Source organism: Salmonella enterica subsp. diarizonae (genome assembly GCF_008692785.1).
Taxonomy (GTDB): domain Bacteria; phylum Pseudomonadota; class Gammaproteobacteria; order Enterobacterales; family Enterobacteriaceae; genus Salmonella; species Salmonella diarizonae.
The window spans coordinates 115344-346029 of the sequence record NZ_VXJV01000001.1 but is presented as its reverse complement, the minus strand read 5'-3'; the positions used below and the strand labels follow the sequence as shown (position 1 = coordinate 346029).

Sequence of the window (230686 nt, the reverse complement as noted above, 5' to 3'; positions counted from 1 at the left end):
ACAGCGTGTTGAAGCTGAACGCGCCGACGCCGGAGAGCGTCTGCAATTGCCGGGGTGAGATATAGCGCTCGATCGTTTCCATCACGGCGGCGGTCCGCGGGCATTTCCAACTAATGACCGGATAGAGCAGCTTGCCCTGTGCATCGACCAGCGCGCCATCGACGCCGAAAGTAGTCACCGTAATACCGCGAACAACACACTCTGCCAGGGCGCCGGAGAGTGACCTGCAGCAGTCGGCGAAACGTTGTAGAATGGCGTCCAGCGACCACTGATGCCAGGCGCTATTTTCTACGGTAATGTCGCTGGCATTAGCGATTGAGGCGCGGGCGACAATTTTTCCCTGGCGATCAACGGCGATCGCCCGAACGTTAGTCGCGCCGCAGTCGAGAACCAGGATGACGTCTTGTTTCATAGATAACTCCATAAACGCCGCCCGATGGCGCTACGCTTGTCGGGCCTACGTGGTGCTGTAGGCCGGATAAGCGCAACGCCATCCGGCATCCGGTGTCTTAACGCTTATACAGCGGGCCATAATTCTGGCAGGCGCGATAATCCTGGCCTTCAATATCCATACCGTGAGCCGCCCAGGCGGAAGGACGGTAGATCTTCGCCTCCTCTACGTTGTGCATACATACCGGGATACGCAGCATCGCGGCGAGAGTAATAAAGTCCGCCCCTACATGGCCGATGGTGAGTACGCCGTGGTTAGCGCCCCAGTTCGCCATCACCGAATAGACATCGGTAAACGGGCCTTTGCCGGTAAGACGCGGCGCAAACCAGGTGGTAGGCCAGGTAGAGTTGGTGCGGGCATCAAGCTGATCGTGCATCGCTTTCGGCAGTTCGACGCTCCAGCCCTCGGCGATTTGCAGTACTGGCCCCAGGCCTTTGATGATATTCACGCGGGTCATAGTGAACGGCACGCCACCTTCGGTCAGGAAACGGGATGAGTAGCCGCCGCCGCGGAAGTATTCGTGAATCGCCGGGCACCATTCGGTGGCCGCCAGACATGCATCCGCCTCTTGTTGGCTGATTTCCCAGTGTGGCTTCATGGTCGGCTTGCCTTCGCTATCGCGCTGTTTACAGGCACCGTCCAGAGCTGCAGAACCGGAGTTAATCAGGTGAATAATGCCGTGCTCCGCCAGTCCGCTGAGCGCCTGGCCGGTGACGCGTTCTACAGCTTCCGGCGACCAGTAGGTTCGTACGTCGGCGAAAATCTGCGCGGTACCGGTGAGTTGATGGCCAAATAGCATCGCTACGCCGTTCAGACTGTCATTTTCGGTGGCGACGACAAACGGTTCGCGTACGCCGTTCCAGTCAAAAGAGCTGTTGAGCAGCGCTTCGGCGGTATCGCCGTTCGGGTATTGATCGGTCCAGTGGCGCTGGCCCTGGAAGCCGGCGGCAATGGCGTTGTAGCCCAGCGATTCTTCAACTAACCCTTTGTCCGCCAGCGTCTTGTTGCCCTGCATCATGTCGCGAATACACAGCGCCATCAGCAGGCTTTCTTTTAGCACCGCGCGGTTCTGGGCTTCATTGCGCTTATACTGCGGGGCGTTCTGATCTTCGCCGTAGCGGAAGTTTTTATCCGCCCACGCCAGCGCCATCTCCAGTTCGGCCTCATCATAAATTTTCTGATCGATACGGCGGCGCAGTTCGGTCATATCTACCGCTTGCACCTTCATGCCCAGCCAGGATTCAAAGAAGTTATGATCGACAATGGAACCAGCGATCCCCATCGACACGCCGCCGACGGAGAGGTAGCTTTTGCCTTTCATACTGGCTACCGCTAACCCTGCCCGCGCAAAACGCAGCAGTTTTTCTTCGACGTCGGCGGGAATGGAGGTATCGTCGGCATCCTGCACGTCATGGCCATAAATGGAGAACGCCGGAATGCCTTTCTGGCTGTGCGCCGCCAGCGCCGCGGCAAGGTAAACCGCCCCGGGACGCTCTGTGCCGTTAAAGCCCCAGATGGCTTTCGGACGCATCGGGTCCATATCAATAGTTTCGCTGCCATAGCACCAGCACGGCGTAACGGTAATGGTCACGCCCACGTTCTGGCTGCTGAATTTTTCTTCACAGGCGGCGGATTCCGCCATACCGGCAATACAGGTATCTGCAATGACGCACTCCACCTGTGCCCCGCAGGCGTGGCGGATTTTCTCGGTGATGAGTGCCGCCGTCGCTTTCGCCATATTCATGGTCTGCTCTTCGAGCGACTCGCGTACGCCCATACGACGTCCATCAATCACCGGGCGGATACCGATTTTCGGTAAGCTGATTTTTTTCATGACAGATTCCTCACGTTATTCGGATAAATGTTCAGTTTGTCGCCGCTTGTGAACGGAAACGGGCAAAGATGAAGATGATGGCAAAGCACAATGCCGGAACCAGTTCAGCGGTCGGGATTTTGCCTGCGGCGTCGCTAACGAAGCCCATTACTGGCGTGACAATACCGCCGCCAATGATGGTCATGACGATAAAAGACGAGCCGTACTTAGTGTCCTGTCCCAGATTTTTGATACCCAGCGAGAAGATGGTCGGGTACTGGATTGACATAAATGCGCTACACAACGTCAGCGCCAGCAGGCCGATATGTCCGCCGCTAAAGGCGGAAATCAGACACAGGAGCATGGCAAACAGGGCGTAGGCGGCCAGCACTTTATGCGGCGCGAAGCGGCTGATAAGCCAGGTACCGGTGAAACGGCCGATAAAGAAGCACACCATCGTGCCGGTCAGGTAATTGGCGGCGAAGCCGGGCGTCATTCCTGGGATCTCCTCAATGGCGTAGCGGATCAGATAGCTCCAGCAGGCGGTTTGCGCCCCCACGTAGCAGAACTGCGCCAGCACCGCCCAGCGCCAGTGGCGGATACGGATGAGTCGGGAGAGAGAAGATAAGAAAGAGCTTTGTTTAGCATCGCTGTGATCGTCACTTTGCAGGGCCGGAAATTTGGTCAGCATAATCAGCAGCGCAACTACTAATACGATGGCGACGATAATCATGTATGGCGCTTGTACCGATAACACCAGACTGTGTTTATAGGCGCTAAGCTGATCCGGCGTCATTTTATCAAGCGCTTCCTGTGATTGATGCGGCACGTTAGACAAAATAAGACTTTGCCCAAACACAACGGCGATAATAGCGCCAAAGGAGTTAAAAGTTTGCGCCAGATTAAGCCGAAAATGGCCACCGCTTTCTGGACCCAATACTGTAACAAAAGGGTTGGCCGCAGTTTCAAGACAGCCTAAACCGGCAGCGATGATAAACAGGCCAATTAAAAATAATGTATAATTCATTATTTCGGCGGCAGGCCAGAATAATGCGGCGCCAAAAGCATACAAAAAAAGCCCGGTGATAATCCCAGCTTTATAACTGAGTTTTTTCATCAAAATCCCGGCGGGAATTGGAATGACGAAATAACCGAAATAAAAGGCTGATTGAATCAGTCCGGCCTGAAAGTTGGTTAGCGTAAAAGCCTGTTGAAATTGCGGTAGTAAAATGTCATTCAGATTATTGGCGACAGCCCATAGAAAAAATAGCGAGCAAAGTAAGGCGAATGGAATAATGTAGCGCTTGCTCTTGCTTTGCTCTGCATCCACAGCACGAAAACTCTGCGTTTGTATTGTTGTGTTTCCCATAGCATCCTCATTGGTTCAGAAGCTTTTGCGTGCGGTCGGCTCTACTCACCAGACCGTAAAATTAGGTGAGTTCGCTTTTCTTACCGGTAATAAATTGGCGTCCGGAATGAACTCATGGATTCATTTTCAAATAAAAAAGGCCTTTTAATATGATGGTGGTCACATTTATACCTGAGAGCATAGCGTTCTGTGATTATCATCACTTTAATTTCCATAAAAAAATGACCGTTTGAGATGTTTAATTTAAAAAACCACAGGCTGAATGCCCGAATTAAATTATTGCTACGAAAACGGGCAGGTGTAAATTACTCTTCATATTTGCCCGTTTTAAAAAATATTATTAATAGCGGGCATTTATTGACGATTGAAACGGTAGTCGTCTGGTTTATCGTGGCGGATTAATTGATGTGTATCACAAAATATCGTCATTTAAATTCCCTTCTCTTTATTCAGTATGATGATAGTTGCTAACTATTCGATTATTTCAACTGGACAGCAGCGTGATGCAGAAGGCGGTTTTGTTGTCTCATTTTGAATCACAGAGAGAGGTAAATAATGGAACGAAATAGACTGGCGCGGCAGATTATTGATACCTGTCTGGAAATGACGCGGTTAGGGTTAAACCAGGGGACGGCGGGTAACGTGAGCGTACGTTATCAGGGCGGAGTGCTGATTACGCCGACGGGGCTCCCCTACGAGAAGCTGACAGAGTCGCACATTGTCTTTATTGATGCTGACGGTCAGCATGAGCAGGGCAAACTGCCTTCCAGCGAGTGGCGTTTTCATATGGCGGCATACCAGACTCGCCCTGACGCCAATGCTGTGGTACATAACCACGCTGTTCATTGTACGGCAGTCTCGATCCTGAATCGCCCGATTCCGGCGATTCACTACATGATTGCCGCCGCGGGTGGGAACTCTATTCCCTGCGCGCCCTACGCCACCTTTGGCACCCGCGAACTTTCTGACCATGTTGCCGTGGCGCTTAAAAATCGTAAAGCGACGCTGCTACAGCATCACGGGCTTATCGCTTGTGAAGAAAATTTAGACAAAGCGTTGTGGCTGGCGCATGAAGTGGAAGTGCTGGCGCAGCTCTATTTAAGTACGCTGGCAATTGTCGATCCGGTACCGGTACTGGATGACGAGGCGATCGCTATCGTGCTGGAGAAATTTAAAACTTACGGGTTACGTATTGAAGAGTGATGTCAGGAGACAGGCTATGGCGAATAGAATGATTCTGAATGAAACGGCATGGTTTGGCCGGGGAGCGGTGGACGCATTAACCGATGAGGTGACGCGTCGCGGTTATCATAAGGCACTGATTGTTACGGATAAAACGCTGGTAAAATGCGGTGTGGTCGATAAGGTGACAAGCAGAATGGATGCCGCAGGGCTGGCGTGGGAGATCTATGCAGGCGTGATCCCTAATCCTACGATTTCTGTTGTCCAGGAAGGGCTTAAGTTCTTTACCCAAAGCGGCGCGGACTATCTCATCGCCATTGGCGGCGGTTCTCCGCAGGATACCTGCAAAGCGATCGGTATTATCAGTAACAATCCAGAATTTGCCGATGTGCGCAGTCTGGAAGGGCTATCACCGACCCGTAAACCCAGCGTGCCGATTATGGCGATTCCGACAACGGCGGGAACCGCGGCGGAAGTCACTATCAATTATGTGATTACCGATGAAGAGAAACGGCGCAAATTCGTTTGTGTCGATCCGCATGATATTCCGCAGGCGGCATTTATCGATGCTGATATGATGGACGGTATGCCGCCCGCGCTGAAAGCGGCAACGGGCGTGGATGCCCTGACCCATGCTATTGAAGGCTATATTACCCGGGCCGCATGGGCGCTGACGGATGCATTGCATATCAAAGCTATTGAAATGATTGCTGGCGCGCTGCGCGGCGCTGTTGCCGGAGAAAAAGAGGCCGGTGAGGCGATGGCGCTGGGGCAATACGTTGCCGGGATGGGGTTTTCCAATGTGGGGCTGGGGCTGGTGCATGGGATGGCGCATCCGCTGGGCGCGTTTTACAACACGCCGCACGGCGTCGCGAATGCTATTTTGCTTCCGCATGTGATGCGTTTCAATGCCGGCTATACCAACGAGAAATTCCGTGATATTGCCCGGGCGATGGGGGTGAAGGTAGAAGGATTGAGCCTTGAAGAGGCGCGTAATGCCGCTGTGGAAGCCGTATTTACGCTAAATCGCGATGTGGGAATTCCGCTGCATTTGCGTGATGTCGGCGTTCGAAAAGAGGATATCCCGGCGCTGGCGCAGGCGGCGTTCGATGATGTCTGTACTGGCGGCAATCCGCGTGAAGCGAGTCTGGCGGACATTGTCGAACTGTACCATATCGCCTGGTAATTTTGCCGGATGGTGGCGTGACGCCTTATCCAGCCTACAGAATGGCACGAAATGTAAGCCGGATAAGCACAGCGCCATCCGGCAACATTGTTACCGCACCAGCCGTAGCTGCTGTAAGTTTCCGTCAATATGTAAATCGGTTTGCAGACGTGCAATATCGCGGCAGAGAAATGCCATTTCTTTATGCGTCTCAAGCTTTTTGCGCCACTTTTCCGGCATCTCATCCAGGTGGGCGTAAATTCCCTCCAGATTTTGAAACTGAATCAACAACTGGGTCGCGCTTTTGGGGCCGATACCGGCAACGCCGGGGACTTTCGAACTGCTGATTCCTGCCAGACCCCAGTAATCCGGCAACTGCCGGGGAAGTACGCCAAACTCTTTTTCAATAAACGGCGCGTCCAGCCAGCGTTTCTGGAAGTAGTCGCGAATGCGCAATCCCGGAGAGAGTAACTGGCAATAGCCTTTATCGGTTGACACAATGGTTGCCTGGTGTCCGGCTTCGGTAACTTTTAGCGCCAGCGTCGCCGCCAGATCGTCCGCTTCGTTACCGTCTGATGCCCAACAGCGCACGCCGCGCTGTTCAAACGCGGCGCGTAGGGCGGGCATTTCATTATGTAAATCGTCAGGCATCGGCGGACGTCCTGCTTTGTAGTCCGGCAAACGCTTATGACGCCAGCCGCTGCTGCGCGCGTCGTCATCAAAGACCGCTACGGCATGGGTTGGCTGGCTGTGGATAATCAATTGATCGAGCGCGTGTTGGCAGGTTTCCACACAGGGCGATCCCTGAACGGCGTGAATACGGCGAATCAAATTGAGCGCGTCGACGATAAGCAGATGAGCAGCCACGGAGTTCTCCCTTACAAACCTGCGCGTAGGGTAACACTGGCGGAGAGGCGAGGCTAATGTCAGGCATCAACATTTTGCCAGATGGCGACTGTAGTGTAGGCCCGGTAAGCGTCAGCGCCACCGGGCAATGAGAAACGACTAATCGCAGGTAACGATCTTCATCGCCAGGCCGCCGCGCGAAGTTTCGCGGTACTTAGCGTTCATGTCTTTACCGGTTTCGTACATGGTCTCAATCACTTTATCGAGGCATACGCGCGGTTCGCTGGTACGGCGCAGCGCCATACGCGCGGCGTTGACCGCTTTGACTGAGGCAATCGCGTTACGCTCAATGCAGGGAACCTGTACCTGACCGGCAACCGGATCGCAAGTTAACCCCAGATTATGCTCCATAGCGATTTCTGCGGCGATACACACCTGGGCCGGACTACCGCCCAGTAGCTCGGCCAGACCCGCTGCCGCCATGGAACAGGCTACGCCGACCTCTCCCTGACAACCCACTTCGGCGCCGGAAATAGAGGCGTTCATCTTATACAGCGAGCCAATCGCGCTGGCGACCAGCATATAGCGAGCAAGCGAGTTAGCATTTACTTCGCGGATAAACTTGTCATAGTACGCCAGCACCGCCGGAACAATACCACATGCGCCGTTAGTCGGCGCGGTGACCACTCGTCCGCCTGCGGCATTCTCTTCGTTCACCGCCAGCGCGAACATATTGATCCAGTCAACGACCGCCATCGGATCGGTGGTGGTCTTATCCTGACTGACCAGCATCCGACGCAGCGCCGCCGCGCGACGCGGAACGCGCAGTTTACCCGGCAATACGCCCTCGGTGGTGATACCGCGCTCAATACCGCTGCGCATTACCTCCCAGACCCTGGCGAAGTGCTGCTCCAGCGCTTCTTTACTGTGCAGGGCCAGTTCGTTTTGCATCATCAGACCAGAGAGCGACAGGCCCGTCTCCTGACAGTGACGCTGTAAATCTGCGGCGGTTTTGTAAGGGTACGGTACGTTGACGGGTTCGCTATTCGACAAACCAAAGTGTTCTTCATCGACGATAAAGCCCCCGCCAATGGAGTAGTAGGTTTGGCTGTAGAGAACCTTATCGCCCGCCAGCGCGGTAATACGCATCCCGTTCTCATGCAGAGACAGGTTGTCGGCGTGGAAATTCATGCATTTATCGACCGGAAATTCGACTTCATGCTGCCCATTGGCCAGTAGTAAACGCCCGTGGGTGTTCACATCCTGGATAAAGGACGGAATGGCGTCGATATCGACGGTGTCCGGCAGATTCCCCGCCAGGCCCATGATAATGGCGATATCGGTGTGGTGGCCTTTACCCGTCAATGACAGAGAGCCGTAGACATCCACCACTACGCGGGTGATATCCGTAAGAATATGGCGGGCAATCAGATCGTCCGTGAACTGCTTGCCAGCTTTCATTGGTCCGACGGTGTGAGAACTGGAAGGGCCAATGCCGATTTTAAAAATATCGAATACGCTAATCATAGGGCATCCATTGCGGTTGTATCATAGAGAAGCGCCGCGGTAAGCGGCGCAAAAGGACTTAGCTGAACAGCGAGTAGAAAATAGCGGAGATGGCAATCAGGCCCATAATCACAACGAATACGTTGCTGATATGACCGCTGTACTTACGCATTGCCGGTACTTTCTGGATGGCATACATCGGCATCAGGAACAGAATCATCGCGATGATCGGGCCGCCCAGGGTTTCAATCATGCCCAGGATGCTGGGGTTCAGCGTAGCCACAATCCAGGTGGTGACCAGCATAAACAGTGCGGTAATTTTGTTCAGTTTGTTGATTTCGATGGATTTACCTTTACCACGCAGCGATTTAATCACCATCCCGTTAAAGCCTTCACGCGCGCCCAGGTAGTGGCCGAGGAAGGATTTGGTGATAGCAATCATCGCAATGATCGGCGCCATCCAGGCGATGATCGGTGCGTTAAAGTGGTTCGCCAGGTAAGACAGAATAGAAATGTTCTGCTCTTTTGCCGCCGCCAGATCTGCCGGCGTCAGGCTCAGCACGCAGCTGAAGACGAAGAACATCACGGTCAGCACCATCATGATGTGGGCGAAGGCCAGAATTTTAGAACATTTCTTCTCAGCGCCTTCACCGTACTCTTCACGCTTCGCCACCGCGAAGGAGGAGATGATCGGGGAGTGGTTGAAAGAGAAGACCATCACTGGAATCGCCAGCCACAGCGTCATCCACAGACCGTTGCCGGTAGACGCGGCAGAATCAAAGGACAGCGTTTCAAGCGCCGCGCCGCTCCACTGCGGGATCAGGTACAAGGCCAGCAGCATCAGCGCGGCAACGAACGGGAATACCAGGATACTCATCGCCTTAACGATCATCTGCTCGCCGAAGCGCACGATGGTCATCATGCCGACAATCAGGATCAGGGAAAGAATCGCACGCGGCGGCGGATTAATCGCTAACTGATGGGTCAGGAAGCTTTCCACGGTATTAGTAATAGCCACGCTGTAAACCAGCAGGATAGGGTAAATCGCGAAGAAGTAGAGCAGGGTAATCAGTTTACCTGCGCCGATACCGAAGTGTTCCTCAACGACTTCAGTGATGTCTTCGCCCGGATTTTTACCGGACAGCACGAAGCGGGTTAAACCACGGTGTGCGAAAAAGGTCATCGGGAAAGCGAGAATCGCCATGATGATGAGCGGAATCATGCCGCCGACGCCTGCGTTGATTGGCAGGAACAGAACGCCCGCGCCGATAGCCGTGCCGTAAAGGCCCAGCATCCACATGGTATCTGTTTTGCGCCATGCGCTTCGAGAGTCAATCGAAGCAATAGTGCTGGTCTGAGTGGTTTCCATCTATTTCTCCTGGAGGATGCTAAAAATCAGGTTGCTGGTCTAATCCAATGAAAAAAGACCTGATCGTAAAATGAAATCTGCTTAGGGACGCTTTTTATATAATTTTTCGCCGTAATAATTTTCGGGCGGAAAGATACATTTAAGTGATGAATGTATCAGTGATCGCGATCTCAAATGCAATAATCCGCTTTTTATGTGGATAAATTTGGACCATTAATCTATTAAAAAAACGTCATAACGAATTTCCGGGCGCGAAGGCTACCATTAACGATATAAGGCCGGAAAGATTGGGGCGCAAGATACGGAGGTTCCGCTATAAAAATCAATGTTTTTAGTGGATTCTGGTGGCGAATAATCGTTTAGACCGATAAATCACGGTAAGAGGAGTGAGGAAAACGTTTGCCTGGCAATCTATTTATGCCGAATCATAAATGGTGTTTATAAAATAATGCGGGCTATGCCTCTGATGACAATCATAAAAAATGAAGGCATACGTCGGTCGCCATACCGCAATGAAAGGAATGGGAGAAACGCCCGGCTGTTGTCAGCAACCGGGCATAAGCATTAAGCGCAGATCTCGTAACAGGGGATGTAGGCGGAACCCGGCAATTTCATACGATGCTGCGCGACGAATCCCTGAAGCAGATCGTCCATGCGACGCATCATCTCTCGATCGCCGTGGATTTTATACGGACCATTAGCTTCAATGGCGCGTATCCCCACCTCCTTCACGTTCCCCGCGACAATGCCGGAGAAGGCGCGCCGCAGATCGGCCGCCAGAATCTCAACCGGCTGATCCGGGTACAGTTTCAGGTTGGCCATATTGTCATGTGACGGCTCAAACGGCACCTGAAGATCCGGTGAAATACGAATCGACCAGTTAAAGCTATAGGCGTCGCCGGTATCGCGGCGATTTTCTTTCACCAGCGGCATCGCTTTCTTCATCAGCCGCGCCACCTCCGCCGCATCGTCAATGATGATGCGGTAATGACGGCGGGCCGCTTCGCCCAGCGTATGGGTAATAAACTCATCCAGAACGCGGAAGTAATCGGCGCTCTCTTTTGGTCCAGTCAGGATCAGCGGCAGCACCTGATTTTTATTGGCCGGATTCATCAAAATACCCAGCAAATAGAGCAGTTCTTCCGCCGTACCTACGCCGCCCGGGAAGATGATGATACCGTGTGCGATACGGACGAACGCTTCCAGGCGTTTTTCGATATCCGGCATGATAATCAGTTCGTTCACCAGCGGGTTAGGCGGTTCAGCCGCAATAATGGAAGGTTCAGTCATGCCGATAAAGCGGCTGTCTTTATAACGCTGTTGCGCGTGACCGACCGCCGCGCCCTTCATGGGGGCTTCCATCGCGCCCGGGCCGCAGCCGGTACAGATGTTCAGCTCGCGTAATCCCAACTGCGTGCCGACGCGACGGGCATACAGGTACTCGTTTTCGTTAATTGAGTGGCCGCCCCAGCATACCACCATGTTTGGCGCTTCGCCGACGTGCAGCGCCCGGGCGTTGCGCAGAATGGAGAACACCAGATTGGTGATATGTGCTGAGCTTTCAAGATCCAGATGCTGGAAACGCCCGGCATTATGGATCTGCCCATTCACAAAGAGAATGTCGCGCAGCACCGCGAACAGGTTAGCCTGTAGCGCACGAATAATCCGTCCGTCAACAAAGGCGTCTTCAGGCGGATTAATCAATTCCAGCTTCACGCCGCGCTCGCGGCGCAGTACGTTGATATCGAAACTTTCAAAGCGGGACAGCAGCTCTTTGCTGTTGTCAGTCAGGCTGCCGGAGTTAAGAACGGCAAGTGAACAGTTACGAAACAGTTGATACAGGTCGCTACTGGCCGTGCGTTTCAGCATGTCCACTTCCAGTTGCGACAGCATATCCATTGAGCCAAGCGGGCTAATATGTGTAATCAAGTAAACTCCTTATGGGACGCAACACGCCATTCCCCGTTGATTACAATAGCCCTGGCTGATGATCTTTCACAACCTTACATGCGCAATCCGGCACGCAAAATTGACAAAAAAGATTACTGACGCGCCAGCCTGCCCGTGGCGGGCACAAAATCGGTATTGCTGCGCCATGGATTAATGTCCAGCCCGCCGCGGCGGGTATAGCGCGCATAAACGCTTAGCGTTTCCGGCTGGCAGAAGTGCAGAATGTCATTGAAAATGCGCTCTACGCACTGCTCGTGAAATTCATTATGGTGACGGAATGAGACCAGATAGCGCAGCAGTTTTTCCCTGTCGATTTTGCGTCCGCGGTACTGAATTTGTATCGAGCCCCAGTCCGGTTGGTGGGTGATCAGGCAGTTGGATTTTAACAGATGACTGACCAGCGTCTCTTCCACTCTCTTCTCGCCGCTGACCGCATGTTGCAGATAGTCGGTAGTAAGCTGGTAGTTGTCGATACTGATATCCTGATCGTCAATACAGGCGCCGTGGAAATGGGCGACAGGCTGTCCTTCCAGCTCATTAAGACGATGAAGCCTCACGCTAACGTCGCCCTGCGCGCAGGCACGCAGATCGCGTTCCAGCGTCTGGCGCACCGTCTCCCAGGTGTCAAAGCGCGTCTGGTTAAAGCTGTTCAGATACAGTTTAAAGCTTTTGGATTCAATTAAATTAACGCTGGTGTAATCCAGTTCGACATGCCCGACTGCGACCTGAGGAAGACCATGGCTGTTAAGCCAGGAAAGTTCATATAACGTCCAGATATCCGCGCCGTGGAACGGCAGATTATCGGCTTTTAATCCGAGCGGGTCGCGATTTAAACTGCGCGGCACGCCCTGCAGCAGGCTGGCGTCGTAATTGTCCCGATAATCCGTTGATTTTCCGAGAGTCAGGCCATCGAGAGCCTGATGATTTTCATAAGAAGACATGTTTCACCGTCATAAACCAGATACACTATACGCCAAGTGTATCCTGGCTTTTATGAAGAGAGAAACTGGTGGACGAACTGACAGCGCAGGCGTTGAAAGCCTTTACGACGCGTTACTGCGACGCGTGGCAAGAAAAACACGATAGCTGGCCGTTGAGCGAAGAACTGTATGGCGTACCTTCCCCGTGCATTATTTCTTCAACCCGCGATGCCGTTTACTGGCAGCCGCAACCTTTTGAAGGCGAAGAAAATGTAAACGCGGTTGAACGCGCCTTTGATATTGTGGTACAACCTGCGCTCCACGCGTTTTACACCACGCAGTTTGCTGGCGACATGCCCGCGCAGTTTGCGGATGAAAAGCTCACGCTACTGCAAACCTGGAGTCAGGATGACTTTCGGCGCGTGCAGGAAAATCTGATAGGCCATCTGGTCACGCAAAAGCGGCTCAAGCTTTCTCCCACGCTTTTTATTGCGACGCAGGAAAATGAGCTTGAGGTTATCTCGGTCTGTAATCTGTCCGGCGAGGTGATTAAAGAAACGCTGGGCACCCGCAATCGTACCGTCCTTGCCGCAACGCTTGCGGAATTTCTTACGCAACTTAATCCTCTTCTGTAATCGTTTGCCCTAACAAGTGTGAGAGATCTCTTACAAGGTCTGTAGGAGATCGCCAGAATATCAGCGAATACATGGCCTCCTCTTTCTTATGTAAGTCTATATAAATCAATATATTAAAATGTTATTGAGCGCTTTCATATGAAAATTTACTTAAGGTATTGTCTGTAAGCGTCTTGTAAGACAAGGTGAAACAGGCGATTCTATCTTCGTCGACAGGGAGTCGTACACCGAAGTGAACGTCAGGATGATGACGCTTCAGCAGGACACGCCAGGATGGTGTTACAAGGAAAGGCTTCAGGATGAAGCAAAGTGGAAAGCGCAGGATGCGTTAAAGGACACCTCCAGGACGGAGAACGAGAGCCGATGAGGATGTTCGGCGGGTATGGATGACCAGGGACGCTTCAGGATGAAGCTATCACATCGGGGCGATGTGCGCAGGATGCAAACGCTCAGGATGAGCAGGCCGTAAGGTCACAGGAAAAGTTGTCACGGATGAGCAGGGAGCACGAAAAGTAGCTGGAATGCTGCGAAACGAACCGGGAGCACTGTTTACACAGTGCTCCCTTTTTTTTGTTATTCTTCGCGCCAGATTTTCATCATTGAGGTTTTTAACATGACGACTCATGACCGTGTGCGTCAGCAGTTACATGCGCTTGAAACGCTGCTGCGCGAGCATCGCCACTGGCGGCAGGATGCGCCGCAGGCGCACCTGTTTACCAGCACGCAGCCATTTTATATGGATACCATGGCACCGCTGGAATGGTTGCAATGGGTATTGATCCCGCGTATGCATACCCTACTTGATAATGCGCAGCCGCTGCCCGAGGCGTTTGCCATCGCCCCTTATTACGAAATGGCGCTGGCGGCGGATCATCCGCAGCGGGAGGCGATCCTGGCGGTTTTGCAGGATCTGGATGCGCTATTCACCCGCGATAAATCCTGATGCTGGAGATCCTCTATCAAGACTCGTGGCTGGTTGCCGTGAATAAACCTGCAGGCTGGCTTGTTCACCGGAGCTGGCTGGATCGCGACGAAAAAGTCGTGGTTATGCAAACGGTACGCGACCAAATTGGCCAGCATGTTTTTACCGCTCATCGTCTCGACAGACCCACGTCGGGCGTACTGTTGATGGGGCTGTCCAGCGAAGCGGGACGCCGCCTGGCGCAGCAGTTCGAACAGCACCACATCCGTAAACGCTACCATGCCATTGTGCGCGGCTGGCTGATGGATGACGCGGTACTGGATTATCCGCTGGTGGAAGAGCGCGATAAAATTGCCGATAAATTCGCCCGCGAGGATAAAGCGCCCCAGCCGGCTGTAACGCAGTATCGCGGACTGGCGACGGTCGAAATGGCGGTGCCGACCGGACGTTATCCCACCACGCGTTATGGTCTGGTTGAACTGGAGCCGAAAACGGGACGCAAACACCAGCTCCGTCGTCATCTGGCGCATCTGCGCCATCCTATCATCGGCGACAGTAAACACGGTGATTTGCGACAAAACCGCAGCGCGGCGGAACATTTTGCCTGTCGTCGCCTGATGCTTCATGCCAGCCGACTTGAACTGACGCATCCCTTCACCGGGCAGCCGTTGATGATTCAGGCCGGGTTGGATGAAACCTGGATGCAGGCGCTGACACAGTTTGGCTGGCGGGGACTTCTCCCTGACAATGAAAGGGTTGAGTTTACGGCGGCGTCCCGGCAGGATGAGTCTCATCAGGCATAATTCAGGGAGATACGCATAATGGCGGAAATTGGTATTTTTGTCGGGACCATGTATGGCAACTCACTGTTGGTGGCGGAAGAAGCGGAAGCGATCCTCGCCAGACAGGGCCACAGCGCGACCGTGTTTGAAGATCCTGAACTGTCCGACTGGCAGCAATATCAGGACAAGGTTGCGCTGGTGGTCACCTCGACGACCGGGCAGGGCGATCTACCGGACAGCATTGCGCCGCTCTTTCACGGCATTAAAGATACGTTAGGTTTTCAACCAAACCTGCGTTACGGGGTGATTGCGTTAGGTGATAGCAGCTACCCCAATTTCTGTAATGGCGGCAAACAGTTTGATGCCCTGCTGCAGGAGCAAAGCGCGCGACGGGTGGGGGAGATGTTATTAATTGACGCCAGCGAACATCCGGAGCCGGAGAGCCAATCCAATCCCTGGGTTGAACACTGGGGAACCTTACTTTCCTGAGGTAAATCCCTCCCCCTACGGGAGGGTACCTTTTTGTTTGCTTGCGTTGCCAGTAAGCAAAATAACGACCTGTACACAGTGTAAAGAAACTGAATCGTGTTAGCTTTGTGCATATACCCGCAAAAGCGGCAGTTTTTTACGGGCGTTTTCATGTAATCAAGCGACCTGTTTCACATTCTTCTCTTTTTATCCCTCCTGCGTCGGCGCCTGACGCCTTCTGATTTCATTTCCGTGAAGTGGCTTCCACTGTCCTGGGCTTTTGCCATAAACAGGCGTAATTCATCGCCAAAATACTGTGTTGTTGCACGGTGAGTGTGCGTGGCGCGCTTTTTATACTTCTCCTGCCAGTGAATAAAAGCATGCAGCGTGCAAAGCAAACGACCTAATAAAGGCTGCAACAAGGAAACGTTATCTCTGATTCCCTACCGGTTGTGCAATTCAGAGTGAGCGTAGCTAACGCGAAATTTCAGGAGTGCAACAATGAGTTCATTAAGCCACGCGGCGAGCGGTGCGGAGAAACGCACGAACGCCCGCTACTGGATAGTGGTGATGCTGTTTATCGTCACATCCTTCAACTACGGCGACCGCGCCACATTGTCCATTGCCGGCTCAGAAATGGCTAAAGATATCGGTCTTGACCCGGTAGGCATGGGCTACGTTTTCTCTGCGTTTTCATGGGCCTATGTTATCGGGCAGATCCCGGGCGGCTGGCTGCTGGACCGCTTTGGTTCCAAACGCGTCTATTTCTGGTCTATTTTCATCTGGTCAGTCTTCACCCTGTTGCAGGGTTTTGTCGATATCTTTAGCGGTTTCGGCATTGTTGTCGCCCTCTTTACGCTTCGTTTCATGGTCGGTCTGGCGGAATCGCCTTCTTTCCCGGGCAACAGTCGCATCGTTGCAGCCTGGTTCCCGGCGCAGGAGAGGGGAACGGCGGTGGCCATCTTTAACTCCGCGCAATACTTCGCCACGGTTATTTTCGCGCCAATTATGGGTTGGCTGACGCACGAAGTGGGCTGGTCGCATGTCTTCTTCTTTATGGGCGGGTTAGGAATCATCATTAGCTTTATCTGGATGAAAGTTATCCATGAACCGAATAACCATCCGGGCGTAAACAAGAAAGAGCTGGAGTACATCGCAGAAGGTGGCGCGCTGATCAACATGGATCAGAAAGATACGAAAGCGAAAGTACCGTTTAGCGTCAAATGGGGCCAGATCAAACAGTTGCTGGGCTCTCGTATGATGATTGGCGTCTACATCGGTCAGTACTGTATTAACGCCCTGACTTACTTCTTTATTACCTGGTTCCCGGTCTATTTGGTCCAGGCGCGCGGCATGTCGATTCTCAAAGCGGGCTTTGTCGCCTCGGTTCCTGCGGTCTGCGGCTTTGTCGGCGGCGTGCTGGGCGGCATTATTTCCGACTGGCTGATGCGTCGTACTGGCTCCCTGAATATCGCGCGCAAGACGCCGATTGTACTGGGGATGTTGCTGTCAATGGTTATGGTGTTCTGTAACTATGTGAACGTGGAATGGATGATCATCGGCTTTATGGCGCTGGCTTTCTTCGGTAAAGGTATCGGTGCGTTGGGCTGGGCCGTGATGGCGGATACCGCGCCGAAAGAGATCAGCGGTCTTTCCGGCGGCTTGTTTAATATGTTCGGCAATATTTCCGGTATTGTGACGCCAATCGCGATTGGTTACATCGTTGGCACCACCGGTTCCTTCAACGGCGCTTTGATCTATGTCGGCGTTCATGCCCTGGTAGCCATCATCAGCTATCTGGTGCTGGTCGGCGATATTAAGCGTATTGAACTGAAATCTGTCGCAGGACAATTATCATGACAACGCAATCCAGTCCCGTTATTACGGACATGAAGGTCATTCCGGTTGCCGGACATGACAGTATGCTACTCAACATCGGCGGCGCGCATAATGCATACTTCACCCGTAACATCGTCGTCCTCACCGATAACGTCGGGCATACCGGCGTCGGCGAGGCGCCGGGCGGGGAAGTGATTTACCAAACGCTGGTAGACGCCATTCCCATGGTGCTTGGGCAGGAAGTGGCCCGTCTGAATAGCGTGGTGCAGCGGGTACACAAAGGCAATCAGGCCGTTGATTTTGACACCTTTGGTAAAGGCGCATGGACGTTTGAACTGCGGGTTAACGCGGTGGCGGCTTTGGAAGCGGCGCTGCTTGATCTACTGGGGCAGGCGCTTAATGTGCCGGTCTGTGAACTGTTAGGGCCTGGTAAACAGCGCGATGCCGTCACCGTGTTGGGCTATCTCTTCTATATTGGCGATCGCACTAAAACCGATCTGCCGTATCTGGAAAGCACGCCGGGCAGTCATGAATGGTATCGCCTGCGCCATCAGGAAGCGCTGAACAGCGACGCGGTTGTGCGGCTGGCGGAAGCGTCTCAGGATCGCTACGGCTTTAAAGATTTTAAACTCAAGGGCGGCGTGCTGCCGGGCGAACAAGAGATTGATACTGTCCGCGCGCTAAAAAAACGCTTCCCGGACGCGCGTATTACCGTTGATCCGAACGGCGCCTGGCTACTGGATGAAGCCATTGCGTTGTGCAAAGGGCTGAATGATGTACTGGCCTACGCGGAAGATCCGTGCGGCGCGGAGCAGGGATTCTCTGGTCGTGAAGTAATGGCGGAGTTTCGCCGCGCTACAGGACTGCCGGTGGCGACCAATATGATAGCCACCAACTGGCGTGAAATGGGACACGCGGTGATGCTCAACGCGGTAGACATTCCTCTTGCCGACCCGCATTTCTGGACGCTTTCCGGCGCGGTTCGCGTAGCGCAGTTGTGCGATGACTGGGGGCTGACCTGGGGATGCCACTCAAACAACCATTTTGATATTTCTCTGGCGATGTTTACCCACGTTGGCGCGGCGGCGCCAGGTAAACCCACCGCTATCGATACGCACTGGATCTGGCAGGAGGGCGATTGCCGCCTGACCAAAAATCCGCTGGAAATTAAAAACGGCACTATTGCGGTTCCGGACGCGCCAGGGCTGGGCGTGGAGCTTGACTGGGAACAGGTGCGAAAAGCGCATGACGCGTATAAAAAGCTGCCAGGCGGCGCGCGTAATGACGCCGGCCCAATGCAGTACCTGATCCCTGGCTGGACTTTTGATCGCAAACGCCCTGTTTTTGGTCGTCACTAATTCTGAATAAGGACTTGATTATGAGCGCACAATTTACGACGCCTGTGGTTACTTCAATGCAGGTTATCCCGGTCGCAGGCCATGACAGTATGCTGATGAACCTGAGCGGCGCGCACGCTCCCTTCTTTACGCGAAATATTGTCATTATTAAAGATAACTCCGGGCACACCGGGGTCGGCGAGATCCCGGGCGGCGAAAAAATTCGCAAAACGCTGGAAGATGCGATCCCACTGGTGGTGGGAAAAACGCTGGGTGAATATAAAAATGTCCTGACCGCCGTTCGTAACCAGTTTGCCGATCGCGATGCGGGCGGACGCGGTTTACAAACATTCGATCTCCGTACCACTATCCATGTGGTGACTGGCATTGAAGCGGCAATGCTTGACCTTCTGGGCCAACACCTTGGCGTCAACGTCGCTTCGCTGTTAGGCGACGGTCAGCAGCGCAGCGAAGTCGAAATGCTGGGTTATCTGTTCTTTGTCGGCAATCGCAAGGCCACGCCGCTACCGTATCAGAGCCAGCCGGATGAGCAATGCGACTGGTATCGCCTGCGTCATGAAGAAGCGATGACGCCGGAAACGGTAGTGCGTCTGGCAGAAGCCGCCTATGAAAAATATGGCTTCAACGACTTTAAACTGAAAGGCGGCGTGCTGGCGGGCGAAGAAGAGGCCGAGTCAATCGTGGCGCTGGCGAAACGCTTCCCGAACGCGCGCGTGACGCTTGATCCGAATGGCGCGTGGTCTCTCAATGAAGCGATCAACATCGGTCGTTATCTGAAAGGATCGCTGGCCTATGCGGAAGATCCTTGCGGCGCGGAACAGGGCTTCTCCGGACGCGAAGTGATGGCGGAGTTCCGTCGCGCCACCGGCCTGCCGACGGCGACCAATATGATTGCTACCGACTGGCGTCAGATGGGGCATACGCTATCGCTACAATCTGTAGATATCCCGCTGGCGGACCCGCACTTCTGGACTATGCAAGGCTCTGTACGCGTGGCGCAAATGTGTCATGAGTTCGGCCTGACCTGGGGCTCCCACTCTAATAACCACTTTGATATTTCGTTGGCGATGTTTACCCACGTTGCGGCGGCGGCGCCGGGCAAGATCACCGCGATCGATACCCACTGGATCTGGCAGGAAGGTAATCAGCGTCTGACTAAAGAGCCGTTTGAAATTAAAGGCGGTATGGTGCAAGTACCGACCAAACCGGGGCTGGGCGTTGAGCTCGATATGGATCAGGTGATGAAGGCGCATGAGCTCTATCAAAAGCATGGCTTAGGCGCGCGTGACGACGCGATGGGAATGCAGTACTTAATTCCAGGCTGGACGTTTGATAATAAGCGCCCTTGTATGGTGCGTTAAGTCAGAGTCGGTTTCGTAAGGGGCCGGTACTTCTCTGGGTGTATGCTTAACAGGAGCAACATGCATAAGGGCGACTTATGAAAATAGTGATCGCACCAGACTCGTATAAAGAAAGTTTGAGTGCTCTTGAGGTAGCGACCGCCATTGAACAAGGATTTCGCGAGATCTGGCCTGACGCGGATTACCTGAAACTACCGCTGGCGGATGGCGGGGAAGGTACTGTCGAAGCGATGGTCGAAGCGACGGCGGGGCGAATCGTGCATGTTGATGTCACCGGGCCGTTGGGGCATCGCGTCAATGCGTTTTATGGGCTTTCCGGCGATGCGCGTTCCGCGTTCATTGAAATGGCGGCCGCCAGCGGGCTGGAGCAGGTACCTCCCGCGCAGCGCGATCCGCTGAAAACCACGTCATGGGGAACCGGCGAGCTGATCCGTCATGCGCTGGATGCGGGCGTTGAGCATATCATTATCGGTATCGGCGGTAGCGCCACCAACGACGGTGGCGCGGGGATGGTGCAGGCGCTGGGGGCCAGGCTACGGGATGCGCAGGGCAATGATATTGCGCAAGGCGGCATTGGGCTGGAAACACTCGCCAACATTGATATCAGCGGTCTGGATAAGCGTTTGTCGGCGTGTCGTATAGACGTCGCCTGCGATGTGACGAACCCCCTGACCGGCAAAGAGGGCGCTTCTGCGGTTTTTGGTCCGCAAAAAGGGGCGACGCCGGAGATGATTGAACGTCTGGATACGGCATTGATTCGCTATGCGCATTTGATTGCCCGCGATCTGCATGTTGATGTGTTGGATCTGGCAGGCGGCGGAGCGGCTGGCGGCATGGGAGCGGCGTTATACGCGTTTTGCGGCGCGCAGCTACGGCGTGGCATTGAGATTGTCACCGATGCACTTCATCTGGAAGAATGCCTTGCGGATGCTGATTTAGTCATCACCGGCGAGGGACGCATCGACAGCCAGACCATTCACGGTAAAGTACCCATTGGCGTGGCAAACATCGCCAAACGGCATAACAAACCGGTAATTGGTATTGCGGGTAGCCTGACGGCGGATGTTGGCGTGGTTCATGAACATGGACTTGATGCCGTTTTCAGCGTGATTTATACCATCTGCACGCTGGAGGACGCTCTGGAGAATGCCGCCGAAAATGTGCGTATGACTGCGCGAAACGTGGCCGCTACGCTGAAGATAGGGCCGCTTTTACGCTAAAGCCAAAGTGGATTCGTAGGCCGGATAAGGCGAAGCCGCCATCCGGCACATTACCGCCTGATAGCGCTACGCTTATCCCAATATCTTCTTCGCTTCACGCGCGACATTATCCATCTCATCCAGCAGCTCCAGAAACTCAGGCTCCAGCTCCTCTTCGTGGACGCCGCTGCGAAGCTGTTGCTCAATAAGCTGGCAAAGGTTCTTCATCCGCGGTACGCCGCTATAGCCGCAGCTCCCGTGTAGCTTATGGACCAGATCGACCAGACCGTTGGGATTTTCTCCCACCAGTTGTTCTTCAATTTTGTTGCGCACTTCCGGCAGGAAATCAATCAGCATTTGCAGCATATCCCGCGCCAGATCGGGCTTACCGGCAGCCTGGCGGAGCGCAAGCTGCCAGTCGAGCGTCGCATTCGGATTGAAGATAAATTCAGCCGGTTCCGGCGCCATCAGACGCGCCGCTACGTTGGCGCCGGGTTTATAGCGCAGCAACAGATTATGTAACTTCTCTTCTTCTATCGGTTTAGCCAGATAGTCGTTCATGCCCGCGCTGAGTAACTTCTCTTTTTGCCCCGCCATCGCATGTGCCGTAACGGCAATAACCGGTGTTTGCTGCTGATGAGGAAGCTGGTGAATCAACTCACAGGCGCGTATGCCGTCCATATCCGGCATCTGAATATCCATCAAAATCAGATCAAACTGCATTTGTTTCGCCCGATCTACCGCCTGATGCCCGCTATCACAAAGCTCTACGTGTTGGACTTTATCTTCCAGTAACGCGCCGATAAGCTTCAGATTGGCAGGATTATCATCAACTGCCATGACCGTCATGGCGATTTTACTGGCATCCATCAGTAGCGGTTCAGCATGGTGATTCAACTGGCAATATTCCGTCAGCGCTGGCAACAGGCGCGTTGACGTCAACGGTTTTAACAGACAGGCCGCCGCGCCTCCTTGTTTCAGCTTTTCTGCGTTAATTTGCGCATGGCAAGGCAGCGCCAGCAGCAGGAAGTCCGTCATAGACGCCGCTTTCGCCAGCCGTTCATGCTGCATGGTGAGCGGCTCGCGGAAGGTCACCGGAACGCTCAAAATCATAATATCGTAGTGCGTTAACGGCAGCGCGGAGAAGGTTGGACTGTAAACCACTTCCACTGGCGTGTCGCTCAGCAGATCCAGGGTACATTGCGCGGCGGTAGCATTCGGTTCGACATAAGCCAGTCGTTTTCCGGCCAGACACGCGGTCGACGGCCCGTCAATAATGACATTTGGGTTAAGATCAAGATTAATGTGAAACCAAAAGGTCGAACCGCGATTAGGCTGGCTGTGGAAAGAGATATCCCCGCCCATTTCGTTGACCAGCTTTTGCGTAATCACCAGCCCAAGCCCGGTGCCGCCGTGACGACGAGAAATACTGGCATCGGCCTGACGAAACGCCTGAAACAGTCGCGACTGGTCGCGTTCCGGAATGCCGATCCCCGTATCACGGATCTGCACTTCAATCTGTACTTTGGTGTTACTGAGCGCCCGCTTTTCTACCAGAATATCGATATTGCCACTCTCGGTGAACTTAATAGCATTACCCACCAGGTTAGTAATGACCTGTTGCAGGCGCAGCGGGTCGCCAATCACATTATCCGGGACGTCGTTTTTAATATTTAACGTCAACTCCAGCCCTTTATCATGCGACGAGTGGGCCAGCAGCGTAACCACTTCATCCAGCGTATTACGCAGTGGAAAAGGGATACTTTCCAGAATGAGCTTACCGGCTTCCAGCTTGGAGAAGTCGAGCACGTCATTAATGATCGCCAGCAGATTATTCGCGGAACGCTCAATGGTGTTCAGATGGTCGCGCTGGGTGGGATTCAGCTCCGTTTTTAATGTCAGGCGGGTAAAGCCAATGACGCCGTTCAGCGGCGTTCGCAGTTCGTGCGACATGTTCGCCAGGAACTCCGACTTAATACGCGCCGCCTCCTGGGCGCGCTTTTTCGCCAGATCCAGCTCAACGTTTTGGATTTCCATCTGCTCAAGGGTTTCACGCAGGTCCGAGGTGGCCTGATCGATATTATGCTGCATCTCTTCGTGATAGGCGGCAAGCGACATCGCCATGGAATTAATGCCGTTTTTCAGCATATCCAGTTCGCCCAGCATAAACCCTTCCACACGGCTATCCAGTTGTCCGCGCCGAATACGGTCAACGGTATTCACCATATTACGGATAGGCCCGGTGACATCGCGCATAAGCCGCCAGCCAAAGATCAGCGCAATACCAATACAAAAAAGCATCATCACGCTGGAGATAAAAATCTCTTTGTATTGCTGTAGCCTTACCGACTTGAGATCCAGTTCAAGCGCCACATACCCCAGCATATTTTTGGTATTTTTCGCGTCGGCAATAATGGACTCGTCCGGCGAATAGCTCTCCGAGATAATCGGTGTGCGCAGGATCATGATATCGCCGTGGCGATCGACGCTCAGACGACGTGGAAACGGCGCTCCGGCGGGAAGCTGCATCTGTGAGGGGTCCAGATGGAAATTAGATGTTACAAACAGACGGTTATGATCGTCATAAACGGAAATCGCCCGCACAATATCAGAATGTCTGCGGTGCAGAACGCTGATAAGTTGGCCGATAGACTCCCGGTTTTGTAAGTTCATACCATATTCGCTGGAGACGGCGAGCGGTTCAATAATACTGGCGCCGGCATCTTCCAGTTGACGCTGCAGGTCGTTATAGCGGTGCACCACAAAAAAGATACTGAGCAGCAAACCTATCAGGACGGTCGGGGCCAGGATCAGAATCATCATGCGTGCGCGCAGGCTGTAGTTGGTCATGGAGTTCCGTTATGGGACAATTAGGGTCACACTGTTAAATTGAGAAAAAGCTGGTCGATGGCGCAATTCTACTCTGCAAAACGGCGCGTGACGACGCGTCAGATCATAACCGTTAAAGTCAATGACCTCGATCCATTTGGTCAGGGCGTAGCCCGTCATAACGGAAAGGCGCTGTTTATCCCCGGTTTATTGCCTGAGGAAAGCGCAGAAGTCATTATCACAGAAGATAAAAAGCAATTTGCCCGCGCACGCGTTTCGCGCCGTTTGAATGATAGCCCGGAGCGAGAGGCGCCGCGCTGTCCGCATTTTGGCGTCTGCGGCGGTTGTCAGCAACAACATGTCGGCATCGCCTTGCAACAACGCAGCAAAAGCGCGGCGCTGGCGCGTTTGATGAAACACGAGGTGAATGACATCATTGCCGGCGCGCCCTGGGGCTATCGGCGTCGTGCGCGGTTAAGTCTGAATTGCCCGCCGGATAAACCGCTGCAAATGGGATTTCGCAAAGCGGGTTCCAGCGATATCGTCAATGTCGAACAGTGCCCTGTTTTGGTGCCCCAGCTTGAAGCATTGCTGCCCCGAATCAGAGCGTGTCTGGCGAGTTTACACGGCACCCGACACCTTGGGCATGTCGAGCTGGTACAGGCGGGAAGCGGTACGCTGATGATTCTGCGCCATACCGCGCCATTGAGTGCGGCGGATAAAGAAAAACTGGAACGCTTTTCGCATTCTGAGGGATTGTCTCTGTTTCTGGCGCCGTTTAGCGAGATACTGGAAACGGTCTCCGGCGAAGCGCCCTGGTATGACTCGCACGGCTTACGTTTAGCCTTCAGTCCGCGAGACTTTATTCAGGTTAATGAAGCGGTAAACCAGCAAATGGTCGCCCGCGCGCTGGAGTGGCTTGATGTGCGCGCCGAGGATCGTGTCCTGGATCTGTTCTGCGGAATGGGGAATTTTACGCTGCCGCTGGCAACGCGCGCAGCAAGCGTGGTAGGGGTTGAGGGCGTTCCGGCGCTGGTAGAAAAAGGCCGTGAAAACGCCATCCGCAATGGGTTACATAATGTGACATTCTTCCATGAGAACCTGGAGGAAGATGTCACGAAGCAGCCGTGGGCGAAAAACGGCTTTGACAAAGTCTTACTCGATCCTGCGCGTGCGGGGGCTACAGGAGTGATGCGACATATTATAAAATTAAAACCTATTCGCATTGTTTATGTATCCTGTAATCCGGCGACGCTGGCGCGCGATAGTGAAGCGCTAGTCAATGCGGGATATGAGGTTACGCGTTTAGCGATGCTCGACATGTTCCCGCACACAGGACATCTGGAATCAATGGTTCTGTTCGAGCACATGTAATGATTACCGGCTTACCGACTTCGGTAGGCCTGGTCCCTTAAGGAGAGGACGATGGTCGCGGTAAGAAGTGCACATATTAATAAAGCTGGTGAATTTGATCCGAAGAAGTGGATCGCAAGCCTGGGAATTTCCAGCCAGCAGTCGTGTGAGCGCTTAGCCGAAACCTGGGCGTATTGCCTGCAACAGACACAAGGACATCCGGATGCGGATCTGTTGCTGTGGCGTGGCGTGGAGATGGTAGAAATTCTTTCCACGCTGAGTATGGATATCGACACGCTGCGGGCGGCGCTACTGTTCCCTCTGGCCGACGCCAACGTGGTCAGCGAAGATGTGCTGCGCGAAAGCGTCGGCAAATCTATCGTTACCCTGATTCATGGCGTGCGCGATATGGCGGCGATCCGCCAGTTAAACGCTACTCATAACGACTCTGTTTCTTCGGAGCAGGTCGATAACGTCCGTCGAATGCTGTTGGCGATGGTGGATGATTTCCGCTGCGTGGTGATCAAACTGGCCGAGCGAATCGCTCATTTGCGCGAAGTGAAAGATGCGCCGGAAGATGAGCGCGTGCTGGCGGCTAAAGAATGTACCAACATCTATGCGCCGCTCGCTAATCGTTTGGGGATTGGGCAACTGAAGTGGGAGCTGGAAGACTACTGTTTCCGCTACCTGCATCCGGCAGAATACAAACGCATCGCTAAACTGTTGCATGAACGGCGGATCGATCGTGAGCATTACATTGAAGAGTTTGTCGGGCATCTGCGCGCCGAAATGAAAAACGAAGGCGTTATGGCGGAAGTCTACGGACGACCAAAACATATTTACAGTATCTGGCGCAAAATGCAGAAAAAGCATCTGGCGTTTGATGAACTCTTTGACGTCCGCGCTGTGCGTATCGTCGCCGAGCGCCTCCAGGACTGCTATGCCGCACTGGGGATAGTGCATACTCACTATCGTCACCTGCCGGATGAATTCGATGACTATGTCGCCAACCCGAAGCCGAACGGCTACCAGTCTATCCATACCGTGGTACTGGGGCCGGGCGGTAAAACCGTTGAGATCCAGATCCGTACCAAACAGATGCATGAAGACGCCGAACTGGGCGTGGCGGCGCACTGGAAGTATAAAGAAGGCGCCGCGTCCGGCGGCGTGCGTTCCGGCCATGAAGACAGAATTGCGTGGCTGCGTAAGCTGATCGCCTGGCAGGAAGAGATGGCGGATTCCGGCGAAATGCTGGATGAAGTGCGCAGCCAGGTGTTTGACGATCGAGTCTACGTCTTTACGCCAAAAGGCGATGTGGTGGATTTGCCTGCCGGATCTACGCCGCTCGATTTTGCTTACCACATCCACAGCGATGTCGGGCACCGCTGCATCGGCGCTAAAATCGGCGGCCGTATTGTTCCATTCACCTATCAGTTGCAGATGGGCGATCAGGTTGAAATTATCACTCAGAAGCAGCCGAATCCCAGCCGCGACTGGCTGAATCCAAACCTGGGCTATGTGACGACCAGCCGCGGGCGTTCGAAAATTCACGCCTGGTTCCGCAAGCAGGATCGTGACAAAAATATTCTGGCTGGACGGCAGATCCTCGACGATGAGCTGGCGCATTTGGGGATTAGCCTGAAAGAGGCCGAAAAGCATCTGCTGCCGCGCTACAACTTTAATGAGCTGGAAGAGTTGCTGGCGGCGATAGGCGGCGGCGATATCCGTCTTAATCAGATGGTGAATTTCCTGCAATCGCAGTTCAATAAGCCGAGCGCGGAAGAGCAGGATGCTGCGGCGCTGAAGCAGCTTCAGCAAAAAACGTACGCGCCGCAAAATCGTCGTAAAGACGACGGACGTGTGGTGGTGGAAGGCGTGGGTAATTTGATGCACCACATCGCCCGCTGCTGCCAGCCGATTCCGGGGGATGAAATTGTCGGATTTATCACTCAGGGGCGGGGAATTTCCGTGCACCGGGCCGATTGTGAACAACTGGCGGAGCTGCGCTCTCATGCGCCGGAGCGGATCGTAGAGGCGGTATGGGGCGAGAGCTACTCGGCAGGATATTCGCTGGTGGTGCGCGTAACGGCCAACGATCGCAGCGGCTTACTGCGCGATATCACCACCATTCTGGCCAATGAAAAAGTCAACGTGCTGGGCGTCGCCAGCCGCAGCGACATTAAACAGCAGATCGCCACCATCGATATGACGATCGAGATCTACAACCTGCAAGTGCTGGGCCGCGTGCTCGGCAAGCTCAACCAGGTGCCGGATGTCATTGACGCCCGTCGTTTGCACGGGAATTAATAACGTGTACGCCATCCGGCGTTTTTCGCCCGATGGCGCTTTGCTCATCGGGCCTATGTTTTCAGGATATTTTAATGAATCAAATTGACCGTCTGCTTAATATCATGCAGCGCCTGCGCGACCCGGAAGGCGGCTGCCCGTGGGATAAAGAGCAGACCTTTGCCAGCATTGCGCCCTATACGCTTGAAGAAACTTATGAAGTACTGGATGCGATTGCGCGTGAGGATTTTGACGATTTGCGCGGCGAACTGGGTGACCTGTTGTTTCAGGTGGTGTTTTACGCACAGATGGCGCAGGAAGAAGGCCTTTTCGATTTTAATGATATCTGCGCTGCCATCAGCGACAAACTGGAGCGCCGCCATCCCCATGTTTTTGGGGAGCTTTCCGCGAATAATAGCGAAGACGTATTAGTCCGCTGGGAGCAAATAAAAACGGAAGAACGTGCGCAAAAAGCGCAGCATTCCGCGCTGGATGATATTCCACGCAGTTTACCGGCCTTAATGCGTGCACAAAAAATACAGAAACGGTGTTCAAACGTGGGCTTTGACTGGACGACGTTGGGACCGGTCGTCGATAAGGTCTATGAAGAGATCGATGAAGTCATGTTTGAGGCGCGGCAGGCGGTTGTTGATCAGGCTAAACTGGAAGAGGAAATGGGCGATTTGATCTTTGCCACGGTCAACATGGCGCGTCATTTAGGTACGAAAGCGGAGCTCGCATTGCAAAAAGCAAACGATAAATTTGAACGTCGTTTTCGCGAAGTTGAACGCATTGTCGCAGCCAGAGGCCTGGAAATGACCGGGGTGGACCTGGAAACAATGGAAGAAGTTTGGCAGGAGGTAAAACGCCAGGAAATTGATCTCTAAAGGTTTTAGGCGGTCAAGAGCGATTTGTGTGATTTTTTAAATAACAAGCGCTTGATTTACGTCAAAAACATTTACCTCAAAGGGGCTATTTTCTCACTCCCTATGTGAATATCAGCCTGACGAAGAGGAGGAATAATGAAAGTTTGTGGCGTAGGTCATGTTCGGGTATACTGCTTTCCCGTCCTGGTTATTCCATCGTCTTTTAAACCTAACTTCTCAGGTTCCGCATGACAACGAACTATATTTTTGTGACCGGCGGGGTCGTATCCTCTCTGGGTAAAGGCATTGCCGCAGCCTCCCTCGCAGCCATTCTGGAAGCCCGTGGTCTCAACGTGACCATCATGAAACTGGATCCGTACATCAACGTCGATCCGGGTACTATGAGCCCAATCCAACACGGGGAAGTGTTCGTTACTGAAGACGGCGCTGAAACCGACCTGGACCTGGGGCACTACGAGCGTTTCATCCGCACCAAGATGTCTCGCCGCAATAACTTCACGACTGGCCGTATCTACTCCGACGTTCTGCGTAAAGAACGCCGTGGCGACTATCTGGGCGCAACCGTACAGGTGATCCCTCACATCACTAATGCGATTAAAGAGCGTGTGCTGGAAGGCGGCGAAGGCCATGATGTGGTACTGGTGGAAATCGGCGGTACCGTCGGCGATATCGAATCGCTGCCGTTCCTTGAAGCGATTCGTCAATTGGCGGTGGATATCGGTCGTGAACACGCGCTGTTTATGCACCTGACGCTGGTGCCTTACCTGGCGGCAGCGGGCGAAGTGAAAACTAAACCGACTCAGCACTCCGTGAAAGAGCTGCTGTCTATCGGTATTCAGCCCGATATTCTGATTTGTCGTTCCGATCGCGCGGTTCCTGCCAACGAGCGTGCAAAAATTGCATTGTTCTGTAATGTGCCGGAAAAAGCCGTTATTTCAATGAAAGATGTCGATTCCATTTATAAAATTCCAGGCCTGTTGAAATCTCAGGGGCTTGATGATTATATTTGTAAACGATTCAGCTTGAACTGTCCGGAAGCAAACCTGTCTGAATGGGAACAGGTCATTTACGAAGAAGCAAACCCGGCAGGCGAAGTGACTATCGGCATGGTAGGCAAGTACATTGAATTGCCGGATGCCTATAAGTCGGTGATCGAAGCGCTGAAGCACGGTGGTCTGAAAAACCGTGTTACCGTCAACATCAAATTGATCGATTCGCAAGATGTTGAAACGCGCGGCGTCGAAATTCTGAAAGATTTGGACGCTATCCTGATCCCTGGCGGTTTCGGCTATCGTGGCGTTGAAGGTAAAATCGCCACTGCGCGCTATGCGCGTGAAAATAATATTCCTTATCTGGGCATTTGCCTGGGGATGCAGGTTGCGTTGATTGAGTTCGCTCGTAACGTGGCCGGTATGGACAACGCCAACTCAACGGAATTTGTGCCAGACTGTAAGTACCCGGTTGTGGCGTTAATTACCGAGTGGCGTGATGAAGACGGCAACGTTGAAGTCCGTAGCGAGAAAAGCGATCTGGGCGGCACTATGCGCCTGGGCGTGCAGCAGTGCCAGCTTAGCGATGACAGCCTGGTACGTCAGTTGTATGGCGCGCCGACGATTGTTGAACGTCATCGCCATCGCTACGAAGTCAACAATATGTTGTTGAAACAAATTGAAGCAGCGGGTCTGCGTGTCGCAGGCCGTTCCGGTGATGATCAGTTAGTCGAGATCATTGAGGTACCGAATCATCCGTGGTTCGTGGCCTGTCAGTTCCATCCGGAATTTACTTCCACGCCGCGTGATGGACATCCGTTGTTCGCCGGCTTTGTTAAAGCCGCCAACGAGCATCAGAAACGTCAGGCGAAGTAAAAAAGTTAGAACGGCGGTGCACCCTCAGCGGTGCACCGTTTGTCTGAAGTTTTAGTTTAACTAGTGACTTGAGGAAAACCTAATGTCCAAAATCGTTAAAGTCATCGGTCGTGAAATCATCGACTCCCGTGGTAACCCGACTGTTGAAGCTGAAGTACACCTGGAAGGTGGTTTCGTAGGTATGGCGGCGGCTCCGTCAGGTGCTTCTACTGGTTCCCGCGAAGCGCTGGAACTGCGCGATGGCGACAAATCCCGTTTCCTGGGTAAAGGCGTAACCAAAGCTGTTGGCGCGGTTAACGGCCCGATCGCTCAGGCTATTCTTGGCAAAGACGCTAAAGACCAGGCTGGCATCGACAAAATCATGATCGACCTGGACGGTACTGAAAACAAATCTAACTTCGGTGCAAACGCTATTCTGGCTGTCTCTCTGGCTAACGCCAAAGCTGCTGCTGCCGCTAAAGGTATGCCGCTGTACGAGCACATTGCTGAACTGAACGGCACTCCGGGCAAATACTCCATGCCGGTTCCGATGATGAACATCATCAACGGCGGCGAGCACGCTGACAACAACGTCGACATCCAGGAATTCATGATCCAGCCGGTTGGCGCGAAAACGGTTAAAGAAGCCATCCGTATGGGTTCTGAAGTTTTCCATCATCTGGCAAAAGTGCTGAAAGGCAAAGGCATGAACACCGCTGTGGGTGACGAAGGCGGCTACGCGCCGAACCTGGGCTCCAACGCTGAAGCACTGGCTGTTATCGCTGAAGCGGTTAAAGCGGCTGGTTACGAGCTGGGTAAAGACATCACCCTGGCGATGGACTGCGCAGCATCTGAATTCTACAAAGACGGTAAATACGTGCTGGCTGGCGAAGGCAACAAAGCGTTCACCTCCGAAGAATTCACCCACTTCCTGGAAGAGCTGACCAAACAGTACCCGATCGTTTCCATCGAAGATGGTCTGGACGAGTCTGACTGGGACGGTTTTGCCTACCAGACCAAAGTACTGGGCGACAAAATCCAGCTGGTTGGTGACGACCTGTTCGTAACCAACACCAAAATCCTGAAAGAAGGCATCGAGAAAGGCATCGCTAACTCCATCCTGATCAAATTCAACCAGATCGGTTCTCTGACCGAAACTCTGGCTGCAATCAAGATGGCGAAAGACGCTGGCTACACTGCTGTCATCTCTCACCGTTCTGGTGAAACTGAAGACGCTACCATCGCTGACCTGGCTGTTGGTACCGCTGCAGGCCAGATCAAAACCGGTTCTATGAGCCGTTCTGACCGCGTTGCTAAATACAACCAGCTGATTCGTATCGAAGAAGCTCTGGGCGAAAAAGCACCGTACAACGGTCGTAAAGAGATCAAAGGTCAGGCGTAATCCTGCTTTTACCTCTTAACGTATAAACCCGCTTCGGCGGGTTTTTTTGTATCTGTTCAATAGCGCAGCCGCTGCGCATGACCGGGCAGACGAAATCTGCAATAATTAACGATTATCCCCTTAACAGAGAACGCTATGCAGTACCCGATTAACGAGATGTTCCAGACCCTACAAGGCGAGGGTTACTTTACCGGCGTCCCCGCTATTTTTATTCGTTTACAGGGATGTCCGGTTGGCTGTGCCTGGTGCGATACCAAACACACCTGGGATAAACTTAGCGATCGGGAAGTTTCCCTGTACAGTATCCTTGCAAAAACCAAAGAGAGCGACAAATGGGGTGCTGCGAGCAGTGAAGATCTGCTGGCGGTGATTAATCGTCAGGGCTATACCGCGCGTCACGTTGTCATCACCGGTGGCGAACCCTGTATTCACGATCTCATGCCGCTCACCGATCTGCTTGAAAAGAATGGTTTTAGTTGTCAGATTGAGACCAGCGGGACGCACGAAGTGCGCTGTACGCCCAATACCTGGGTAACGGTTTCACCAAAAGTGAATATGCGTGGGGGATATGACGTGCTTTCCCAGGCACTGGAGCGCGCCAATGAAATCAAGCATCCCGTTGGGCGAGTTCGTGATATTGAGGCGCTGGATGAACTGTTAGCCACGTTGAGCGATGATAAACCGCGTGTGATTGCTTTGCAGCCCATTAGCCAGAAAGAAGACGCGACGCGTCTGTGTATTGAAACTTGTATTGCGCGTAACTGGCGGCTGTCTATGCAAACGCATAAATATTTAAATATCGCCTGATGCGCTATCAATTTTACGGACGGCCTGTCGTTGCCGTCTGTGACTCATCCATTACCTTGCATTCTTTATTTTCTCTATGTGAATTTTGATGAGTGTATAGAAGCACTGATAAATTTTTCCTTAGCGATGCATGGATCACGCTATTTTAGTAAATTTAAAGAAAAAAACATTCTATGAGTTTTTTGCATCAAAATCAGTAAATTAACTTTTCTTTAATAATTTAAATTTGTTGTGATTAGGTCGATAGAATGTAGTGCTTATAAAAAGCACTTCATAAATAATGAGATACATTTACTGTGTTCCCCACGCCCGCGGGGATAAACCGGAACAGCAGGGCTTAACGCCAAAAGACCTGGAGTGTTCCCCGCGTCAGCGGGGATAGCCGTTGCATAATCATAATCTGTATACCAGTAATGGCTTATACAAACCTGTAAAGTAAAAAAAACATCTTCCCGGTTGGGTTTTATACAGGAGAGGGGCATGGCGTTAACGATCAGAGTATTGCTCGAAAATCATAAGGGAGCGGGAGCGAATCAATCGTTGAAGGCCAGACCGGGATTAAGCCTGTTGGTCCAGGATGAATCTACGTCGATATTGTTCGATACCGGCCCTGATGGCAGTTTTATGCAAAATGTGTTGGCAATGGGGATCGATCTATCCGATGTGTCTGCTGTGGTGCTTTCGCATGGTCACTACGATCATTGCGGCGGCGTGCCGTGGCTTCCTGATAACATCCGAATCATCTGCCATCCAGATATTGCGCGCGAACGCTATGCGGCAATGACCTTTCTCGGTATTACCCGAAAAATAAAAAAATTGTCGCGTGAAGTGGACTATTCACGTTACCGAATGGTGTACACGCGTGACCCTTTGCCGATTGGCGAAAACTTTATCTGGTCAGGGGAAATACCGATGGTCGTGCCTGAAGCCTACGGAATTTTTAGCGACCACGATGCGGAGCCAGACTCTATTTTGGACGAGGGCGTACTGATTTACCAGTCGACAAAAGGATTAGTCATCATTACGGGATGCGGGCATCGTGGGATCGCAAATATTGTTCGGCACTGTCAGAACATTACCGGTATAAAACGGATTTACGCGCTTGTCGGCGGATTTCATCTCCGCTGCGCATCTCCATTTACGCTGTGGCGGGTCAGGCGCTTTTTGCACGAACAAAAACCGGAAAAACTATGCGGTTGCCACTGTACCGGGGCCTGGGGACGGTTGTGGTTGCCGGAAATAACCGCACCTGCAACCGGCGATGTGCTGCGCTTTTAACACAGTGCTCAAGGCAATGTTTTCTCTGATGAAACGCCGTGTGGATGGGCTGGAATCAATCCGGCATCCAGCCCATACTTCTTAAACCTACTCGCCGCGATAGACGCAGCCGGCTGTACAGGTCTCTTTCACCATAACGGCGCTCAGTAGCGGCACGACGGGTTTAACCTGATCCCAAATCCATTTTGCCAGTACTTCGCTGGTGGGATTGGACAGCCCTGGAATATCATTCAGATAGTAGTGATCAAGACGATCGTAAGTGGGTTTAAACGCCGCTTTCAGATCCGCGAAATCTATGATCCAACCGGTATGCGGATCGACTTCACCGGTAATTTCCAGACGCACCGTAAACGAGTGTCCGTGCAGACGGCCGCACTTATGCCCTTCAGGCACGTGAGGCAGTCGGTGAGCGGCTTCAAAGGTGAAATCTTTATACAACGTGGTGGACATGATGAACTCTCAGGCAATAAAAAACCGCCGTAGGGTACCGGAAAGCGCATTTTTTATCATTAACTAAAACCATTCTCCGCTCTGTGACAGGCAATTAATTTAAGGCTTTCCAGAAAATTTAATAATTATCAATCAATTATAAAATCGGTTTTGGCGTTAATAACGATAACTAAAACAGGTTAGTTCATTTGGTTATGTGTTATTTCCAACCCTTCTTTAATTGTTATTGCTCTCACCGTTAATCTTATCCTCAGTTTGGGTTTTATCGCTTATACACTTCATTCTTCAAGCCGCATTTGTGTTGACTGCGTTTACTCACCCCAGTCACGTACTTATGTATGCTCCTGGGATTCGCGTTCTCGGCTTACAGCAGCCAGCACAAGCGCTGTTCAAAACGCTAAAGCGTTTTGTGATGCAACTTGAATGATTTTGTGTATAGATCCGCTTTGCTTACTGGAACATAACGACGCATGACGACACCGGCTCCACTGACTGGGTTGCTTCCGCTTAATCCGGAGCAACTGGCGCGCCTCCAGGCCGCGACAACCGACCTTACTCCCGAACAGCTTGCCTGGGTCTCCGGCTATTTTTGGGGCGTACTGAACCCGCGCTCAGGCGCTGTTGCCGTAACACCTGCTCCTGAGGGGAAGATGACGGGGATTACGCTTATCTCCGCTTCGCAAACCGGCAACGCGCGTCGTGTGGCGGAAGCTCTGCGTGATGATCTGCTGGCGGCCAACCTTAATGTGACTTTGGTGAACGCTGGCGACTACAAATTCAAACAGATTGCCAGTGAAAAACTGCTGGTGATGGTGACGTCCACTCAGGGAGAAGGCGAGCCGCCGGAAGAGGCCGTCGCGCTACATAAATTCCTGTTCTCCAAAAAAGCGCCAACGCTCAACGACACCGCTTTCGCTGTTTTTAGCCTGGGTGATACGTCATACGAATTTTTCTGTCAGGCCGGTAAAGATTTTGACAATAAGCTGGCGGAACTCGGTGGCGAACGCCTGCTGGATCGCGTGGACGCCGATGTGGAATATCAGTCTGCCGCCGCACAATGGCGCGCGCGGGTGGTTGATGTCTTAAAATCCCGCACGCCGACGGCGACGTTTGCACAGCCTGTTGCCAGCGGCGCGGTAAATGAAATCCACACCAGCCCCTATACCAAAGAAGCGCCTCTGTGCGCCTCGCTCTCGCTGAATCAGAAAATCACTGGCCGCAACTCGGAAAAAGACGTTCGTCATATTGAGATTGATTTAGGCGACTCCGGTCTGCGTTATCAGCCGGGTGATGCACTGGGCGTCTGGTATCAGAACGATCCCGTGCTGGTTAAAGAGATCGTGGAACTGCTGTGGTTGAAAGGCGACGAATCGGTAACCGTTGATGGCAAACTGCTGCCGTTGGCGGAGGCGCTCCAGTGGCATTTCGAACTGACGGTGAATACCGCCAATATTGTCGAGAACTACGCGACCCTGACGCGCAGTGAGTCTCTGTTGCCGTTAGTAGGCGACAAAGCGCAGTTACAGCATTACGCCGCCGTCACGCCCATTGTTGATATGGTGCGCTTCTCACCGGCGCAACTGGATGCCGACGCGTTAGTTGGCCTGCTGCGTCCGCTAACGCCGCGTCTGTACTCTATTGCATCGTCACAGGCGGAAGTCGAGAACGAAGTCCATCTCACCGTCGGCGTTGTCCGTTACGATATCGAAGGACGTGCTCGAGCAGGCGGTGCTTCCAGCTTCCTTGCCGACCGTATTGAAGAAGATGGCGAAGTACGCGTGTTCATCGAGCATAACGACAATTTCCGTCTGCCGACGAGTCCGGAAACGCCGGTCATTATGATTGGCCCCGGCACCGGTATCGCGCCGTTTCGCGCCTTTATGCAACAGCGTGCCGCGGAGGATGCGCCGGGCAAAAACTGGCTGTTCTTCGGTAATCCGCACTTTACCGAAGATTTTCTCTACCAGGTGGAGTGGCAGCGCTACGTGAAAGAGGGGCTGTTAAGCCGTATCGATCTCGCCTGGTCACGCGATCAAAAAGAAAAAATTTACGTACAAGACAAGCTGCGTGAGCAGGGCGCCGAGCTGTGGAGCTGGATCAATGATGGTGCGCATATTTATGTCTGCGGCGACGCCAATCGCATGGCGAAAGACGTTGAGCAGGCTTTGCTGGAAGTGATAGCTGAATTCGGCGGTATGGACCTCGAATCGGCAGACGAATATTTAAGTGAGCTGCGCGTAGAGCGCCGTTATCAGCGAGATGTCTACTAATGAGCGAAAAACATCCAGGCCCACTGGTGGTCGAAGGTAAACTGTCCGATGCCGAGCGCATGAAGCTGGAAAGCAACTATTTGCGCGGTACCATTGCGGAAGATTTAAATGACGGCCTCACCGGCGGTTTTAAAGGCGACAACTTTCTGCTGATCCGCTTTCACGGTATGTATCAGCAGGACGACCGCGATATCCGCGCCGAGCGTGCGGAACAGAAACTGGAACCGCGCCACGCCATGCTACTGCGCTGCCGCCTGCCGGGCGGGGTGATTACTACGGCGCAATGGCAAGCGATCGACAAATTTGCGGCGGATAACACGATTTATGGCAGTATCCGTCTGACCAACCGCCAGACCTTCCAGTTTCACGGTATTCTGAAGAAGAACGTAAAGCCGGTACATCAGATGCTGCACGCCGTCGGGCTGGACGCGCTGGCCACCGCCAATGACATGAATCGTAACGTGCTGTGCACTTCCAATCCCTACGAGTCGCAGTTGCACGCCGAAGCCTACGAATGGGCGAAGAAGATCTCTGAACATCTGCTGCCGCGTACTCGCGCCTATGCGGAGATCTGGCTCGATCAGGAAAAAGTGGCGACCACCGACGAAGAGCCGATCCTCGGTCAGACCTATCTGCCGCGTAAATTCAAGACCACGGTGGTGATCCCGCCGCAAAACGATATCGATCTGCATGCCAACGACATGAACTTTGTGGCAATTGCCGAGAATGGCAAGCTGGTCGGCTTTAACCTGCTGGTCGGCGGCGGACTATCGATTGAGCATGGCAATAAGAAAACGTATGCCCGTACCGCGAGCGAATTTGGCTATCTGCCGCTGGAGCACACCCTGGCGGTGGCGGAAGCTGTGGTGACCACGCAGCGCGACTGGGGCAACCGTACCGACAGGAAAAACGCCAAAACCAAATACACCCTTGAGCGCGTGGGACTGGAGACGTTTAAAGCGGAAGTCGAGCGGCGCGCGGGGATCACATTTGAACCCATTCGTCCGTATGAATTTACCGGGCGTGGCGACAGGATTGGTTGGGTGAAAGGCATTGATGATAAATGGCACCTGACGCTGTTTATCGAGAATGGCCGTATTCTGGATTATCCGGGTCGTCCACTGAAAACCGGCCTGCTGGAGATCGCGAAAATTCATCAGGGCGAGTTCCGTATTACCGCTAACCAGAACCTGATCGTTGCCAGCGTGCCGGAAAGCCAGAAAGCGAAGATAGAGAAGCTGGCGCGTGGCCACGGTCTGATGAACGCCGTGACGCCGCAGCGTGAAAACTCGATGGCCTGCGTCTCTTTTCCGACTTGCCCGTTGGCGATGGCCGAAGCTGAACGCTTCCTGCCGTCGTTTATCGATAAGGTGGAAGCGATGATGGCCAAACACGGCGTGGGAGATGAACATATCGTTCTGCGCGTAACCGGCTGCCCGAACGGCTGTGGCCGCGCGATGCTGGCGGAAATTGGCTTAGTAGGGAAAGCGCCCGGCCGTTATAATTTGCATCTTGGCGGTAACCGCATCGGGGGTCGTATCCCACGGATGTATAAAGAAAATATCACCGAGCCGGATATTCTGGCCTCGCTGGATGAACTGATTGGGCGTTGGGTGAAAGCGCGTGAAGTGGGTGAAGGCTTCGGCGACTTTACGGTGCGTGCGGGCATCATTCGTCCGGTACTCGATCCTGCGCGTGATTTCTGGGAGTAACGCGCATTGCCGGATGGCGGCATAAATGCCTTATCCAGCCTACCGTCATGTCGTTTTGTCGGCCTGATAAGCGCAGCGCCATCAGGCAAGGCAAACAGTGAGGAACTTATGTCCCAACTCGATCTCAACGCTTTGAATAACCTGCCAAAAGTAGATCGCATTCTGGCTCTGGCAGAAACTAACGCCGAACTGGAGACGCTGACTGCCGAAGAACGCGTGGCGTGGGCGCTGGAAAATCTGCCCGGCGAATATGTGCTTTCTTCAAGCTTTGGCATACAGGCGGCGGTGAGTCTCCATCTGATAAACCAAATCCGTCCGGAAATCCCGGTGATTCTTACCGATACCGGCTATTTGTTCCCGGAAACCTATCAGTTTATTGATGAGTTAACGGATAAACTCAAACTCAACCTGAAAGTTTACCGCGCGGGCGAAAGTCCGGCCTGGCAGGAGGCGCGCTACGGCAAGCTGTGGGAGCAGGGCGTAGAAGGTATTGAGAAATACAATGAGATCAACAAAGTCGAGCCGATGAACCGGGCGCTGCAAGAATTAAACGCGCAGACATGGTTTGCGGGCCTGCGCCGCGAGCAGTCCGGCAGCCGCGCGCATTTATCTGTTCTCGCTATTCAACGCGGCATTTTTAAAGTGCTACCGATTATCGACTGGGATAACCGCACGGTATATCAGTATCTGCAAAAACAGGGTCTGAAATACCACCCGCTGTGGGAACAAGGCTACCTGTCGGTGGGCGATACGCATACTACCCGCAAGTGGGAACCGGGCATGGCGGAAGAAGAGACGCGCTTCTTCGGACTGAAACGTGAGTGCGGGCTACATGAAGGGTAATTGTCCTTACGCGGTATGATTATACTTGCCACTATGAAAAATCCGGCAGGCTGCCGGATTTTAAATCGGTTATTTTACTCAATATCATTATGTCAGTAATATATTGCGACTGCACTCATTTTTACCAATATGCAAAGAATGTTCATGCGCTAGATATATTCTTTCAAGAATTACATCAATAAACATTTTATTTTTATGATAGCCGTTATAATCCTGATTAAGTTCATTTAAAAAACCTGCATTTGTTCCTTTAAAATCTACAAGCGGCGTATAGGTATGTAGCAAATAGGAGATGCATGGATGCATGGATGCATCATGCTAAAAGCGACTTCACCTTCTACTTCCTGATAACCTATTTTGCAAAACTGAGTTGTAGGCTCAAAGTTACCTGCATTAATACAGGTCAGCATCGACTTTTCATTTTCAGTAAGTGAGTCCTGCCATTCAACAAGCTGGTGGTCGGGCGCTTCTGCGGGACGCATCATCCCATAAACCGCCTCTTTGATTTGTGCATTGCCAGTGACTTCTTTTCGTAGGGTCGATACCGATCCCTGAAGTAACTCTGGGTGCCAGGTAATCGTCGCGCCAATCACCTCGCATATTTGTAAAAATAGCTGTCTCTCCTCTCTACTCATAGATTCTACTACTACATTATCTGAGGTATTGAGGATATCCTGAATCTTGCTTTGGCTGATCACCGTGTCGCCGACCATAAATAAAAGTTGTGTCTGAGAGGCATCCATCTCAATCTTAAACAGATCCTGGTGAGCGGGACAGGCTAAATGTTGTAACCGTTTAAACGCGTAAATTTTACTCATATCCTCTACGTTGACTTCCATTTCTCCAGGTTCCCCAGGACCCCGCCCGTGAATAATGGCGTATAATACTTCCAGCGCATGGTCCTTTTTTTCCGATCTAAAGTGGTCCCGGACTTTATCCCAGTTCCCCATATGGGTTGCTTTTTCTTTATCTGCACTTAGCAGATGAGCAAGCCGAGTTTCATTAAGCGTATAATTTTGATGGTTACCGAAATTTAGAGTGACTGGCATAATTTTTCCTTCAAATTTATATTATTCAACTTCGGGGGTAAAATATGCCGTTCAGTTCACTATTCTTTTATTAAAACAGCCAGAGTTGATCGCAGGAGATAATCTGAACAGCACTGTAAATATAGCAGATTTATTGTTGGCGCTACTTTGGAGTGAAGAGATTTCAGACAAAAGGTAGATAATTCGTTGAGGATGTTCGTTTTTTTAAAGTTTGGCTTATGCCGGAGGCATTGAAAGAGGTCTCTTCGAATGCCTTTTCCAGAAGAAATGGCGGGGAATTTTATAATAATTATTCGTGAAATAAATGCTTTGGCAAAAAATATAAAGTTGAGAGGAAATATTTAAATGTAATATTAAGAAGTGTAATTTCGTGAGGTGTATCAAAAAAAAAGATCATTAAAAAGGCGTAGAGTATTTTATTATTATCATACGGGAGTTTACGTGTCGATATATCATTACTGGGGAAAGTCCCGGCAGGGGGAGCCTGACGGCGGCGATGATTATCATTTGCTTTGCTGGCATTCTTTAGATGTTGCGGCTGTGGGTTACTGGATGGTGATAAATAATATTTATTTTATTGACCACTATCTAAAAAAATTAGGCCTTCAGGATAAGGAGCAGGCAGCGCAATTTTTTGCCTGGATTTTATGCTGGCATGATATTGGGAAATTTGCTCACTCCTTCCAGCAACTATACCGTCATGAGGCTTTAAATGCCTTTAATGAGCCTACACGGCATTATGAAAAAATCGCGCATACCACGCTGGGATACGAGTTGTGGAACTCCTGGCTAAGTGAATGCCCTGAATTGTTTCCTCCTTCCTCGCTTTCAGTTCGTAAAAGTCAGCGCGTTATGACGCTTTGGATGCCAGTCACTACAGGCCATCATGGACGCCCTCCAGAGGCAATCCAGGAACTGGATCAGTTTCGCCAGCAGGATAAAGACGCGGCGAGAGATTTCCTTCTCAGCATAAAAGCGCTCTTTCCTTTAATTACTCTGCCTGAAGCCTGGGATGAAGATGAAGGTATCGCCCAATTTCAGCAACTTTCCTGGTTTATTTCCGCTGCGGTTGTACTGGCGGACTGGACAGGTTCTGCCAGTCGTTATTTTCCGCGTACCGCGGAAAAAATGCCTGTTGATACCTACTGGCAGCAAGCGCTCGTTAAAGCACAAACTGCTATTACGCTATTTCCGCCAGTGGCGAATGTGTCTACCTTTACGGGCATAGAGACGCTTTTCCCTTTTATTCAGCATCCCACACCGTTACAACAAAAAGCGCTTGAACTGGATATCAACGTGGATGGCGCGCAACTCTTTATTCTGGAAGATGTCACCGGGGCCGGAAAAACAGAGGCGGCGCTCATACTGGCTCATCGGCTGATGGCGGCAGGTAAAGCGCAGGGACTTTATTTTGGGCTGCCAACAATGGCGACGGCTAACGCGATGTTTGAACGCATGGCGAATAGCTGGCTGGCGTTGTATCAGCCGGATTCTCGTCCCAGCCTGATTCTGGCGCATAGCGCGCGTCGCTTAATGGATCGTTTCAATCAGTCAATATGGTCGGTCACTCTTTCTGGTACCGAAGAAGCCGATGACGTACAGCCTTATAGTCAGGGATGCGCCGCCTGGTTTGCCGACAGCAATAAAAAAGCGTTGTTGGCGGAGGTTGGCGTAGGCACGTTGGATCAGGCGATGATGGCGGTAATGCCATTTAAACATAACAACCTGCGGTTACTGGGACTCAGCAATAAGATTTTACTGGCGGATGAGATCCATGCCTGCGATGCCTGGATGTCCCGAATACTCGAAGGCTTGATTGAACGGCAGGCCAGTAATGGCAATGCCACGATTCTGTTATCCGCGACGCTATCGCAGCAGCAGCGAGATAAGCTGGTGACGGCGTTTTCCCGTGGGGTGAGGCGTAATGTGCAAGCGCCGTTGCTGGGCCATGACGATTATCCCTGGCTGACTCAGGTCACACAAACAGAGCTGATTTCTCAGCGGGTTGATACACGTAAGGAGGTTGAGCGTAGCGTAAACATTGGCTGGCTACACAGCGAAGCGTTGTGTCTTGAACGTATAGGCGAAGCAGTGGAAAAAGGAAACTGTATCGCCTGGATACGTAACTCCGTTGATGATGCGATTCGTATCTATCGCCAGCTTCAACTGAGTAAGGTTGTCGCTGCGGAAAACCTCTTACTCTTCCATAGTCGCTTTGCTTTTCACGATCGTCAGCGGATTGAGACCCAGACGCTGAATCTCTTTGGCAAACAGAGCGGGGCGCAACGTGCCGGTAAGGTCATTATCGCCACGCAGGTAATCGAACAAAGTCTGGATATTGACTGCGATGAAATGATCTCTGATTTAGCGCCGGTGGATTTATTAATTCAGCGGGCCGGCCGGCTACAGCGCCATATTCGTGACCGTAACGGTCTGGTGAAAAAGAGTGGGCAGGATGAGCGCGAGGCGCCAGTGCTGCGCATTCTTGCTCCGGAGTGGGATGACGCGCCGCGGGAGAACTGGTTATCCAGTGCCATGCGCAACAGTGCCTATGTCTATCCCGATCATGGGCGCATGTGGCTGACGCAGCGCATATTACGTGAGCAGGGGGCCATTCGGATGCCGCAATCTGCCCGATTGTTAATCGAGTCAGTTTACGGCGAAGATGTCGACATGCCGGTTGGATTTGCAAAAACCGAGCAATTGCAGGAAGGCAAATTTTATTGCGACCGGGCATTTGCCAGCCAGATGCTGCTTAACTTTGCGCCGGGCTATTGTGCGGAAATTAGCGACTTTCTGCCGGAGAAACTTTCGACACGCCTGGCGGAAGAGTCGGTTACGTTGTGGCTGGCGAAAGTGGTGGATGATGCGGTGACTCCTTATGCGCCAGGCGGGCACCCGTGGGAGATGAGCGCTCTGCGAGTACGTAAGAGCTGGTGGGAAAAACATAACGGTGAGTTTGAACGGTTAGAAGGTGAATTATTTCAACAGTGGTGCGTTGAACAACACCAGAATAAGGACCTTGCCATCGTGATTGTGGTAACGGACTCAGCAGCATGCGGTTACTCGGCGACAGAAGGTCTGACCGGGAAGATGGAGGCGTAATAAGAGTCTATATGAAAAGTTTTTCACTATTAACGAATTGCTGGCTTCCCGTCCGTTTCAACGACGGCTCGACGGGTAAGCTGGCCCCCGTCGATCTGGCGGATGAAAACGTGGTGGACATCGCCGCAACGCGAGCCGATTTACAGGGAGCGGCCTGGCAGTTTCTGCTGGGGTTGCTGCAATGCAGCATCGCGCCGAAGAATAGCGCCCGCTGGGAGGATATTTGGTTGGATGGGCTAACAGAGAAAATGCTGCGTGAAGCATTAGCGCCGTTAGAGCATGCCTTTCAGTTTGGCGCGGAAACGCCGTCTTTTATGCAGGATTTTGAACCGTTAACCGGTGAAAAAGTGACCGTTGCCTCGCTGCTTCCGGAAACGCCTGGCGCGCAAACGACCAAATTTAATAAAGATCATTTTGTCAAACGTGGCGTAACGGAACGATTTTGCCCGCACTGCGCCGCGCTGGCGCTGTTCTCGTTACAGCTTAACGCCCCTTCTGGCGGCAAAGGCTACCGTACCGGGCTACGCGGCGGCGGGCCGATGACCACGCTAATAGAATTGCAGGCGTATCAGAGCGAGCGGCAAACGCCGTTGTGGAGAAAGCTGTGGCTGAACGTAATGCCGCAGGATGCTGCGGATCTGCCGTTACCTGCGACCTGTGACGCGTCGGTTTTCCCGTGGCTTGCCGCAACACGAACCAGTGAACAGGCGAGCGCGGTGACGACGCCAGAGCAGGTTAATAAGCTGCAGGCATACTGGGGAATGCCGCGCCGTATCCGTCTTGATTTTACGACCACACAGCCAGGCGCCTGCAATATCTGCGGTGCTGACAGTGATGAGCTGCTGAGCGTTATGACCGTTAAGAACTATGGCGTTAATTATGATGGCTGGCGCCATCCGCTGACGCCCTATCGTCTGCCGGTGAAAGAGGGGAGTGGATTCTTCTCGGTTAAACCTCAGCCTGGCGGGCTTATCTGGCGCGACTGGCTGGGATTAAGTCAGGAAAACCATACAGAAGCGAATAAAGAATATCCGGCGCTGGTTGTGAAAGTGTTTAACGCGCGTCGTCTCAGGGATGTCAAAGCGGGGCTATGGGGTTTTGGCGCGGATTTCGACAATATGAAAATTCGCTGCTGGTATGAGCATCACTTTCCGTTACTGATGACGGAAGGTCTGATCCCTGATTTACGCAAAGCAGCACAAACCGCCGCCCGTCTCCTTAGTCTGCTGCGCAGTGCGCTAAAAGAAGCGTGGTTCGCCAGTGCGAAGGATACGCGGGGTGATTTCAGTTTTATTGATATCGATTTCTGGAACCTGACGCAGGGACGTTTTCTCAATCTGATCCACGATCTTGAAAACGGACACAAGCCGGACGAAAGGCTGACTAAATGGCAACGCGAACTTTGGCTATTTACCCGGCGCTACTTTGACGACCATGTCTTTACCAGCCCTTATGAGAGTAGCGATCTGAAACGCATTATGACGGCACGAAAAAAATATTTTACGACATCGGCGGAAAAACAAAGCGCAAAAGCCGCCAAAGCAAAAAAGCAGGAGGCTGCTGAATGAGTATCGTGAAGGACGATCATAATGCCACGCTGCGCCAGTGGCATGAAGAGTTACAGGAACAGCGCGGCGCGCGGGCCAGTCTGCGACGCAGCGTAACGGTGAACGACGTTTGCTTGTCGGAAGGATTCCGCTCCCTGCTGATGCAGACCCATACGCTATGGAAAATCGAAGGGCAGGAGTGGCGCTTTACCGCGCTGGCGTTGACGGCGGCAGTAGCGGCCCATATCAAATCGATAGATGAGCGGCAAAAATTCGCCGCACAGCTAAATAACGTCATGTCGGAGCTACGATTTTCCCGACTTTGCGCGGTAAAAACCCCCGATGAACTGCTGCGCCAGCTCCGACGCGCGGTGAAGTTGTTAAATGGCACAGTCAACCTGATTTCGCTGGCGGAGGATATTTTCCACTGGTGCCAGGAAAATAATGAGTTGCTGAACCACCATCGCCGCCAACAGCGGCCAACCGAATTTATCCGTATCCGCTGGGCGCTGGAATACTACCAGGCCGGCGATGACGATAACGAAAAAGATTAACAGGGACTCTCAAATGACAACGTTTATTCAACTCCATTTATTAACCGCTTATCCTGCCGCCAACCTCAACCGTGACGACACCGGCGCGCCAAAAACGGTAGTGCTTGGTGGCGCAACGCGTTTGCGTATCTCTTCGCAAAGCCTGAAACGCGCATGGCGCACCTCTGAATTGTTTGAACAGGCGCTGGCCGGGAATATCGGTATTCGCAGCGGGCGCATCGCGCGTGAAGCGGCGCAAATCCTGATTGATAGCGGTATTGACGCCAAAAAAGCGGTTGAATATGTGGAAAAAATCGCCAACTGTTTTGGTAAAATAAAGGCAGACAAGAAAGCGAAAGATCCATTAACGAACGCGGACACCGAGCAACTGGTGCATATCAGCCCTGCTGAGTTTGAGGCGGTAAAAGCGCTGGCACACCGTCTGGCGGAAGAAAAACGTCCGGCGACGGAAGAAGAGGCTGCACTGTTGCGTCACGATCGTATGGCCGTCGATATTGCGATGTTTGGTCGTATGCTGGCCAATAAACCCGATTTTAACGTTGAAGCCGCCTGCCAGGTTGCGCACGCGTTTGGCGTCAGCGAAACTATCGTCGAAGATGATTTCTTTACCGCCGTTGACGATCTGCGCGCCGCCTCCGATGATGCAGGCGCAGGCCATCTCGGCGAAACCGGCTTTGGCTCCGCGCTGTTTTACACCTATATCTGCATCGACAAAGATCTGCTGGTAAAAAACCTTAACGGCAATGAAGAGCTGGCAAACAAAACGCTGCGGGCCTTTACTGAAGCGGCGCTGAAAGTCTCGCCGACCGGCAAGCAGAACAGCTTTGCCAGCCGTGCCTATGCCTCGTGGGCGCTGGCCGAAAAAGGCACCGACCAACCACGTTCACTGGCGGCCGCGTTTTATGAACCGATCAACGGTACAGACCAATTGAACGTTGCGGTTAAGCGTATTACCGCGCTGCGTGAAAATATGAATGCGGTCTATGCACAGGAGACTGCGTTCAAAGACTTTAACGTTATGAATCAGCAGGGAAGCATGAAAGACATGCTTGATTTCATCTGCGCGTAAGGGGCGGCTTATGAGCCAATATCTGGTTTTTCATCTTCACGGGCCGATGGCGTCCTGGGGCGTGGATGCGCCAGGCGAAGTGCGCCACAGCCATGATCTGCCCTCGCGCTCGGCGTTGCTGGGGCTGCTGGCGGCGGCGCTGGGTATTCGGCGTGATGAAGAGGAACGGCTAAGTGCGTTTAATCGTCACTATTCCTTTTTGCTGTGCGCCAGCCGCAACCCTCGCTGGGCGAGGGATTATCACACCGTCCAGATGCCGAAAGAGGTACGTAAGGCACGTTACTTCAGCCGCTGTGAAGAGTTGCAGGATCCTGAGTTACTGAGCGCGCTGATTTCCCGACGCGACTACTACACCGACGCCTGGTGGATGATCGCTGTCAGCGCGACGCCGGACGCACCTTACACGTTGGCGCAGCTTCAGGCGTCGTTACAACATCCTGTGTTCCCGCTGTATCTGGGGCGCAAAAGTCACCCTCTGGCGTTGCCGCTTGCGCCGCAACTGCTGGAAGGGAGTGCGGCGGATGTGTTACGCGAAGCGTATCGTCAGTATCAGGATAAATTCAATGCGCTGAAACTGACTCTCCCCAGATTACAGAACGAATGCTGGTGGGAAGGTGAACACGAGGGCTTAACGGCAAACAAAATATTACGTCGTCGCGACATGCCGTTGAGCCGCCAGCAATGGCTGTTCGGTGAACGTAGCGTGAATCAGGGGCAGTGGCTTCGCAAGGAGGACGCGTGTATCTCTCAAGAATAACTTTACATACTGCTCAGCTTGTTCCCTCGCAGCTACTTCACCTTGTGGAGCGCGGCGAGTACGTGATGCACCAGTGGCTATGGGAGCTCTTTCCCGGCGGCAAGGAACGGCAGTTTCTCTATCGTCGTGAAGAGCTACAGGGGGCGTTTCGCTTTTTTGTTCTGTCACAGGAACGGCCAGCGGAGAGCGCGATTTTCGACGTACAGTGTCGCCCATTTGCCCCTGAGCTAAGTGTTGGTCAGATACTACGTTTTACCCTGCGCGCAAATCCAACCATTTGTAAAGCGGGTAAGCGCCACGATCTGTTGATGGAGGCGAAGCGTCAGGTAAAAACGCAGCCTGATAGTCGGGATATCTGGACTTATCAGCAGCAGGCAGCGCTGGAGTGGTTATCGCGCCAGGGTGAACAAAATGGATTCTCTCTGCGCGAGGCAAGTGTCGATGCTTATCGGCAACAGCAGATACGACGCGAAAAATCCCGGCAGATGATTCAGTTTAGCAGTGTGGACTATGCAGGTGTGCTGGTGGTGAATAACCCTGTGCTGTTTCTGCAACGGCTGGTGCAGGGATACGGTAAAAGCCGGGCATTTGGCTGCGGGATGATGTTGATCAAACCCGGAGACAGTGAGTGACGTTCGTACCGCTCAATCCGATCCCGTTAAAAGATCGAACCTCAATGATCTTCCTCCAATACGGGCAGATTGACGTACTGGATGGGGCATTTGTCTTAATCGATAAAACCGGGATTCGTACGCATATCCCGGTGGGGTCGGTCGCCTGCATCATGCTTGAACCGGGAACGCGAGTTTCACATGCCGCAGTACATCTGGCGTCAACGGTCGGCACCCTGTTGGTATGGGTGGGAGAAGCTGGCGTGCGGGTTTATTCTTCCGGGCAGCCAGGCGGAGCGAGAGCAGATAAATTACTCTACCAGGCAAAACTGGCGCTGGATGACGATTTGCGTCTGAAGGTAGTGCGTAAAATGTACGAGTTGCGCTTTCGCGAACCGCCGCCAGCCCGCCGCTCTATTGAGCAGTTGCGTGGTATTGAAGGTAGCCGTGTGCGGGCGACCTACGCGTTGCTTGCAAAGCAATACGGCGTTAAGTGGAATGGCCGTAACTACGATCCTAAAGACTGGGAAAAAGGCGATGTGGTAAATCGATGCATCAGCGCAGCGACATCATGTTTGTATGGGATTTCCGAGGCGGCGGTGCTGGCGGCGGGTTATGCGCCTGCAATCGGTTTTATTCATAGCGGAAAACCGCTGTCTTTTGTTTATGACATTGCTGACATTATTAAATTTGAATCTGTCGTGCCAAAGGCATTTGAGATCGCCGCTCGTCATCCGGCGGAACCTGATAAAGAAGTGCGTCTGGCCTGCCGTGATATTTTTCGCAGTTCGAAGCTGACCGGAAAATTGATCCCACTGATCGAAGAGGTGCTCGCTGCCGGTGAAATTGAACCACCTCAGCCTGCGCCGGATATGTTGCCGCCAGCAATACCTGAGCCGGAATCTCTGGGTGACAGCGGACATCGGGGGCATGGTTAATGAGCATGGTGGTGGTGGTGACTGAAAACGTACCGCCGCGCCTGCGAGGGCGGCTTGCCATATGGTTACTGGAGATTCGTGCGGGGGTTTATGTTGGCGATACATCAAAACGCATTCGGGAGATGATCTGGCAACAGATTACACAACTGGGTGGAGTCGGAAACGTAGTAATGGCCTGGGCAACAAATACGGAGTCAGGTTTTGAGTTCCAGACCTGGGGGGAGAACCGCCGTATTCCGGTAGATTTGGATGGACTCAGATTAGTTTCTTTTCTTCCCGTTGAAAATCAATGAGTTGAACGTTCTTTAATAATAAGAAATTGTTATCTTAATGTTGGTGGATTGTTGGGTGGCAAAAAAGGCTTTCTGGAACAAATATATAGATTTAGTGTGTTCCCCGCGCCAGCGGGGATAAACCGAAACCAACAGCCGGTGATGTGGGTGCATTGCCGTGTTCCCCGCGCCAGCGGGGATAAACCGCGGTGAATTTCAGTAACGGCAATCCGGACGCTGTGTTCCCCGCGCCAGCGGGGATAAACCGATGAGAACCCCGCCGACGCGGGGTTTTTGCTAGTGTTCCCCGCGCCAGCGGGGATAAACCGGCGGCGCATATACTCTCCGGCCAGCTCCATAGGTGTTCCCCGCGCCAGCGGGGATAAACCGGATATTGCCGTGGCTTTGGGGTATTCGAAAACGTGTTCCCCGCGCCAGCGGGGATAAACCGCGCAGCGCCGTGCTGGTATCACTGACGAGCAGGTGTTCCCCGCGCCAGCGGGGATAAACCGATACTGGCGCGCCATTACCATCGCCCTGGCTGGTGTTCCCCGCGCCAGCGGGGATAAACCTGGCTTTCGGATCACCGCTAGCCCACGCATCGCGTGTTCCCCGCGCCAGCGGGGATAAACCGAGTCTGGCAGACCGCAGCACCCTTCCCAGCGAGTGTTCCCCGCGCCAGCGGGGATAAACCGCGACGGGAATCTGTGAGAGGTGTATCCTGACAGTGTTCCCCGCGCCAGCGGGGATAAACCGTTTCCCTTGCCGTTGTTGTACTCAAACCAGTGGTGTTCCCCGCGCCAGCGGGGATAAACCGCAGGAAGTGCCGGGATATGTGGACGAAATACGGTGTTCCCCGCGCCAGCGGGGATAAACCGACCCGTTTAAATACGCGTGGGCAAAACAGGAGGTGTTCCCCGCGCCAGCGGGGATAAACCGCCAGTCTTGATACTGCTGTGTGTTCTTCCCGTGTGTTCCCCGCGCCAGCGGGGATAAACCGGGTGGTACGGCCTTGATAGTCTTCACGACACCGTGTTCCCCGCGCCAGCGGGGATAAACCGGTTCGATCCTGTATCAGGTCGGTGGTCTTGATGTGTTCCCCGCGCCAGCGGGGATAAACCGTTCAGCAGGACCCCGCACAGCACCCCGGAGATGTGTTCCCCGCGCCAGCGGGGATAAACCGTCCACGATAACCTAGGCTGGGTTGAAAGGGCAGTGTTCCCCGCGCCAGCGGGGATAAACCGGATAAACTGACCCACCCCCGTTACGGGCTGGGGTGTTCCCCGCGCCAGCGGGGATAAACCGGTGGACGACCTTGAGCATTGATTTAGGTTACGGTGTTCCCCGCGCCAGCGGGGATAAACCGTGCAGCCCGGAATTGTCGATATAACCAACCAGGTGTTCCCCGCGCCAGCGGGGATAAACCGATGATTTTCTCCTCAATTACCCGCTATAATACGTGTTCCCCGCGCTAGCGGGGATAAACCGTTTGCGCTCGCTGACGTCAACAGCTTCTACGCGTGTTCCCCGCGTCAGCGGGGATAAACCGCTGCCGGTCAGGCTGCTGAAGTTACTGTGGTCGTGTTCCCCGCGTCAGCGGGGATAAGCTATTTTTACCAGCAGATCAGGATGTCTTTTCCGTCTTCGCCAGCTCTTTTACTAGCGGCAGTATTATCCGTACTACGTCGCGACTACGGCGCTCAATTCGTCCTGGCAGCGCCTTGTCAATATGCTGTTGATTATCAAGCCGTACGTCGTGCCAGCTATTGCCGTTCGGGAAGGAAGCATTTTTCGCGCGTTGCTGGTATCCGTCTTTTTTACCCAGATTCCAGTTTGTCGCCTCAACGGAAAGCACAGAAATTCCCGCTTTATCGAAAACCTCCGCATCATTACAGCAACCCGTTCCTTTGGGGTAGGACGGATTGAGCCCCGGATTGGTGCTGGCGGCGATACCATAACGGCGCGCAATCGCTAATGCTCGATCGCGGGTCAGTGTACGCACCGCTTCCGGCGTATTTTTCCCGCTATTAAAATAGAGCTTGTCGCCAACAATCAGATTATCGAAATTAATGACCAGCAGCGTATTTTTCTTCTCAGCGTCACTCATTCGTTTGAGTAAATTTTCCGCGCCTGGCTTTCCCTCTTCTTCCCCGCTGGTGGCGATAAAACGAATCCCATAATGGGTCGGTATATCTTTCAGACGCGCCGCCAGTTCCAGCATAACGCCTAATCCCGCGGCATTATCATCCATTCCCTGTAACGTTAAACCGCCCAGATTGGCATCAACATCGGCATCGCTCTGCGGAGCGTAGGTATCCAGATGCGCCATGATGATGATCTGTTGCGGCACGCGCCCTTCATGGGCGGCAATGACCGTACTGCCCGTCACGTTATGCCAGTTTTTGCGATTATCCTTCGTGGTATAAATAAATCGGCTATTAAACGTTCGAATATCGCTTTGGTATCCCATCTGGGTAAATTGTTGGCGTAAATAATCGGCAGATAACATCTCGGCGGGGGAGCCAGTCATTCTCCCGGGAAAAAAGGTGGCGATATGTCGTGCCTGAGTATTCGCTATTTCACCAGGCCCTGGTGATGCTGCTTGTGCAGGAAGGATAAAGCCTACGCCGAGCGCCAGAATGACGGTAAAACGGCGCGTTGCGGAAAACATAATGAGTCCTTAAATACAGAACAAAATTTTACCCGGTTAGTATGAAACTGCGATCGTGTTAACACAATTTCATTTGCTCCTAAATGCCGGGAATCCGGTACGTTAAGCATTTTTTGATATTGGTTTTTGGGCCGCGTTATTCCTTTGAGGAACTACTCATTCCAATTCGTCATTTCATTCACTCTCCTGCGCTCCCTATAGTCGTGTAATCGAAATGTTTAGCAAAAAACGGTATTGCAAAGGAACGGTTATGGATCAAAAACGACTCACCCACCTGCGGCAACTGGAGGCGGAAAGTATCCACATTATCCGTGAAGTGGCAGCGGAATTCGCTAATCCGGTCATGCTGTACTCCATTGGTAAAGACTCCAGCGTCATGCTGCATCTGGCGCGTAAGGCGTTTTATCCGGGTACGTTACCGTTCCCGCTATTGCACGTTGATACCGGTTGGAAATTCCGTGAGATGTACGCCTTTCGCGATCGTACCGCCAACGCATACGGCTGCGAATTGCTGGTACATAAAAATCCGGAAGGCGTGGCGATGGGCATCAATCCGTTCGTTCACGGTAGCGCTAAACACACCGACATTATGAAAACCGAAGGGTTAAAGCAGGCGTTGAATAAGTACGGTTTTGATGCCGCGTTCGGCGGCGCAAGGCGCGATGAGGAAAAATCCCGCGCGAAAGAACGTATTTACTCCTTTCGTGACCGTTTCCATCGCTGGGACCCGAAAAACCAGCGGCCGGAGTTATGGCGCAACTATAACGGTCAGATTAATAAAGGCGAAAGTATACGCGTCTTCCCGCTCTCCAACTGGACAGAGCAGGATATCTGGCAATACATCTGGCTGGAAAACATCGACATTGTGCCGCTGTATTTGGCTGCTGAACGCCCGGTTCTGGAACGTGACGGCATGTTGATGATGGTGGATGACGATCGTATCGATCTCCAGCCTGGCGAAGTCATCAAAAAAAGGATGGTGCGCTTCCGTACACTTGGCTGTTGGCCGCTCACCGGGGCGGTGGAATCCCATGCGCAAACGCTGCCGGAAATTATCGAAGAGATGCTGGTTTCCACCACCAGCGAGCGCCAGGGGAGGATGATTGACCGCGATCAGGCGGGGTCGATGGAGCTTAAAAAACGTCAGGGGTATTTCTAAGGAGCCGCCATGAACACCATACTTGCACAACAAATCGCCAATGAAGGCGGCGTCGAAGCCTGGATGATTGCCCAACAACACAAAAGCCTGCTGCGTTTTTTAACCTGTGGCAGCGTTGATGACGGTAAAAGTACGCTGATAGGTCGTTTGCTGCACGATACCCGCCAAATTTATGAGGATCAGCTCTCTTCCCTGCATAATGACAGTAAACGTCATGGTACGCAGGGAGAAAAACTCGATCTGGCGCTGCTGGTCGATGGGCTGCAGGCTGAGCGTGAGCAGGGCATTACTATTGACGTCGCGTACCGCTATTTCTCCACTGAAAAACGAAAATTTATTATCGCCGACACGCCAGGGCATGAACAATATACCCGTAATATGGCGACCGGGGCGTCCACCTGCGATCTGGCGATCCTGCTGATCGACGCGCGTAAAGGCGTGCTGGATCAGACGCGTCGCCATAGCTTTATCTCCACTCTGTTGGGGATCAAACACCTGGTAGTGGCAATCAACAAAATGGATCTCGTTGACTACCGCGAAGAGACCTTCGCCCGTATTCGCGAAGATTATCTGACCTTTGCTGAACAGTTGCCGGGCGATCTGGACATTCGCTTTGTCCCGCTTTCTGCGCTGGAAGGGGATAATGTCGCCGCGCAGAGCGCGAATATGCGCTGGTACAGCGGTCCGACGCTGCTGGAAGTCCTGGAAACGGTAGACATACAGCGTGCGGTAGACCGTCAGCCGATGCGCTTTCCGGTACAATACGTCAATCGCCCGAATCTCGATTTTCGGGGATATGCCGGCACCCTGGCGTCTGGTAGCGTCAAAGCCGGAGAGCGTATTAAAGTGCTGCCGTCCGGCGTGGAATCCAGCGTGGCGCGTATCGTCACTTTTGACGGCGACAAAGAAGTAGCATATGCGGGCGAAGCCATTACCCTGGTACTCAACGACGATATTGATATTAGCCGCGGCGATCTGCTGCTGGCGGCAAACGAGACGCTGGCACCTGCGCGGCACGCCGCGATCGATGTGGTATGGATGGCGGAACAGCCGCTGGCGCCGGGCCAAAGCTACGACGTTAAACTCGCGGGTAAGAAAACCCGTGCGCGTATCGAGACTATCCGCTATCAAATTGATATCAACAATCTGACCCAACGAGACGTCGAGAGCCTGCCGTTAAACGGCATTGGTCTGGTGGAGATGACATTCGATGAGCCGCTCGCGCTGGATATTTATCAGCAAAATCCGGTGACGGGCGGGCTGATTTTTATCGACCGACTTTCTAACGTCACCGTGGGCGCAGGCATGGTGCGGGAGCCGGTCGAACGCGGAGTGACACCACCCGTGGAATACAGCGCGTTTGAGCTGGAGCTGAATGCGCTGGTACGCCGTCATTTCCCGCACTGGGACGCCCGCGATTTGCTGGGAGATAAACATGGCGCTGCATGATGAGAACGTGGTCTGGCACTCTCATCCCGTCACCGTCGCCGCCCGCGAACAGCTCCACGGCCACCGTGGCGTGGTGCTGTGGTTTACCGGACTCTCCGGTTCGGGAAAATCAACGGTAGCCGGCGCGCTGGAAGAGGCGTTACATCACCGTGGCGTCAGTACCTACCTGTTGGATGGCGATAATGTGCGCCACGGTTTGTGTCGTGATTTAGGCTTTAGCGATGCCGATCGCCAGGAGAATATCCGGCGGGTAGGCGAAGTGGCCAGTCTGATGGCGGACGCCGGTCTGATTGTTTTGACGGCATTTATTTCTCCGCACCGCGCCGAGCGGCAACTGGTGCAAGAGTGCGTCGGCCACGATCGTTTTATTGAAATTTATGTCGATACGCCGCTGGCTATCTGTGAACAGCGTGATCCTAAAGGGTTGTATAAAAAAGCGCGCGCGGGCGAGTTACGTAACTTTACCGGCATCGACGCCATTTACGAAGCGCCTGAATCGCCACAGATTCATCTTAATGGTGAACAATTAGTAACAAATTTGGTTTCCCAATTATTAGACCTACTAAGACGGCGCGATATTATCAGATCCTAGGGCACCACCGGGCTTGTATGCCTGGTATGGTCAAGGTTACAGGATTTGATATGCGTAATAGCCATAACATTACTTTCACAAGGTCAGACGCCTTCATTGTCGACGATGACACCACCAGTTCATTACCGGGGGCGGTGGTCGGCTTTGTGTCGTGGCTGCTGGCGTTGGGGATACCTTTTCTGCTTTATGGCCCTAACACGCTGTTTTTCTTTCTCTATACCTGGCCCTTTTTCCTCGCGTTAATGCCAGTATCGGTGATTATCGGCATTGCGTTGCATCTGCTGGTAAAGGGCAAGATACTTTTTAGCATTATGTTTACTCTACTGGCGGTAGGCGCGCTGTTTGGCGTGTTATTTATATGGTTACTAGGGTAGATGGGTTATCACTGCGCCTCCGGTCATAATTCAAACCGTAACCAACAATGAGATTATGTTCTCCTTACTCGGGTATACGTAACACCCGGCAAATGTGGTACATTTGCCGGCGTTGTCGCGGCAATCCCGTCCTTAATGTGGAGTCACAGAGGTCGTTATGGGATGATGATGCCGTTTTTCAGGGGGCAGGATGGGTAAACTAACGCTGCTGTTGCTGGCTTTACTGGTCTGGCTACAGTATTCGCTGTGGTTCGGTAAGAACGGTATACATGACTATAGCCGCGTCAACGATGATGTGGTCGCGCAGCAGGCGACAAACGCCAAACTTAAAGCGCGTAACGATCAGCTTTTTGCCGAAATTGACGATCTCAATGGCGGACAGGAAGCGATTGAGGAGCGCGCGCGCAACGAACTTAGCATGACCAAACCGGGCGAAACCTTCTATCGTCTGGTGCCTGACGCCTCAAAACGCGCGGCAACGGCGGGGCAGACTAATCGATAAACCATCCAGGGATTTAACATGGCAGCCACTTTATTGGACGTTTGCGCCGTGGTGCCGGCTGCCGGATTTGGCCGCCGAATGCAAACAGAATGTCCTAAGCAGTATCTCTCAATCGGTAATAAAACCATTCTGGAGCACTCAGTTCATGCGCTGCTGGCGCATCCTCGGGTGACCCGCGTCGTTATTGCTATCAGCCCTGGTGATTATCGCTTTGCCCAACTTCCGCTGGCGAATCATCCGCAAATCACAGTCGTGGATGGCGGCAACGAACGCGCTGATTCTGTTCTGGCCGGGTTGCAGGCCGTTGCAGAGGCGCAGTGGGTGCTGGTGCATGACGCGGCAAGACCCTGTTTGCATCAGGATGACCTGGCGCGGTTGCTGGCCATCAGCGAAAACAGCCGGGTCGGCGGTATCCTCGCCAGTCCGGTACGCGATACCATGAAACGCGGCGAACCGGGGAAAACCGCTATTGCCCATACCGTAGAGCGCGCCGATTTATGGCACGCGCTCACGCCGCAGTTTTTCCCCCGCGAACTCTTGCACGATTGTCTGACGCGTGCGCTGAATGAAGGTGCGACCATCACCGACGAGGCGTCAGCGCTGGAGTACTGCGGTTTTCATCCGGCGCTGGTTGAAGGTCGCGCGGATAACATCAAGGTTACCCGCCCGGAAGATCTGGCACTGGCGGAATTTTATCTGACCCGAACTATCCACCAGGAGACAATATAATGCGAATTGGACACGGTTTTGACGTACACGCGTTTGGCGGAGAAGGCCCGATTACCATTTGCGGCGTACGTATCCCGTATGAAAAAGGGCTATTGGCGCATTCTGATGGCGATGTGGCGTTACATGCGCTGACCGATGCGCTGCTGGGTGCTGCGGCGCTCGGCGATATCGGCAAGCTCTTCCCGGATACCGATCCGGCATTTAAGGGGGCGGATAGCCGCGAACTGCTGCGTGAAGCCTGGCGCCGTATTCAGGCGAAGGGATACACTCTCGGTAACGTGGATGTCACCATTATTGCGCAGGCGCCGAAAATGCTGCCGCATATTCCGCAAATGCGCGTATTTATCGCCGAAGATCTCGGCTGCCATATGGATGATGTTAACGTGAAGGCGACGACGACAGAAAAACTCGGATTTACCGGGCGCGGCGAAGGGATTGCCTGCGAAGCGGTCGCGCTGCTGATGAAGACAGCGAAATGACAGAGTTTGACAATCTCATCTGGTTGCACGGAAAACCACAAAGTAGCGGATTGCTGAAAGCGAATCCGGAAGATTTTGTGGTGATTGAAGATTTAGGCTTTACGCCGGATGGCGAAGGCGAGCATATTCTGCTGCGTATTTTGAAAAACGGCTGCAATACCCGTTTTGTCGCTGACGCGCTGGCGAAATTCCTGAAAATTCACGCTCGCGAAGTTAGCTTTGCCGGGCAAAAAGATAAACACGCCGTTACCGAGCAGTGGCTGTGCGCGCGCGTACCGGGTAAAGAGATGCCCGATTTTAGCGCGTTTCAACTGGAAGGTTGTAAGGTGCTGGAATACGCGCGTCACAAGCGTAAGCTGCGTTTAGGCGCGCTGAAAGGCAATGCATTTACGCTGGTGTTGCGTGAAATAAGCGATCGACGCGATGTCGAAACACGATTGCAGGCGATTCGCGATAGCGGCGTGCCGAACTATTTTGGCGCACAGCGATTTGGTATTGGCGGCAGCAACTTGCAGGGCGCGCTGCGCTGGGCGCAAAGTGATGCGCCGGTGCGCGATCGCAATAAACGCAGTTTTTGGTTGTCGGCGGCGCGTAGCGCGTTGTTTAATCAAATTGTTCACCAGCGGCTGAAGAAACCAGACTTTAATCAAGTTGTTGATGGCGATGCGCTACAATTAGCGGGTCGTGGAAGCTGGTTCGTCGCGACATCTGAAGAACTGCCTGAATTGCAGCGCCGGGTAGACGAAAAAGAGCTGATGATTACAGCGTCGTTGCCGGGCAGCGGAGAGTGGGGAACACAGCGGGAGGCGCTGGCGTTTGAGCAAGACGCCATTGCCCAGGAAATGGTGTTGCAATCGCTGCTGCTGCGCGAAAAAGTAGAGGCGTCGCGCAGAGCGATGCTGCTTTACCCGCAACAATTAAGCTGGAACTGGTGGGATGACGTTACCGTCGAGTTACGTTTCTGGCTGCCCGCAGGCAGTTTTGCCACCAGCGTAGTAAGGGAACTGATCAACACAATGGGTGATTATGCGCATATTGCTGAGTAACGATGACGGGGTTCACGCGCCCGGTATACAAACGCTGGCGAAAGCGCTGCGTGAGTTTGCTGATGTACAGGTCGTAGCCCCGGATCGTAACCGCAGCGGCGCGTCTAATTCCCTGACGCTGGAATCTTCGCTTCGTACTTTTACCTTTGATAATGGCGATATCGCCGTACAGATGGGAACGCCGACCGATTGCGTCTATCTGGGCGTTAATGCCTTAATGCGTCCGCGTCCGGATATTGTCGTTTCTGGTATTAACGCGGGTCCGAATCTGGGCGATGATGTGATCTATTCCGGTACTGTCGCCGCGGCGATGGAAGGTCGTCATCTCGGCTTTCCGGCATTAGCGGTCTCCCTTAACGGCTATCAGCATTACGATACGGCGGCGGCCGTGACTTGCGCGCTTTTGCGAGGGTTAAGCCGGGAGCCGTTGCGTACCGGGCGTATTCTCAACGTGAATGTCCCGGATCTGCCGTTAGCGCAGATTAAAGGTATCCGCGTGACTCGCTGCGGTAGCCGCCATCCGGCGGATAAAGTAATCCCGCAGGAAGATCCGCGCGGCAATACGCTGTACTGGATTGGGCCGCCGGGCGATAAATGCGACGCCGGGCCGGATACCGATTTCGCGGCGGTGGATGAAGGCTACGTCTCCGTCACGCCGTTGCATGTAGATTTAACCGCGCACAGCGCGCATGATGTGGTTTCAGACTGGTTAGACAGCGTGGGAGTTGGCACGCAATGGTAAGTGGACGTGTACAGGCTCTTCTTGAACAATTGCGCGCGCAGGGCATCAGAGATGAGCAGGTGCTTAATGCACTTGCCGCAGTGCCGCGCGAGAAATTTATTGATGAAGCGTTTGAACATAAGGCCTGGGAAAATATCGCCTTGCCGATAGGCCAGGGTCAGACGATTTCGCAGCCCTATATGGTGGCGCGAATGACGGAACTGCTCGAACTGACGCCACAATCCAGGGTGCTGGAAATTGGCACCGGTTCCGGCTATCAAACGGCGATTCTGGCGCATCTGGTACATCACGTTTGCTCCGTTGAGCGGATTAAGGGGCTGCAATGGCAGGCGCGCCGCCGCCTGAAGCAGCTCGATTTACATAATGTTTCTACCCGTCATGGCGATGGCTGGCAAGGCTGGCAGGCGCGTGCGCCGTTTGACGCTATCATTGTGACGGCCGCGCCGCCGGAAATTCCTACCGCGCTCATGGCACAGTTGGATGAAGGCGGCATTCTTGTTCTGCCCGTGGGCGATGAGCAGCAGTTTTTGAAACGCGTGCGTCGCCGGGGCGGCGAATTTATTATTGATACCGTGGAGGCCGTTCGCTTCGTCCCGTTAGTCAAGGGAGAGCTGGCCTAGTTTGCCCTGCAAACACCCACTATTACGCCTGATGAAGCCGGCACGAATACCTGGAGTTTTCCTGGTTATTCCCGGTGGGTTAAGCGTATCGTGAACACATTTTCCCGTGTTCACTTAATGCGTTGCACGGTTCTTACGTCACTGGTTGTTAACCAAATTTTTCCTGGGGGATAAATGAGCGCGGGAAGCCCAAAATTCACCGTTAGTCGCATTGCGGCACTGTCACTGGTTTCACTATGGCTGGCCGGTTGTACCAGTTCGTCAAACCCTCCGGCGCCGGTCACATCTGTGGACGGTGGTTCGTCATCAAATACCAATTCCGGGATGTTGATCACACCGCCGCCAAAAATGGGCGCGACGACGCAACAAGCGCCGCAAATTCAACCCGTTCAGCGTCCTGTTACGCAGCCCTTGCAAACTCAACCTGTCGCGGAACAGCCCGTACAGATGGAAAATGGGCGAATTGTATACAATCGCCAGTATGGGAATATTCCGAAAGGTAGCTACGCCGGTGGCAGTACTTACACCGTGAAAAAGGGTGATACGCTTTTTTACATCGCCTGGATTACCGGGAACGATTTCCGCGATCTGGCCCAGCGAAACAGTATTCCTGCCCCGTATAGCCTGAATGTGGGGCAAACTTTGCAAGTTGGCAACGCATCCGGTACGCCAATTACTGGCGGAAATGCGATCACTCAGGCGGATGCAGCACAGCAAGGAGTTGTGACCAGGCCTGCACAAAATTCCACCGTTGCAGTTGCGTCTCAACCAACAATTACGTATTCTGAGGGCTCAGGTGAACAAAGTGCTAACAAAATGTTGCCAAACAACAAGCCTGCTGGGACGGTTGTAACGGCACCAACGGTAAGCACGACCGAACCAAATGCAAGCAGTACGTCAACCAGCGCGCCAATTTCCGCATGGCGCTGGCCGACGGATGGCAAAGTGATCGAAAACTTTGGCGCTTCCGAAGGGGGCAATAAAGGGATCGACATTGCAGGCAGTAAGGGACAGGCTATCGTCGCAACCGCAGATGGGCGCGTCGTATATGCCGGTAACGCACTGCGTGGTTACGGTAATCTTATTATCATCAAACATAACGATGATTACCTGAGCGCCTACGCCCATAATGATACGATGCTGGTCCGGGAACAACAGGAAGTTAAGGCGGGGCAAAAAATCGCTACTATGGGTAGCACCGGCACCAGCTCTACACGCTTGCATTTTGAAATTCGTTACAAGGGGAAATCCGTAAACCCGCTGCGTTATTTACCGCAGCGATAAAGCGGCGGAACCAGGCTTTGACTTGCTAGTTCCGTCAAGGGATCACGGGTAGGAGCCACCTTATGAGTCAGAATACGCTGAAAGTTCATGATTTAAATGAAGACGCGGAATTTGATGAGAACGGAGTAGAGGCTTTTGACGAAAAAGCCTTGAGTGAAGAGGAACCCAGTGATAACGACCTGGCTGAAGAAGAGCTGTTATCGCAAGGGGCCACACAACGTGTGTTGGACGCGACTCAGCTTTACCTTGGTGAGATTGGGTATTCACCACTGTTAACAGCCGAAGAAGAAGTCTATTTTGCGCGTCGCGCACTGCGTGGAGATGTCGCTTCTCGCCGTCGCATGATTGAGAGTAACCTGCGTCTGGTGGTAAAAATTGCCCGTCGTTATGGCAATCGTGGACTGGCGTTGCTGGACCTGATTGAAGAGGGCAATCTGGGGCTTATCCGTGCAGTCGAGAAGTTTGCCCCGGAACGCGGGTTCCGCTTCTCAACATACGCAACCTGGTGGATTCGCCAGACAATCGAACGGGCGATTATGAACCAAACCCGTACGATTCGCTTGCCGATTCACATTGTTAAAGAGCTGAACGTATACCTGCGTACCGCGCGTGAGTTGTCGCATAAACTGGACCACGAACCGAGTGCGGAAGAAATTGCAGAGCAACTGGATAAACCGGTTGATGACGTCAGCCGTATGCTTCGTCTCAATGAGCGCATTACTTCGGTAGACACCCCGCTGGGCGGTGATTCCGAAAAAGCGTTGCTGGACATTCTGGCCGATGAAAAAGAGAACGGTCCGGAAGACACCACGCAAGATGACGATATGAAACAGAGCATCGTCAAATGGCTGTTCGAACTGAACGCCAAACAGCGTGAAGTGCTGGCGCGCCGTTTCGGTCTGCTGGGATATGAAGCTGCGACACTGGAAGATGTAGGCCGTGAAATCGGTCTTACGCGTGAACGTGTTCGTCAGATTCAGGTTGAAGGCCTGCGTCGTCTGCGCGAAATTCTGCAGACGCAGGGGCTGAATATCGAAGCGTTGTTCCGCGAGTAAGTACCTTTCGTCAAAAAAAGGCCAGTCGACAGACTGGCCTTTTTCTTTACCGTTTATCTTCTGCCAGCAGCGGCGGGATACTCGGCACCATTGGCGCGTTATCAATATCTTTTTGCGTCATGCGAAACGCTTGTGGATAGTGTTCGCGGCTGGTACGGCGTAACGGTTCGGTATCGCGCCAGGTATACAGGCAATGCTGACACTGATATACCGTCCAGACTCCTTTTACCGGCGAAGTCGCCATGAGTTCAATATGTGCATCGGCACAGCGTGGACAAATCATTGGTTACTCCTTATTTACGGTTGGCCAGCATGGCGGTCAGCTTTTCAGCCCAGGCGTTAGTTTCCGGTAAATCAACAACCGGCTGGCTATAGTGACCACGGTTATCTGGCGCAACCGGCGTGGTGGCGTCAATGATCAGCTTGTCGGTAATCCCCGCCGGGCTTGAACCCGGGTCCAGTTCCAGGACGGACATATTTGGTAGCTGTACCAGATCGCCTGCCGGGTTCACTTTCGACGACAATGCCCACATCACCTGCGGCAGATTAAACGGATCGACATCTTCATCGACCATAATCACCATCTTCACATATCCTAAACCGTGTGGTGTCGTCATCGCCCGCAGACCCACCGCGCGGGCGAAGCCGCCATAGCGTTTTTTGGTCGAGATGATGGCCAGCAGGCCGTGGGTGTACATGGCGTTTACCGCCTGCACTTCCGGAAATTCGGCCTTTAACTGTTGATACAGCGGCACGCAGGTCGCCGGTCCCATCAGGTAGTCGATTTCCGTCCACGGCATACCTAAATAGAGCGATTCAAAAATGGGTTTGCTGCGGTAAGAGACCTTATCGATACGCACCACGGTCATGTTGCGACCGCCGGAATAGTGGCCGGTAAATTCGCCGAACGGTCCTTCAATTTCGCGTTTACGGCTTTCGATGACCCCTTCGAGAATGACTTCAGATCCCCACGGTACATCAAAACCGGTCAGCGGCGCGGTAGCGATAGGATAGGGGCTTTCACGTAACGCGCCCGCCATTTCATACTCTGACTGATCGTATTTCAGCGGCGTTGCGCCCATCAGGGTAATGATCGGATCGTTACCCAGCGTGATCGCAATCGGCAGATCTTCGCCACGCTCTTCCGCTTTGTGCAGGTGCAATGCGATATCATGCATCGGTACCGGTTGCAGACCCAGCTTACGCTTGCCTTTAACTTCCATACGGTAGATACCGACGTTCTGCTTGCCGAAATTCTCGGGATCGAGCGGATCGCGTGATACCACACAGGCTTTATCCAGATAGAATCCGCCGTCGCCGTCGTTCAGACGAAACAGTGGCAGGATATCAAACAGGTTGATTGCGTCGCCGTCGACGGTATTTTCCGCCCATCCCGGATTCGCCCGGCGTTCCGGCGCCACCGGAAAATTGTCCCAGCGGCGGATAAATTCATCGATCTGTTTTTTAACCGGCGTGTTAGGCGGCAAGCCCAGCGAGATGGCATGGTTCCGCCAGGAACCGATAGTATTCATTGCCACGCGGGCGTCGGTAAAACCACGAATATTGTCAAACCACAGCGCGGGCGCGCCATCGCCGATTCGTCCCGTTGCGTTGGCTGCGGCGGCTAAATCCGGCTCCGCATTCACTTCCTCGCTGATTTTCAGCAGTTGTCCCTGCTGATCCAGCGCATGTAAAAAACTGCGCAAATCATCAAATGCCATTATCCATTCTCCTGTGAAAAATTTGCTGCCTGTCGCAGTCCTTGCCAGCGGCGCGCGCGCATATGCTCCAGACCAAACTGGTCGAGAACGCGCGCCACGATGTGCTGGATAATATCGTCAACGGTTTGCGGCAGGTTGTAGAATGCGGGCATGGGCGGCACTATCGCCACCCCCATACGAGAAAGCGCAAGCATGTTTTCCAGATGAATCGTGCTGAGCGGCATTTCCCGCGGCACCAACACCAGCTTGCGACCCTCTTTCAACACGACATCGGCAGCGCGTCCCACCAGCCCTTCGGCATAGCCGGCGCGAACCCCAGCCAGTGTTTTCATACTGCAGGGGATAATAATCATGCCGTCGGTACGAAATGAGCCGGAGGAAAGGGGCGCCGCCTGATCGGCCGGGCTATGACAATAATCTGCCAGGGCGGTTACCTCAGCGGGCGTGTAGGGCGTCTCCAGTTCGATAGTGGTTTTCGCCCACTTTGACATCACCAGATGCGTTTCAACATCAGGTAGCGCCCGCAATGCCTGGAGTAGCGCGACGCCAAGCGGCGCGCCGGTCATCCCCACAATCAATCTCATTTCTTACCTCAATTATTGTTCGTATACGAACGTTTTGATCAAAATACGCCCACACGGCCCTCCCGGCAAGAGCCTCCCGACGCCTGCGCACGTTTAGCTAAAGCATTCGTCATTAAAAAACCCGGCATAAGTCGTTATGATAGAAAAAGTTAATTTATCCGGAGTGCTCATGGAGTTACGAAACACCGCGTTTCATCTGTTACGCCAACTTTTTCAGCAACATACCGCACGCTGGCAGCATGAATTACCGGAACTGACCAAACCTCAATATGCGGTGATGCGCGTTATTGCTGAGCATCCGGGTATTGAACAGGTCGATCTGACCGAAGCGGCGGTCAGCACTAAAGCGACGCTGGCGGAGATGTTAAGCCGGATGGAAAATCGTGGGCTGGTAAAGCGAGAAAACGATCCGCTGGATAAGCGTCGGCGTTTTGTCTATCTCACCGTTCAGGGCCAAACGTTGCTCGCCGCCGCGATACCACAGGGGGATCGCGTGGACGATGAGTTTTTGGGACGACTGAGCGATGAAGAACGCGAACAGTTTACGCAACTGGTACGCAAAATGATGACGTAAGCGGCTTGCACCGCTTCGCTATTTTTTTGCCATCAGCAGTGAGATATCCACTTTGGCCAGCGCCCGAATAGCGCTTTCCGGCAGGCCGTCATCGGTGACGATTTGGTTGAATTCCGCCAACGGTAACGCCAGCCATGTGGCGACCTGGCCGTATTTGGTCGCGTCGCACACCAGAATTTTTTGTCGGCTGGCGCTGGCGACGGCCCGTTTCACCGCAACTTTATCTTCCGCTGGCGTTGAAATACCGCGCACGCTCCAGGAAGAGGCGGAAATAAAGGCCTGGTCAATCATCAACCCACGCAAAAGCGTCGCCGCGGCTTCGCCGACGCACGACCGGTTTTCCCGACATACTGCCCCGCCAGTGTGAATAATTGTGCAACCGCTATTGTCCATCAGGTAATCGGCGATAACGAAATCATTAGTCACCACCGTAAGTTTATTCATCGTAACAAGCTGTCTGGCAATCGCCAGCGTGGTAGTACCGGCGTCAAGGTAGATACAGCTTTCTGGCTGTACCAGGCTGGCGGCCAGTTTGCCAATCGCCGCTTTCTGCGGCGTCGCCAGTTCGCTTTTGATCTGATGCGAGGGTTCGTGCGCTACGCGAGTCGATGACTGCACTCCGCCAGAGACCTGGATTACCGCGCCTTGCTGCTCCAGTTTTTGTAAATCACGGCGGATGGTCATATGGGATACATGCATGCGCTCGGTCAGTTCAGCGATACTGACGATGCCTTTCTCCGCCACCATATCAAGAATTATTTGTCGACGCTCAGTAGGTATCAACGTCTGCTCCTTTCTTTAGTCCTGTCGCGATTTTACGCGATTTCTCGCCACAGCGTGTGAAGTTCTATGGGGATTGTCTTCACAAAAAATAACATATTTTGTTATTTTTTGTGAATCAACTCACCGCAATTGTTTACAAAAACGCCTATATTCACATAAAAAAACATAATATCACGTAAATTAACATGGAGTGATAATGACAACAGGAACTGATTTTCATGTCGGCATTGTGGGGCTTGGCTCAATGGGAATGGGCGCTGCGCGTTCATGCCTGCGTGCCGGGCTTTCCACATGGGGGGCCGATCTTAACCCGCAAGCGTGCGCGAATCTTCTCGCTGAAGGGGCTTGTGGGACTGCCGCCAGCGCCAGGGAGTTCGCCGGAGTCGTGGATGCGTTAGTTATTCTGGTCGTTAATGCCGCCCAGGTCAGACAGGTGTTATTCGGTGAGGATGGCGTTGCCCATCTGATGAAACCCGGAAGCGCGGTGATGGTTTCGTCCACGATCTCAAGCGCCGACGCGCAAGAGATCGCCGCGGCGTTGACGGCATTGAATCTTAACATGCTGGATGCGCCGGTTTCCGGCGGCGCGGTAAAAGCGGCGCAGGGCGAAATGACGGTGATGGCCTCCGGGAGCGAGGCGGCGTTTACCCGCCTGAAGCCTGTGCTGGACGCCGTTGCCAGCAACGTTTATCGCATCAGCGATACGCCGGGCGCAGGCTCAACCGTCAAAATCATTCATCAACTGCTGGCTGGAGTGCATATTGCGGCGGCGGCCGAAGCGATGGCGCTGGCCGCGCGGGCCGGTATTCCTCTGGACGTGATGTATGACGTCGTGACCCATGCCGCCGGAAACTCCTGGATGTTCGAAAACCGTATGCAGCATGTCGTTGACGGCGACTATACCCCACGTTCGGCAGTCGACATTTTTGTCAAAGATTTGGGGTTGGTTGCCGACACGGCGAAAGCGCTACGCTTCCCCTTACCTCTCGCTTCTACGGCATTAAATATGTTCACCAGCGCCAGTAATGCCGGTTATGGCAAACAGGATGACAGCGCAGTGATCAAAATTTTCTCGGGGATTACTCTGCCTGGCGTCACGCCTGAGGAGCCGTCATGTTAAAAATTGGCGTCATTGCCGATGATTTCACCGGCGCGACCGACATCGCCAGTTTTCTGGTCGAAAACGGGATGCCGACAGTGCAGATCAATGATGTCCCAACCGGGACGCAACCGGAAGGGTGTGACGCGCTGGTTATCAGCCTGAAAATCCGCTCATGCCCGGCGCAAGAGGCGATAAAACAATCGCTGGCGGCGCTGGCATGGCTGAAAAAACAGGGCTGCCAGCAGGTCTATTTCAAATATTGCTCGACTTTCGATAGTACCGCTGAAGGCAATATCGGCCCGGTCACCGACGCGTTGATGGTGGCGCTGGATACCTCATTTACCGTGATTTCTCCCGCGCTGCCGGTTAACGGACGCACGGTCTATCAGGGTTATCTGTTTGTCATGAACCACTTGCTGGCGGAGTCCGGTATGCGCCACCACCCTATCAATCCGATGACCGACAGCTACCTGCCGCGTCTGATGGAAGCACAGGCGCAAGGGCGCTGCGGCGTTATTCCGGCCCAGACGCTTGATGAAGGCGTTGCAGCGACCCGTGCGGCGCTGTCGCGTTTACAGCAGGAAGGATACCGCTACGCGGTACTTGACGCGCTCAATGAGCGACATCTGGAAATGCAGGGCGAGGTTTTGCGTGATGCCCCTCTGGTAACTGGCGGTTCCGGGCTGGCAATGGGGCTGGCGCGTCAGTGGGCGAAGAGTGGCGCTTCTCAGGCCCGCTCCGCAGGCTATCCGCTGAGCGGCCGCGCGGTGGTGCTTTCCGGTTCCTGTTCGCAGATGACGAACCAGCAGGTGGCCTGTTATCGACAACATGCTCCCACACGCGACGTTGACGTGGCGTGCTGCCTGTCATCCGAGACGCGCGAGGCCTACGCCGAAGCGCTGGCGCAGTGGGTGCTCAGTCAGGATAGCGAACTGGCGCCAATGATTAGCGCCACCGCCTCCACGCAGGCGCTGGCTGCCATCCAGCAGCAATACGGCGCTGCCGAAGCCAGCCATGCGGTAGAGACGCTCTTTTCACTGCTGGCCGCTCGCTTAGCCGAAGGCGGTATCACCCGGTTTATCGTGGCGGGCGGCGAAACGTCGGGCGTGGTGACGCAAAGCCTCGGTATTACCGGTTTTCACATCGGACCGTGCATTTCACCCGGCGTGCCGTGGGTCAACGCGCTCCATGCGCCAGTCTCGCTGGCGCTAAAGTCAGGCAATTTTGGCGATGAATCCTTTTTCATACGCGCTCAAAGGGAGTTTCAGGTATGACGACACTGGCAAAAGAAGAGCACGCTTTGCGAGACGAGATGGTCAGGATAGCTGCCTCGTTTTTCCAGCGTGGCTATGCTACCGGCTCGGCAGGCAACCTCTCGCTGTTACTGCCGGACGGCAATATTCTGGCAACGCCCACCGGTTCGTGTCTGGGTAATCTCGACCCGCAGCGGCTATCCAAAGTGGACCCGCAGGGCGAATGGCTCAGCGGCGATAAACCGTCTAAAGAGGTGCGTTTTCATCTGGCGTTGTATCGCAATAACCCTTGCTGCAAGGCCGTGGTACATCTGCACAGCACCTGGTCAACGGCGCTTTCCTGTCTCGAAGGACTGGACCCGCAAAATGTGATTCGCCCGTTTACCCCGTATGTGGTGATGCGGATGGGGGACATTCCGCTGGTTCCTTACTATCGCCCGGGGGATGACCGAATTGCCCGCGATCTGGCCGCGCTGGCGGGCCAGCATCAGGCCTTTTTACTGGCCAATCATGGGCCGGTAGTGTGCGGGGAGAATTTGCAGGAAGCCGCTAATAATACCGAGGAGCTGGAAGAGACGGCAAAGCTGATTTTTATCCTTGGCGAACGCCCGATTCGTTATTTAACCACCGAAGAAATTGCGCAGTTAAGGAGATAACCCGATGCCGCGTTTTGCCGCCAATTTGTCGATGATGTTTACCGAAGCGCCGTTTATCGAGCGTTTTGCCGCCGCTGCCGCAGCCGGTTTTCAGGCCGTTGAGTTTCTGTTCCCCTACGACTTTGCCGCCAGCGAGATTAAAGCCCAGCTATTGCGTCATGATCTGACGCTGGCGCTGTTTAATACTTCGGCGGGCGATATCGCAGCGGGCGAGTGGGGGCGTGCCGCGCTGCCGGGGCGCGAACACGACGCGCGAGCCGATATCGATCTGGCGCTGGAATACGCTCTTGCGCTGGAATGCGAGCAGGTTCATATCATGGCGGGCGTAGTGCCGGATGGCGCTGATGGCGCACGTTATCGCGCCACGTTTATCGATAATTTGCGTTATGCCGCCGACCGGTTTGCCGCCCACGATAAACGTATTTTGATCGAAGCGCTGAGTCCCGGCGTTAAACCCGGCTACCTCTTTTCCAGCCAATATCAGGCGCTGGGCATCGCAGAAGAGGTTGACCGCCCGAATGTGTTCATCCAGCTCGACACTTTCCACGCGCAAAAAGTGGATGGCAATTTGAGTCACCTGATTCGCGAGTACGCGGGCCGCTATGCCCATGTGCAAATCGCCTCGCTACCGGACAGACATGAACCGGATGATGGCGAGATCAACTACCCGTGGCTGTTCCGGTTGTTCGATGACGTGGGTTATCGCGGCTGGATAGGCTGCGAATACCAACCACGGAATACCACTCAGGACGGGCTTGGCTGGTTTAACGCCTGGCGCTAATCCTGAACTACCCTACACAACAATAAAGAGGACATCCGGATGCAGATTATCATTACCGGCGGGGGCGGCTTTTTAGGCCAGAAACTCGCAAGCGCCTTATTAAATTCATCGCTGGCGTTTAACGAACTGCTTCTTGTTGATTTAAAAATGCCTGCACGGTTATCAGACTCCCCTCGTTTACGCTGCATGGAAGCTGACTTAACCCAGCCGGGCGTGCTGGAGAATGTGATTACCGCTAATACCTCTGTTGTTTATCATCTCGCTGCGATTGTCAGCAGTCATGCGGAAGACGATTTCGATCTGGGATGGAAAGTTAATCTGGATCTTACCCGCCAGTTACTTGAGGCGTGTCGTCGGCAACCGCAGAAAATTCGTTTTGTCTTCTCCAGCTCGCTTGCCGTTTATGGCGGTACGCTGCCGGAATGCGTCACCGATACCACCGCGCTCACGCCGCGCTCGTCTTATGGCGCGCAGAAGGCCGCCTGTGAACTGTTGGTCAACGATTATACCCGCAAAGGCTATGTGGATGGGCTGGCGCTGCGTTTGCCGACGATCTGTGTTCGCCCGGGTAAACCAAACCGCGCCGCTTCTTCTTTTGTCAGCGCGATTATTCGTGAACCGTTGCAGGGCGAGACGACCATCTGCCCGGTATCGGAAAGTTTGCGTTTGTGGATTTCCAGCCCGGCGGCGGTGATCCATAACCTGTCGCTGGCCGCAACGTTACCCTCGCCAGGTGAGGCGAGCAGTATCAACTTACCCGGGATCAGCGTAACCGTGGGCGAGATGCTGGAAACGTTGCGTCAGACGGGCGGTCAGGCGGAGCGCGATCGGGTTACGCATCAGCGCGACGAAGGCGTCGAGAAAATCGTCGCCTCCTGGCCGGGACGTATCGATAACCAGCGTGCGCTGGCGTTAGGTTTTGTCGCCGACAAGCGTTTCGATGACATTATCGAACGCTTTCGACAAGATGATATGGAGACGAGGTCATGACAAGTTTACCGACACCGATTATCGGCCTGATCGTTGCCGTTTTCGTTCTGGTATGGCTGGTGTTACGCACCCGCGTTCATGCGCTGATCGCGATGCTGGCGGCGGCCTGTATTGCCGGTTTGTTGGGGGGAATGGGCATTGATAAAACGCTCTCTGTCATCACCAGTGGATTCGGCACGACGCTGGGCAGCATTGGCCTGGTGATTGGTCTCGGCGTAATGATGGGACGCTTGCTGGAGGTCTCCGGCGCGGCGGAGCGTATCGCCTGGAGCTTTATCAAATGGCTGGGGAAACGTCGTGAAGAGTGGGCGCTGGCGATCACGGGTTATATTGTCAGTATCCCGATTTTCGTCGATTCCGCTTTTGTGATTCTTTATCCGGTAGCGAAAGCGCTGGCGAAAAGCGGTAAACGTTCGCTGCTGACGCTGGGCGTCGCGCTGGCGGGCGGGCTGGTGGTCACTCACCATACGGTGCCCCCGACGCCCGGCCCGCTGGGGGTAGCCGGGATTTTTAACGTCGACATCGGCGCAATGTTATTGACCGGGATGGCGCTGGCGGTGCCCTGTGTGATCGGCATTGTGTTCTATGCGCAGTGGCTGGATAAACGCTACCCTGATTTCGTGCCGCGCACGCTGAACGCCGATGAAGTAAATGCCGCGCTGGAGCAGTACAACAAAGAGAAAGAGCAAAAGGATCTGCCGAGCCTGACGCTCTCACTGCTGCCTATTGTGGTACCGATCGTTCTGATCTTCCTGAAGGCTATCTGTTCCACCCTCGCCACCATAGAAGGATGGTCCGGTCTGGCGACGCATCCGGTGGTACAGACAATCAACTTTGTGGGAAGTCCAGTGATCGCGTTGGCAATCAGCGTTCTGCTGGCGGTGTATACGCTGGTGCCGCGCATGGATAAACATACCACCGCAGAGCGTCTGGAAGAGGGTTTGCAAAGCGCCGGGATTATCTTACTGGTCACGGGTGCTGGCGGCGCGTTAGGCGCGATCCTGCGCGACAGCGGCGCGGGTCAACAGCTGGCGGAGCAGGTTGCCAACCTGCCGATCTCGCCGATCCTGATCCCATTTATCGTGGCGACGCTGGTACGCCTGATTCAGGGATCGGGGACGGTGGCGATGATCACTGCCGCCTCGATTTCCGCGCCGATCCTGGCGCAGATCCCCGGCATCAATATGTTGCTTGCCGCTCAGGCCGCAACGATGGGGTCGCTGTTCTTCGGCTACTTTAACGACAGCCTGTTCTGGGTGGTTAACCGCATGATGGGCGTCTCTGATGTCAAACAGCAGATGGTGGTTTGGTCTGTACCGACGACCATTGCCTGGGCGATTGGCGGCACCGGCGTGGCGCTGATTAACCTGCTGTTCGGTTCCGGCGGCAGTTGGCTCGATCCGTTATTGCCGATTGTCGTTCTGGCGGCAATTATGCTGTGGGTGCGCTGGCAGGCGCAGGGGATCAAAGACAAGCTGGTGGTTAAGGATTAAGACGATATTATCCGTCCGGGAGCGCAATGCTCCCGGACTGGCTACGATGATGGGGCGTGCTCCCCGCAATCCCATTGCGAACGTAAAAAATCAATAAATGCGCGTACTTTTGTCGATACATGGCGGGCGTCCGGATAAACGGCATAAATGCCCTGGCGGGGAAAATGATAGTCGGGTAACACGTGAATTAACGTTCCATCCTCCAGTGCGGTTTTGACTAACCATCGCGGCAATAATGCGACGCCGCTTCCCGCGAGAGCGAAGGCCATCAGCGAGCGGGCGCTGTTGACAGAAATTCTGCCGGCTTTACTTATCTCCAGGCGCGAGTGTTGGCCATGATTATTCGTTATTGTCCATCGTAGCGGCGTAGGTAATCGCTCATGAATAATCCATTCTGCCTGGGCCAATGATTCCAGCGACGAAACAGGGTAGTGGGCGAGCCACTGCGGCGCGGCGACCGGCAGAATGGTAAAGCGGGATATCAGCGCGGCGCGATAGCGGGAGTCCGCCAGCGAGCCAAGCCGAATCGCCACATCAAAGCGCTCAGCAATTAAATCGGCATGATGTGATGAGGACATATGCCGAATACGGAGATCGGGATGGCGTTGACTAAACTGCGCCAATACCGGAATGACCACCTGTTCGCCAAACTCGGGTGTGGTGGTAATACGTAACTCGCCGCCCAGCCCACTATGGCTGGCGCGCACTTCATCCTGCAAATTTTTCGCTGCGTTGAGTAAATTCACGCCTTTTTGGTAAAAGAGGACGCCGGCGTCTGTGAGCGTCAGTTGTCGGGTGGAACGTAGCAGTAACGTTACGCCAAGCTCTTTTTCAAGCTGCCGAATATTAAAGCTCACTACCGCTTTTGTTTGGCCCGATGCGGCGGCGGCGGCCGTGAAGCTGCCGCTATCTACCACGGCGACAAACAGCGACATACGCTGCAAATTGAGCATGGCGAGTTCCTTTACTGTCAAAATTATTTTGACAGTATATCGTTGAAGCGCGGACTTATCTGGTTTTCTCCGGACGGCTACATTAGTGCCTCTGGCGGAGGATGCATAATGACGTATCGCAGTAAAGTGGCGGTGGTTTACCTGCTTGGCTTCTTTCTTGATCTGATTAATCTGTTTATCGCCAGCGTGGCTTTTCCCGCGATGTCCGTGGATCTGCATACGTCCATATCGGCGCTGGCATGGGTGAGTAACGGTTATATTGCAGGATTAACGCTGATCGTTCCGTTTAGCGCGTTTCTTTCGCGTTATCTCGGCGCACGACGGCTGATCATGTTTTCGCTCATTCTGTTTAGCGTTGCCGCCGCTGCCGCAGGTTTTGCCGATTCCTTACACAGCCTTGTTTTCTGGCGTATTGTGCAGGGGGCGGGCGGTGGCTTATTGATCCCGGTTGGTCAGGCGTTAACCTGGCAACAGTTTAAACCGCATGAACGCGCTGGCGTGTCATCGGTTGTCATGATGGTGGCGCTACTGGCGCCGGCATGTTCGCCTGCGATTGGCGGGCTGCTGGTGGAAACGTGCGGCTGGCGCTGGATATTCTTTGCTACGCTGCCGGTGGCCGTTCTCACTTTATTGCTCGCTTATCGTTGGCTGAACGTCGCTTCGACGACAATGGCGTCAGCAAGATTGCTCCATCTGCCGTTGTTGACGGACAGGCTGCTGCGTTTTGCCATGATCGTCTATCTGTGTGTGCCGGGTATGTTCATTGGTATCAGCGTGGTCGGGATGTTTTATCTACAGAACGTCGCGCAGTTATCGCCTGCGGTGGCGGGGTCGCTGATGCTCCCCTGGTCGATCGCTTCATTTGTCGCCATTATGCTTACCGGACGTTACTTCAATCAGCTTGGGCCGCGTCCGCTGATTATCGTCGGCTGTCTTCTTCAGGCCGCAGGGATATTGTTTTTAACTAACGTTACGCTTGCGACATCTCACCGTGTACTGATGATGATATTCGCGTTAATGGGCGCTGGCGGCAGTTTGTGCAGCAGTACCGCGCAGAGTGGCGCTTTCCTGACTATTGCTCGCCGGGACATGCCTGACGCCAGCGCGCTATGGAATCTTAATCGTCAGCTCAGCTTTTTCATTGGCGCGACGCTGTTGACGCTGCTGTTAAACGCACTCCAGCGCGTTATGTCGCTTGAGGTTGCTTATCGCTGGACCTTTATTGCCGCAGCCGGTATCACCCTGCTGCCCCTTATTTACGCTGTCTGTCTAAACAATAGAAAAGCGCTTCTGTGCCTGAAAAAGGAAAGACCATGAATCCATATAAAGAAGAAATTATTCACGCCCATGAGGCGATTGAGAACTGGCTTAGCAAGGGTATGGGCAGCCTGGAGGCGTTGATACCGCGTTTCGCTGCTGATTTTACGCTGATAACGCCAGGCGGTGTTTGTCTGGATTATCCGGCGCTTGGCGCTTTTTTCCAGGCGCAGCGCGCGTGTCGCCCGGGGCTGGTTATCGTGGTTGAGCACATTGACCTTGTGGCGGAGTGGCCGGAAGGCGCCGCGCTTCATTATCGTGAGCGGCAGCAACTGCCGGGCCAGGCAGAGACGGTACGCTGGTCGACGGTCATTTTAAAAAGGGAAAGAGGACGGATAGTCTGGCGCCATTTACACGAAACGACAGTCACAGCCTGAAAAGCCTGTTCCGGCGCGCGGACCCGATAGCGCGGCGCTATCGGGCCTGACACGTTTACACCAGACTTTTCAGCCGATAGATCCACTCCAGCGCCTGGCGTGGCGTCAGGGAGTCCGGATCGAGATTCTCCAGTGCTTCAACGGCGGGCGATGTCTCTTCCGGAGCGGCAAGCAACGACATTTGCGTGCCGTCCACCTGCGTTGCCGCCGCAGTGGGCGAGATGCTCTCCAGCTCGCGGAGTTTTTGCCGTGCGCGTTTGATTACCTCTTTAGGGACGCCGGCAAGCGCCGCGACCGCCAGACCATAGCTCTTACTTGCCGCGCCGTCCTGCACGCTGTGCATAAACGCGATAGTATCGCCGTGTTCCAGCGCATCCAGGTGGACGTTCGCTACGCCTTCCATTTTCTCCGGTAATTGGGTCAGCTCGAAGTAGTGGGTAGCGAACAGCGTTAACGCTTTAATCTTATTCGCGAGGTTCTCCGCGCAGGCCCAGGCCAGCGACAGCCCGTCATACGTGGAGGTACCGCGTCCGATTTCATCCATCAATACCAGACTGTTTTCCGTCGCATTATGCAGAATGTTCGCGGTTTCGGTCATCTCCACCATAAAGGTCGAACGCCCGGAGGCCAGGTCGTCTGCTGCGCCGACACGGGTAAAAATACGGTCGATTGGGCCGATTTCCACGTTTTGCGCTGGCACGTAACTGCCAATATAAGCCAGCAGGGCGATCAATGCCGTTTGTCGCATATAGGTACTTTTACCGCCCATATTCGGCCCGGTGATAATCAACATCCGGCGCTGCGGCGACAGATTGAGCGGGTTAGCGATAAACGGCTCATTCAGTACCTGCTCTACCACCGGGTGGCGACCTTCGGCGATACGAATACCAGGTTTGTCGGTAAACGTCGGACAGGTGTAATTCAGCGTCCAGGTACGTTCGGCCAGGTTAACCAGTACATCCAGTTCCGCCAGCGCGTTGGCGCTCTGCTGTAAATCCGCCAGATGCGGCAACAGCAGATCAAACAATTCGTCATATAGCTGTTTTTCCAGCGCCAGCGCTTTGCCTTTCGAGGTCAGAACCTTATCTTCGTACTCTTTTAGCTCAGGAATAATGTAGCGTTCGGCATTTTTCAGCGTCTGGCGACGCACGTAATTGATGGGCGCCAGATGGCTTTGACCACGGCTAATCTGAATGTAATAACCATGCACAGCGTTATAGCCGACTTTCAACGTATCCAGCCCGGTACGCTCACGCTCGCGAATTTCCAGACGATCGAGATAATCGGTGGCGCCGTCCGCCAGCGCGCGCCATTCGTCCAGCTCTTCGTGATAGCCGGGCGCAATAACGCCGCCGTCGCGGACCAGTACTGGCGGCGCGTCAATAATGGCGCGTTCCAGAAGATCGCGCAGCTCGGCAAAATCGCCCATTTTTTTACGCAATGCCTGCACCGGCGCGCTGTCAACGGTTTCAAGCTGAGCGTGCAATTCCGGCAGTTGCTGGAAGGCATGACGCATTCGGGCGAGATCGCGCGGACGCGCGGTGCGCAGTGCCAAACGCGCAAGGATACGCTCCAGATCGCCGACCTGACGCAGCACCGGTTGCAGTTCGCTGACGGTGTCCTGCAAGGCGCCGATGGTCTGTTGGCGTTCACGCAATATGTCGGTATTTCGTACCGGCATATGCAGCCAGCGTTTAAGCATTCGGCTACCCATTGGCGTCACGGTACAGTCAAGCACCGCGGCGAGGGTATTTTCGACACCGCCGGCCAGGTTCTGGGTAATTTCCAGATTGCGGCGGGTCGCGGCATCCATAATGATGCTGTCCTGCTGGCGTTCCATCGTAATGGAGCGAATATGCGGCAGGGAGGTGCGCTGGGTATCTTTTACGTACTGTAACAGGCAGCCTGCCGCACATAATCCACGCGAGGCATTTTCGACGCCGAAACCGACCAGATCCCGCGTACCGAATTGCAGATTTAACTGCTGGCGGGCGGTATCAATCTCAAACTCCCACAACGGGCGACGGCGCAGACCCCGGCGTCCCTCTATTAACGCCATTTCAGCAAAATCTTCGGCATACAATAGTTCGGCGGGATTGGTGCGCTGCAGCTCTGCGGCCATCGTTTCACGGTCGGCGGGTTCGCTCAGACGAAAGCGCCCGGAGCTGATATCCAGCGTGGCGTAACCGTAGCCTTTACCATCCTGCCAGATAGCCGCCAGCAGGTTATCCTGACGCTCCTGTAGCAGGGCTTCATCACTGATGGTGCCAGGCGTAACGATACGCACGACCTTACGTTCAACGGGACCTTTGCTGGTGGCCGGGTCGCCAATCTGTTCGCAAATAGCGACGGATTCGCCCTGATTGACCAGTTTTGCGAGGTAGTTTTCTACGGCGTGGTGCGGGATACCCGCCATAGGGATAGGTTCGCCAGCCGATGCGCCGCGTTTGGTCAGCGAAATATCAAGCAACTGCGACGCACGCTTTGCGTCGTCATAAAACAGTTCGTAAAAGTCGCCCATACGATAAAACAGCAGAATCTCCGGGTGCTGGGCTTTCAGTTTGAGATACTGCTGCATCATTGGCGTATGGTCTGAGAGATCCTTGTCGATAGACTCTTGCATATTGATTTTACTCATTTTTTAAGTCTTGCGGTTACCCATGTTGCCCCATGTGAAACCGCTTTAAACCCATATAAATCGATAAATTTGTATACCAGAAGTATACCGGTTAGTATCGGGTATACACTCTGACTTGCTGGTATACATTTATGAAAATGACACTTACTCAGTCGATTATAATCAATAAGTTATCTATCGACGTGAAACCAGATCTCGACCAGCAAGGGCGAGTAGTCTACTTACCCAATCCTGAACGAAAGCCGTATATTATCACTGACAACCACAGGGATTCACCCGTAGGTTTCGGTGTCAAAATCAGTGCCACTAAAAAAACCTATATCATTCAACGACGGGTGGCGTCAGCAGACAAGCGACCCTCGACGGGTGGCAAGGCACCGAAACAGGTTATCAGATCTACGATTGGTAATGTTTCAGATTTTGCCAACATTGATCAGGCTCGCGATGCTGCTCGCAAATTCGTTGAAACTATGAAGTTGACCAGACGAAATCCGAATGCAGTAAAGCGAGAAGCAGAGGCTTCTGAGCTAACGATCAGTGAAGTTTTTGCGCAATACAGAAGTCATCTCATGGGCAGGTCTAAACCAGCAAAGCCCAACACGTTAAATGTGCTTAATAAAGCCGAAAACCGCCTGAAAGAGTGGGAAAATCTTAGAGTAAAAGATCTGACAGGCAACGAGATATTGCGCAAGTTTGATGAGATCGCTTCAAGAGCCAGAACTGCGGCAGAGCAGACTTTTCGCTGGGTGAATGTGGCGGTAAGGCATGCGATTGAGATCGAAGCGGGAAATGCCCAGACACAACAACGACAACCGACACTAAGCTACAACCCCTTCTCAATTCTGACGATACAGAAAAAATTCAGAACCCGTTCACAGCTCGAAGAAAGTTATCGCGCAAAAGGTGTACGAAACCCACTGTCGCCAAAAGACACTTTGGGGCGATTTTTAACGGCATTGCACAACAAGAGAAGCTTCAACCGCCTGGGATGCGATTATCTTTTGCTGACTGTTCTTACAGGAGCCAGGAAAGAAGAAACAGCTTCATTGTGCTGGCGAGAGGCCCTGACAGAAGAAGAAGCCAGAACGACCAGTTATGTTGATCTTGAAAATAGAATAATTCGATTTTATGACACTAAAAACCGCAACGACCATGAGCTTCCAATTTGTGATGCTACGAAGCGAATTCTCGAAGACCGAAGAGATTTAGTCAACGAGACTGAAAAGCGAGCTGAAAAACGCAAATGGGTTTTTCCGGCTCGGTCGTCGCGAAGCAAAGTGGGGCACTATTCAGACAGCAAAAGCCTACGCGAGTATATCTGCCAGGAAGCAGGAATATCGAAGCTGGGGATGCACGACCTGCGAAGAACCTTTGGTCGTGTTGCAGAAGGGCTCACTTCATATTCTGTGGTGAAAAGGTTGCTCAACCATCGCAATACCACTGATCCTACTGAACGGTATTCAATGCCTGATAATGATCGAATTTATGAGGCACTTCAAAGTATTGAGCTCCATATGCTTATGACTGCACCAGAGTTGTATAATACACTTCTGGCTTCGGCGAAATATCAACCATTGCCAACAAATTAGGGGAATAGGGAATGAGTGCAATCGATACTGTAAGGGAATATGCTGAAGTATGGCGGCTATTTGGTAGTATGCCAGATGATGCAACCCTGAGTGCTGAAGTTTCGGCCCTTTACCTTGGTGTAAGTGTCAAAACATTAGCTCGTTATCGCCAGACTGGTAATGGACCTGCTTATATCCAATACCAGGCAGAAGACAGCAAAGCAAGGAATCAACGAGTAAATTATCTTTTAGGTGATTTAAGAATATGGCGTGATCGTCATAAGGTAAGCAGCACAATGGAGGCTGCACAGGTCCGTGGACTGGCTTTTACTTCGTTGGTTGACTTTATCGAACCGGAGCCTTTCTGGACTATTGATAATAAAATTTATTCACATGTTCTTACTGTTTCTGACGAAATATTCAAGGAACTATTAAATACAACCCGTGCAGAAGTTATCTGGATCTCTGTAGAAAAAGTTTTGTCTGAGGACTGGCATACTGTGAGAGAACGGCAGAGATGGAATGATTTGTTTGTTGGGGTTATGACAGGATTGGTAGATGCTTGTATGGCTGAGCAGGAGAGGCATGTATTGTATGAAGATTTTTTGCAATCATAATTTAATTTCTATTTTTTGTTGTTTTGAATAAGCTTATTATTGGTTATGCTCAGTGTAATAATATTCAGTTAATTATGGATTGCAAAGAGTAAATGATTTGAAAATTCAATATCGTAGCACATATATCTTTTAATCTTTTATCATTCCGGAGTTAACTATGAGTATTGACTCACGATTTGAAAAATTCATGCTTTCATTACCTTCAATAGAAAGCATAGATTCAATAGAATTGAGTGAGGAACTCAGAAAAGAGAAAAAGGCTGATTATTTGGGAATGGGAAGGAAGATCATTTTTGAACAAAAATGTATAACACAAGAACAATCTCAAAAAATCGAACTTGAGTTAGAGCAATATGTCAATGACGAAAACTATCCTGTTTTCTATGGTGAAAGGGATTTCAATTTAGTCATAAAAGATCTTCCTAATAGTCAAGATATCAAAAACAGAGTGTTTGTTCGAATTACAAAATTACTTGAGTCATATTTGAGTCAGGCATGTAAACAAATAGAATCATCTAAAAATATTTTTAATTTAGATAATTCAGTTGGTGTGCTTGTCATTTTAAATGAGAAAATAAAAATACTATCACCAGATTTAGTTGTTTACCGATTACAACAAAGAATGAAAGAAAAAAAAGATGACGACTTTAGATTTAATACTATTGACTATATAATATTTATATCTGAAACACATGAGATAAACGGTAATCCAGTTGTGATTATTTTAGAAGGATCTAATGCGGCTAAGAATCCTGCAGAAATTAATGAATATTTGAATTATATTGCCAATGGGTGGGCTCAATTTAATGGTCGTAATACTATGAAAATTGACAATGCCAGAGATTTATTCATTAATTTAGAAGAGAAAGAAGAGCCTAAATCAAATAGTTTAACTCGCACTGATGAAAGAAAACTATGGTATCGTAAAAACCGATATATGAAAGATTGGTCAGATGATAAAGTTTTACAGGCGGCGGTTGATCATATGAACAAAATAATGCCATTTATTTTGAAAAATGGACCAAAATTACCAGTGGATAAGTTAGGTGAGCTAATGTTGGCATTTGGTGATTTTATTGAAGAGTCCAACATGCGTGGCTTAGATCTAAAAGGACTTAATAACCTTTTCACGGATAAGTGATTTTTAAAGATATATAATATATTATAATTGTTGCCATTTTTTGTAACTAATTAAAAATGGCAACCTTTTTAGTATTATTTTATCATTCTCTATATATATTTTAGTACTGTGAGATTTATTCACGATTGTTTTTTTCTAACACTATAAAAACTAAACGAGTTATCAAAGTCCTCAGTTTCTGCTTTGGATCTCTTGAATTTATCCATTTGCTCCTCATTAAATTTATGAGGAATCCCTTTTACACATAAATTAGAGTTCAAATATACATGGTCGTCTTCTGTATTGCGAATGAGTATTCTCTTTTCAAATAACTCTTTGAATGCTCTCGAAACATTAGATTTTTGTAGTCCTAAATCTTTTGCTACCCTTGATTGAGAGAAGTTAACAAGAATATTACCGTAATCAATGATTGAAAAAAGATAAATAATTATTCGAAAAGAAGTTGGTGTTAGCTTCATTTTTGCCAGAGTGCCGATATTTGTTTTAAAAATCATGGAAAAGTCATCCTTAAAGGAGGTTTTCCTTTTATTACTGGCTTTAATTCTAAGTTCTTCTAAATCGTCTAATGATACGTCTAATGCTTCTGCAATCGCGGATTTTTGTTCTCTGGTTAGAATAACATTTGTATTTATCATATTATCTCCTTTTGTTGTTTTCTGATAATATATATTGCATATTTTTTTAATTGTCAAATTTTTTCATAAAAATACAAAGTATTTTATCTATATTGATATGTGGATTATTAAATTAAATACTATGGGTGGTAGATTTAATGTTTCATGTTATAAAATAAGTAAATTTACTTCATGGAAGTGATTACCACTCATTTGATATAATGTTATGATTTACTTGGTTTTATTTTATTTGTCTTTCGTAAGATAAAAGATAAATAAAGAAATAAGAAACCATGGCATTACAATACTAATTGGAACTGTCATATTGTCTTGCTTAATTCAATATCGAATATATTCTTATGTTTTTGTGTATAAGTGTAATGAAGTCTGCGCAACTTCAGTGTTGCGCCAATGGACTTCGGTTACCATCATTTTTGGGACTAAATGTAACAATTGCGCGATATACAGTTGTCTGGAATTAAATGAATGAACAAGGTTGTCGCAGAAGAGCTTAGATATCAGAATAACTGAAAATCATTGTATTACCTGATTATAAAAACCGGCATTCGCCGAAAACCTCTGGAAAATTATTTCTACTTCAGCGAGTGAGTGCTTTGTGCACTCAGCGGTGCTGCAAGAAAGTCCGTAGCGAAGTATAAACCAATATCTTCGTATCAGTATGCAGGGCGTAAGCCTGTGCGAAGCACTTTGTTATAAATATCCGTAGAAGGTTTTTTATTAATTGGTTTTAAATTCGATTAAAGGAGCATTGTTTTTTAACTTAAATGTATTATTCTTATATTTTCCAGAAGCGAAATGAAAATAATTTCTCATTGGCAATGACATAAAAATATTTTGTTTTAGCTGTTGATTTTTTATGTTGGCATGATAGTACTTGATTATAAAACTAAAAAAGGATCAAGCTATGTGCAATAATATTACTCTTTCTCAGGAAGAAAAATTTATCAAGTTGATTGATAAATATATCACTCAGCATCGTGATAATGCTATTAATGCTGTTTTTTACCGAAAGCTGTATGTGCTTTTCGTCGGATATCACCTTAAATATTATTACTCAAGTAAGCAATACTGCAACTCGTGTTTTCATGTGGATAATATTATGCAGATGTTCACAGGTGTAGTTTCTTCACTCAAGGCTAATGTGCTAACAAAGCTCAACAATAGTCATACAATGCTTCATTGCTTGAACGGGCTTGTGGATTACATTTCCGCTAACCTCATGGAGGTTGAACAACTCTATGCAGATTTACTGGCGCAATATGAAAGGAAAAGTATTTCTCATTCGTTGAATTTTATACCACCACCTATGGGGGGCAGAAAAAGACTGTGAGAATGCGTAAATAACAGTTATGCGGAGCTTTCAGTTCAAATTAATTAGCGGATGATAAAAGCAGGAGTTGGTTATCCAGGCTCCTGCTGAATGAAGAATTTTCTGAAATTTTACTTATTGTGGGATTAATTTTATTGAATAAACAGAACCCTGTCTGCATAGATTTTTTTAATTATATATATAAGAACAATACAGCTTACGAAAAACGTAATGACCGAGACTGGAGTGCTTCCGGTCAATGAAAATGCTAACCATGCGAGACCGAACGCCACGAATTGAAACAGAAATGCCACTATTACCGGGCTTTCGCCATAGACCACTTTTGCATGGCATCCAGTGCATATTCTTACACCGTGGGGACTTTCCTTAAAGCAGAAGGGGCACCGAACTGTCTGGTTACTCATTGTGGCTCCGTGGCCTAAATTAAGTTGATGTCTTTTTGACCATTCTCGATGAATAATTCTCTTTAGTAAAATTGCTTGTACCGATCGATGATTATCATGTGATATGTATTAACTATCATAATTAAAATAATGATCTGTATAAACGATCAATAATTTATTGACTAAATTAAATTTGTGAACTACTTGTGATGTGACTTGTAGCCGTGAGTTTTGCTAACTGATTGTTCTGAAGGTAATTTTTCAAAAGACTCAGGGTTGTGTGCAAGTAAGTGAAGATGATAGATTTGTCTAAAGGGACGAGAGGTCGCATACAACAGAGAACTACCCAACTGTCTGAGCAGTTGTATGAGTCTGCTAAGAAATGGAAGCCACACCTGGAAGTGGGATTGGTGTTGTCTGGATATCTGATGGGCCGTAAAGCGTAGTTTTTGGTTCAATTGGATGGTATGGGCAAGTTCATTCTCCCTTTCATTTCTGACTTGCTCGTCGAGTTGCAGTAGTTTATCGAGAATAGTTTCTCTGCTGGGATGTTGTGCTTCTGGCTGTTTACAAGGAGCAGGAGCAAATTTAGATCCTGTATTAAGTAGTTTTACATGTCCAGGCGAGTAATCAATAAGTGTCTGAATATTTGACCAGGCATACCTTTTCCCAAGCTGTGAAGCCTTGAAGGCAATCCCCTGAAATTCAAATGAAAAACCATTCATTTTGCCCGTCGAAGCAATGTTGGGCTGGCAGGTTACACCCACTTGTTCCAGTTGCTGAATGAACGATAACAAATCTGGGCGATTGGTTAATACATTATCGATGCAAGTTTGCAAAGCGACTTTTGGGCAGGGAGTTGCCGTTCGTTCAGAGAGCATCTTTTCGTTGCGCGAAAGCTTCTTTATGCCCTGAGCTCGTCGGTTTGAAGTAGTCGCTGTTTCTGTGAGACCATGTATTCTTTCCAGCTCACTGATAATTCGAGTGCTGATAAGGTTCTCATTTTTTCCCAGATACAACTTTCCGTCAGTAATGTCAATACGACTGGCCATAATGTGAATATGCTGTCCAGCCTCATTATTATGAAGAACATAGCAACGAAGATGTGTATCAGTAAAACCCATACGAGACATATAATCGTCGGCTACGGTTGCCCATTGTGCTTCTGACAATTTTTCTCCATGCGGTAAGCGAAGAGAGTTGTGCCATACCGGTTTTTTGATATCAGGTCGTAAAATTTTTGTTTGTCCAAACTCGCGAATAAGGTCAACGATATGGTTGCCAGCCATATTGCCACCAACAACCTTGGGATCAGTTTTGTGGTGTGAAGCCGGTTCAAGTGCATAGATCACTACTCCAGTAAAATGCTTACCTCTCTTGATTTTCTGCATGCCTTTCATTTGTATTACTCCAAAAAATTGAGGGGAGTAGAAGAGTGCGAAGTGTCTGCACCTGCCGTTTGATTACATGCATTTCTGTCAGGGTTGGATCGCTGTCTGGACTTTTACTATTGAGGTAGGTCAGCAGGCGATTTAAGTCTTGCGAAAGGCGACCGAGCTCTACCCATGCACTTTTATTAATCTCTGGTAATACCAAAGGAAGCCTATTCAGCGAAGCCATCCTGAGCCATTCTCCTTTTTTATAAGAACCTCTTTTTTCTTCTAAAATAGATAACTCATTTTTATTTAATCTGACACTTACACAGTATGATCTGATTTCATCCTCTGGTAGTCGTCCAGTATGAAACTTTCCTCTTCTAGATGTTTTTGTTAAATCTGGCTGTTGTTTTTGGTGATTATAATGCATAGAAATACCTAAATTTTAATATGATATGATTTATATATAAAAGATAATAATAAAACGTCAAGTGTATAATGGTGTTAAAATAAACACCAAGTAAAGGAGTGTCTCAAATGATTTAAGATTCATGCTGTTTATACTTAAAATGTATAATTTTGGGTCTGGTATGAATCTTTCACATTTAATTCATGTTTCTAATATACGCCCACTATTAATACCATCTCCTTTAGAACATTTCTTTCCTGATCATGCTATAAGAGTAGTGAGCATAAATTGAGAATATAGTTAGATTTTTCCTATCTATAATAATATGCGAGAGAATAGGTAAGGTAGAAATCATGGTCATAAATGTAACTTTTGTAGCGACTTGAAAAATGTGGTTTGTACAATATATAAATATCTGCATTTTAATGTGTTTTAGGAACATAATTTGTGAGGGTTGAGTGGTTTTATTTTTCATTCTCCTTTGTTATTTTTTTAAATAAAATGCGCGTTAAAATATGAATTATATATCAAATGGAATCAGTTTTTTATTGCGGTGTTGTTATTAAGAGTAATATATTAATTTAATATGTTAATTGTAACATTGCGCAATACTATATCGTGCTGAGAGAGTTTGATTTATCGCATTACAATAACTATTATTGTGACTAAGAGCAAAAAGTTACTCAAAACTCTTCTTACCTTTTGATAATTATGGCAAAATGCCTATAACTAATATTTTCAAGCATAAGGTATATAACCTATGTATAGCCACGATGACGACAGTAATCTAAATCTCTATTTGAAAGCCATACAAGCATTAAAAGAGGATGATTTTTCAAAAAATGTACTTAAGCCACTTTTTGAGTCGATGTCGTTTTCACGAGTGGATTTTGTAGGTGGCCCTTATGAGTATGGGAAAGATTTAGTAGCGATACATGATATTCCTTTGAAGGGGACATGTATATATGTTATACAAACAAAGAAAATTGGTGAAAAACCAAATACATCAGAAAAAAATATACTCTCGGACCTTATACTTCAATTAAGACAGTGCTTATCAAAAAAAGTAAAATTGCATAATGGATTCGAACAACTCCCTGATTATGTTTATTTGGCTTCTCCATTTCAGATTAGTCAGAGATTACTTTCTGAAATTCATGAACAGCTTCGTTTTGGTGACAAAAATGTTGAAATTTTAGATGGCCCGCAAGTCATAGAATTAATCAAAAAATATAAACCCTTACTTTTAGAAAATCTACTTTCAATCAGTGACAAACTTCAATTACATGATGTGCAACAATTAAATAATTTAGAGTTAATAGCTGCTTTAAATCAAAAATATTCCATTGATGAACTTAATTGTTACAGTGATTTGGCATTTTTTATGGGGACGATAGACAGCAACATATTACTTGATAGCACGTTCTCCATAAAAAAAGAAAATATTATCCTGTCGAAAGGTTCATGGGATTTATTGAATAAAGAAGTATTTCGTTCATTAGAAAAAATTTTAGGGTACTATCCTTTAACCCAACCAAGTGATGTTATAGATGATGCTTATAATAAAGCAATGTTAAAGTTCAAATCTAAAACTAATCAAAAAATAAAAAAGGATATTGACCAAGTTCAGCAACTTATTTCCACTAATACTCAATCGATAAATAGAATCGTATCCTATATCGATTCATCAATTAATGGAATGCTATCTCTTGGTAGCGATAGTGTGATTTTGCCTTTAGCTATAGAATGCAATAAAATCCTTAAAAAAATCGTTTCTAATTCCTTCTCTAAACAAGAAATCGATGCGATTGAAAATTTTATTTCTAAAGAAAATATACATAAGGTATCAGAACAGCATAAACAAAGTGTTTTCCCTGAATTTCTCAATGCAATAAAAGTTATCAAAAAAATTATTTCACAAAAACAAGAGCTTACGGTTTTATCAAATGAATATATAGATGAGCCACAAATTTCTATAATTTTTCAGAATGATAAAATTGATAGATGGATTGAAAGTAAGTGCAAAGCTTATAAGCAAAACATATATGATATTAACAAAAGCAAAGAGTGTGTGGATTTAGCTCTCTTTTTAACAGATACGCAAAAAACACTTAATGCTTTGGACATACTCATTAATAAAGTTGAGGATAGTAAGAAATTTATAACAATAACCAAAAAATCTAAAGAATACAGTGACGGACTGTCTATTTCGCCTTTTGAGCTTTTTGATAGTAGCTATGATATTGCTGTTTTTGGGGGAGCTGGAGCAGGAAAAACTACAACATTACAAATGTACGTTAAAAAACTATTAAGTGACTCAAATAGTAAAGTTATCTATATCCCACTAAATAGATACATGAGTAAAATTAATGTATCTTTAGATGATAAAATAGGGCATTATGATATTTTACTTTCGCTTATATTAACCGCAAAGGATTTGGAGTCCAACCAAGATAATATTATCAGTATCAAGAATTATTTTTCTGATGAAGTAAAAATCAAATTAGTGCTTGATGGTCTCGACGAAGCATATGCCAAATATCCAGGTATAATCGATGCTATAAATGAATTTAAAACAAAGCATCCTTTAATTCAAATATTGATCTCAAGTAGAGATTGCGTGAGTTATCTTTCGAAAGTTAATTTCTTAGGTATAACTCTTTTACCTTTCAGCGAACAGCAACTTTATAAATTTATCACCTCATGGTTTAAAAATAATGATGTGATTCTTGGTGAGCGGATAATTGAAAGCATCAAAGGTAAAGAGATTGCCGAAATAGTTAAAACTCCTCTTCTTGCAACATTGTTATGTGATCTTGCTGAAAAAGGTATTGATATACCACGAAGTGAAAGTGAAATTTTCACAAAAAGACTCGAACTTTTTTGTGGTGTATATGATACATATAAAGCTATACGTAGAACGACTCTATCGCAAAGTATTTTGCAAAAAGCAGCAATAAAAATTGCTTATGCTTTGCATTCTCGAAATCTTCGTTCAGGTACAAAGAGTGATATTATAAAATTCATCGCTAATGATAGTAGCTTTAATTATGACAATGAAACCTGTTCTACTGCTGTAGGAGAGCTAATTGATCCGTGCAATATGCTTGTTCATGATGCAATATCTGGAACTTACTCTTTCGGTCATTTACGATATCAAGAGCATTTAGCATCATTAGAGCTTTTACAGAATAGATCAATTGAAATAGTTCCTTATTTAAAGAATGACTGGTGGAGGGGAACTTTGTGCCTTTATGCTCAAAATTGTGAGTTTTTCTCACTTATTGAAGAATTTACATTGAAATATCATAATATCCAGTCAGCATTAATAACTCTACGGGAAATGACTAAGTATCGTCCAAAAAAAGAACAAGCTAATCTATTATATTTGATTGGTAAATATGAAGGTACTGATGATTCATTTTATGTTGATCCCGATTGGGAGCATACAGCTCATTGGTAGAATTCTTCTTGTTCGTAATGCAATAATAAAAGGAGGGTATTACTCTCCTTCTTCTATGTATATATAAAATAGAAAAATTATTATTTTTTATCGTTACTTTGTCGGGCTTAAGTTAATTAAAGTTTTTAAGATTTGATTAGTAATATAGACCGCATAGTTGGCTACATATGACGACATACCTTAAATATGTTGAATATATAAGTCATAGTTAAGCTCTTTGAGTTCTTTTTTCTTTTCTAACCAAAGGGCGGAAAAGCAAGGTCAACCCGAAGAAGCATACGCAGTAGCTTCGCAGAGTTAGCCCTTGCTTCTCTTATAATTGGCATTATTCATTAAAGAACAATAGGAGCTTCGCTTGCACAAGCGAAGCTATAATATTAAGCTGTCGATTAATTATTATAAAAATATTTAATCAGGACCTATTGACATAAATAAAATATGAGATAAATATAAAATATGCCATAAGAAAAGTTTTTATGTCATACGTCTCCTGCACTATGTGCAGTTAATATACTACTTGCCCCATATCTGGGGATATTGGAAAGGCTACTTAAAAATAAGTGGCCTTTCGTCATGTTATATGAATGCAATGATCAAGCAGATTCCGTTCTTTTATTATAATCTATAATTGATTCTTTTATTTTATTTGAATAACGACCAAATTCATTTACTACAAATGGAAGGAAATTTTCATTGAGAATAATGTCGTTAAACTGATTAACTTGTAGGACTCCAGCTTCTGTTGCTTTCTTTACTGATTTAAGCATCAACTTTTCTTTTTTGGTTTTCCTACTTTGTTTTTTTAGTGTTTTATGAAAGTCGGGTAAATGACCGTTGTTATGAGTAATGTAATTTCTAATTACTCTTAGATAGTCTACATCGTTGACTGCTCTATCTACATTGTTATTTATAACTTTGGAAAGCATCCAGTGTGTTTTTTGTAATATTCCTTGCTCAGATATTTTTTTGCTTTCTGACTTTTTTGAGATATCAATCATGAGTTCTCTGCATCTATTCATGCGATATTCAAATAGACCAAAAATATTCATAAATGCTGATCGTCTGTACATTTGTGATATTAAGTGAGAATATTCATCTATTACCTCCTGTTCTGAATCTCCTGATGTGCTCAAATAATAATAAGTTTCATGGTAGTAGCTATGTTGTTCATCATAATCGCCTTCAACAACATGACAGCTTACCGCTCCGGTTTTTTTAACATCATTGATAGCTGCAATAATCGATGATTCTGTATGTTTTACCAGCATGTCGATGTCATAGACTGACATGACTGCATCCCATACCGGAGCAAGTTGAAAACTAATTTTTGCCACTTTGTACTCTCTTTGAGGTTAATTTGTTTTGCCTTCTATCAAAGACATAACTTGGTTAGGAATGAAGGAAAAAGCACTTCTGAGAAGAAACAGCAAGAATCTAAATTATGTATACTATATGTATATTAATAGAATATTGTTTTATTAATATTTTGTTTTTCAATATGTTAATTAATATACTCAGATACTTCTGCATCATCGGCGTGTGTAAATCCAGGTTTTTAATGTCAGTCATAGACGTATGCTTATTAATCATTTGAATTTTAAACAAATTTTATTCATTCTGGCTTTATGTCTCATATATTGCATAAAAGGAGGGGCGGGTCAGACTTGCCGACACGGCCTGGACCTTTGACGTTGGCAAAAGGATAAACCCCACAAATTAAGGCAACCATATCATCAGCTAAAATGGGATTTATCGGGCGCTTCAGGCATCGAGACGTTTCTGCCGCTATACTAGCCTAGTAGCCAATACGCTGTCACAGGTAAAAAGAACGTTATCCGCAAAAAGTGGATGGGGTATCGCAAGAATGCGAACATGCGGGGAAAGAGGGGGATGTCAGTTTACCGCGATATACCAGACAATAGATTGTCAGTATAAGTTTCGGCTATTTTCCCGGGTTTGGGAAAGCAGTTCTTTATCACAAATAAAAAAGCAGCAGCGAGGCGCTGCTGTATCAAAAAACAGTTTGATAAATGCAACGTAAGAGACAAGTGGCCAACCGTAAAAGTGACCACAACTATAATAGTTATATTGATATTAGGTGGCAATGCAAAATGTAGTCTTAATTATGTCATGATGAGTTCAGCCAAAGGTCGTATGACATTATAAGGCTTGCAGCCTTTCATGGGCAACAAGTAACGTTTGATATATGCTTAAATTCTTATTCCCGGGTTCGAGCAGAACTTTTTTAAATTCGGTCATCAGTTGCTCTTCATCTTCTTTCGAACGCATATATTGTGGATGTTCCTGGAAGAAGGTGAACGCCTGCTCTTTGGTTTGTTTATATTTTTCGCAAAAAACGCTTGAGCTGATTGTGTTATTTTTTGATGCGGAATTATCAGCGTTCTGATTTGATAATGTTTTATTCTTCGCAAGGTCTGACGGTACATACGGAAGAGACAGACACTCATCAATACTATTTGCACTGGCCTGTTGCTCCTTTTGAGCGCCAGTCTGTTGTACAGGTTTACTCCCGGAGATAGGGAGAGGTACCTGGGCACAGCCGATCAGTAAAAAGATAGGAAGACAACTATAAATTTTGTTCATATTATACTCCTGCTACAGAAGAATGATGCTTAATGTTTTAATACAACTGTCAGAACGTTATCTGACAACAGTTATAAGGGGAATATGCCTTTCAGGAATGCTAGCAAAAAAAATTCTTGATATAAACAGTTAATTCTCTATGCCGGTGACATTATCTGATTTTTTACTGCTATGAAATAATAGGCCAGAATTTATATACTCTGAGCTGATTTTCTATTTTAAATAATAAGGTGTCGTACGAGCTGGTCAATTTAATTAGCGGGTGGCATCAGATTCATAATGATTGCATCAGGATTTTGTCACTCGCTCCCGGTATTGTTTACATACTAAAATGATTTTCAACTGGTGCTGACAACTATGCTAAATACACAGGAAGTACTCAAAGAAGGAGAGAAGCGGAGAATCCGCAGCCCGGAAGCATGGTTTATGCAGACGTGTTCTGCGCAAAGGCTGCATATGTCATTTTCTGAAGGCCAACACAATGAAAGCTGCCTGGTTCAGGAAGGCGCGCTGCTTTTTATCGAGCAGGCGGTTGTCGCACCAGTATCAGGAGATCTGATTTTTCGACCGTTAAAAATTGAAGTACTCAGCAAATTACTGGCGTTTATTGATGGCGCAGGACTGATGGATACGACATACGCTGAACCCGATAAATGGGTTTTGCTGAGTCCTGAGTTTCGCGCTATTTGGCAAGATCGTAAACGCTGCGAGTACTGGTTTTTACAGCAAATTATTACGCCCTCTCCGGCTTTCAGCAAGGTATTAACGCTTTTACGAAAAAGTGAGAGTTACTGGTTGGTCGGTTATTTACTCGCCCAGTCAACAAGCGGCAGCACGATGAGAATGTTAGGAGAAGACTATGGTGTTTCTTATACCCATTTTCGTCGTTTGTGCAGCAGGGCGTTAGGCGGAAAAGCGAAGAGTGAATTACGAAACTGGCGTATGGCGCAATCACTGCTGGATAGCGTAGAAGGACACGAGAATATCACCCAATTAGCTGTCAATAATGGTTACTCATCGCCTTCACATTTTTCTAATGAAATCAAAGAGCTGATCGGCGTTTCGCCGCGGAAATTATCAAATATTATTCAATTGGCAGACAAATGAAGACGCATATTCTTTTGGCCAGAGTGCTGGCATGTGCCGCGCTTGTTCTGGTAGCACCTGGTTATTCAAGTGAAAAAATACCTGTAACGGGAAGTGGGTTTGTTGCAAAAGACGATAGCCTGCGAACATTTTTCGATGCTATGGCGCTACAGCTAAAGGAGCCTGTCATTGTTAGCAAAATGGCGGCACGAAAAAAAATTACGGGCAACTTTGAGTTTAACGATCCTAACGTATTACTGGAGAAGCTTTCCCTACAATTAGGGCTGATCTGGTATTTCGATGGGCAGGCTATCTATATTTATGACGCCAGTGAAATGCGCAATGCCGTCGTTTCTTTACGGAACGTTTCGCTCAATGAATTCAACAACTTTCTAAAACGCTCAGGTTTATATAACAAGAATTACCCGCTACGTGGCGATAACCGTAAAGGAACATTCTATGTTTCAGGGCCGCCTGTCTATGTTGATATGGTGGTTAACGCCGCCACCATGATGGACAAGCAAAACGATGGTATTGAACTGGGGCGCCAGAAAATAGGGGTGATGCGTCTGAACAATACCTTCGTGGGCGATCGTACCTACAATTTGCGCGATCAGAAAATGGTTATCCCCGGTATTGCCACGGCCATTGAAAGGTTATTGCAGGGAGAAGAGCAACCCTTAGGCAATATTGCCAGTAGCGAACCTGTCCCGGCGATGCCAGCGTTTTCAGCGAATGGAGAGAAAGGTAAAACATCAAATTATTCCGGTGGCATGAGTCTCCAGGAGGCTTTAAAGCAAAATGCCGCGGCGGGCGATATTAAAATCGTGGCCTATCCGGATACCAATAGTTTGTTAGTAAAAGGAACGGCTGAGCAGGTGCATTTTATCGAAATGCTGGTTAAAGCACTGGATGTCGCCAAGCGTCACGTAGAATTATCCCTGTGGATTGTCGATCTTAATAAAAGCGATCTGGAGCGTCTGGGTACTTCATGGAGCGGTAGTATTACTATCGGGGACAAACTTGGCGTGTCATTAAACCAGTCTTCAATTAGTACTCTGGATGGCAGTCGGTTCATCGCTGCGGTAAATGCGTTAGAAGAGAAGAAGCAGGCGACGGTAGTTTCGCGCCCGGTATTACTGACTCAGGAAAATGTTCCCGCTATTTTTGATAACAACAGAACGTTTTATACCAAGCTGATTGGGGAGCGCAATGTTGCGCTTGAGCATGTTACATACGGAACAATGATTAGGGTGCTACCCCGTTTTTCCGCAGATGGCCAGATAGAAATGTCGCTGGACATTGAAGATGGTAACGATAAGACGCCGCAAACCGATACCACCACCTCTGTAGATGCGTTACCCGAAGTCGGACGAACGTTAATTAGCACTATTGCGAGAGTTCCGCATGGAAAAAGTTTGCTGGTCGGTGGTTATACACGGGATGCGAATACCGATACTGTCCAAAGTATTCCGTTCTTAGGAAAAATACCGTTTATTGGTGGTCTGTTCCGTTATTCCAGTAAGAATAAAAGTAATGTTGTTCGAGTATTCATGATTGAACCAAAAGAAATTGTCGACCCGTTAACGCCGGACGCCAGTGAATCGGTAAACAATATTCTGAAACAAAGCGGTATCTGGAGTGGGGATGATAAGTTACAAAAATGGGTTCGTGTTTATCTGGATAGAGGCCAGGAGGCAATTAAATGATTCCTGGTTCAACCTCCGGTATTTCATTTTCCAGAATATTGTCCAGGCAGACATCTCATCAGGATGCGACCCAACATACTGATGCGCAACAGGCGGAAATACAACAGGCTGCAGAGGAATCGTCTCCAGGGGCGGAAGTACAGAAATTTGTCCAGTCGACGGATGAAATGTCAGCGGCGCTGGCGCAATTTCGTAACCGTCGCGATTATGAAAAAAAATCCAGTAATTTATCTAACAGTTTTGAACGCGTGCTGGAGGATGAGGCTTTACCGAAGGCGAAGCAAATATTAAAGCTAATTAGCGTACATGGCGGCGCGTTAGAGGATTTTTTACGTCAGGCGCGTAGCTTATTTCCTGATCCCAGTGATTTAGTCCTTGTGTTACGCGAATTGCTTCGTCGTAAAGACCTGGAAGAGATCGTGCGGAAAAAACTGGAGTCGTTACTCAAGCACGTTGAAGAGCAAACCGATCCGAAGACCCTCAAGGCAGGGATTAATTGTGCGTTGAAAGCCCGGCTTTTTGGGAAAACATTATCGCTAAAACCAGGCTTATTACGCGCCAGCTATCGGCAATTTATCCAGAGTGAATCACATGAAGTGGAGATTTACGCTGACTGGATAGCCAGTTATGGCTACCAACGTCGACTGGTGGTACTGGATTTTATTGAGGGTTCGCTATTAACCGATATTGACGCTAATGACGCCAGTTGTTCACGCCTGGAGTTTGGCCAGCTTTTACGACGCCTGACGCAACTTAAAATGTTGCGCTCCGCTGATCTACTGTTTGTGAGTACATTGTTGTCGTATTCGTTTACCAAAGCGTTTAATGCAGAGGAGTCGTCGTGGTTACTACTGATGCTTTCGCTATTGCAACAGCCACATGAAGTGGATTCGCTGTTAGCCGATATTATAGGTTTGAATGCGTTACTGCTTAGTCATAAAGAACATGCATCCTTTTTGCAGATATTTTATCAAGTATGTAAAGCCATACCTTCTTCACTCTTTTATGAAGAATATTGGCAGGAAGAATTGTTAATGGCGTTACGTAGTATGACTGATATTGCCTACAAGCATGAAATGGCAGAGCAGCGTCGTACTATTGAAAAGCCGTCTTAATTTAATATTAACAGGATACCTATAGTGCTGCTTTCTCTACTTAACAGTGCTCGTTTACGACCTGAATTACTGATTCTGGTACTAATGGTGATGATCATTTCTATGTTCGTCATTCCATTACCTACCTATCTGGTTGATTTCCTGATCGCGCTGAATATCGTACTGGCGATATTGGTGTTTATGGGGTCGTTCTACATTGACAGAATCCTCAGTTTTTCAACGTTCCCTGCGGTACTGTTAATTACCACGCTCTTTCGTCTGGCATTATCAATCAGTACCAGCCGTCTTATCTTGATTGAAGCCGATGCTGGGGAAATTATTGCCACGTTCGGGCAATTCGTTATTGGCGATAGCCTGGCAGTGGGTTTTGTTGTTTTCTCTATTGTCACCGTGGTCCAGTTTATCGTTATTACCAAAGGTTCAGAACGCGTTGCGGAAGTCGCAGCTCGTTTTTCTCTGGATGGTATGCCCGGTAAGCAGATGAGTATCGATGCCGATTTGAAGGCCGGTATTATTGATGCTGATGCCGCGCGCGAACGGCGAAGCGTACTGGAAAGGGAAAGCCAGCTTTACGGTTCCTTTGACGGTGCGATGAAGTTTATTAAAGGTGACGCCATTGCCGGCATCATTATCATCTTTGTGAACTTTATTGGCGGTATTTCGGTGGGGATGACCCGCCATGGTATGGATTTATCCTCCGCGCTGTCTACTTATACTATGCTGACCATCGGTGATGGTCTTGTCGCCCAGATCCCTGCACTGTTAATTGCGATTAGTGCCGGTTTTATCGTTACTCGCGTAAATGGCGATAGCGATAATATGGGGCGGAATATTATGACGCAGCTGTTGAACAACCCATTTGTATTGGTTGTTACGGCTATTCTGACCATTTCAATGGGGACTCTGCCGGGATTCCCGCTGCCGGTTTTTGTTATTTTGTCGGTAGTTTTAAGCGTACTCTTCTATTTTAAATTCCGTGAAGCAAAACGTAGCGCAATCAAGCCTAAAACCAGCAAAGGCGAGCAGCCGCTCAGTATTGAGGAAAAAGAAGGGACGTCGTTAGGACTGATTGGCGATCTCGATAAAGTCTCTACAGAGACCGTACCGTTGATATTACTTGTGCCGAAGAGCCGACGTGAAGATTTGGAAAAAGCTCAGCTTGCGGATCGTCTACGTAGTCAGTTCTTTATTGATTATGGCGTGCGCCTGCCGGAAGTATTGTTACGCGATGGTGAGGGCCTGGACGATAACAACATCGTATTGTTGATTAATGAGATCCGTGTTGAACAATTTACGGTCTATTTTGATTTGATGCAAGTGGTAAATTATTCCGATGAAGTCGCTTCCTTTGGCATTAATCCAACAACCCATCAGCAAGGGAGTAGTCAGTACTTCTGGGTAACGCATGAGGAAGGGGAGAAACTCCGGGAGCTTGGGTATGTGCTGCGGAACGCGCTTGACGAGCTTTACCATTGTCTGGCGGTGATGCTGGCGCGCAACGTCAATGAATATTTCGGTATTCAGGAAACAAAATATATGCTGGATCAGTTGGAGGCGAAATTTCCTGATTTACTTAAAGAAGTGCTCAGACATGCCACGGTGCAACGTATATCTGAAGTTTTGCAGCGTTTGCTAAGCGAACGTGTTTCCGTGCGTAATATGAAATTAATTATGGAAGCGCTCGCATTGTGGGCACCAAGAGAAAAAGACGTCATTAACCTTGTGGAACATATTCGTGGAGCAATGGCGCGTTATATCTGCCATAAATTCGCCAATGGCGGTGAATTACGAGCAGTAATGGTATCTGCTGAAGTTGAGGATGTTATTCGCAAAGGGATCCGTCAGACCTCTGGCAGTACCTTCCTCAGCCTTGACCCGGAAGCCTCCGCTAATTTGATGGATCTCATTACACTTAAGCTGGATGATTTATTGATTGCACATAAAGACCTTGTCCTCCTTACGTCTGTCGATGTCCGTCGATTTATTAAGAAAATGATTGAAGGTCGTTTTCCGGATCTGGAAGTTTTATCTTTCGGTGAGATAGCAGATAGCAAGTCAGTGAATGTTATAAAAACAATATAAGGGTTTAATTAAGGAAAAGATCTATGCAACATTTTGATATCGCTGAATTAGTTCGTTCTGCACTGGAAGTAAGTGGTTGCGATCCTTCGCTAATTGGAGGGATAGATAGTCATTCGACAATTGTTCTGGATTTATTTGCCTTGCCCAGTATCTGTATCAGCGTCAAGGACGAAGATGTATGGATCTGGGCGCAATTGGGTGCTGATAGCATGGTGGTATTACAACAGCGGGCCTATGAAATCTTAATGACCATAATGGAAGGATGCCAGTTTGTCCGCGGCGGACAATTGCTATTAGGGGAACAGAATGGGGAACTAACGCTTAAGGCCTTAGTGCATCCGGATTTTTTATCTGACGGTGAAAAGTTCTCTAATGCCTTGAATGGATTTTACAACCATCTGGAAGTTTTTAGTCGGTCGCTAATGAGATGAAAACACCTCGTTTACTGCAATATCTGGCCTACCCACAAAAAATAACGGGCCCAATCATTGAGGCGGAATTGCGCGATGTGGCCATTGGCGAGCTGTGTGAAATACGCCGTGGCTGGCATCAAAAACAGGTCGTCGCGCGTGCGCAGGTGGTTGGCTTACAGCGGGAACGCACCGTGCTGAGCCTTATCGGCAATGCACAGGGACTGACCCGTGATGTCGTGCTTTATCCCACTGGACGCGCGTTATCGGCGTGGGTGGGATATTCGGTATTAGGCGCGGTGTTGGACCCGACGGGGAAAATCGTTGAGCGTTTTACCTCTGAAGTGGCGCCGATTAGTGAAGAACGCGTTATTGATGTCGCACCGCCTTCTTACGCTTCGCGCGTTGGCGTCCATGAACCGCTGATTACCGGCGTGCGCGCGATTGACGGGTTATTGACCTGTGGCGTAGGTCAGCGGATGGGCATTTTTGCCTCCGCAGGATGCGGTAAGACCATGCTGATGCATATGCTGATCGAGCAAACGGAGGCGGATGTCTTTGTTATCGGTCTTATCGGTGAACGAGGCCGTGAGGTCACTGAATTCGTGGATATGTTGCGCGCCTCGCATAAGAAAGAAAAATGCGTGCTGGTTTTTGCTACCTCCGATTTTCCCTCGGTGGATCGCTGCAATGCGGCGCAACTGGCAACAACCGTAGCGGAATATTTTCGCGACCAGGGAAAACGGGTCGTGCTTTTTATCGACTCTATGACCCGTTATGCGCGCGCTTTGCGAGACGTGGCTCTGGCGTCAGGGGAGCGCCCGGCCCGTCGCGGTTATCCGGCCTCCGTATTTGATAATTTGCCCCGTTTGCTGGAGCGCCCTGGGGCGACCAGAGATGGAAGCATCACTGCCTTTTATACGGTGTTGCTGGAAAGCGAGGAAGAGGCTGACCCGATGGCGGATGAAATTCGCTCTATTCTTGACGGCCACCTGTATCTGAGTAGAAAGCTGGCCGGGCAGGGGCATTACCCGGCAATCGATGTACTGAAAAGCGTAAGCCGTGTTTTTGGACAAGTCACGACGCCGACACATGCTGAGCAGGCGTCTTCCGTGCGTAAATTAATGACGCGTCTGGAAGAGCTCCAGCTTTTCATTGACTTAGGAGAATATCGTCCTGGCGAAAATATCGATAACGATCGGGCGATGCAGATGCGGAATAGCCTGAAAGCCTGGTTATGCCAGTCGGTAGCGCAATATTCATCCTTTGATGACACGTTGAGCGGTATGAATGCATTCGCTGACTAGGATTAAAGTACTACAGCGGCGCTGTACGGTATTTCATTCGCAGTGTGAGTCGATATTACTTCGCTATCAGGATGAGGATCGCAGGCTGCAGGCGGAGGAGGAGGCGATCGTTGAACAAATCGCGGGTCTGAAATTGCTATTAGATACGCTGCGTGCAGAAAACAGACAGCTCAGTCGTGAGGAAATTTATGCGTTATTACGTAAGCAGTCTATTGTTCGCCGACAGATAAAAGATTTAGAACTTCAGATTACACAAATTCAGGAACAACGGGACGAACTGGAAAAGAAAAGGGAAGAGTTTCAGGAAAAAAGTAAATATTGGTTGCGCAAAGAAGGGAACTATCAACGCTGGATAATTCGTCAGAAAAGACTCTATATTCAGCGAGAGATACAGCAGGAAGAGGCCGAGTCAGAGGAGATAATTTAATGGGCGATGTGTCAGTTGTCAGTTCATCCGGAAATATTTTACTGCCGCAGCAAGACGAGGTCGGCGGTTTATCAGAGGCATTAAGAAAAGCGGTGGAAAAACATAAGACAGAATATTCCGATGATAAAAAAGATCGCGAGTATGGCGATACTTTCGTGATGCATAAGGAAACGGCATTACCGGTTTTACTGGCGGCAATGCGACATGGCGCGCCTGCGAAATCAGAACATCACAATAGCCGCGTATCTGGTCTGCATCATCACGTGAAAGGCGAGCTTAGGATTGCTGAAAAACTGTTGAAAGTCACTGCTGAAAAATCCGTCGGTTTGGTCTCTGCGGAGAGCAAAGTAGATAAATCGGCAGTACTGCTATCGTCTAAAAATGGGCAGTTAGAGGGCGTAAGCGGTAAAAAATTATCTGCTGATTTAAAAGGCGTGGAAGCCGTCAGTGAATTAGCGGATAACGCCACGGGAATCTCTGACGATAATAACAAGGTATTGCCTGGGGATAATAAAGTCATCGCGGGCGAAGGCGTTCGTAAAGAGGGCGCGCCGCTGCCGCGAGATGTCGTACCTTCCCGAATGGCTGCAACCAATACCAATAAGTCTGATGATAAAGAACATAAAAAGATCAAAGAAGCTTCTCAGCTTCCCCTGCAACCAACAACTATCTCCGATCTTAGCCAATTATCCGGCGGCGATGAAAAAATGCCTTTAGCGGCGCAATCAAAGCCGATGATGACTATTTTTCCGACCACCGATGGCGTGAAAGGAGAGGATAGCTCGCTGACTTACCGTTTTCAGCGCTGGGGAAATGACTATTCAGTCAATATTCAGGCGCGCCAGGTAGGGGAGTTTTCGTTAATACCGTCAAATACGCAGGTTGAACATCGTTTGCATGATCAATGGCAAAACGGTAACCCCCAGCGCTGGCACCTGACGCGAGACGATCAGCAAAATCCGCAGCAGCAACAGCACAGACAGCAAGCTGGTGAGGAGGATGACGCCTGATGTCATTGCGTGTGAGACAGATTGATCGCCGCGAATGGCTATTGGCGCAAACCGCGGCAGAATGCCAGCGCAATGGCCAGGAAGCTACGCTGGAATATCCGACGCGACAGGGAATGTGGGTTCGGCTGAGTGATTCAGAAAAACGTTGGTCAGCCTGGATTAAACCCGGGGACTGGCTTGAGCATGTCTCTCCCGCTCTGGCGGGGGCGGCAGTTTCTGCTGGCGCTGAGCACCTGATCGTTCCCTGGCTTGCGGCGACAGAGCGTCCCTTTGAATTGCCCGTGCCGCATTTGTCCTGTCGGCATTTATGTGTAGAGGACCCCGTGCCAGGAAGCGCGCTGCCGGAAGGGAAATTGTTGCACATTATGAGCGATCGGGGCGGCCTGTGGTTTGAGTATCTTCCTGAACTGCCCGCGGCCGGGGGCGGCAGGCCGAAAATGCTGCGTTGGCCGTTGCACTTTGTGATCGGTAGCAGTGACACGCAGCGGGCGTTGCTGGGCCGTATCGGGATCGGCGATGTACTCCTGATTCGAACTTCCAGTGCGGACGTTTATTGCTATGCGAAAAAGTTAGGTCATTTCAACCGTGTTGAAGGGGGAATTATTGTGGAAACATTAGATATTCAGCATATCGAAGAAGAAAAAAATGAAACAGAAACTGCAGAAATTCTGCCTGGCCTGAACCAATTACCCGTCAAACTGGAATTTGTCTTGTATCGTAAGAATGTTACCCTCGCCGAACTCGAAGCAATAGGGCAGCAACAGCTATTATCGCTGCCGACAAATGCTGAACTTAACGTTGAGATTATGGCGAATGGCGTTTTGCTTGGTAATGGCGAATTGGTACAGATGAATGACACCCTGGGCGTTGAGATTCATGAATGGCTGAGTGAGTCTGGTAATGGGGAATGATATCTCATTAATTGCCTTACTGGCATTTTCCACTCTGTTGCCATTTATTATTGCATCAGGAACCTGTTTCGTTAAATTTTCTATTGTATTTGTCATGGTGCGTAACGCCCTGGGTTTGCAGCAGATACCTTCAAATATGACGCTTAACGGCGTCGCATTGCTGCTTTCTATGTTTGTTATGTGGCCAATAATGCACGATGCCTACGTCTATTTTGAGGACGAAGATGTCACGTTTAATGACATTTCGTCATTAAGTAAACATGTTGATGAAGGTCTGGATGGCTACCGTGATTATCTGATCAAATATTCAGATCGAGAGTTAGTTCAGTTTTTTGAAAATGCGCAACTGAAGCGTCAGTATGGAGAGGAGACCGAGACGGTAAAGCGTGATAAAGATGAAATTGAAAAACCTTCAATATTTGCGTTATTACCTGCCTATGCGCTGAGTGAAATAAAAAGCGCGTTTAAAATTGGTTTTTATCTCTATTTGCCATTTGTTGTCGTCGACCTGGTGGTATCCAGCGTGCTACTGGCGCTGGGGATGATGATGATGAGTCCGGTAACAATATCTACTCCCATTAAGCTGGTTCTTTTTGTTGCGCTTGATGGTTGGACCTTATTGTCTAAGGGTTTGATATTACAGTATATGGATATTGCAACATGACATCATTACGAGACGGGATAGTTAAATGGATGATTTAGTGTTTGCAGGTAATAAAGCGCTCTATCTTGTTCTGATCCTTTCAGGATGGCCGACGATTGTCGCAACGATTATCGGCCTCCTGGTAGGGTTATTCCAGACGGTAACGCAATTACAGGAACAGACGCTACCTTTTGGTATTAAATTACTTGGCGTGTGCTTGTGCCTGTTTTTACTGTCTGGCTGGTATGGCGAAGTTTTACTCTCTTACGGGCGCCAGGTGATATTCCTGGCGTTGGCTAAGGGGTAAAAAATGTTTTATGCGTTGTACTTTGAAATTCATAACCTGGTTGCATCTGCGGCAATGGGGTTTGCTCGTGTGGCGCCGATTTTTTTCTTCCTGCCGTTTTTGAATAGCGGGGTATTAAGCGGCGCGCCGAGAAATGCCATTATCGTCCTGGTGGCATTGGGAGTATGGCCGCATGAATTGAGTGAGGCACCGCCATTTTTATCGGTGGCGATGATCCCGTTAGTTCTGCAAGAAGCGGCGGTAGGCGTCATGCTGGGCTGTCTGCTGTCATGGCCTTTTTGGGTTATGCATGCGCTGGGTTGTATTATCGATAACCAGCGAGGGGCAACGCTAAGTAGCAGTATCGATCCGGCAAATGGCATTGATACCTCGGAAATGGCTAACTTCCTGAATATGTTTGCCGCTGTCGTTTATTTACAAAACGGCGGTCTGGTCACGATGGTTGACGTGTTAAATAAAAGCTATCAGCTATGCGATCCGATGAACGAGTGCACGCCTTCATTACCGCCGCTATTAACGTTTATTAATCAGGTGGCTCAAAACGCGTTGGTTCTGGCCAGCCCTGTGGTATTAGTGCTGTTGCTGTCAGAAGTGTTCCTGGGGTTATTGTCGCGCTTTGCTCCGCAAATGAACGCCTTTGCGATTTCACTGACGGTAAAAAGCGGCATTGCCGTTTTAATTATGCTGCTTTATTTCTCGCCGGTACTACCGGACAATGTGTTGCGACTCTCTTTCCAGGCCACAGGATTAAGTAGCTGGTTTTACGAACGAGGGGCGACGCATGTCCTCGAATAAAACAGAAAAACCGACTAAAAAACGGCTGGAAGACTCCGCTAAAAAAGGCCAGTCATTTAAAAGTAAAGATCTTATTATCGCCTGCCTGACGCTGGGAGGAATTGCTTATCTGGTGTCGTATGGCTCATTTAATGAGTTTATGGGGATTATTAAGATCATTATTGCGGATAATTTTGAGCAGAGCATGACTGACTACAGTCTGGCCGTTTTGGGGTTAGGGTTAAAATATCTGATCCCATTTATGCTGCTCTGCTTAGTATGCTCCGCATTACCGGCGTTATTACAAGCTGGTTTTGTGCTGGCGACAGAGGCATTAAAACCTAATTTGTCGGCGCTAAACCCGGTAGAAGGGGCAAAAAAACTTTTCAGCATGCGAACGGTAAAAGATACGGTCAAAACCTTATTATATCTCTCATCCTTTGTGGTGGCCGCTATCATTTGCTGGAAAAAATATAAGGTTGAAATCTTTTCTCAGTTAAATGGCAATGTCGTGGGTATTGCCGTTATTTGGCGTGAGCTTCTTCTCGCGTTGGTATTAACTTGCCTTGCCTGCGCATTGATTGTCTTATTATTGGATGCTATCGCTGAATATTTCCTGACCATGAAAGATATGAAAATGGATAAGGAAGAGGTGAAGCGTGAAATGAAGGAGCAGGAAGGGAATCCAGAGGTTAAATCTAAAAGACGTGAAGTTCATATGGAGATTCTGTCTGAACAGGTGAAATCCGATATTGAAAACTCACGCCTGATTGTTGCCAACCCAACGCATATTACGATCGGTATTTATTTTAAACCTGAACTGATGCCGATTCCGATGATCTCGGTGTATGAAACTAATCAGCGCGCACTGGCTGTCCGCGCTTATGCGGAGAAGGTTGGCGTACCGGTTATCGTCGATATCAAACTGGCGCGCAGTCTTTTCAAAACCCATCGCCGTTATGATTTGGTGAGTCTGGAAGAAATTGATGAAGTTTTACGTCTTCTGGTTTGGCTGGAAGAGGTAGAAAACGCGGGCAAAGACGTTATTCAGCCACAAGAAAACGAGGAACGGCATTGATCCGCGTGAAGCAGTAGCGATTTATTCATTGGGCGTTTTTTGAATGTTCACTAACCACCGTCGGGGTTTAATAACTGCATCAGATAATCGCAGTAGTTAAGTTCTACAAAGTCGGTGACAGATAACAGGAGTAAGTAATGGATTATCAAAATAATGTCAGCGAAGAACGTGTTGCGGAAATGATTTGGGATGCCGTTAGCGAAGGCGCCACGCTAAAAGACGTTCACGGGATCCCTCAAGATATGATGGATGGTTTATATGCTCATGCTTATGAGTTCTATAACCAGGGGCGATTGGATGAAGCTGAGACATTCTTTCGTTTTTTATGCATTTATGATTTTTACAATCCCGATTACACCATGGGACTGGCGGCGGTATGCCAACTGAAAAAACAATTTCAGAAAGCATGTGACCTTTATGCAGTGGCCTTTACGTTACTTAAAAATGATTACCGCCCCGTTTTTTTTACCGGGCAGTGTCAATTATTAATGCGTAAGGCGGCAAAAGCCAGGCAGTGTTTTGAACTTGTCAATGAACGTACTGAAGATGAGTCTCTGCGGGCAAAAGCGTTGGTCTATCTGGAAGCGCTAAAAACGGCGGAGACAGAGCAGCACAGTGAACAAGAAAAGGAATAATTATGGTAAATGACGCAAGTAGCATTAGCCGTGGCGGATATACCCAAAATCCGCGCCTCGCTGAGGCGGCTTTTGAAGGCGTTCGTAAGAACACGGACTTTTTAAAAGCGGCGGATAAAGCTTTTAAAGATGTAGTGGCAACGAAAGCGGGCGACCTTAAAGCCGGAACAAAGTCCGGTGAGAGCACTATTAATACGGTGGGTCTGACGCCGCCTACGGACGCCGCCCGGGAAAAACTCTCCAGCGAAGGGCAACTGACGTTACTGCTTGGCAAATTAATGACCTTATTGGGGGATGTTTCGCTGTCTCAACTGGAATCTCGTCTGGCCGTATGGCAGGCAATGATTGAGTCACAAAAAGCGATGGGAATCCAGGTATCGAAGGAGTTTCAGGCGGCGCTGGGAGAGGCGCAGGACGCGACGGATCTCTATGAAGAAAGTATTAAAAAAACGGATACCGCCAAGGGCGTCTATGACGCGGCGGCCAAAAAACTGACGCAGGCGCAAAACAAATTGCAATCGCTGGACCCGTCCGATCCAGGCTATGCGCAGGCTGAATCCGCGGTAGAGCAGGCTGGAAAAGAAGCGACGGAGGCGAAGGATAAGTTAGATAAGGCCACGGATGTGGCGGCCAAAGCGGGCACAGACGCAAAAGCTAAAGCCGAGAAAGCGGATAACATTCTGACCAAATTCCAGGGCACGACGAATGCTGCCTCTCAGAGTCAGGTTGCCCAGGGTGAAAAGGATAACCTGTCAAATGTGGCTCGTCTCACCATGTTGATGGCCATGTTCATTGAGATTGTAGGCAAAAATACCGAAGAAAGCCTGCAAAACGATCTTGCGCTGTTCGGCGCTTTGCAGGAAGGCCGTCAGGCGGAGATGGAAAAGAAATCGGCTGAATTTCAGGAAGAGACGCGCAAAGCCGAAGAAACCAACCGCATTATGGGGTGTATCGGGAAAATCCTCGGCGCGCTGCTAACAATCGTCAGCGTTGTGGCCGCTATTTTTACCGGTGGGGCGAGTCTGGCGCTGGCTGCGGTGGGGCTTGCGGTAATGGTTGCCGATGAAATTGTGAAGGCGACGACGGGGGTGTCGTTTATTCAGCAGGCGCTGAACCCGATTATGGAACACGTTCTGAAGCCGTTAATGGAACTGATTGGCAAAGCGATTACCAAAGCGTTGGAAGGATTAGGCGTCGATAAGAAAACCGCAGAGATGGCCGGTAGTATTGTTGGCGCGATTGTCGCAGCCATTGCGATGGTGGTGGTAATTGTCGTAGTGGCGGTGGTCGGGAAAGGCGCCGCGGCGAAACTGGGTAATGCGCTGAGTAAAATGATGGGCGAAACGATTAAGAAGCTGGTGCCTAATGTGCTGAAACAGTTGGCGCAAAATGGCAGCAAACTCTTTACCCAGGGGATGCAACGTATTACTAGCGGCCTGGGTAATGTGGGTAGCAAGATGGGCCTGCAAACGAATGCCTTAAGTAAAGAGCTGGTAGGTAATACCCTAAATAAAGTTGCGTTGGGCATGGAAGTCACTAATACCGCAGCCCAATCAGCCGGCGGCGTTGCTGAAGGCGTATTTATCAAAAACGCCAGCGAAGCGCTTGCTGATTTTACTCTCGCACGTTTTGCCATGGACCAAATTCAGCAGTGGCTTAAACAGTCTGTAGAGATATTTGGTGAAAACCAGAAAGTGACTGCGGAATTACAAAAAGTCATGTCCTCTGCGGTACAGCAAAATGCGGATGCTTCACGTTTTATTCTGCGCCAGAGTCGCGCATAAAACTCGCCAAAATAAAGGGAGAGAAATATGTTAATTAATAATGCGGGGATTAATCCTGCTACTTATTTAAATCATCATTCTGTTGAGAATACTCCACAGCCTGGTTCGCAATCCGTTAGCGTTAAAGATATTCTGAGCAGCATTGGCATTACTGGTAGCAAAGTCAGTGAACTGGGGTTGAGTCCTACGCTGACAGCCCCTGCGCCTGGTGTATTAACGCAAACCACAGGAACGGTAACGTCCTTTTTGAGAACCAGCATTCAGAATAGTGATATTAATCAGGATCTGAACGCCCTGGCTAATAATTTTAGCAACAAAGCGAACGACATGGTTCAAACCCATCTGCGGGAGCAGCAGGCTGAAGTCGGAAAATTTTTTGATATTAGCGGTATGTCTTCCAATGCCGTTGCGCTGTTGGCTGCCGCGAATGTTTTAATGCTGACGTTGAACCAGGCTGACACCAAACTGTCCGGCAAATTGTCACTCGTCAGTTTTGACGCTGCAAAAACGACGGCAAGTTCCATGATGCGTGAAGGGATGAATGCGCTGTCCGGTAGTATTTCTCAGGGCGCGCTTCAGTTGGGGATCACTGCCGTGGGCGCAAAACTGGAACATAAAGGGCTGCAGAATGAAAGAGGCGCGCTTAAACATAATGCCGCGAAGATCGATAAACTGACCACTGAAAGCCACAGTATTAAAAATGTGCTGAACGGGCAGAATAGCGTCAAACTCGGTGCTGAAGGCGTCGATTCTCTGAAATCGTTAAATATGAAGAAAACCGGCGTTGATGCGACGAAAAACCTTAATGACGTGACGCTTAAATCTAATGCCGGAACAGGCGCCACGGAAAGCCTGGGCATTAAAGACAGTAATAAACAAATTTCCCCTGAACATCAGGCCATTCTGTCGAAACGTCTTGAGTCTGTCGAATCCAGTATTCGTCTTGAGCAGAATACCATGGATATGACCCGGATCGACGCGCGTAAGGTGCAGATGACCGGCGATTTGATTATGAAGAACTCGGTCACTGTCGGCGGGATCGCGGGATCGGCGGGGCAGTACGCCGCTATCCAGGAACGTTCCGAACAGCAAATTAGCCAGGTGAATAATCGGGTTGCCAGCACCGCATCAGATGAAGCGCGTGAAAGTTCACGTAAGTCGACCAGCCTGATTCAGGAAATGCTGAAAGCAATGGAGAGCATTAACCAATCGAAGGCCTCCGCATTCGCCGCTATTGCGGGAAATATTCGCGCTTAATTTGATAGGTCATCTATACGCCATCAGGAGATTTATTAAATAACGCTCCTGATGGTGAACTGGGGATATTATGCTTAATATTCAAAATTATTCCTCTTCTCCTCGTCCGGGACTTGCTGCCGAACGGCCACAGGCAACCGCGGCGAGCGATCACGTAGAGATTACCGCTGCGCCGTCCACAGCAGAACATCGCGGCGCGGATATTATCTCATTATCTCAGGCGGCCACGAAAGCCCAACAGGCACAGCAGACGTTACGATCAACGTTGCCGATCTCCGAAGAGAATAATGACGAGCGTACTCTGGCTCGCCAACAATTGACCAGTAGTCTGAATGCGCTGGCAAAATCAGGTGTTTCATTATCGGCAGAACAAGATAAAGGGCTGCGGAGCGCGTTTTCTGCACCTGCGTTGGCATTATTTAGCACTGCGCCTATGGTGCAGCCGAGAACAACCATTTCCGATGCAGAGATTTGGGATATGGTTTCCCAAAATATATCGGCGATTGGTGACAACTATCTGGGCGTTTATGAGAACGTTGTGGCAGTTTATACCGATTTTTATCAGGCATTCAGTGATATCCTTTCCAAAATGGGAGGCTGGTTATTACCTGGTAAGGATGGGAATACCGTTAAGCTGGATGTTACTTCACTCAAAAATGATTTAAACAATTTAATCAATAAATATAATCAAACCAATAAAAATACCATCTTATTTCCAGCGCAATCAGGCAGTGGTGTTAAGGGGGCAACGGAAGCTGAAGCGAGGCAGTGGCTCAGTGAGTTGAATTTACCCGATAGCTGCCTGAAATCAACGGGATCAGGTTATGTCGTTACCGTCGATCTGACGCCGTTACGAAAAATGGTTCAGGATATTAGTGGATTAGGTAAGCCGGGAGATGATTCCAAACTTGAAATGGATAACGCGAAATACCAGGCCTGGCAAGCAGGTTTTAAAGCTCAGGAAGAAAATTTAAAAACAACATTACAGACGCTGACGCAAAAATATAGCAATTCCAATTCATTGTACGACAACCTGGTAAAAGTGCTGAGTAGTACGATAAGTAGCAGCCTGGAAACCGCTAAAAGCTTCCTGCAGGGATAACAGAAGAGGATATTAATAATGGTAGCAAGTGTAAGAACTCCGCCTCCCGTCGTGATAACTGGTATGCAAACCGAGATCAAAACGCAGGCCACAAATCTTGCAGCAAATATCTCCGCAGTCAGCGGAAATGCCACATCGACGTTGTCAGGGGAAATTAACGGCCCACGACTGGAAGATTTTCCCGCGCTGACCAAACAGTCGAGTCTGGAGGCGTTGTTCAAATGTGGAAAAGATGCCGAGGCGTTAAAAGAAATTTTTACCAGCTCAAGTAATACCGGCGCCAGGAAGGCGGTAACGGAATTTGCGGGACTCTTTCATTCAGCGCAAAAAGCCACCAGCGACTCGCCTGCGGCGAAGGAGCTACTGATGAAGGTGGGGGCAGAGTATACCGCGCAAATGATGAAAGATGGTCTGAAAGAAAAATCGGCTTTTGGACCATGGACGCCAGAAACGAAGAAGGCGGAAGCGAAGCTTGAAACGCTTCATAATAAGCTGCTGGATATCATCAAAAATCATACCGGCGGTGATTTAAGAAACTTATCTACGCAGTATGTCATGCATGAAGTGATGCCCTATATTACCGATTGTATTGAACATCAATTTGGTTGTACGTTAGATCCGCTAACCCGTAGCAATATTGCACAGCTTGTTGATAAAGCGGCGGAGAAGGCGGTTGACGCACTTGATATGTGTCACCAAAAATTAACGCAAGAGCAGGGTACCAGCGTAGGAATGGAAGCACGACACCTTGAAATGAAAGCGTTGATACCTCTGTTGCTACGTAATGTTTTTGCACAAATTCCGGCAGACAAACAGCCTGAGCCTAAAATTCCGGAACCAGCGGCTGGACCGATGCCTGATGGTGGTAAAAAGCCTGAACCTGCAGGTATTAATATCAATATCAATATTGATAGCAGTAATCATAATGTGGATAACAGTAAGCATATTAACAATAGCCGAAGCCATGTCGATAATAGCCAGCGCCATATTGATAATAGCAACCATGATAATAGCCGGAAGACTATTGATAATAGCCGAACACTTATTGATAACAGCCAACGCCATTACGAGTCACACCATTCGAGTAACAGCAGTAGCGTAAGTCATAATCATTCGCGTGTAGACTCAAATACGCATCAAGCGGAGACGGTACGCGGTGCCAGCACGCAGGATATCGCGGGTAAAATTGATGTCACGGCTCATGCCACTGCAGAGGCTGTGACCAACGCTTCATCCGAAAGCACAGATGGAAAGGTGATAACGTCTGAAAAGGGAACCACGGGTGAAACAGCCTCTTTTGATGAAGTCGATAGCGTAACCAGCAAGGTCATTATCGGCAAGCCGGTGCAGGCCACGGTGCATGGCGTTGATGATAATAAAGAGCAAAGCCAGACGGCAGAGATTGTGGATGTGAAGCCGCTTGCCAGCCAACTTGCTGGCGTCGAGAATAATAAAATTGATACCTTGCAGCCAGAAACCTCGGTAATTACAGGTACTAAAGCGGGTACGACTGATAATGATAATAACCAGGCAGATAAGGCTGGCCAATTTTCTGGTCTGAAGTTTAAGCAAAATAGTTTCCTTTCAGCAATTCCGAGTGTTACGAATATGCGTTCAATGCATTTCAATACCCGTGATATGTTTTTGGGGGTGGTACGTAAAGCCCTGGAGCCGGATACCTCCACACCGTTTCCAGTACGCAGAGCGTTTGACGGGTTGCGTGCGGAAATATTGCCCAGTGACTCTATAAAGAGTGCAGCGTTGAAAGCGCAATGTAGCGATATTGAAAAGCATCCAGAATTGAAAGCGAAAATGGATATGCTTAAAGAGGTCATTACTCATCATCCACAAAAAGAAAAACTGGCTGAGGTTGCGCTGCAGTTTGCCAGAGAGGCGGGTTTGACCAGACAAAAAGGGGAAACTGACTATGTGTTAAGTAGTGTGCTGGACGGCCTTATCGGGGACGGTAGCTGGCGAGATGGCCCGGCTTACGAGTCATACCTGAATAAACCCGGCGTGGAACGGGTCATTACTACCGTTGATGGCTTGCACATGCAGCGTTAATTAACTGGAAAAGATGCGATGAATATGGATATTGAAGCAAGAGTCAAAAAAGTGATCACCTCCTGTATTGCCGTTGATATTGATTGCATCAATGGTCAGACCCATCTGGTTGAGGATCTTTACGCTGACTCATTGGATTTAATTGATATTGTATTTGGTCTTAGTGAGGAGTTTGACATTAGTTGTAATGAAAACGATCTTCCGGATATGACGACCTTTGCGGATATATGCCGTGTTGTTGAAAAAAGTCTTGAGTCGAGAGTGTAGTATTTTTCTCTCGCTCGACAACAATTGAATATGGTTAATTGTTATGAAAATCATCACACATGTAGTACCCGGTTCAGATATGGCTGAAATATATGATGATATTGCTGACAGTTCGCTTTTCTTTAGTAAGGGAAAGTTACGCCATGTTGAAAACGATCCGAAAGAGTTGCTGATATGTGTCCCGACACGTAGTGAGTGGTTATTTTACTGGATTAAAGGAGATAAACATTGCGCCCGGCGACGGGCGCATAAGAATATCAAACATGACATTTCTCTGGTAAAACCGAAAAATTAAACTTATAAAATAAATAATTAAAGAGGAAGATAATTTGCAAGCACACCAGGATATTATCTCTGATATTGGTGAAAAATTAGGTTTGCCACTCACTTTTGATGACAATAATCAGTGTTTATTACTGCTCGATACCGATATTTTTATGTCTATTGAAGCTAAAGATGATATCTGGTTATTGAACGGTATGATTATACCACTATCGCCTGTTTGTGGCGATTCTATCTGGCGACAGATTATGGTGATTAATGGTGAACTGGCAGCGAAGAATGAAGGCACGTTAGCGTATATTGATAGCGCAGAGACATTATTGTTTATAGATGTAATTACCGATCTGACAAATATATATCATATTATATCGCAGCTTGAGTCATTCGTGAATCAGCAGGAAGCGCTCAAAAACAGGCTGCAAGAATACGCTAAAGTATGAGGAGAGGAAGTTGAATAATTTAACATTGTCTTCATTTTCAAAATCTGGCGTACCGAGTGATGCCCGACTATATATTGCTAAGGAAAATACTAATAAGGCATATGTTGCGCCTGAAAAATTTTCGTCAAAAGTATTAACCTGGCTTGGAAAAATGCCGTTATTTAAAAATACTGAAGTGGTGCAAAAACACACGGAAAATACCAGAATACAGGATCAAAAAACTTTACAGGTATTTATCCAGGCATTAACGGAAAAATATGGGGAAACAGCGGTAAATGACGCACTATTAATGTCCAGAATAAATATGAACAAACCCCTTACCCAACGTTTAGCAGAGCAGATCACGGAGTGTGTAAAAGCTGCTGACGAAGGGTTTATAAATCTTATTAAGAACAAGGATAATGTTGGTATCATGAATTCCGCTTTAGTAATAAAAGGCGGCGAGACAAAAGTGACAGAGCAAAATGGCGATGTTGGTGCAGAGATGAAACAGCATTTACTCGATATTGCGCTAAACGGACTTAAGAGTGCAATACCTCAACTGGAACAAATGGACGGAAATAAGCTGCGAGAAAGCTTCCAGGAGATGGCTTCGGGTAGCGGTACGCTACGTTCATTAATGACGAATTTACGGAATTTAAATAAAATTCCAGAGGCTAAACAACTTAATGATTATGCTGTAACGTTAACAAATATTCAGGTAGGTGTAGCCCGGTTCTCACAATGGGGAACCAGTGGAGGAGAGGTCGAGAAGTGGATTGGTAAAGCCTCCAGTCAAGAATTAACGCAGGCTGCAAAAAAGATTCAGGCTATTACTAACGAACTGAAAAATGTTACAACTGAACTTGAGAACATAAAAGCTGGTGCGCCAATGCCACAGATGTTGAGCGGACCTACACTGGGTCTGGCACGGTTCGCAGCCAGCAGCATCCCGATTAATCAGCAAACTCAGGTGAAATTGAACGACGGAACGCCTGTGCCAGTGAATACGCTAACTTTTGCCGGTAAGCCAGTGGCATTAGCCAGTTCGTATCCAAAATCTACGCCAGCCGCGCTGGAAGCGCACATGAAAACGCTTCTTGAAAAAGAGTGCTCATGCCTGGTGGTGTTAACGCCGGAAGAGCAGATACAGGCAAGTCAATTACCCGCCTATTTCAGGGGGATTCATACCTTTGGCGAGGTACATACCAGCAGCCAAAAAGTGAACTCAGGGAATCAGGAAGGCACGATAGACCGATACAATATGCAACTGTCCTGGGGAGAAAAGCAGTATACGCTCCCGGTACTACATGTGAAAAATTGGTCAGATCACCAGCCGTTACCGTCCGCTGCTCAGTTAGAATATCTGGCAGATAGCGTGAAAAATATTGCCAACCAAAATGGCGCGCCGGGGCGTAGTACATCGGATAATCATTTACCGATGATTCATTGTCTGGGCGGAGTGGGAAGAACCGGAACGATGGCTGCGGCCCTTGTGCTTAAGGATAATCCTCATAGCAATCTGGAGCAGGTACGTTCAGATTTTCGGGATTCACGGAATAATAGAATGCTGGAAGATGCATCGCAGTTTGTACAGCTAAAAGCAATGCAAGCCCAATTGCTTACGAACACGGCAATCTGATTAAAAAATAGCTTACTTTTGGATGTGATCTGAAAGTAAGCTATTGTTATATGATTATTTGTTTAACGCGATAGAAAGTCTTTTGTTCTTCTCTTCTGCTGGCATCTCTTTTAATTTTTTGTAATTCTCCCAAATTTTTTTAGCATAACTTTTCCTTATATCAGCTCTTTTCGGCGACGTCCCGGCATTATAAGCACCAACGGCCTCCCAGCTATAACCGTAGATTTTCATCATATCTGATAAAATGGATGCGCCAACAATGACAGAAATGCAGGGATCATGTAATAACTGTTTTTCACTGATCCCCATTTTTTTCAATCTTTTCATATGGAAGCTATTAATTTGCATCAGGCCAATATCGGTAGAACCATCTCGGTTATAACCAATGGCGCCTGGTTTCATCGCTGATTCCTGTTGAGCGATAGCATAAAGTAGTTCTGATTCAATATTGAACATTTTTTCAGCCTGAAGCCAGCAATCAGCCCGTGCCGTACTCATACTAAGCAACCAGATTACGATGATAAAAAAATAATGCATATCTCCTCTCTCAGATTTTACCGTAATTTAACCAAGCGGGGATCCTGTTTCCATCTTTTGAACCAAATGTTGTCTTCGTTTTTAAATTTACTCCACATTTTCTCGGCAATAACTTCTCCATGGGCAATCAGTACTAACGGTAATAGCCCTGGATTATTATCAATACTCTGTTCACTTTCCAGAAATTCTCTTATCGCCGGTAAGGCACGCTCACTATTCTGACAGTATTCAGCATAAAGAAGATTAACAGCAATAAGCCCTGTTATTTCATGTGTGGATATTTCTTTAATTAATTTTCGTGCCAGTTCATGTTTACCTTTAAGCGAAAGAAACATAACCTGCATACTTAATAATATTGGATTATCCTGTAAATGTTGCGAACGTAATTCATCTCCTAAACGTATAGCATCATCAAGGCCAGTATGATAGTAGGTAATCCATAGTTTAGTGATCCCTGCTGCTGCGCGCGTTGGGTCCAATTTTAAACACTCGTTAATCGTTTGTAAGGCCTCCTCCAACTGACCAGCCATGAAGAGGTTCCAGCCATAATAATATTTAATATCCGCAGAGACGGGCGAAATTAAATTAGCTTGTTTGAATAGTAAACTCCCAACGATGTATTCTGAATGAATCGTATTAATTAACCCCAGTAATCCTAAAGCTTGCGGATTATTATGGTCCAGCTCTGTCGCCTTAATGGCATGTTCTTTGGCTTTGATCATAGCGTTTTGTTTGTCAAAAATTCCCATTTGCGCCATGCTGAGATAGCATTCTGCCAGCGCACAATAAGGCGCAATGCTATTTGGCGACATATTAACGCATTGAGTTAACAACTTAAGCGCTTGCTGTAAGCTATAGGGGGTATATTGGTTTAATTCATGCTTACCGCGTAAATAGACCATGGTACTGTCAATCGAATTTAGCTCGCTAACCTGCTTTGTGTCCCAGCGAAGCCCCGGGATACATCTGAGCAAAAGATTCGCAATTTTGTTTTGCAAGAGAGAGGCGGGCTGGTTTTCCACCAACTTAATGCTTTCCTGATGCAATAGGTTATAGCCTTTAACCCGAACGATCTCGATCTGCACAACATTATCGTTGCCATCGGGGATCATCTGTCCGGAGATGTAATAATCGGGGCGCAGTTGATCCATGAGCTCCAGAATGTCCTTAACACTGCGACAATTCTTAGTAATGGTCACCGGCAGCACGCTCAGGCCAAAGGGCGCATACTGAGATAGTCCCTTCACGATAGAGTAATGCAGGCTCTCAGATTGAATTTGATCCTGCATCTGAAAAGGAAGAATCGCCAACGTATGAGTGGTGGGTTGCGGCGCTGGCGGAGACACTACCACGACCGGACGATTAAAACGATAGCCTTGCCCATATAACGTTTCGATGTAACGATGTTCTTTATCTTCCGACAGGATACGTCGTAAAGCATAAATACAGCGGGTAAGAGATTCTTCGTTAACCTCGGCGTCGCCCCATACCTGGTCCAGTAAGGTGTTTTTACTAACAATCTCGCCGGCGGCTTCGAGCAGGATGACCAGAACGGCATATTCTTTTGGCGGAATATTCACTTTCTTTTCTGCTCGTAGCAGGGAGCCATCCATGTTGAGTATGAAATCATCAAAGACGAATTTTTTATTAGATACAGGAACAGGATTAAAATGTGGCATGATAGTTGTATATTCTCTTACAGGGTGAAAATTATAATGGTTAATACCCGCCGTTAGTACGGAATTTACTGTGCCAGTAATTTTGCTGTTATTAGTAACGGTCAGGCTGAGCTTTTATCTTGAGCTTAATGTCATATCCTATGGGCTCGGTCTTATATGTTTTGCTCTGTATTTTACATTTGATGATTTAGCTTATGTTTGTGATTTAAAAAACTGACATGTTGATAATAACAATTTTTATAACTGACTGTAATTATTGAGTGGGCGCTGTCGTATGTGTTATTGCAGAGATAATCAGCGCCGGGTATCTAAATATTTACATATTTAACTCGACCTCATTGCAATTGAGATTGGATTTATAGCTATCTTACTGTATTTTTCTGGGGTGTAAATGCTGCTTATTATACCTTCATATCTAATGGTCTGATAATTATACCATCAGAACCAATTCTACCGTGGATTCTTAAGAAATGACTATTCGTTGAAAGTTTAAAGATGTAATTTAGCTTAAGCGTGAAAATATAAATGACAGACTATTTTGAGTATTGCGCTTATTTTTATGTTTTTTTGCAGAATAATGATATCTCCTTTTCTTTATTTCCCAGCGGTATCGCGTCAAAAGGGCAGTGAATTTGTGAGCGGTATCATCCTTAAACTAGCCTTGACAAGATATGGATATCAGGATGAAGAGAGGAGGTATGATAGGTAAGAAGACGTCAACGATACTGACAAGCGTGACTGTTTCTATTTATACTATCCAGGCAGGCGCTTGCTACAGGGAGCGAATGGTATATAAACATGAATAAAATGCCAGCTTTAGTCCACAGGGCTAAAGCCGGAAGGAGATAGTTTCATCTGGACAGATTCTTACGCTGTGAATAAGGTAATATCGGTCTACCAGTCATCATAGCGATGACAAGTTCACAAAAGTCGCGTTGTATAATCAGCCTTATTTTAAATTTCCAGATATATCAGTACAGAGTGTCTTCTGGACAGAATAATGATATTGAATAACCTCCAATCCTACTATGGTGTGTTATGAAACGATTAGAATTTTAAATTATTAAAATTTCAATAAAAATTTTTTCTTGAGTAAAAGATACAAAAAACGCTAGTGGTTCGCCATTCTAATGAATGTCGATGGTGTAGTTTTAAAATATTTTTTAAAACATTGAATGAAATAGGACGTACTATCATAACCGCATTTTAATGCTACAGAATTGACATTATGGTTACCTATGCGTAAAAGTTTTGCCGCCTGATTCATTCTCGCAGATAAGTAGATATCACTAAAGCTGGTACCTTCTTCTGCTAGTTTCCTTTTGAGCGTTGATGTGCTCATAAATATATGGTCGGCAACATCCGTAAGTTTCCACTGCTTACTCGGTGAGGAGGAAATAATGTTGTAGACGCGCTCCTTTAACGTTATCTGAGCTGAGCTAAGGATGATCTCATAACTCTCCGGAAGCCGGAGGAAAGCGGTAAGCAGGAACAGCAGAAAATAAGGGATTAATTCCTCATTTTCAATACAACTTTGGTTGTTACAGCTATTGCAACTTTTGCTTGTATCCATAGTACAGGAGAACGCTGTTTTCAGGTGTTCAAATACCTCTCTTCTGGCAGGAAAGTCAGGCGTATAGAAGATCTTCTGCACTTTCTCGACAGGTTTCGCCATTTTGGTTTGCTGCTCATTTGGGATAAGCGCATAGAGATCGCCAAGTCGTTGCGTCGGTATCTCGAGTATATCGAAATCCATGTGGCCATTGACCTCTTCCAGCGTCACGTTAACGACCTGCTCCTTTTTGAGTACCAACATCCCAGGCTCTTCACAGTAAATCGTATCGTGATTATTGCTAATCGTCAGTTTACCACTACGAAAGCAAACTAAAGTGAAACTACTTACATAAAGATTTTTTATGGTGATCTGCTGAGTCTGACTTTTAATTTGCTGCTGGGTATTCGTCAAAAGTGATTTTAATTTCTGTAAGTTATCCGCGGCAGGACGCTGATGACTATTACTTACAAAGGTTACATTTTCCATATTATCCCTTTGTTGATGTTATTTTAATGTTCCTTACTTGTATCCTACTGAAAAAATCTGAGTTGTAAATGCTCTTTATTAGGGTGTGTTGGCAATGGTCTGATTGTTATACCAAAAGAACTCAAATTTGGGTAATTTATCTACAGTAGTTTAAGCCGCAACGGGGACGATAGTTCTTTTAATATGTGTTGAGACGCATTATACAGAATAAATTGATTTTATTTCTCACTTTTCATTCTATTTTCATCAGGAATCCCTGTGTCCCACGCTGTAATCTGCTGCTATCGAGAACGACAGACATCGCTAACAGTATATATGGAAACATCAAAAGAGAAGACGATAACAAGCCCTGGGCCATACATAGTTCGATTACTTAACAGCTCACTGAACGGCTGTGAGTTTCCATTGCTGGCAGGCCGAACACTGTTTGTGGTAGGCCAGAGTGATGCGCTCACTGCTTCTGGCCAGCTCCCTGATATACCTGCCGATAGCTTTTTTATCCCGCTGGACCATGGCGGAATAAATTTTGAAATCCAGGTGGATACGGATGCGACCGAAATTATACTCCATGAGCTGAAAGAAGGAAATTCTGAATCTCGTCCGGTGCAATTAAATACGCCAATACAGGTCGGTGAATTGCTTATCCTGATTCGCCCGGAAAGCGAGCCGTGGACGCCTGAGCAACCTGAGACGTTGGAGACGTCTGAAAAGAAGATCGAGCCGCGTTTTAAAAACGGAATTGTGGCGGCACTGGCTGGTTTTTTTATATTGGGGATTGGGACGGTAGGTACGTTATGGATACTTAACTCGCCGCAGCGGCAGGCCGCAGAGCTTGATTCGTTGTTGGGCCAGGAGAAAGAGCGCTTTCAGGTGTTGCCAGGACGAGACAAAATGCTCTATGTCTCTGCGCAAAATGAAAGGGATACGCTGTGGGCTCGTCAGGTTTTAGCCAGAGGCGATTATGATAAAAATGCGCGAGTGATTAACGAAAACGAAGAGAATAAGCGTATCTCTACCTGGCTGGATACTTATTATCCGCAGTTGGCTTATTATCGCCTTCATTTCGATGAACCGCGTAAACCCGTTTTCTGGTTAAGCCGCCAGCGAAACAATATGAGCAAAAAAGAGATCGAGGTTTTAAGTCAAAAGCTGAGAGCGCTAATGCCATACGCAGATTCGGTTGACATCACGTTGATGGATGATGTTGCCGCAGCAGGCCAGGCGGAAGCGGGGCTAAAACAGCAGGCGCTTCCTTATTCCCGTAGGAATCATAAAGGCGGCGTAACGTTTGTTATTCAGGGAGCGCTCGATGATGTAGAAATACTCAGAGCTCGTCAATTTGTCGATAGTTATTACCGAACATGGGGAGGACGCTATGTGCAGTTTGCTATCGAATTAAAAGATGATTGGCTCAAGGGGCGCTCATTTCAGTACGGGGCGGAAGGTTATATCAAAATGAGCCCAGGCCATTGGTATTTCCCAAGCCCACTTTAACTTAACGTAAATAAGGAATAAGTATGGCTAACTGGTCAGGTTATCTGGATGAAGTCTCCGCGACTTTTGATAAAGGTGTTGACGATTTGCAAGCGCAGGTGACGAAAGCACTTACGGATTTAGCAGCAAAGCCCTCCGATCCGGCGCTACTGGCGCAGTATCAGAGTAAGCTCTCGGAATATAACTTGTACCGTAACGCGCAATCGAACACGGTAAAAGTCTTTAAGGATATTGATGCTGCCATTATTCAGAACTTCCGTTAATCAGTTATAAGGTGGATTATGTCGATTGCAACTATTGTCCCTGAAAATGCCGTCATAGGGCAGGCGGTCAATATCAGACCTATGGAAACAGACATTGTCTCGCTGGATGACCGTCTACTACAGGCTTTTTCTGGTTCGGCGATTGCCACGGCTGTGGATAAACAGACGATTACCAATCGGATTGAGGACCCTAATCTGGTGACGGACCCTAAAGAACTGGCCATTTCGCAAGAGATGATATCAGATTATAACCTGTATGTTTCTATGGTCAGTACCCTTACTCGTAAAGGAGTCGGGGCAGTTGAAACGCTATTACGCTCATGATTCGTCGATATCTATATACCTTTCTGCTGGTAGTGACCCTTGCTGGCTGTAAGGATAAGGATCTTTTAAAAGGACTGGACCAGGAACAGGCTAATGAGGTCATTGCCGTTCTGCAAATGCATAATATAGAGGCGAATAAAATTGATAGCGGAAAATTGGGCTATGGCATTACCGTTGCTGAGCCTGATTTTACCGCTGCGGTGTACTGGATTAAAACCTATCAGCTTCCTCCCCGGCCACGGGTAGAAATTGCGCAGATGTTTCCGGCGGATTCGCTGGTATCGTCTCCGCGAGCTGAAAAGGCCAGGTTATATTCGGCTATTGAACAGCGACTGGAGCAGTCATTACAGACGATGGAAGGCGTGCTCTCCGCCAGGGTCCATATCAGTTATGATATTGATGCTGGTGAAAATGGCCGCCCGCCAAAACCTGTTCATCTGTCGGCATTAGCCGTATATGAACGAGGTTCGCCGCTTGCGCATCAGATCAGCGATATCAAGCGTTTCTTAAAGAATAGTTTTTCCGACGTGGATTATGACAATATTTCTGTTGTGTTGTCAGAACGTTCAGATGCCCAATTACAGGCTCCCGGCACGCCAGTAAAACGTAATTCTTTTGCAACTAGTTGGATTGTATTGATTATTTTGTTATCCGTGATGTCAGCAGGATTTGGCGTCTGGTATTACAAAAACCATTATGCCCGGAATAAGAAAGGCATAACGGCTGATGATAAGGCGAAATCGTCAAATGAATAGGCAGCCATTACCCATTATCTGGCAAAAAGTCATTTTTGATCCGTTGTCGTATATTCATCCTCAGCGGTTGCAGATAGCCTCGGAAATGATTGTCAGACCTGCCGCCAGGGCGGCGGCGAATGAGTTAATACTGGCGACCTGGCAGCTTAAGACCGGAGAAAAGGAGAGTATTCAAAACTCACTGACGCAGCTGTGGCTGCGTCAGTGGCACCGACTACCGCAAATAGCGTACTTACTCGGTTGCCATAAACTGAGAGCCGATCTGGCAAGGCAGGGAGCCTTGCTTGGCCTGCCGGATTGGGCGCAAGCATTTTTGGCAATGCATCAGGGAACAAGTTTATCTGTCTGCGATAAGGCGCCGAATCACCGGTTTTTACTCAGCGTCGGGTATGCACAGTTAGATGCCCTGAGTGAATTTTTACCTGAATCTTTAGCACAGCGTTTTCCTTTGCTTTTTCCTCCATTTATTGAGGAGGCATCGAAGCAGGATGCTGTAGAAATGTCAATTTTGCTACTGGCCTTACAATATGCTCAAAAATATCCCAATTCCGTCCCCGCTTTCGCCTGTTGAGGGGATACTGATAAAGCGTAAAACGCTGGAACGTTATTTCTCTATTGAGAGATTAGAACAGCAGGCGCATCAACGGGCTAAGCGTATTTTGCGAGAGGCGGAAGAAGAGGCAAAGACCTTGCGGATGTATGCCTACCAGGAAGGTTACGAACAGGGAATGATAGACGCGTTACAGCAGGTCGCAGCTTATCTTACCGATAGTCAGACAATGGCCTGGAAATGGATGGAAAAAATACAGACTTATGCCCGAGAGTTATTTTCAGCAGCAGTCGATCATCCAGAAACGCTTTTAACCGTACTGGATGAGTGGCTGAGGGATTTTGATAAGCCGGAGGGACAACTTTTTTTAACACTGCCAGTTAATGCGAAAAAAGATCACCAAAAACTGATGGTGTTGCTTATGGAGAACTGGCCAGGTACTTTTAATCTTAAATATCATCAGGAACAGCGCTTTATCATGAGTTGCGGCGATCAGATCGCAGAATTTTCACCTGAACAATTTGTTGAAACGGCGGTAGGTGTTATTAAGCATCATCTTGATGAACTTCCACAAGACTGCCGGACGATTTCTGATAGTGCCATTAATGCACTTATTAATGAGTGGAAGACAAAAACGCAAGCATCATAAAATGGAGGTTAAAAGATGATACCAGGCACAGTTTCAACTTCTTATTTGGTCCCGACAGCGAATACTGAAGCGACGGGTAGCAGTGTTGTTTCGTTAAGCGCCAGGGCGGCTACGTTGAATAATGTGGATAGCGCACGTTTAAGCAATGGCACTGATGTTGAGCTCTATGACGCGTTCTACCAGAGGCTTTTGTCGCTTCCTGAGTCAGCCTCTTCTGAAACGCTTAAAGATGCCATTTATCAAGAAATGAATGCCTTCAAAGATCCTAACAGTGGCGATCCTGCATTTGTCTCCTTTGAGCAGCAAACGGCTATGCTACAAAATATGATGGGAAAAGTTGAGTCGGATACCCGTTTATATGAGGCCTTAAATGGGTTATTAGTTGGCACGATGAACGCACAGTCACAAATGACTTCCTGGATGCAGGAGATTATTTTATCAGGCGGGGAAAACAAAGAGGCAGTTGACTGGTAAGTCTCCCATTGCTGGCAGTTTGTGATAAGGTATGGTGTATACGTCAGTGAATAGTGTTGATAGTACACCATGCTAACTCAGCTATGTTACTGATAAATAGTACTTATTGCAGTATCTGTAAGGCGTTTTATCCTGGAAAATCCATATTAATATTGTAAGTTTTCATTACAAGATTGTGCATAAAGTTTATAAAAGTATCTTTGTATGAAAAAAACAACGCACTTTAGAATGTAATTATTGGCTACAATAATAAAACAATCAGATTTAAATCATCTTTGTGAGTTTTAATTATTTCTTTATAAGAATATAACGATTTTAAGTTCCTTATAGCACACAGGATAAAATATGGTATTGCCTTCAATGAATAAATCAGTTGAGGCTATTAGCAATAATCACCTTCAACAGCCGAGTAGAGCTTCATTAATAAACGGATTAGCTGATGTAAGAGACTATTATGTCGCAAATTGCGTATTAATCAAACTTAATAAAGGCAGTTTGCGGATTGAAAATGAGTTTGGGGAGTTCATTGAGCAACCTGCACCGTGTTTATTTTTATTGGAAAAAGATCAAACGATAACGTTTAGTATGAGCGAAATTGAAGGTCATATAGATTTTTCCTCATTGGAAGTTTCCTATGACTTAATGCAAAAATTCTACAAAGTCTTTTACAGCACAAGAAATTATAATGACAGAGAGTTATCATTAAAAACGAAGCCAAAGCATTTTTTCCATGCCGAGCTGTTGCCCGGGATGAGTGATACTTTTGACTCTATTTTGAATGGCGTGGCGTGTCCACGGGTTTGTAGTAATGTGAGTATTGATGATCATGATTATTCATATTACTCATTAATGTATCTTATATCGGCATTTGTACGCAAACCCGGTGGGTTTGATTTCCTTGAGCGAGCGGTAAAGATTACGACAAAAGAGAAAGTTTATAACATTATTATTAGTGATATCACCCGTAAATGGTCTCAAGCTGAGGTGGCTGGAAAACTGTTCATGAGCGTATCAAGTCTGAAGCGCAAACTGGCCGCTGAAGATGTGAGCTTTAGTAAAATATACCTGGATGCTCGTATGAATCAGGCTATAAAATTACTACGTATGGGCGCTGGAAATATTTCACAAGTCGCGACGATGTGTGGCTATGATACGCCATCCTATTTTATCGCTATTTTTAAACGGCATTTTAAAATTACACCACTTAGCTTTATGCGTACAATAAATCATTAATTTTTGAAATTGTTTTAAACGTTACTATCTGTTTGCGTACAGATGCGAAAATATTTCTCTTAATAGCAGTATATAGTCCTGTATCACTACACCAGTGATACGCAGTTAATAAAAGAGAGTCGAAAGCATTCATTGTCAGACATACCAGGTCACAAGGAATCCGGCAATCGTTGCACTGCAAGAGATTACCGTAAAGTAAAAAAGAAAATTTAATCATTATCAGATTCGTAAAAGGAATTCATTTCGGTAACAGCATTGCGCATGTAATAACGTATCAAGCATTATTACGTTTGTTGCAAGAGGGCGTTATCCACTTGCGCAGTAGCTGCCCAGGAAGAAAAATCATTACCGAAGCTGTGGTCAGTTTTCAGAAAAGGATAAGCAAATGAAAAATGTAATTATATACGGTATCAACTGGACTAATTGTTATGCCCTTCAGTCCATCTTTAAGCAAAAATACCCGGAAAAACGCGTCAAAACATGTAACTCGTTAACCGCACTCTTGCATTCTATATCCGATATGCCGGATGCCGGGCTGATTTTATCTTTGAACCCTCATGAGCATGTTTATCTTTTTCATGCGTTGCAGGCGCGGTTGCAGAGTCGTAAAGTTCTGGTAGTGGCAGATCGCTTGTATTATATCGATCGCTGTGTGCTGCAATATTTTGGCGTTATGGATTATGTTCTAAAAGACGAGCTATGCTGCATTATCCGCTCGGATCGAGAGAAGTCTCGTTTTCCGGAGGCCTGGCTGCGTTTCTGCCACAGGCCACAGAGGAAAACTGTGGCTGCTACGTATGCTTTTAATGCCGGAGAGACGCCGGAAGAGATACTGTTTAATATCAATCAATACGCCTGGTGGAATCTACCGCCCGGCGTCACCCAGGCGAAATATGCGCTGCTGATATTATTATCCTCCGGACATCCGGCAATTGAACTGGCGAAAAAATTTGGTCTGGGAACAAAAACCGTCAGTATTTATCGTAAGAAGGTAATGTATCGTTTGGGGATGGACTCTTCACCGCTATCTCTTTTCCGGGGGCTGAAATTAGACGCGCATTTACAGCGCACTGCTTTTGCACATAACCATAGCGTACCGGACGATAATTGCTCGTTACCGATTGCGGTAGGAATGAATTAAAATATTTTTTATCATTTATGACCATATGTTGAGCTTTTATTATAAAAAAATATTTTTTGAGTAGTAATTATTATATATAATCATTTGGAGGTGGTTGGTAGCCTGGCTCAATCATTGATGCATATTTTTGCGGACAATATATTGAATCTGAAAAGTTAAAGATGATATTTTCAGTGCAGGAGAGATCATGTGGAGGGGAAAGTATGCTAAGTCCTACAACTCGTAATATGGGGGGGGAATCTATCGCCTCAGCCAGAAGTAAGCGGGGGGCTAAACACCGAAGCATTGACCTGTATTATTGAGCGTCTGGAAAGTGAAATTATAGATGGGAGCTGGATTAATATCAGTTACGAGGAGACCGATCTCGAAATGATGCCTTTTCTTGTTGCACAGGCCAATAAGAAGTATCCAGAGTTAAATCTTAAATTTGTTATGTCAGTCCATGAGCTTGTTTCCTCTATAAAGGAGACCAGAATGGAAGGCGTTGAATCTGCCCGATTTATCGTAAATATGGGAAGTTTAGGTATCCACATTTCAGTCGTCGATTTTAGAGTTATGGACGGAAAGACATCGGTGATTTTGTTCGAGCCAGCAGCGTGTAGCGCTTTTGGACCTGCTTTACTGGCGTTGAGGACCAAAGCAGTTATTGAACGTGAACAACTGCCTGATTGTTATTTTGCTATGGTCGAGCTGGACATTCAACGAAGCTCTTCTGAATGCGGTATTTTTAGCCTGGCGCTCGCCAAAAAACTTCATCTTGAATTTATGAATTTATTAAAAATTCATGAAGATAATATTTGTGAACGTCTGTGTGGAGAAGAACCTTTTCTCCCGTCTGATAAAGCAGACCGATATTTGCCGGTGAGTTTTTACAAACATACTCAAGGCGTACAACGATTAAATGAATATGTGGAGGCCAATCCGGCGGCGGAAAGCAGTATAGTAAACAAAAAGAATGAAACGCTTTATGAGCGATTCGATAACAATGCCGTTATGCTAAACGATAAAAAACTCTCTATATCCTCTCATAAAAAAAGGATAGCTGAATATAAATCTTTACTTAAATCGTAATGAACTCATAAAGTTGCCTGCCAGAGGAAATCTTTATAGCGCCATAAGACTACTCTATATTATGACCGCATGTTTCCTGAATAGCAGGCAAAAAAGTGTTAACCTTGCGCCTCTGGTACGATTTCATTACGCCTGTCGCGCCATGTTGAGTAAATAAATGCCGCAATAAATATGATGGCAAACAATACTACGATGGTCGGCGCTGGCGCGCTATCAAGATAAAATGACAGATAGACGCCCGCAAAAGCGGTTATAACTGACAGACTGACCGCTAATCCCAGCGCGCGCGCAAAGCGTCGCGTTAGCAAAATGGCAATTGCGCCGGGGGCGATAAGCAGTGAGATCGACAGAATAATTCCCACCGATTTCAGCGTGGCGACGATAGTCAGCGCAATCATACATAGCAGGCCATAATGCAGTAGCGTGGTATTTAACCCGCTGGCTTTCGCCTGGTGCGGGTCAAAGGCGTGTAGCAGGAGATCTTTCCATTTCAGTCCAATGATTAACGCAATACCCAGCGCAATGACCGACGTTTGTACTATATCCCCCAGCGATACGCCCAGCATATCGCCAAACAGGATGTGATCCAGATGCACTTCCGATTGAATAGAGACATAGAGCACCAGACCTGCGCCAAACATCCCGGAAAAGACGATTCCCATCACCGTATCACGTTTGATGCGGCTATTATCGTCCAGATAACCGGTCGCGATAGCGCAAAATAATCCGGCAATGAAAGCGCCAATCGCCAGGGGAATACCCACAATATATGCCAGCACGACCCCGGGGAATACCGCATGACTCATTGCGTCGCCCATTAACGCCCAGCCTTTTAACACTAAAAATACGGACAGCAAGGCGCAGGGAATCGCCACAATGACCGAAACCATAAGGGCATTCACCATAAAATCAAACTGAAATGGCTCCAGCAACGTTGTTAATAACATGTCGGCTCCTTCTGCAGGCGGGCGCGTCGACGGTTGGCTAGCAGACCGTGTTTCGGGGCGAAAATAAAGGCCGTGATGAACAGTAAGGTTTGCATGACGACAATAATTCCGCCAGTGGCGCCATCCAGCCAGTAGCTAAGCCAGGCGCCCAGAAAACTGGTCAGGCTGCCAATTACTACGGCAATCATGAGCAGACGTGGAAAACGGTCGGTGAGTAACCAGGCCGTCGCGCCCGGCGTGACGACGAGACAGATGACCAGGAACGCCCCGACGGTTTGCAGGGCCGCCACGGTGGAGACGGATAATAGGGTGAAAAACAGCAGCTTTAGCCGACCCGGATTAAGCCCGATAGAACGCGCATGGGTTTCATCGAAAAAGACGACCATCAAATCTTTCCACTTTAACAGCAAAATCGTCAGCGAGACTGCGCCGATAATCGCCAGTTGCGCAATATCCGCTGGCGCGATCGCCAGCACGTTGCCGAGAATTATCGTCTGGATATTCACCGACATTGGATTGAGCGACACCATAAAAAGACCGACGCCAAAAAAAGAGGAGAAGATAAGTCCGATAATTGCGTCTTCTTTCAGGCGTGAGCGTTGGTTAAGAAAGAGCATACTGCCAGCAGCCAGTCCGCCGGAAAGAAACGCGCCGAGCGAGAAGGGCAGCCCTAACATCCAGGCGCCAGCGACGCCAGGCACAATGGAGTGAGATAGCGCATCGCCAATGAGCGACCAGCCTTTGAGCATCAAATAGCAGGAGAGAAACGCGCACAGGCCGCCCACCATCGCGGAGACCCACATCGCGTTGAGCATATACTGGTAGCCAAACGGCTCAACAAGCCAGTTCATGACGATTTTCCTCCACTGGCCACGCGCCGGGAAATAAAGGGGCGCTCGTCATCGGTGATGATGTGCTCTTCGCCGCCGCTTAGCGCGATATGACGTAGAACGCCGCTAAACGCCTGCTCCAGATTCGCGGCGGTAAACGTGGTTTCTGTAGGACCGCTGGCCAGTACGGTCCCTTTAATCATTACCGTATAGTCGCAAAACTCGGTGACGGAGCCGAGATTATGCGTTGATACCAGCATCGTGCGGCCTTCATCGCGCAGCTCCCGCAGTAGATCGATGATTCGGGCTTCGGTTTTTACATCTACGCCGGTAAAAGGTTCATCCAGCAGGATCACCTGTCCATCCTGAGCAATGGCCCTGGCAAGAAATACGCGTTTTTTCTGCCCACCGGACAGCTCACCAATCTGCCTGTGACGATATTCCTGCATATCCACCCGCGCCAGCGCGGCGTCAACACAGGCGTGATCATGCGCAGTAGGACGGCGTAGCCAGCCCATATGGCCGTAGCGTCCCATCATCACCACATCTTCCACCAGTACCGGAAATGACCAGTCCACTTCTTCCGATTGCGGAACATAAGCAATGAGGTTTTTTTTCAGCGCTGTATTGACCGACTGTTGCAGTATAGTGATATCGCCCTGCGCAAGATGCACAAAGCCCATTAACGCTTTAAATAACGTAGATTTACCGGAACCATTTACACCTACCAGAGCGGCGATTGTACCGCCAGGCACCTGAAAAGTAGCATCCCGTAGGGCGGTATGGCCGTTGCGATACGTCACCGTGACTTGATCAACGGTAATCGCAGATTGACTCATTGTTGACTCCTCAGTCCGTCGTTAATGCCGTTGACGATGGTTTCGGTAGTGACACGCAACAGATCCAGATAGGTTGGTACAGGACCATCGGCGGCGCTCAGAGAATCGACATACAGCACACCGCCATAATGCGCGCCGGATTCACGCGCGACCTGGCGGGCTGGTTTATCGGAAACCGTACTCTCGCTAAAGATGGCGGGAATATGGTGCTTTTTAATGGTATCAATCACTTTACGCACCTGTTTTGGCGTACCCTGTTGATCGGCGTTAATTGGCCAGAGATAGAGCTCTTTCATGTTGTTATCGCGCGCCAGGTAAGAGAACGCGCCTTCGCTGGTGACCAGCCAGCGCTGATCGGCGGGAATTTTTTCCAGTTCGGCGCGCAGCGGATCGGCCATTTGGCGAATTTTCGCTTTATAGCGTTCGGCGTTTTGCTTATAGATCTCCGCATTATCCGGATCGTACTTCACCAGAGCATCGCGAATGTTATCGACATAAATCAGCGCGTTTTCTGCCGACATCCAGGCGTGCGGGTTCGGTTTACCGTTATACGGGCCTTCGGTAATGCCCATCGGTTTGACGCCGGTGGAGACGACGACTTCCGGTACGCCGGAAAGGTGCTGATAAAAGCGGGTGAACCACCGCTCCAGGTTCAGACCATTCGCGAGGATAAGCTGGGCCCCCTGCGCTCGTTTTATATCGCCGGGCGTTGGCTGATACTCATGGATTTCAGCGCCGGGCTTGGTAATCGAGCTGACTTCCGCTGCGTCGCCCGCCACGTTTTTCGCCATGTCGGCAATAACGGTAAATGTGGTAATTACTTTAAATTTCTCTTTTGCATAGGCCGGCGATAGCGCGAGTATCGCTACAATACCGGCAATCAGGAGTGTTTTCAGACGGCGCAGATTCGTCATAGTATCCCTCGCAACAATGTGGTTAATTAATCATCGAATATAGCCTTTGCTATGTTATATAGCACAAGGTATGAATAAATGAAAATAATTCTTATTTGCGAAAGCGTGACGATACGCAGTGATAGTGCTAAAGAGAGATAAGGTGTAAAATAAATGCATCTTAATGTTTGGAGAGGACACGATGTCTGGTAAACGTATCGCTCGTGAAAAACTGACGATCAAAAAAATGATCGCGCTCTACGCGAACCGGTGTCCGCAAGCTTCAAATGATAAGGCGCATTATGATGCGCTGTTTTCCTATGCGCAAAAACGTCTTGATAAGTGCGTATTTGGCGAGGAAAAACCCGCCTGTAAGCAGTGCCCGGTGCGCTGCTATCAGCCGGCTAAACGCGAGGAGATGAAGCAGATTATGCGTTGGGCAGGCCCGCGAATGCTTTGGCTGCATCCTGTCCTGACCGTGCGGCATCTTATCGACGATAAGCGCCCCGTTCCGGAATTGCCGGAAAAATATCAGCGTAAGAAGTGAAGGGGAAGCGCCAGGTCTACGGCGCGCATCATCTCCAGGCCGGATAAGATCCGGCAACCCGTTACGCTAATGCGTCTTTATCAATACCTAATCGCTTCATACGCGACAGCAGGGTGGTTCGTTTAAGCCCCAGACGTTGTGCCGCGCCTTTTGGTCCAGCCACTACGCCATTGGTCTCTTTCAACACGCGTATAATAAGCTGATATTCATCTTCGCCTTCTTTGGCGCTTTCCGTCGCAACAGCCGAGGTATCGGGCGTTACGGCGATAATATCCGGCAGCGACAGTTGTAGCACATTGCCGCGCGTCAGCAGCACGGCGCGCTCGACGACATTCTCCAGTTCGCGAACGTTCCCTGGCCATTCCATGCTGCTGAGCGTGCGCAGCGTTTCAGCAGGAATACTGTCGATATTACGACCCATTCGGCGGGCGATTTTGAAGGTGAACGCTTTGACCAGTAGCGGAATATCTTCCGGACGTTCGCGTAACGGAGGAAGTTGGATCGGAAAAACATTCAGCCGATAGTAGAGATCGTTACGGAATTCGCGATCGGCGACCATTTTTTTTAGATCGCGGTTAGTCGCGGCGATCAGTCGCACGTCGGTCTGGATCAGTTTATTGCTGCCGAGACGTTCAAACTCTTGTTCCTGAAGGACGCGCAACAGCTTAGGCTGTAGCTCCAGCGGCATGTCGCCCACTTCATCCAGAAACAGCGAGCTTTTATCTGCCAGCTCGAAACGGCCAATCCGCTGCGCGCTGGCGCCGGTAAACGCGCCGCGCTCGTGACCAAACAGATCGCTTTCCAGCAGCCCCGCCGGCATCGCGGCGCAGTTCATCTTTACCATCCTGCGCCCGCTACGTCCGCTCAGGTTGTGAATGGCGCGGGCAATCAACTCTTTACCGGTTCCCGTTTCGCCCAGAATCAGCACGGTACTGTCGCTCTGCGCCACCATCTCAACCTGCTTTAGCACGTTGTACATTGCTTCGCTGCGCCCGATGATCTCGCCAAACTCGCTGTCAACGTTATTAAGCTGTTCCGTGAGCGCCAGATTTTCGTCGACCAGGCGTTCCTTCAGACGGTGGATTTCCTGATAGGCCAGCGCATTATCCACTGCAATTGCCACCCGTTCGGCAATCTGACGCAGCAGCTTGAGGTTAGCCGTGGTAAACACTTTTTCTTCGCACTGCGCCAGTTTGAGTACGCCAAGCATCGTCTTGCCGGACATCAACGGCAGCAGGCAAAGCGTCTGGATCTGATTGCCCCAGGTATCGAACAGCATTCGTTCGTAGGGGGCAAGCGGATCGCGTTCGTTGAGGTTGATAAGCAGCATCTCTTTGCTTTTAAAGACGCGCTCCGTGAGCGTGCCGGCTTCGTCGACTTCGCTCTGTTCGTGCGCCGGATGATGCTCATCAAGATAGTGGGTGGAGTAGATATTCAGCTTATTTTTGCGATGGCTGCGCAACACGATGCTGATCGCATCGATATTGAAATAGTGGTGGATCTCTTTAGCGACTTCGCTTACCAGCTCATCAATATCCAGGCGCGACAGGACGGCGTTGGTGATCGCAACCAGAATACGGAAGTTATCGCGTTCGCGACACAACAGATCATAATCGACATTATTGTTTACCCGGTTCTGAATTTGCTCGGCGACCACGCCGACAATTTGGGTAAACGTATGCAGACGGTCATACTCCTTTTCACTCCAGGGGCGATCTTCCTGACGGATAAACTCGCAGCCGCCGAAAATACGGCCTTCCGCGGCTAAAGGAAGCAGGCAGTAATGACCAAATTCCGAGTAGAGACCGCCCGCGGCAAGCTGCGGCCAGGTTTCGGTAAACTCATGGAAATTACAGTGCAACGCATCGGGGCGAGAAAGGATGCGACGTACCGGGCCGTGCGCCAGTACGGTTTCATCTTCATATTCAACAGGACGGCCATTTTCTCGCGTCGCATAATATTGTGCGCGTTGCGACAGCGCCTGCCATAGCACAATGCCGGCGCTGTCGGCGAGCGCTGAACGCTTTACCAGTTGCGAAAGCGCTTCACTGAGCGACGCCAAATCGGGCTGCTGCAATAAGGTACGAGTGATATCGAACAAGCCTTGCTGTCCAAGATCGCTCATGGGTGTATACGACATGTTGCTTTTCCAGGAAAATACCGCGGCGCGGTGCGAAAAGGTCTATGAATTATAGGTATTCGTTTTACATTTTTGCCGGATGGCGCTGACGCTTATCCGGTAGCTACGAGTCAGGCCCGGTAAGCGTAGCGCTACCGGGCTGTGTATCAGCATATACGAGGCAGCGGTTCGGCGTGTGGCAAATCAAGGGTTCGCTTCACGCCATAGAGTCCGGCTAAGCGAACGCCTTTGCGTTCGACGACTTCGCCAATCAGCGCCGCATCACGTCCCAGCGGATGCGCGCGTAACGCCGCCAACGCCCGATCTGCGGCCTGCCGTTCAACGGCAATCACCAGTTTTCCTTCGTTGGCAAAGTTCAGAGCATCCAGCCCCAACAGCTCGCAAACGCCGCGCACGGCAGGTTTGAGCGGAAGTGCGGATTCGGACAATTCAATACCGTAACCGCAGGACGCCGCAAACTCATGGGCGACCGCATTCACGCCGCCGCGCGTGGCGTCACGCAATGCCTTCACTCCGTCAATATGCCGCAGCGTCTGAATAAGTGGCGTTAATACTGCGCAGTCGCTCGCCAGCTCGCCATCCAGCCCCAGTTGCTCACGCAAGTTGAGGATAGTGGCCCCGTGATCGCCAAGCGTACCGCTGACTAACAGCACATCGCCAACGCTCAGCGTTTGCGCCCCCCAGTGAATATCGGCGGGAATCGCCCCCATGCCGGCGGTGTTGATAAACAATTTATCCGCCGCGCCGCGCTGCACAACTTTGGTGTCACCGGTTACAATGGCGATACCCGCTTCCCGTGCGGTCGCCGCCATGCTATTGACCACGCTTTTTAACATCTCCATCGGCAGCCCTTCTTCAAGGATAAAGCCGCAGGAGAGATAGCGGGGGATCGCGCCGCTCACCGCAACGTCGTTCGCCGTACCGCAAATCGCCAGTTTGCCGATATTGCCGCCGGGGAAAAAGAGCGGATCGATCACATAGCTATCGGTAGAAAACGCCAGACGGTCGCCCTCCGCCGTCAGTTGCGCCAGCTCCAGACGCGCCTGATCTTCTTGTTCCGCCAGCCACGGGTTGGCAAAGGCCTCCATAAACAGGCTATTAATCAACTGTTGCATAGCCTGGCCGCCGCTGCCGTGGGCGAGTTGTATATTGTTCAAACTTCACACTCCTGCTGACGATACTGATACCAGGCGGCGCATGCGCCTTCGGAAGAGACCATTAGCGCGCCGAACGCGGTCTCTGGATTACATGTTTTACCAAATAGCGGGCACTGATGCGGCTTGCATCTGCCGGTCAGCACTTCGCCGCAGCGGGCACGCGGATCGTCGTAGACTTGCTGCGGCGCTGGGCGGAAATGCGCTTCGGCGTCAAAGCGCTGATACTCTGGCGTCAGGTGGACGCCGGAAGATTCAATCACGCCCAGACCGCGCCACTCGCTGTCGCCATTAACGCAGAACACATCGGCGATGGCTTGCTGCGCCAGCATGTTTCCGGCATCCGGCACCACGCGGCGGTATTGGTTTTCAACCTGGCTTAGGGCCGCTATTTTCTGCTCAACCAGCATGACCACGCCTTGCAGTAGATCAAGCGGTTCGAATCCTGCCACCACCAGCGGGCGATTAAAACCGGCGGCGATAAACTGGTACGCCTCGGTGCCGATGACCATGCTGACGTGGCCTGGCGCAAGGAATGCGTCAATGCCGTTGTCCGGCTGTTCCAGTAGGCTACGCAGCGTCGGGATCAACGTAATGTGCTGGCAGAAAAAGTAGAAGTTTCGCACGTCGCGCTGTTTTGCCTGCTGCAGCGTGATAGCGGTGGTCGGCATGGTGGTTTCAAAGCCCAGTCCGAAGAATACCACTTTGCGGGTCGGGTTATCCTGCGCCAGCTTCAGCGCGTCCATCGGTGAATAAACAATACGGACATCCGCGCCGCGCGCTTTAGCCTGCAACAGAGAACCCTGTTTCCCTGGCACGCGCATGGCATCGCCAAAGGTGCAGAAAATCACCTCTGGATGGCTGGCGATTTCCACGCAACTGTCGATACGTCCCATCGGCAGCACGCAGACCGGACAACCGGGGCCGTGAATAAACTCCACGTTTTCGGGCAGTAACTGATCGAGACCAAATTTAAAAATCGCGTGGGTATGACCCCCGCAGACTTCCATAATGCGCAACGGACGTTCGGCAGTGTAAGGAAGAAGGGTGGCGCGTTCACGCAGGTGTTCAATGAGCTGCATTACCTGTTCCGGCGCACGGTACTCGTCAACAAAACGCATTATCTCTCCTCACCATACAGCAGTGCGCCGACGTCCGGCTCAACATCAAACATATTTTGTAGCGCGTCGAGCGTATCGTGCGCTTCCGCTTCGTTAATGACGCTCATGGCGAATCCGACATGAACCAGCACCCACTGACCCAGACGCGGCTGACCGTTTTCATCACAACTGCCGACTAATGTGAGATCGACGTCGCGCTGAATGCCGCAGACGTCAACTTTTGCCTGATTGCCGTCAATGGCGCGGATTTGACCCGGAACGCCTATGCACATCGCTGCGCCTCCAGCCAGGCCAGCCACTGATCCATGCCTTCGCCGCTGGTGGCGGAAATCAGGATAATTTCAATCTCCGGGTTCACTTCACGCGCGCTGGCGATGCACTTCTCAACGTCAAAATTGAGGTAGGGCAGCAGATCGACTTTATTGAGCAGCATTAGCGACGCGGCGGCAAACATATGGGGATACTTCAGCGGCTTATCTTCGCCTTCGGTCACGGAAAGCACTGCGACTTTATGCTTTTCGCCCAGATCGAAGCTGGCCGGGCAGACGAGATTACCGACGTTTTCGATAAACAGAATACCGCGGTCATCCAGCGGCAGGCGCGGCGCGGCGTCGGCGATCATCTGCGCATCAAGATGGCAGCCTTTGCCCGTGTTTACCTGAATGGCGGGCGTGCCGGTGGCGCGGATGCGGGCGGCGTCGTTCACTGTCTGCTGGTCGCCTTCAATCACCGCGCACGGTACACGGTCTTTCAATTTCATCAGCGTTTCGGTCAGCAAGGTGGTTTTACCGGACCCGGGGCTGGACACCAGGTTGAGCACCAGATGCTGGCGGGCGGCGAAACGGGCGCGGTTGCGCTCTGCCAGACGATTATTTTTGTCCAGCACGTCGATTTCGACCTCCAGCATCCGCCGCTGGCTCATACCTGGCGCATGGGTTCCAGCTTCGCCATGACCGTAATGCAGATCGCCTTCTGCGGTCTGACTTGGGGTAAATTCAGGCGTTTTAATGCCTGTAATATTCAGCGCCGGGCGAGCCGCTGGGGCAAAGGGCGCGCTACGAAACGCAGAGTGTGGATTATGCTCATCGCCTTCTATATAAAGGTTGCCTTCAGCGCAACCGCAAGTCGTACACATCGCTTACTCCTGATCTTTTCTTGTTACAGGCTTTCTGCCGAATGGCGACGCGAGCGTCTTATCCGGCCCACAGGTTGTCATCGTCGTTGTAGGCCGGGTAAGGCGAAGCCGCCATCTGGCATTAATCTTCTGTTCCATCAATCTCTATGCGCCGAATTTGTAAGCCATCATCGGCCACAATTCGCAGCGTATCGCTATGACATTGTGGACAACGCCGTACACGATGTGTCAACAACGTGACATATTGTTGACAATGCTCACACCAGCATTCGGCTTCCTGTTCTTCGAGGTGCAGTTTACAACCTTCTGCTATCGTGCCGCGGCATACCAGATCAAAACAAAAGGAAAGAGCGCTGGTTTCTACGCAAGAAAATGCGCCAATTTTGATCCAGACGGCTGTCACATGTTTTGCACCGTATGCTGAAGCCTGTTGTTCAATCAATTCCAGTGCCCGTTGGCAGAGGGTGATTTCGTGCATATCGCCTCCCGTAGTGGTTGCCCCCTGTAAAGCAATATTTATGCCAATGATTGCATCCCCTGGTAGGTCATGTCGACAATGACGAAATGACATGTCGTCACCGCGTCGAAACGGCAATAATTACGTCAATATGCTATTAAAACAATAGGTTAATAATTGGCATGAAAAATGCTTAACGCAGGCATCTCTGTTAAACGGGTAACCTGACATGACTATTTGGGAAATAAGCGAAAAAGCCGATTACATCGCGCAACGGCATCGTCGCCTACAGGACCAGTGGCATATTTACTGCAACTCGCTGGTTCAGGGGATCACCCTCTCGAAAGCGCGCCTGCATCACGCAATGAGCTGCGCGCCGGAAAGGGATCTTTGCTTTGTCCTGTTTGAGCACTTTCGTATTTACGTCGCGTTGGCGGATGGTTTTAACAGCCACACCATTGAATACTACGTTGAAACCAAAGATGGCGAAGATAAGCAATTGATTGCACAGGCACAACTCGATATCGACGGCAAGGTTGATGAACGGGTTAACAACCGCGATCGCGAGCAGGTGCTGGAGCACTATCTGGAAAAAATCGCCAGCGTTTACGACAGCCTCTATGCCGCGGTGGAAACCAACTCGCCGGTCAATTTGCGCCAACTGGTAAAGGGACACAGCCCGGCTGTATAAGCCTGAGGCGTTGCCCGCTTTGATTCGCGATGTGGCGCTGTGCCACGTCATGAATGTTTTGGGGATGGGCGTGTCGATAAGTGTCGAAAATGACATTTCAACGGCATGTTTTCGTCAAAAATGACAATCACCTGAGGAATGCCTGGTGAATCGTTTTGTAATTGCTGACTCCACTCTCTGTATCGGCTGTCACACCTGTGAGGCCGCCTGTTCAGAGACGCATCGCCAGCATGGCCTGCAATCAATGCCGCGCCTGAAAGTGATGCTGAATGAAAAAGAATCTGCGCCGCAGCTCTGTCACCACTGTGAAGATGCGCCATGCGCCACGGTATGCCCGGTTAACGCGATTAATCGCGTTGACGGCGCTGTCCAGCTTAATGAAAGCCTGTGCGTGAGCTGCAAACTGTGTGGTATTGCCTGTCCGTTTGGCGCTATTGAGTTTTCCGGCAGCCGTCCGCTGCATATTCCGGCGAACGCCAATACGCCGAAAGCGCCGCCCGCGCCGCCTGCGCCTGCGCGTGTCAGTACATTGCTCGACTGGGTGCCGGGCGTACGCGCTATCGCGGTGAAATGCGACCTGTGCAGTTTTGACGAGCAAGGCCCGGCCTGCGTACGTATGTGTCCAACCAAAGCGCTACACCTGGTGGATAACACGGATATCGCCCGCGCCAGCAAACGTAAACGTGAGCTGACGTTTAATACCGATTTTGGCGATCTCACCTTGTTTCAGCAGGCTCAGAGTGGGGATGCATAATGAGTTCACTTTCACTGATTACTAGCGGCGTAGCGTGGTTTGCCGCCGCCGCCGTTCTGGCGTTTCTGTTTTCGTTTCATAAAGCGCTGAGCGGCTGGATTGCCGGTATCGGCGGCGCGGTCGGCAGCCTGTGTACGGCAGGCGCGGGGTTCACCGTACTGAACAGCGCCGTTACGGTTAGCGGCGTGATGCCGTTTACCGGCCACATGCTGCAAATTACGCCGCTGAATGCTATCTGGCTGATTACTCTGGGGCTGTGCGGTCTGTTCGTCAGCCTGTTCAATATCGACTGGCATCGCCATCCACAGGTAAAAGCCAACGGACTGTTGGTCAACGTGCTGATGGCGGCAGCCGTCTGCGCCGTGGTCGCCAGTAATCTGGGGACGATGGTGGTGATGGCGGAAATCATGGCGCTCTGCGCCGTGTTCCTTACCGGCGGTAGCAAAGAGGGCAAACTGTGGTTTGCGCTGGGTCGTCTCGGTACGCTGCTACTGGCAATCGCCTGCTGGCTGGTGTGGCAGCGCTACGGCACGCTGGATCTGGGGCTGCTGGATCAACGCGCTCAGCAACTGCCGCTGGGCTCCGATATCTGGCTGCTCGGCGTTATCGGTTTTGGTCTGCTGGCCGGGATTATCCCGCTACACGGCTGGGTGCCGCAGGCGCACGCTAACGCCAGCGCTCCCGCCGCCGCGCTGTTCTCGACCGTAGTGATGAAAATCGGGCTGCTGGGCATTCTGTCGCTGTCGCTGATTGGCGGTAATGCGCCGCTGTGGTGGGGCGTGGCGCTGCTGGTGCTTGGGATGATCACCGCCTTTGTCGGTGGCCTGTATGCGCTGATGGAGCATAACATTCAGCGTTTGCTGGCCTATCACACGCTGGAAAATATCGGCATCATTCTGCTCGGTCTGGGCGCAGGCGTTACCGGGATTGCTCTCAATCAGCCGGTACTGATCGCGCTGGGTCTGACCGGCGGACTCTATCATCTGCTGAACCATAGTCTGTTCAAAAGCGTACTGTTTTTGGGCGCGGGCAGCATCTGGTTCCGTACCGGTCATCGCGATATCGAAAAACTGGGCGGTATTGGCAAACGGATGCCGGTTATTTCTATCGCCATGCTGGTCGGTCTGATGGCGATGGCCGCGCTGCCGCCGCTGAACGGCTTTGCCGGCGAGTGGGTGATTTACCAGTCCTTCTTCAAACTGGGCAATAGCGGTGCGTTTGTTGGTCGTCTGTTAGGGCCGCTGCTGGCGGTTGGCCTGGCGATTACCGGCGCGCTGGCGGTGATGTGTATGGCGAAAGTTTACGGCGTGACGTTCCTCGGCGCGCCGCGCACGAAAGAGGCGGAAAACGCCAGTTGCGCGCCAATCCTGATGGGCGTCAGCGTGGTGGCATTGGCGATTTGCTGCGTACTGGGCGGGGTTGCCGCGCCGTGGCTGTTGCCGATGATTTCCACTGCGGTACCGTTGCCGCTGGAAACCGCGCACACCACCGTATCGCAGCCGATGATCACGCTGCTGTTGGTCGCCTGTCCGCTACTGCCGTTCATCATTATGGCGATGTTCAAAGGCAACCGTCTGCCATCGCGCTCCCGCGGCGCGGCCTGGGTGTGCGGCTACGACCACGAGCAGTCGATGGTGATCACCGCACATGGTTTCGCCATGCCGGTAAAAGAGGCCTTTGCCCCGGTACTTAAATTGCGTAAATGGCTTAACCCGGTATCGCTGGTGCCGGGCTGGCAGAACGCGACGGCAGCGGTGCTGTTCCGTCGTCTGGCGCTGATTGAACTGGCGGTGCTGGTGGTGATTGTGGTTTCACGAGGAGCCTGAAAATGAGTGTGTTTTATCCGTTAATTCAGGCGCTGGTGCTATTTGCCGTTGCGCCATTGCTGTCTGGTATTACTCGCGTGGCGCGCGCCCGTCTGCACAATCGTCGTGGGCCGGGCGTGTTGCAGGAGTACCGCGACATTATCAAACTGCTCGGTCGTCAGAGTATTGCGCCTGCGGATTCCGGCTGGGTTTTTCGCCTGACGCCGTTTGTGATGGTCGGCGTGATGCTGACTATCGCCACCGCGCTGCCGGTGGTGACCGTTGGCTCGCCGTTGCCGCAATTGGGCGATCTGATCACCTTAATTTACCTGTTCGCCATCGCCCGTTTCTTTTTCTCTATCGCGGGTCTGGATACCGGTAGCCCGTTTACTGCTATTGGCGCGAGCCGTGAAGCGATGCTTGGCGTGCTGGTGGAGCCGATTTTGCTGCTGGGCCTGTGGGTCGCCGCGCAGGTCGCGGGCTCTACCCATATTAGCAATATCACCGATACCATTTATCACTGGCCTGTCGCGCGCAGTATTCCGCTGATTCTGGCGCTGTGCGCCTGCGCTTTCGCTACCTTTATCGAAATGGGCAAGCTGCCGTTCGACCTGGCGGAAGCGGAGCAGGAGTTGCAGGAAGGGCCGTTGACCGAATACAGCGGTAGCGGCTTTGCGGTGCTGAAATGGGGCATTAGCCTTAAGCAACTGGTGGTGCTGCAAATGTTCGTCGGCGTGTTCCTGCCGTGGGGACAGATGGAAACCTTCAGCGCAGGCGGACTGTTGCTGGCGCTGGTGATTGCCGTCGTCAAGCTGATTGTCGGCGTACTGGTGATCGCCCTGTTTGAAAACAGCATGGCGCGACTGCGTTTTTGCGCCACTTCACGCGTGACCTGGGCCGGTTTTGGGTTTGCGTTTTTAGCCTTCGTCTCCTTGCTGGCGGCGTGATTTAAGAGAGTTTGAGCATGTCTGAAGAAAAATTAGGTCAACAATACCTTGCGGCGCTGCACCAGGCGTTTCCGGGCGTAGTGCTGGACGAAGCCTGGCAGACCAAAGATCAGCTGACTATTACGGTGAAAGTGAACTATCTGCCGGAAGTGGTGGAGTTTCTTTACTACCAGCAGGGTGGATGGCTGTCGGTGCTGTTCGGTAATGACGAACGCCAGTTGTGCGGCCACTATGCTGTTTATTACGTGATGTCGATGGAGCTGGGCACGAAGTGCTGGGTAACGGTGCGCGTTGAGGTTGATCCAAATAAGCCGGAATATCCCTCCGTCACGCCGCGCGTGCCGGCTGCCGTGTGGGGGGAGCGCGAAGTGCGCGACATGTACGGTTTAATCCCGGTCGGCCTACCGGACGAGCGCCGTCTGGTACTGCCGGACGACTGGCCGGATGAACTCTATCCGCTGCGTAAAGACAGCATGGATTATCGTCAGCGCCCGGCGCCGACCACCGATGCGGAAACCTACGAGTTCATTAACGAGCTGGGTGACAAGAAAAATAACGTGGTGCCGATTGGCCCGCTGCATGTCACTTCCGATGAACCGGGCCACTTCCGTCTGTTCGTCGATGGTGAAAACATTATCGACGCTGACTACCGCCTGTTCTACGTCCACCGCGGCATGGAAAAACTGGCGGAAACCCGCATGGGTTATAACGAAGTCACCTTCCTTTCGGATCGCGTGTGTGGTATCTGCGGCTTCGCACACAGCACCGCCTACACCACCTCCGTGGAAAACGCGATGGGCATTCAGGTGCCGGAACGCGCGCAAATGATCCGCGCTATTTTGCTGGAAGTGGAGCGTCTGCACTCGCATCTGTTAAACCTCGGCCTGGCCTGCCACTTTACCGGCTTTGACTCCGGCTTTATGCAGTTCTTCCGCGTGCGCGAAACCTCCATGAAGATGGCAGAAATCCTTACCGGGGCGCGCAAAACTTACGGCCTGAACCTGATCGGCGGGATTCGCCGCGATCTGCTGAAAGAGGATATGATCCAGACCCGTCAACTGGCGCAGCAGATGCGTCGCGACGTGCAGGAGCTGGTGGATATGCTGCTCAGTACGCCAAATATGGAGCAGCGTACCGTCGGTATTGGCCGTCTGGAACCGGAAATTGCCCGTGACTTTAGTAACGTCGGCCCGATGGTGCGCGCTAGCGGTCACGCCCGCGACACCCGCGCCGACCACCCGTTTGTCGGCTACGGTCTGCTGCCGATGGAAGTACATAGCGAGCAGGGTTGCGATGTGATTTCCCGTCTGAAAGTCCGTATCAACGAAGTCTACACCTCGCTGAATATGATCGACTTCGGTCTGGATAATCTGCCGGGTGGCCCGCTAATGGTGGAAGGCTTCACCTATATTCCGCACCGTTTTGCGCTCGGCTTCGCTGAAGCGCCGCGCGGCGATGATATCCACTGGAGCATGACCGGCGACAACCAGAAGTTGTACCGCTGGCGCTGCCGTGCGGCGACCTACGCCAACTGGCCGACTTTGCGCTATATGCTGCGCGGCAACACTGTCTCCGACGCGCCGCTGATTATCGGCAGCCTTGACCCGTGCTACTCCTGTACCGACCGTATGACTGTGGTCGATGTGCGTAAGAAGAAGAGCAAAGTCGTGCCGTACAAAGAACTTGAGCGCTACAGCATTGAGCGTAAAAACTCGCCGCTGAAATAAGGAATCGCCATGTTTACCTTTATCAAAAAAGTTATCAAAACCGGCACGGCGACCTCGTCTTATCCGCTGGAGCCGATTGCGGTTGATAAAAACTTCCGCGGCAAGCCGGAACATAACCCGCAGCAGTGCATCGGCTGCGCCGCCTGCGTTAATGCCTGCCCGTCGAACGCGCTGACGGTAGAAACCGATCTTGCGACCAATGAGCTGGCCTGGCAGTTCAACCTTGGGCGTTGTATTTTCTGCGCCCGCTGCGAGGAAGTATGCCCGACGGCGGCGATTAAACTGTCACAGGAATATGAACTGGCGGTGTGGAAGAAAGAGGATTTTCTGCAACAGTCCCGCTTTGCACTGTGTCACTGCCGCGTTTGTCACCGTCCTTTTGCCGTGCAAAAAGAGATTGATTACGCCATTGCGCTGCTCAAACACAACGGCGACAGCCGCGCGGAACATCACCGCGAAAGCTTTGAGACTTGCCCGGACTGTAAGCGTCAGAAATGCCTGGTGCCGTCCGACCGTATTGAACTGACTCGCCATATGAAAGAGGTCAGCTAATGAGCAATTTATTAGGCCCGCGTGACGCCAACGGCATTCCGGTACCGATGACGGTGGATGAATCCATCGCCAGCATGAAGGCGTCTCTACTGAAAAATATTAAGCGTTCGGCATACGTTTACCGCGTGGACTGCGGCGGCTGTAACGGCTGTGAAATCGAAATCTTTGCGACGCTTTCGCCGCTGTTTGATGCCGAGCGTTTCGGCATCAAAGTGGTACCGTCGCCGCGCCATGCCGATATTCTGCTGTTTACCGGCGCGGTAACCCGCGCCATGCGCTCTCCGGCGCTGCGTGCCTGGCAGTCGGCGCCGGACCCGAAAATTTGTATCTCTTACGGCGCCTGCGGCAACAGCGGCGGCATTTTCCATGACCTGTACTGCGTCTGGGGCGGTACGGATAAAATCGTCCCGGTGGATGTGTATATTCCAGGCTGCCCGCCAACGCCTGCGGCGACGCTGTATGGCTTTGCGATGGCGCTTGGCCTGCTGGAGCAGAAAATCCACGCGCGCGCGCCAGGGGAACTGGACGACCAGGCGGCGGAAATTCTGCATCCGGATATGGTGCAGCCGCTGCGCGTGAAGGTAGATCGCGCGGCGCGTCGGCTGGCGGGTTATCGCTATGGTCGTCAGATCGCCGATGATTACCTGACACAGTTGGGACAAGGTGAGCAGCAGGTGGCGCGTTGGCTGGAAGCGGAAAACGATCCGCGTTTAACCGAAATTGTCACCCATCTCAATCATGTTGTTGAAGAGGCGCGTATCCGATGAGCGAACAGGTGGTGTTCAGTCAACTGAGCCGTAAGTTTATTGATGAGAACGATGCGACGCCCGCCGAGGCGCAGCAGGTTGTCTATTACAGCCTGGCGATTGGCCACCACCTGGGGGTCATCGATTGTCTGGAGGCCGCGCTCACCTGCCCATGGGATGAGTATCTGGCGTGGATCGCCACCCTGGAAGCCGGTAGCGATGCCCGGCGTAAAATGGAAGGCGTGCCGAAGTATGGCGAGATCGTTATCGATTTTAACCATGTGTCGATGCTGGCGCGCGCGTTTGATAACGCGCGCGCCGCGCAGACCCCGCAGCAGCAAGAATGGAGTAAACTGATGCTCAGTATGCTGCATGACATTCATCAGGAAAGCGCCATCTACCTGATGGTGAGGAGGCTTCGTGACTGACGTTTTACTCTGTGTCGGCAATAGCATGATGGGCGACGACGGCGCAGGCCCGTTACTGGCAGAAATGTGCGCGGCGCAGCCGAAGGGGAATTGGGTGGTGATTGATGGCGGCAGCGCGCCGGAAAATGACATTGTGGCGATTCGCGAACTGCGTCCTGACCGCCTGTTGATTGTCGACGCCACCGACATGGGACTTAACCCGGGCGAGATCTGCATTATCGATCCGGATGATATCGCTGAAATGTTTATGATGACCACCCACAATATGCCGCTGAACTATCTGGTCGATCAGCTCAAAGAGGATGTCGGCGAGGTGATTTTTCTCGGTATCCAGCCGGATATCGTCGGGTTTTATTATCCGATGACCCAGCCGATTAAGGACGCGGTAAACACCATCTATCAGCGCCTGGAAGGGTGGCAGGGAAACGGCGGATTTGCGCGACTGGAAGCGCCGGAGGCGTAACTTTTTGATGCCGAATGAGGTATTCGGCATTTCTTTCATCCCCTGAACGGTTGTCATCCGTCATCGTCACTTGTGTCGATGACATGCTTTTTCCCTCCGGTTAAAATAAAATACCATTATATAACATATGGTTAAATGTTGGCACGATTTGTGTATACATCGGCACATCATCTGTTATTGCTGGAGAATTTGATGAACCGTTTCATCATTGCTGACGCGAGTAAGTGCATTGGTTGCCGTACCTGTGAAGTGGCCTGCGTCGTATCCCATCAGGATAATCAGGATTGCGCATCGCTGACCCCTGAAACCTTTTTACCTCGTATCCATGTCATCAAAGGCGTGAACGTCTCTACGGCAACGCTGTGTCGCCAGTGTGAAGATGCGCCGTGCGCCAACGTCTGCCCGAATGGCGCCATCAGCCGCGACAAAGGCTTTGTTCATGTGATGCAGGAACGCTGCATTGGTTGTAAAACCTGCGTGGTGGCATGTCCTTACGGTGCCATGGAAGTGGTGGTGCGCCCGGTGGTTCGCAATAGCGGCGCGGGGCTGAACGTGCGTGCCGAAAAAGCCGAAGCCAACAAGTGCGATCTGTGTCACCATCGTGAAGCCGGTCCAGCCTGTATGGACGCCTGTCCAACGCACGCCCTAATCTGTGTCGACCGTAATAAGCTTGAACAGCTTAGCGCGGAAAAACGCCGTCGTGCGGCGCTGGATTCAACGGCATCTCTGCTTTTCTGATTTCTGCGATTGCGCGTAGAATACGCCACAAAGCATTGCCGGATGGCGGCATCAATGCCTTATCCGGCCTACGGTTCGTGCGATTGTAGGCCTGATAAGCGCGGCACCATCAGGCATCCGGGTTCGATGATGGCGGGAAAATGAGATGGTGACAGACACGCCTTCCGGCGTACAGCTACGCATTCGGGGCAAAGTACAGGGCGTCGGTTTTCGTCCTTTTGTCTGGCAGCTAGCGCAGCAGTTGCGATTACACGGCGACGTGTGTAATGACGGCGACGGCGTCGTCGTTCGGCTGCTGGAGGAGCCGTCGCAATTTATTGCCGCGCTCTATCAGGATTGTCCGCCGCTGGCGCGCATTGACAGCGTTGAACACGCGTCGTTGATATGGGAGCGCACACCAATGGATTTCGCCATTCGTCAGAGCGCAGGCGGTTCGATGAACACGCAAATCGTGCCGGATGCGGCGACCTGCCCGGCATGTCTTGCCGAGATGAATACCCCTGGCGAGCGGCGCTACCGTTATCCCTTCATCAATTGCACCCACTGCGGACCACGCTTCACCATTATTTGCGCTATGCCCTATGACCGGCCATTTACGGTGATGGCGACGTTTCCCCTGTGTCCGGAATGCGACAGCGAATACCGCGATCCGTATGATCGCCGTTTCCATGCTCAGCCCGTCGCCTGTCCGGCCTGCGGGCCGCAGCTTGAGTGGCGAAGCCAACATGAACGAGCGGAAAAAGAGGCGGCATTACAGGCGGCGGTAGCAATACTTAAGGCTGGTGGTATCGTGGCGGTGAAGGGAATTGGCGGCTTTCATCTCGCTTGCAATGCGCGTAATGACGAGACGGTGGCGAAATTGCGGGCGCGCAAACGCCGCCCGGCTAAACCGTTGGCCGTTATGCTGCCGGACGCAGAGGCGTTGCCGGAGGCGGCGCGCCGTTTGCTCGCTACTCCCGCAGCCCCGATTGTGCTGGTGGATAAGCAATATGTGCCTTTGCTGTGTGAGGGCATCGCGCCGGGGCTTACTGAGGTGGGCGTGATGTTGCCAGCCAACCCATTGCAACATCTTTTGTTGCAGGAGCTCAATGACCCGCTGGTGATGACATCCGGCAACCTGAGCGGCAGACCACCCGCCATCACCAACGAACAGGCGCTGGACGATTTACACGAAATTGCCGATGGTTTTTTGTTGCACAATCGCGACATTGTACAGCGCATGGACGACTCTGTCGTGCGCGACAGCGGCGAAATGCTGCGTCGTTCGCGGGGATACGTGCCGGACGCGATTGCGTTGCCGCCCGGATTTCGCGATGTGCCGCCGATACTTTGTCTGGGCGCGGATCTGAAAAACACGTTCTGTCTGGTACGCGGCGAACAGGCGGTTGTCAGCCAACATTTGGGCGATCTCAGCGATGATGGTATCCAGGCGCAGTGGCGCGAGGCATTGCGTCTGATCCAGTCAATCTACGATTTTACTCCAGAGCGTATCGTCTGTGATGCGCATCCGGGTTATGTTTCCAGTCAGTGGGCCAGTGAGATGTGTCTGCCGACTGAGACTGTGTTACACCATCATGCCCATGCGGCGGCTTGCCTGGCCGAGCATGGTTGGCCGCTGGACGGCGGAGAGGTGATTGCCCTGACGGTAGACGGTATCGGGATGGGCGAGAATGGCGCGCTATGGGGTGGAGAATGTCTGCGGGTCAATTATCGCGAATGCGAACATTTAGGGGGGTTACCCGCCGTGGCGCTGCCGGGAGGCGATCTGGCTGCCAAACAGCCGTGGCGTAATCTGTTAGCGCAGTGCCTGCGCTTTGTGCCGGACTGGCAGGATTACCCGGAGACAGCGGGGCTGCAACAGCAAAACTGGAATGTCCTGGCGCGTGCCATTGAGCGCGGCGTCAATGCCCCGTTGGCCTCTTCCTGCGGGCGGTTGTTTGACGCGGTGGCCGCCGCGCTTCGCTGCGCGCCAGCATCGCTTAGCTATGAGGGCGAGGCCGCCTGCGCGCTGGAGGCGCTGGCCTCTCAATGCGCTAACGTTGAGCATTCGGTAACGATGCCGCTTAACGGCGCTCAACTGGACGTAGCCGTTTTCTGGCGGCAATGGTTGAACTGGCAGGCCGCGCCCGCGCAACGCGCCTGGGCTTTTCATGATGCGCTGGCGTGCGGGTTTGCCACGCTAATGCGCCAACAGGCTACGGCGCGGGGGATAACCACTCTGGTCTTCAGCGGCGGGGTGATACACAACCGCTTACTGCGCGCGCGTCTTGCCTTTTACCTTTCTGATTTTAATTTGTTATTTCCGCAGCGGTTACCGGCGGGCGATGGCGGATTATCGTTGGGGCAAGGGGTCATTGCGGCGGCGCGCAGGTTGGCCTGATGAAACAGGCCGGATGGCGACGCATAGCGTTTTATCCGGCCTGCGGTTGCGTACCGGTGGCGCATTGTGTTTTACCCGCCTTCACCATCCGGCATCAGACATTTACACCGGTAATGATTTCAGCAGAGTGAACGCCTCTTTCATGCGGTCTTCACTCACCACAAAGGCGCGTAGTTGGCCTTCTCCGCTCATGCCTTTGGCAATCATACCGTCAGATTCTGCGGTAATATGCCAGCTCAAATCGCGGCGCTGAGTTTCTCCCGCCAGATGCAGCGGCAGTTCCGGCGTTTTGACTTTGACCAGCATCGCCGGTAGCTTCAGCGGCGCGTTGCCGCCAAGCAGATTTTTCGCCAGGTACATCGCGCTTAACTGGATCGGTTGCAGGAAGGGCAGCACCTGACCGTTGATCTCCGCGCAGTCGCCGATCGCATAAATATCCGGGTGACTGGTCTGTAGATAGCTATCCACGCAGACGCCGCGGTTGATGACTACCCCGGCGCGGCGCGCCAGAGCGGTTTCCGGGCGTAAGCCGGTGGCGGCAATCACCGCATCCACCTCGATGCTACGCTGGCTTGCCAGCGTAGCGCGGATACCGGCTTCGGTTTTCTCCAGTTTTTGCAACTGCGATTTCAGCAGCAGGTGCACCCCCATATCGGTCAGGCGATGTTGTAAGCGGCTGCTCACTTCCGGTGGCATCAGTGAGGCGAGAAGGCTGGCGGCGTTATCCATCAGCGTTACCGTTTTCCCGGCGCGGCAGAAATCCATCGCTAATTCACTGCCAATGAGGCCGCCGCCGACAATCAGCACCCGCTGCGCGTCGCGCAGTTGTGTCTCACAGGCGCGGTACTCCTGCTGGCTATTCAGAGTAAGCATTAACTCACGTCCTGCAATCAGCGGCACAAAGGCCGCCGCCCCGATCGCCAGTACCAGCTTGTCGTACTGCCACTGCTTATCCTGACTTTTCACCACATGGGCATCGGCATCAATGTCAGCAACCCAGGTATGCGGGAACAGGCGCAGATTAAACTGTTCAGCGAATTCCCCCGCTAACTGGCGGGTGAGATCATCGGCGCGCTGCGACTGGCTGATAACGTGGCTGAGATCGGGCTTGTTGTACTCATCCATGCTGTCCGCCGCAATCAGGGTTAACGGCACATTCGCATCTTGTTTACGGATATTTTTGACGAGCTGGCGGGCGGCGAAGCCCGAGCCAATAATTATGATCCCCCGACTCATTTTGCCTCCGTCGCCAGTATGTCGAATACGTCTTTACCTAATGAACATTCCGGGCACAGGAAGTTATCCGACACGTCGCTCCACGGCGTACCCGGCGCGACATCCTGCAACGGTTCGCCCAGCGCAGGGTCGTAAATCCACTGGCATACGCTGCATTGCATTTTAGGGCCGAGGTCTGCGGCGGCGCAGGCTGTGATTTCTTCGGCTGGCGTGGTTTTCTGCGTGGTTTCCGGCAGCGGAGCAAGCGCCCACTGACGCGCGATGTCGCGACCGTGCTGACGGCACAACTCCAGCGCATCCAGATCCGGACGCCATTTCGTTTTCAGACTCAGGGACATTTCAAAACCGGCATCCTGTAAGCGCGTGGACAGTCGATCCACCGCGCCGCCGCTCCAGCCATGAGAACCGAAGGCGCTGGCGCGTTTGTTGCGAAAGCGCAGACCAGTCATCTCTTCCACCAGACCAGCGATTTTCGGCATCATCACGTTGTTCATGGTAGAAGTGCCGACCAGCACGCCTTTCGAACGGAACACGTTGGTCAGAATTTCATTTTTATCGCTGCGGGCGACGTTAAAGATTTTGACCGCCACGTTCGGGTCCACTTCGTTGATACCCTGCGCGATGGCATCCGCCATCATGCGAGTATTGTTCGACATGGTGTCGTAGAAAATAGTGATACGATCTTCCTGATAATCTGCCGCCCATTTCAGATACAGCTCCACGATTTGCATTGGGTTGTCGCGCCATACCACGCCGTGTGAGGTCGCAATCATGTCCACCGGCAGGTTGAAGCCGAGGATTTCGGTAATTTTTGGCGTTACCAGACGGCTGAACGGCGTCAGGATATTGGCATAGTAGCGCTGGCATTGTTCAAACAGTTCGGTCTGGTCAACTTCGTCGTTGAACAGGCGTTCGTCGCAGTAGTGCTGGCCGAAGGCGTCGTTACTGAACAGCACCGCGTCGCCAGTCATATAGGTCATCATGCTGTCCGGCCAGTGCAGCATCGGCGTTTCTACGAAGATTAACTGCTTGCCGTTGCCGATATCCAGCGTATCGCCGGTTTTCACCACCTTAAAATTCCATTCCGGGTGATGGTGATGGCCGTTGATAGAATCAATGGCGTTGGCGGTACAGTAGATAGGCGCGTCCGGGATCTGCGCCATCAGTTCGGTCAGTGCGCCCGCATGGTCTTCTTCGGCATGGTTAATGATGATGTAGTCGATGTCCGCGAGGTCGATTTCACTGCGCAGATTTTGCACAAATTCACGGCTAAACTTATGATCGACGGTATCGATCAGCACATTCTTTTCTTCACGAATGAGATAGCTGTTATAGCTGCTGCCGCGCAGCGTTTTGTATTCGGTTCCGTGAAAATCACGGACTTCCCAGTCGCGCTGGCCAACCCAATGAATATTATTTTTAACCAGAATAGACATAACCACCTCAATTCATTCAACGTTTGCAAAAAGTGTTTTGCTTATTGCAGGTAGTGTGCCAACTTTTCATATAATTGATTTATATGAAATTATAATGATTTTATATTTTTGATGTAGTCAAAAAGACTATAAATAGTACTGTCAATATGACACTATGTATTGTCAAAATGACAATGAGGTAGCCATGAGTTTTTCCGTGGAGGTATTGGCGGGCATCGCCATTGAGTTACAACGCGGCATTGGGCATCAGGATCGTTTTCAGCGGCTGATTACTACGCTGCGTCAGGTGCTGGCGTGCGACGCCTCGGCGCTGTTGCGTTATGAATCACGACAATTTATTCCACTGGCGATTGACGGCCTGGCGCAGGACGTTCTCGGCAGACGTTTTACCCTGGAAGGGCATCCACGCCTGGAGGCCATCGCCCGTGCGGGGGACGTGGTGCGTTTTCCGGCCGATAGCGATTTGCCCGATCCGTATGACGGGTTGATTCCCGGACAGGAAAGCCTGAAAGTCCACGCCTGTGTTGGTCTGCCGTTGTTTGCCGGACAGAACCTCATCGGCGCGCTGACCCTTGATGCCATGACGCCGGAGCAGTTCGAGGTATTCAGCGATGAAGAGCTGCGGCTTATCGCCGCGCTGACCGCCGGGGCATTGAGTAATGCGCTATTGATTGAACAACTGGAAAGCCAGAACATACTGCCGGGGGCGTCTGACGCGTTCGAACCGAGAAAAGAGACGCACATGATCGGCCTGTCGCCTGCGATGATGCAGTTGAAAAAAGAGATCGAGATTGTGGCGAGCTCCGATCTTAACGTGTTGATCGGGGGGGAAACGGGGACCGGTAAAGAGCTGGTGGCGAAAGCTATTCATCAGGGCTCCCCCAGAGCGGTCAATCCGCTGATCTATCTCAACTGCGCCGCACTGCCGGAAAGTGTGGCGGAAAGCGAGCTGTTTGGCCATGTAAAAGGCGCATTTACCGGCGCCATCAGCCACCGTAGCGGAAAGTTCGAAATGGCCGACAGGGGTACGCTGTTTCTGGATGAGATTGGCGAACTGTCGCTGGCGCTACAGGCCAAGCTACTGCGCGTATTGCAGTATGGCGATATTCAACGCGTCGGCGACGATCGCAGCCTGCGCGTGGATGTGCGGGTGTTGGCGGCGACCAACCGAGACCTGCGAGAGGAGGTGCTGGCGGGGCGTTTTCGCGCTGACCTGTTCCATCGCCTGAGCGTTTTCCCGCTCTTTGTGCCGCCGCTGCGCGAGCGCGGCGATGATGTGGTGTTACTGGCGGGCTATTTTTGCGAGCAGTGCCGACTGCGGCTGGGGCTGTCCCGTGTGGTGCTGAGTCCCGGCGCGCGCCGTCATTTGCTCAACTATGGCTGGCCAGGCAACGTTCGGGAGCTGGAACATGCCATTCACCGTGCGGTCGTGCTGGCGAGAGCGACCCTAGCAGGGGGGGAGGTGGTACTGGAGGCGCAGCATTTTGCCTTGTCAGATGACGTTTTACCCACGCCGCCTGCGGAAAGCGATCTGGCGCTGCCGACCTGCCGCAATTTGCGTGAATCGACGGAGAACTTCCAGCGAGAGATGATTCGCCAGGCGCTGGCGCAAAATAATCACAATTGGGCGGCCAGCGCGCGGGCGCTGGAAACCGACGTCGCCAACCTGCACCGGCTGGCGAAGCGTCTGGGACTGAAGGATTAGAGAATGCCTGCCTGGTAAAAATCCTGCAGGTTAATGGCGCCGGTGAGTTTACCGTTTTCATCGACCACCGGCGCGGCGGTGATTTTGCGCTTCATCAGGATCTCTTTGGCGTCAATGGCGCGGCTTTGCGCCTGGAGCGTAATTCCGTTGGGTGTCATGGCTTCGCTTACCGGCGTGCTGAGCGCACCGCCGCTCACCAGCCAGCGACGCAGGTCGCCGTCGGTAAAGACGCCTTTCACAATATGTTGCTCATCGCAAACCGCCACCAGCCCCAGCCCGGTACGACTAAGTTCCAGCATGGCATCCATCACGCTGGTGGTGAGCATCACCTGCGGTATTGCATTGCCCTGGCGCATCAGGTGATGCACATTATTAAGTAAACGCGCGCCCAGTGCGCCAGCCGGATGCGAACGGGCGAAATCTTCTTCGTTAAAACCGCGTGCCTGCATTACTGCCATCGCCAGCGCATCGCCCATCATCAGCGTGTTGACGGTACTGGACGTCGGCGCCAGATGCATCGGGCAGGCTTCACGCTCGACGGAAATATCCAGAACGGCTTTTGCCGCTCGCCCCAGCGGAGAGTGAGGTTTACCGGTCATCGCCAGCAGCGCGACGGATTTATCTTCCAGACGCGGGATGATGAGGTCGAGTTCTTTTGCGCCGCCGGAATAGGAAATAAATAACATCACGTCACGGCTTTCAATCATCCCCAGATCGCCATGTAGCGCTTCCGCAGGATGAACAAAAAAAGCGGGAGTACCGGTACTGGCAAGCGTCGCGGCGATTTTTTTACCAATATGGCCTGACTTGCCAATACCGGAAACGATCACTTTGCCTTCACAGTGAATAATGATATTGGCGGCGCGGATAAAATCATCGCCCAGGCGCTCCGGCAGACGGCTGGCTTCCTGTAACTCCAGCATTAAGGTCTGACGGCCCGCATTTAGTAGTGCATCACTCATTGGTTTCTCCGGTTATGATAACGGTAATCCCTTTCTCTTCCAGCGCCTGACGAAATACCGGATCGATACCGGCGTCCGTGATCAGTTTGTCGACGCTTTCCAGACTGCACACCACATTGGGGCTTTTACGACCAAATTTTGAGGAGTCCGCCATCAGAATCACCTCGCGTGCGGCATTGCACATTGCCTTACTGACGGTGTAAACCTCGTTAAACGTGGTCACGCCGGCGTTCAGGTCAATACCGTCAGTCCCCATGAAAAGTTTATCAAAGGTGAACTGTTCAAAGGCGTTTTCCGCTAGCTGACCGTGAAACGACGCCGACTTTTTACGGAAGGTGCCGCCGGGCATCAGGATAGTTTGTTCGTTGTCCAGTTCCGATAGCGCGTTGACAATATGCAGGCTGTTGGTCATAACCGTGATGTTGCTAAAACGCGAAAGCAACGGCACCATCTGTAACACTGTGCTTCCTGCATCCAGAATAATGGAGTCGCCGTCATGGATATATTTCACGGCGGTTGCGGCTATCAGCGCTTTTTTGTGGGTATTGATAAGCGTTTTGTGATCAATAGGCGGATCGGACTCTTCTTTATTCAACACCACGCCGCCATAGGTACGGATGACGGTTCCGGCATTTTCCAGAATGACCAGATCTTTGCGGATAGTGGTGCCTGTCGTGTCAAAGTACTGGGCCAGTTCTTCAACCGAGCATTTTCCCTGTTTTTGCAGGTGCTCCAGAATCGCGGCCTGACGCTGACGAGGTTTCATAGGCGTGATTACCCTGACTTATCTATTTACCCGTCATACTTCAAGTTGCATGTGCGTTGGCATGACTCGGTCCTCCGGGCCTCGCCCTAAAGGGCCGCCGCAAGCGGCGTTCAAATCGGCCTTGCCAATTTGTCCTCGCTCACCCCGGTCACGTACTGATGTACGCACCTGGGGATTCGCTGCGTCGCCGCCTTCCTGCAACTCGAATTATTTAGGGTATTGGTTGCAAAATGATAATTTCGCAAGCTATTCGCATTCACAACGAAATTACCCATGTTTCAGTTTAAGCGCCAATGATAGTGCATTCTGCGCGAGCGAATCATGGGGAAAGATCACATCAGGCTGTAATTCATGCAAATGTTTTCCTTGCATTGCGGCAATTTTAACCGGTCTGGCGAATACCGTAAGGCCTTTCATCAATAAAGTGTCCGTCACCCGCTGCTGTTCATCCAGCGCCACGGCAACCACCACCCGAGGCTTAAAACGCCCGCCGGAGCGCCCGACGCCGACCCGCCCCTGCTGGCTAAGTTTATCGAAAGCCCGATTAAAGCGGGAGATCTGCCAGCCGCCCAGCGCCAGTTGTGCGCACCAGGCGATAACGGCGACGGTAATCAGAGTGGAAACCATAGTGTGCTCCTGTTGTTTTACCTGATGGCGCCGTAGGCCGGATAAGGCGTTTACGCCGCTATCCGGCAATTCACGGTCAAAACATCACCTGACCGCCGGTTACGTTGATCGACTGCCCGGTGCAATAAGACGCTTTCGGGCTGGCATAAAATAGCAGCATGTTCAGCACATCCTGATAATCACACCCTCGTTTGAGCGGCACCTTATCAATGTAATACTGTTCCACCTCGTCGGGCTTAATGCCCAGTTTAGTGGCGTATTGCGGCAGTAACGACTGAAACATCGGCGATTTCAACAGGTTGCCGAGCATCAGCGAATGTACGGTAATGCCGTATTCCGCCAGGTCCAGCGCCAGAGACTGGGTTAACCCCACGCCGCCGAATTTCGCCGCGCTGTAGCCGGAGTTGTGTTTACTGCCCACTTTGCCTGATTTAGAGTTAATCTGAATGATACGCCCCTGAATGCCGTCGCGGATCATCAGGCGGGAAAACTCACGGGCGCAGAGGAAATAGCCCACCAGATTCACCTGTAACGAGCGGTCAAAATCGCCGAGCTGGAAATCGCTGATAAACGCCGCTTTGGCGATACCCGCGCTGTAGACCAGTAGATCGACGCGCCCGAAAATCTCATCTACGCCGCGGGAAAGCGCCAGCGCGCTCTGCTCGCTGGTGGCGTCGGCGCCAAAACTGTACGCCATCCTTTCGCCAAAATCGGCGTTAATTTCCTGGGCGACATTCGCGGCTTTATCGCTTTGAATATCAACGACCGCCACGCGGTATCCTTCTTCTGCAAGCCCACGGCAAAGGAATGCCCCCAGGGTCTGGCCTCCGCCAATGACAACGGCAACTTGATTCATGTTTTTCTCCTTAAGCGACAAACGTCAAAATACAGCCCGGCGCGATATCGTCCGGTACTGGCCCCGCAACGTGTACGGTGCCGGGAAATTCCGCTTCGCGCAGACCGTCGAAACGCAGAGTGATATGCCCCAGTTCACGCAGGTTTTGCTCGGCTACGCTGCCAACCGCCGTGACCGGATAGCTATGCTGGCCCAGCTCAAACCGCGCGCCAGGCTGCAGCGCGCCGTTCATTTCGCCATGACAATGGATGAAGCAAAATTCTTCGATATCCGCCGGCGCGCCTTCCCGAAACGTAATCAGCATCTGTTCGCCGAGCGCTTCCGTCGCACTCTGGCCGATACGGGTGATGGTGGTTTGATAAATCACGCTCATATCTGAACCTCTTATTGATAAATAAAGCCGGAAACAAACCAGGCGATAAGCACCGTAGGCGCGCCAGTCAGGAAGCGTCCGACCAGCACAGAGGGCACGCCGACGCGAACGGTGTCTTGTTTCGCTTCCGCCAGCGATAAGCCGACCGGGATGAAGTCGCAGGCCGCCTGCGCGTTAATCGCGAACAGGGCGGGAAGCGCCAGATGTGGAGGAATATTGCCCAGACCTATCTGAACGCCGATCAGGACGCCAATGACCTGCGCGATAACCGCACCAGGGCCGAGAAATGGCGACAGCAGAGGGAAAGAGCAGATCAATGCCAGCGTCACCAGCCCCAGCGGCTGGCTGGCTAATGGCGCCAGGCCGTGGGCGATCCAGTCGCCAAGACCTGAGGCCATAATGATACCGATCAGCGCTGACACGAACGCCATAAATGGCAGAATGGTTTTTAGCACCGTATCAATGGTGTCGCGGCCGGACTGGAACAGTACCGCCACGGCGGAGCCCATTCCCATGCCGACTTTTGCCAGCAGGCCGTCGCTTTGCTCGGTGATTTTTTTGCTGGTGTCGTAGTCACGTCCTGCTGTCGCTGCGGCAGGCTGCGGGCTGGCAGACGTTTCGCCGACAAGAGTAATGTTTTCTTCTTTTACGCCGGAGACATAAATATCCTCAACAATATACTGCGCGAGCGGGCCGGACTTACCCGTCGAGTGAATATTAATAGTTGGAATCCGGCGTTTCGGGTAGATACCGCAGCGTAGCGTACCGCCGCAGTCGATAATGGCCGCGCCGATCTCCGCTTCCTGCGGTTCGCCTTCTTTAAAGCCGTCCACTGCTTGCCAGCCTGTTAGCTGCGCCAGTTTGTCGACGATCGCCGGGCGCGTACCGGCTGTGATATAGACGATCTTTTTGCCTGGCGTAACGTCCAGTTCAAGCGGGCCGCCCCAGCCGCCGGTGCCTTTCTCAATACGAACCCGAGTCATGATGCCGCTCCTGTCAGATGAACTTTCTGATCAAGTTGAATCCCCATTTTTTTCTCAAAAATAGCGGTGGTGAGATCGGTGACCCAACCGCGGAAGAAGTTCGTCACCAGACCTACCAGCAGATAGCTCACCGCGAGCGGACCGAGAGGAAGCCCTAACGTGGTGAGTCCGCTGGCGATCCCCAGATAAACAAACAGTTCGCCGGGATTGATATGCGGAAACAGACCGTTCATGGAGTGACAGCTATAGGAGGCCGCCGTGTAATAGCTCGGCTTGTACCTCTCCGGCATAAAGCGTCCCAGACTCAGAGTCATCGGATTACAAAAAACAAACGTCCCGATGCACGGTAAAAGCAGGTAGCGGGATAGCGGATTTCCGGCGCAGCGTTGGGCAAAACGCTCAATACGCTGCTGGCCGATAAAATTGATGAGCGCATTCATGATAACCAGCAGGCTTATCAGTAGCGGAAGAATGCCTGTCACCATACCGGTAAACACCTCTCCGCCTTTCTGGAATAACCCGATGAACCACTCCGCACCATGTGTAATGGTTTCGATCATTGTTCTCTCCTGTAGGGTTTTTAGTTTTTTTGCTAAGCTCTCGTTCATTTTAATCATATTGAAAGATTTAAAAGTGTTATTTTGATCGCAAAATAAAAGTAAAATATTTTAAGTTGAAAGATTTGTGGGGGGAGAACAGGTACAACCAGAAAAGGGATGAAGGGGGATTTATTCTCTTACGTCGCTTCCTTGTGCGACGGGGGATGTTTTACCATACTTCTCCCTGGCTGAATTTGTTTAATGGATGTCTCATGTTCAAGCGTCGTTATGTAGCGTTACTTCCACTTTGCGTATTGCTTGCTGCCTGTAGCAGCACACCAAAATCTTCCGACACTCAAACGACGACGGGCACGCCTTCCGGTGGCTTCCTGCTTGAGCCGCAGCATAACGTCATGCAAATGGGCGGCGACTTCGCCAACAACCCTAATGCGCAGCAGTTCATTGATAAAATGGTCAGTAAACACGGTTTCGACCGTCAGCAACTGCAGGAGATCCTCTCGCAGTCTAAAAGACTGGATTACGTTCTGCGTCTGATGGACAGACAAGCGCCGACCACTCAGCCGCCCGCCGGACCAAATGGTGCCTGGCTGCGCTACCGCAAACAATTTATTACGCCGGATAACGTGCAAAACGGTGTCGTGTTCTGGAATCAGTATGAAGACGCCCTGAACCGCGCCTGGCAGGTATACGGCGTACCGCCGGAAATCATCGTGGGCATCATCGGCGTGGAAACCCGCTGGGGACGTATCATGGGGAAAACACGGATTCTGGACGCGTTAGCGACGCTGTCATTTAACTATCCGCGCCGGGCGGAATATTTCTCCGGCGAGCTGGAAACCTTTCTGCTCATGGCGCGCGATGAACAAGACGATCCGCTCAATCTGAAAGGTTCTTTTGCGGGCGCGATGGGCTATGGACAGTTTATGCCGTCTTCCTATAAAGAATTCGCGGTTGATTTTAATGGCGACAATCACATCAATCTATGGGACCCGGTTGATGCCATCGGCAGCGTGGCGAATTATTTCAAGGCGCATGGCTGGGTGAAAGGCGATGCGGTCGCGATACCCGCTAATGGTCAGGCGCCGGGACTGGCGAATGGTTTCAAAACAAAATACAGCATCTCTCAGCTTGCCGCCGCAGGCTTAACGCCGCAGCAATCGTTGGGCAATTATCAGGAAGCCAGCCTGCTTCGTCTGGATATCGGTACGGGCTATCAGTACTGGTACGGCCTGCCGAACTTCTACACTATTACCCGTTATAACCACAGCACGCATTATGCGATGGCGGTTTGGCAACTGGGGCAGGCGGTAGCGCTAGCGCGGGTGCGCTAATTTGCTCTGCGCTTATCCGGCCCTCCCCACAGGCCGGATAAGATGCCTGGGCATCGTCATCCGGCAATGTTTTCCGCCGACCAACGAATTTTTCGGAACCCTCCTCGTAAAATCGACCGCCCGTCCCCATCTCTGGTTGGAAAGTGCTATCTTGTCCGGCAGGATTTCTAACTGACAGAGGTCATAATGACGGACAGTGAACTGATGCGGCTTAGCGAACAGGTCGGGCTGGCGTTAAAAGCGCGCAGGGCGACCGTAACGACAGCGGAGTCCTGTACCGGCGGTTGGCTGGCGAAAACCATTACCGACATCGCCGGAAGCTCCGCCTGGTTTGAACGCGGCTTTGTCACCTATAGTAATGAAGCCAAAGCGCAGATGATTGGCGTGCGTGAAGAGACCCTGGCGCAGCATGGCGCGGTCAGCGAACCCGTAGTGGTAGAAATGGCGATTGGGGCGCTGAAGGCCGCTCGCGCCGATTTTGCTGTCGCTATTAGCGGGATTGCCGGGCCGGATGGCGGCAGTGAAGAAAAGCCGGTTGGGACGGTGTGGTTTGCTTTCGCCAGCATCAGCGGAGAAGGGATTACGCGTCGGGAATGCTTCAGCGGCGACCGTGAATCGGTGCGTCGACAGGCGACGACATACGCGCTACAAACCCTGCGGCAACAATTTCTACAAAACACTTGATACTGTATGAGCATACAGTATAATTACTTCAACAGTACAAATTCACTATCCGGTTCAATACCAAGTTGCATGACAGGAGTAATAATGGCTATCGACGAAAACAAACAGAAAGCGTTGGCGGCAGCACTGGGCCAAATTGAAAAGCAATTTGGTAAAGGCTCCATCATGCGTCTGGGTGAAGACCGCTCTATGGATGTGGAAACTATCTCCACCGGTTCGCTTTCACTGGACATCGCACTCGGCGCGGGCGGTCTGCCGATGGGCCGTATCGTCGAAATTTACGGGCCGGAATCTTCCGGTAAAACGACCCTGACGCTGCAGGTGATTGCCGCAGCGCAGCGTGAAGGTAAAACCTGTGCGTTTATCGATGCGGAACACGCGCTTGACCCCGTTTACGCCCGCAAGCTGGGCGTTGATATCGATAACCTGCTCTGTTCCCAGCCGGATACCGGCGAGCAGGCGCTGGAAATCTGTGACGCGCTGGCGCGCTCAGGCGCGGTGGACGTCATTGTGGTCGACTCCGTAGCGGCGCTAACGCCGAAAGCGGAAATCGAAGGCGAAATCGGCGACTCTCACATGGGCCTCGCGGCGCGTATGATGAGCCAGGCGATGCGTAAGCTGGCGGGAAACCTGAAACAGTCCAACACGCTGTTGATTTTCATCAACCAGATCCGTATGAAGATTGGCGTGATGTTCGGCAACCCGGAAACGACGACTGGCGGTAACGCGCTGAAATTCTACGCCTCTGTTCGTCTTGATATCCGTCGTATTGGCGCGGTGAAAGAGGGCGATAACGTCGTGGGTAGCGAAACGCGTGTGAAAGTGGTGAAAAACAAAATCGCCGCGCCGTTTAAGCAGGCTGAGTTCCAGATCCTCTACGGCGAAGGTATCAACTTCTATGGCGAACTGGTTGACCTGGGCGTGAAAGAGAAGCTGATCGAGAAAGCGGGCGCATGGTACAGCTACAACGGCGAGAAGATCGGTCAGGGTAAAGCGAACGCGACTACCTGGCTGAAAGAGAACCCGGCGACAGCGAAAGAGATCGAGAAAAAAGTGCGTGAATTACTGTTGAGTAATCAGAATGCCACGCCCGATTTCTCCGTTGACGATAGCGAAGGCGTTGCAGAAACCAACGAAGATTTTTAATCGTCAGGTGATGGTTGGTCGGACAAAACGAAGTAGCCATTCGGCAAAACGTTAAATTATCATCAAGGGCTGCATTTATGCGGCCCTTTTTGCATATACCCTTGTTAAGGTTTTTTATGAGTGAACCCACATCGCGCCGTCCCGCTTATGCTCGTCTCCTTGATCGTGCGGTACGTATCCTTGCTGTTCGCGATCACAGCGAGCAGGAATTACGGCGTAAACTCTCCGCGCCGGTGATGGGCAAAAATGGGCCGGAAGAGATTGATGCGACGGCAGACGATTATGAGCGCGTGATCGCCTGGTGCCACGAACATCACTATCTTGATGACGAGCGCTTCGTGATGCGCTTTATCGCCAGTCGTAGCCGTAAAGGCTACGGCCCGGCGCGTATTCGTCAGGAGTTGAATCAGAAAGGCATCACCCGCGAATCGACAGAAAAAGCGATGCGCGAATGTGAAATTGACTGGAGTGAAATGGCGCGTGAACAGGCTGTTCGCAAATATGGCGAGCCGCTCCCTTCAACCTTTTCAGAAAAGGTTAAAGTACAGCGCTTTTTACTCTATCGCGGGTATCTGATGGACGATATCCAGCAAATATGGCGAAATTTTGCAGATTGAGCGCATACGGGATTTTACTTCCCGGTAAAGAAAACTTATCTTATTCCCACTTTTTCCGTCTGGACGCGGGTTGCTTAACGGCGAACAGCGTCTGCGACGAATATTCCTTAAATACACAAAATCATTCAAGCCGCATCAAAGCGGCAAGTGAGCCTCGGGAACGAGTGACCGGGGAACTCGCAGCCAACGCAGAGGCGGCTTGAAGGATGAAGTGTAGCTTGATTTCAGGATAATTATGAGCAAGAGCACCGCTGAGATCCGTCAGGCGTTTCTCGACTTTTTCCATAGTAAAGGACATCAGGTAGTTGCCAGCAGTTCCCTGGTGCCCAACAATGACCCCACTCTGTTGTTTACCAACGCCGGGATGAACCAGTTCAAGGATGTTTTCCTTGGGCTCGATAAGCGTAATTATTCCCGTGCTACCACTTCCCAGCGTTGCGTACGCGCGGGGGGTAAACATAACGATCTGGAAAACGTCGGATACACTGCACGTCACCATACTTTCTTCGAAATGCTGGGTAACTTCAGCTTCGGCGATTACTTCAAACACGACGCCATTCAGTTCGCATGGGAATTACTGACCGGTGAAAACTGGTTTGCTCTGCCAAAAGAGCGTTTATGGGTCACCGTCTATGAAACCGACGACGAAGCCTATGAGATCTGGGAAAAAGAGGTCGGCATCCCGCGCGAGCGTATCATCCGTATCGGCGACAATAAAGGCGCGCCATACGCATCGGATAACTTCTGGCAGATGGGCGACACCGGTCCCTGTGGTCCGTGCACCGAAATCTTCTACGATCATGGCGACCATATCTGGGGCGGCCCTCCGGGAAGCCCGGAAGAAGACGGCGATCGCTATATTGAGATCTGGAACATCGTCTTTATGCAGTTCAACCGTCAGGCTGACGGGACTATGGAACCATTACCGAAACCGTCTGTAGATACCGGTATGGGGCTGGAGCGTATTGCCGCGGTACTGCAACACGTTAACTCTAACTATGAAATCGACCTGTTCCGCACGTTGATTGAAGCGGTAGCGAAAGTCACCGGCGCCACCGATCTGGGCAATAAATCGCTGCGCGTTATCGCCGACCACATCCGTTCCTGCGCATTCCTGGTTGCCGATGGCGTGCTGCCGTCGAATGAAAACCGTGGTTATGTGCTGCGTCGCATTATTCGTCGCGCGGTTCGTCACGGCAACATGCTGGGCGCGAAAGAGACCTTCTTCTACAAGCTGGTTGGGCCGCTGATTGAGGTAATGGGCTCCGCAGGCGAAGAGTTGAAACGTCAGCAGGCGCAGGTCGAACAGGTTCTGAAAACGGAAGAAGAGCAGTTCGCCCGTACGCTGGAGCGCGGTCTGGCGCTGCTGGATGAAGAACTGGCGAAATTGCAGGGCGACACCCTGGACGGCGAAACCGCTTTCCGTCTGTATGACACTTATGGTTTCCCGGTCGATCTGACGGCGGACGTCTGCCGTGAGCGTAATATCAAAGTCGATGAAGCCGGTTTTGAAGCCGCCATGGAAGAGCAACGCCGTCGTGCGCGCGAAGCCAGCGGTTTTGGCGCGGACTACAACGCGATGATCCGCGTTGATAGCGCTTCTGAATTTAAAGGTTATGACCATCTGGAACTGAACGGCAAAGTGACTGCGCTGTTTGTCGATGGTAAAGCGGTTGAGGCGATTAACGCGGGGCAGGAAGCCGTTGTCGTGCTGGATCAGACTCCATTCTATGCGGAATCAGGCGGTCAGGTTGGCGATAAAGGCGAGCTGAAAGGCGCTGGATTTACTTTCGCTGTGGACGACACGCAAAAATATGGTCAGGCGATTGGTCACCTCGGCAAATTGTCTGCGGGCGCTCTGAAAGTGGGCGATGCGGTACAGGCTGACGTAGATGAAGTACGCCGCGCACGTATCCGTCTGAACCACTCCGCCACACACCTGATGCACGCGGCGTTGCGCCAGGTGCTTGGGGCACACGTTGCGCAGAAAGGTTCGCTGGTTAGCGATAAAGTGCTGCGCTTCGACTTCTCGCACAATGAAGCGATGAAGCCGTCGGAGATCCGTGAGGTTGAAGATTTGGTGAATGCGCAAATCCGTCGCAATTTGCCGATCGAAACGCATATTATGGATCTCGAAGCCGCGAAGGCGAAAGGCGCAATGGCGCTGTTTGGCGAGAAATATGACGAACGTGTACGCGTTCTGAGCATGGGCGACTTCTCCACCGAGCTGTGCGGCGGTACCCACGCAACGCGTACCGGTGATATCGGTCTATTCCGTATTATCTCTGAGTCCGGTACCGCAGCAGGCGTTCGTCGTATTGAGGCGGTAACCGGTGAAGGCGCCATGGCCACCGTTCACGCGCAAAGCGATCGCTTAAACGATATTGCACATCTGCTGAAGGGCGACAGCCAGAATCTGGGTGACAAAGTGCGGGCTGTGCTGGAACGTACGCGTCAGTTGGAAAAAGAGTTGCAGCAGTTGAAGGACCAGGCCGCAGCGCAGGAGAGCGCGAATCTTTCCAGTAAAGCGGTCGATCTCAACGGCGTGAAGCTCCTGGTCAGCGAGCTTGCTGGCGTTGAGCCGAAAATGCTGCGAACCATGGTTGATGATCTGAAAAATCAACTGGGGTCTACCGTTATCGTACTGGCAACGGTTGTTGAAGGTAAGGTTTCTCTGATTGCGGGCGTGTCGAAGGATGTGACTGACCGGGTAAAAGCAGGGGAGCTGATTGGTATGGTCGCTCAGCAGGTGGGCGGTAAGGGTGGCGGTCGTCCGGACATGGCGCAAGCCGGTGGTACGGATGCGGCAGCTCTGCCTGCAGCGTTAGCCAGTGTACAAGGCTGGGTCAGCGCAAAATTGCAATAATTATAAGCGTTCGTTGGCGCCGCAGCCCGTGCTGCGGCGTTTACGTCGACGCTATCGACAACGATAAAGTCAGGTTGAAGTTTTGTATATCGGCTAAACTTAGGTTTAACAGAATGTAATGCCATGACTGCTTACACCTAAGGTGTTTGTCATCGCTTACTTTTTGGCGTTATATGATGGATAATGCCGGGATACAGAGAGACCCGACTCTTTTAATCTTTCAAGGAGCAAAGAATGCTGATTCTGACTCGTCGAGTTGGTGAGACCCTCATGATTGGCGATGAGGTCACCGTGACAGTTTTAGGGGTGAAGGGCAACCAGGTGCGCATTGGCGTGAACGCCCCGAAAGAAGTTTCTGTCCATCGTGAAGAGATCTACCAGCGTATCCAGGCTGAAAAATCCCAGCAGTCCAGTTACTAAGGTTTTCGCGTCTCACTTTTCGGGTGAGACGCGGCCTCTCTTCTTGTTCGCCCATGTTGTTCCTTCATTACTTTTTTTAATCTCACTGCTGATATGTTGCGCTTTGGCGGCCAGCGTGTCATCAAATTATCTGTTGATAAAACACTCTTTTTGGCTTTTTTACAGACTAATTGAGCGTGAAGTGTGCAAACGATAAAAGCTCTGGAAAAATTGTTTGACTTATAAGTCCCAGAAAGTAATATGTGCGCCACGCAGCGACGATGAGCAGAAACAAGTTCTTCGAAGCACTCGTAAGAGGCGTGTGGTGAGGTGGCCGAGAGGCTGAAGGCGCTCCCCTGCTAAGGGAGTATGCGGTCAAAAGCTGCATCCGGGGTTCGAATCCCCGCCTCACCGCCATTTGCATCCGTAGCTCAGCTGGATAGAGTACTCGGCTACGAACCGAGCGGTCGGAGGTTCGAATCCTCCCGGATGCACCATCTCTTACTTGATACGGCTTTCACAGCGGTATCAAAATCTGCAGTAAAGTAAGTTTCCCGATGCATCCGTAGCTCAGCTGGATAGAGTACTCGGCTACGAACCGAGCGGTCGGAGGTTCGAATCCTCCCGGATGCACCATCTTACTTAGTGTGGCAGTAAATGCGACATCAAATCTTGTAGTAAACATCATTTCCGATGCATCCGTAGCTCAGCTGGATAGAGTACTCGGCTACGAACCGAGCGGTCGGAGGTTCGAATCCTCCCGGATGCACCATATTCCCCGTACTTTCAGCGATGAAGATGCGGATGCGATGGCAGTAATAACCCCAGGCACCAGGAAGGATAACGTTGCTTCAGCAACGGCCCGTAAGGCAAGTAATCTTCCTGTATGCGTCATTTCCCTGCGATCGGTTTTCCCCTTATCCTGAACATTCCTCTTTATCTCTATTAGCGACAAAATCAACCAATTGCGATAAAGTACTGTCTGGTTATTCGGTTTGCGAGAACACGATGTACGCACGTTATGCTGGTTTGATTTTTGATATGGACGGTACTCTTCTGGATACCGAACCAACGCATCGCAAAGCGTGGCGTGAGGTTTTGGGGCGCTATGGTCTTCGTTTTGATGAACAGGCAATGGTCGCGCTTAACGGTTCACCAACCTGGCGTATCGCCCAGTCAATCATTGAGCTTAACCATGCCGATCTTGATCCCCGGTCACTGGCGCGTGAGAAAACCGACGCGGTAAAAAGCATCCTGCTGGACTGCGTAGAACCGCTGCCGCTGATTGAGGTGGTCAAGGCGTGGTATGGACGGCGTCCCCTGTCGGTCGGTACTGGTAGCGAAAGCGCTATTGCGGAAGCCTTGTTAGCGCATCTGGGGCTGCGTCGTTATTTTGATGCGGTTGTGGCGGCAGACCACGTACAGCATCACAAACCCGCGCCTGACACCTTCTTACTTTGCGCGCAGCGGATGGGCGTTATGCCAACGCAGTGCGTAGTATTTGAAGATGCCGATTTTGGTTTACAGGCGGCGCGGGCGGCAGGGATGGATGCCGTGGATGTCCGACTATTGTGAGTGACGGATTGTCTCTCCTGTCTCTGTTTGCCAGTAGTTTTCTCAGCGCTACGCTGTTACCCGGTAATTCTGAGGTTGTTTTGGTTGCCATGCTGGTCTCCGGAGTCAGTCATCCCTGGGTCTTAGTCTTAACAGCAACAATAGGTAATAGCCTTGGAGGGGTAACTAACGTTATTCTTGGGCGTTTCTTTCCGCTGCGCAAAACGTCGCGCTGGCAAGAAAAAGCGACTGGCTGGCTAAAGCGTTATGGCGCAGCCACACTATTATTAAGCTGGATGCCGGTAATCGGTGATTTGTTGTGCCTGTTAGCGGGATGGATGCGCATCCCGTGGGGGCGGACGATCTTTTTTTTGTGTCTTGGTAAGGCGCTGCGCTATGTTGCGCTCGCAGCGGCGACGGTTCAGGGCATGATGTGGTGGTAATAATTGTAGGTTTGGCATGCATGGCCGCTATTACAGTTATGCTTATTAAAACGATTTTGACAGGCGGGAGGTCAATTTGATCCCGGACGTATCACAGGCTCTGGCCTGGCTGGAAAAACATCCTCAGGCGTTAAAGGGGATACAGCGCGGGTTAGAGCGCGAAACGCTGCGTGTAAATGCTGATGGCACGCTGGCGACAACAGGTCATCCTGAAGCGTTAGGTTCGGCGCTGACCCATAAATGGATTACCACGGATTTTGCGGAAGCCCTACTGGAGTTTATTACGCCAGTCGATGGCGATATCCAGCATATGCTCACCTTTATGCGCGATCTCCACCGTTATACGGCCAGGAAACTGGACGATGAGCGGATGTGGCCATTAAGTATGCCCTGCTATATTGCGGAAGGGCAGGACATTGAGCTGGCGCAGTACGGCACATCGAATACGGGGCGCTTTAAGACGCTCTATCGCGAAGGGCTGAAAAATCGTTATGGCGCTTTGATGCAAACCATCTCCGGCGTACATTACAATTTTTCATTACCGATGGCATTCTGGCAGGCGAAATGCGGCGTTACGGAAGGCGAAGCGGCAAAAGAAAAAATTTCTGCCGGCTATTTCCGCCTGATTCGCAATTATTACCGTTTTGGCTGGGTCATCCCATATCTGTTTGGCGCTTCTCCGGCCATTTGTTCCTCTTTCCTGCAAGGAAAGCCGACCACATTACCGTTTGAAAAAACGGACTGCGGCATGTACTACCTGCCATATGCGACGTCGCTGCGTTTGAGTGATTTGGGCTATACCAATAAGTCGCAAAGCAATCTGGGTATCACGTTTAACGATCTACATGAATATGTTGCAGGCCTGAAGCGGGCGATTAAAACGCCGTCAGAAGAGTATGCGCGGATTGGTCTGGAAAAAGACGGTAAGCGACTACAGATTAACAGCAACGTTCTGCAAATTGAAAATGAGCTGTATGCGCCCATTCGTCCCAAGCGCGTGACGCGCAGCGGCGAATCGCCTTCAGATGCGCTGTTACGCGGCGGTATTGAGTATATTGAAGTACGCTCTCTGGATATCAATCCATTTTCTCCGATCGGCGTGGATGAACAGCAGGTGCGTTTTCTCGATCTCTTTATGGTCTGGTGCGTACTGGCCGATGCGCCGGAGATGAGCAGCAGCGAGTTGCTGTGCACGCGCGCCAACTGGAATCGCGTTATTCTGGAAGGCCGTAAACCAGGCCTTACCCTGGGGATTGGCTGTGAAACTGCACAGTTCCCGCTGCCCAAAGTAGGGAAAGATCTCTTCCGCGATCTGAAACGCGTGGCGCAAACGCTGGACAGTATCCACGGGGGAGAGGATTATCAGAAAGTCTGCGACGAACTGGTTGCCTGTTTTGATAATCCGGAGCTGACGTTCTCCGCACGCATTTTGCGCTCAATGATTGATACCGGTATTGGCGGTACCGGGAAAGCGTTCGGCGAAGCTTACCGTAATCTGTTACGCGAAGAGCCGCTGGAGATTTTGCAGGAAGAAGAGTTTATTGCTGAACGTGACGCTTCAGTACGTCGTCAGCAGGAGATTGAGGCGGCGGATACCGAGCCGTTTGCCGCGTGGCTTGCAAAGCACGACTGACCCAAAAGAAAAAGGCCACTCACGGAGTGGCCAAAATTTCATCGCTGAAAACAGGGATGATGATAACAAATGCGCGTCTTTCATATACTCAGACTCGCCCCGGAACAAAGAGTTCAGTTTATTTTTAAAAAATTATCGGAGGTGACTAAATGCCATTGTTAGATAGCTTCGCAGTCGATCATACCCGGATGCAAGCGCCGGCGGTACGCGTGGCAAAAACGATGAATACCCCGCATGGTGATACCATCACCGTTTTCGATCTGCGTTTCTGCGTCCCGAATAAAGAAGTGATGCCGGAAAAAGGGATTCATACTCTTGAGCACCTGTTTGCTGGCTTTATGCGCGACCACCTCAACGGTAACGGCGTAGAGATTATCGATATCTCGCCGATGGGCTGTCGCACCGGTTTCTACATGAGTCTGATCGGTACGCCCGATGAGCAGCGCGTTGCTGATGCGTGGAAAGCGGTAATGGCCGACGTATTGAAAGTGCAGGATCAAAACCAGATCCCGGAATTAAACGTTTACCAGTGCGGCACCTGGCAGATGCACTCCCTGAACGAAGCGCAGGAAATCGCCCGCCATATTCTGGACTGTGATATTCGCGTGAATAACAATACAGAGCTGGCGCTACCGAAAGAGAAGTTGCAGGAATTGCACATTTAGTCGTGCCCTTACTGCCCGGTGACGCTAACGCTTACCGGGCCTACATGTTGGGCAAGAGCTGCGTAGGCCGGATAAGGCAACGCCGCCATCCGGCATAACTCCCCGGCGCAAAAAAAGCCAGTTCATGTGAACTGGCTTTTTTATTAGTGCGCGCCGCCTCCGCCGCCACCCGCGCCGAACGGCGGTTTCGCGAACCAGACCAGGCCGAGCAGCACCAGGAATATTCCGGCTGACATCCAGAAAATTTCATTGGCGGAAATAATCAGCCCCTGATTCGTGATTTGCTGGGCTATCCAGCCTGACGCCTGTTGGTGCGTCATCCCTAAGCCTTCCAGCTTATCGTACATAGCCTGAGCGTTTGGATTATACGCCGTGACCGACTCCGTTAACTGAGCATGGTGTAGCGACTCACGATCGGTCCACATGGTGGTGGTAATCGAGGTGCCGATGGACCCTGCCAGCGTTCGCGTGAAGTTCGACAGACTTGATGCCGCCGCCAGTCGTTCGGGCGGTAGCCCGGAGAGCGTAATGGTGGTCAGCGGCATAAAGAAGCAGGCGACGGCAAATCCCTGAATAAACTGCGGCCATGCGGAAGCGCCGAAATCCATACCCGGTTCGAACGTCCAGGCGCGCCAGTAAAAACAAACGGCGTACATAATAAAGCTGAACGTGACCAGCCTGCGCATATCCAGTTTATGCGCGAAGCGTCCGATAATCGGCGACAAAATTACCGGAATAATGCCGACCGGCGCGGACGCCAGACCTGCCCACGTTGCGGTATAGCCGTACACCTCTTGCAGAAGCTGCGGCAGCAGAACAATGGCGCCGAAATAGAGCATATAAGCAAGGCTGATGCACAAGCACCCGATAGTGAAGTTACGCGATTTAAAAAGAGAAAGATCGACGATAGGGTGATCGTCGGTCAGCTCCCAGACAATCAGGAAACTGATGGCGATTACGGCTACCACGGTCAGGATGATAATTTCCTGCGAAGAGAACCAGTCCAGCTCTTTACCGCGATCGAGCATGATTTGCAGGCTGCCGATGCCAATCACCAGTAGCGCCAGACCGATGGCGTCAATACGCCGTCGTTCGGTGCGCGTTTCACGTCCGCGCAGCGTTTGTAACGTCATCAGGACGACGACAACGCCAATCGGCACGTTGATGAAGAAAATCCATCCCCAATGGTAGTTATCGCTGATGTAGCCCCCCAGTATCGGGCCGCAAATCGGCGCGACAATGACGGTCATTGACCAGAGCGCCAGCGCAATGGAGCGCTTCGCAGGCGGATAGTTATTCAGCAGCAGGCTTTGCGAGAGCGGAATCAACGGCCCGGCGACCACGCCCTGCACCACGCGGAAGAAGATCAGCATATTCAGGCTGCTGGATACGCCACAGGCCCATGAAGCCGCGGCAAAGGCGACCGTCGACCACATGAACAGTTTGACTTCGCCAAAGCGTTTTGCCAGCCAGCCGGTTAAGGGAATCGAGATGGCGTTCGCCACCCCGAAAGAGGTGATAACCCATGTCCCCTGGCTTAGGGAAGAACCCAGGTTCCCGGCGATGGTGGGAATCGCCACGTTGGCAATGGTGGAGTCCAGCACCTGCATGAATGTCGCCAGCGACAGCGCGATCGTCATGATGACGAGCTGCGCGCCTTCCAGCGGTTTTTGCTGTTGCATCACACGCACCTCAGGATTAACCCGCGTTAGCCTGCACGATGTCGTCGATCAGTTTATTGACCGGCGCGAGATTAATTTCGCGTGCGTTACTTTCGGCAACCGGCGTCGTTCGTACCTGGCTGGCCAGTACCTGACCGTCGCGGTTAGCAGTGTCCACAGTTACCAGCGTCGATAAACCAATACGCAGCGGATGTTGTTCTAACTGGCGGGCGTCCAGTTCGACGCGTACTGGCAGACGTTGAACCACTTTAATCCAGTTACCCGTCGCATTTTGTGCTGGCAGCAGGGAGAAGGCGCTGCCTGTCCCCATATCCAGACCGACGACTTTACCGGTGTATTTTACGTCGTCACCATAAATATCGGTAATAATCGTAACTGGCTGCCCAATGCGCATATTCGCTAATTGGGTCTCTTTAAAGTTAGCGTCCACCCACAGATCGGTTGCAGGCACGACGGCCATCAGCGGCGTGGTGGGGCTGATCTGCGCGCCTGGCTGGACGGCGCGGCGGGAGACGTAACCGGTCATCGGACTGACGATGCGGGTACGCTCCAGCGCCAGCCAGGCGTTACGCACTTCGGTCGCCGCTTGTTGAACCGCAGGCTGATCTTCCAGTTTACTGTTGAGTATCATTGCCTGATTGGCATTGTACTGTTGAATGGCGACATCCAGTTGTGCCTGTGCGCTGGCGACGGCATCGCGGGCGTGTTGCAGCTCTTCACGGCCAATAAGGTTGGCATTACCCAGCGGCACACGGCGGTTAAGGTCGCTTTGCGCTTGCGCCAGGGCGGTTTTTCGCACGTCGATATTCGCCTGCAACTGCTTGCTGTTAATCATCAACTGGTGCGTCTGGCGCACGCTGGAGGCCAGCGCCGTTTTGGATTTTTCAAACGCCTGTTTGGCGTCGGTCTGATCGAGCGTGACCAGAACATCGCCCTCTTTTACAAAGTCGGTGTTATCAGCCCAGACTTTCGTCACGCTGCCTGACACCTGCGCCATGATTTGAACCTGGTTCCCTGCCACGTAAGCATCATCTGTCTCTTCAATATGACGCAATACTAAAAACCAATAAATTCCATATGCCACGGCAATAATAATAAAGAGCAAGGTAAGAAGTAGCAGCGCTGTTTTGCGTTTGCCTTTCTTCTTAGCCGATTGCTGCGGGGGTTGGATCTCCGCATTTGCGCTCATGTTGTTCTCCACGATCTTATTATTCACATCGGCTGAACCGACCTGTTGTCAGAAAGGCCAGCAGTAACGCATGCTGGCCTGTCCGCTTTCCTGTTATTAATCTGGATGTTTGAGCGGGTCGGCGCGTTAGCGCAGCGCCTCAAGAACAGTGCCTTCCTGCTCCATTTGATCAAGACGTGTCAGGAGCTTACGAGTGATGTGCTCAAGTTGATCTTTTTCGGCAGTGCTAAGTGATGACCAGAGTTGATGCAGACAATGATGCTGAGGCGGAAGCACTTCTTGCAAAAATGCCTGACCTTTCTCCGTTAATTGCAGATGCAAGCAACGGCGGTCGTTATCGCTCTCACGACGCTCAATCCAGCCTCGTTTTTCCAGTTCATCTGCAATGCGCGTCGCATTGGTGCGAGATGAACCCAGCGCGCAGCTTAATTCAGACGGCTGAATACTGTGGTTTTCCTGAGACTCCAGCGTAATCAACGCCATAAACAACGTCTCGTTAATCCCTTGAGCCTTCAGCATTTTATTGCGGTTTTCCAGGAGCTTGCCTTGCATGTGCATACAAAGGCGGGTCAAAAGAATTTCCTGATAAGGAAAGTCTTCGTGACGGCTGGCGCGAAATTTTAGCATTTGTTCAATGGGCGTAAACGAACTATCCATTTGGGCATGACCTCATTAATTTCAGCCGATATAGTAACGACAGTGACAAATAAAGTAAATGTATTATTAATACAAAATCATTCTTTCAGGTTATAAAACAGACAATGATACGCAGACTGAGACATCAGCGGGAACATTGGGCCCGGTAAAGCGCCGCCTGTGGCGAATCCAGGAATGATGAGAAAAGCGTGGGCGCCTGCATGAAAAAGTCAGGAGAGAACAAGAAGCGGGAGGGGCGAAAGCCAGGTAAATGGCCTTATAACCCAATGCAAACGCTACCGGAATATCACGGATAGCTATCGGTAAACGACCTTCGAATCCTTGAACAGGCGCTATTGGCCTGGGAGCAGATGGGGATGCAGGGCTTTCCATAGAATTATATTATTCTTCACCGGTATAAAAATAACCATGATAAATGAATAGCATAACCTTAACAGACTGGGGAGCTCCTTAACACCCTAAGGAGCTTAAACAAAGGTAAACGCTCACTATCCGCTTAATTTACGGCTTCCTGTCGGTGAAAACCTCGCCACCAGACCAGTAAATTAAGTAGGGCTACCGTGACACCCGCCAGACAAACGCCGGCCCAGCCGGCATGTTGCCAGGCGGAGGCGGAAATCAGCGACCCCGCGGCGCCACCGATAAAGTAGCTGGTCATATAGCCGGCGGTGAGCCGGTTACGCGCATCTGGATGCAAACGATAGATAACCGTCTGATTGGTGATATGTACCCCCTGAACCGTGAGGTCCAGTATCAGAATGCCAATAATCAGCGCCAGTACTGAGGTGTGCCCAAGCCAGATAGCCAGCCAGGAGAGTAATAGCAGCAGTAAGCCGACCGTGGTGGTGAGGTGCGATTTACCTTTATCGGCAAATCCGCCAGCCGGACGCGCGCCTAAAGCGCCGGCGGCCCCTGCCAGGCCAAACAGGCCTATCATCCCCTCAGAGTAGCTAAACGGCGGCGCGGCGAGTAAAAAGGCCATCGAAGTCCAGAGAATGCTGAAATTAGCAAAGGTCAGACAGCCCAGCAGCGCGCGGGTACGTAGCAGCTTATCGTGAATAAACAGGCTGAATACGGAACCCAACAGTTGCGGGTAGTTAAGATGGGTGTCGGATTTGAGCTTTGGCAGCCCGCGCCACAACGCGACGGCCATCAGTGCCATCAGTGCCGACGCTACCCAAAATACGGTGCGCCAACCGCCGAGGTTTGCCAGCAGTCCGGCGACCGTTCGCGCCAGCAGTATCCCCAGCAACAGGCCGCTCATAATGGTGCCGACCACTTTGCCGCGGGTGTCGGGCGTCGCAAGCGTGGCGGCCAGCGGAACCAGAATCTGCGCTACCACGGAGAACAATCCGGTTAAGGCCGTTCCGAGGATCATCATGCTAAGCGACTGACTACTGGCGGTGATCAGCATTCCGCCTGCCGCCAGCAATGTCATAGAGACAATCAGCATTCGGCGTTCAAACATGTCGCCGAGCGGCACCAGAAACAACAGGCCAGCGGCATAGCCCAACTGCGCGGCGGTAACGATAAACCCTGCGGAGCTGGCGGAAAGCGAAAAGTGATGCGCGATGGTATCAAGCAGCGGCTGGGCGTAGTAGTTGCTGGCGACCGCCAGACCAGTGGCCACAGACATTAAAACGATCAGCGCCGGGCTAAGCCCATGATTGGGTTTCGTCATTATGGTAATCGTGACTCAGGTAATCATTTCTTGGGAAAACAATCATAGCGGATGTTGATGAATAAAGGGGAACGGTGACGTGATGAATTGTGCGGTTTGAGGAGAGATTGAGTAGGCCGGATAGCGGCGCATGAACTGCGCCGCTATCCGGCATAAAAACGATATTATTTCTGCGCGGCCAGCGCTTCTTTCACCCAGCCGTCAAACTGCTGCTGGTGGGCGTTGATCCAGCCATCCACGTGTCCCTGAACATCGGCTTCAGACGATTTACCAGCATGCATCATGGCGTTCTGCGCGTTGATATCCGCCAGCGGCAGCTTCATGATGGCGAACAGTTTCGCCGCCGCCGGGTTTTTCTCCGCCCATGTCTTATTGGCGACAATATGCATGGTATTGACGGGGAACCCATAGTTCGCGCCGTTCGGCAGTTTAGTCTCAATATTTTTCTGTTCGCCCGGCAGGGAGGAGAACGGCACCTGTAGCCAGATGACATCTTTACCCGGCTTCATTACGTCGCTCACCCAGTATGGCGTCCAGGTGTAATACAGTACCGGCTTGCCTTCTTTAAAACGGGTAATGGTATCAGCCATCATCGCTGCATAGTTACCGTGGCTGACCTCAACGGTTTTTTCGAGATCAAACGCTTTATTCTGGTGATTGATCACGGCTTCGCAGCCCCAGCCCGGCGAGCAGCCCATCATGTCCGCTTTTCCGTCGCCATTGGTATCGAAGATTTTGGCGATTTTCGGATCTTTTAGCTGAGCGATATTGGTGATGTTGTACTGCTCGGCGGTTTTTTTATCGATCAGATACCCCTGCGCAGCGCCGGAGACGAAGACACCCTCGCGGTAAAACTTTTTGTCTCCGCCTGCCGCGGCATACATATCATCATGCAGCGGCTGCCAGTTTACGGCGGTAAACGTCGCATCGCCAGAGGCGATGGAGGTATAGCCTACGTTGTAATCGACTTCACTTGGTTTATTTACGGTATAGCCCAACTTTTCCAGCGCCCGGCTGACCAGTAACGTCTGGAAGGATTCTTCAGAAATAGTGCTTTGAATAGGTTGGACGGTAATGCCTTTGCCAGGCAGGTCGGCAGCGAAAGCGCTGGCGGTGACAAGGGTGGCAAACGCTGAGGCAAATATCACGGTATGTCGCATCGTTGTTCCTTTAATTATGGTAGGGAGTTGTAAGCCCGGTAAGCGTAGCGTTACCGGGCGACAGGAGAGTTACTTAACGAAAGGGCGGGTGATTAGCCCAACAGGACCAGTGGTATACCAGCGACGGTTGCCGCGGCTACGCGAGTCGCGCCCGACAGCCTGCGTCAGACGGTCAAGAATGATAGCGAGGATCACAATGCCGACGCCGCCGACGGTTGCCAGCCCCATATCAAGACGACCAATGCCGCGTAGTACCATCTGGCCAAGTCCGCCGACCGCAATCATCGAGGCGATCACCACCATCGAGAGGGCCAGCATCAGCGTCTGATTGACGCCTGCCATAATGGTGGGCATCGCCAGCGGTAGTTGCACTTTGAACAGCATTTGGCGCGGGCTGGCGCCGAACGAGCGCGACGCTTCAATTAAGTCGGCAGGCACCTGGTTAATGCCCAGGATCGTCAGGCGTACAATCGGCGGTAGAGCAAAAATAATCGTCACCACGACGCCCGGCACGTTACCGATGCCGAATAACATGACAATCGGCACCAGATAGACGAACGCGGGCGTAGTCTGCATCGCATCCAGCAGCGGACGAACTATTTTGGCTGCGCGCGGGCTGCGCGCCAGCCAGATTCCCATCGGTAATCCGATCATGACGCAGAACAACAGGGCGGTCAGCACCAGCGCCAGGGTAATCATCGCCTGCGACCAGGCGCCGATCGCACCGATCGCGATCAGCGATATCAGCGCCGCGATCCCCATGCCCATGCCGGAAACCTGCCAGGCAATCAGCGCGAAGAGAATAATCGCCACAGGGGCGGGCATTCCCAGCAGCAGTTGCTGAAAAGCGTTAAGGATGTAATCCACCGGCACACGAATCCCCTGAAAAAGGGGGCGGAAATGGGTGACGACCCAGTCGATTCCCTCGGTGACCCAGCTATCCAGCGGGATCAGCGTTTTATGGAACGGGTCCAGAAGAGAAAAGTGTTCAGGCGCTGGTGCTGGCCCGTTGTTCAGCCAGTCGGCACTGCCGCCATCCGTGGCTACGCCTGCCGGTGTTCCCCAGGCATCAGCCGTTTGCGCCGTAGTATCCGCCACCTGTGCGGTGTCCCACGGATTCGTTTGATCAGCCATTGTTTCCCCCCTCGCGATCTAAAGCCTGTAGCAACATACGTTTTGAAATAATGCCAACATACTGGTGTTCTTCATCGACAACCGGCACCGCGCAGGGCGCCTGACCGACGTGAGAGAGTAACTCGCTGAGTGGGGTTTGCGCATCAACGACTAAAGGGTCGTCGATAAGCGCAGCTTCAATCCCTTGCGCCTGACTTAATGCCGCTTTTAATGAGTCGATAGACACGACGCCCACGAATTTATTACCACGTTCAATGACGTAACCATATTCACGGTCTTCATCCTGTAATAATTTCAGTGCCGAACGGGGACCAAAACCTGGCGTTTTACGAATTAATCCGACCGGACTGCGACGGGCAATATCTTTGGCGCTAAAGACCTGACTAATATCCACGCCACGGAAGAACGTGCGGACATAATCATTTGCCGGATTATTCAGGATCTCATCCGGCGTACCAACCTGTACGACCTCGCCATTTTGCATAATGGCAATCCTGTCGCCAATACGCATAGCCTCATCAAGATCGTGGGAAATAAAGACAATGGTACGCTGATGTTTCGCCTGTAATTTCACCAGCTCATCCTGCATTTCGGTACGAATTAATGGATCGAGGGCGGAAAACGCTTCATCCATTAATAAGATGTCAGGGTTGATTGCCAGCGCGCGGGCAAGTCCAACACGCTGACGCATCCCACCGGAAAGTTCATCCGGATAGGCATGAGCGTAATTCTCAAGCCCCACCTGACGCAAGGCTTCCAGCGCTTTTTCACGACGCTCTTGCGCCGCGATGCCCGCTAATTCCATACCGAATGCCGTATTATCCAGCACCGTCATATGCGGCATGAGCGCAAATGACTGGAAGACCATCGCAATCTTTTTCCTGCGCACCTCGCGAAGCTCAGCGTCTGATATTTTTGCAATATCAACGCCGTCGATCAATACCTGTCCGCGGGTGGGTTCAATCAGGCGATTGAGAAGGCGTACCATTGTGGATTTACCCGAGCCGGATAATCCCATGATGACAAATATCTCGCCTTCTTCAATGGCCAGACTGGCGTCTTTAACGCCAAGCGATAGCCCCGTTTTTTCCAGTATTTGCTCTTTCGATAGTCCCTTTTCAATATATTTGAAGGCGCGTTGCGGATGCTCTCCAAATATTTTATACAGATTCTTCACTTCTAATTTAATTGCCATGCAATAGAATGATTCCTGTTATTTACTTATGTCGATATGTTACCTGATGGAAATAGTTACCTTTTTCTACCCTAACATACTCAGAATCTGAGACAACCCTGAATTTGCTTCTGGCATGAATATTGCGAGATGCTATTGGCTGTGATTTCCCATGATATAAGGGCTGAGCGCGAATGAGGTGGAGAAGATATTTTTTGTGATAACCATCAAAAATCCACCTGAATTGGGGAAATCCAGGCGAATAATGTCACTCGTATTGAGTGTAGAACATGCTGTAATATTTGCGCGATTTAACTCAACATTGCTTGAAATAATGGCATGGGAAATGTAACGTTATTTCCCATACCCATAAGGTTAAAAATTCCAGTCTTCGTCTTCGGTTTCGACTGCTTTTCCCATCACATAAGATGAACCTGATCCGGAAAAGAAATCGTGGTTTTCGTCGGCATTCGGCGAGAGCGCGGAAAGGATCGCGGGATTCACGTCTGCCATCTCCGGCGGAAATAACGCCTCATAACCCAGGTTCATTAAGGCTTTATTAGCGTTGTAGCACAAGAAGGCTTTGACGTCGTCAACCCAGCCGGTTTCCGCATATAAAACTTCTGTGTAGCGGATTTCGTTATCGTACAGTTCCATCAGCAAATCCAGCGCAAAAAGCTTTAACTCTTCACGCTCGATTGTCGATAGTTTTTGTAGCGCGATCTGATATTTATAGCCAATATAATAACCGTGAACCGCTTCATCGCGAATGATTAAACGAATCAGGTCGGCAGTGTTCGTGAGCTTACCGCGGCTGGAGAAATACATCGGCAGCCAGAAGCCGGAATAGAACAGAAAAGACTCCAGAAAGACGCTGGCAATCTTTTTCTTTAGTGGTTCATCGCTGACGTAATGAGCCAAAATAATCTGCGCCTTACGCTGTAGCGGCGGGTTTTCTTCGCTCCAGGCGTAGGCGGCATCAACATCTTTTGTCTGGCACAGAGTGGAAAAAATAGAACTGTAAGAGCGGGCGTGTACCGCTTCCATAAAGCTGATGTTCGACAGCACTGCCTCTTCATGCGGCGTGATGGCATCCGCCATCAACGACGGCGCGCCTGCGATGTTCTGGATAGTATCGAGCAGCGTGAGGCCAGTAAACACGCGAATGGTGAGCTGCTGTTCGGCGGCGCTCAGCGTCTGCCAGGCCGGAATATCATTCGATAACGGCACTTTTTCCGGCAGCCAGAAATTACTGGTCAGACGGTTCCACACCTCCAGATCTTTGTCGTCCTGGATCGTGTTCCAGTTGATGGCGCTAATACGAGATAATTTCATATTGCTTTCCTTATAGCGCGCAGGATACGCAGCCTTCAATTTCAGTACCTTCCAGCGCCAACTGGCGAAGCCGGATGTAATACAGTGACTTAATACCTTTTCGCCAGGCATAGATCTGCGCTTTGTTTATATCGCGGGTCGTGGCGGTATCGGGGAAAAACAGGGTGAGCGACAGCCCTTGATCGACGTGGCGCGTGGCTTCGGCATAGGTATCAATAATTTTTTCCGGACCGATATCGTAAGCATCCTGATACATATCCAGATTTTCATTGGTCATAAACGGCGCGGGGTAATACACACGCCCGGTTTTGCCCTCTTTGCGAATCTCAATTTTTGCCACAATCGGATGAATGCTGGAGGTCGCATGATTAATGTAAGAAATCGAACCGGTCGGCGGCACCGCCTGCAAATTTTGGTTATAGATGCCATAGCGCATCACATCGTCGCGCAGCTTTATCCACATTTCTCGTGTGGGCAGCGTAATGCCACTGCGGGCAAATAGCGCCCTGACTTTCGCCGTTTTCGGTTGCCAGTCGTCCTGTAAATACTGCGTAAAATAGTCGCCGCTGGCATAGCGCGACTGCGCAAATCCGGCGAAGGTTTTGCCGCGTTCACGGGCCAGCCGCATTGAAGTGTGCACGGCATGCCAGGTAATGGTGTAAAAATAGAAATTGGTGAAATCCAACGCCTCCGGCGAACCGTAGGCAATTCCTTCCCTTGCCAGATAGCCATGCAGATTCATCTGGCCCAGACCGATGGCATGAGAGGCGGCATTACCGGCGGCTATTGAGGGCACGCTGTGTATATGGCTCATGTCTGAGACCGCTGTCAGGCCGCGAATAGCGGTTTCTACGGTACGGCCAATGTCCGGTGAATCCATGACGTGAGCGATATTCAACGAGCCGAGATTGCAGGAGATGTCATGCCCGATGTGGGTATAGTCAAGGTTATCGTCGTAACGGGAAGCGCTATTGACCTGTAAAATTTCCGAGCACAGGTTGCTCATATTAATGCGACCGGCAATCGGATTCGCGCGGTTTACCGTATCTTCAAACATGATGTAGGGATACCCGGATTCGAACTGAATCTCTGCCAGTGTTTGAAAAAAGTCACGGGCGTTAATATAGGTTTTACGCACGTGCGGATCGGCAATTAATTTATCGTACCGTTCGCTAATGGCGATATCGCCAAACGGTTTGCCGTAGCGTCGTTGTACGTCATAGGGCGAAAAGAGCGCCATTTGCGCGTTTTCTTTCGCCAGCCGGAAGGTGATGTCCGGGATCACCACGCCGAGAGAGAGCGTTTTGATCCGGATTTTTTCGTCAGCGTTTTCCCGTTTGGTATCCAGAAAACGCAGAATATCCGGATGGTGCGCATGGAGATAAACCGCGCCGGCCCCCTGGCGCGCGCCGAGCTGGTTGGCATACGAAAACGCGTCTTCCAGCATTTTCATCACCGGGATCACGCCGGACGATTGATTCTCAATGCGTTTGATCGGCGCGCCCGCCTCGCGCAGATTGGAGAGTAAAAATGCGACGCCGCCGCCGCGTTTGGAGAGTTGCAGCGCCGAGTTCACCGCCCGCCCGATCGACTCCATATTGTCTTCGATACGGAGCAGGAAGCAGGAGACCAGTTCCCCACGCTGTTGTTTACCGCAATTTAAAAAAGTCGGGGTGGCGGGCTGGAAGCGACCAGAAAGCATTTCATCGGTCAGTTGGGTGGCCAGCGTTTCGTCACCCTGCGCCAGCGTCAGCGCCACCATTGTCACCCGATCTTCAAAGTGTTCCAGATAACGTTTGCCGTCGAAGGTTTTCAGCGTGTAACTGGTATAGAACTTCCAGGCGCCAAGAAACGTCTGGAAGCGAAAGCCGCTGGCGTGAGCGTGGTCGAACAGGCTGAGGACGAAGGCGCGGTCGTAACGCGCGAGGACCGCGTCATCGTAATAACCTTCCTGAACCAGCGTGTCCAGACGTTCATGCTGGCTGGCAAACGTCACGGAATGTGGGAGGACGTGGGCGGCAAAGAAGGCATCGACCGCCTGCTGGTCCTTGTCGAACTGAATATGGCCTGCTTTATCATAAAGATTCAGCATCGCGTTCAGAGCGTGGTAATCCATTGTTTCCTGCATTACGCGCTCCGGGGTTGTTGTTGCCAAAATTCATTTACTCCTTTTCGGACGTTATCGATGTCGCGTTGTGTGCCCATGAGCTCAAAGCGGTACAGCCAGGGTACGCCGCATTTTTGTGCTATCACATCGCCAGCACATCCCCAGGCATCGCCGAAATTGCGATTACCGGAGGCGATGACGCCGCGAATGCGCGCCCGGTTGTGTTCATCATTTAAAAAGCGGATCACCTGTCGTGGCACCGCACCGGCCATCCCGCCGCCGCCGTATGACGGCACAACCAGAATGTACGGCTCGTCTACCCGAATTCGCTCCCGTTCATTGAGTGGAATACGCGTGGCGGGCAGCCCCAGACGCTGCATAAAGCGGTGCGTATTTTCAGAGCTGCTGGAGAAGTAGACGAGCGCGCTCATGCGCTTGCCGCGTGAGGCGTTGTATGCAGACGGTTAATCATGTCCGGGCGGAAGCCAGACCAGCTCAAATCGCCCGCCATCACCACCGGTAATTGACGAAACCCTTGCGCCCGGAGCGTATCCGCTGCATCCGGCACCAGGTCGACGTTCACCATCTCAAATTCAAATCCACGGCTTTCCATCGCCCGTTTCGTGGCGTGGCACTGAACACAGTTATTGCGAGTGTAAATAGTAATGCTCATGATTCGTATTTCCGTTTAGAATGAGAAAACGGCGCGATGAAACGCGTCGGGTTGTCGTGTGCTGATACAGGCAATACTAGATGTAGTTGAATTAAGATTCAACCATACAAGATATGGGAATTTCCGATTAATTTTAACGTCGCTGATGAACACAGCGGGGTAGGGATGGCATGGCTAATTTTTGCCGGATGGCGGCGTGAACGCCCGATCCGGCCTACAGGTTCACGCATAACAGAGCCGGATAGCATCAGCGCCATTCAGCAAAAATGCGTCACATGCGCATACCGATCGCCAGACGGTTAAAGCAGTTCATCAAACCGATGGCGAAGGTCAGATCGCTGATTTCACGCGCGCTAAAGTGAGCGAGCAGCGGCAGATAAACATTATCTTCAGCGTGGGTTTCAGCAATGTGCGTCACCGATTCCGCCCAGGCTAACGCCGTACACTCTTGCTCGCTGAAATGGTGACTTACCCGCCAGCCTGCCAGTGCATCCAGTTTAGCTTGATTCACGCCAGCCTTACGCAGGGTCTTACTGTGCATCTCCAGACAAAATGCACAACCATTAATTTGCGAAATGCGCAGGTAAATCAGCTCCATCAGGGTAGGGTCAAGCGTGCTCTTTTCCAGCGCGTTTTTCGCCTGCACCAGAGCGCTGTAAACCTCCGGGCTCAGTTCATAATAGGGTTGGCGTAACGTCGTCATCATGTTTCTCCTCGTGTTGATGACGAGCACTGTAGCACTATAATGGTCTGTAAAAGAGAGCCATATTTTTACAGAAAAAGCAGACCATATGCCGCGCTATCAGCACATCGCTCGTCAGTTAAAAACGGCCATTGAGCAAGGAGAACTCGCGCCCGGAACGCGCTTGCCTTCCAGTAGGACGTGGGCGCAGGAACTGGGCGTTTCTCGCGCCACGGTGGAAAATGCCTATGGCGAGCTGGTGGCGCAGGGCTGGCTGGAGCGACGTGGCCAGGCAGGCACGTTTGTGAGCAACGCTCTACGGTTTGAGACGGCGCCGCCGATACCCGCTGTTTTTGCCGGAGAAAGTCCGGAGCCGAAACCCTTTCAGATGGGGTTACCGGCGCTGGATCTCTTTCCGCGCGAAAAGTGGGCGCGAGTAATGGGGCGTCGGTTGCGCACGCAGACGCGCTTCGATCTGGCATTAGGCGACGTCTGCGGCGAGGCGATTTTGCGCCAGGCGATAGTCGATTACCTGCGGGTTTCGCGTAGCATTGAATGTCTGCCGGAGCAGGTATTTATTACCTCCGGTTATGCGGATTCTATGCGGCTAATCCTGCGTACATTGTCTGTGCCGGGAGACAGCATGTGGGTGGAAGATCCCGGCTTTCCGTTAATTCGCCCGGTGATAACTCAGGAGGGGGTTACGCTGGCGCCGATTCCGGTCGATGCCGATGGGCTGAATGTCGCGGCGGGGATGCGGGATTGCCCGCAAGGGCGCTTTGTATTGGTGACGCCCGCCCATCAAAGTCCGTTGGGTGTAGCGCTGTCGTTAACTCGCCGACGGCAACTTCTGGCATGGGCGGCGAATGTGCAGGCCTGGATTATTGAAGATGACTACGACAGCGAATTTCGTTATCACGGTAAACCGCTTCCGCCGCTCAAGAGTCTGGATGCCCCGCAGCGCGTGATTTACGCCGGAACGTTCAGTAAGTCGTTCTTTCCGGCATTACGTACCGCCTGGCTGGTGGTGCCGATAAAGCAGATTGAGCATTTCCGGCAACAGGTGTCGCTGATGCCCTGCAGCGTACCGTTGTTATGGCAGCACACGCTGGCTGATTTTATCCATGATGGCCATTTCTGGCGACATCTGAAAAAGATGCGTCAACATTATGCTCAGCGACGGTTATGGATAGAGGAGGCGTTGGCAGAACAGGGGTTTGTTGTGACTTTACAGAAAGGCGGCATTCAATTGGTTATTGAGGTTGAAGGTGATGATAAAGCGCAGGTAGCGAAGGCGAATCAGGCGGAACTGGCGGTACAGGCGCTAAGCCGCTGGCGAGTGATTTCGGCAGGAAAGGGGGGCATTTTACTGTCGTTTACTAATATTACTTCCGCTGCCATGGCGAAACAGGTCGCATGGCAGCTTCGACAGGCGATACAGTAACTGTTTCGCCGAATGGCACGACTCTGGCCTGCGGCAATGATGCAGGCCAAATAAAGTATGTCGCCATCCGGCAGCGCACGCCGTTAGCGACGCAGGCTGAGCAGCGCCCCGATAAAAATACCTACCGCTGCGGCGGTTCCTACGCTACACCAGGGTTTTTCACGCACAAACGTATCCGCGCACCCCATTGCATCACAAGCGGCTTGTTTTACGCGAGTACGGCCATGCATCCGCGCTCGGGTCTCTTTCAGCAGCGCCTGTGCTTTACGTCGCGCAGCCTCGGCTTCGTCTTTCGCATCGCTTCCCCAGGATTTAAGGACATCTTCCAGACTGTCGGCTAATCGATTGACATCATTCTGAATATCCTGAACACCATCATCGACGTCGTTTCGGTTCGGTTTGTTAAGCATATGATCCTCCATTGATTTCGATGTAGCTTTCAGTGTAGTTCATATTTTTACCTGCTGAGGTTCGTTACGGCGATATCATTGCGTTTCTGGACTTTTCTGAAAGCGCTGATAACGGTCTATCGGGTAAGGTAAGCCCGCAGTAAAAGAGAATGAGGATAAAATATGTATTTACGACCTGACGAGGTGGCGCGCGTACTGGAAAAGGCAGGGTTTACCGTCGATGTGGTGACGAATAAGACGTATGGTTATCGACGCGGCGAGAATTATGTTTATGTTAACCGCGAGGCGCGTATGGGGCGTACCGCGTTGATCATTCACCCCAGATTAAAAGACCGAAGCTCATCACTGGCTGACCCGGCTTCGGATATTAAAACCTGCGATCACTACCAAAATTTTCCGCTCTATTTAGGCGGCGAGACCCACGAACATTACGGTATTCCCCACGGCTTTAGCTCACGAATAGCGTTAGAACGTTATCTGAATGGGCTATTTGGCGACGAAAAAACCAACTAAAAGCGCGACTGGCAACGCCAGTCGCGACGCTAACTTACGCCTTAGCCTGATGATAGCTGCTCACTTTAAACAGGCGACGACAATAATCCAGGAAGTAGCCATAAACCGCGCCCATTAACATTGAAACGATAATGTTTGAACTCACGGCGGCTATTATCTGGTGCCAGCCGGCGCCGACGGTCAGCAAAATGATAATATAAACGGGTGATTGAAAGGTGACATAAGCCAATATATCCGCCAGGCTTTTTGCCCATCCAGCCGGGCTTGCCTTACGCGCGACGCGCATAATCAGATCGCGATAAACGCCGTATGGCCATGCAATCAAAATGTTGACAGGTATCGCCACCAGCCTGGAAGAAAGCGACTGCTCAAAGCTCATTCCGGAGAGGAATATCTCGATCAACATGTTCACAACAGAACAGTAAACAACCATCGCAAACGTGTCTGCTACGGCATGACGCAAGCGTGACTGTGGAGAGAACATGTCAATGCTCCTTGTAACGTATCAATCAGAATGAGGTTATGGTTTGTAGTGAAATCACGAAGCACTTTTGCTTTTGCATAGAGTATGTTCCTGGATAGTAACTATCAACTAGTGTAAAGTTTTTATTTATGGGCTTTTTGTCGATAAAATACTCTGTGGTTGTTTGTTTTTTGCTCGCAACGGGATTTTCGTTGTTGGTGATAACTAATTCTTTTTAAATCAATATATTATAATGCACTGTTTTTCTGGCGATTTTCAGCAGTATTCTGAATGTTGTCAGATGCCATGTACTCTCGGCTAACGGAACGTTCTCGTCATTTTCCAGCATAATTAAGGTTGTTGTTGGGTGTTTTTTAGCATAAAGCTCTGATGACCAGATTTGAATGATTAGTCTGTTATTGTGATGAAATATTCATTTTACATGAAGTCGGCCACAGTGGGGGTTGCCGCTGTTACTGAGATGTGCAATACGCTATAAACAGCCGAACGGGAAACCTACAGATATACTGCAGACAGGATAACCTGAAATACATGGAGGGAATGAATATAGCCGTCAAGTTAACGGATTAATATAATTAATCGATTCCCTCTGGGTATATCTGTATGAACTTCAGGCTCTGGAAATATAATTCATAATGGCATACAATACTGCCTGTAATAGTTTTTTGTTTTCTGCGTTAAAAGGTTTTTATTGATATGAATCTGATGTTACAGAACTTAAATAATATCCGTACGCTGCGTGCTATGGCTCGCGAATTCTCCATTGACGTCCTTGAAGAAATGCTCGAAAAATTCAGGGCTGTCACTAAAGAAAGACGCGAAGAAGAGGAATTGCAGCAACGCCAGCTTGCGGAGAAGCAAGAGAAAATTAATACCTTTCTGGAGCTGATGAAAGCAGACGGTATTAACCCGGAAGAGTTATTTGCGATGGATTCAGCGATGCCGCGTTCAGCTAAGAAGCGCCAGCCGCGTCCGGCAAAATATCGTTTTACCGATTTCAATGGCGAAGAAAAAACCTGGACCGGACAAGGTCGTACGCCTAAACCGATTGCCCAGGCGCTGGCTGCGGGGAAATCCCTGGATGATTTCTTAATTTAAGCACGGATTGTATTTAACAAATGGCGCTTCGTTTCCGATCTCTATTAACGGTAACTCCGGCATGACCATCAGGAAACGTTGCGCCATTATCATTTTGATAAATCAGCACAGGCCAAAATCATCTTCTTCAGAATAAAGGGTGACGTCCACCGCTTTGAGCGTCAATTTTTCGCCCTGCTCATTGCAGGCCTGTACGGCAACAATTTGATCCTCATTCACTTCAATGACTTTCAGTTTCGGCCCTCCCATTCGGGGCTGTACTATATCACCGGGAGCGAACATACATCCTCCTGTTGAATGATGTTATAAACACGGATTCACTCTATTATAAACTGACTAGAACACAGTTAAACGAAAGCCATAAGCTCGGATTCAGTCTACTATAAACTTACCAATGTGCGGTGAATGTACCGCTTAATGAGTACGGGTATTCCAGGGCATTTTTTCCAGTAGTCGCGCCATTCCGCAGAAGCCTGTCATGCCTGCCAGCATTAACCCGGCGCCGACAAAACCGCTAATGAGGAAAAAGCCGCCGTGGATCGTATAGCCCAGAATCACCCCAAGTAACGTCAACCCGCCGGCGGCGATTTGCACCTGACGCATCAGCGGCAGCGGTTGCGATTTGTCTTCTGTGACGGGCAATCCTGCCGCTTTCCATCCGTCGATGCCGCCTTCCAGTAAACTGACCTGAGCAGGGGCGGCAATGGCCTGTAGTTTTGCCGCATTGCTGCTGGTTCGCTTACCTGACTGACAGTGAAAAATAATCTGTTCCGCTCGCAGGTTGGCGGGCAAAGCGCCTTGTTCAAGCCGGGAGAGCGGCGCCAGTTGTGCGTGTGGAATATGCTCGCGCAGATATTCGTCGGCGTCGCGCACATCAATCAGTTTCGCGCCTTGCGCTATCAGCGCTTGCGCCTCACGGGGGGAAACTATCCCAATGGACATCGTGCCTCCTTATGGACAATAGAGATTCTTTAACGTGGCGATAAGCGTATTAACCGCCTCATTTTTAATGAAATAGTAAATGCGCTGGGCATCGCGTTGACTATCAATCAGTCCTTCTTCCCGCATCCGCGCCAGATGTTGCGACGTCGCGGAGGGGCTTAGCCCGGTAATGCGCACCAGTTCGCCTGCACTGGTTTTGGGCGAACCACAAAGCATACATAAAATCAGTAATCTTTTTGGGTGGCTCATCGCTTTGAGCAGGGCCGCCGCCTGTTCTGCGCTGGCCTGAAGTTGTTCAAGCTCTGTCATCGTTATTTAAGAATTTTCTAAATTTAGTTAATTCTAAAATAAACGTCAACCTAATGCCAGCGTAAAGAGCGTAAAGGAGGGTAAAAGCGCGATGCGCGACTGGCAGGCTCAGGTAAACTGACTATGCTTAGAGATAAAATCTCTTTTTAAACAATGACTAATTTTGCTTGTATGGAGTGTATATGGGGTTCTGGAGAATTGTGTTTACGATTATTTTGCCTCCGCTCGGCGTGCTTTTAGGAAAAGGGTTCGGTTGGGCATTTATCCTTAATATCCTGCTGACATTACTCGGATATATTCCGGGACTTATCCACGCATTTTGGGTTCAGATGCGTCATTAATTATCGGCCACCGGCGGCGCGTAAGCGCCGCTTATCAGGATAACCTCATTCCCTCTGCTACACTTTTCTCTGTGTATATTTTTGACAAGCGAGGTGAATATGGGTCTCTTCAATTTTGTAAAAGATGCAGGTGAAAAACTCTGGGACGCGGTAACCGCGAATCATGATAAGGACGAACAGGCGAAAAAAGTCCAGGAACATTTAAATAAAACGGGGATACCCGACGCTGACAAAGTGAATGTGCAAATTGCCGATGGAAAAGCGACAGTCACGGGTGATGGGTTGAGTCAGGAGGCAAAAGAAAAAATTCTGGTTGCTGTGGGGAATATCGCCGGGATTAGCAGCGTTGACGATCAGGTTAAAACCACGACGCCCACGGCTGAAAGTCAGTTTTATACCGTAAAATCAGGCGACACCTTGAGCGCTATTTCAAAGCAAGTGTATGGTAACGCCAATCTGTATAATAAAATCTTCGAGGCAAATAAACCGATGCTGAAAAGCCCGGAAAAAATATACCCGGGACAAGTGTTGCGTATTCCTGAAGAGTAATGGCTATCAGGTCACTCCTGGCAGCATTTTTCCTGTCATCGCCTGGCGAATAATGGGAATCGGCGTCAGCAAATGCTGACGCATTAATTCGCTGGCGCGTGACGCCTCGCGCGCCAGTATCGCTTCTGTTAGCGTGTGATGCTGGATATGTTTATCTTCCAGCATCTCGACAGACAGGACGGTTTCACGTAACCAAATAAAGCGGTAGCGGGCCGCCAGGTCGAATAATCGTTCGCGCATCTGTAGCAGATAGTGGGAGCCGCACCCGGCGACAATCGCGGAATGAAACGCCTGGTGGCGCTGATCCCATTCATCGAGCATATGCTCACTGGCATCGCTGGCTTCCAGTTTGCTGAGCATATGCGCTCGCGCCAGGATCTCCGCCTCCCACGCATCATCGCCGCGTTCAATCGCCAGGCGCACCAGCATCGCTTCCATATTGGCGCGCGCGTCAAAAATATCGAGGAGTTCCGCCTCTGACATGGAGGCCACGCGATAGCCTTTTTGATTCACCACGGTGACCAGCCGTTCCGCTACCAGTTGTGACAGCGCCTCGCGCAGCGGCCCTACGCCGAGCGCATAGCGGGAGGTTAATAAACTCATCCGCAGTTTTTCATCCGGCTGATAAGTGCCACGAATAATGTCATTTTTCAGCCAGCGATATCCATCTATGGCCGTCGGTTGGGAAAGGGCGGTCATCTTTTACTCCTGAGAAGCTTCCCGGCTGACGCCGGGAATAACGCTAACGTAGGGTTTGCAAGGGGGCTTTTTGCCACCTTATCAGTTTTTTCCAGCGAGACATAATGGGCACGGTACATATAATTCCCAGCCCTAACAGCCCCGTCGAAATGACTTCTAATTGTTGTGCCGGTCGAAATAGCATCACCACCAGGACAAAGCAGATAAAGCCGATAACCAGCCAGGTGAGCCACGGATAGAGCCACATTTTCAGCTTAATTTCTCCGCCCTGCGCCAGCAGAATTTTACGCATCCGTAATTGCGAAATCGCAATCACCAGATAGACCAGCAGCGCGATGGCACCGGAACTGTCGATGAGAAATTTAAACACTTTTGCCGGGGCGTAATAATTGACGATAACGGTTAAAAACGCCGCGCCGGTAGAGAGGAGAACCGCCACCCAGGGCGTTTTGCTACGGTTAGTTTTTCCCATTATCGCAGGCGCATCGCCGCGGCGGCTAAGGGAATAGAGCATCCGGGACGCGGTATATAATGCGGAGTTCAGACAACTGGTCACCGACAACAAAATCACGCAGTCCATAATGAATTTTGCGTGTGGAATATGAAGCAGCTCCAGTACCGAGCGGTATGAGCCTACGCTTTTCAGGCCTGGCATATTCCACGGGATCAGCGCCACCACCACAAAAATGGAACACAGGTAAAAGATGGAAATTCGCCAGATAACAGAATTGGTGGCGCGTACGATATGTTTATCCGGCGTATCGGATTCTGCGGCAGCAATAGTGACAATCTCCGCACCCATAAAAGAGAACATGGTGATCAACATGGCGCTTAACACCGCGCCGAAGCCGTTAGGCATAAAACCGCCGTGATCCCACAGCCGGGAGATACCGCTTACCTCAGCATACGGATAAAAACCGCTAATCGCCGCCGCGCCCAGCGCGATAAACGCCAGAATGGCAATCACTTTACACAGCGCCAGCCAGAATTCGAATTCGCCGTAATTTTTGACGCTCAATAAATTACTTCCGGTTAAGGCAAGCGTAATCACTAATGAAAATAGCCAGACCGGAATACCCGGTATCCATGAATTCAGAATAATGGCGGCAATATTGGCCTCCAGCGGAATAACCAGCACCCAAAACCACCAGTATAACCAGCCGATGGTATACCCGGCCCAGGGGCCGATCGCTTTATCCGCATAGGTGGAAAAAGAACCGGTATCCGGCGTGGCGACGGCCATTTCAGCCAGCATTCGCATAATCATGACGACCAAAAGTCCCGCGAACAGATAGGCCAGCAGTACCGCAGGCCCGGCTTCCGCAATCGCCACGCTGGAACCGACAAACAGGCTGGCGCCGATGACGCCGGCGATCGATAACATGGTGACGTGGCGTGATTTCAGCCCGCCCCCTAATGCATGTGATTCTGACAATTGCCCCATCCTAAAACCTCTTTATTGTTATTGCGCTCGTTTACCGGATGGCGCCTCGCTTATTCGGCCTACAATCGGAACGGTTTTTGTAGGCCGGATAAGACAGTTACGTCGCCATCCGACGCTGCTTATTGGACATTACGCTTGTTTCGCCTCATCAAAGCACTGGGCGATAATCTCCAGACCTTGCCGAATCTGCGAGGCGTCAATGGTGAGTGGAACGAGGATGCGCAAGATGTTGTAGTAAGGACCGCAGGAGAGCAAAATTAACCCTTTATCGCGGGCGCGGGCTACAATGTCGGCGGTCAGAGTCGCGTTCGGTTTGCCGGGGTCGCCATTTTCGAACAACTCAATGGCGATCATGGCACCCAGTCCGCGAACGTCGCCAATCTCACGGTGCGTTTCCGCTATCTCCATCAGGCCATCGCGTAGCGTTTTGCCAAGCGTATTCGCCTTTTGCAGCAGATTTTCCTGTTCGAAAATGTCCAGTACCGCCAGCGCGGCGGCGCAGGCAATCGGGTTTCCGGCATAGGTGCCGCCCAGACCGCCCGGCGCGATGGCGTCCATCACGTCTGCCCGACCGGTGACGCCTGCCAGCGGAAAGCCGCCGGCGATCGATTTCGCAAAAGTGGTAATATCTGCCGCAACGCCCATCTGTTCCATGGCGAACAGAGTACCGGTCCGGCCCGCGCCGCTTTGTACTTCATCGGCGATCAGCATAATGCCGTGTTGGTCGCATAGCGCGCGCAGTCGCTGCATAAACGCGGGAGAGGCGGCGTAAAATCCGCCTTCGCCCTGTACCGGCTCAATAATAATGGCGGCGATATCTTCCGGCGCGGCATCATTTTTAAAGATGCGTTCAATGCTGGCGATCGCGTCGTCGTCGCTGATGTTGTGCAGCGGGCAAGGATAAAGCGCGCGGTAGACATGGCCTGGCATCAATCCCATGCCAGCGGAGTATGGGTGTACTTTCCCGGTCAGAGAGAGCGTGTAGTGGGTACGACCGTGGTAAGCGCCGCTAAAAGCGATAGCGCCGCTGCGTTTAGTCGCCGCGCGGGCGATTTTCACCGCGTTTTCAACCGCTTCGGAACCGGTCGTGACCAACAACGTTTTTTTGGCGAAATCGCCCGGTACTTTCTGGTTCATGCGTTCGCACAACGCCAGGTATGGCTCATAGGCCAGCACCTGAAAGCAGGTATGCGACAATTTCTTCAATTGCGCTTCGACCGCTGAAACAATGCCCGGATGTAAATGACCGGTGTTCAGGACGGCAATGCCGCCCGCGAAATCGAGATACTCACGGCCTTCGACATCCCAGACCCGACAATTTTCCGCCCGCTCGGCGAAAATCGGGTGAATCTGACCCACGCCGCGGGGAACGGCGTTATGACGGCGTTGCATTAAAGCTTTATTGGTATTCATTAGCGACTCTCCTGTTAAAGGCCGATGCACATATATTTGATTTCTAAATAATCTTCGATGCCGTATTTGGAACCTTCACGGCCTAATCCGGAGGCCTTAATGCCGCCGAAAGGCGCGACTTCGTTGGAGATAATGCCGGTATTAATACCGATGATGCCGTATTCCAGCGCTTCGCCGACGCGGAAAACGCGGCTTAAATCGCGTGCATAAAAATAGGCTGCCAGGCCGAATTCGGTATCGTTAGCCTGCTTGATGACGTCTGCCTCGTCGCTGAAGCGGAACAGAGGCGCGAGCGGCCCGAACGTCTCTTCTTTGGCGACTTTCGCGTTATCAGGGACATCCGCCAGAATGGTCGGTTGAAAGAAGTTGCCGCCTAATTTGTGCGCTTCACCGCCCGTAATGACGCGGGCGCCTTTTTCCAGCGCGTCGGCGATATGCTCCTGGACTTTCGCCACGGCTTTTTCATCAATCAGCGGCCCGATAGCGACGTCGGCTTGCAGGCCGTCGCCGACCGCGAGTTTACTCACCGCCTGGTTGAGTTTTTCCGCAAAACGATCGTAAACGCCGTCCTGAACATACAATCTATTGGCGCAGACACAGGTCTGCCCGGCGTTGCGAAACTTCGAAGCCAGCGCGCCTTCGACGGCTTTATCCAGATCGGCATCGTCAAAGACGATAAACGGCGCATTGCCGCCCAACTCCAGCGATACTTTTTTAATGTCTTTGGCGCATTGTTCCATCAGTTGGCGGCCAATCTCCGTTGAGCCGGTAAACGACAGTTTGCGTACCAGCGGATTGCTGGTCAGCTCGCCGCCGATATCGCCTGCCGAACCGGTAACGACGTTAAATACGCCTGCGGGAAGTCCGGCGCGCTGGGCCAGTTCCGCCAGCGCCAGCGCGGAAAACGGCGTCTGGCTGGCGGGTTTGAGTACCATCGTGCAGCCTGCGGCCAGCGCGGGGCCGGCTTTACGGGTGATCATCGCCGAGGGAAAGTTCCACGGGGTAATCGCGGCGGTGACGCCGATGGGCTGTTTAATCACCAGCAGCCGTTTATCGGCCTGATGACCTGGAATCGTGTCGCCATAGATACGCTTCCCTTCTTCGGCGAACCATTCAATAAACGAGGCGGCGTAGCTGATTTCGCCTTTCGCTTCCGCCAGCGGTTTGCCCTGCTCCAGCGTCATCAGACGTGCCAGATCGTCCTGATGTTCCATCATCAGATTGAACCAGCGACGCAGGATATTGGCTCGCTCTTTGGCGGTGAGCGCGCACCAGGCGGGCAGGGCGCGATTGGCGGCGTCGATGGCGTCGCGGGTCTCTTCCGCTCCCATTTTGGGCACATTGCCGAGCGGTTTCCCGTTGGCGGGGTTGCTCACGGGGATGACATCGCCGCCGCGCGCGTCGCGCCAGTCGCCATCGATAAATGCCTGCTGGCGGAACAGGGTAGAGTCGTTAAGTTGCATAATTGCTTCCTGTCTGAAGGGTTAACGGGTAAATGCGGCGTGTAATGCGTCCACGCTGCGTGCCGCACGCAGCGTACGTCCGGGGTTGCTCTGGCTTTCGCGTAGCGCCTGAACTTTGCTGACGATATGCGCGCCGATAGGTATCGCCGATGTTGCCGCCGGGGAGGGGGCATTACAGGTATGAATGGAACGCGGCGTCGCGACAAACAGAAAATCATCAATCAGTTTGCCATCCGGCGAAACCGCCTGCGCCCGCACGCCCGCCGGCCAGGGCTGGAGATCGTTGACGGTCAGGCTGGGGCAGTACTTTTGTACCCGCCGCAAATAGCCGCTTTTGCACAGCGAGTTTTTCATCTCGCCCAGTCCGGAAAGCAGATGATTTTGCAGTACGCGGCGAATGCCGGCGGAGCGGAAAATCTCCAGGGTGTCGGTGAAGGAAACGTCGCGCTTACGGTAGCCTTCGCGTTTAAGCGCCAGCACCGCATTCGGCCCGACCGTGACGCTGCCGTCGATCATGCGGGTAAGATGGACGCCGAGAAACGGCATTGCCGGATCGGGGATCGGGTAGATCAAATGGTTAACGATCCGGTTGTGTTGCGGTGCCAGACGAAAATATTCGCCGCGGAAAGGGCAGATAATAAAACCGGGCTCCACGCCCAGCATTTTGACCAGCCGATCCGCCATCAGTCCCGCACAGCCGATAAGCGTAGCGGTTTCGATTTCCCGACCTTGCGAGGTGCGAATAACAACGCCGGCGTCATGTTCTGTTAGCGCGCTCACCTCGGCATGGTAGATAATCTCGCCGCCTTTGGCCTGAAAGCGGTTCGCCATGGCCGTCGCGACATCGCGATAGCTAACAATCCCGCTGGAAGGAACAAAAATCCCGCCCAGACCAATGATATTGGGTTCGCGTTCACGCAACTCCGCCGCGCTTAACCACTCGCGCTCCAGACCGTTGGCCGCCGTCCGCTCCCATAGCGCGCGCATCCGCGCCATTTCCAGCTCCGAGGTGGCGACCAACATTTTGCCGCAGGTGTCGTAGCGGATGTTGTTTTGATCGCAAAAGGTTTTGGTCGCCTGATTGCCCGCCAGACAAAATCGCGCTTTGAGACTGCCGGGCGTGTAGTACACCCCGGCATGGATCACACCGCTGTTATGCCCCGTCTGGTGGCAGGCTGGCGCGGACTCTTTTTCCAGCAACGCGATGCGCGCATCCGGGTAGACATCAATAAGTTGCATGGCGGTCGACATGCCGATAATGCCGCCGCCGATAATCACAAAATCATACATCCGCGTAATTCCTTCGCCGTGGCGCTTATTGGTGAGTTTGATAATGGCTGGCGGCGTAGGCGAAGTAACCGCGCTGGCGCATCAGCTCGCGACGCAAATCTGGATGCGGCGTAAAACGATCGCGTCCATGTAGCCAGAACAGATTGTTAATCAACAGGAATTTGCCGACCGGTACCGGTACGGAGAGGATGTTTTGACTGGTTTCCAGCGCGTCTGAAAGCTCGCTGAGCCAGACGCCTTCTTCAAAGTCTTTTGGCTGGACGAACTGGTCGATATAACGCATGACCGGGCGGCCTTGTTGGTCGACATCAAACACCGGGTGCCAGACGTCATGGCTAACATTCTTGCTTGGCGGTGCCGCCCAGCGCATGGTGCGACGCGCCAGCGGATGGGTAAAAAACGATTCAAGATGTTCCCAGTCATCAAGGTGCAGCAGCAGCGAGTTACCGCCTTCCATATTTTGTTCGTCGATTTTCATCATCAGCACGTAGTCGGTCACTTCCTCAACATAGGTACCGTCATTGTGCAGTTCCATTACGCGGTGGGGCTGTCGCAGATAACTGTCTGAATTATCAACATTTTTTACTACGAAACGCGCGTAGTACTGGCCGCTCATCGCATCGTAGTTAGAGCGACCAATAAGATGCGCCACCGCCGTCGCCAGTTTGACCATCTCTTCTGCCTGTGCGACATCATCGATCCCTTCGGCACTGATCAACAGCGCGCCTTCCGTACGGTTAAGTAGCGTTTTGATCAACAGCGGTTGTAGCTGATTGCCGCACAGATCGTCGAGGATCTTGCCGATTTTAAAACGTAAGAAGGATTTGTATTCCAGCGCCTGCACCGGCCACTGTGCAACTTGATGGAGAAATTGCGTCGTGGTATCCGCCGTAAACGTTAACGCCAGCAGGCGCGGCGACTGCGCCGAGGGGGCAAGGGTGAAACCAGTATGGCGTTGGGCTAAATCATCTGTGTTCGCTTTTACGGCAGTCAGTGCATTCATCAGAATCATTCCTCTCGGTAGATGGTCAGGGAGACATGGCGATGCTCATTTCGTAGCCATAAATTAAAAATATCGACATTTTCCAGGAACGCGTATGAAATAATCGCTTTTGTTTAATTATTGTGATCGAAAGCAACAAATATTTAACAATGTGGAGGTGAGGTTAGGCGTGCAACGAGCCTGACAACTGCAAAAAAGGGGATGTAAAATCAGCGAGTTATGAGGAGAGTGATGCTGGTGAGGGTGTCCGGCCAGGCGCATAAGCGCATAGGCCGGACAAGCATAACGTTTTTCAGCAGTAAATTAACCGGCGTCAACCTGCGGTTTACGGCTGTGTTTACGGATCAGGCGTAACACTGGCGGTACGACAATGACCATGATCGCCATGATCAGCAGGGCTTTGGCGACACCGCTTTGCCACAGTATCGCCATATTACCGTTACTGATGGAAAGCGCGCGACGCAGGTTCTGCTCCAGCATTTCGCCCAGGACGAAACCCAGGATCAGCGGCGACATCGGGAAGTGCATTTTACGCAAAATGTACCCCAATACGCCGAGCGAGACCATCAGCACCAGATCGAAGGTGGTGCTGTGTACCGCATACACCCCTACCGCCGATACTGCGGCGATGGCGGGTACCAGGAACCACAGTGGAATGGTGAGCATACGGGTGAACAGGCCGATCAATGGGATATTCATGATCAGCAGCATCACGTTTGCAATCAGCAGCGCAGCGATGAGTCCCCAGACGATATCCGGCTGTTCGGTGAACATCGCCGGGCCTGGCGTGATGTTGTACAGCGTCAGCGCCCCCATCATCACCGCGGTAGTACCGGAGCCGGGAACGCCCAGCGTCAGCATCGGAATGAAGGAGCCGCAGGCAGAGGCGTTGTTCGCCGCCTCCGGCGCCGCGACGCCGCGAATATCCCCTTTGCCGAAGCTATCGCTGTTGCCGCTGAGTTTTTTCTCGGTCATATAGGTAATGGCGCTGGCGATGGTCGCCCCGGCGCCCGGTAGTACGCCGACAAAAAAGCCGATTACCGAAGAACGCAGGGTGGTGCCGATACACTGCGCGCCTTCTTTCAGGTTGAACAACATACGCCCTGTTTTACGGACCAGTGTTTGCCCGCTGCTGGTATGTTCCAGCATTAAAAGTATTTCTGATACCGAGAACAGGCCGATTACCACGACGATAAACTGTACGCCGTCGGAAAGATGAACGCTGTCAAAGGTAAAACGATAAACCCCGGTGTTGGCGTCCACGCCGACGGTCGCAAGGCCAAGACCGATTAGCGCTGCCAGAAATGATTTAAGCGGGTTTTGCGCCATCATGCTGCCAAGACAGGCAATAGCAAAAACCATTAAGGCGAAATATTCTGCCGGACCAAAGGCCAGCGACCATTGCGCCAGCGCAGGGGCGAACAGAATGATGCCGCCGATAGCAATTAATGAACCGAAAAATGAGCTGACCGCAGAAATCGACAGCGCCACGCCGCCTTTTCCTTGCTGCGCCATTGGATAACCGTCCAGCGCCGTCATGATCGCTGCCGCATCGCCGGGAACGTTGAGCAATATGGAGGAGATCCTGCCGCCATATTCACAGCCAATGTACACCGTCGCCAGCAGAATTAGCGCGGACTCCGCAGGCAGATGCAACGCAAAGGCCAGCGGCAGTAAAATTGCCACGCCGTTGATCGGCCCCAGTCCTGGCAGCAGACCGACGATCGTGCCCACGAAGCAACCAATCAACGCGATAACCAGGTTTTCCGGCGTCATCGCCACCGCAAAGCCCTGAGAAAGATATATCCAGGTATCCATCGTTGCTCCGTTAACTCAGCCAGGCGCCGAGAGGTAAGGTGACATCAAGTAGCCGGTCAAAGGCATACCACAGCAGAATGCCCAGTACCGCGCCGGAGATGCCCGCCGCCGGAATCGTGGCGCCGAACAGCATCCCGATAACCATGGTGAGAAGCGCGGTGGCGATGGGAAAACCCAGCCATTCGAATCCCCAGGCATACATCAACAGGATGATGACCATGGTAACTAGCTTTTGCAGAACATGGCGGCGCGGCCAGCTAACCGTGTCGGGATGGCGTAATAAAAGCGCCAGCGCGCATAGCGCCATCAGGCCGATAATTCCCAGCGGAAAAGGACGGGGTCCGACGGGTTCATAGCTGTATTCGCTTTGGATCTGCCAGGCGATGAATAGCCCGGCGATACAGAGCAATAGCCAGATACCCGCAAAGATACGATCGCTCATCATTACCTCCGCGATTATTTCGCGAGTCCGAAGGCTTTCGCCTGCTCACGGTAATCGGTGACCTGTTTTTTCACGTAGTCATCGAGCTGCTGGCCGGTCATGTCGAACTCAAACAGGCCGCGCAGATCGCGCTGCTTTTTAAACTCGTCGGTTTGCTGGAGCTTCTTGAAGGTGTCCACCCACCACTGGTAATCGGCATCGCTGACTTTTGGTCCGACGTAGAAGCCGCGAATAATCGGCCACACCAGGTCGTAGCCCTGCTCTTTAGCGGTAGGGACATCGGCAAGCTGGCCCGGCAGACGATTTTCCGAAAAGACGGCAAGCACGCGAATTTTGTCGCCGCCCAGATAAGGCACCATTTCACTGAGATCGCCGGAGACAACCTGAACATGGTTGCCCATTAATGCCGTCACCGGCTCGCCGCCGCCCTCGAAGGCGACGTAGCGCATCTTGTGCGGATCGACGTTCGCCTTTTGCGCCAGCAACGCCGACTTCATCCAGTCCTGGCTGCCAATAGAGGCGCCAGCGCCGATGACCACGCTGTTAGGATCTTTTTCCATCGCCGTCATCAGATCTTTCAGCGTTTTCCACGGAGAATCCGCACGCACGGCGATCATGCCGTAATCGGTTCCCACGCTTGCCAGCCAGCGCACATCATCCACGCCGTAGCGACCAAATTTCCCCTGCGACAGGTTGAGCAGCGAACCGCCGGAAAAGGCGACCACAGTCCCGGGTTCGCCAGGGCGTTGAGCGACTATCGCGTTATAAGCCACAGCGCCGACGCCGCCGGGCATATACGTTACCCGCATGGGTTTTTCGATAGCGCCGGTCTCCAGCAAACTCACCTGAATCAGCTTACAGGTGAGATCGAAACCGCCGCCGGGTTTGGCTGGCGCGATACATTCCGTTCGCGATGGCGCCTGTTGCGCCAGAACAGAGGTACTCATTAATAAAAGGCTTACAGTAAGGGTACGAAGTAATTGTTTTTTCATTTTTTTATCCTCACGCCGGACGTCCGGATTTTTCAGGATCGGAAGAAGATTTTTGTGATTATGTGAGCCGACATGTAGCAGTTCGGTTGCGTGATTGTTAAAACAATAACCTTTCAATTCCCTTTCAATGCGGCAGAAACTTTACAGGATGTGATATGCGTCTCTTATTGGCGGAAGATAACCGTGAGCTGGCTCACTGGCTGGAGAAAGCGCTGGTGCAAAACGGCTTTGCCGTGGATTGCGTATTTGACGGGCTGGCGGCGGACCATCTTTTGCACAGTGAAACGTACGCGCTGGCGGTGCTGGATATCAATATGCCGGGAATGGACGGACTGGAGGTGGTGCAACGGCTACGTAAACGCGGTCAGACCTTGCCCGTTTTACTGCTCACAGCGCGAAGCGCGGTGGCGGATCGCGTAAAAGGTCTCAACGTCGGCGCGGATGACTATCTGCCGAAACCCTTTGAACTGGAAGAGCTGGATGCCCGTTTACGGGCTTTGCTCCGGCGCAGCGCAGGTCAGATTCATGAAGTTCAGCAACTGGGCGAACTGATCTTTCATGATGAAGGGTATTTTCTGTTACAGGGACAGCCGTTAGCGCTGACGCCGCGTGAGCAGGCGCTCTTAACCGTATTGATGTACCGACGAACGCGGCCGGTCTCGCGTCAGCAGCTTTTTGAACAGGTGTTCAGCCTGAACGATGAGGTAAGCCCTGAAAGCATCGAACTTTATATTCATCGACTGCGTAAAAAACTCCAGGGAAGCGATGTCCGAATTACGACGCTGCGCGGCCTGGGTTATGTGCTGGAGCGCGGCGATGAAGTGGGTTAAGCCGCAATCGTTGTACCTGCAACTCTTGCTGTTCCTGGGACTGCCGCTGATTTTGCTGTGGGGGCTGTCGGCGTTTAACAGTTATGTCAATGCGCTACAGGCCGCCACTCAGGCTTATGATCGTACGCTGCTCTCCTCGGCGCGAACGGTATCGGAACGGCTGGTGGTGCGCAATAACCATCTGGAAGTTAACGTGCCGTGGGTGGTGCTGGATAGCTTCGAACTTAATATGAATGATCGACTCTATTACAAAGTCGTAGACCCTTCTGGAAAGGTAATATCCGGTTATGACGATCTACCCGCCATGCCGCCTGCTACGCCCCGTACCCGGCTTTATCCGGCACTGGCGTGGTTTTATCATACCGAGTATCGCGGCGAGGCGATCCGCGTGGCGCGTTTGCTACAGCCGGTCAACGAAGGCGGCATTATCGGCATGGCGGAGATTTATGTCGCAGAGACGCTACAGTCCCGTCGTTATCTGGCGGGCCAACTGCTGTTCTCTTCCTGGATCTCACAGGGTTTGCTGGTGTTGCTGACCCTGGTGCTGGTTGGCTGGTTATTACGCCGGGTCCTGCGGCCTATGCGCCAACTTTCGTCATTAATGGTACGCCGTGAACCGGGTCTGCTAACGCCGCTACCAGAACTGCTGCCGTGGTCGGAAACGCGCTTGTTAATCGTGGCGTTCAATCGCTACATTGACAGGCTTCGCGGCATCCTCTCCCGCCAGGAACGCTTCAGCGCCGACGCTTCTCACCAGTTAAAAACGCCGCTGGCAGTGTTAAAAACGCAGGCGGCGGTGGCGTTAGCCAGCCAGCAACCTCGCCACTGGTACGAAAGTCTGGAGGCGATGAGCGTAACGTTGGATAGTACCATTCAGCTCACGGAAAGATTGTTACAACTTTCTGCGGTAAAGCATAAAGAGCAGGGCGAGCGGCGTTTCTCGCCGGTGAATCTGTACGATGTCGTACAAAACGGCTGCTTTACCCGCCTGGCGCAGGCGCGCAGTAAACATATTGACCTGGGCTATGAAGGTGAACAGGAGGCGATGTGGATCGACGGGGATGAAGTATTGCTTGGCGAGCTGTGCGGAAACTTGCTGGATAATGCGCTGAAATACACACCTGAGCGTGGCATCGTCACCGCGCGGCTTGAACGGGATGGCGATGCCGTGACGCTGGTTGTCGAAGATAGCGGCCCCGGCATTGATGATGAGCACATCCATCTGGCGCTACAGCCGTTCCATCGACTCGATAACGTAGGAAATGTGGTAGGGGCAGGCATTGGTCTGGCATTGGTCAATGATATCGCGCGCCTGCACCGTACTCATCCCCATTTTTCCCGTAGCAAAGCGCTGGGAGGGTTATACATACGGATACGCTTTTTAAGCATTGCCCCGCAGTAATGCGCACAAATGTTTCAACGGTAAATAGCGTTTACAAAAAGATGCATCTTGATGTGTGATGTTTTTATCAAATGATCATACAGTCCCCCTACAAACCGTAGCGTTAATCAAAAATGTAGTGGGTGCAGGAGCATGAATAATCATACTAAACGACGGGGAATAGCATTAACCGTCTTTCTTGTCGGGGTTAACATCCTGGCCTGGATTTGGGCGTTCTGTGTTTTTCATCACCATGCGGTCATGCTGAGCGCAGCTCTACTGGCGTATAGTTTTGGGTTGCGTCATGCGGTTGATGCCGATCATATCGCAGCTATCGATACCGTCACCCGCAAGCTGATGCAGCAGGGCAAAACCCCTTTAGGCGTGGGAGCATTTTTTTCATTGGGACATTCAACCATTGTCATTCTGGCATGTCTGGCGATTGTTGTGACGTCGATGGCATTTCGTGATCGTATTGATATTCTGCATCAATATGGTTCATTGATCGGTACGGCTGTTTCAGCTTTTTTTCTGCTGGCGATGGCGTTGCTTAACCTGTTTATTTTGTTCAGCGTGTGGCGGCAGTTTCGTTCAGTTACGCGTGGCGAGCCAGCAGGGGCGCATGATAAGGCGTTACCTGGCGGGCTGATGACGCGTATATTTCAGCGTACGTTTCGTTTGGTCACTTCAAGCTGGCATATGTATTTTGTCGGTTTTTTGTTTGGTCTGGGATTTGATACCGCAACCGAAGTTGGGCTGCTGGGTATTTCCGCCTCGGCAGCCAATCAAGGGTTATCTCTATGGTCGATGATGATTTTTCCTGTGCTGTTTACCGCAGGGATGGCGCTGGTGGATTCCCTGGATAACTTTGTCATGGTAGGCGCTTATGGTTGGGCTTTCTCGCATCCATTACGTAAACTTTATTACAATATGACCATTACCGCCGCGTCCGTCATTGTTGCGCTGGCGATTGGCGGGCTTGAGGCGCTGGGGCTGATTGATGATGCGTTACAGTTAAGTGGAACATTTTGGCAGACCGTCAGCACGCTTAACGATCATATGGGGAATGTGGGCTTCTGGGTGGTGGGCGCTTTTGTACTATTCTGGCTGCTCTCGTTGCTGAATTATCGCTGGCGCGGCTATGATAACATCACTCTCAATACCTGATTGATTTCTGTAAAAACAGTATTCCGGCAGTGGTGTAAATCATTGCCGAAGAATCGTATCTCCTGAGAGTGTATTCCTCGCGGTAAGTACGTTATTTTTCGTGCTTGCATTTCATTATCAGCTTAAGCAATCCGATATAACATACGATGCCAAAAATAATAATAACAGTCGTATACCCAAGAATCAGCCAGTCTGCATGTGTCATAATATAATCCAGTTATCAGATATCCCGCGTTAAGGCAATCTTTAAGCCTGCTGTCAGCAAGAACCACAGTAACAGTTCAACGCTGTTGACGGTAAAATTGTTATGCACAAGAGAGTTGTTACAAATAACCTATACATTGAGCATAGACCTCACCCGCATTTTCGTAATGCCATAAAGCAAGGCTACACCTTTAATCTACTGGCGGTACGCCCAGCCAGAAGAGATAAAATGGTGGCTGTAACCATCATCTGCGCCTGATACCGAGTTAATGACACAGGCATGACAGTGTATAACCGCTGCACTCTTTTTAGCACGTTATCTGCAACATACCGTGTTAATCAATTCCATAAAACCGAGTATAGTGTAAGTGAATTTCGAGTAATTGTCATTATGATTATATGGATGTTAACTTATTTTTTAAATTCTGATGAGATTTTTTGTTTTTTTATCAATTCATCAGGATTTATGAAAAGTCAGGACGTAAAATATATTTACGTCCATGTTTTATTTTAACAAATCGATTTTCCAGTAAAATAGGGGGTCGACCACAGGCGTTTATATTCCCATTCAGGCTTCAGTATGCCAATGGAAAAAATTAATCTTTTCTGTCTTTCCTGACAATAATGTCTGGCGCGGTTAATATTTAGCCACATTAGTATGCTACCGGGGCTAAGATTCATGTATTCACTTTTTACACCGCTATTTGGAACATCAAAGTAAATGTTCAGGCGACTTTCAGACTTCAGCACAATATCAAACGCACAGGGAGCACCCTCAATATAAAGAATGTTACCGAACAAAAGGTGGCGCAACTGGGTAAAAAAATCTATTAAATTTTCGGGTGGATAACCGCTTAGCGTGTCACCGAAGCGTGACTGGAACAATGAGATAAAGGTGTGCGACAACTCTTCGGTAGAAAGTTCATCTACCGTTCTGACGTTTCCTCCGTTTCGTAGGAATTTTTGGTATTCATTACGGCGCCTTTTTTCGAATTTTGAAGAGAACGTTTCTTTGACCAGACAGTTTTGTTTTTTTCTGGCAATTTTCCATACCGCATTGCGTATTTGTGGCTGATGTAACACCGAAAGTCGGTTAGTACGATCGGGTAAGAAGCAGCGTAAATCTGGTGCCATCGGAATAAGTATCTCATCTGAAGATAGCGGGAAGGTTCTGCGCGTCAGGATGCCAATATTCTGATCATTACAGATAAAGTATGCGCCTTTAATGACATCATCTTCTTTATAGTGGAAGAATTTAAAATGCCAGTTATGGCGCCTCATAAAATAGTCAACAATATCTGGGTGCATGTTGATACTACCACCGTATTGTGTAAACGCCTCCCGGTACAGGGAAAAGGAAGATGGTTCCCAGCGGGTTAATATACGTTTAACTTCTTGTATTTTCACCAAAACTCCTGATGTAGATCACTGAAAATTCTATTTTGAATTATTTTGTTGTCCAGGCAAATAAAAATGTGACAGATGTTTAACTTGTATTTACTGGTTAACACGCTAATTGATGATGTTATGGTGAAGAGAATAAGATTAAGTCGTTGATAATAGTATGAGTGAAAGCCACGGTTTAATACCGCGCTTTTCACTCACAGGCTACTTTATATTTAACCATTCAGTAGCAATGAAGATTAGTTATAGATTTCAGAGAAAGCCGCTGAACGGTGGCAGGATCTGCAAATCCATATCTGAATTAGTCCTAATGGGAGAGGCTTTTAACCTCTTGTACTATTGTATCCAGAATATGATAGCGGTTCCGGTATTCTGCACGTTTCTTGCTGGGGATACTTTCAGGCGCTTTACGCATCACCTGTGATGGCAGATGGTATAAAGCACCTTCCTTAACGCCGTTTAGCGACTCCCAGAATTCACTATAGCTGGCCACAAAGGTCTTTTTCTTCTGGAATAAGTATCTGAGTTGGCGATAAACATGGTTGTTTTCACTTACCGCATAAATCTCCGTTACATTACAGGACTGAATAAATGTCGTAAATGCTTCATACAGCATCCGTTTAGGAAAGAGTCCGTAACAATCTTTGGTAGCGTTACGTATGACTTGAGGGCCAACATGTTTACTGGGCCCTTGTAACCCGGCAACCAGCGCTATTTGCTTCCCTTGATGGTGGATAAAGGAAAATGACAAACGCGCCAGCGGCGTATCATTGAAGCACAACGTTAATGTCAGTTCGCCTTCCCTGTCATAGCCACAGGGACCGCAGTAGATATCCACCAGAGCACCGTTTTTCCCTTCCAGGTGAGCGAGCAAGGTTTGCTCCTCGGACAACAGGATTTTTTTTATTTTATTTTCCGGAAAGGCCTGCACGAACTGGTAGTGTTCCAGAATAGCTCTTGCCCGGCAGCGTATGCTAAGTCCGGTATACAAATAAGGCCGCTGGATTTTTGCCGGCAACAGCGGACGATGAATTATCAGCGTTCTGGGCTGATTCAGATTACATAATTCATTGAAGTATTTAATTGTCGTTACGGGGTTAATAAGACAACGTAATACAAATTTATAGCGAAACTTACGCTCTCCCCAGCGCTTATGCCGATAAGGCGTTTGCGCCATGACTTCTTTTAACATTAATAACGGATTGTATCTTTCTATATCATCACTCTGATGCATCGTCATACTACGGTCCTACTACTCGATAGACTCATAACCGAGACGGTAGCCTGATTGAGTTAAACGTAAAGGCAACGAGGAAGGCCATACAGACGATATTGTTAAACAGTTTATCAATGGCAGCAATAAGACGCCTAAACGCCAATGTTTCAGGTGCAACCCTTATATGTGCCAATATGAGCGATGCAACGTTAAAATGTAATACTATGATGGCCACTAATATGGAAGGGGCCATTTTAGCCCGGGCAAATCTGTAAAAGGCTAATTTAACTTCTACGAACCTGGCCGAAGTTGATTTGTCTCAGGCCAATTTAAAAAATGCTAACCTTAAAGATTCTACGCTAACCCATTCGCTTACCGAAGAAACCAGAATGTCTACAAGTACATAAACTCTCTTTAACGAATTTTATAGTGAAGATTTTTAGTCCTTTTTGACGTAAATCTGAAATAAAAGAAATGTAAGAATAACTATCTGTATCAAGCATGAGATAATTATATGAACAACACCCGACAGTAAAATCTAATAACGGTTGGTTGTCATTCTTGCCCGTAGAACCTGGAGAACGGGAAAGCGATGTGCAAGGTTAACCACATACAATATAAAGGGATTTTGCGAGGTAGTCGCGCTATTATTATAGCGGTCAGACCTGATACAGACTGACGGTTTTTTGTTGTAAAGTGCCTGATAAATATTATCAGGCGCTGTGTATTCTGGAGCCAGGCATGGCTATCTATCGAATGATCACAATAGTGTCCGAGCCCACCATTAAACACCAGACGAAAAATCCCTGACAAAATGTAAGAACAGTCCACCGTCGGCAGGGAAGCGTCGGTGAACTCTGAACCGCGCTATACCATCTCACCTGATTGTTTCTTGATTTTAATTAACTGTTTGAAAAGTAATGCTATTCCATTCATTCCTGTTTTGTAAAACCTCCGTTCAGTAGGGCGCATTCTGCCACCTCTTGCCAGATTTACCGGCAAAGCTGAGCCCAGACAGAGAGTCATATTTCAAAATCCCGTTTACGTTTTCTTATAACCAGATTTTTGCGGTTGAAAGATTGCCTTTTTCTTTATTGAATGATAATAATTATCATTAGCAAGTGATAATTATTACTATATAGTCGTAACCTGGCAAGGATGTGAGTTTGAGAACAACAGCTTTACTTTAGACATTATTTAGGGAATGGGTATGAGAGTTAATAAGCTCCTCTGGTTAATAACCGTGGTTTCTACAGGGGTTAATAGTCCATTATCAGCAGCAGAATCTACTGACGACAACGGCGAAACTATGGTGGTTGAATCCACCGCCGAGCAAGTATTAAAACAGCAGCCAGGCGTTTCGATTATTACCCGCGATGATATTCAGAAGAATCCTCCCGTTAACGATCTCTCCGATATTATTCGTAAGATGCCGGGGGTTAATCTTACCGGTAATAGCGCCTCGGGGACGCGCGGGAATAACCGACAAATTGATATTCGCGGCATGGGGCCGGAAAATACCTTAGTGCTGATTGACGGCGTGCCGGTGACGTCGCGAAATTCGGTACGCTATAGCTGGCGCGGGGAACGCGACACCCGTGGCGATACGAACTGGGTGCCGCCGGAGCTGGTAGAACGCATTGAAGTCATCCGCGGGCCCGCCGCCGCGCGCTATGGTTCTGGTGCCGCAGGCGGAGTGGTGAACATCATCACCAAACGTCCGACTAACGACTGGCACGGCTCGCTGTCGCTCTATACCAACCAGCCGGAAAGCAGCAAAGAGGGCGACACCCGGCGTGGTAACTTCAGCCTTAGCGGCCCGTTGGCTGGCGATACGTTGACGATGCGCCTGTACGGTAATCTCAACAGAACCGACGCCGATAGCTGGGATATTAACTCCTCCGCTGGTACCAAAAATGCCGCCGGACGGGAGGGGGTCACTAATAAAGATATTAATAGCGTCCTCTCATGGAAAATGACCCCACAGCAAATCCTCGATTTTGAAGCGGGATACAGTCGGCAGGGGAATATCTATGCCGGCGATACGCAAAACAGCACTTCAAACGCGGTCACCAAAAGTCTGGCGCAGTCCGGGCGGGAGACCAATCGCCTGTACCGGCAGAATTACGGTCTAACTCATAACGGCATCTGGGACTGGGGGCAAAGCCGCCTTGGGTTCTACTATGAAAAAACCGATAATACCCGCATGAATGAGGGGCTTTCCGGCGGCGGCGAGGGGCGTATTACCAACGACCAGACGTTCACCACTAACCGCCTGACCTCGTATCGCACCAGCGGCGAGGTGAATGTCCCTATGATATTGCTATTTGAGCAAACGCTCACCGTTGGCGCGGAGTGGAACCGGGATGAGCTGAGCGACCCTTCCTCTACCAGTCTGACGGTAAAGGATTATAATATCGGCGGGATTTCCGGTTCGGCGGCTAATCGTAGCAGCAAAAATAAATCGGAAATCAGCGCGCTGTACGTTGAAGATAATATCGAACCCATGGCCGGTACCAACATTATTCCGGGCCTGCGTTTTGACTACCTGAGCAAATCCGGTAGTAATTTTAGTCCCAGTCTTAACCTTTCCCAGGTGTTAGGTGAATACGTCAAGGTGAAGGCAGGTATCGCCCGGGCCTTTAAGGCACCGAACTTGTATCAGACCAGTGAGGGGTATTTACTTTATTCGAAAGGTAATGGGTGCCCCAAAGATCTTCCGTCAGGAGGAATAGGATGCTATTTGGTCGGTAATAAGAACCTCGATCCTGAAATTAGCATCAATAAAGAGATTGGGCTGGAATTTACCGTAGACGATTACCACGCAAGTGTAACGTATTTCCGTAACGATTATCAGAATAAGATTGTTGCAGGCGATAAGATTATTGGCAAAAGCGCATTTGGCGCTTATGTACTGCCGTGGCAGAATGGTGGTAAGGCGCTGATTGAAGGTATTGAAGCCAGCATGGCTGTTCCGCTGATGCCGGACCGTCTGAACTGGAATACCAACGCGACTTATATGATCACTTCTGAGCAAAAAGATACCGGCAATCCGTTATCGATAATCCCGAAATATACGGTGAATACCTTCCTCGACTGGACTATCACCAGTGCGCTCTCTGCTAACGTCAACTGGACGTTATACGGCAAGCAAAAACCGCGAACGCATGCGGAGTCGCGCAGTGAAGTCAAAGGACTGTCCGGGAAAGCGCTGGGGGCTTACTCACTGGTCGGCACCAACGTTAACTACGATATCAACAAGAACCTGCGTCTTAATGTCGGTATCAGCAATATCTTCGATAAACAGATCTATCGCTCCGCCGAAGGGGCAAATACCTATAACGAACCCGGTCGGGCTTATTATGCCGGTGTGACGGCCTCGTTTTGATGGGTTATGCCCGCCGCTGGCGGGCATGTTCTGGCGACGGGTTAATGGCAGCGTGACTTTGTGCTTGCCTGTTCGCGACTGATATCCAGCAATGCACTACGAAAAGAGGCGTTAAACATGGGCCCATGGCCCAGGCCCGGATAATCCTGCAAGGCCGCGTTAACGCCGTTGTTCTCAAGCGTTATCACGGTCTCCTGAACTTTTTGCAGGAGCTCGGCCATCTGGCGTTGCCTGCTATCCCCACTCGACGCTGAACCTTCCATTATAATGAGTTTTTTATGGCAGAACGGCGATGGCTTCACTGTCGCGAGGCGATTCAATAGGGCAAAGTTATCCCTGCTGAGCGACGGGCTGGCGCTGTAGTACATATGGAAGAATGATGACGATAGCCAGGAGTCCAAAACGAACAGGCCGCCATAAGAATGCCCCCACACCCCGCGCCGTTCGGGGTTGATGGTTATTCCTTGTTCCACCTGCGGCGCGATATGTCTCTCCAGTAGCTGGCGGAACGCTGGCCCGCCGCCGGTCTTACGATGAAAACGTGGGTTGTTTTCATTGCCTTCGCGATCGGTGCCCGGCAGCAACGTATAGTCATAAGCCCTGCCGTTAAGATCAAATGGCAGGTTAGTTTGATAGCCAATCGCTACAATCACCGGCGGCGAGTGTTCTGTCAACTGTTTGAGCAGCGCCTCCGGTAGCCTGTCCATCACCGCGTTGCCGTCCAGCATATATAAGACAGGATAACCGGATGGCGGGGCGTCTTTATTGGGGATAGCGGTCCACACCCGGTAATGTCTTGCGGCATCGGCAGATTGAAAATCATTGACTCTGAAATGGTAATATCCTGAACCTTTATCGGCGATATTCGGTCCTAATGGCTGCATATCCGGCTTCGCATAAGTCAGCGTGCTAAAACAAAAACTCACTAAAAATAGCGCTATACAATAGCGCTTGTTGTGGTACTGGTGACCATACATCGGATGTTATTCCTTTTAGGCAGGTGAAGTTTTATCGGAGCAGTAGATGTAAGCCATCAATCAGCGCGCCGCGCCACCACGCGTAATCGTGACCGCCGGTGTACACGCTGCAATGGCTTTCGACGCCAGCGGCTCGCAATTTTTCATGCAACTGTTTTACCTGCGGGACCGTCGAGCCTTCTAACGATCCCACGCACAGATGCGTGCGTACGGCTGGCGATGGCGCGGATAGCATATGTTCGCTGATCCAGGAGAGTTCTTCCCCGCTGAAGTGGTCTGGGCGACTGCGGTTGTCCGGCGTCCACCACATTGAAGGGGAGTGGCTCAGCACCAGGCCGAAGCTCTCTGGCGCGTGGCGGGCAGCCATCAGCGCGGTTACGCCGCCGAGACTTTGCCCGGCCAGCACCGTTTGTGTACGGTCCGCCCACCGTCGTTCCGGGTGTTTGGCGCGAATGGTTGGCAGTAGGCGTTCGGCGATATCGAGCACCAGTTGGCGGCGACCGCCGAGTATCGCGACACGTTCACGCTCATTGATATTATCAATGCCGAGTACGGCCACCGGTGCGATGCGTCCGCTGCGGATGGCGGCGTCAATGGCGGCGCTCACCCCAAGATGGTCGAACCAGATCTCGCCATCCGTGAGTACCAGTAAGCCCAGCGGTTGTACGACAGGAACTTCAGGAAGATACAGCCGCACACGGCGAAGTTGTCCGGCGAGCCGATGTTCTGAGGTGAAAAGCTGCCCGGTGTGAGAGCGGCAGTCTGACCACTCTTCCTGTGCCGGGGCATGATCCAGCGCCAGAATGGATTCCTGCGCATTGCCCCGAACATTTATCCCCGGCGTGCTGTTCAGCGGGTCCGCCTGCCCGACAAGGGAGGCGAAACGGCTTCCAAGCTGCAACACCTTCTCGTTCGGGGTTTCCGGTGGTATTTCGACCATCGTATAGGAGCCACAGTAGGACGCCGGTAAGCGAAGCGTCAGATGCCAGATATCGGTTGTGGCCAGTTGCGTCATCATACCTTTCGTCACGTTGTCTTTGTCGGTGACACGGTTCAGACGAACATAAACCCCCTGTAGAGGATAGGTGGCACGCCACAGGAAGGTGACTTCCCGTTCATCGTCTGCGCCGTCAATGGCTGTCACCAGCGGCAGCGCGAGCGAGTTTGTTTCTCGCCAGAAGTGAGAAGCGTCAACCTGGCTTTCGGCGGCGAGTTGGCGGCGAAGGCGCGCGGCAGTCTGCATAGCGACAGGATCGATGGGCGGGCTCAGTCTCATTCTCTGTATTCCATCTCATTTATATTTCGGTCAATATCAATAGCTAAAGCGGCTGTTACAGGAACAGCCGCTTGCGGGCTTATTTTGAATAAGTCGTGTCGATAAACTAGCCCACGACCTCTCCTTGCGTATCACGTGTGTGGCTGGCGGCCGGGCCGACGCTGTCCCGCCACAGACGAGCATACAGGCCATGAGCCGCCATCAACTGCTGATGGCTGCCATATTCGGCGATATTCCCTTTGTCGATCACGACAATAACATCACAGCGGCGGGCGGTGGTCAGTCGGTGCGCGACGATAAGCGCGATGCGTTTCTCGGTATGCGCCACCCCGGCAAGCGAGGTCATTAAGCGCTCCTCGGCGCTGCGGTCGATACGCGCTGTCGCCTCGTCGAGCAGTAGAATGTGCGCCTGCGCCAGTTGGGCGCGGGCGAGGGCAATCAACTGACGCTGGCCCGCAGACAGATCTGTGCCGCCGTTATTGACCGGAGTACGAAACCCCTGCGGCAGATGTTGCACGGTTTCAAACAGTCCCGCCCGTCGCGCCGCGATTTCCACCTCCGTGTCGCTGCTGTCTGGCCGCGAATAGCGGATATTTTCGGCAATATCGCCGCTAAACAATGCGACATCCTGAGTGACCAGCCCCGTCTGGCGACGATAATCACTAAGCGACGCCGCATTAATTAGGCGCTCACCGATACGGATTTGCCCGCTGGTGGGAGAGTAGAGCCCGGCCAGCAGCTTGATCAGTGTCGATTTGCCGGCGCCGCTACGTCCGACCACCGCGACTACCGTTCCTGGCGGAATGGTGAGCGAGAGATTATTAAGCGCAGGTTGCGTTTCTCCGGGATAGCGGAATGTCAATGCCTCCAGACGGAGCGCGCCAGTGGTGGGCGTTATGGATGACGGTTCAATATTCTCCGTTTCTTCAGTCGCCAATAGCGCATTGATATGTTTGCCGCTGGCGGTCGCCTGCTGCCAGGAATCGACAATGCCTGACAACTGCTGTACCGGGCCATAAAATTGTCCCAGTAGCAGGAAGAACGCCGCCAGTATCCCGGGCGTCATTTCGCCTCCGGCGACCCGGGTCGCCCCGATTAAAAGCACGGCGGCATAGGCGGCCTCGGTGCAGAAGGTCAGGAACGGAAAATAGACGGCAAGGTATTTTTGCGCCCGCACGCGGGTGGCGCGGAAGTTGTCTGATAACGCCCGTAGCCTGGCGGCTTCCTGTTCCTGCTGGCCGTGCGACTGTACTACCCGCAGGCCGGAGACCTTTTCCTGAAGCGTACTGTTAACCTTACCAATTTCCAGGCGTGCCTGCGCGTAGGCAGGCGAGCTCAGACGGCGGTAAATCCACGTCGCCAGCATCACTACAGGTACGGCGCTTAATGCCGTTAACGCAAGAATGGGATCAAGCCAGAACATTGCCGCGGTGATAGCGACCATCGTCACGATACTGGTGGCCGCACTGGCAAGACCGTTTTGCAGAAATCGGGCGAGTAAATCAACATCGACGGTCATGCGAGTAAGCCGCGAGTCGATGTTCTTCTCGTGCCAGGGAAGACTCAGGCGTAGCAGGTGGCTGAAGCTGCGTAAGCGTACCGTATGCTGTACCGACTCTGCCGCGCGGGCAGCGAAGATCGTTTGCAGCGCATAGCAGCACCAACCGGTCGCCACCAGGCACAGCGCGAGCAGAGCGCATATGCCAATAGTCGACATATCCCCTGCGGCAACGCCTGAGTCAATACCGCGCTGCAAAAGCACCAGCACGCCAACGCCAGCGGCGGAATCAAGCGCGATAAGCAGGGCGGCGATGACGAACATCCAGGCTACTGGCGTCAGCAGTGATGAGACTTGACGCCCGTGGCCTGCCAGCGCCATCTGTACGGCGCGTTCCGGAACGCGCGTCATCCGGTCGACAAAACCTTTTCCGGCGGGCATCTGGCGCTCATGCGCGTCGTCGGATTTTGCCGCCTGCGTTGTTGGCCATCGCTCACGTTGTTCCGCCGGGGCGAGAGCGAGAAAATCACCCTCGCCGCTCATCAGCGAGCGAAACGTTGGACACCTTGCATCCAGCTCCGCCTGGGTCCCGATGTCCACGACGCGGCCTTTATTGAGCACTACGATCCGATCGGCTAACTGCAGTGTTGAACGGCGGCGCGCAATCACCAGCAGCATATGTTCATTATCAGCATAACGGCCAAGAGCCGTATTAATTTCCGCTTCAGTACCGGCATCGACCGCCGAGGTAGTGTCATCGAGAATCAGCAGTTCCGGCGCGGTAATCAATGCCCGGGCCAACGCAATACGCTGGCGTTGGCCGCCGGAGAGGTTGCTTCCGCGCTCGGTCAGGCGGGTGTTGAACCCCTGCGGTAGAGCATTGATGAACCCGCTGGCGCCTGCGGCATCGGCGGCGCGTCGAATGTCGTCCTGAGTCGCCTGCGGGTGCCCATAGGCGATGTTTTCCGCCACCGTGCCAGCAAACAGAAACGCGTCTTCAAAAACTACGCCGACGCGACGACGGAGTGCCGTCAGTTTCAGGTCGCGAATATTCTGTTGACCCGTAGTGGTGTTGAGCCACACCCCACCGGAGGTAGGATCATAAAAGCGCGCCAGCAACATCAGCAACGTTGATTTCCCGGAGCCGGATGCGCCCACCACTGCCACGGTTTCACCGGCGTGAATGGAAAACGAGATCTCATTGAGGATACGGCTGCCGTTGTCGTAGTGGAAGCTCATCTTCTCCACGTCCAGCCCGATAATCTGACCTTCAACCGACTCGGTACCGTCTTCCATTAGAGAACGAGTGTCGATAAGCGCGAAGACGCGCTCCACCGACGCCTGTGTGCGCTGTGCGATAACCAAAAACGATGCCAGTACGCGGGTGGGACCAGTCAGCATAGCGAGAAAACTTGCGAACGCGACGAAGGTTCCCAGATCGATGCGCCCGTTCATCACCGACCAGCCGCCATAGCACAGCAGGACGATTTGCCCTATCACCGGTAGCGCCAGCATGGTTGCGCCCGGCATCGCCTGCGAGATAGCGGCGCCGATGCGTACCCGTACCATCTGCCGCGACTGACCATCGAGCCAGCGCGTTTCGCGCAACTCTGCCACGCAGGACTTTACCACCGAGATCTGTTCCAATACTTCGCGCATATGTTCCGTCATGTGCGCCAGTCGGTCTGAGGCCAGCCCCGTTTGCGCGAAAACTCGGCGACGGGCGCGCAGGGCGGTAATGGCAAGGGCTGCCAGTACACAAATCACGATAAGCGTCATGGATGGCGACATCCATAGCATCACTGCGATACCGGCAACATAATAAGTGAGCACTGCCAGCGGCACCGGACACATCTGTAGCAAGGCATGTACCTGTTGAAGATCGCTGTTGGTACGCGAAATGACTTGTCCGGTACGCAAGGCGTCCTGGCCTGCGCCGTCCAGTTTTTGAATACTGTCGAACGCGCGGCTACGTAACGTATGCTGAACCCACAACGAGAGTTCCCCGGCATAGCCGCGGCGCACGTAATTCCCGATGAAATCAAAAAGGGCAATTAGCAGCAGGCCGCAGGCAAGCAACGGCAGGCGGGTTGTATCGCCTGCTATCGCGTCATTGACGGCCTGACGCGTTATCAGCGGCGTCAGCGCAGCCAGTAAAATGGTCGATACTGATGCTACGATGACAATGATGCTCAGTATTTTACGTTCCCAACACACGCGGGCAAGGCGAACTATCCAGGCACGAGCGGGCATGGGGGAATGAGTCGCGGGCATTAAGCCTCCTTATCTGTGAAAGATGAGATATGGCGACATCGGCTGGGCTCAGCCGCCATATTGTCATTGCGCTGCCGCGGTTAGCCGTGTTGCAGCATGGCGATCAGTTTTTTTGCCACCTCGGTCGGGCAAGGCTGGGCCGCCATTTCTGTCGCGACCTCCTGCGACGCCTCGCGAAGCGCGCTATTACCGAGGAAGGTATTGATCATGCTGCTCGTAAGTCCGCTCTTACCGGGAATAATTCCGCATCCGCGCTCGACCACGGCGCGGGCATTGACGGGTCTGTCGGCACCCTGACCAAAGACTATCTGCGGAATGCCGGCATGCAGCGCCGTCAGGGTGTTGCCTGCGCCGCCATGGTGGATAAAACCGTCGGCGCCGTTGAGGAAAACGCCCATCGGAAGCCAGTCGACCAGGCGGACATTCGGCGGCAGTGAACGTAAATCCGAGCGGGCGTTTGTCGGAAGATGCAGGATTATCTCGGCATCTACTTCGCTGGCAGAATCCATTACCCAGGAAATCAGATCCAGGCCATCCACCATCGGTTTGACGGTGCCGAGGCTGACCAGAAGACGCTTGCGATCAGGTGTACGTTCCCACCATTCTTCCCAGACGGTGCCGCCGTTATACGGGACGTATTGCATGGAGATAACCGGCTCACCGTCATTTTGCAGTAAGCTCATGCTGGGCGGCGTGACGTCTATCCACGCCAGATCTCTTGGTGGAGCGCTGACCCCATGGCGGCGGTAGGCGTTAGAAAGTGATCTCGTCACGCCTTTGATGTGCCAGGGCGTATGACCGAAGCCGACGGTTTGCATCACTACCGGAATGTCATACTTAGCGGCAATCAATGGTCCAACGACCCCAAGGGGAGGGTAGACGATGAGATCTGGCCGCCACTGCCCGGCGAACGCGACCAGCGGGTCGGTCATCTCTTCGCTGAAGAACGAGAAGTTCCCCATTTTTGTTCCAATCTTATTTTCTTTTCGTAATGCCTCCTGACGGCGATATCCAGCTTCCGAATCGAAACCTGGCGCAGCGTCAAATACCACCAACCCAGCTTCTGCTGCTTTCTGTGCAAATTTTCCACCGCTTGCAATCAGCACTTCATGGCCATTAACACGAAATGCTTGCGCCAGGGACAGCACAGGGTATAGCAGTCCATACAGTGGTGGACCTACAAACAGAATACGCATGAGAAATCCTCTCTCCACGTCATAAATCAAACAGGTCGTTAATGAGAATGATAATAATTACCAATATCATTTGAAAAATGCAATAACAAATACGACTCTTGATAACGTGATGATTTGCTTTCGTAAAAATCGAGGAAGAGGAGAGTGTTAACCGGTGAAGTCTGGTTTCAGCCCTGTTTACGCACGTATGGCCGCGAAGTCAAAGCGTCAGGATTGGGGAACGGGATTCGAATAACAGACCGTGGATTATTAATGATAACTTCGCAAATAACCTTTCAGACAATACGGTAAACGTATCGACGGCAAGGTAACGGGAAACGTAGGTATTAGTATTAATAACGCGCTGGGGGCAATTTTAGTGTGTTCGGCGGCGGATCGTGTTCTGTGCAGACTTTCCGGCGTTAAATCCTGTACCACCTGCGAGCCAGGATTATCGCTGTGGCGTCAGCTCTGTAGTAATTTTGTACCCTCCGTCTTTATTAACCAATGAAACCGGCTTTAACGTCACCGTTCTAATGTTGCGCACGACCAGCTCTTTATGTGGAATAGCGTTACCGATCCGCGATTTTTGTAACGCATCAGCAACACGATTTATTGGTTCTTGAAAACCAAGGTTTTTGATAAATCAATCCCCCATGAAAAAAGCGACTAAAATCCTTCCTTATATGATGTAAAGGAGAGAATCATGGCTACTATTGGGTATATTCGTGTGTCAACAATTGACCAAAATATCGATTTACAGCGTAATGCGCTTACCTGTGCAAATTGTGACCGAATCTTTGAGGACCGTATCAGTGGTAAGATTGCAAATCGCCCCGGCCTGAAACAAGCGTTAAAGTATGTAAATAAAGGCGATACCCTTGTCGTCTGGAAACTAGACAGACTGGGCCGCAGCGTGAAAAACCTGGTAGCGTTAATATCAGAATTACATGAACGTGGAGCTCACTTCCATTCTTTAACCGATAGTATTGATACCAGTAGCGCGATGGGGCGATTCTTTTTTCATGTAATGTCAGCACTGGCTGAGATGGAGCGAGAATTAATTGTCGAACGAACCCTTGCCGGTCTGGCTGCCGCCAGAGCGCAAGGACGATTGGGAGGGCGCCCCCGGGCGATCAATATACATGAACAGGAACAGATTAGCCGGCTATTAGAGAAAGGCCATCCTCGGCAGCAATTAGCTATTATTTTTGGTATTGGCGTATCTACCTTATACAGATACTTTCCGGCAAGTCGTATAAAAAAACGAAATTAATTAAATGAAGATTACAATAGGGGGATATAGCATTCTTGTAATACAGGCATGTTGTATAAATAAATCGAAGGGGTATACGAAAGCGATAGTTTCCAATTAAAAAGAGAAAAAATTCAATGCATTAAAATATACAGGGTAACATGCTCACGCTAAAGCATATGTTACATCCGGCTATAGACGGCATCGCTCAAAACACTAGCAGGTACTGCGTTCACATAGAAAGGCTTTTTAATCAAAAAGTTAGGCGTAAGCAATTACAGACAGAAAAAGTAGTAAAGTTTATGCCTCAAGTGTCGATAACCTGGATGACACAGGTAAGCCTGGCATAACATTGGTTATCAAAAACCTTCCAAAAGGAAAATTTTATGGCACAAGTAATCAACACTAACAGTCTGTCGCTGCTGACCCAGAATAACCTGAACAAATCCCAGTCCGCACTGGGCACCGCTATCGAGCGTCTGTCTTCTGGTCTGCGTATCAACAGCGCGAAAGACGATGCGGCAGGTCAGGCGATTGCTAACCGTTTCACTGCGAACATCAAAGGCCTGACTCAGGCTTCCCGTAACGCTAACGACGGTATTTCTATTGCGCAGACCACTGAAGGCGCGCTGAACGAAATCAACAACAACCTGCAGCGTGTGCGTGAACTGGCGGTTCAGTCTGCTAACAGCACCAACTCCCAGTCTGACCTCGACTCTATCCAGGCTGAAATCACCCAGCGTTTGAACGAAATCGACCGTGTATCCGGTCAGACTCAGTTCAACGGCGTGAAAGTTCTGGCGCAGGATAACACCCTGACCATCCAGGTTGGTGCCAATGACGGTGAAACCATCGATATCGATCTGAAGCAGATCAACTCTCAGACTCTGGGTCTGGATACGTTGAATGTGCAAAAAGCGTATGATGTAGATAGCAAAGCTGTAACTGATGCTAAGACTATTGATCTCTCCGCCTTAAACGAAGCCGCGCTCAAAGCTGGTACTACTGGTACAACAGGTGCTCCGGTCGTTAAAGATGATAAAATTTATTATGACGAAGCCAGTAAAAACTACTATGTTGAGGTTGATGGTTTCACTACTGGTGATGTAGGTAAAAACGGTTTTTATAAAGTTACTGTTGATGCTGATGGTAAAGCGACTATGGCTGCCTCTACTACGATGGAGGCTGCGAAACCAGCTGGCGCTGTCGAAGTGACTAAGACTCAAACAGAAACACCAGTTAAACTAAGCGCAGCACTTAAAAAATCGTTGACTGATGGTGGTGTTGACACTGCTGCTGCAGGTACTGCCCAAATTGTCAAAATGTCTTATACCGATAAAAACGGTAAGACGATTGATGGCGGTTACGCTGTAAAAGTGGGCGATAACTACTATGCCGCTACCCAGAAAAAAGATGGTAGCTTTAGTGTTAACACCACGTCTTACACCGCAGCGGACGGTACATCCAAAACTGCCCTGAACCAACTTGGTGGCGCAGACGGTAAAACCGAAGTCGTTACTATCGACGGTAAAACCTATAATGCCAGCAAAGCTGCTGGTCATGATTTCAAAGCACAGCCAGAGCTGGCTGAAGCAGCCGCTAAAACCACCGAAAACCCGCTGCAGAAAATTGATGCTGCGCTGGCACAGGTTGACACGTTACGTTCTGACTTGGGTGCGGTACAGAACCGTTTTAATTCCGCCATCACCAACCTGGGCAACACCGTAAACAACCTGACTTCTGCACGTAGCCGTATCGAAGATTCTGACTACGCGACTGAAGTCTCCAACATGTCTCGCGCGCAGATTCTGCAGCAGGCGGGGACTTCCGTTCTGGCGCAGGCTAACCAGGTCCCACAAAACGTGCTGTCTCTGTTACGTTAATTTATTTAGTTTTATTCAGCCCCGTAAATCCGGGGCTTTTTCATTCAGCGTAGATATATACCTTTATGGAATGTATGGTTGCAAACGATATTTCCTACGGGCGAGAGGCTGAAACATGGCCGCGAGATTATTCAATGCTTGCTCGTCGAATTCAATTTCTACGTTTTAATGATGTCCCCGTTCGGTTAGTGAGTAATAATACCCAGCTAATCACAGGCTACATTGCGAAGTTTAATCCGAAAGAAAATTTGATTCTGGCTTCGGATAAACCTAAAGGAAATAATCGCATTGACGTCAAATTGGAGTCTCTGGCAATTCTTGAAGAATTATCAGGTAATGACGCTTTTAATGTTTCACTGGTGCTGGCTGATAAATTTAATCTTCAGCAATATACTCCATCAAGAAAAGATTATTTCTCGATTTGTAATAAGTGCTATAAACAGGGCGTCGGTATCAAAATCTATATGAAGTATGGACAAGTTTTGACTGGTAAAACGACAGGTGTAAATGCTTGTCAGGTTGGTGTGAGGAAATCCAATGGCAATCATATGCAAGTTATGTTTGACTGGGTTAGCAGGATCACATCTTCGGATTACGTTGAATAACGCATACGGTAATAATAAATTCGGTGAGGAAAATAAAAGTTAGGGGGTTGCTTTACCGGAGAGTACCTGATGAATGGAGAACTGCCAATATTGAGCGTTTACTCGCTTTTTGGTTCTTCGCTTACTTACAGGTAGCGCATACCGGAAACACTCATTTTTCTTCCCTCCCTTCGCCTGGAGAGCGATTCGCAGAATCAAACCATCACCATCGAACCGGCTGATTTCTTTGTTGGCTGACCTGGCGCTTGTGATTTCAGTGTAGCCATCTTTGCCATTTTTGGACCCTCGATTTTGGGCCTCCTCCGCGATAGGGCCCAAAAAGGGTGCCGTAACTCGTGGTCCTTAGTAAATATCACCAGACGACAACAAACACAAAAAAAGCCGCAGGGCCCGGTTGAGTTTCAGGTCGCCGTCAATACCCTGGATGGCGCGGGTAGGGCTGCGTTTGTCCAGTGGTCTGACTCGTCCCCGCATCAGGTTCTCCTGTACCCGCTGAAACGTGGTCCACGGAGGCACTTTCTTATCCTCCCGGCGGCGGGCGAGCAGGGCCTGCGCTTTGGTAATCGGCTTGTGGCCATCACCAAAGCGGAGTCATTATTCCGGCCCAGCCAGCTTGCCTGAGGGCCAATCAAATGTGCCATCCCTGCTGTACTTAAATTGCTTTCATTAGTAGAAAATGCTGATAAATCCCTGTCAAAACAAGATCGAATAAAACGATTAATTAATATCGTTTGATCGTCTTATGTTATGATTGTATCGGAATTGATCTATCTAAACGATTATACAAGAAGGCCATATAGACGGGATAATAGATAAGGGATGGGGGCGTTTTAATAAAATGGTATTACTTTTCGTCAATTTCTACAGATTTTTCTTTCGTATGACATTTCAATTTCACTGTCCACATTCATTCATCAAATGAATACGGAAATTACCTTTTTCGTTATCTGTCATTACCAGAACATGAAGTTATGGTAATGACATGCGCTGTATTTTCTGGTGCTGCAGTGGCTGACGACACAGCGAATGACGGCACAATTAATGTCAGCAATACGGTGGTTGAGGCACCATGTGTTATCGCAGAGAACAGCACTGATATGTCCGTAGATTTAGGACTGTAAATAATTGGTTAGCTGAATAAATAAAACAGTAAAGCTCGTTAATGTGAATATTAATCTTATTCACTGTGCTCTTTTTGGTGCAGGAAAAGAAGGTGCCGATACCACCAAAGCGGATGTTACTTTCGATTCTTCAGCGGTGGATACCACTGATACAAATCTGCTGGCAACTACCTTTTCTACAGGGGTAACTGATGTTGGTATTCGTTTGCTGACCAGTGAAGACAATTCATTGAAGCCGGGAATCAGCAGTAAGGTGCCATTACAGATTTCATCTGCCGAACAAACGCTAATATTTCAGGGGGATATGGGGAAAATTAAGAGTGAAATCAGCCAGACAGAAGCTGCAAACACAACTTACGTAGTGGAGTATAAGTAATATAAAATATAGCAAATAATATATTCATTCACTCAGCGAATAATATTAGAGACAATCCACATTAAATGATCGCTTATATCGATCATTTAATGATTAATGATAGTTTTTATCTATCACAATTGCTTTATCGATCTGTACAAACAATTAGCAATATAATCCACCCGGAACGAATAATAATAGACGATCCATTTCTAAGTTTGTTTTTTATCTTTTTTTTAAAAAACCACATTGAGCAAAAATTATGCATTTAATCACTGCATTGCTTGCTGGTGAATTATTGGTGGCCTGTTCTTTCATGTTGTTGTGAATGATTTTGTCAGTCTCATAATTTATATCAATGTAATCTTTTTGAATTGGTAATCTTTTTTAGGATCAGAAGAGATCACTCTTGTTTTATTAATTGCTGGAGTGGGTTGGAAATTTTTCTAATATTTTAAATTAAAGGGAAGAATTATGATTAAAAACTTATTATTTGTGACAATCGCATGCTCGGCATTCTCAGGTGTGGCAATGGCGGATGATGTTGCTAATGGCGGCACAATTAACTTCACCGGTACGGTGGTCGATGCGCCGTGTATTGTTGCACAGGATAGTATTGATATGTCAGTAGATTTAGGTCAAACAACGGTCGATTACATAACCAAGTACGGTAGTTCGAAACCGGCTGATGTGAATATTAATCTTACTAACTGCACCCTTCAGGGGGGAGGTACTGATAACGCCGATATCACTAAAGCGGATGTTACTTTTGATTCATCAGCGGTGGATACCTCTGATGCAGGCTTGCTGGCAAATACTAATTCAGCCGGGGCAACTGGCGTTGTGTTCGTTTGCTGACCAGTGAAGACGCTCCGTTGACGCTGGGAACCAGCAGTGAGGTGCCTCTGCAGGTTTCCTCTACAGAGCAAACGCTGGTTTTTCATGCCCGAATGGAAACAATTCCTGGCGAAACATTAGCCCCTGGCTCAGTCGCGGAAAATGCTACCTATACCATTGCTTACAAGTAACACGTTTTTTGAAAATCCAGGGATGGAAGCTTTTTTATGGGGGGGCGTATGCGAATTAAAACCAGGATGGGGCAGATACTGATTGGTGTGTTAATGGTTACTCCCGCGTTTGCGGATGAGCCGGTGAACGGTGGCACGGTAAACTTTACCGGAACCGTTATTAATGCGCCCTGCATTCTCGCAGAGGACAGTGTGGATATGAATGTTCCACTGGGGCAAACCACTGTTGATTATCTGAATAAAAACACCAACTCAACACCTGTTGATATCAATATCCATCTGACCAACTGTGCTCTTTCTGGAGCCGGAACCGATGGTGCTGATATCACCAAAGCGCATTTTAGATTCGATAGCTCAGCAGTTCAGGATAATGACAACTCGGTACTGGCGAATACGGTAGCCGACGGTGCGCAGGGGGTTGGTGTAGAAATTCTAACAAGTAGCGGTGAAATTATTACCATGGGGAGTAATAGCACACCAGATGTCCCTTTACAGGTAACCTCCACTGAGCAAACCCTGACTTTTCAGGGACGAATGGTAAATATTGCGACTATTAATTCCGGGGCTCCTGATATCACTCCGGGGCAAGTTGCGACCAATGCCACGTATGTTATCACCTATCTGTAATGCAGCAGACCTTTCTAAACGAAAGGTCCGTTTCAGTGGTAATCAAATGCAGGGATGGATGGCAATGGTGGTGGGATGCTGCTTACTGATTTCAGTTCGGGCAGGTGCGACTGATTTTAACCTTAGTGTTATCGACAAAGATGCCCGTTCTCATGTGGATTTAAGCTGGTTCAAAAATCCGGCATCGGTCCCCCCCGGGCGCTACCTGGTTTCCGTAGCGCTGAATGATACGCTACTGTCTGAACAACAGGTGTTGTCCTGGCACGAATCCGATACGGGTTCACAGGTCTGTATCCCTCCAACGATGGCGGATCGCTTCGGGTTACAGCTTTCGGTGCGACAGTCGCTGTCGGATCTCGGTGGATGTACAGACTTTTCCTCCCGACCGGATATCCATTTTAAATTTGATCAACAGGCCCAGCAATTACACATCACCGTGCCGCAGGCCTGGTTGATGTACCACCCGAAAGGGTGGACGTCCCCTTCCGAATGGTCTGATGGTATCCCGGGATTTCTTCTTGATTACAATCTGTTTGCGGGGACTTATCAGTCACAGGGTGAAGCCAGGTCGGATAACGCCAACACTTATGGTATCGCCGGACTTAATGCCGGACCATGGCGCCTGCGCAGCGATTTTCAGTATTCGTCCTCCCGGCAGGGGGATGACACTACACAGGGCGGTTCAGTTTCCAGAACCTATCTGTTCCGTCCATTGCCGGGTATCGGATCCCGTTTTGTCGCCGGAGAGACGAACCTGCAGTCAGGTATATTTGATACGTTTGACTTCACCGGGATCTCCCTCAACAGCGACGATCGAATGTTGCCCTGGCAGTTACGTGGCTATGCGCCGCAGATCACCGGCACGGCCCGAAGTAATGCTACGGTCAGCGTTAGTCAGCAGGGGCGGGTGATTTACCAGACGAAAGTAGCACCAGGTCCGTTTGTGATCCGCGATCTGAATCAGACCGTACAGGGAACACTGGATGTCCGGGTAACAGAGGACAACGGCCAGGTCAGTACCTTTCAGGTCTCGGCCTCCACGGTTCCGTTTCTGACTCGCAAAGGGCAGGTGCGCTATAACGTGTCAGCAGGCCAGGTTCGCCCCGATATCTCACATCATACGGCTGGCGAGGTGTTCACGCTGGGCGAGGCATCCTGGGGGATGTTGTCGCAGACCTCCCTGTATGGTGGTTTTCTGGGCGCGGGCAGTCATTATCAGTCGTTTGCCCTGGGGATAGGTCAGAACCTCCTTTGGTTGGGGGCCATTTCTGTCGATATAACCCGGGCGACCAGCCAGCTACCGGCTATGCCGAAACAGACCGGTAACAGCTATCGAATGATATACAGCAAACAATTTGATGAAACGGACAGCCAGATTTCGGTTGCAGCACTGCGCCACTCTGATCGACACTTTCTCAGTTATGCCAGTTATACCGACATGAAATACGGTGATGATGACGATCTGGAAAAGCAGTCTGTCAGTGTGAGCGGCAGTCAGAATATTGCCGCACTGAATCTTAATCTGGATATCAGCGTGCTTCGGCAAACCTGGTGGAACAAATCAGCGTCCACTACGTTCAACTCCACTCTTGGTTATACCTTCGATATGGGCCGGTTTAAAGGCTGTACGACCAGTATTTCGCTCAGTGATACGCAGCATGATGACGATGAAGAGGAGGATCGGCAGATCTATTTATCCCTGTCGTTGCCTTTCGATAATGAGCACCGTTTGGGGTACGACCTGCGGCATGACAAACATGCCTCCCAGTCATTGTCATGGAATGACTCCGCCGATCCTGAAAATACCTGGGGAATTTCCGCTGGAACGGACAGTAATTCACCTCATACCGAAGCGAATTTTAGTGCGAATTATCAGCACCTGACCTCTTCCGGGGAGCTGCAGCTATCCGGTGGCTGGCAGGATCAGGACTACCGCTCGGTTAACGGAAGCTGGAATGGCTCGCTGACCGTGACTCCCAGAGGCTATGCCTTCCATCGTAAAAGTGTAAGCAATGAGCCCCGTCTGCTGGTCAGTACCGACGGGGTGAAAGATATCCCGATTAATAACGGATCAGGTGCAACGAATGCCTGGGGATATGCCGTCGTACCGGTCGTTACCAGTTATCAGCCTACAAGCGTCAGTGTGGATATGAACCATTTGCCCGAAGGGGCATCGGTGGATGATTCCGTATTACAGACCACCTGGACGGAGGGGGCGATTGGCTATCGCCATCTGGTTTCCCGCTCCGGCCTGGATATTTTTGGCGAGGTTCGTACCCGGGATGGTGTCCCTCCCGTCGGTGCCGAAGTGATACCGGAAGGCGGAAATACAGATATTGGCATGATTAGCGATGATGGGCATCTCTGGCTGAGTGGTGTTAAAGGGGGTCAACACTATCACGTTCGCTGGAGTGGCAGCCATCAGTGCAGCTTTACTCTGCCGGATAACCTTGCGGTATCCGGTTCTCGTCTGATTCTTCCCTGCAATGAGTGAGAAATGGAATGAAAACTTATTTGTCTGTTGTGCTTGCTGTACTGATGACCTGTATGACCGCACACGCGGCTGTCAATATTGACCGGACGCGGTTGGTATTTAATGAAAGGGATAAAGCCGTCAGTCTGAAAATTGAAAACGAGAGTAAAAAGTTGCCTTATCTGGCTTATGCGTGGGTCACGGACAGTCAGGGGCAGAAAAACGATGATTTTTTTATCGCCCTGCCACCTATCCAGCGCCTGGAGCCTGGTGCAATGTCTCAGGTGCGCATCATGAAACAGAATACCGCCAGACTGCCGCAGGACAGGGAGTCACTGTTTTACTTCGACCTGCGTGAGATACCGCCACAGCCCGACCTTCAGGGAAAAAACAGCGCCGTAATGCAGCTCGCCATGCAGAGTCGCATCAAACTGTTTTATCGCCCGGCCGCTCTACAGACAGAAAATATCCAGGACCAGGCAATCAAACTGAAGGTCACTCAGAATGGTAATTGGCTGACTATCAACAATCCCACTCCCTACCACATCACCATTGCCTGGATGGGGCAGGAAGGACAAACGCTGAACGGATTTAAAGGTGATATGGTGGCCCCGTTCGATTCCATCAGCGTGAAGGCGACTGGCAGCACGCGTTACCTGCTGGGTTACCTGGATGACTACGGCGCAATGAGAACGCTGGTGGTTTCCTGCCCTTCTTCGACCTGCAGCCTGAGTGAATATAAGGTGAAGAAACCATGAAACTCGTCCTGTCATTTATTCTGCTGATGTTTACCGTGTGCTGGTCACCCGGCACGCTGGCAATAGATTGCTACTATGGAGGCAAAGGCGGCCCGGTGGATAAGAGTGTCACAATCCCTTCATTTGCTATTCCGTCCACGATAGGAACCGGCGAAAAAATCTGGGTCTCACCCATAATAAAAGTGCCTGTCTATTGTGATAACAATACCCAGCCTGACGGACAGGATGAGAAAATTGCGCTGTGGGTCTCACCGCAGTCGGGAGCCAGCGATCCTTATCTTCAACCCGGCATCACCTTTGAAGGCGCCGATCATGATGCCGAAGGTGGGCCGGATGCCGTGGATACCGGCCAATGCGTGGGTAGCGCCTCATCAGGAAGTCAGTGTACAGGCGGAACGCCAACTTCCCGTCGGTTTGTTGCCCGGATAAGGTTCTATGTCAGACTGAAACAGCGGCCACCTCATGATTATGTTAGTACATTATCAGCAATTCCGTTAATTGCATTTGCCGGTTATGATGATGTCAGTAGTAACGGCCACAATTTGAAGTATACCCTGACCGGGCTGAATAATATTCGGGTACTGGATTGTGGAGTACATCTGAGCGTATCCCCGGAAAATGAAGTGGTGAATTTCGGTACTTTCAGTACCAGAGATATTCAGCGGCACAATATTACCAGGACGTTTACCGTCAAAGCGACCCGGGCTGAGGATGCTGAATGCTCTGACGGTTTTAAACTGAATGCGGCTTTTTTTACCGATGAGCACCTGTCTGCAGACCGACTGCTGTTGCGCCCCGGGAATGGACTGCAGTTGCAACTGTTATCCGGGACTGAGCCCGTGGGTTTTGAACGCTTTAATAGTTTTGCCGACTTTACAACAGGTGAACTCAGCGTGGAGAAAGAATATCACGCGGAACTGAGCCCGGTGCCGGGCCAGGATATTAAGCCAGGCTCCTTCACTATCGTTGTTTTATTACGAATTAATTATCATTAAAATTTTATAGTCAGGGAGCGCTTATTTATCATTTATTGATCATGCAGGGTGGATTATGGCTGACATAAAAGATGAAATAGCGCTGATTTATCAGGCTTTACTTCCGCTCTCATTACAGATAGAGACATCGGATGACCCTATATTTTCAACCTACTTTTTTGATGCAAGCGATGACGTTTTTTCAGTTTTAAAGGGAACCGGTTATCTTCATTGGAAACATGTTGGGAAAATGACTGGTGAAATACATGGGCCAATAGTGATTAATTCTCATACATTATTGCAACCATTTTTACATTGCGAATTTCTTGTATCGAATGGTACTGATGTAATTTATTTATTTATTTGATGCTTTAAATTAGCGCTATTTTTTACTAAAAAACATTTTAGCTGACAAAACTGCCATTTATCATCTACACAGACGTTATAGTATTAACGCAATAGTTGAACGATAAATATATTTAACCTCATGCCCTTTAATAAGGTGACTGTTAAAGGGCAATATTATTATAGTGTAGTTTTTATCAGGATACCTTTTTCTATCTCTATCTTTCCTTCATCCCGAAGTTGTTTTAGTATCTTCATTATTACGCTACGGGACAGTGACGTTCTTTCTTTAATATAATCACTGGCGATGATTTTTCTTCGAAATTCCTCAGAATGAGAAGATAATGCCAGTAAGGCACGGGTGACGAGCGCTTTCGTATCTCTTCCTGTGTAATTCTTAAGTGAATTCACTGCCTCAGATAAAAGGTGTCCGAAATGTAACATGGCGGGCTCCCATAAATTGCGCTCACTCACAATTCTGGAAAATTGCAGCGGATCTATGAATTCGTAATCTATAGACGTGTAGGTATATAAATAGAGAGATTCATATTGCTCCATTCCAATATGTTGAAAGATTGATGCAACCCCTAATATTTCTGGTCCTTCTATTACCCTGAGAAGCAAGCGCTCTTCACGTCGGTACACTCCAAATGTTCCAGAGTGAATGATAATGCAGCGTGCATGTCCCTCTGAAACTAATGGAATTATTTCTTGTTTTTGTGAGTGATTGATATTTTCTTTTTTAGAAAGGTTATTAATTAATAGGGTGATGTTTTCGACAGGATTCATTATGCACTCCTTGCACGTTTAACAGACAAAACCTAACTTATTTATCATATTATCATGTATTTGATTATTTAGGTAATGCATTGGCATGTATTATTTGAAATAAATAACAATCTTTATGTGGATTACAGTCAGAGCGTTTTTACAGGAGGATGGTGGCAAAAAACATTCATAATACTAATATTGTTTACAGATATATCAGATATTGATTTTGTGATGTGGAACACTATTTTTTAATAGCGTGCGTATTGAATTGAAATGCTATTTCGATGAACATTGATTCTCAATGAGTCAGTACCATATTGACTTGCATACGCACCAAATAATATACCTGGTACTGAGTTATTTTTTAAATTAAACACAACCGAACCAGGCCGTCATGGTCTGGATTGAATATTGATAACAGCATGCTTGGATTTTATACTGTTACTTAAAAGTAAAACCTTAGTACCAACGTTTGCTGTTTGGAATGTTAAAAAAATTTTATTGTATCTACTATGAGGAAAACCTAATATCTCAATATTTAGTTTATTTATTGTTGGCGTTTTTGGAGTTGCAACTTCACTGATAACGTATTGTTTATGTTATCAATGTCATCTATTCATTGCTTGATTTTATTCAGGTAATGGGATGTAAGACCGGTTAGGAGCATATTATTGTATGATATTTTTCGGGGATGAGAAATTACAATTCTATTGTAGTATTTATTTTCCTGTTGTGTTGTGGTGCAGAACCCTTTATCACATGAATGATAATTATGCCCCGAGAAATAAGGAATATATTTAACCAAAAATGTATGTTTTTTCTCTGAGAGCTGCTACGTTTGCTATACGTAGCACTTGTAGCAAGGGAAAAATCGTCCGTTGCTTTTTAAAAATCTCAGCAACGCGTCTTAGAGTATATTATACGTTTATCTTTAGTTATGTTCCTGGGATTGCTTGCCCCTTAATGGTATTTGTCATTGAAACAGCATCAGCCTAGCAGTTAGTCTGCGGGCATGGTTTTTGTCTCGTGTTTTATGGATAGTGTTCTGCATCAGGCGTCGTTCATTACGGTATTGGGGTTATGATCGACATCATACCAATTTTTCTTTCCTCCTTTCGACAAAGGAGCGATTCGCAGGATCAAACCATCGCCATCAAACAAGTTAACCGGAGGGCTTCGTGCTTTTGATTTCAGTGTCAGTGAGTTTCTTAGCGATTTTTGCCATTTTGAGCCCCTCGGTTTTTGGACCCTTTATGTTGGGTCCCAAAAAGGGTGCCATAAGTGATAGTTCTCAGCAATTCTCACTGGACGACAATAGACGTAAAAAAGCCCGCAGAGCTTGTGCTGTGCGGGCTTAGTAGACTTCACTGTACTTCAAACAACTAAAAAGTGGTGGCTGGCGTGATCTGAATTGATACTTTAATTAATTGTTTTATATTGAATAAATATCAATTCAACTTTTTATTTGGGCCTATCGTTGGGCCTAAAGTTGATTATAGTTAAATATCAATCAGTTAGGATGATTTTATCGTTCTCCAACACTAGCATATCTGGATAATGACTTGCCTGGATAGTTGCCTTCTACAATTCGTAGGAAGGGGAGAAATCAGGAATGTAATTGAGCAAGAATGGGGGATTCTCCCAGTTGTTTAGCGTCTTGGGGAAGCTGATTGGAGCTTCCCGAACGGATCACTCAATTCCTGTGATTCAGTTAACGCACGCTAACATCCCCGGATAATGCTTCGCCACGATATCATTCATCTTATCAACCAGCCCTGGTCGCTTAAAAGTGATATGCGCCGTCCCCTTCTGAAAGTACTTGATTGCAAACATCTCATCCTCGTAGCTGTTACTGTGCCTGTTCTCATGAATATGATCGCCAAGACGGCGGGTGACATCGGCTCGGTTGTCGGGGACTGGTTTTCCATCGAGGAGCATCAGCATGCGCTCCAGGTTAGCAAGCCGGTCACGCTGCCAGCTCCAGTTGAGGCTGTATCCCCACCGGTCGCATTTAACCAGACCATTCACGATAATTTTTGAACCAAACTTACACGGTGAATTTGACTTATAATTCCAGCTCAGGCTTTTGAACACATTGATCACCCCACGCTCAAATACCTCACCTTTATTCAGATGCAATTGTTTAAATGTGCTGAGAATATTGTCTTCACTGACAGCGGGAATATCGTCTTTCTCCAGGCTGTTGTACCACTGTTCACGGGCCTGGGTGTCCATAAGCGACAACATTCCTGACCGCTTCATCAGGTCGCGCCAGATGCTGCGATCGAGATTACGGGTGATAGATTTCATCGCTGTTTCTGGTTTCTCCAGAAGCCAGCAGCCACAGCGGAAGTTCTGCTTCATGGCCCAGTCCGGGGCGGTTTTGCCGCCGATGCTGCGGGTCAGCGTCGATATTTCAGCAAGCTGGTGGATCAGTGATTCAATTTGTGTCAGCGCGGCGTTACGCCCGGTTATGATACGCTCAATGCTGGTGGAGCAAATCACATCGGTATGGTCAGTTAAGACTTCGGGGCCGGCATGAGTGTGTTCTGACATTATTTTCTTTCCTTTATATAAGCACAAAACGCCGGTCTGTGAGGACCGGCGCTTATGCGTGTTATTGGGGAGAAAGTAAAAGCCGGAGGCAGTGTACCGTCCGGACATCGTTCAGGGCCTGTTCAATACAGGGCAACAGTGCGGCGGAACCGGTGAGAGCATCGTCGCTGTCGAAGATAATTTCCGTACCGCAGTCAGTATTGTCCTGCAGCCAGCAGAGCAGGATCTGCAGGCCTTCTTCAGTGGTTAATGGCATACGTTTACCGTCAGGAATGTGAATACAAGGGTGGAGGTTACCAGTCGAAGATTTCAAAGCCGGGCAGGAGTTCGCCGAAAGCATCCAGGTGGAGAATGCCAATGGCGTAACGGCGTATCAGCGTCACCACTAACCGGCGACAGGCTTTTGACATTCCCATCCGTTTCAGCGCCAGCACGGGGTACCGGCGGGCATTGAGCCGGAGCAAAAATCCGTAGCCGGTATACAGTATCCAGTCACTGTCACCGCCGTCGTGCTGCTGAAGTGAGGCCTGGTCCAGGATAGCGTTATCCTCACCGGTGATATGCGCGGTACTGCAGCACATCCCTGACAGGGAGGTAAACGGTGGCAGTGTGGATTCAGCGGCCTGTTTATCAGACTCGTCGACAACACGAAGTGAATAACCGTTATCACAGACCACATCAATCAGTTCAGCGAGCTCAATGCCATCCACTTCCACGGCAATTCTTCCCATGTTCAGTGCCAGAACGTTGATACGGTCGGCTTCGAGGTTCAGGCACAATTTCATGGTTTCAGTTCCTGATGATACCGACCAGTGGTGATGTCGGTAACGGCCCGGTAACTATTGCGGGTCATCAGGCCACAGGCTTTTCTGGCCCGGAGAATATCGATACGGGTGATAAGCGGGGACTGCACTGTGATACTGAACCCTGGCCGGTCGGTCCGGACCAGGTCATATTTTTCAACGATAAAGTTCAGCGCATCGCACAGGGAGATGCCGGCGTCGATATGCTGCTCAATGACGCCGTCGTTACCAAACGGCGTATCGCTGAGCGTCAGGCCATAGTGCTGGTTCAGCAGATGCGACAGCAGGGTCTGCCATACGGCGACGGGTGACGGATGTGACGATGCCGCTCCGGGCCGGAGTGAGGGTAAAATTTGCATAATGTGTTCTCCGTTGTGTGGAAGGTAAGAAACGAACCGGGAGGAAATGACGAAAACGGTTTAGCCGAAGCGCAGGCCGGTTTCGGTGAAGGTGTAGCCGCCGGCGATAAGCGCCTCATCCACGGCTTCCGGTGAGGTCAGCCAGTCGTATTGCGTTTCCAGTTGCTGATACAACCAGCGGGCCAGGTCGCGTAACGCGTCACTCAGGACACAGTCTGCGTCGTCGGTGGCCTGCTGGCCGGTGGGGGAGTCACGCTCAACGGTAATGTGCATACTGTATTCGTGGTAATAGCGCCCCTGATGCTGAATATCAGCCTGAAGCTGCCAGACGTTACGCTGCTGGATGGCCTGCAGTTCATCAGCAATACGGTGCAGTTCTTCGTCCTGCGGCGCATGCTGTCTGATGTTTTGTGCGGCACCGGGCTGATAACGATAGTGGCCCTCAAAGCAGGCGCCGTCCCCCTGACTCCAGAAGCCGGAGAACCAGATGCAGGTTTTCTCGTGATATCTGCCGCCGGTGGTGGTGACGGTGCGGGTGCTGAGTCTTATACCCAGGATGCTGCAAATCAGGGTGAAATCCTCATAAACATCACTGTACCAGTCATACTCCAGCCCCCCTTCACAGTACCAGGCTCTGGCTTTCTCGCGGGCAGATTCTGACAGTTCATCAGACAGATACACTGTGGTGGAGATAACCCGGCTCATCGTGCCATACCTCCGGTTTCAGGGGGCTCTCCGGGGTAAATGGC

At 50.6% G+C, this 230686-nt stretch carries 213 protein-coding genes, 4 tRNA genes, 6 pseudogenes and 1 CRISPR repeat array (2 of these 224 only partly in view); of the genes and pseudogenes, 134 read left to right on the top strand and 89 right to left on the bottom strand.

The genetic code is table 11. The annotated features are described in order from the left end of the window. The 3 genes from fucK to fucP all read right to left on the bottom strand — a co-directional run. A protein-coding gene (gene fucK, locus F4V72_RS01685; protein WP_136058031.1) for an L-fuculokinase crosses the window boundary here: on the bottom strand, window positions 1–412 show its 5' portion. The gene continues 1007 nt to the left of window position 1, outside the view; 412 of the gene's 1419 nt are visible here — the first part of the coding sequence; its start codon is at window positions 410–412; the stop codon falls past the left edge of the window. Window positions 413–509: 97 nt separating this feature from the next. Continuing rightward, the gene (gene fucI, locus F4V72_RS01680; protein ID WP_080070753.1) at window positions 510–2285 is read right to left on the bottom strand and encodes an L-fucose isomerase; all 1776 of its coding nucleotides are present in this window, start codon (window positions 2283–2285) and stop codon (window positions 510–512) included. 31 nt (window positions 2286–2316) lie between these two features. Next, window positions 2317–3633 carry an L-fucose:H+ symporter permease gene (gene fucP, locus F4V72_RS01675; protein WP_053509173.1) on the bottom strand — a complete coding sequence of 439 codons (1317 nt, stop codon included), beginning with the start codon at window positions 3631–3633 and terminating at the stop codon, window positions 2317–2319. A gap of 555 nt (window positions 3634–4188) precedes the next feature. Between fucP and fucA the strand changes: the two genes are divergently transcribed. Both fucA and fucO read left to right on the top strand, forming a co-directional pair. Further along, window positions 4189–4836, top strand: a complete 648-nt coding sequence (fucA, locus tag F4V72_RS01670) for an L-fuculose-phosphate aldolase (protein WP_136058032.1) — start codon at window positions 4189–4191, stop codon at window positions 4834–4836. A gap of 16 nt (window positions 4837–4852) precedes the next feature. Continuing rightward, window positions 4853–6001, top strand: a complete 1149-nt coding sequence (gene fucO, locus F4V72_RS01665) for a lactaldehyde reductase (protein WP_136058033.1) — start codon at window positions 4853–4855, stop codon at window positions 5999–6001. 90 nt (window positions 6002–6091) lie between these two features. Here fucO and xni read toward each other — a convergent pair whose 3' ends face one another. From xni to queF, 5 genes are all read right to left on the bottom strand, one after another. Next, window positions 6092–6847 (bottom strand): flap endonuclease Xni, encoded by a 756-nt coding sequence (gene xni, locus F4V72_RS01660; protein WP_170245735.1) that lies wholly within the window; start codon window positions 6845–6847, stop codon window positions 6092–6094. A gap of 138 nt (window positions 6848–6985) precedes the next feature. Further along, complete coding sequence (gene sdaB / locus F4V72_RS01655; RefSeq protein ID WP_023249270.1) at window positions 6986–8353, bottom strand: L-serine ammonia-lyase II; 1368 nt, start codon at window positions 8351–8353, stop codon at window positions 6986–6988. Between the two features lie 58 nt (window positions 8354–8411). Continuing rightward, window positions 8412–9701: an HAAAP family serine/threonine permease SdaC gene (sdaC, locus tag F4V72_RS01650; RefSeq protein WP_023178908.1), complete on the bottom strand. Its 1290-nt coding sequence runs from the start codon at window positions 9699–9701 to the stop codon at window positions 8412–8414. Window positions 9702–10265: 564 nt separating this feature from the next. Beyond that, on the bottom strand, window positions 10266–11630 hold the full coding sequence (gene ppnN, locus F4V72_RS01645; protein ID WP_023249271.1) for a nucleotide 5'-monophosphate nucleosidase PpnN: 1365 nt from the start codon (window positions 11628–11630) through the stop codon (window positions 10266–10268). Between the two features lie 113 nt (window positions 11631–11743). Then, a complete protein-coding gene (gene queF / locus F4V72_RS01640) occupies window positions 11744–12592 on the bottom strand; it encodes an NADPH-dependent 7-cyano-7-deazaguanine reductase QueF (RefSeq protein ID WP_053509167.1) in 849 nt (282 codons plus the stop codon). Window positions 12593–12660: 68 nt separating this feature from the next. Between queF and syd the strand changes: the two genes are divergently transcribed. The 8 genes from syd to F4V72_RS01600 all read left to right on the top strand — a co-directional run bounded on the left by syd (window position 12661) and on the right by F4V72_RS01600 (window position 21156). Next, the gene (syd, locus tag F4V72_RS01635) at window positions 12661–13206 is read left to right on the top strand and encodes a SecY-interacting protein (protein ID WP_023249273.1); all 546 of its coding nucleotides are present in this window, start codon (window positions 12661–12663) and stop codon (window positions 13204–13206) included. A 613-nt stretch (window positions 13207–13819) separates the two neighbouring features. After that, a complete protein-coding gene (locus tag F4V72_RS01630; protein ID WP_079836584.1) occupies window positions 13820–14149 on the top strand; it encodes a YqcC family protein in 330 nt (109 codons plus the stop codon). Beyond that, entirely contained in the window at window positions 14149–14931 is a 783-nt protein-coding gene (gene truC, locus F4V72_RS01625; RefSeq protein WP_079817026.1) for a tRNA pseudouridine(65) synthase TruC, read from the top strand. Before F4V72_RS01630 ends, truC begins: the two co-directional genes overlap by 1 nt. Before the next feature lie 18 nt (window positions 14932–14949). After that, window positions 14950–15399 (top strand): flavodoxin, encoded by a 450-nt coding sequence (locus F4V72_RS01620; RefSeq protein ID WP_023249277.1) that lies wholly within the window; start codon window positions 14950–14952, stop codon window positions 15397–15399. Window positions 15400–15879: 480 nt separating this feature from the next. After that, window positions 15880–17238, top strand: coding sequence for a galactarate/glucarate/glycerate transporter GudP (gene gudP, locus F4V72_RS01615; protein ID WP_053509163.1), 1359 nt, complete (start codon window positions 15880–15882; stop codon window positions 17236–17238). Then, the gene (locus F4V72_RS01610; protein ID WP_023249279.1) at window positions 17235–18575 is read left to right on the top strand and encodes an enolase C-terminal domain-like protein; all 1341 of its coding nucleotides are present in this window, start codon (window positions 17235–17237) and stop codon (window positions 18573–18575) included. The genes gudP and F4V72_RS01610 overlap by 4 nt, the downstream gene beginning before the upstream one ends. 20 nt (window positions 18576–18595) lie before the next feature. After that, on the top strand, window positions 18596–19936 hold the full coding sequence (gene gudD / locus F4V72_RS01605; protein WP_001275833.1) for a glucarate dehydratase: 1341 nt from the start codon (window positions 18596–18598) through the stop codon (window positions 19934–19936). A 77-nt stretch (window positions 19937–20013) separates the two neighbouring features. Further along, complete coding sequence (locus F4V72_RS01600) at window positions 20014–21156, top strand: glycerate kinase (protein WP_053509161.1); 1143 nt, start codon at window positions 20014–20016, stop codon at window positions 21154–21156. Window positions 21157–21228: 72 nt separating this feature from the next. On the opposite strand, the gene barA is transcribed toward F4V72_RS01600, so the two are convergent. Then, window positions 21229–23985, bottom strand: coding sequence for a two-component sensor histidine kinase BarA (gene barA, locus F4V72_RS01595; protein WP_023249282.1), 2757 nt, complete (start codon window positions 23983–23985; stop codon window positions 21229–21231). Window positions 23986–24042: 57 nt separating this feature from the next. On the opposite strand from barA, the gene rlmD reads away from it, so the two are divergent. From rlmD to F4V72_RS01555, 7 genes are all read left to right on the top strand, one after another. After that, on the top strand, window positions 24043–25338 hold the full coding sequence (rlmD, locus tag F4V72_RS01590) for a 23S rRNA (uracil(1939)-C(5))-methyltransferase RlmD (protein WP_053509156.1): 1296 nt from the start codon (window positions 24043–24045) through the stop codon (window positions 25336–25338). 51 nt (window positions 25339–25389) lie between these two features. Then, window positions 25390–27624 (top strand): GTP diphosphokinase, encoded by a 2235-nt coding sequence (gene relA, locus F4V72_RS01585; RefSeq protein ID WP_000226833.1) that lies wholly within the window; start codon window positions 25390–25392, stop codon window positions 27622–27624. 74 nt (window positions 27625–27698) lie between these two features. Then, window positions 27699–28490 carry a nucleoside triphosphate pyrophosphohydrolase gene (gene mazG, locus F4V72_RS01580; protein WP_053509154.1) on the top strand — a complete coding sequence of 264 codons (792 nt, stop codon included), beginning with the start codon at window positions 27699–27701 and terminating at the stop codon, window positions 28488–28490. 227 nt (window positions 28491–28717) lie between these two features. Next, window positions 28718–30355, top strand: a complete 1638-nt coding sequence (gene pyrG / locus F4V72_RS01575) for a glutamine hydrolyzing CTP synthase (RefSeq protein ID WP_136058035.1) — start codon at window positions 28718–28720, stop codon at window positions 30353–30355. 82 nt (window positions 30356–30437) lie between these two features. Beyond that, the gene (gene eno, locus F4V72_RS01570) at window positions 30438–31736 is read left to right on the top strand and encodes a phosphopyruvate hydratase (RefSeq protein WP_000036734.1); all 1299 of its coding nucleotides are present in this window, start codon (window positions 30438–30440) and stop codon (window positions 31734–31736) included. 135 nt (window positions 31737–31871) lie between these two features. After that, window positions 31872–32543 (top strand): 7-carboxy-7-deazaguanine synthase QueE, encoded by a 672-nt coding sequence (gene queE / locus F4V72_RS01565; RefSeq protein ID WP_023249286.1) that lies wholly within the window; start codon window positions 31872–31874, stop codon window positions 32541–32543. Between the two features lie 480 nt (window positions 32544–33023). Then, window positions 33024–33821, top strand: coding sequence for an MBL fold metallo-hydrolase (locus tag F4V72_RS01555; protein WP_053529398.1), 798 nt, complete (start codon window positions 33024–33026; stop codon window positions 33819–33821). Window positions 33822–33908: 87 nt separating this feature from the next. Here F4V72_RS01555 and queD read toward each other — a convergent pair whose 3' ends face one another. Then, window positions 33909–34271, bottom strand: coding sequence for a 6-carboxytetrahydropterin synthase QueD (gene queD / locus F4V72_RS01550; protein ID WP_053509151.1), 363 nt, complete (start codon window positions 34269–34271; stop codon window positions 33909–33911). 470 nt (window positions 34272–34741) lie between these two features. Between queD and cysJ the strand changes: the two genes are divergently transcribed. The 3 genes from cysJ (at window position 34742) to cysH (ending at window position 39096) form a co-directional block, all read left to right on the top strand. Beyond that, the gene (gene cysJ / locus F4V72_RS01545) at window positions 34742–36541 is read left to right on the top strand and encodes an NADPH-dependent assimilatory sulfite reductase flavoprotein subunit (protein ID WP_136058036.1); all 1800 of its coding nucleotides are present in this window, start codon (window positions 34742–34744) and stop codon (window positions 36539–36541) included. Continuing rightward, window positions 36541–38253: an assimilatory sulfite reductase (NADPH) hemoprotein subunit gene (gene cysI, locus F4V72_RS01540; protein ID WP_136058037.1), complete on the top strand. Its 1713-nt coding sequence runs from the start codon at window positions 36541–36543 to the stop codon at window positions 38251–38253. Before cysJ ends, cysI begins: the two co-directional genes overlap by 1 nt. 108 nt (window positions 38254–38361) lie before the next feature. Next, window positions 38362–39096: a phosphoadenosine phosphosulfate reductase gene (cysH, locus tag F4V72_RS01535; RefSeq protein WP_023249290.1), complete on the top strand. Its 735-nt coding sequence runs from the start codon at window positions 38362–38364 to the stop codon at window positions 39094–39096. Window positions 39097–39183: 87 nt separating this feature from the next. On the opposite strand, the pseudogene sopD reads toward cysH, so the two are convergent. Beyond that, window positions 39184–40145 (bottom strand): annotated as a pseudogene (gene sopD, locus F4V72_RS01530) (SPI-1 type III secretion system effector SopD). 441 nt (window positions 40146–40586) lie between these two features. Here sopD and cas3 point away from each other — a divergent pair. From cas3 to cas2e, 8 genes are read left to right on the top strand one after another with little or no spacing between them, the layout of a single operon-like run. Continuing rightward, on the top strand, window positions 40587–43250 hold the full coding sequence (gene cas3, locus F4V72_RS01525) for a CRISPR-associated helicase Cas3' (protein WP_136058038.1): 2664 nt from the start codon (window positions 40587–40589) through the stop codon (window positions 43248–43250). Between the two features lie 11 nt (window positions 43251–43261). Beyond that, window positions 43262–44818 (top strand): type I-E CRISPR-associated protein Cse1/CasA, encoded by a 1557-nt coding sequence (gene casA, locus F4V72_RS01520; protein WP_136058039.1) that lies wholly within the window; start codon window positions 43262–43264, stop codon window positions 44816–44818. Further along, window positions 44815–45351: a type I-E CRISPR-associated protein Cse2/CasB gene (gene casB / locus F4V72_RS01515; RefSeq protein ID WP_023249294.1), complete on the top strand. Its 537-nt coding sequence runs from the start codon at window positions 44815–44817 to the stop codon at window positions 45349–45351. Before casA ends, casB begins: the two co-directional genes overlap by 4 nt. 13 nt (window positions 45352–45364) lie before the next feature. Further along, window positions 45365–46420, top strand: coding sequence for a type I-E CRISPR-associated protein Cas7/Cse4/CasC (gene cas7e / locus F4V72_RS01510; RefSeq protein WP_023249295.1), 1056 nt, complete (start codon window positions 45365–45367; stop codon window positions 46418–46420). A 10-nt stretch (window positions 46421–46430) separates the two neighbouring features. Further along, window positions 46431–47177 carry a type I-E CRISPR-associated protein Cas5/CasD gene (cas5e, locus tag F4V72_RS01505; protein ID WP_079796116.1) on the top strand — a complete coding sequence of 249 codons (747 nt, stop codon included), beginning with the start codon at window positions 46431–46433 and terminating at the stop codon, window positions 47175–47177. After that, window positions 47159–47809: a type I-E CRISPR-associated protein Cas6/Cse3/CasE gene (gene cas6e, locus F4V72_RS01500; protein WP_053509141.1), complete on the top strand. Its 651-nt coding sequence runs from the start codon at window positions 47159–47161 to the stop codon at window positions 47807–47809. The genes cas5e and cas6e overlap by 19 nt, the downstream gene beginning before the upstream one ends. Then, complete coding sequence (gene cas1e / locus F4V72_RS01495) at window positions 47806–48726, top strand: type I-E CRISPR-associated endonuclease Cas1e (protein WP_053509139.1); 921 nt, start codon at window positions 47806–47808, stop codon at window positions 48724–48726. Before cas6e ends, cas1e begins: the two co-directional genes overlap by 4 nt. Then, entirely contained in the window at window positions 48726–49019 is a 294-nt protein-coding gene (gene cas2e, locus F4V72_RS01490; RefSeq protein WP_023249299.1) for a type I-E CRISPR-associated endoribonuclease Cas2e, read from the top strand. Before cas1e ends, cas2e begins: the two co-directional genes overlap by 1 nt. Window positions 49020–49115: 96 nt before the next feature. Further along, window positions 49116–50608: a CRISPR direct-repeat array (repeat unit 29 nt; unit sequence GTGTTCCCCGCGCCAGCGGGGATAAACCG). Window positions 50609–50622: 14 nt separating this feature from the next. On the opposite strand, the gene F4V72_RS01485 is transcribed toward cas2e, so the two are convergent. After that, window positions 50623–51669 (bottom strand): aminopeptidase, encoded by a 1047-nt coding sequence (locus F4V72_RS01485; RefSeq protein WP_136058040.1) that lies wholly within the window; start codon window positions 51667–51669, stop codon window positions 50623–50625. Between the two features lie 250 nt (window positions 51670–51919). Between F4V72_RS01485 and cysD the strand changes: the two genes are divergently transcribed. From cysD to F4V72_RS01435, 10 genes are all read left to right on the top strand, one after another. Further along, complete coding sequence (gene cysD, locus F4V72_RS01480; RefSeq protein ID WP_000372384.1) at window positions 51920–52828, top strand: sulfate adenylyltransferase subunit CysD; 909 nt, start codon at window positions 51920–51922, stop codon at window positions 52826–52828. Between the two features lie 9 nt (window positions 52829–52837). Then, the gene (cysN, locus tag F4V72_RS01475; RefSeq protein ID WP_136058041.1) at window positions 52838–54277 is read left to right on the top strand and encodes a sulfate adenylyltransferase subunit CysN; all 1440 of its coding nucleotides are present in this window, start codon (window positions 52838–52840) and stop codon (window positions 54275–54277) included. Beyond that, window positions 54264–54869, top strand: coding sequence for an adenylyl-sulfate kinase (gene cysC, locus F4V72_RS01470; protein WP_136058042.1), 606 nt, complete (start codon window positions 54264–54266; stop codon window positions 54867–54869). Before cysN ends, cysC begins: the two co-directional genes overlap by 14 nt. A 50-nt stretch (window positions 54870–54919) precedes the next feature. Further along, complete coding sequence (locus tag F4V72_RS01465; RefSeq protein WP_023184140.1) at window positions 54920–55243, top strand: DUF3561 family protein; 324 nt, start codon at window positions 54920–54922, stop codon at window positions 55241–55243. Window positions 55244–55433: 190 nt separating this feature from the next. Further along, the gene (gene ftsB, locus F4V72_RS01460) at window positions 55434–55745 is read left to right on the top strand and encodes a cell division protein FtsB (protein ID WP_000517481.1); all 312 of its coding nucleotides are present in this window, start codon (window positions 55434–55436) and stop codon (window positions 55743–55745) included. A gap of 18 nt (window positions 55746–55763) precedes the next feature. Then, window positions 55764–56474, top strand: coding sequence for a 2-C-methyl-D-erythritol 4-phosphate cytidylyltransferase (ispD, locus tag F4V72_RS01455; RefSeq protein WP_023249304.1), 711 nt, complete (start codon window positions 55764–55766; stop codon window positions 56472–56474). Continuing rightward, a complete protein-coding gene (gene ispF, locus F4V72_RS01450) occupies window positions 56474–56953 on the top strand; it encodes a 2-C-methyl-D-erythritol 2,4-cyclodiphosphate synthase (RefSeq protein WP_023249305.1) in 480 nt (159 codons plus the stop codon). Before ispD ends, ispF begins: the two co-directional genes overlap by 1 nt. Beyond that, window positions 56950–57999: a tRNA pseudouridine(13) synthase TruD gene (truD, locus tag F4V72_RS01445; protein WP_053529388.1), complete on the top strand. Its 1050-nt coding sequence runs from the start codon at window positions 56950–56952 to the stop codon at window positions 57997–57999. Before ispF ends, truD begins: the two co-directional genes overlap by 4 nt. Then, on the top strand, window positions 57980–58741 hold the full coding sequence (gene surE, locus F4V72_RS01440; RefSeq protein WP_023249307.1) for a 5'/3'-nucleotidase SurE: 762 nt from the start codon (window positions 57980–57982) through the stop codon (window positions 58739–58741). The genes truD and surE overlap by 20 nt, the downstream gene beginning before the upstream one ends. Beyond that, entirely contained in the window at window positions 58735–59361 is a 627-nt protein-coding gene (locus tag F4V72_RS01435; RefSeq protein ID WP_000253545.1) for a protein-L-isoaspartate(D-aspartate) O-methyltransferase, read from the top strand. Before surE ends, F4V72_RS01435 begins: the two co-directional genes overlap by 7 nt. A 110-nt stretch (window positions 59362–59471) precedes the next feature. Here the strand turns inward: F4V72_RS01435 and F4V72_RS24295 are convergent, their stop codons facing one another. Then, window positions 59472–59696, bottom strand: a complete 225-nt coding sequence (locus tag F4V72_RS24295) for a peptidase (protein WP_226995555.1) — start codon at window positions 59694–59696, stop codon at window positions 59472–59474. On the opposite strand from F4V72_RS24295, the gene nlpD reads away from it, so the two are divergent. Beyond that, on the top strand, window positions 59587–60645 hold the full coding sequence (nlpD, locus tag F4V72_RS01430) for a murein hydrolase activator NlpD (protein WP_232081665.1): 1059 nt from the start codon (window positions 59587–59589) through the stop codon (window positions 60643–60645). The two genes, F4V72_RS24295 and nlpD, sit on opposite strands and share 110 nt — an antisense overlap. Window positions 60646–60707: 62 nt before the next feature. Continuing rightward, complete coding sequence (rpoS, locus tag F4V72_RS01425) at window positions 60708–61700, top strand: RNA polymerase sigma factor RpoS (protein ID WP_038424147.1); 993 nt, start codon at window positions 60708–60710, stop codon at window positions 61698–61700. 46 nt (window positions 61701–61746) lie between these two features. Here the strand turns inward: rpoS and F4V72_RS01420 are convergent, their stop codons facing one another. The 3 genes from F4V72_RS01420 to F4V72_RS01410 are packed head-to-tail and all read right to left on the bottom strand — an operon-like array spanning window position 61747 to window position 64005. Beyond that, the gene (locus tag F4V72_RS01420) at window positions 61747–61983 is read right to left on the bottom strand and encodes a non-oxidative hydroxyarylic acid decarboxylases subunit D (protein WP_000562967.1); all 237 of its coding nucleotides are present in this window, start codon (window positions 61981–61983) and stop codon (window positions 61747–61749) included. Between the two features lie 10 nt (window positions 61984–61993). Then, on the bottom strand, window positions 61994–63421 hold the full coding sequence (locus F4V72_RS01415; protein WP_079817017.1) for a non-oxidative hydroxyarylic acid decarboxylases subunit C: 1428 nt from the start codon (window positions 63419–63421) through the stop codon (window positions 61994–61996). Beyond that, complete coding sequence (locus F4V72_RS01410; RefSeq protein ID WP_063390767.1) at window positions 63421–64005, bottom strand: non-oxidative hydroxyarylic acid decarboxylases subunit B; 585 nt, start codon at window positions 64003–64005, stop codon at window positions 63421–63423. Before F4V72_RS01410 ends, F4V72_RS01415 begins: the two co-directional genes overlap by 1 nt. Before the next feature lie 169 nt (window positions 64006–64174). Here F4V72_RS01410 and F4V72_RS01405 point away from each other — a divergent pair, with 169 nt between their 5' ends. Beyond that, the gene (locus F4V72_RS01405; protein ID WP_023249311.1) at window positions 64175–64579 is read left to right on the top strand and encodes a MarR family winged helix-turn-helix transcriptional regulator; all 405 of its coding nucleotides are present in this window, start codon (window positions 64175–64177) and stop codon (window positions 64577–64579) included. An 18-nt stretch (window positions 64580–64597) separates the two neighbouring features. Here F4V72_RS01405 and ygbI read toward each other — a convergent pair whose 3' ends face one another. Beyond that, on the bottom strand, window positions 64598–65362 hold the full coding sequence (gene ygbI, locus F4V72_RS01400; protein WP_023249312.1) for a DNA-binding transcriptional repressor YgbI: 765 nt from the start codon (window positions 65360–65362) through the stop codon (window positions 64598–64600). A 196-nt stretch (window positions 65363–65558) separates the two neighbouring features. On the opposite strand from ygbI, the gene ltnD reads away from it, so the two are divergent. The 6 genes from ltnD to F4V72_RS01370 are packed head-to-tail and all read left to right on the top strand — an operon-like array spanning window position 65559 to window position 71637. After that, window positions 65559–66482 (top strand): L-threonate dehydrogenase, encoded by a 924-nt coding sequence (ltnD, locus tag F4V72_RS01395; RefSeq protein WP_023249313.1) that lies wholly within the window; start codon window positions 65559–65561, stop codon window positions 66480–66482. Beyond that, complete coding sequence (gene otnK / locus F4V72_RS01390) at window positions 66476–67738, top strand: 3-oxo-tetronate kinase (RefSeq protein WP_136058044.1); 1263 nt, start codon at window positions 66476–66478, stop codon at window positions 67736–67738. The genes ltnD and otnK overlap by 7 nt, the downstream gene beginning before the upstream one ends. After that, on the top strand, window positions 67735–68373 hold the full coding sequence (locus F4V72_RS01385) for an aldolase (RefSeq protein ID WP_023249315.1): 639 nt from the start codon (window positions 67735–67737) through the stop codon (window positions 68371–68373). The genes otnK and F4V72_RS01385 overlap by 4 nt, the downstream gene beginning before the upstream one ends. Window positions 68374–68377: 4 nt before the next feature. Beyond that, window positions 68378–69154, top strand: a complete 777-nt coding sequence (locus F4V72_RS01380; protein ID WP_053529382.1) for an HPr family phosphocarrier protein — start codon at window positions 68378–68380, stop codon at window positions 69152–69154. A 39-nt stretch (window positions 69155–69193) separates the two neighbouring features. Beyond that, a complete protein-coding gene (denD, locus tag F4V72_RS01375; RefSeq protein WP_136058045.1) occupies window positions 69194–70144 on the top strand; it encodes a D-erythronate dehydrogenase in 951 nt (316 codons plus the stop codon). After that, window positions 70141–71637 carry a GntP family permease gene (locus tag F4V72_RS01370; RefSeq protein ID WP_136058046.1) on the top strand — a complete coding sequence of 499 codons (1497 nt, stop codon included), beginning with the start codon at window positions 70141–70143 and terminating at the stop codon, window positions 71635–71637. The genes denD and F4V72_RS01370 overlap by 4 nt, the downstream gene beginning before the upstream one ends. Window positions 71638–71678: 41 nt before the next feature. Here the strand turns inward: F4V72_RS01370 and F4V72_RS01365 are convergent, their stop codons facing one another. Beyond that, window positions 71679–72611: a LysR family transcriptional regulator gene (locus F4V72_RS01365; RefSeq protein WP_074177911.1), complete on the bottom strand. Its 933-nt coding sequence runs from the start codon at window positions 72609–72611 to the stop codon at window positions 71679–71681. An 87-nt stretch (window positions 72612–72698) separates the two neighbouring features. Between F4V72_RS01365 and F4V72_RS01360 the strand changes: the two genes are divergently transcribed. Beyond that, entirely contained in the window at window positions 72699–73907 is a 1209-nt protein-coding gene (locus F4V72_RS01360) for an MFS transporter (protein ID WP_053509109.1), read from the top strand. Then, window positions 73904–74284 (top strand): DUF4440 domain-containing protein, encoded by a 381-nt coding sequence (locus F4V72_RS01355; RefSeq protein WP_070801750.1) that lies wholly within the window; start codon window positions 73904–73906, stop codon window positions 74282–74284. Before F4V72_RS01360 ends, F4V72_RS01355 begins: the two co-directional genes overlap by 4 nt. Before the next feature lie 55 nt (window positions 74285–74339). On the opposite strand, the gene mutS is transcribed toward F4V72_RS01355, so the two are convergent. Beyond that, window positions 74340–76907 carry a DNA mismatch repair protein MutS gene (gene mutS / locus F4V72_RS01350; RefSeq protein ID WP_150342425.1) on the bottom strand — a complete coding sequence of 856 codons (2568 nt, stop codon included), beginning with the start codon at window positions 76905–76907 and terminating at the stop codon, window positions 74340–74342. Between the two features lie 146 nt (window positions 76908–77053). On the opposite strand from mutS, the gene F4V72_RS01345 reads away from it, so the two are divergent. From F4V72_RS01345 to F4V72_RS01335, 3 genes are all read left to right on the top strand, one after another. Further along, window positions 77054–78511 (top strand): tyrosine-type recombinase/integrase, encoded by a 1458-nt coding sequence (locus tag F4V72_RS01345; RefSeq protein ID WP_079796120.1) that lies wholly within the window; start codon window positions 77054–77056, stop codon window positions 78509–78511. Between the two features lie 11 nt (window positions 78512–78522). Then, entirely contained in the window at window positions 78523–79107 is a 585-nt protein-coding gene (locus F4V72_RS01340) for a hypothetical protein (protein ID WP_079796121.1), read from the top strand. A gap of 157 nt (window positions 79108–79264) precedes the next feature. Beyond that, window positions 79265–80248 carry a hypothetical protein gene (locus tag F4V72_RS01335; protein ID WP_079796122.1) on the top strand — a complete coding sequence of 328 codons (984 nt, stop codon included), beginning with the start codon at window positions 79265–79267 and terminating at the stop codon, window positions 80246–80248. A gap of 119 nt (window positions 80249–80367) precedes the next feature. On the opposite strand, the gene F4V72_RS01330 is transcribed toward F4V72_RS01335, so the two are convergent. Next, window positions 80368–80883 carry a helix-turn-helix domain-containing protein gene (locus tag F4V72_RS01330; RefSeq protein WP_079796123.1) on the bottom strand — a complete coding sequence of 172 codons (516 nt, stop codon included), beginning with the start codon at window positions 80881–80883 and terminating at the stop codon, window positions 80368–80370. A 904-nt stretch (window positions 80884–81787) separates the two neighbouring features. Between F4V72_RS01330 and F4V72_RS01325 the strand changes: the two genes are divergently transcribed. After that, window positions 81788–82213 (top strand): hypothetical protein, encoded by a 426-nt coding sequence (locus F4V72_RS01325; RefSeq protein WP_079796124.1) that lies wholly within the window; start codon window positions 81788–81790, stop codon window positions 82211–82213. 131 nt (window positions 82214–82344) lie between these two features. Here F4V72_RS01325 and F4V72_RS24290 read toward each other — a convergent pair whose 3' ends face one another. From F4V72_RS24290 to F4V72_RS01310, 3 genes are all read right to left on the bottom strand, one after another. Continuing rightward, entirely contained in the window at window positions 82345–82617 is a 273-nt protein-coding gene (locus tag F4V72_RS24290) for a hypothetical protein (protein ID WP_079796125.1), read from the bottom strand. 179 nt (window positions 82618–82796) lie between these two features. Then, window positions 82797–83996 carry a relaxase/mobilization nuclease domain-containing protein gene (locus F4V72_RS01315; protein ID WP_136058047.1) on the bottom strand — a complete coding sequence of 400 codons (1200 nt, stop codon included), beginning with the start codon at window positions 83994–83996 and terminating at the stop codon, window positions 82797–82799. Further along, window positions 83965–84402, bottom strand: a complete 438-nt coding sequence (locus tag F4V72_RS01310; RefSeq protein WP_150342421.1) for an ATP-binding protein — start codon at window positions 84400–84402, stop codon at window positions 83965–83967. Before F4V72_RS01310 ends, F4V72_RS01315 begins: the two co-directional genes overlap by 32 nt. 739 nt (window positions 84403–85141) lie before the next feature. Between F4V72_RS01310 and F4V72_RS01300 the strand changes: the two genes are divergently transcribed. Continuing rightward, window positions 85142–87844, top strand: coding sequence for an NACHT domain-containing protein (locus tag F4V72_RS01300; protein ID WP_150342420.1), 2703 nt, complete (start codon window positions 85142–85144; stop codon window positions 87842–87844). A 593-nt stretch (window positions 87845–88437) separates the two neighbouring features. On the opposite strand, the gene F4V72_RS01295 is transcribed toward F4V72_RS01300, so the two are convergent. Further along, entirely contained in the window at window positions 88438–89178 is a 741-nt protein-coding gene (locus F4V72_RS01295; RefSeq protein WP_139386940.1) for a hypothetical protein, read from the bottom strand. A gap of 826 nt (window positions 89179–90004) precedes the next feature. Continuing rightward, window positions 90005–90448, bottom strand: a complete 444-nt coding sequence (locus F4V72_RS01290; protein ID WP_023249323.1) for an invasion lipoprotein InvH — start codon at window positions 90446–90448, stop codon at window positions 90005–90007. Window positions 90449–90904: 456 nt separating this feature from the next. Between F4V72_RS01290 and invF the strand changes: the two genes are divergently transcribed. From invF to F4V72_RS01180, 22 genes are all read left to right on the top strand, one after another. Then, window positions 90905–91555 (top strand): AraC family transcriptional regulator InvF, encoded by a 651-nt coding sequence (invF, locus tag F4V72_RS01285; RefSeq protein WP_023249324.1) that lies wholly within the window; start codon window positions 90905–90907, stop codon window positions 91553–91555. Further along, window positions 91552–93243, top strand: a complete 1692-nt coding sequence (gene invG, locus F4V72_RS01280; protein WP_053529377.1) for a type III secretion system outer membrane ring protein InvG — start codon at window positions 91552–91554, stop codon at window positions 93241–93243. The genes invF and invG overlap by 4 nt, the downstream gene beginning before the upstream one ends. Continuing rightward, window positions 93240–94358 carry a type III secretion system gatekeeper InvE gene (gene invE, locus F4V72_RS01275; protein ID WP_023249326.1) on the top strand — a complete coding sequence of 373 codons (1119 nt, stop codon included), beginning with the start codon at window positions 93240–93242 and terminating at the stop codon, window positions 94356–94358. Before invG ends, invE begins: the two co-directional genes overlap by 4 nt. 24 nt (window positions 94359–94382) lie before the next feature. Further along, window positions 94383–96440 (top strand): type III secretion system export apparatus protein InvA, encoded by a 2058-nt coding sequence (gene invA, locus F4V72_RS01270; protein ID WP_136058052.1) that lies wholly within the window; start codon window positions 94383–94385, stop codon window positions 96438–96440. Between the two features lie 23 nt (window positions 96441–96463). After that, window positions 96464–96871 (top strand): SPI-1 type III secretion system chaperone SpaK, encoded by a 408-nt coding sequence (spaK, locus tag F4V72_RS01265; RefSeq protein WP_070801749.1) that lies wholly within the window; start codon window positions 96464–96466, stop codon window positions 96869–96871. Further along, the gene (gene invC / locus F4V72_RS01260; RefSeq protein WP_136058053.1) at window positions 96868–98157 is read left to right on the top strand and encodes a SctN family type III secretion system ATPase InvC; all 1290 of its coding nucleotides are present in this window, start codon (window positions 96868–96870) and stop codon (window positions 98155–98157) included. Before spaK ends, invC begins: the two co-directional genes overlap by 4 nt. Beyond that, the gene (gene spaM / locus F4V72_RS01255; protein ID WP_023249330.1) at window positions 98141–98584 is read left to right on the top strand and encodes an SPI-1 type III secretion system protein SpaM; all 444 of its coding nucleotides are present in this window, start codon (window positions 98141–98143) and stop codon (window positions 98582–98584) included. The genes invC and spaM overlap by 17 nt, the downstream gene beginning before the upstream one ends. Beyond that, entirely contained in the window at window positions 98584–99594 is a 1011-nt protein-coding gene (spaN, locus tag F4V72_RS01250) for an SPI-1 type III secretion system protein SpaN (protein ID WP_023249331.1), read from the top strand. Before spaM ends, spaN begins: the two co-directional genes overlap by 1 nt. Beyond that, window positions 99594–100505, top strand: a complete 912-nt coding sequence (spaO, locus tag F4V72_RS01245; protein ID WP_023249332.1) for an SPI-1 type III secretion system protein SpaO — start codon at window positions 99594–99596, stop codon at window positions 100503–100505. The genes spaN and spaO overlap by 1 nt, the downstream gene beginning before the upstream one ends. Beyond that, window positions 100495–101169, top strand: coding sequence for an SPI-1 type III secretion system export apparatus protein SpaP (gene spaP / locus F4V72_RS01240; protein WP_000526016.1), 675 nt, complete (start codon window positions 100495–100497; stop codon window positions 101167–101169). Before spaO ends, spaP begins: the two co-directional genes overlap by 11 nt. A 25-nt stretch (window positions 101170–101194) precedes the next feature. Continuing rightward, window positions 101195–101455, top strand: coding sequence for an SPI-1 type III secretion system export apparatus protein SpaQ (spaQ, locus tag F4V72_RS01235; protein WP_000342503.1), 261 nt, complete (start codon window positions 101195–101197; stop codon window positions 101453–101455). Window positions 101456–101458: 3 nt separating this feature from the next. Further along, entirely contained in the window at window positions 101459–102250 is a 792-nt protein-coding gene (spaR, locus tag F4V72_RS01230) for an SPI-1 type III secretion system export apparatus protein SpaR (protein WP_000498971.1), read from the top strand. Beyond that, a complete protein-coding gene (gene spaS / locus F4V72_RS01225; RefSeq protein WP_023249334.1) occupies window positions 102237–103307 on the top strand; it encodes an SPI-1 type III secretion system export apparatus protein SpaS in 1071 nt (356 codons plus the stop codon). The genes spaR and spaS overlap by 14 nt, the downstream gene beginning before the upstream one ends. Window positions 103308–103444: 137 nt before the next feature. Further along, window positions 103445–103942, top strand: coding sequence for a SycD/LcrH family type III secretion system chaperone SicA (gene sicA, locus F4V72_RS01220; RefSeq protein WP_000386309.1), 498 nt, complete (start codon window positions 103445–103447; stop codon window positions 103940–103942). A 2-nt stretch (window positions 103943–103944) separates the two neighbouring features. Continuing rightward, window positions 103945–105726 (top strand): SPI-1 type III secretion system needle tip complex protein SipB, encoded by a 1782-nt coding sequence (gene sipB, locus F4V72_RS01215; protein WP_023249335.1) that lies wholly within the window; start codon window positions 103945–103947, stop codon window positions 105724–105726. A 27-nt stretch (window positions 105727–105753) separates the two neighbouring features. Further along, window positions 105754–106983, top strand: coding sequence for an IpaC/SipC family type III secretion system needle tip complex protein (locus F4V72_RS01210; RefSeq protein WP_136058054.1), 1230 nt, complete (start codon window positions 105754–105756; stop codon window positions 106981–106983). Window positions 106984–107053: 70 nt separating this feature from the next. After that, window positions 107054–108085 carry an SPI-1 type III secretion system needle tip complex protein SipD gene (gene sipD / locus F4V72_RS01205; RefSeq protein WP_136058055.1) on the top strand — a complete coding sequence of 344 codons (1032 nt, stop codon included), beginning with the start codon at window positions 107054–107056 and terminating at the stop codon, window positions 108083–108085. 18 nt (window positions 108086–108103) lie between these two features. Continuing rightward, complete coding sequence (gene sipA, locus F4V72_RS01200; protein ID WP_023249338.1) at window positions 108104–110149, top strand: SPI-1 type III secretion system effector SipA; 2046 nt, start codon at window positions 108104–108106, stop codon at window positions 110147–110149. An 18-nt stretch (window positions 110150–110167) separates the two neighbouring features. After that, a complete protein-coding gene (locus tag F4V72_RS01195; protein WP_023249339.1) occupies window positions 110168–110416 on the top strand; it encodes an acyl carrier protein in 249 nt (82 codons plus the stop codon). A gap of 43 nt (window positions 110417–110459) precedes the next feature. Then, window positions 110460–110711 (top strand): hypothetical protein, encoded by a 252-nt coding sequence (locus F4V72_RS01190; RefSeq protein WP_023249340.1) that lies wholly within the window; start codon window positions 110460–110462, stop codon window positions 110709–110711. A gap of 34 nt (window positions 110712–110745) precedes the next feature. After that, on the top strand, window positions 110746–111138 hold the full coding sequence (gene sicP, locus F4V72_RS01185; protein ID WP_136058056.1) for a chaperone SicP: 393 nt from the start codon (window positions 110746–110748) through the stop codon (window positions 111136–111138). Continuing rightward, window positions 111089–112759 carry a type III secretion system effector BopA family protein gene (locus F4V72_RS01180; protein ID WP_136058057.1) on the top strand — a complete coding sequence of 557 codons (1671 nt, stop codon included), beginning with the start codon at window positions 111089–111091 and terminating at the stop codon, window positions 112757–112759. Before sicP ends, F4V72_RS01180 begins: the two co-directional genes overlap by 50 nt. Before the next feature lie 54 nt (window positions 112760–112813). Here F4V72_RS01180 and iagB read toward each other — a convergent pair whose 3' ends face one another. The 3 genes from iagB to hilD form a co-directional block, all read right to left on the bottom strand. After that, a complete protein-coding gene (iagB, locus tag F4V72_RS01175) occupies window positions 112814–113296 on the bottom strand; it encodes a type III secretion system invasion protein IagB (RefSeq protein ID WP_023249343.1) in 483 nt (160 codons plus the stop codon). A 17-nt stretch (window positions 113297–113313) separates the two neighbouring features. Next, on the bottom strand, window positions 113314–114975 hold the full coding sequence (gene hilA / locus F4V72_RS01170; RefSeq protein ID WP_150342419.1) for a transcriptional regulator HilA: 1662 nt from the start codon (window positions 114973–114975) through the stop codon (window positions 113314–113316). Window positions 114976–116086: 1111 nt separating this feature from the next. Further along, window positions 116087–117016, bottom strand: a complete 930-nt coding sequence (gene hilD / locus F4V72_RS01165; RefSeq protein ID WP_023249345.1) for a transcriptional regulator HilD — start codon at window positions 117014–117016, stop codon at window positions 116087–116089. A gap of 315 nt (window positions 117017–117331) precedes the next feature. Here hilD and prgH point away from each other — a divergent pair, with 315 nt between their 5' ends. The 10 genes and pseudogenes from prgH to avrA all read left to right on the top strand — a co-directional run bounded on the left by prgH (window position 117332) and on the right by avrA (window position 124970). Next, a complete protein-coding gene (gene prgH, locus F4V72_RS01160; RefSeq protein ID WP_053509075.1) occupies window positions 117332–118510 on the top strand; it encodes a type III secretion system inner membrane ring protein PrgH in 1179 nt (392 codons plus the stop codon). Window positions 118511–118533: 23 nt separating this feature from the next. Then, a complete protein-coding gene (locus tag F4V72_RS01155) occupies window positions 118534–118773 on the top strand; it encodes a type III secretion system needle complex protein (RefSeq protein WP_053509072.1) in 240 nt (79 codons plus the stop codon). An 18-nt stretch (window positions 118774–118791) separates the two neighbouring features. Next, a complete protein-coding gene (gene prgJ / locus F4V72_RS01150; RefSeq protein ID WP_000020427.1) occupies window positions 118792–119097 on the top strand; it encodes a type III secretion system inner rod protein PrgJ in 306 nt (101 codons plus the stop codon). Beyond that, window positions 119094–119852, top strand: coding sequence for a type III secretion system inner membrane ring lipoprotein PrgK (gene prgK, locus F4V72_RS01145; RefSeq protein WP_023249348.1), 759 nt, complete (start codon window positions 119094–119096; stop codon window positions 119850–119852). Before prgJ ends, prgK begins: the two co-directional genes overlap by 4 nt. Next, window positions 119824–120423, top strand: coding sequence for an oxygen-regulated invasion protein OrgA (gene orgA / locus F4V72_RS01140; RefSeq protein WP_077944426.1), 600 nt, complete (start codon window positions 119824–119826; stop codon window positions 120421–120423). Before prgK ends, orgA begins: the two co-directional genes overlap by 29 nt. Beyond that, on the top strand, window positions 120380–121051 hold the full coding sequence (orgB, locus tag F4V72_RS01135) for a type III secretion system linker protein OrgB (RefSeq protein WP_053529370.1): 672 nt from the start codon (window positions 120380–120382) through the stop codon (window positions 121049–121051). Before orgA ends, orgB begins: the two co-directional genes overlap by 44 nt. Before the next feature lie 15 nt (window positions 121052–121066). Further along, on the top strand, window positions 121067–121525 hold the full coding sequence (locus tag F4V72_RS01130) for a type III secretion system effector protein OrgC (protein ID WP_053529369.1): 459 nt from the start codon (window positions 121067–121069) through the stop codon (window positions 121523–121525). 345 nt (window positions 121526–121870) lie between these two features. Further along, the gene (hilC, locus tag F4V72_RS01125) at window positions 121871–122758 is read left to right on the top strand and encodes an invasion transcriptional regulator HilC (protein ID WP_023249352.1); all 888 of its coding nucleotides are present in this window, start codon (window positions 121871–121873) and stop codon (window positions 122756–122758) included. A 385-nt stretch (window positions 122759–123143) separates the two neighbouring features. Then, the gene (locus F4V72_RS01120) at window positions 123144–123899 is read left to right on the top strand and encodes a transcriptional activator SprB (protein WP_023249353.1); all 756 of its coding nucleotides are present in this window, start codon (window positions 123144–123146) and stop codon (window positions 123897–123899) included. Between the two features lie 161 nt (window positions 123900–124060). Further along, window positions 124061–124970 (top strand): annotated as a pseudogene (avrA, locus tag F4V72_RS01115) (type III secretion system YopJ family effector AvrA). 98 nt (window positions 124971–125068) lie between these two features. Here avrA and sitD read toward each other — a convergent pair. From sitD to sitA, 4 genes are read right to left on the bottom strand one after another with little or no spacing between them, the layout of a single operon-like run. After that, window positions 125069–125917 (bottom strand): iron/manganese ABC transporter permease subunit SitD, encoded by an 849-nt coding sequence (sitD, locus tag F4V72_RS01110; RefSeq protein WP_023249355.1) that lies wholly within the window; start codon window positions 125915–125917, stop codon window positions 125069–125071. Next, a complete protein-coding gene (gene sitC / locus F4V72_RS01105; RefSeq protein WP_023249356.1) occupies window positions 125908–126768 on the bottom strand; it encodes an iron/manganese ABC transporter permease subunit SitC in 861 nt (286 codons plus the stop codon). Before sitC ends, sitD begins: the two co-directional genes overlap by 10 nt. Further along, window positions 126765–127586, bottom strand: coding sequence for an iron/manganese ABC transporter ATP-binding protein SitB (sitB, locus tag F4V72_RS01100; RefSeq protein WP_000083165.1), 822 nt, complete (start codon window positions 127584–127586; stop codon window positions 126765–126767). Before sitB ends, sitC begins: the two co-directional genes overlap by 4 nt. Next, window positions 127583–128500 (bottom strand): iron/manganese ABC transporter substrate-binding protein SitA, encoded by a 918-nt coding sequence (gene sitA, locus F4V72_RS01095; protein ID WP_053509067.1) that lies wholly within the window; start codon window positions 128498–128500, stop codon window positions 127583–127585. The genes sitB and sitA overlap by 4 nt, the downstream gene beginning before the upstream one ends. 181 nt (window positions 128501–128681) lie before the next feature. Here sitA and F4V72_RS01090 point away from each other — a divergent pair, with 181 nt between their 5' ends. Further along, a complete protein-coding gene (locus F4V72_RS01090; RefSeq protein WP_136058059.1) occupies window positions 128682–129026 on the top strand; it encodes a nitrous oxide-stimulated promoter family protein in 345 nt (114 codons plus the stop codon). A 61-nt stretch (window positions 129027–129087) separates the two neighbouring features. On the opposite strand, the gene flhA is transcribed toward F4V72_RS01090, so the two are convergent. The 6 genes from flhA to hypA all read right to left on the bottom strand — a co-directional run bounded on the left by flhA (window position 129088) and on the right by hypA (window position 135054). Continuing rightward, window positions 129088–131166, bottom strand: coding sequence for a formate hydrogenlyase transcriptional activator FlhA (flhA, locus tag F4V72_RS01085; RefSeq protein ID WP_136058060.1), 2079 nt, complete (start codon window positions 131164–131166; stop codon window positions 129088–129090). 146 nt (window positions 131167–131312) lie between these two features. Next, on the bottom strand, window positions 131313–132323 hold the full coding sequence (gene hypE / locus F4V72_RS01080) for a hydrogenase expression/formation protein HypE (RefSeq protein ID WP_023249360.1): 1011 nt from the start codon (window positions 132321–132323) through the stop codon (window positions 131313–131315). Continuing rightward, window positions 132320–133441: a hydrogenase formation protein HypD gene (gene hypD, locus F4V72_RS01075; protein WP_063390741.1), complete on the bottom strand. Its 1122-nt coding sequence runs from the start codon at window positions 133439–133441 to the stop codon at window positions 132320–132322. Before hypD ends, hypE begins: the two co-directional genes overlap by 4 nt. After that, a complete protein-coding gene (gene hypC / locus F4V72_RS01070; protein ID WP_023249362.1) occupies window positions 133441–133713 on the bottom strand; it encodes a hydrogenase 3 maturation protein HypC in 273 nt (90 codons plus the stop codon). The genes hypD and hypC overlap by 1 nt, the downstream gene beginning before the upstream one ends. Then, window positions 133704–134576: a hydrogenase nickel incorporation protein HypB gene (gene hypB / locus F4V72_RS01065; RefSeq protein ID WP_023249363.1), complete on the bottom strand. Its 873-nt coding sequence runs from the start codon at window positions 134574–134576 to the stop codon at window positions 133704–133706. The genes hypC and hypB overlap by 10 nt, the downstream gene beginning before the upstream one ends. A gap of 121 nt (window positions 134577–134697) precedes the next feature. Beyond that, window positions 134698–135054: a hydrogenase maturation nickel metallochaperone HypA gene (gene hypA / locus F4V72_RS01060; protein WP_023249364.1), complete on the bottom strand. Its 357-nt coding sequence runs from the start codon at window positions 135052–135054 to the stop codon at window positions 134698–134700. Window positions 135055–135262: 208 nt separating this feature from the next. Between hypA and hycA the strand changes: the two genes are divergently transcribed. The 11 genes from hycA to hypF all read left to right on the top strand — a co-directional run bounded on the left by hycA (window position 135263) and on the right by hypF (window position 146264). Then, complete coding sequence (hycA, locus tag F4V72_RS01055) at window positions 135263–135724, top strand: formate hydrogenlyase regulator HycA (RefSeq protein ID WP_053509063.1); 462 nt, start codon at window positions 135263–135265, stop codon at window positions 135722–135724. A gap of 145 nt (window positions 135725–135869) precedes the next feature. Next, complete coding sequence (gene hycB / locus F4V72_RS01050) at window positions 135870–136478, top strand: formate hydrogenlyase subunit HycB (protein WP_001079163.1); 609 nt, start codon at window positions 135870–135872, stop codon at window positions 136476–136478. Next, window positions 136478–138304: a formate hydrogenlyase subunit 3 gene (hycC, locus tag F4V72_RS01045; protein ID WP_136058061.1), complete on the top strand. Its 1827-nt coding sequence runs from the start codon at window positions 136478–136480 to the stop codon at window positions 138302–138304. Before hycB ends, hycC begins: the two co-directional genes overlap by 1 nt. A gap of 2 nt (window positions 138305–138306) precedes the next feature. Continuing rightward, window positions 138307–139230: a respiratory chain complex I subunit 1 family protein gene (locus F4V72_RS01040; RefSeq protein ID WP_023249367.1), complete on the top strand. Its 924-nt coding sequence runs from the start codon at window positions 138307–138309 to the stop codon at window positions 139228–139230. A 17-nt stretch (window positions 139231–139247) separates the two neighbouring features. Further along, entirely contained in the window at window positions 139248–140957 is a 1710-nt protein-coding gene (gene hycE, locus F4V72_RS01035; protein WP_053529361.1) for a formate hydrogenlyase subunit HycE, read from the top strand. Window positions 140958–140966: 9 nt separating this feature from the next. Continuing rightward, window positions 140967–141509, top strand: a complete 543-nt coding sequence (hycF, locus tag F4V72_RS01030; RefSeq protein ID WP_053529360.1) for a formate hydrogenlyase subunit HycF — start codon at window positions 140967–140969, stop codon at window positions 141507–141509. Further along, on the top strand, window positions 141509–142276 hold the full coding sequence (gene hycG / locus F4V72_RS01025) for a formate hydrogenlyase subunit HycG (RefSeq protein WP_023180410.1): 768 nt from the start codon (window positions 141509–141511) through the stop codon (window positions 142274–142276). Before hycF ends, hycG begins: the two co-directional genes overlap by 1 nt. After that, window positions 142273–142683, top strand: coding sequence for a formate hydrogenlyase maturation HycH family protein (locus F4V72_RS01020; RefSeq protein ID WP_000003730.1), 411 nt, complete (start codon window positions 142273–142275; stop codon window positions 142681–142683). The genes hycG and F4V72_RS01020 overlap by 4 nt, the downstream gene beginning before the upstream one ends. After that, the gene (hycI, locus tag F4V72_RS01015) at window positions 142676–143146 is read left to right on the top strand and encodes a hydrogenase maturation peptidase HycI (protein WP_053529358.1); all 471 of its coding nucleotides are present in this window, start codon (window positions 142676–142678) and stop codon (window positions 143144–143146) included. Before F4V72_RS01020 ends, hycI begins: the two co-directional genes overlap by 8 nt. A gap of 192 nt (window positions 143147–143338) precedes the next feature. Then, entirely contained in the window at window positions 143339–143884 is a 546-nt protein-coding gene (gene hydN, locus F4V72_RS01010) for an electron transport protein HydN (RefSeq protein ID WP_023249373.1), read from the top strand. A gap of 145 nt (window positions 143885–144029) precedes the next feature. Then, the gene (gene hypF, locus F4V72_RS01005; RefSeq protein WP_150342418.1) at window positions 144030–146264 is read left to right on the top strand and encodes a carbamoyltransferase HypF; all 2235 of its coding nucleotides are present in this window, start codon (window positions 144030–144032) and stop codon (window positions 146262–146264) included. 102 nt (window positions 146265–146366) lie between these two features. On the opposite strand, the gene norW is transcribed toward hypF, so the two are convergent. Both norW and norV read right to left on the bottom strand, forming a co-directional pair. Beyond that, a complete protein-coding gene (norW, locus tag F4V72_RS01000) occupies window positions 146367–147500 on the bottom strand; it encodes an NADH:flavorubredoxin reductase NorW (RefSeq protein ID WP_053509051.1) in 1134 nt (377 codons plus the stop codon). After that, window positions 147497–148936 (bottom strand): anaerobic nitric oxide reductase flavorubredoxin, encoded by a 1440-nt coding sequence (gene norV, locus F4V72_RS00995; RefSeq protein WP_063390735.1) that lies wholly within the window; start codon window positions 148934–148936, stop codon window positions 147497–147499. The genes norW and norV overlap by 4 nt, the downstream gene beginning before the upstream one ends. 184 nt (window positions 148937–149120) lie before the next feature. On the opposite strand from norV, the gene norR reads away from it, so the two are divergent. Beyond that, on the top strand, window positions 149121–150641 hold the full coding sequence (gene norR, locus F4V72_RS00990) for a nitric oxide reductase transcriptional regulator NorR (RefSeq protein WP_121768196.1): 1521 nt from the start codon (window positions 149121–149123) through the stop codon (window positions 150639–150641). Here the strand turns inward: norR and gutQ are convergent. The 7 genes from gutQ to srlA all read right to left on the bottom strand — a co-directional run bounded on the left by gutQ (window position 150638) and on the right by srlA (window position 155768). Next, window positions 150638–151603: an arabinose-5-phosphate isomerase GutQ gene (gutQ, locus tag F4V72_RS00985; protein WP_063390733.1), complete on the bottom strand. Its 966-nt coding sequence runs from the start codon at window positions 151601–151603 to the stop codon at window positions 150638–150640. The two genes, norR and gutQ, sit on opposite strands and share 4 nt — an antisense overlap. Further along, on the bottom strand, window positions 151596–152369 hold the full coding sequence (srlR, locus tag F4V72_RS00980) for a glucitol operon DNA-binding transcriptional repressor SrlR (protein WP_053509043.1): 774 nt from the start codon (window positions 152367–152369) through the stop codon (window positions 151596–151598). Before srlR ends, gutQ begins: the two co-directional genes overlap by 8 nt. Before the next feature lie 267 nt (window positions 152370–152636). Further along, complete coding sequence (gene gutM, locus F4V72_RS00975) at window positions 152637–152996, bottom strand: transcriptional regulator GutM (RefSeq protein WP_000255198.1); 360 nt, start codon at window positions 152994–152996, stop codon at window positions 152637–152639. Window positions 152997–153072: 76 nt separating this feature from the next. Further along, on the bottom strand, window positions 153073–153852 hold the full coding sequence (gene srlD / locus F4V72_RS00970) for a sorbitol-6-phosphate dehydrogenase (RefSeq protein ID WP_136058062.1): 780 nt from the start codon (window positions 153850–153852) through the stop codon (window positions 153073–153075). Window positions 153853–153862: 10 nt separating this feature from the next. After that, window positions 153863–154225, bottom strand: a complete 363-nt coding sequence (gene srlB, locus F4V72_RS00965; RefSeq protein WP_053529353.1) for a PTS glucitol/sorbitol transporter subunit IIA — start codon at window positions 154223–154225, stop codon at window positions 153863–153865. Window positions 154226–154236: 11 nt separating this feature from the next. Further along, entirely contained in the window at window positions 154237–155208 is a 972-nt protein-coding gene (srlE, locus tag F4V72_RS00960; protein ID WP_063390732.1) for a PTS glucitol/sorbitol transporter subunit IIB, read from the bottom strand. Then, window positions 155205–155768 carry a PTS glucitol/sorbitol transporter subunit IIC gene (gene srlA, locus F4V72_RS00955; RefSeq protein WP_136058063.1) on the bottom strand — a complete coding sequence of 188 codons (564 nt, stop codon included), beginning with the start codon at window positions 155766–155768 and terminating at the stop codon, window positions 155205–155207. The genes srlE and srlA overlap by 4 nt, the downstream gene beginning before the upstream one ends. Before the next feature lie 251 nt (window positions 155769–156019). Here srlA and mltB point away from each other — a divergent pair, with 251 nt between their 5' ends. From mltB to luxS, 14 genes are all read left to right on the top strand, one after another. Then, the gene (gene mltB, locus F4V72_RS00950) at window positions 156020–157099 is read left to right on the top strand and encodes a lytic murein transglycosylase B (RefSeq protein WP_053509034.1); all 1080 of its coding nucleotides are present in this window, start codon (window positions 156020–156022) and stop codon (window positions 157097–157099) included. Between the two features lie 186 nt (window positions 157100–157285). Continuing rightward, window positions 157286–157783, top strand: coding sequence for a nicotinamide-nucleotide amidase (gene pncC / locus F4V72_RS00945; protein ID WP_136058064.1), 498 nt, complete (start codon window positions 157286–157288; stop codon window positions 157781–157783). Window positions 157784–157867: 84 nt separating this feature from the next. Next, window positions 157868–158929, top strand: coding sequence for a recombinase RecA (gene recA, locus F4V72_RS00940; RefSeq protein ID WP_000963148.1), 1062 nt, complete (start codon window positions 157868–157870; stop codon window positions 158927–158929). Between the two features lie 116 nt (window positions 158930–159045). Next, complete coding sequence (gene recX, locus F4V72_RS00935) at window positions 159046–159546, top strand: recombination regulator RecX (protein WP_053529348.1); 501 nt, start codon at window positions 159046–159048, stop codon at window positions 159544–159546. Between the two features lie 235 nt (window positions 159547–159781). After that, the gene (gene alaS / locus F4V72_RS00925; RefSeq protein WP_053509028.1) at window positions 159782–162412 is read left to right on the top strand and encodes an alanine--tRNA ligase; all 2631 of its coding nucleotides are present in this window, start codon (window positions 159782–159784) and stop codon (window positions 162410–162412) included. Window positions 162413–162646: 234 nt separating this feature from the next. Further along, the gene (gene csrA, locus F4V72_RS00920; RefSeq protein ID WP_000906486.1) at window positions 162647–162832 is read left to right on the top strand and encodes a carbon storage regulator CsrA; all 186 of its coding nucleotides are present in this window, start codon (window positions 162647–162649) and stop codon (window positions 162830–162832) included. A gap of 303 nt (window positions 162833–163135) precedes the next feature. Continuing rightward, window positions 163136–163228, top strand: a tRNA-Ser gene (locus F4V72_RS00915). A gap of 3 nt (window positions 163229–163231) precedes the next feature. Beyond that, window positions 163232–163308 (top strand) — tRNA-Arg (locus F4V72_RS00910). A gap of 62 nt (window positions 163309–163370) precedes the next feature. Continuing rightward, window positions 163371–163447: transfer RNA gene (locus F4V72_RS00905), tRNA-Arg, on the top strand. 59 nt (window positions 163448–163506) lie between these two features. Beyond that, window positions 163507–163583 (top strand) — tRNA-Arg (locus F4V72_RS00900). A 236-nt stretch (window positions 163584–163819) separates the two neighbouring features. After that, complete coding sequence (yqaB, locus tag F4V72_RS00895; RefSeq protein ID WP_023248988.1) at window positions 163820–164386, top strand: fructose-1-phosphate/6-phosphogluconate phosphatase; 567 nt, start codon at window positions 163820–163822, stop codon at window positions 164384–164386. Further along, window positions 164383–164808: a YqaA family protein gene (locus tag F4V72_RS00890; protein WP_023248989.1), complete on the top strand. Its 426-nt coding sequence runs from the start codon at window positions 164383–164385 to the stop codon at window positions 164806–164808. Before yqaB ends, F4V72_RS00890 begins: the two co-directional genes overlap by 4 nt. A 76-nt stretch (window positions 164809–164884) precedes the next feature. Further along, window positions 164885–166441: a glutamate--cysteine ligase gene (gshA, locus tag F4V72_RS00885; protein WP_023248990.1), complete on the top strand. Its 1557-nt coding sequence runs from the start codon at window positions 164885–164887 to the stop codon at window positions 166439–166441. Between the two features lie 149 nt (window positions 166442–166590). Beyond that, complete coding sequence (gene luxS, locus F4V72_RS00880) at window positions 166591–167106, top strand: S-ribosylhomocysteine lyase (protein WP_136058065.1); 516 nt, start codon at window positions 166591–166593, stop codon at window positions 167104–167106. Window positions 167107–167249: 143 nt separating this feature from the next. Here luxS and emrB read toward each other — a convergent pair whose 3' ends face one another. From emrB to F4V72_RS00815, 12 genes are all read right to left on the bottom strand, one after another. Then, complete coding sequence (gene emrB / locus F4V72_RS00875; RefSeq protein ID WP_023248992.1) at window positions 167250–168788, bottom strand: multidrug efflux MFS transporter permease subunit EmrB; 1539 nt, start codon at window positions 168786–168788, stop codon at window positions 167250–167252. 16 nt (window positions 168789–168804) lie between these two features. Continuing rightward, window positions 168805–169977: a multidrug efflux MFS transporter periplasmic adaptor subunit EmrA gene (gene emrA, locus F4V72_RS00870; RefSeq protein ID WP_023248993.1), complete on the bottom strand. Its 1173-nt coding sequence runs from the start codon at window positions 169975–169977 to the stop codon at window positions 168805–168807. A gap of 126 nt (window positions 169978–170103) precedes the next feature. Next, window positions 170104–170634 carry a transcriptional repressor MprA gene (gene mprA, locus F4V72_RS00865; RefSeq protein WP_000378431.1) on the bottom strand — a complete coding sequence of 177 codons (531 nt, stop codon included), beginning with the start codon at window positions 170632–170634 and terminating at the stop codon, window positions 170104–170106. Window positions 170635–171130: 496 nt separating this feature from the next. Continuing rightward, the gene (locus tag F4V72_RS00860; RefSeq protein WP_023248994.1) at window positions 171131–172315 is read right to left on the bottom strand and encodes an MFS transporter; all 1185 of its coding nucleotides are present in this window, start codon (window positions 172313–172315) and stop codon (window positions 171131–171133) included. Window positions 172316–172479: 164 nt separating this feature from the next. Then, window positions 172480–173475, bottom strand: coding sequence for a glycine betaine/L-proline ABC transporter substrate-binding protein ProX (gene proX / locus F4V72_RS00855; protein ID WP_023248995.1), 996 nt, complete (start codon window positions 173473–173475; stop codon window positions 172480–172482). A 69-nt stretch (window positions 173476–173544) separates the two neighbouring features. Next, on the bottom strand, window positions 173545–174609 hold the full coding sequence (gene proW, locus F4V72_RS00850; RefSeq protein ID WP_023248996.1) for a glycine betaine/L-proline ABC transporter permease ProW: 1065 nt from the start codon (window positions 174607–174609) through the stop codon (window positions 173545–173547). Beyond that, window positions 174602–175804 (bottom strand): glycine betaine/L-proline ABC transporter ATP-binding protein ProV, encoded by a 1203-nt coding sequence (gene proV / locus F4V72_RS00845; RefSeq protein WP_023248997.1) that lies wholly within the window; start codon window positions 175802–175804, stop codon window positions 174602–174604. The genes proW and proV overlap by 8 nt, the downstream gene beginning before the upstream one ends. Before the next feature lie 354 nt (window positions 175805–176158). After that, window positions 176159–177118 (bottom strand): class 1b ribonucleoside-diphosphate reductase subunit beta, encoded by a 960-nt coding sequence (gene nrdF, locus F4V72_RS00840; protein WP_023248998.1) that lies wholly within the window; start codon window positions 177116–177118, stop codon window positions 176159–176161. Window positions 177119–177128: 10 nt separating this feature from the next. Next, window positions 177129–179273, bottom strand: a complete 2145-nt coding sequence (nrdE, locus tag F4V72_RS00835) for a class 1b ribonucleoside-diphosphate reductase subunit alpha (RefSeq protein ID WP_114049029.1) — start codon at window positions 179271–179273, stop codon at window positions 177129–177131. Beyond that, window positions 179246–179656, bottom strand: a complete 411-nt coding sequence (gene nrdI, locus F4V72_RS00830) for a class Ib ribonucleoside-diphosphate reductase assembly flavoprotein NrdI (protein WP_053509016.1) — start codon at window positions 179654–179656, stop codon at window positions 179246–179248. The genes nrdE and nrdI overlap by 28 nt, the downstream gene beginning before the upstream one ends. After that, entirely contained in the window at window positions 179653–179898 is a 246-nt protein-coding gene (gene nrdH / locus F4V72_RS00825) for a glutaredoxin-like protein NrdH (RefSeq protein WP_023249001.1), read from the bottom strand. The genes nrdI and nrdH overlap by 4 nt, the downstream gene beginning before the upstream one ends. A gap of 271 nt (window positions 179899–180169) precedes the next feature. Next, window positions 180170–180601 (bottom strand): carboxymuconolactone decarboxylase family protein, encoded by a 432-nt coding sequence (locus tag F4V72_RS00815; protein ID WP_053509013.1) that lies wholly within the window; start codon window positions 180599–180601, stop codon window positions 180170–180172. An 88-nt stretch (window positions 180602–180689) separates the two neighbouring features. On the opposite strand from F4V72_RS00815, the gene F4V72_RS00810 reads away from it, so the two are divergent. Then, complete coding sequence (locus F4V72_RS00810) at window positions 180690–182024, top strand: PLP-dependent aminotransferase family protein (RefSeq protein ID WP_063390727.1); 1335 nt, start codon at window positions 180690–180692, stop codon at window positions 182022–182024. Window positions 182025–182107: 83 nt separating this feature from the next. Here the strand turns inward: F4V72_RS00810 and F4V72_RS00805 are convergent, their stop codons facing one another. Next, window positions 182108–182434: a DUF883 domain-containing protein gene (locus F4V72_RS00805; RefSeq protein ID WP_001650455.1), complete on the bottom strand. Its 327-nt coding sequence runs from the start codon at window positions 182432–182434 to the stop codon at window positions 182108–182110. Window positions 182435–182596: 162 nt separating this feature from the next. On the opposite strand from F4V72_RS00805, the gene F4V72_RS00800 reads away from it, so the two are divergent. Continuing rightward, window positions 182597–182947 carry a DUF2002 family protein gene (locus tag F4V72_RS00800; RefSeq protein WP_023249004.1) on the top strand — a complete coding sequence of 117 codons (351 nt, stop codon included), beginning with the start codon at window positions 182597–182599 and terminating at the stop codon, window positions 182945–182947. Window positions 182948–182981: 34 nt separating this feature from the next. Here the strand turns inward: F4V72_RS00800 and alaE are convergent, their stop codons facing one another. Next, window positions 182982–183431 (bottom strand): L-alanine exporter AlaE, encoded by a 450-nt coding sequence (gene alaE, locus F4V72_RS00795; RefSeq protein ID WP_023249005.1) that lies wholly within the window; start codon window positions 183429–183431, stop codon window positions 182982–182984. 696 nt (window positions 183432–184127) lie between these two features. Between alaE and stpA the strand changes: the two genes are divergently transcribed. Then, window positions 184128–184529, top strand: a complete 402-nt coding sequence (gene stpA, locus F4V72_RS00790; RefSeq protein ID WP_023249006.1) for a DNA-binding protein StpA — start codon at window positions 184128–184130, stop codon at window positions 184527–184529. Window positions 184530–184631: 102 nt separating this feature from the next. Here stpA and F4V72_RS00785 read toward each other — a convergent pair whose 3' ends face one another. From F4V72_RS00785 to F4V72_RS00775, 3 genes are all read right to left on the bottom strand, one after another. After that, window positions 184632–184811: a hypothetical protein gene (locus F4V72_RS00785; protein ID WP_136058066.1), complete on the bottom strand. Its 180-nt coding sequence runs from the start codon at window positions 184809–184811 to the stop codon at window positions 184632–184634. Between the two features lie 132 nt (window positions 184812–184943). Then, window positions 184944–185471: a rhodanese family protein gene (locus tag F4V72_RS00780; RefSeq protein WP_023249008.1), complete on the bottom strand. Its 528-nt coding sequence runs from the start codon at window positions 185469–185471 to the stop codon at window positions 184944–184946. A 9-nt stretch (window positions 185472–185480) separates the two neighbouring features. Continuing rightward, the gene (locus F4V72_RS00775; RefSeq protein WP_070803730.1) at window positions 185481–185780 is read right to left on the bottom strand and encodes an ArsR/SmtB family transcription factor; all 300 of its coding nucleotides are present in this window, start codon (window positions 185778–185780) and stop codon (window positions 185481–185483) included. A gap of 182 nt (window positions 185781–185962) precedes the next feature. On the opposite strand from F4V72_RS00775, the gene F4V72_RS00770 reads away from it, so the two are divergent. Together F4V72_RS00770 and lysM are read left to right on the top strand one after the other, a co-directional pair. Further along, window positions 185963–186121 (top strand): YqaE/Pmp3 family membrane protein, encoded by a 159-nt coding sequence (locus F4V72_RS00770; protein ID WP_000508175.1) that lies wholly within the window; start codon window positions 185963–185965, stop codon window positions 186119–186121. 99 nt (window positions 186122–186220) lie between these two features. Next, on the top strand, window positions 186221–186670 hold the full coding sequence (gene lysM, locus F4V72_RS00760; protein WP_070803729.1) for a peptidoglycan-binding protein LysM: 450 nt from the start codon (window positions 186221–186223) through the stop codon (window positions 186668–186670). A 6-nt stretch (window positions 186671–186676) separates the two neighbouring features. On the opposite strand, the gene csiR is transcribed toward lysM, so the two are convergent. From csiR to F4V72_RS00715, 9 genes are all read right to left on the bottom strand, one after another. Further along, window positions 186677–187369, bottom strand: coding sequence for a DNA-binding transcriptional regulator CsiR (gene csiR / locus F4V72_RS00755; protein ID WP_023249011.1), 693 nt, complete (start codon window positions 187367–187369; stop codon window positions 186677–186679). A gap of 43 nt (window positions 187370–187412) precedes the next feature. Then, a complete protein-coding gene (gene gabP, locus F4V72_RS00750; RefSeq protein ID WP_023249012.1) occupies window positions 187413–188813 on the bottom strand; it encodes a GABA permease in 1401 nt (466 codons plus the stop codon). A gap of 129 nt (window positions 188814–188942) precedes the next feature. Further along, entirely contained in the window at window positions 188943–190226 is a 1284-nt protein-coding gene (gene gabT / locus F4V72_RS00745; protein ID WP_023184538.1) for a 4-aminobutyrate--2-oxoglutarate transaminase, read from the bottom strand. A gap of 14 nt (window positions 190227–190240) precedes the next feature. Then, window positions 190241–191689, bottom strand: a complete 1449-nt coding sequence (gabD, locus tag F4V72_RS00740; protein WP_136058067.1) for an NADP-dependent succinate-semialdehyde dehydrogenase — start codon at window positions 191687–191689, stop codon at window positions 190241–190243. A 21-nt stretch (window positions 191690–191710) separates the two neighbouring features. Further along, window positions 191711–192979, bottom strand: a complete 1269-nt coding sequence (gene lhgO, locus F4V72_RS00735; protein ID WP_063390725.1) for an L-2-hydroxyglutarate oxidase — start codon at window positions 192977–192979, stop codon at window positions 191711–191713. A gap of 25 nt (window positions 192980–193004) precedes the next feature. After that, window positions 193005–193982 carry a glutarate dioxygenase GlaH gene (gene glaH, locus F4V72_RS00730; protein ID WP_170245734.1) on the bottom strand — a complete coding sequence of 326 codons (978 nt, stop codon included), beginning with the start codon at window positions 193980–193982 and terminating at the stop codon, window positions 193005–193007. Between the two features lie 303 nt (window positions 193983–194285). Continuing rightward, a complete protein-coding gene (locus F4V72_RS00725) occupies window positions 194286–195800 on the bottom strand; it encodes a tripartite tricarboxylate transporter permease (protein WP_023249016.1) in 1515 nt (504 codons plus the stop codon). A gap of 10 nt (window positions 195801–195810) precedes the next feature. Next, window positions 195811–196245 (bottom strand): tripartite tricarboxylate transporter TctB family protein, encoded by a 435-nt coding sequence (locus tag F4V72_RS00720; RefSeq protein ID WP_077918491.1) that lies wholly within the window; start codon window positions 196243–196245, stop codon window positions 195811–195813. An 11-nt stretch (window positions 196246–196256) separates the two neighbouring features. Beyond that, window positions 196257–197234, bottom strand: a complete 978-nt coding sequence (locus F4V72_RS00715; protein WP_023249018.1) for a Bug family tripartite tricarboxylate transporter substrate binding protein — start codon at window positions 197232–197234, stop codon at window positions 196257–196259. 155 nt (window positions 197235–197389) lie between these two features. On the opposite strand from F4V72_RS00715, the gene tctD reads away from it, so the two are divergent. From tctD to F4V72_RS00700, 3 genes are all read left to right on the top strand, one after another. Beyond that, window positions 197390–198064 carry a transcriptional regulator TctD gene (tctD, locus tag F4V72_RS00710; protein WP_023249019.1) on the top strand — a complete coding sequence of 225 codons (675 nt, stop codon included), beginning with the start codon at window positions 197390–197392 and terminating at the stop codon, window positions 198062–198064. After that, complete coding sequence (locus F4V72_RS00705; protein WP_053508997.1) at window positions 198051–199466, top strand: sensor histidine kinase; 1416 nt, start codon at window positions 198051–198053, stop codon at window positions 199464–199466. The genes tctD and F4V72_RS00705 overlap by 14 nt, the downstream gene beginning before the upstream one ends. A 132-nt stretch (window positions 199467–199598) precedes the next feature. After that, complete coding sequence (locus tag F4V72_RS00700; RefSeq protein ID WP_023249021.1) at window positions 199599–200612, top strand: HoxN/HupN/NixA family nickel/cobalt transporter; 1014 nt, start codon at window positions 199599–199601, stop codon at window positions 200610–200612. A gap of 714 nt (window positions 200613–201326) precedes the next feature. Here the strand turns inward: F4V72_RS00700 and F4V72_RS00695 are convergent. Together F4V72_RS00695 and F4V72_RS00685 are read right to left on the bottom strand one after the other, a co-directional pair. Continuing rightward, window positions 201327–202223 carry an antimicrobial resistance protein Mig-14 gene (locus F4V72_RS00695; RefSeq protein ID WP_023249023.1) on the bottom strand — a complete coding sequence of 299 codons (897 nt, stop codon included), beginning with the start codon at window positions 202221–202223 and terminating at the stop codon, window positions 201327–201329. A 304-nt stretch (window positions 202224–202527) separates the two neighbouring features. Continuing rightward, window positions 202528–203460, bottom strand: a complete 933-nt coding sequence (locus F4V72_RS00685) for a VirK family antimicrobial peptide resistance protein (protein WP_024149740.1) — start codon at window positions 203458–203460, stop codon at window positions 202528–202530. Window positions 203461–203591: 131 nt separating this feature from the next. On the opposite strand from F4V72_RS00685, the pseudogene F4V72_RS00680 reads away from it, so the two are divergent. Together F4V72_RS00680 and F4V72_RS00675 are read left to right on the top strand one after the other, a co-directional pair. Next, window positions 203592–203843, top strand: a pseudogene (locus F4V72_RS00680) (pentapeptide repeat-containing protein); the annotation flags it as partial. An 803-nt stretch (window positions 203844–204646) separates the two neighbouring features. Further along, complete coding sequence (locus F4V72_RS00675) at window positions 204647–206824, top strand: TonB-dependent siderophore receptor (protein ID WP_275557375.1); 2178 nt, start codon at window positions 204647–204649, stop codon at window positions 206822–206824. A 41-nt stretch (window positions 206825–206865) separates the two neighbouring features. On the opposite strand, the gene F4V72_RS00670 is transcribed toward F4V72_RS00675, so the two are convergent. The 4 genes from F4V72_RS00670 to iroB form a co-directional block, all read right to left on the bottom strand. Then, window positions 206866–207801, bottom strand: a complete 936-nt coding sequence (locus F4V72_RS00670) for an alpha/beta hydrolase (protein ID WP_080169072.1) — start codon at window positions 207799–207801, stop codon at window positions 206866–206868. 31 nt (window positions 207802–207832) lie between these two features. Then, window positions 207833–209077, bottom strand: a complete 1245-nt coding sequence (locus F4V72_RS00665; protein ID WP_136058070.1) for an esterase family protein — start codon at window positions 209075–209077, stop codon at window positions 207833–207835. 106 nt (window positions 209078–209183) lie between these two features. Further along, complete coding sequence (gene iroC / locus F4V72_RS00660) at window positions 209184–212849, bottom strand: salmochelin/enterobactin export ABC transporter IroC (protein ID WP_136058071.1); 3666 nt, start codon at window positions 212847–212849, stop codon at window positions 209184–209186. An 80-nt stretch (window positions 212850–212929) separates the two neighbouring features. Next, a complete protein-coding gene (gene iroB / locus F4V72_RS00655; RefSeq protein WP_136058602.1) occupies window positions 212930–214045 on the bottom strand; it encodes a salmochelin biosynthesis C-glycosyltransferase IroB in 1116 nt (371 codons plus the stop codon). A gap of 685 nt (window positions 214046–214730) precedes the next feature. Between iroB and hin the strand changes: the two genes are divergently transcribed. From hin to fljA, 3 genes are all read left to right on the top strand, one after another. After that, entirely contained in the window at window positions 214731–215300 is a 570-nt protein-coding gene (gene hin / locus F4V72_RS00650) for a flagellar phase variation DNA invertase Hin (protein ID WP_080070841.1), read from the top strand. 365 nt (window positions 215301–215665) lie between these two features. Continuing rightward, entirely contained in the window at window positions 215666–217162 is a 1497-nt protein-coding gene (locus tag F4V72_RS00640) for a FliC/FljB family flagellin (RefSeq protein WP_053529716.1), read from the top strand. Between the two features lie 65 nt (window positions 217163–217227). Beyond that, window positions 217228–217767, top strand: coding sequence for a phase 1 flagellin gene repressor FljA (gene fljA / locus F4V72_RS00635; protein ID WP_024149565.1), 540 nt, complete (start codon window positions 217228–217230; stop codon window positions 217765–217767). A 108-nt stretch (window positions 217768–217875) separates the two neighbouring features. Here fljA and F4V72_RS24210 read toward each other — a convergent pair. Next, window positions 217876–218076: pseudogene (locus F4V72_RS24210) on the bottom strand (hypothetical protein); the annotation flags it as partial. 828 nt (window positions 218077–218904) lie between these two features. On the opposite strand from F4V72_RS24210, the gene F4V72_RS00625 reads away from it, so the two are divergent. The 8 genes from F4V72_RS00625 to F4V72_RS00595 all read left to right on the top strand — a co-directional run bounded on the left by F4V72_RS00625 (window position 218905) and on the right by F4V72_RS00595 (window position 225470). Then, window positions 218905–219264, top strand: a complete 360-nt coding sequence (locus tag F4V72_RS00625) for a fimbrial protein (RefSeq protein ID WP_371113475.1) — start codon at window positions 218905–218907, stop codon at window positions 219262–219264. Between the two features lie 453 nt (window positions 219265–219717). Continuing rightward, window positions 219718–220101, top strand: a complete 384-nt coding sequence (locus F4V72_RS00620) for a fimbrial protein (protein WP_136058072.1) — start codon at window positions 219718–219720, stop codon at window positions 220099–220101. Beyond that, the gene (locus tag F4V72_RS24020) at window positions 220095–220271 is read left to right on the top strand and encodes a hypothetical protein (RefSeq protein ID WP_170245733.1); all 177 of its coding nucleotides are present in this window, start codon (window positions 220095–220097) and stop codon (window positions 220269–220271) included. The genes F4V72_RS00620 and F4V72_RS24020 overlap by 7 nt, the downstream gene beginning before the upstream one ends. 48 nt (window positions 220272–220319) lie before the next feature. Continuing rightward, entirely contained in the window at window positions 220320–220898 is a 579-nt protein-coding gene (locus tag F4V72_RS00615) for a fimbrial protein (RefSeq protein WP_024149566.1), read from the top strand. Window positions 220899–220944: 46 nt separating this feature from the next. Then, window positions 220945–223392, top strand: coding sequence for a fimbria/pilus outer membrane usher protein (locus F4V72_RS00610; protein ID WP_136058073.1), 2448 nt, complete (start codon window positions 220945–220947; stop codon window positions 223390–223392). 8 nt (window positions 223393–223400) lie between these two features. After that, a complete protein-coding gene (locus F4V72_RS00605; protein ID WP_063390714.1) occupies window positions 223401–224129 on the top strand; it encodes a fimbrial biogenesis chaperone in 729 nt (242 codons plus the stop codon). After that, a complete protein-coding gene (locus F4V72_RS00600; protein ID WP_023246863.1) occupies window positions 224126–225124 on the top strand; it encodes a fimbrial protein in 999 nt (332 codons plus the stop codon). Before F4V72_RS00605 ends, F4V72_RS00600 begins: the two co-directional genes overlap by 4 nt. 55 nt (window positions 225125–225179) lie before the next feature. After that, window positions 225180–225470, top strand: a complete 291-nt coding sequence (locus F4V72_RS00595; RefSeq protein WP_136058074.1) for a hypothetical protein — start codon at window positions 225180–225182, stop codon at window positions 225468–225470. A 158-nt stretch (window positions 225471–225628) separates the two neighbouring features. Here F4V72_RS00595 and F4V72_RS00590 read toward each other — a convergent pair whose 3' ends face one another. The 9 genes and pseudogenes from F4V72_RS00590 to F4V72_RS00550 all read right to left on the bottom strand — a co-directional run. Beyond that, a complete protein-coding gene (locus F4V72_RS00590; protein WP_023246865.1) occupies window positions 225629–226237 on the bottom strand; it encodes a helix-turn-helix domain-containing protein in 609 nt (202 codons plus the stop codon). A 964-nt stretch (window positions 226238–227201) separates the two neighbouring features. After that, window positions 227202–227310: pseudogene (locus tag F4V72_RS00585) on the bottom strand (IS630 family transposase); the annotation flags it as partial. A gap of 1 nt (window position 227311) precedes the next feature. Continuing rightward, a pseudogene (locus tag F4V72_RS00580) lies at window positions 227312–227444 on the bottom strand (integrase); the annotation flags it as partial. 482 nt (window positions 227445–227926) lie between these two features. Continuing rightward, window positions 227927–228775: a DUF4942 domain-containing protein gene (locus F4V72_RS00575; protein ID WP_136058075.1), complete on the bottom strand. Its 849-nt coding sequence runs from the start codon at window positions 228773–228775 to the stop codon at window positions 227927–227929. Window positions 228776–228836: 61 nt separating this feature from the next. Next, window positions 228837–229031, bottom strand: coding sequence for a DUF957 domain-containing protein (locus F4V72_RS00570; RefSeq protein WP_136058076.1), 195 nt, complete (start codon window positions 229029–229031; stop codon window positions 228837–228839). Between the two features lie 37 nt (window positions 229032–229068). Continuing rightward, on the bottom strand, window positions 229069–229560 hold the full coding sequence (locus F4V72_RS00565; RefSeq protein ID WP_023248931.1) for a DUF5983 family protein: 492 nt from the start codon (window positions 229558–229560) through the stop codon (window positions 229069–229071). Beyond that, window positions 229557–229937 (bottom strand): TA system toxin CbtA family protein, encoded by a 381-nt coding sequence (locus F4V72_RS00560; protein ID WP_109183668.1) that lies wholly within the window; start codon window positions 229935–229937, stop codon window positions 229557–229559. Before F4V72_RS00560 ends, F4V72_RS00565 begins: the two co-directional genes overlap by 4 nt. A 60-nt stretch (window positions 229938–229997) precedes the next feature. Next, window positions 229998–230642 carry an antitoxin of toxin-antitoxin stability system gene (locus tag F4V72_RS00555; protein WP_136058077.1) on the bottom strand — a complete coding sequence of 215 codons (645 nt, stop codon included), beginning with the start codon at window positions 230640–230642 and terminating at the stop codon, window positions 229998–230000. Further along, window positions 230639–230686: the final stretch of a type IV toxin-antitoxin system YeeU family antitoxin gene (locus F4V72_RS00550; protein WP_136058078.1), read on the bottom strand. Its footprint extends 324 nt past the window's final position; the window shows 48 of its 372 coding nt (coding positions 325–372); the start codon falls outside the window, past its right edge; the stop codon is at window positions 230639–230641. The genes F4V72_RS00555 and F4V72_RS00550 overlap by 4 nt, the downstream gene beginning before the upstream one ends.

Coding starts and splice junctions, on each gene's coding strand:
- F4V72_RS00770 (WP_000508175.1), top strand. CDS start 185,963: ATGGGGTTCTGGAGAATTGTGTTTACGATTATTTTGCCTCCGCTCGGC.
- norV (WP_063390735.1), bottom strand. CDS start 148,936: ATGTCTATTCTGGTTAAAAATAATATTCATTGGGTTGGCCAGCGCGAC.
- hycF (WP_053529360.1), top strand. CDS start 140,967: ATGTTTACCTTTATCAAAAAAGTTATCAAAACCGGCACGGCGACCTCG.
- spaN (WP_023249331.1), top strand. CDS start 98,584: ATGGGCGATGTGTCAGTTGTCAGTTCATCCGGAAATATTTTACTGCCG.
- cas7e (WP_023249295.1), top strand. CDS start 45,365: ATGACAACGTTTATTCAACTCCATTTATTAACCGCTTATCCTGCCGCC.
- orgA (WP_077944426.1), top strand. CDS start 119,824: ATGATAAGGCGAAATCGTCAAATGAATAGGCAGCCATTACCCATTATC.
- flhA (WP_136058060.1), bottom strand. CDS start 131,166: ATGTCGTATACACCCATGAGCGATCTTGGACAGCAAGGCTTGTTCGAT.
- F4V72_RS00595 (WP_136058074.1), top strand. CDS start 225,180: ATGGCTGACATAAAAGATGAAATAGCGCTGATTTATCAGGCTTTACTT.
- F4V72_RS00685 (WP_024149740.1), bottom strand. CDS start 203,460: ATGACGATGCATCAGAGTGATGATATAGAAAGATACAATCCGTTATTA.
- csiR (WP_023249011.1), bottom strand. CDS start 187,369: ATGACCGCCCTTTCCCAACCGACGGCCATAGATGGATATCGCTGGCTG.
- rlmD (WP_053509156.1), top strand. CDS start 24,043: ATGGCGCAATTCTACTCTGCAAAACGGCGCGTGACGACGCGTCAGATC.
- surE (WP_023249307.1), top strand. CDS start 57,980: ATGCGCATATTGCTGAGTAACGATGACGGGGTTCACGCGCCCGGTATA.
- hypC (WP_023249362.1), bottom strand. CDS start 133,713: ATGTGCATAGGCGTTCCGGGTCAAATCCGCGCCATTGACGGCAATCAG.
- F4V72_RS00610 (WP_136058073.1), top strand. CDS start 220,945: ATGCAGGGATGGATGGCAATGGTGGTGGGATGCTGCTTACTGATTTCA.
- F4V72_RS00570 (WP_136058076.1), bottom strand. CDS start 229,031: ATGCCATTAACCACTGAAGAAGGCCTGCAGATCCTGCTCTGCTGGCTG.
- csrA (WP_000906486.1), top strand. CDS start 162,647: ATGCTGATTCTGACTCGTCGAGTTGGTGAGACCCTCATGATTGGCGAT.
- nrdF (WP_023248998.1), bottom strand. CDS start 177,118: ATGAAATTATCTCGTATTAGCGCCATCAACTGGAACACGATCCAGGAC.
- F4V72_RS01410 (WP_063390767.1), bottom strand. CDS start 64,005: ATGAGATTGATTGTGGGGATGACCGGCGCGCCGCTTGGCGTCGCGCTA.
- hycE (WP_053529361.1), top strand. CDS start 139,248: ATGTCTGAAGAAAAATTAGGTCAACAATACCTTGCGGCGCTGCACCAG.
- F4V72_RS00665 (WP_136058070.1), bottom strand. CDS start 209,077: ATGAGACTGAGCCCGCCCATCGATCCTGTCGCTATGCAGACTGCCGCG.
- invG (WP_053529377.1), top strand. CDS start 91,552: ATGAAGACGCATATTCTTTTGGCCAGAGTGCTGGCATGTGCCGCGCTT.
- F4V72_RS00815 (WP_053509013.1), bottom strand. CDS start 180,601: ATGACGACGTTACGCCAACCCTATTATGAACTGAGCCCGGAGGTTTAC.
- truD (WP_053529388.1), top strand. CDS start 56,950: ATGACAGAGTTTGACAATCTCATCTGGTTGCACGGAAAACCACAAAGT.
- fucI (WP_080070753.1), bottom strand. CDS start 2,285: ATGAAAAAAATCAGCTTACCGAAAATCGGTATCCGCCCGGTGATTGAT.
- F4V72_RS00725 (WP_023249016.1), bottom strand. CDS start 195,800: ATGGATACCTGGATATATCTTTCTCAGGGCTTTGCGGTGGCGATGACG.
- alaE (WP_023249005.1), bottom strand. CDS start 183,431: ATGTTCTCTCCACAGTCACGCTTGCGTCATGCCGTAGCAGACACGTTT.
- F4V72_RS01335 (WP_079796122.1), top strand. CDS start 79,265: ATGAGTATTGACTCACGATTTGAAAAATTCATGCTTTCATTACCTTCA.
- F4V72_RS01360 (WP_053509109.1), top strand. CDS start 72,699: ATGACGTATCGCAGTAAAGTGGCGGTGGTTTACCTGCTTGGCTTCTTT.
- invC (WP_136058053.1), top strand. CDS start 96,868: ATGAAAACACCTCGTTTACTGCAATATCTGGCCTACCCACAAAAAATA.
- F4V72_RS01620 (WP_023249277.1), top strand. CDS start 14,950: ATGGCGGAAATTGGTATTTTTGTCGGGACCATGTATGGCAACTCACTG.
- fucO (WP_136058033.1), top strand. CDS start 4,853: ATGGCGAATAGAATGATTCTGAATGAAACGGCATGGTTTGGCCGGGGA.
- gabP (WP_023249012.1), bottom strand. CDS start 188,813: ATGGGGCAATTGTCAGAATCACATGCATTAGGGGGCGGGCTGAAATCA.
- F4V72_RS01555 (WP_053529398.1), top strand. CDS start 33,024: ATGGCGTTAACGATCAGAGTATTGCTCGAAAATCATAAGGGAGCGGGA.
- cysH (WP_023249290.1), top strand. CDS start 38,362: ATGTCCCAACTCGATCTCAACGCTTTGAATAACCTGCCAAAAGTAGAT.
- F4V72_RS00670 (WP_080169072.1), bottom strand. CDS start 207,801: ATGTATGGTCACCAGTACCACAACAAGCGCTATTGTATAGCGCTATTT.
- F4V72_RS01325 (WP_079796124.1), top strand. CDS start 81,788: ATGTGCAATAATATTACTCTTTCTCAGGAAGAAAAATTTATCAAGTTG.
- stpA (WP_023249006.1), top strand. CDS start 184,128: ATGAATCTGATGTTACAGAACTTAAATAATATCCGTACGCTGCGTGCT.
- norW (WP_053509051.1), bottom strand. CDS start 147,500: ATGAGTCGGGGGATCATAATTATTGGCTCGGGCTTCGCCGCCCGCCAG.
- iroB (WP_136058602.1), bottom strand. CDS start 214,045: ATGCGTATTCTGTTTGTAGGTCCACCACTGTATGGACTGCTATACCCT.
- fucP (WP_053509173.1), bottom strand. CDS start 3,633: ATGGGAAACACAACAATACAAACGCAGAGTTTTCGTGCTGTGGATGCA.
- lhgO (WP_063390725.1), bottom strand. CDS start 192,979: ATGTATGATTTTGTGATTATCGGCGGCGGCATTATCGGCATGTCGACC.
- F4V72_RS01345 (WP_079796120.1), top strand. CDS start 77,054: ATGAAAATGACACTTACTCAGTCGATTATAATCAATAAGTTATCTATC.
- proV (WP_023248997.1), bottom strand. CDS start 175,804: ATGGCAATTAAATTAGAAGTGAAGAATCTGTATAAAATATTTGGAGAG.
- cysN (WP_136058041.1), top strand. CDS start 52,838: ATGAACACCATACTTGCACAACAAATCGCCAATGAAGGCGGCGTCGAA.
- barA (WP_023249282.1), bottom strand. CDS start 23,985: ATGACCAACTACAGCCTGCGCGCACGCATGATGATTCTGATCCTGGCC.
- F4V72_RS01435 (WP_000253545.1), top strand. CDS start 58,735: ATGGTAAGTGGACGTGTACAGGCTCTTCTTGAACAATTGCGCGCGCAG.
- spaK (WP_070801749.1), top strand. CDS start 96,464: ATGCAACATTTTGATATCGCTGAATTAGTTCGTTCTGCACTGGAAGTA.
- F4V72_RS01380 (WP_053529382.1), top strand. CDS start 68,378: ATGCCGCGTTTTGCCGCCAATTTGTCGATGATGTTTACCGAAGCGCCG.
- denD (WP_136058045.1), top strand. CDS start 69,194: ATGCAGATTATCATTACCGGCGGGGGCGGCTTTTTAGGCCAGAAACTC.
- F4V72_RS01190 (WP_023249340.1), top strand. CDS start 110,460: ATGAAAATCATCACACATGTAGTACCCGGTTCAGATATGGCTGAAATA.
- hilD (WP_023249345.1), bottom strand. CDS start 117,016: ATGGAAAATGTAACCTTTGTAAGTAATAGTCATCAGCGTCCTGCCGCG.
- spaQ (WP_000342503.1), top strand. CDS start 101,195: ATGGATGATTTAGTGTTTGCAGGTAATAAAGCGCTCTATCTTGTTCTG.
- sitD (WP_023249355.1), bottom strand. CDS start 125,917: ATGTTATTAACAACGTTGCTGGAGCCATTTCAGTTTGATTTTATGGTG.
- ispD (WP_023249304.1), top strand. CDS start 55,764: ATGGCAGCCACTTTATTGGACGTTTGCGCCGTGGTGCCGGCTGCCGGA.
- recA (WP_000963148.1), top strand. CDS start 157,868: ATGGCTATCGACGAAAACAAACAGAAAGCGTTGGCGGCAGCACTGGGC.
- sitB (WP_000083165.1), bottom strand. CDS start 127,586: ATGAGTCAATCTGCGATTACCGTTGATCAAGTCACGGTGACGTATCGC.
- F4V72_RS01155 (WP_053509072.1), top strand. CDS start 118,534: ATGGCTAACTGGTCAGGTTATCTGGATGAAGTCTCCGCGACTTTTGAT.
- alaS (WP_053509028.1), top strand. CDS start 159,782: ATGAGCAAGAGCACCGCTGAGATCCGTCAGGCGTTTCTCGACTTTTTC.
- gudP (WP_053509163.1), top strand. CDS start 15,880: ATGAGTTCATTAAGCCACGCGGCGAGCGGTGCGGAGAAACGCACGAAC.
- cysJ (WP_136058036.1), top strand. CDS start 34,742: ATGACGACACCGGCTCCACTGACTGGGTTGCTTCCGCTTAATCCGGAG.
- F4V72_RS01020 (WP_000003730.1), top strand. CDS start 142,273: ATGAGCGAACAGGTGGTGTTCAGTCAACTGAGCCGTAAGTTTATTGAT.
- F4V72_RS01310 (WP_150342421.1), bottom strand. CDS start 84,402: ATGCATTATAATCACCAAAAACAACAGCCAGATTTAACAAAAACATCT.
- F4V72_RS01420 (WP_000562967.1), bottom strand. CDS start 61,983: ATGATTTGTCCACGCTGTGCCGATGCACATATTGAACTCATGGCGACT.
- sitC (WP_023249356.1), bottom strand. CDS start 126,768: ATGAACTGGCTTGTTGAGCCGTTTGGCTACCAGTATATGCTCAACGCG.
- proW (WP_023248996.1), bottom strand. CDS start 174,609: ATGGCTGATCAAACGAATCCGTGGGACACCGCACAGGTGGCGGATACT.
- F4V72_RS00605 (WP_063390714.1), top strand. CDS start 223,401: ATGAAAACTTATTTGTCTGTTGTGCTTGCTGTACTGATGACCTGTATG.
- F4V72_RS01130 (WP_053529369.1), top strand. CDS start 121,067: ATGATACCAGGCACAGTTTCAACTTCTTATTTGGTCCCGACAGCGAAT.
- prgH (WP_053509075.1), top strand. CDS start 117,332: ATGGAAACATCAAAAGAGAAGACGATAACAAGCCCTGGGCCATACATA.
- F4V72_RS24290 (WP_079796125.1), bottom strand. CDS start 82,617: ATGAGTAACCAGACAGTTCGGTGCCCCTTCTGCTTTAAGGAAAGTCCC.
- mutS (WP_150342425.1), bottom strand. CDS start 76,907: ATGCAAGAGTCTATCGACAAGGATCTCTCAGACCATACGCCAATGATG.
- proX (WP_023248995.1), bottom strand. CDS start 173,475: ATGCGACATACCGTGATATTTGCCTCAGCGTTTGCCACCCTTGTCACC.
- sicA (WP_000386309.1), top strand. CDS start 103,445: ATGGATTATCAAAATAATGTCAGCGAAGAACGTGTTGCGGAAATGATT.
- tctD (WP_023249019.1), top strand. CDS start 197,390: ATGCGTCTCTTATTGGCGGAAGATAACCGTGAGCTGGCTCACTGGCTG.
- spaP (WP_000526016.1), top strand. CDS start 100,495: ATGGGGAATGATATCTCATTAATTGCCTTACTGGCATTTTCCACTCTG.
- pyrG (WP_136058035.1), top strand. CDS start 28,718: ATGACAACGAACTATATTTTTGTGACCGGCGGGGTCGTATCCTCTCTG.
- orgB (WP_053529370.1), top strand. CDS start 120,380: ATGCTCAAAAATATCCCAATTCCGTCCCCGCTTTCGCCTGTTGAGGGG.
- F4V72_RS01290 (WP_023249323.1), bottom strand. CDS start 90,448: ATGAACAAAATTTATAGTTGTCTTCCTATCTTTTTACTGATCGGCTGT.
- sipD (WP_136058055.1), top strand. CDS start 107,054: ATGCTTAATATTCAAAATTATTCCTCTTCTCCTCGTCCGGGACTTGCT.
- F4V72_RS01630 (WP_079836584.1), top strand. CDS start 13,820: ATGACGACTCATGACCGTGTGCGTCAGCAGTTACATGCGCTTGAAACG.
- invE (WP_023249326.1), top strand. CDS start 93,240: ATGATTCCTGGTTCAACCTCCGGTATTTCATTTTCCAGAATATTGTCC.
- hycA (WP_053509063.1), top strand. CDS start 135,263: ATGACTATTTGGGAAATAAGCGAAAAAGCCGATTACATCGCGCAACGG.
- F4V72_RS01415 (WP_079817017.1), bottom strand. CDS start 63,421: ATGGCATTTGATGATTTGCGCAGTTTTTTACATGCGCTGGATCAGCAG.
- hilC (WP_023249352.1), top strand. CDS start 121,871: ATGGTATTGCCTTCAATGAATAAATCAGTTGAGGCTATTAGCAATAAT.
- F4V72_RS00620 (WP_136058072.1), top strand. CDS start 219,718: ATGATTAAAAACTTATTATTTGTGACAATCGCATGCTCGGCATTCTCA.
- fucA (WP_136058032.1), top strand. CDS start 4,189: ATGGAACGAAATAGACTGGCGCGGCAGATTATTGATACCTGTCTGGAA.
- srlB (WP_053529353.1), bottom strand. CDS start 154,225: ATGAGCGTGATTTATCAAACCACCATCACCCGTATCGGCCAGAGTGCG.
- rpoS (WP_038424147.1), top strand. CDS start 60,708: ATGAGTCAGAATACGCTGAAAGTTCATGATTTAAATGAAGACGCGGAA.
- hilA (WP_150342419.1), bottom strand. CDS start 114,975: ATGCCACATTTTAATCCTGTTCCTGTATCTAATAAAAAATTCGTCTTT.
- F4V72_RS01040 (WP_023249367.1), top strand. CDS start 138,307: ATGAGTGTGTTTTATCCGTTAATTCAGGCGCTGGTGCTATTTGCCGTT.
- ftsB (WP_000517481.1), top strand. CDS start 55,434: ATGGGTAAACTAACGCTGCTGTTGCTGGCTTTACTGGTCTGGCTACAG.
- hypB (WP_023249363.1), bottom strand. CDS start 134,576: ATGTGTACGACTTGCGGTTGCGCTGAAGGCAACCTTTATATAGAAGGC.
- spaO (WP_023249332.1), top strand. CDS start 99,594: ATGTCATTGCGTGTGAGACAGATTGATCGCCGCGAATGGCTATTGGCG.
- iagB (WP_023249343.1), bottom strand. CDS start 113,296: ATGCATTATTTTTTTATCATCGTAATCTGGTTGCTTAGTATGAGTACG.
- F4V72_RS01405 (WP_023249311.1), top strand. CDS start 64,175: ATGGAGTTACGAAACACCGCGTTTCATCTGTTACGCCAACTTTTTCAG.
- iroC (WP_136058071.1), bottom strand. CDS start 212,849: ATGCCCGCGACTCATTCCCCCATGCCCGCTCGTGCCTGGATAGTTCGC.
- norR (WP_121768196.1), top strand. CDS start 149,121: ATGAGTTTTTCCGTGGAGGTATTGGCGGGCATCGCCATTGAGTTACAA.
- gudD (WP_001275833.1), top strand. CDS start 18,596: ATGAGCGCACAATTTACGACGCCTGTGGTTACTTCAATGCAGGTTATC.
- F4V72_RS01370 (WP_136058046.1), top strand. CDS start 70,141: ATGACAAGTTTACCGACACCGATTATCGGCCTGATCGTTGCCGTTTTC.
- prgK (WP_023249348.1), top strand. CDS start 119,094: ATGATTCGTCGATATCTATATACCTTTCTGCTGGTAGTGACCCTTGCT.
- F4V72_RS00555 (WP_136058077.1), bottom strand. CDS start 230,642: ATGAGCCGGGTTATCTCCACCACAGTGTATCTGTCTGATGAACTGTCA.
- cas5e (WP_079796116.1), top strand. CDS start 46,431: ATGAGCCAATATCTGGTTTTTCATCTTCACGGGCCGATGGCGTCCTGG.
- hypD (WP_063390741.1), bottom strand. CDS start 133,441: ATGCGTTTTGTTGACGAGTACCGTGCGCCGGAACAGGTAATGCAGCTC.
- spaR (WP_000498971.1), top strand. CDS start 101,459: ATGTTTTATGCGTTGTACTTTGAAATTCATAACCTGGTTGCATCTGCG.
- F4V72_RS01120 (WP_023249353.1), top strand. CDS start 123,144: ATGAAAAATGTAATTATATACGGTATCAACTGGACTAATTGTTATGCC.
- F4V72_RS01195 (WP_023249339.1), top strand. CDS start 110,168: ATGAATATGGATATTGAAGCAAGAGTCAAAAAAGTGATCACCTCCTGT.
- F4V72_RS00600 (WP_023246863.1), top strand. CDS start 224,126: ATGAAACTCGTCCTGTCATTTATTCTGCTGATGTTTACCGTGTGCTGG.
- F4V72_RS00810 (WP_063390727.1), top strand. CDS start 180,690: ATGCCGCGCTATCAGCACATCGCTCGTCAGTTAAAAACGGCCATTGAG.
- luxS (WP_136058065.1), top strand. CDS start 166,591: ATGCCATTGTTAGATAGCTTCGCAGTCGATCATACCCGGATGCAAGCG.
- F4V72_RS01600 (WP_053509161.1), top strand. CDS start 20,014: ATGAAAATAGTGATCGCACCAGACTCGTATAAAGAAAGTTTGAGTGCT.
- pncC (WP_136058064.1), top strand. CDS start 157,286: ATGACGGACAGTGAACTGATGCGGCTTAGCGAACAGGTCGGGCTGGCG.
- F4V72_RS00785 (WP_136058066.1), bottom strand. CDS start 184,811: ATGTTCGCTCCCGGTGATATAGTACAGCCCCGAATGGGAGGGCCGAAA.
- F4V72_RS01330 (WP_079796123.1), bottom strand. CDS start 80,883: ATGATAAATACAAATGTTATTCTAACCAGAGAACAAAAATCCGCGATT.
- casB (WP_023249294.1), top strand. CDS start 44,815: ATGAGTATCGTGAAGGACGATCATAATGCCACGCTGCGCCAGTGGCAT.
- gabD (WP_136058067.1), bottom strand. CDS start 191,689: ATGCAACTTAACGACTCTACCCTGTTCCGCCAGCAGGCATTTATCGAT.
- fljA (WP_024149565.1), top strand. CDS start 217,228: ATGGAATGTATGGTTGCAAACGATATTTCCTACGGGCGAGAGGCTGAA.
- F4V72_RS00715 (WP_023249018.1), bottom strand. CDS start 197,234: ATGAAAAAACAATTACTTCGTACCCTTACTGTAAGCCTTTTATTAATG.
- hypA (WP_023249364.1), bottom strand. CDS start 135,054: ATGCACGAAATCACCCTCTGCCAACGGGCACTGGAATTGATTGAACAA.
- sipA (WP_023249338.1), top strand. CDS start 108,104: ATGGTAGCAAGTGTAAGAACTCCGCCTCCCGTCGTGATAACTGGTATG.
- F4V72_RS00705 (WP_053508997.1), top strand. CDS start 198,051: ATGAAGTGGGTTAAGCCGCAATCGTTGTACCTGCAACTCTTGCTGTTC.
- invF (WP_023249324.1), top strand. CDS start 90,905: ATGTCATTTTCTGAAGGCCAACACAATGAAAGCTGCCTGGTTCAGGAA.
- gutM (WP_000255198.1), bottom strand. CDS start 152,996: ATGGTTTCCACTCTGATTACCGTCGCCGTTATCGCCTGGTGCGCACAA.
- F4V72_RS00675 (WP_275557375.1), top strand. CDS start 204,647: ATGAGAGTTAATAAGCTCCTCTGGTTAATAACCGTGGTTTCTACAGGG.
- nrdH (WP_023249001.1), bottom strand. CDS start 179,898: ATGAGCATTACTATTTACACTCGCAATAACTGTGTTCAGTGCCACGCC.
- eno (WP_000036734.1), top strand. CDS start 30,438: ATGTCCAAAATCGTTAAAGTCATCGGTCGTGAAATCATCGACTCCCGT.
- cysI (WP_136058037.1), top strand. CDS start 36,541: ATGAGCGAAAAACATCCAGGCCCACTGGTGGTCGAAGGTAAACTGTCC.
- queD (WP_053509151.1), bottom strand. CDS start 34,271: ATGTCCACCACGTTGTATAAAGATTTCACCTTTGAAGCCGCTCACCGA.
- relA (WP_000226833.1), top strand. CDS start 25,390: ATGGTCGCGGTAAGAAGTGCACATATTAATAAAGCTGGTGAATTTGAT.
- prgJ (WP_000020427.1), top strand. CDS start 118,792: ATGTCGATTGCAACTATTGTCCCTGAAAATGCCGTCATAGGGCAGGCG.
- sdaB (WP_023249270.1), bottom strand. CDS start 8,353: ATGATTAGCGTATTCGATATTTTTAAAATCGGCATTGGCCCTTCCAGT.
- F4V72_RS01315 (WP_136058047.1), bottom strand. CDS start 83,996: ATGAAAGGCATGCAGAAAATCAAGAGAGGTAAGCATTTTACTGGAGTA.
- F4V72_RS00575 (WP_136058075.1), bottom strand. CDS start 228,775: ATGTCAGAACACACTCATGCCGGCCCCGAAGTCTTAACTGACCATACC.
- sipB (WP_023249335.1), top strand. CDS start 103,945: ATGGTAAATGACGCAAGTAGCATTAGCCGTGGCGGATATACCCAAAAT.
- glaH (WP_170245734.1), bottom strand. CDS start 193,982: ATGAATGCACTGACTGCCGTAAAAGCGAACACAGATGATTTAGCCCAA.
- cas2e (WP_023249299.1), top strand. CDS start 48,726: ATGAGCATGGTGGTGGTGGTGACTGAAAACGTACCGCCGCGCCTGCGA.
- F4V72_RS00780 (WP_023249008.1), bottom strand. CDS start 185,471: ATGTCCATTGGGATAGTTTCCCCCCGTGAGGCGCAAGCGCTGATAGCG.
- emrB (WP_023248992.1), bottom strand. CDS start 168,788: ATGCAACAGCAAAAACCGCTGGAAGGCGCGCAGCTCGTCATCATGACG.
- gutQ (WP_063390733.1), bottom strand. CDS start 151,603: ATGAGTGATGCACTACTAAATGCGGGCCGTCAGACCTTAATGCTGGAG.
- cysD (WP_000372384.1), top strand. CDS start 51,920: ATGGATCAAAAACGACTCACCCACCTGCGGCAACTGGAGGCGGAAAGT.
- F4V72_RS01485 (WP_136058040.1), bottom strand. CDS start 51,669: ATGTTTTCCGCAACGCGCCGTTTTACCGTCATTCTGGCGCTCGGCGTA.
- srlD (WP_136058062.1), bottom strand. CDS start 153,852: ATGAATCAAGTTGCCGTTGTCATTGGCGGAGGCCAGACCCTGGGGGCA.
- F4V72_RS01300 (WP_150342420.1), top strand. CDS start 85,142: ATGTATAGCCACGATGACGACAGTAATCTAAATCTCTATTTGAAAGCC.
- ispF (WP_023249305.1), top strand. CDS start 56,474: ATGCGAATTGGACACGGTTTTGACGTACACGCGTTTGGCGGAGAAGGC.
- spaM (WP_023249330.1), top strand. CDS start 98,141: ATGCATTCGCTGACTAGGATTAAAGTACTACAGCGGCGCTGTACGGTA.
- gabT (WP_023184538.1), bottom strand. CDS start 190,226: ATGAATACCAATAAAGCTTTAATGCAACGCCGTCATAACGCCGTTCCC.
- cysC (WP_136058042.1), top strand. CDS start 54,264: ATGGCGCTGCATGATGAGAACGTGGTCTGGCACTCTCATCCCGTCACC.
- queF (WP_053509167.1), bottom strand. CDS start 12,592: ATGTCTTCTTATGAAAATCATCAGGCTCTCGATGGCCTGACTCTCGGA.
- F4V72_RS01355 (WP_070801750.1), top strand. CDS start 73,904: ATGAATCCATATAAAGAAGAAATTATTCACGCCCATGAGGCGATTGAG.
- hin (WP_080070841.1), top strand. CDS start 214,731: ATGGCTACTATTGGGTATATTCGTGTGTCAACAATTGACCAAAATATC.
- casA (WP_136058039.1), top strand. CDS start 43,262: ATGAAAAGTTTTTCACTATTAACGAATTGCTGGCTTCCCGTCCGTTTC.
- mazG (WP_053509154.1), top strand. CDS start 27,699: ATGAATCAAATTGACCGTCTGCTTAATATCATGCAGCGCCTGCGCGAC.
- hycG (WP_023180410.1), top strand. CDS start 141,509: ATGAGCAATTTATTAGGCCCGCGTGACGCCAACGGCATTCCGGTACCG.
- emrA (WP_023248993.1), bottom strand. CDS start 169,977: ATGAGCGCAAATGCGGAGATCCAACCCCCGCAGCAATCGGCTAAGAAG.
- mprA (WP_000378431.1), bottom strand. CDS start 170,634: ATGGATAGTTCGTTTACGCCCATTGAACAAATGCTAAAATTTCGCGCC.
- F4V72_RS01465 (WP_023184140.1), top strand. CDS start 54,920: ATGCGTAATAGCCATAACATTACTTTCACAAGGTCAGACGCCTTCATT.
- F4V72_RS00805 (WP_001650455.1), bottom strand. CDS start 182,434: ATGCTTAACAAACCGAACCGAAACGACGTCGATGATGGTGTTCAGGAT.
- sitA (WP_053509067.1), bottom strand. CDS start 128,500: ATGACGAATCTGCGCCGTCTGAAAACACTCCTGATTGCCGGTATTGTA.
- srlR (WP_053509043.1), bottom strand. CDS start 152,369: ATGAAACCTCGTCAGCGTCAGGCCGCGATTCTGGAGCACCTGCAAAAA.
- nrdI (WP_053509016.1), bottom strand. CDS start 179,656: ATGAGCGCGCTCGTCTACTTCTCCAGCAGCTCTGAAAATACGCACCGC.
- F4V72_RS00860 (WP_023248994.1), bottom strand. CDS start 172,315: ATGACGAAACCCAATCATGGGCTTAGCCCGGCGCTGATCGTTTTAATG.
- F4V72_RS00700 (WP_023249021.1), top strand. CDS start 199,599: ATGAATAATCATACTAAACGACGGGGAATAGCATTAACCGTCTTTCTT.
- F4V72_RS00800 (WP_023249004.1), top strand. CDS start 182,597: ATGTATTTACGACCTGACGAGGTGGCGCGCGTACTGGAAAAGGCAGGG.
- F4V72_RS01090 (WP_136058059.1), top strand. CDS start 128,682: ATGTCTGGTAAACGTATCGCTCGTGAAAAACTGACGATCAAAAAAATG.
- mltB (WP_053509034.1), top strand. CDS start 156,020: ATGTTCAAGCGTCGTTATGTAGCGTTACTTCCACTTTGCGTATTGCTT.
- F4V72_RS01385 (WP_023249315.1), top strand. CDS start 67,735: ATGACGACACTGGCAAAAGAAGAGCACGCTTTGCGAGACGAGATGGTC.
- spaS (WP_023249334.1), top strand. CDS start 102,237: ATGTCCTCGAATAAAACAGAAAAACCGACTAAAAAACGGCTGGAAGAC.
- F4V72_RS00720 (WP_077918491.1), bottom strand. CDS start 196,245: ATGATGAGCGATCGTATCTTTGCGGGTATCTGGCTATTGCTCTGTATC.
- F4V72_RS00775 (WP_070803730.1), bottom strand. CDS start 185,780: ATGACAGAGCTTGAACAACTTCAGGCCAGCGCAGAACAGGCGGCGGCC.
- sdaC (WP_023178908.1), bottom strand. CDS start 9,701: ATGGAAACCACTCAGACCAGCACTATTGCTTCGATTGACTCTCGAAGC.
- queE (WP_023249286.1), top strand. CDS start 31,872: ATGCAGTACCCGATTAACGAGATGTTCCAGACCCTACAAGGCGAGGGT.
- F4V72_RS00640 (WP_053529716.1), top strand. CDS start 215,666: ATGGCACAAGTAATCAACACTAACAGTCTGTCGCTGCTGACCCAGAAT.
- F4V72_RS00565 (WP_023248931.1), bottom strand. CDS start 229,560: ATGAAATTGTGCCTGAACCTCGAAGCCGACCGTATCAACGTTCTGGCA.
- yqaB (WP_023248988.1), top strand. CDS start 163,820: ATGTACGCACGTTATGCTGGTTTGATTTTTGATATGGACGGTACTCTT.
- srlE (WP_063390732.1), bottom strand. CDS start 155,208: ATGACTCGGGTTCGTATTGAGAAAGGCACCGGCGGCTGGGGCGGCCCG.
- F4V72_RS00590 (WP_023246865.1), bottom strand. CDS start 226,237: ATGAATCCTGTCGAAAACATCACCCTATTAATTAATAACCTTTCTAAA.
- otnK (WP_136058044.1), top strand. CDS start 66,476: ATGTTAAAAATTGGCGTCATTGCCGATGATTTCACCGGCGCGACCGAC.
- ltnD (WP_023249313.1), top strand. CDS start 65,559: ATGACAACAGGAACTGATTTTCATGTCGGCATTGTGGGGCTTGGCTCA.
- lysM (WP_070803729.1), top strand. CDS start 186,221: ATGGGTCTCTTCAATTTTGTAAAAGATGCAGGTGAAAAACTCTGGGAC.
- hycC (WP_136058061.1), top strand. CDS start 136,478: ATGAGTTCACTTTCACTGATTACTAGCGGCGTAGCGTGGTTTGCCGCC.
- F4V72_RS01210 (WP_136058054.1), top strand. CDS start 105,754: ATGTTAATTAATAATGCGGGGATTAATCCTGCTACTTATTTAAATCAT.
- recX (WP_053529348.1), top strand. CDS start 159,046: ATGAGTGAACCCACATCGCGCCGTCCCGCTTATGCTCGTCTCCTTGAT.
- F4V72_RS01610 (WP_023249279.1), top strand. CDS start 17,235: ATGACAACGCAATCCAGTCCCGTTATTACGGACATGAAGGTCATTCCG.
- F4V72_RS01340 (WP_079796121.1), top strand. CDS start 78,523: ATGAGTGCAATCGATACTGTAAGGGAATATGCTGAAGTATGGCGGCTA.
- truC (WP_079817026.1), top strand. CDS start 14,149: ATGCTGGAGATCCTCTATCAAGACTCGTGGCTGGTTGCCGTGAATAAA.
- hypF (WP_150342418.1), top strand. CDS start 144,030: ATGGTGACAGACACGCCTTCCGGCGTACAGCTACGCATTCGGGGCAAA.
- hydN (WP_023249373.1), top strand. CDS start 143,339: ATGAACCGTTTCATCATTGCTGACGCGAGTAAGTGCATTGGTTGCCGT.
- F4V72_RS00560 (WP_109183668.1), bottom strand. CDS start 229,937: ATGCAAATTTTACCCTCACTCCGGCCCGGAGCGGCATCGTCACATCCG.
- srlA (WP_136058063.1), bottom strand. CDS start 155,768: ATGATCGAAACCATTACACATGGTGCGGAGTGGTTCATCGGGTTATTC.
- F4V72_RS00615 (WP_024149566.1), top strand. CDS start 220,320: ATGCGAATTAAAACCAGGATGGGGCAGATACTGATTGGTGTGTTAATG.